General features: G+C 68.0%; 202 protein-coding genes, 1 tRNA gene, 1 rRNA gene and 1 other RNA gene (1 of these 205 running past the window's edge). 130 read left to right on the plus strand and 75 right to left on the minus strand.

Going from position 1 to position 226,793, the window contains the following annotated elements; genetic code table 11:
- Nucleotides 1–95, plus strand: a 5S ribosomal RNA gene (gene rrf / locus ACFOYW_RS07175); the annotation flags it as partial.
- A gap of 66 nt (nt 96–161) precedes the next feature.
- On the opposite strand, the gene ACFOYW_RS07180 is transcribed toward rrf, so the two are convergent.
- Nucleotides 162–1,103, minus strand: coding sequence for a sugar phosphate isomerase/epimerase family protein (locus ACFOYW_RS07180; RefSeq protein WP_390228148.1), 942 nt, complete (start codon nt 1,101–1,103; stop codon nt 162–164).
- A 256-nt stretch (nt 1,104–1,359) separates the two neighbouring features.
- On the opposite strand from ACFOYW_RS07180, the gene ACFOYW_RS07185 reads away from it, so the two are divergent.
- From ACFOYW_RS07185 to ACFOYW_RS07230, 10 genes are all read left to right on the plus strand, one after another.
- Entirely contained in the window at nt 1,360–2,709 is a 1,350-nt protein-coding gene (locus ACFOYW_RS07185) for an ABC transporter substrate-binding protein (protein WP_390228149.1), read from the plus strand.
- Nucleotides 2,706–3,665, plus strand: coding sequence for a carbohydrate ABC transporter permease (locus tag ACFOYW_RS07190; RefSeq protein ID WP_390228150.1), 960 nt, complete (start codon nt 2,706–2,708; stop codon nt 3,663–3,665). Before ACFOYW_RS07185 ends, ACFOYW_RS07190 begins: the two co-directional genes overlap by 4 nt.
- Complete coding sequence (locus tag ACFOYW_RS07195; protein ID WP_390228151.1) at nt 3,662–4,552, plus strand: carbohydrate ABC transporter permease; 891 nt, start codon at nt 3,662–3,664, stop codon at nt 4,550–4,552. Before ACFOYW_RS07190 ends, ACFOYW_RS07195 begins: the two co-directional genes overlap by 4 nt.
- Nucleotides 4,553–4,599: 47 nt before the next feature.
- Nucleotides 4,600–5,256 (plus strand): TetR/AcrR family transcriptional regulator, encoded by a 657-nt coding sequence (locus ACFOYW_RS07200; RefSeq protein WP_390228153.1) that lies wholly within the window; start codon nt 4,600–4,602, stop codon nt 5,254–5,256.
- 14 nt (nt 5,257–5,270) lie between these two features.
- Entirely contained in the window at nt 5,271–5,972 is a 702-nt protein-coding gene (locus ACFOYW_RS07205; RefSeq protein WP_390228154.1) for a TetR/AcrR family transcriptional regulator, read from the plus strand.
- 96 nt (nt 5,973–6,068) lie between these two features.
- Nucleotides 6,069–7,793, plus strand: coding sequence for a GMC oxidoreductase (locus tag ACFOYW_RS07210; protein WP_390228155.1), 1,725 nt, complete (start codon nt 6,069–6,071; stop codon nt 7,791–7,793).
- Nucleotides 7,694–8,635: a sugar phosphate isomerase/epimerase family protein gene (locus ACFOYW_RS07215; protein WP_390228156.1), complete on the plus strand. Its 942-nt coding sequence runs from the start codon at nt 7,694–7,696 to the stop codon at nt 8,633–8,635. Before ACFOYW_RS07210 ends, ACFOYW_RS07215 begins: the two co-directional genes overlap by 100 nt.
- On the plus strand, nt 8,625–9,875 hold the full coding sequence (locus tag ACFOYW_RS07220; RefSeq protein ID WP_390228158.1) for an MFS transporter: 1,251 nt from the start codon (nt 8,625–8,627) through the stop codon (nt 9,873–9,875). Before ACFOYW_RS07215 ends, ACFOYW_RS07220 begins: the two co-directional genes overlap by 11 nt.
- Before the next feature lie 51 nt (nt 9,876–9,926).
- Complete coding sequence (locus ACFOYW_RS07225) at nt 9,927–10,997, plus strand: lactonase family protein (protein ID WP_390228159.1); 1,071 nt, start codon at nt 9,927–9,929, stop codon at nt 10,995–10,997.
- Nucleotides 10,998–11,002: 5 nt separating this feature from the next.
- Nucleotides 11,003–12,481 (plus strand): FGGY-family carbohydrate kinase, encoded by a 1,479-nt coding sequence (locus ACFOYW_RS07230; RefSeq protein ID WP_390228160.1) that lies wholly within the window; start codon nt 11,003–11,005, stop codon nt 12,479–12,481.
- Here ACFOYW_RS07230 and ACFOYW_RS07235 read toward each other — a convergent pair.
- Genes ACFOYW_RS07235 through ACFOYW_RS07245 form a run of 3 tightly spaced genes read right to left on the minus strand, consistent with a single transcriptional unit; the run spans nt 12,444 to nt 15,325 of the window.
- Entirely contained in the window at nt 12,444–13,088 is a 645-nt protein-coding gene (locus tag ACFOYW_RS07235; protein WP_390228161.1) for a YqaJ viral recombinase family protein, read from the minus strand. The genes ACFOYW_RS07230 and ACFOYW_RS07235 overlap by 38 nt on opposite strands.
- A gap of 7 nt (nt 13,089–13,095) precedes the next feature.
- Nucleotides 13,096–14,136, minus strand: coding sequence for a Gfo/Idh/MocA family protein (locus ACFOYW_RS07240; RefSeq protein ID WP_390228162.1), 1,041 nt, complete (start codon nt 14,134–14,136; stop codon nt 13,096–13,098).
- 31 nt (nt 14,137–14,167) lie between these two features.
- On the minus strand, nt 14,168–15,325 hold the full coding sequence (locus ACFOYW_RS07245; RefSeq protein ID WP_390228163.1) for an ROK family transcriptional regulator: 1,158 nt from the start codon (nt 15,323–15,325) through the stop codon (nt 14,168–14,170).
- A gap of 84 nt (nt 15,326–15,409) precedes the next feature.
- Here ACFOYW_RS07245 and ACFOYW_RS07250 point away from each other — a divergent pair, with 84 nt between their 5' ends.
- Genes ACFOYW_RS07250 through ACFOYW_RS07265 form a run of 4 tightly spaced genes read left to right on the plus strand, consistent with a single transcriptional unit; the run spans nt 15,410 to nt 19,415 of the window.
- Nucleotides 15,410–16,150: a sugar phosphate isomerase/epimerase family protein gene (locus ACFOYW_RS07250; RefSeq protein WP_390228164.1), complete on the plus strand. Its 741-nt coding sequence runs from the start codon at nt 15,410–15,412 to the stop codon at nt 16,148–16,150.
- Complete coding sequence (locus tag ACFOYW_RS07255) at nt 16,147–17,310, plus strand: Gfo/Idh/MocA family protein (RefSeq protein ID WP_390228166.1); 1,164 nt, start codon at nt 16,147–16,149, stop codon at nt 17,308–17,310. Before ACFOYW_RS07250 ends, ACFOYW_RS07255 begins: the two co-directional genes overlap by 4 nt.
- Nucleotides 17,310–18,437, plus strand: a complete 1,128-nt coding sequence (locus ACFOYW_RS07260) for a Gfo/Idh/MocA family protein (protein ID WP_390228167.1) — start codon at nt 17,310–17,312, stop codon at nt 18,435–18,437. The genes ACFOYW_RS07255 and ACFOYW_RS07260 overlap by 1 nt, the downstream gene beginning before the upstream one ends.
- Nucleotides 18,438–19,415 carry a TolB family protein gene (locus ACFOYW_RS07265; protein WP_390228168.1) on the plus strand — a complete coding sequence of 326 codons (978 nt, stop codon included), beginning with the start codon at nt 18,438–18,440 and terminating at the stop codon, nt 19,413–19,415.
- A 76-nt stretch (nt 19,416–19,491) separates the two neighbouring features.
- Here the strand turns inward: ACFOYW_RS07265 and ACFOYW_RS07270 are convergent, their stop codons facing one another.
- The 3 genes from ACFOYW_RS07270 to ACFOYW_RS07280 are packed head-to-tail and all read right to left on the minus strand — an operon-like array spanning nt 19,492 to nt 23,467.
- On the minus strand, nt 19,492–19,914 hold the full coding sequence (locus ACFOYW_RS07270) for a GlcG/HbpS family heme-binding protein (RefSeq protein WP_390228170.1): 423 nt from the start codon (nt 19,912–19,914) through the stop codon (nt 19,492–19,494).
- Nucleotides 19,911–22,091, minus strand: coding sequence for a malate synthase G (locus ACFOYW_RS07275; RefSeq protein ID WP_390228172.1), 2,181 nt, complete (start codon nt 22,089–22,091; stop codon nt 19,911–19,913). Before ACFOYW_RS07275 ends, ACFOYW_RS07270 begins: the two co-directional genes overlap by 4 nt.
- Nucleotides 22,088–23,467 carry an FAD-binding oxidoreductase gene (locus ACFOYW_RS07280; RefSeq protein WP_390228173.1) on the minus strand — a complete coding sequence of 460 codons (1,380 nt, stop codon included), beginning with the start codon at nt 23,465–23,467 and terminating at the stop codon, nt 22,088–22,090. Before ACFOYW_RS07280 ends, ACFOYW_RS07275 begins: the two co-directional genes overlap by 4 nt.
- A 138-nt stretch (nt 23,468–23,605) precedes the next feature.
- Here ACFOYW_RS07280 and ACFOYW_RS07285 point away from each other — a divergent pair, with 138 nt between their 5' ends.
- Both ACFOYW_RS07285 and ACFOYW_RS07290 read left to right on the plus strand, forming a co-directional pair.
- Nucleotides 23,606–24,364 carry an IclR family transcriptional regulator gene (locus tag ACFOYW_RS07285; protein ID WP_390228174.1) on the plus strand — a complete coding sequence of 253 codons (759 nt, stop codon included), beginning with the start codon at nt 23,606–23,608 and terminating at the stop codon, nt 24,362–24,364.
- A 148-nt stretch (nt 24,365–24,512) separates the two neighbouring features.
- The gene (locus ACFOYW_RS07290; protein WP_390228175.1) at nt 24,513–25,427 is read left to right on the plus strand and encodes an SMP-30/gluconolactonase/LRE family protein; all 915 of its coding nucleotides are present in this window, start codon (nt 24,513–24,515) and stop codon (nt 25,425–25,427) included.
- A 14-nt stretch (nt 25,428–25,441) separates the two neighbouring features.
- Here the strand turns inward: ACFOYW_RS07290 and ACFOYW_RS07295 are convergent, their stop codons facing one another.
- The 3 genes from ACFOYW_RS07295 to ACFOYW_RS07305 form a co-directional block, all read right to left on the minus strand.
- Nucleotides 25,442–26,320: an HpcH/HpaI aldolase/citrate lyase family protein gene (locus tag ACFOYW_RS07295; protein WP_390229570.1), complete on the minus strand. Its 879-nt coding sequence runs from the start codon at nt 26,318–26,320 to the stop codon at nt 25,442–25,444.
- 37 nt (nt 26,321–26,357) lie between these two features.
- Entirely contained in the window at nt 26,358–27,296 is a 939-nt protein-coding gene (locus tag ACFOYW_RS07300) for an amidohydrolase family protein (protein WP_390228176.1), read from the minus strand.
- A gap of 86 nt (nt 27,297–27,382) precedes the next feature.
- The gene (locus ACFOYW_RS07305; protein ID WP_390228177.1) at nt 27,383–28,174 is read right to left on the minus strand and encodes an IclR family transcriptional regulator; all 792 of its coding nucleotides are present in this window, start codon (nt 28,172–28,174) and stop codon (nt 27,383–27,385) included.
- A 58-nt stretch (nt 28,175–28,232) separates the two neighbouring features.
- On the opposite strand from ACFOYW_RS07305, the gene ACFOYW_RS07310 reads away from it, so the two are divergent.
- The 5 genes from ACFOYW_RS07310 to ACFOYW_RS07330 are packed head-to-tail and all read left to right on the plus strand — an operon-like array spanning nt 28,233 to nt 34,205.
- On the plus strand, nt 28,233–29,282 hold the full coding sequence (locus ACFOYW_RS07310; RefSeq protein ID WP_390228178.1) for an Ldh family oxidoreductase: 1,050 nt from the start codon (nt 28,233–28,235) through the stop codon (nt 29,280–29,282).
- 46 nt (nt 29,283–29,328) lie between these two features.
- Nucleotides 29,329–30,609 carry an iron-containing alcohol dehydrogenase gene (locus ACFOYW_RS07315; protein WP_390228179.1) on the plus strand — a complete coding sequence of 427 codons (1,281 nt, stop codon included), beginning with the start codon at nt 29,329–29,331 and terminating at the stop codon, nt 30,607–30,609.
- A 3-nt stretch (nt 30,610–30,612) separates the two neighbouring features.
- On the plus strand, nt 30,613–32,088 hold the full coding sequence (locus ACFOYW_RS07320; RefSeq protein ID WP_390228180.1) for an NAD-dependent succinate-semialdehyde dehydrogenase: 1,476 nt from the start codon (nt 30,613–30,615) through the stop codon (nt 32,086–32,088).
- Nucleotides 32,089–32,125: 37 nt separating this feature from the next.
- Nucleotides 32,126–32,995: an aldo/keto reductase gene (locus tag ACFOYW_RS07325; protein WP_390228181.1), complete on the plus strand. Its 870-nt coding sequence runs from the start codon at nt 32,126–32,128 to the stop codon at nt 32,993–32,995.
- Nucleotides 32,970–34,205: an enolase C-terminal domain-like protein gene (locus tag ACFOYW_RS07330; protein ID WP_390228183.1), complete on the plus strand. Its 1,236-nt coding sequence runs from the start codon at nt 32,970–32,972 to the stop codon at nt 34,203–34,205. Before ACFOYW_RS07325 ends, ACFOYW_RS07330 begins: the two co-directional genes overlap by 26 nt.
- A gap of 93 nt (nt 34,206–34,298) precedes the next feature.
- Here ACFOYW_RS07330 and ACFOYW_RS07335 read toward each other — a convergent pair whose 3' ends face one another.
- The 4 genes from ACFOYW_RS07335 to ACFOYW_RS07350 all read right to left on the minus strand — a co-directional run bounded on the left by ACFOYW_RS07335 (nt 34,299) and on the right by ACFOYW_RS07350 (nt 38,607).
- On the minus strand, nt 34,299–35,204 hold the full coding sequence (locus ACFOYW_RS07335) for a carbohydrate ABC transporter permease (RefSeq protein ID WP_390228184.1): 906 nt from the start codon (nt 35,202–35,204) through the stop codon (nt 34,299–34,301).
- Entirely contained in the window at nt 35,201–36,127 is a 927-nt protein-coding gene (locus tag ACFOYW_RS07340; RefSeq protein ID WP_390228185.1) for a carbohydrate ABC transporter permease, read from the minus strand. The genes ACFOYW_RS07335 and ACFOYW_RS07340 overlap by 4 nt, the downstream gene beginning before the upstream one ends.
- Before the next feature lie 2 nt (nt 36,128–36,129).
- Complete coding sequence (locus tag ACFOYW_RS07345) at nt 36,130–37,434, minus strand: ABC transporter substrate-binding protein (protein ID WP_390228187.1); 1,305 nt, start codon at nt 37,432–37,434, stop codon at nt 36,130–36,132.
- A 165-nt stretch (nt 37,435–37,599) separates the two neighbouring features.
- Nucleotides 37,600–38,607 carry an MBL fold metallo-hydrolase gene (locus tag ACFOYW_RS07350; protein WP_390228188.1) on the minus strand — a complete coding sequence of 336 codons (1,008 nt, stop codon included), beginning with the start codon at nt 38,605–38,607 and terminating at the stop codon, nt 37,600–37,602.
- 121 nt (nt 38,608–38,728) lie between these two features.
- On the opposite strand from ACFOYW_RS07350, the gene ACFOYW_RS07355 reads away from it, so the two are divergent.
- The 11 genes from ACFOYW_RS07355 to ACFOYW_RS07405 all read left to right on the plus strand — a co-directional run bounded on the left by ACFOYW_RS07355 (nt 38,729) and on the right by ACFOYW_RS07405 (nt 50,039).
- A complete protein-coding gene (locus tag ACFOYW_RS07355; protein WP_390228189.1) occupies nt 38,729–39,688 on the plus strand; it encodes an L-lactate dehydrogenase in 960 nt (319 codons plus the stop codon).
- Between the two features lie 71 nt (nt 39,689–39,759).
- Nucleotides 39,760–40,509, plus strand: a complete 750-nt coding sequence (locus ACFOYW_RS07360) for a response regulator transcription factor (protein WP_390228190.1) — start codon at nt 39,760–39,762, stop codon at nt 40,507–40,509.
- Nucleotides 40,506–42,083 carry a sensor histidine kinase gene (locus tag ACFOYW_RS07365; RefSeq protein WP_390228191.1) on the plus strand — a complete coding sequence of 526 codons (1,578 nt, stop codon included), beginning with the start codon at nt 40,506–40,508 and terminating at the stop codon, nt 42,081–42,083. Before ACFOYW_RS07360 ends, ACFOYW_RS07365 begins: the two co-directional genes overlap by 4 nt.
- 37 nt (nt 42,084–42,120) lie before the next feature.
- Nucleotides 42,121–42,978: an NAD-dependent epimerase/dehydratase family protein gene (locus ACFOYW_RS07370; RefSeq protein ID WP_390228193.1), complete on the plus strand. Its 858-nt coding sequence runs from the start codon at nt 42,121–42,123 to the stop codon at nt 42,976–42,978.
- 229 nt (nt 42,979–43,207) lie between these two features.
- A complete protein-coding gene (rplJ, locus tag ACFOYW_RS07375; protein ID WP_390228194.1) occupies nt 43,208–43,723 on the plus strand; it encodes a 50S ribosomal protein L10 in 516 nt (171 codons plus the stop codon).
- 117 nt (nt 43,724–43,840) lie between these two features.
- Nucleotides 43,841–44,233: a 50S ribosomal protein L7/L12 gene (gene rplL, locus ACFOYW_RS07380; protein WP_390228195.1), complete on the plus strand. Its 393-nt coding sequence runs from the start codon at nt 43,841–43,843 to the stop codon at nt 44,231–44,233.
- Nucleotides 44,234–44,374: 141 nt separating this feature from the next.
- The gene (locus ACFOYW_RS07385; protein WP_390228196.1) at nt 44,375–44,836 is read left to right on the plus strand and encodes a MarR family winged helix-turn-helix transcriptional regulator; all 462 of its coding nucleotides are present in this window, start codon (nt 44,375–44,377) and stop codon (nt 44,834–44,836) included.
- Complete coding sequence (locus tag ACFOYW_RS07390) at nt 44,836–46,086, plus strand: MFS transporter (protein ID WP_390228198.1); 1,251 nt, start codon at nt 44,836–44,838, stop codon at nt 46,084–46,086. Before ACFOYW_RS07385 ends, ACFOYW_RS07390 begins: the two co-directional genes overlap by 1 nt.
- A gap of 135 nt (nt 46,087–46,221) precedes the next feature.
- Entirely contained in the window at nt 46,222–48,117 is a 1,896-nt protein-coding gene (locus tag ACFOYW_RS07395) for an ABC transporter ATP-binding protein (RefSeq protein ID WP_390229573.1), read from the plus strand.
- Between the two features lie 103 nt (nt 48,118–48,220).
- Nucleotides 48,221–48,667 (plus strand): MarR family winged helix-turn-helix transcriptional regulator, encoded by a 447-nt coding sequence (locus ACFOYW_RS07400; RefSeq protein ID WP_390228199.1) that lies wholly within the window; start codon nt 48,221–48,223, stop codon nt 48,665–48,667.
- 106 nt (nt 48,668–48,773) lie between these two features.
- Complete coding sequence (locus tag ACFOYW_RS07405; protein WP_390228200.1) at nt 48,774–50,039, plus strand: Nramp family divalent metal transporter; 1,266 nt, start codon at nt 48,774–48,776, stop codon at nt 50,037–50,039.
- Here ACFOYW_RS07405 and ACFOYW_RS07410 read toward each other — a convergent pair.
- Nucleotides 50,036–50,653 carry a metal-dependent transcriptional regulator gene (locus ACFOYW_RS07410; protein ID WP_390228202.1) on the minus strand — a complete coding sequence of 206 codons (618 nt, stop codon included), beginning with the start codon at nt 50,651–50,653 and terminating at the stop codon, nt 50,036–50,038. The two genes, ACFOYW_RS07405 and ACFOYW_RS07410, sit on opposite strands and share 4 nt — an antisense overlap.
- Nucleotides 50,654–50,755: 102 nt before the next feature.
- On the opposite strand from ACFOYW_RS07410, the gene ACFOYW_RS07415 reads away from it, so the two are divergent.
- Both ACFOYW_RS07415 and ACFOYW_RS07420 read left to right on the plus strand, forming a co-directional pair.
- On the plus strand, nt 50,756–52,120 hold the full coding sequence (locus ACFOYW_RS07415) for a cystathionine beta-synthase (RefSeq protein ID WP_390228204.1): 1,365 nt from the start codon (nt 50,756–50,758) through the stop codon (nt 52,118–52,120).
- 23 nt (nt 52,121–52,143) lie between these two features.
- Complete coding sequence (locus ACFOYW_RS07420) at nt 52,144–53,304, plus strand: cystathionine gamma-synthase (RefSeq protein WP_390228206.1); 1,161 nt, start codon at nt 52,144–52,146, stop codon at nt 53,302–53,304.
- Between the two features lie 79 nt (nt 53,305–53,383).
- Here the strand turns inward: ACFOYW_RS07420 and ACFOYW_RS07425 are convergent, their stop codons facing one another.
- Nucleotides 53,384–54,031, minus strand: coding sequence for a response regulator transcription factor (locus tag ACFOYW_RS07425; RefSeq protein WP_390228207.1), 648 nt, complete (start codon nt 54,029–54,031; stop codon nt 53,384–53,386).
- Nucleotides 54,022–55,308, minus strand: coding sequence for a sensor histidine kinase (locus tag ACFOYW_RS07430; RefSeq protein WP_390228208.1), 1,287 nt, complete (start codon nt 55,306–55,308; stop codon nt 54,022–54,024). Before ACFOYW_RS07430 ends, ACFOYW_RS07425 begins: the two co-directional genes overlap by 10 nt.
- Nucleotides 55,309–55,450: 142 nt before the next feature.
- On the opposite strand from ACFOYW_RS07430, the gene ACFOYW_RS07435 reads away from it, so the two are divergent.
- Complete coding sequence (locus ACFOYW_RS07435; RefSeq protein ID WP_390228209.1) at nt 55,451–55,960, plus strand: hypothetical protein; 510 nt, start codon at nt 55,451–55,453, stop codon at nt 55,958–55,960.
- Between the two features lie 9 nt (nt 55,961–55,969).
- Here ACFOYW_RS07435 and ACFOYW_RS07440 read toward each other — a convergent pair whose 3' ends face one another.
- Nucleotides 55,970–56,719: an SDR family NAD(P)-dependent oxidoreductase gene (locus ACFOYW_RS07440; protein ID WP_390228211.1), complete on the minus strand. Its 750-nt coding sequence runs from the start codon at nt 56,717–56,719 to the stop codon at nt 55,970–55,972.
- Between the two features lie 111 nt (nt 56,720–56,830).
- Between ACFOYW_RS07440 and ACFOYW_RS07445 the strand changes: the two genes are divergently transcribed.
- The 4 genes from ACFOYW_RS07445 to ACFOYW_RS07460 all read left to right on the plus strand — a co-directional run bounded on the left by ACFOYW_RS07445 (nt 56,831) and on the right by ACFOYW_RS07460 (nt 60,698).
- Entirely contained in the window at nt 56,831–57,412 is a 582-nt protein-coding gene (locus ACFOYW_RS07445; RefSeq protein ID WP_390228212.1) for a TetR/AcrR family transcriptional regulator, read from the plus strand.
- 219 nt (nt 57,413–57,631) lie between these two features.
- Nucleotides 57,632–58,636: a cytochrome c oxidase assembly protein gene (locus tag ACFOYW_RS07450; RefSeq protein WP_390228213.1), complete on the plus strand. Its 1,005-nt coding sequence runs from the start codon at nt 57,632–57,634 to the stop codon at nt 58,634–58,636.
- A complete protein-coding gene (locus tag ACFOYW_RS07455) occupies nt 58,633–59,481 on the plus strand; it encodes a cytochrome c biogenesis CcdA family protein (protein WP_390228214.1) in 849 nt (282 codons plus the stop codon). Before ACFOYW_RS07450 ends, ACFOYW_RS07455 begins: the two co-directional genes overlap by 4 nt.
- Nucleotides 59,478–60,698, plus strand: coding sequence for a redoxin domain-containing protein (locus tag ACFOYW_RS07460; RefSeq protein WP_390228215.1), 1,221 nt, complete (start codon nt 59,478–59,480; stop codon nt 60,696–60,698). The genes ACFOYW_RS07455 and ACFOYW_RS07460 overlap by 4 nt, the downstream gene beginning before the upstream one ends.
- 47 nt (nt 60,699–60,745) lie before the next feature.
- On the opposite strand, the gene ACFOYW_RS07465 is transcribed toward ACFOYW_RS07460, so the two are convergent.
- Nucleotides 60,746–61,495 carry an SDR family NAD(P)-dependent oxidoreductase gene (locus tag ACFOYW_RS07465; protein WP_390228217.1) on the minus strand — a complete coding sequence of 250 codons (750 nt, stop codon included), beginning with the start codon at nt 61,493–61,495 and terminating at the stop codon, nt 60,746–60,748.
- A gap of 107 nt (nt 61,496–61,602) precedes the next feature.
- On the opposite strand from ACFOYW_RS07465, the gene ACFOYW_RS07470 reads away from it, so the two are divergent.
- Nucleotides 61,603–62,208 carry a TetR/AcrR family transcriptional regulator gene (locus tag ACFOYW_RS07470; RefSeq protein ID WP_390228218.1) on the plus strand — a complete coding sequence of 202 codons (606 nt, stop codon included), beginning with the start codon at nt 61,603–61,605 and terminating at the stop codon, nt 62,206–62,208.
- A gap of 10 nt (nt 62,209–62,218) precedes the next feature.
- Here ACFOYW_RS07470 and ACFOYW_RS07475 read toward each other — a convergent pair whose 3' ends face one another.
- Nucleotides 62,219–64,453: a transglycosylase domain-containing protein gene (locus ACFOYW_RS07475; protein WP_390228219.1), complete on the minus strand. Its 2,235-nt coding sequence runs from the start codon at nt 64,451–64,453 to the stop codon at nt 62,219–62,221.
- A 54-nt stretch (nt 64,454–64,507) separates the two neighbouring features.
- Nucleotides 64,508–64,705, minus strand: a complete 198-nt coding sequence (locus ACFOYW_RS07480; RefSeq protein ID WP_390228220.1) for a hypothetical protein — start codon at nt 64,703–64,705, stop codon at nt 64,508–64,510.
- A 55-nt stretch (nt 64,706–64,760) separates the two neighbouring features.
- On the opposite strand from ACFOYW_RS07480, the gene ACFOYW_RS07485 reads away from it, so the two are divergent.
- The 8 genes from ACFOYW_RS07485 to ACFOYW_RS07520 all read left to right on the plus strand — a co-directional run bounded on the left by ACFOYW_RS07485 (nt 64,761) and on the right by ACFOYW_RS07520 (nt 73,776).
- The gene (locus ACFOYW_RS07485; RefSeq protein ID WP_390228221.1) at nt 64,761–65,684 is read left to right on the plus strand and encodes a LysR family transcriptional regulator; all 924 of its coding nucleotides are present in this window, start codon (nt 64,761–64,763) and stop codon (nt 65,682–65,684) included.
- Nucleotides 65,685–65,901: 217 nt separating this feature from the next.
- Nucleotides 65,902–67,026 (plus strand): phosphate ABC transporter substrate-binding protein PstS, encoded by a 1,125-nt coding sequence (locus ACFOYW_RS07490; protein ID WP_390228222.1) that lies wholly within the window; start codon nt 65,902–65,904, stop codon nt 67,024–67,026.
- Nucleotides 67,027–67,354: 328 nt separating this feature from the next.
- A complete protein-coding gene (locus tag ACFOYW_RS07495) occupies nt 67,355–68,092 on the plus strand; it encodes a dienelactone hydrolase family protein (protein ID WP_390228223.1) in 738 nt (245 codons plus the stop codon).
- A 94-nt stretch (nt 68,093–68,186) separates the two neighbouring features.
- Nucleotides 68,187–68,699: a mycothiol transferase gene (locus ACFOYW_RS07500; protein ID WP_390228225.1), complete on the plus strand. Its 513-nt coding sequence runs from the start codon at nt 68,187–68,189 to the stop codon at nt 68,697–68,699.
- 185 nt (nt 68,700–68,884) lie between these two features.
- The gene (gene phnD, locus ACFOYW_RS07505; protein ID WP_390228226.1) at nt 68,885–69,889 is read left to right on the plus strand and encodes a phosphate/phosphite/phosphonate ABC transporter substrate-binding protein; all 1,005 of its coding nucleotides are present in this window, start codon (nt 68,885–68,887) and stop codon (nt 69,887–69,889) included.
- A 51-nt stretch (nt 69,890–69,940) separates the two neighbouring features.
- Nucleotides 69,941–70,807, plus strand: coding sequence for a phosphonate ABC transporter ATP-binding protein (gene phnC / locus ACFOYW_RS07510; RefSeq protein ID WP_390228227.1), 867 nt, complete (start codon nt 69,941–69,943; stop codon nt 70,805–70,807).
- Complete coding sequence (locus tag ACFOYW_RS07515) at nt 70,804–72,606, plus strand: PhnE/PtxC family ABC transporter permease (RefSeq protein WP_390228229.1); 1,803 nt, start codon at nt 70,804–70,806, stop codon at nt 72,604–72,606. The genes phnC and ACFOYW_RS07515 overlap by 4 nt, the downstream gene beginning before the upstream one ends.
- 48 nt (nt 72,607–72,654) lie before the next feature.
- On the plus strand, nt 72,655–73,776 hold the full coding sequence (locus ACFOYW_RS07520) for a glycerate kinase (protein WP_390228230.1): 1,122 nt from the start codon (nt 72,655–72,657) through the stop codon (nt 73,774–73,776).
- 111 nt (nt 73,777–73,887) lie between these two features.
- Here ACFOYW_RS07520 and xylB read toward each other — a convergent pair whose 3' ends face one another.
- The 4 genes from xylB to ACFOYW_RS07540 form a co-directional block, all read right to left on the minus strand.
- Nucleotides 73,888–75,300, minus strand: a complete 1,413-nt coding sequence (gene xylB, locus ACFOYW_RS07525; protein ID WP_390228231.1) for a xylulokinase — start codon at nt 75,298–75,300, stop codon at nt 73,888–73,890.
- Between the two features lie 87 nt (nt 75,301–75,387).
- The gene (gene xylA / locus ACFOYW_RS07530) at nt 75,388–76,581 is read right to left on the minus strand and encodes a xylose isomerase (RefSeq protein ID WP_390228232.1); all 1,194 of its coding nucleotides are present in this window, start codon (nt 76,579–76,581) and stop codon (nt 75,388–75,390) included.
- On the minus strand, nt 76,578–77,846 hold the full coding sequence (locus ACFOYW_RS07535) for an endo-1,4-beta-xylanase (protein ID WP_390228233.1): 1,269 nt from the start codon (nt 77,844–77,846) through the stop codon (nt 76,578–76,580). The genes xylA and ACFOYW_RS07535 overlap by 4 nt, the downstream gene beginning before the upstream one ends.
- Nucleotides 77,843–78,835 carry a LacI family DNA-binding transcriptional regulator gene (locus ACFOYW_RS07540; protein ID WP_390228234.1) on the minus strand — a complete coding sequence of 331 codons (993 nt, stop codon included), beginning with the start codon at nt 78,833–78,835 and terminating at the stop codon, nt 77,843–77,845. The genes ACFOYW_RS07535 and ACFOYW_RS07540 overlap by 4 nt, the downstream gene beginning before the upstream one ends.
- Nucleotides 78,836–79,068: 233 nt before the next feature.
- Here ACFOYW_RS07540 and ACFOYW_RS07545 point away from each other — a divergent pair, with 233 nt between their 5' ends.
- The 14 genes from ACFOYW_RS07545 (at nt 79,069) to ACFOYW_RS07610 (ending at nt 96,799) form a co-directional block, all read left to right on the plus strand.
- The gene (locus tag ACFOYW_RS07545) at nt 79,069–80,382 is read left to right on the plus strand and encodes an ABC transporter substrate-binding protein (RefSeq protein WP_390229576.1); all 1,314 of its coding nucleotides are present in this window, start codon (nt 79,069–79,071) and stop codon (nt 80,380–80,382) included.
- An 11-nt stretch (nt 80,383–80,393) separates the two neighbouring features.
- On the plus strand, nt 80,394–81,416 hold the full coding sequence (locus tag ACFOYW_RS07550; protein WP_390228235.1) for a carbohydrate ABC transporter permease: 1,023 nt from the start codon (nt 80,394–80,396) through the stop codon (nt 81,414–81,416).
- On the plus strand, nt 81,416–82,309 hold the full coding sequence (locus ACFOYW_RS07555) for a carbohydrate ABC transporter permease (RefSeq protein WP_390228236.1): 894 nt from the start codon (nt 81,416–81,418) through the stop codon (nt 82,307–82,309). Before ACFOYW_RS07550 ends, ACFOYW_RS07555 begins: the two co-directional genes overlap by 1 nt.
- A 3-nt stretch (nt 82,310–82,312) precedes the next feature.
- Nucleotides 82,313–84,766, plus strand: a complete 2,454-nt coding sequence (locus ACFOYW_RS07560) for a beta-xylosidase/alpha-l-arabinosidase (RefSeq protein WP_390228237.1) — start codon at nt 82,313–82,315, stop codon at nt 84,764–84,766.
- A 424-nt stretch (nt 84,767–85,190) separates the two neighbouring features.
- The gene (locus ACFOYW_RS07565) at nt 85,191–86,525 is read left to right on the plus strand and encodes an ABC transporter substrate-binding protein (RefSeq protein WP_390228238.1); all 1,335 of its coding nucleotides are present in this window, start codon (nt 85,191–85,193) and stop codon (nt 86,523–86,525) included.
- A gap of 89 nt (nt 86,526–86,614) precedes the next feature.
- Nucleotides 86,615–87,577, plus strand: coding sequence for a carbohydrate ABC transporter permease (locus tag ACFOYW_RS07570; RefSeq protein WP_390228239.1), 963 nt, complete (start codon nt 86,615–86,617; stop codon nt 87,575–87,577).
- Nucleotides 87,574–88,476 carry a carbohydrate ABC transporter permease gene (locus tag ACFOYW_RS07575; protein WP_390228240.1) on the plus strand — a complete coding sequence of 301 codons (903 nt, stop codon included), beginning with the start codon at nt 87,574–87,576 and terminating at the stop codon, nt 88,474–88,476. The genes ACFOYW_RS07570 and ACFOYW_RS07575 overlap by 4 nt, the downstream gene beginning before the upstream one ends.
- 4 nt (nt 88,477–88,480) lie before the next feature.
- On the plus strand, nt 88,481–90,550 hold the full coding sequence (locus ACFOYW_RS07580; protein ID WP_390228241.1) for a GMC family oxidoreductase N-terminal domain-containing protein: 2,070 nt from the start codon (nt 88,481–88,483) through the stop codon (nt 90,548–90,550).
- Nucleotides 90,547–91,548, plus strand: a complete 1,002-nt coding sequence (locus ACFOYW_RS07585; protein ID WP_390228242.1) for a LacI family DNA-binding transcriptional regulator — start codon at nt 90,547–90,549, stop codon at nt 91,546–91,548. The genes ACFOYW_RS07580 and ACFOYW_RS07585 overlap by 4 nt, the downstream gene beginning before the upstream one ends.
- A 97-nt stretch (nt 91,549–91,645) precedes the next feature.
- The gene (locus tag ACFOYW_RS07590) at nt 91,646–92,809 is read left to right on the plus strand and encodes a Gfo/Idh/MocA family protein (RefSeq protein ID WP_390229578.1); all 1,164 of its coding nucleotides are present in this window, start codon (nt 91,646–91,648) and stop codon (nt 92,807–92,809) included.
- 24 nt (nt 92,810–92,833) lie between these two features.
- Nucleotides 92,834–93,835, plus strand: a complete 1,002-nt coding sequence (locus ACFOYW_RS07595; protein WP_390228243.1) for a sugar phosphate isomerase/epimerase family protein — start codon at nt 92,834–92,836, stop codon at nt 93,833–93,835.
- A gap of 89 nt (nt 93,836–93,924) precedes the next feature.
- Entirely contained in the window at nt 93,925–94,653 is a 729-nt protein-coding gene (locus ACFOYW_RS07600) for a ThuA domain-containing protein (RefSeq protein ID WP_390228245.1), read from the plus strand.
- Complete coding sequence (locus ACFOYW_RS07605) at nt 94,650–95,777, plus strand: Gfo/Idh/MocA family protein (protein ID WP_390228246.1); 1,128 nt, start codon at nt 94,650–94,652, stop codon at nt 95,775–95,777. The genes ACFOYW_RS07600 and ACFOYW_RS07605 overlap by 4 nt, the downstream gene beginning before the upstream one ends.
- Nucleotides 95,778–95,779: 2 nt before the next feature.
- Entirely contained in the window at nt 95,780–96,799 is a 1,020-nt protein-coding gene (locus tag ACFOYW_RS07610) for a LacI family DNA-binding transcriptional regulator (RefSeq protein WP_390228247.1), read from the plus strand.
- A 93-nt stretch (nt 96,800–96,892) separates the two neighbouring features.
- Here the strand turns inward: ACFOYW_RS07610 and ACFOYW_RS07615 are convergent, their stop codons facing one another.
- From ACFOYW_RS07615 to ACFOYW_RS07625, 3 genes are all read right to left on the minus strand, one after another.
- Nucleotides 96,893–97,903 (minus strand): hypothetical protein, encoded by a 1,011-nt coding sequence (locus ACFOYW_RS07615; protein WP_390228248.1) that lies wholly within the window; start codon nt 97,901–97,903, stop codon nt 96,893–96,895.
- 196 nt (nt 97,904–98,099) lie between these two features.
- Entirely contained in the window at nt 98,100–99,056 is a 957-nt protein-coding gene (locus tag ACFOYW_RS07620; protein ID WP_390228250.1) for an aldo/keto reductase, read from the minus strand.
- Entirely contained in the window at nt 99,053–100,132 is a 1,080-nt protein-coding gene (locus ACFOYW_RS07625; protein WP_390228251.1) for an NAD-dependent epimerase/dehydratase family protein, read from the minus strand. The genes ACFOYW_RS07620 and ACFOYW_RS07625 overlap by 4 nt, the downstream gene beginning before the upstream one ends.
- 184 nt (nt 100,133–100,316) lie before the next feature.
- Here ACFOYW_RS07625 and ACFOYW_RS07630 point away from each other — a divergent pair, with 184 nt between their 5' ends.
- Nucleotides 100,317–101,681, plus strand: coding sequence for a glycoside hydrolase family 5 protein (locus ACFOYW_RS07630; protein ID WP_390228252.1), 1,365 nt, complete (start codon nt 100,317–100,319; stop codon nt 101,679–101,681).
- A gap of 38 nt (nt 101,682–101,719) precedes the next feature.
- The gene (locus ACFOYW_RS07635; protein WP_390228253.1) at nt 101,720–102,604 is read left to right on the plus strand and encodes an NAD-dependent epimerase/dehydratase family protein; all 885 of its coding nucleotides are present in this window, start codon (nt 101,720–101,722) and stop codon (nt 102,602–102,604) included.
- A 64-nt stretch (nt 102,605–102,668) separates the two neighbouring features.
- On the opposite strand, the gene ACFOYW_RS07640 is transcribed toward ACFOYW_RS07635, so the two are convergent.
- From ACFOYW_RS07640 to ACFOYW_RS07655, 4 genes are read right to left on the minus strand one after another with little or no spacing between them, the layout of a single operon-like run.
- Complete coding sequence (locus ACFOYW_RS07640) at nt 102,669–103,019, minus strand: tautomerase family protein (protein WP_390228254.1); 351 nt, start codon at nt 103,017–103,019, stop codon at nt 102,669–102,671.
- Nucleotides 103,020–103,070: 51 nt separating this feature from the next.
- Nucleotides 103,071–103,859 (minus strand): carbohydrate ABC transporter permease, encoded by a 789-nt coding sequence (locus tag ACFOYW_RS07645; RefSeq protein WP_390228255.1) that lies wholly within the window; start codon nt 103,857–103,859, stop codon nt 103,071–103,073.
- A gap of 3 nt (nt 103,860–103,862) precedes the next feature.
- Nucleotides 103,863–104,798, minus strand: coding sequence for a carbohydrate ABC transporter permease (locus ACFOYW_RS07650; RefSeq protein ID WP_390228256.1), 936 nt, complete (start codon nt 104,796–104,798; stop codon nt 103,863–103,865).
- 8 nt (nt 104,799–104,806) lie between these two features.
- Nucleotides 104,807–106,129 (minus strand): ABC transporter substrate-binding protein, encoded by a 1,323-nt coding sequence (locus tag ACFOYW_RS07655; protein WP_390229581.1) that lies wholly within the window; start codon nt 106,127–106,129, stop codon nt 104,807–104,809.
- Between the two features lie 494 nt (nt 106,130–106,623).
- Here ACFOYW_RS07655 and ACFOYW_RS07660 point away from each other — a divergent pair, with 494 nt between their 5' ends.
- Nucleotides 106,624–107,664 (plus strand): LacI family DNA-binding transcriptional regulator, encoded by a 1,041-nt coding sequence (locus tag ACFOYW_RS07660; RefSeq protein WP_390228257.1) that lies wholly within the window; start codon nt 106,624–106,626, stop codon nt 107,662–107,664.
- A gap of 120 nt (nt 107,665–107,784) precedes the next feature.
- A complete protein-coding gene (locus tag ACFOYW_RS07665) occupies nt 107,785–108,129 on the plus strand; it encodes a tautomerase family protein (protein ID WP_390228259.1) in 345 nt (114 codons plus the stop codon).
- Here ACFOYW_RS07665 and ACFOYW_RS07670 read toward each other — a convergent pair.
- Nucleotides 108,123–108,773, minus strand: coding sequence for a ThuA domain-containing protein (locus ACFOYW_RS07670; protein ID WP_390228260.1), 651 nt, complete (start codon nt 108,771–108,773; stop codon nt 108,123–108,125). The two genes, ACFOYW_RS07665 and ACFOYW_RS07670, sit on opposite strands and share 7 nt — an antisense overlap.
- A gap of 251 nt (nt 108,774–109,024) precedes the next feature.
- Here ACFOYW_RS07670 and ACFOYW_RS07675 point away from each other — a divergent pair, with 251 nt between their 5' ends.
- From ACFOYW_RS07675 to ACFOYW_RS07685, 3 genes are read left to right on the plus strand one after another with little or no spacing between them, the layout of a single operon-like run.
- The gene (locus tag ACFOYW_RS07675) at nt 109,025–109,447 is read left to right on the plus strand and encodes a tautomerase family protein (protein ID WP_390228261.1); all 423 of its coding nucleotides are present in this window, start codon (nt 109,025–109,027) and stop codon (nt 109,445–109,447) included.
- Nucleotides 109,448–109,470: 23 nt separating this feature from the next.
- Entirely contained in the window at nt 109,471–110,238 is a 768-nt protein-coding gene (locus ACFOYW_RS07680) for an SDR family NAD(P)-dependent oxidoreductase (protein ID WP_390228262.1), read from the plus strand.
- 23 nt (nt 110,239–110,261) lie between these two features.
- Complete coding sequence (locus ACFOYW_RS07685) at nt 110,262–111,098, plus strand: SMP-30/gluconolactonase/LRE family protein (protein ID WP_390229584.1); 837 nt, start codon at nt 110,262–110,264, stop codon at nt 111,096–111,098.
- A 107-nt stretch (nt 111,099–111,205) separates the two neighbouring features.
- Here ACFOYW_RS07685 and ACFOYW_RS07690 read toward each other — a convergent pair whose 3' ends face one another.
- The 5 genes from ACFOYW_RS07690 to ACFOYW_RS07710 all read right to left on the minus strand — a co-directional run bounded on the left by ACFOYW_RS07690 (nt 111,206) and on the right by ACFOYW_RS07710 (nt 117,466).
- A complete protein-coding gene (locus ACFOYW_RS07690) occupies nt 111,206–112,975 on the minus strand; it encodes an IlvD/Edd family dehydratase (protein ID WP_390228263.1) in 1,770 nt (589 codons plus the stop codon).
- Complete coding sequence (locus ACFOYW_RS07695; RefSeq protein WP_390228264.1) at nt 112,972–114,084, minus strand: zinc-binding dehydrogenase; 1,113 nt, start codon at nt 114,082–114,084, stop codon at nt 112,972–112,974. The genes ACFOYW_RS07690 and ACFOYW_RS07695 overlap by 4 nt, the downstream gene beginning before the upstream one ends.
- A gap of 122 nt (nt 114,085–114,206) precedes the next feature.
- Entirely contained in the window at nt 114,207–115,127 is a 921-nt protein-coding gene (locus ACFOYW_RS07700; protein ID WP_390228265.1) for a carbohydrate ABC transporter permease, read from the minus strand.
- 1 nt (nt 115,128) lies between these two features.
- Nucleotides 115,129–116,094, minus strand: a complete 966-nt coding sequence (locus tag ACFOYW_RS07705; protein ID WP_390228266.1) for a carbohydrate ABC transporter permease — start codon at nt 116,092–116,094, stop codon at nt 115,129–115,131.
- Nucleotides 116,095–116,125: 31 nt separating this feature from the next.
- Entirely contained in the window at nt 116,126–117,466 is a 1,341-nt protein-coding gene (locus tag ACFOYW_RS07710) for an extracellular solute-binding protein (protein ID WP_390228267.1), read from the minus strand.
- A gap of 188 nt (nt 117,467–117,654) precedes the next feature.
- Between ACFOYW_RS07710 and ACFOYW_RS07715 the strand changes: the two genes are divergently transcribed.
- Nucleotides 117,655–118,671: a LacI family DNA-binding transcriptional regulator gene (locus ACFOYW_RS07715; protein ID WP_390228268.1), complete on the plus strand. Its 1,017-nt coding sequence runs from the start codon at nt 117,655–117,657 to the stop codon at nt 118,669–118,671.
- 163 nt (nt 118,672–118,834) lie between these two features.
- The gene (gene arfA / locus ACFOYW_RS07720; RefSeq protein ID WP_390228269.1) at nt 118,835–120,373 is read left to right on the plus strand and encodes an arabinosylfuranosidase ArfA; all 1,539 of its coding nucleotides are present in this window, start codon (nt 118,835–118,837) and stop codon (nt 120,371–120,373) included.
- A gap of 86 nt (nt 120,374–120,459) precedes the next feature.
- Here the strand turns inward: arfA and ACFOYW_RS07725 are convergent, their stop codons facing one another.
- From ACFOYW_RS07725 to ACFOYW_RS07740, 4 genes are read right to left on the minus strand one after another with little or no spacing between them, the layout of a single operon-like run.
- Nucleotides 120,460–121,440, minus strand: coding sequence for a 3-hydroxyacyl-CoA dehydrogenase family protein (locus tag ACFOYW_RS07725; RefSeq protein ID WP_390228270.1), 981 nt, complete (start codon nt 121,438–121,440; stop codon nt 120,460–120,462).
- Nucleotides 121,430–122,416 (minus strand): sugar phosphate isomerase/epimerase family protein, encoded by a 987-nt coding sequence (locus ACFOYW_RS07730; protein ID WP_390228271.1) that lies wholly within the window; start codon nt 122,414–122,416, stop codon nt 121,430–121,432. Before ACFOYW_RS07730 ends, ACFOYW_RS07725 begins: the two co-directional genes overlap by 11 nt.
- A gap of 21 nt (nt 122,417–122,437) precedes the next feature.
- Nucleotides 122,438–123,286 (minus strand): aldo/keto reductase, encoded by an 849-nt coding sequence (locus tag ACFOYW_RS07735; protein ID WP_390228272.1) that lies wholly within the window; start codon nt 123,284–123,286, stop codon nt 122,438–122,440.
- Nucleotides 123,283–124,629 (minus strand): MFS transporter, encoded by a 1,347-nt coding sequence (locus ACFOYW_RS07740; RefSeq protein WP_390228273.1) that lies wholly within the window; start codon nt 124,627–124,629, stop codon nt 123,283–123,285. The genes ACFOYW_RS07735 and ACFOYW_RS07740 overlap by 4 nt, the downstream gene beginning before the upstream one ends.
- Nucleotides 124,630–124,797: 168 nt before the next feature.
- On the opposite strand from ACFOYW_RS07740, the gene ACFOYW_RS07745 reads away from it, so the two are divergent.
- Entirely contained in the window at nt 124,798–125,796 is a 999-nt protein-coding gene (locus ACFOYW_RS07745) for an amidohydrolase family protein (protein WP_390228274.1), read from the plus strand.
- Here the strand turns inward: ACFOYW_RS07745 and ACFOYW_RS07750 are convergent.
- Together ACFOYW_RS07750 and ACFOYW_RS07755 are read right to left on the minus strand one after the other, a co-directional pair.
- Nucleotides 125,757–126,593, minus strand: coding sequence for an IclR family transcriptional regulator (locus ACFOYW_RS07750; protein WP_390228275.1), 837 nt, complete (start codon nt 126,591–126,593; stop codon nt 125,757–125,759). The two genes, ACFOYW_RS07745 and ACFOYW_RS07750, sit on opposite strands and share 40 nt — an antisense overlap.
- 2 nt (nt 126,594–126,595) lie before the next feature.
- Nucleotides 126,596–127,363 (minus strand): SDR family oxidoreductase, encoded by a 768-nt coding sequence (locus tag ACFOYW_RS07755; protein WP_390228276.1) that lies wholly within the window; start codon nt 127,361–127,363, stop codon nt 126,596–126,598.
- Nucleotides 127,364–127,532: 169 nt separating this feature from the next.
- Here ACFOYW_RS07755 and ACFOYW_RS07760 point away from each other — a divergent pair, with 169 nt between their 5' ends.
- The 4 genes from ACFOYW_RS07760 (at nt 127,533) to araA (ending at nt 132,535) form a co-directional block, all read left to right on the plus strand.
- Complete coding sequence (locus tag ACFOYW_RS07760) at nt 127,533–128,501, plus strand: LacI family DNA-binding transcriptional regulator (protein WP_390228277.1); 969 nt, start codon at nt 127,533–127,535, stop codon at nt 128,499–128,501.
- Between the two features lie 145 nt (nt 128,502–128,646).
- Nucleotides 128,647–130,323 (plus strand): xylulokinase, encoded by a 1,677-nt coding sequence (locus ACFOYW_RS07765; RefSeq protein WP_390229586.1) that lies wholly within the window; start codon nt 128,647–128,649, stop codon nt 130,321–130,323.
- Complete coding sequence (locus ACFOYW_RS07770) at nt 130,320–131,015, plus strand: L-ribulose-5-phosphate 4-epimerase (protein WP_390228278.1); 696 nt, start codon at nt 130,320–130,322, stop codon at nt 131,013–131,015. Before ACFOYW_RS07765 ends, ACFOYW_RS07770 begins: the two co-directional genes overlap by 4 nt.
- Before the next feature lie 2 nt (nt 131,016–131,017).
- Nucleotides 131,018–132,535 (plus strand): L-arabinose isomerase, encoded by a 1,518-nt coding sequence (araA, locus tag ACFOYW_RS07775; protein ID WP_390228279.1) that lies wholly within the window; start codon nt 131,018–131,020, stop codon nt 132,533–132,535.
- Between the two features lie 12 nt (nt 132,536–132,547).
- Here araA and ACFOYW_RS07780 read toward each other — a convergent pair whose 3' ends face one another.
- The gene (locus ACFOYW_RS07780; RefSeq protein WP_390228280.1) at nt 132,548–133,513 is read right to left on the minus strand and encodes an NAD-dependent epimerase/dehydratase family protein; all 966 of its coding nucleotides are present in this window, start codon (nt 133,511–133,513) and stop codon (nt 132,548–132,550) included.
- Between the two features lie 103 nt (nt 133,514–133,616).
- Between ACFOYW_RS07780 and ACFOYW_RS07785 the strand changes: the two genes are divergently transcribed.
- From ACFOYW_RS07785 to ACFOYW_RS07795, 3 genes are all read left to right on the plus strand, one after another.
- Complete coding sequence (locus ACFOYW_RS07785; RefSeq protein WP_390228282.1) at nt 133,617–135,038, plus strand: GH1 family beta-glucosidase; 1,422 nt, start codon at nt 133,617–133,619, stop codon at nt 135,036–135,038.
- Nucleotides 135,039–135,061: 23 nt separating this feature from the next.
- Nucleotides 135,062–136,243: an ROK family transcriptional regulator gene (locus tag ACFOYW_RS07790; protein WP_390228283.1), complete on the plus strand. Its 1,182-nt coding sequence runs from the start codon at nt 135,062–135,064 to the stop codon at nt 136,241–136,243.
- A 136-nt stretch (nt 136,244–136,379) separates the two neighbouring features.
- Nucleotides 136,380–137,651: a multidrug effflux MFS transporter gene (locus tag ACFOYW_RS07795; RefSeq protein ID WP_390228284.1), complete on the plus strand. Its 1,272-nt coding sequence runs from the start codon at nt 136,380–136,382 to the stop codon at nt 137,649–137,651.
- A 72-nt stretch (nt 137,652–137,723) separates the two neighbouring features.
- Here ACFOYW_RS07795 and ACFOYW_RS07800 read toward each other — a convergent pair whose 3' ends face one another.
- Nucleotides 137,724–138,476 (minus strand): aminoglycoside phosphotransferase family protein, encoded by a 753-nt coding sequence (locus ACFOYW_RS07800; RefSeq protein ID WP_390228285.1) that lies wholly within the window; start codon nt 138,474–138,476, stop codon nt 137,724–137,726.
- A 47-nt stretch (nt 138,477–138,523) separates the two neighbouring features.
- On the opposite strand from ACFOYW_RS07800, the gene ACFOYW_RS07805 reads away from it, so the two are divergent.
- Nucleotides 138,524–138,694 (plus strand): hypothetical protein, encoded by a 171-nt coding sequence (locus tag ACFOYW_RS07805; RefSeq protein WP_390228286.1) that lies wholly within the window; start codon nt 138,524–138,526, stop codon nt 138,692–138,694.
- Nucleotides 138,695–138,708: 14 nt separating this feature from the next.
- Here ACFOYW_RS07805 and ACFOYW_RS07810 read toward each other — a convergent pair whose 3' ends face one another.
- Together ACFOYW_RS07810 and ACFOYW_RS07815 are read right to left on the minus strand one after the other, a co-directional pair.
- Nucleotides 138,709–138,909, minus strand: a complete 201-nt coding sequence (locus tag ACFOYW_RS07810; protein WP_390228288.1) for a hypothetical protein — start codon at nt 138,907–138,909, stop codon at nt 138,709–138,711.
- Between the two features lie 58 nt (nt 138,910–138,967).
- On the minus strand, nt 138,968–139,330 hold the full coding sequence (locus tag ACFOYW_RS07815; protein WP_390228289.1) for a hypothetical protein: 363 nt from the start codon (nt 139,328–139,330) through the stop codon (nt 138,968–138,970).
- 295 nt (nt 139,331–139,625) lie between these two features.
- On the opposite strand from ACFOYW_RS07815, the gene ctaD reads away from it, so the two are divergent.
- Both ctaD and ACFOYW_RS07825 read left to right on the plus strand, forming a co-directional pair.
- Entirely contained in the window at nt 139,626–141,353 is a 1,728-nt protein-coding gene (ctaD, locus tag ACFOYW_RS07820) for an aa3-type cytochrome oxidase subunit I (RefSeq protein WP_390228290.1), read from the plus strand.
- 194 nt (nt 141,354–141,547) lie between these two features.
- Nucleotides 141,548–144,142 carry a helix-turn-helix transcriptional regulator gene (locus ACFOYW_RS07825; protein ID WP_390228291.1) on the plus strand — a complete coding sequence of 865 codons (2,595 nt, stop codon included), beginning with the start codon at nt 141,548–141,550 and terminating at the stop codon, nt 144,140–144,142.
- Between the two features lie 13 nt (nt 144,143–144,155).
- Here ACFOYW_RS07825 and ACFOYW_RS07830 read toward each other — a convergent pair whose 3' ends face one another.
- Nucleotides 144,156–144,743 carry a TetR/AcrR family transcriptional regulator gene (locus ACFOYW_RS07830; RefSeq protein ID WP_390228293.1) on the minus strand — a complete coding sequence of 196 codons (588 nt, stop codon included), beginning with the start codon at nt 144,741–144,743 and terminating at the stop codon, nt 144,156–144,158.
- A 184-nt stretch (nt 144,744–144,927) separates the two neighbouring features.
- On the opposite strand from ACFOYW_RS07830, the gene ACFOYW_RS07835 reads away from it, so the two are divergent.
- The 7 genes from ACFOYW_RS07835 to ACFOYW_RS07865 all read left to right on the plus strand — a co-directional run bounded on the left by ACFOYW_RS07835 (nt 144,928) and on the right by ACFOYW_RS07865 (nt 154,029).
- Entirely contained in the window at nt 144,928–147,372 is a 2,445-nt protein-coding gene (locus tag ACFOYW_RS07835) for an MMPL family transporter (RefSeq protein WP_390228294.1), read from the plus strand.
- Nucleotides 147,373–147,591: 219 nt separating this feature from the next.
- Nucleotides 147,592–148,161 (plus strand): PadR family transcriptional regulator, encoded by a 570-nt coding sequence (locus tag ACFOYW_RS07840; protein WP_390228295.1) that lies wholly within the window; start codon nt 147,592–147,594, stop codon nt 148,159–148,161.
- A gap of 37 nt (nt 148,162–148,198) precedes the next feature.
- Nucleotides 148,199–149,938 carry an ABC1 kinase family protein gene (locus ACFOYW_RS07845; protein ID WP_390228296.1) on the plus strand — a complete coding sequence of 580 codons (1,740 nt, stop codon included), beginning with the start codon at nt 148,199–148,201 and terminating at the stop codon, nt 149,936–149,938.
- Nucleotides 149,935–150,660 carry an NUDIX hydrolase gene (locus ACFOYW_RS07850; RefSeq protein ID WP_390228297.1) on the plus strand — a complete coding sequence of 242 codons (726 nt, stop codon included), beginning with the start codon at nt 149,935–149,937 and terminating at the stop codon, nt 150,658–150,660. Before ACFOYW_RS07845 ends, ACFOYW_RS07850 begins: the two co-directional genes overlap by 4 nt.
- A 182-nt stretch (nt 150,661–150,842) precedes the next feature.
- Nucleotides 150,843–153,089, plus strand: a complete 2,247-nt coding sequence (locus tag ACFOYW_RS07855; RefSeq protein WP_390228298.1) for a phosphocholine-specific phospholipase C — start codon at nt 150,843–150,845, stop codon at nt 153,087–153,089.
- Nucleotides 153,090–153,209: 120 nt separating this feature from the next.
- The gene (locus ACFOYW_RS07860) at nt 153,210–153,611 is read left to right on the plus strand and encodes a nitroreductase family deazaflavin-dependent oxidoreductase (RefSeq protein WP_390228299.1); all 402 of its coding nucleotides are present in this window, start codon (nt 153,210–153,212) and stop codon (nt 153,609–153,611) included.
- Between the two features lie 40 nt (nt 153,612–153,651).
- A complete protein-coding gene (locus ACFOYW_RS07865; protein ID WP_390228300.1) occupies nt 153,652–154,029 on the plus strand; it encodes a RidA family protein in 378 nt (125 codons plus the stop codon).
- Nucleotides 154,030–154,117: 88 nt separating this feature from the next.
- Here ACFOYW_RS07865 and ACFOYW_RS07870 read toward each other — a convergent pair whose 3' ends face one another.
- Nucleotides 154,118–154,840 (minus strand): DUF2306 domain-containing protein, encoded by a 723-nt coding sequence (locus ACFOYW_RS07870; protein ID WP_390228301.1) that lies wholly within the window; start codon nt 154,838–154,840, stop codon nt 154,118–154,120.
- 41 nt (nt 154,841–154,881) lie between these two features.
- On the minus strand, nt 154,882–155,730 hold the full coding sequence (locus ACFOYW_RS07875) for a helix-turn-helix transcriptional regulator (RefSeq protein ID WP_390228302.1): 849 nt from the start codon (nt 155,728–155,730) through the stop codon (nt 154,882–154,884).
- A gap of 101 nt (nt 155,731–155,831) precedes the next feature.
- Between ACFOYW_RS07875 and ACFOYW_RS07880 the strand changes: the two genes are divergently transcribed.
- On the plus strand, nt 155,832–156,551 hold the full coding sequence (locus ACFOYW_RS07880; RefSeq protein WP_390228303.1) for an SDR family NAD(P)-dependent oxidoreductase: 720 nt from the start codon (nt 155,832–155,834) through the stop codon (nt 156,549–156,551).
- 90 nt (nt 156,552–156,641) lie between these two features.
- Here ACFOYW_RS07880 and ACFOYW_RS07885 read toward each other — a convergent pair whose 3' ends face one another.
- Both ACFOYW_RS07885 and ACFOYW_RS07890 read right to left on the minus strand, forming a co-directional pair.
- Nucleotides 156,642–157,091: a hypothetical protein gene (locus ACFOYW_RS07885; protein ID WP_390228304.1), complete on the minus strand. Its 450-nt coding sequence runs from the start codon at nt 157,089–157,091 to the stop codon at nt 156,642–156,644.
- Nucleotides 157,092–157,186: 95 nt separating this feature from the next.
- Nucleotides 157,187–158,200: an aldo/keto reductase gene (locus ACFOYW_RS07890; protein WP_390228305.1), complete on the minus strand. Its 1,014-nt coding sequence runs from the start codon at nt 158,198–158,200 to the stop codon at nt 157,187–157,189.
- A gap of 102 nt (nt 158,201–158,302) precedes the next feature.
- On the opposite strand from ACFOYW_RS07890, the gene ACFOYW_RS07895 reads away from it, so the two are divergent.
- The 3 genes from ACFOYW_RS07895 to ACFOYW_RS07905 all read left to right on the plus strand — a co-directional run bounded on the left by ACFOYW_RS07895 (nt 158,303) and on the right by ACFOYW_RS07905 (nt 160,277).
- Nucleotides 158,303–158,863, plus strand: a complete 561-nt coding sequence (locus ACFOYW_RS07895; RefSeq protein ID WP_390228307.1) for a TetR/AcrR family transcriptional regulator — start codon at nt 158,303–158,305, stop codon at nt 158,861–158,863.
- Between the two features lie 136 nt (nt 158,864–158,999).
- On the plus strand, nt 159,000–159,446 hold the full coding sequence (locus ACFOYW_RS07900; RefSeq protein ID WP_390228308.1) for an SRPBCC family protein: 447 nt from the start codon (nt 159,000–159,002) through the stop codon (nt 159,444–159,446).
- Between the two features lie 231 nt (nt 159,447–159,677).
- A complete protein-coding gene (locus ACFOYW_RS07905) occupies nt 159,678–160,277 on the plus strand; it encodes a hypothetical protein (protein WP_390228310.1) in 600 nt (199 codons plus the stop codon).
- On the opposite strand, the gene ACFOYW_RS07910 is transcribed toward ACFOYW_RS07905, so the two are convergent.
- Nucleotides 160,274–160,981, minus strand: coding sequence for a FadR/GntR family transcriptional regulator (locus ACFOYW_RS07910; RefSeq protein WP_390228311.1), 708 nt, complete (start codon nt 160,979–160,981; stop codon nt 160,274–160,276). The two genes, ACFOYW_RS07905 and ACFOYW_RS07910, sit on opposite strands and share 4 nt — an antisense overlap.
- An 84-nt stretch (nt 160,982–161,065) precedes the next feature.
- On the opposite strand from ACFOYW_RS07910, the gene ACFOYW_RS07915 reads away from it, so the two are divergent.
- The 5 genes from ACFOYW_RS07915 to ACFOYW_RS07935 all read left to right on the plus strand — a co-directional run bounded on the left by ACFOYW_RS07915 (nt 161,066) and on the right by ACFOYW_RS07935 (nt 167,379).
- On the plus strand, nt 161,066–162,610 hold the full coding sequence (locus ACFOYW_RS07915; protein ID WP_390228313.1) for a GntP family permease: 1,545 nt from the start codon (nt 161,066–161,068) through the stop codon (nt 162,608–162,610).
- Nucleotides 162,611–162,702: 92 nt separating this feature from the next.
- On the plus strand, nt 162,703–163,125 hold the full coding sequence (locus tag ACFOYW_RS07920) for a hypothetical protein (RefSeq protein WP_390228314.1): 423 nt from the start codon (nt 162,703–162,705) through the stop codon (nt 163,123–163,125).
- A gap of 86 nt (nt 163,126–163,211) precedes the next feature.
- Nucleotides 163,212–163,841 carry a DUF305 domain-containing protein gene (locus tag ACFOYW_RS07925; RefSeq protein WP_390228315.1) on the plus strand — a complete coding sequence of 210 codons (630 nt, stop codon included), beginning with the start codon at nt 163,212–163,214 and terminating at the stop codon, nt 163,839–163,841.
- Nucleotides 163,838–165,892: a copper-translocating P-type ATPase gene (locus ACFOYW_RS07930; protein ID WP_390229589.1), complete on the plus strand. Its 2,055-nt coding sequence runs from the start codon at nt 163,838–163,840 to the stop codon at nt 165,890–165,892. The genes ACFOYW_RS07925 and ACFOYW_RS07930 overlap by 4 nt, the downstream gene beginning before the upstream one ends.
- Before the next feature lie 11 nt (nt 165,893–165,903).
- Entirely contained in the window at nt 165,904–167,379 is a 1,476-nt protein-coding gene (locus ACFOYW_RS07935) for a DUF2130 domain-containing protein (protein WP_390228317.1), read from the plus strand.
- A 1,398-nt stretch (nt 167,380–168,777) separates the two neighbouring features.
- Here ACFOYW_RS07935 and ACFOYW_RS07940 read toward each other — a convergent pair.
- Nucleotides 168,778–168,865 (minus strand) — tRNA-Ser (locus tag ACFOYW_RS07940).
- 131 nt (nt 168,866–168,996) lie between these two features.
- Between ACFOYW_RS07940 and ffs the strand changes: the two genes are divergently transcribed.
- From ffs to recR, 6 genes are all read left to right on the plus strand, one after another.
- An RNA gene (ffs, locus tag ACFOYW_RS07945) (signal recognition particle sRNA small type) lies at nt 168,997–169,093 on the plus strand.
- Nucleotides 169,094–169,258: 165 nt separating this feature from the next.
- Entirely contained in the window at nt 169,259–171,730 is a 2,472-nt protein-coding gene (locus ACFOYW_RS07950) for a phosphoketolase family protein (RefSeq protein ID WP_390228318.1), read from the plus strand.
- Between the two features lie 40 nt (nt 171,731–171,770).
- Nucleotides 171,771–173,936 carry a phosphate acetyltransferase gene (gene pta / locus ACFOYW_RS07955; RefSeq protein WP_390228319.1) on the plus strand — a complete coding sequence of 722 codons (2,166 nt, stop codon included), beginning with the start codon at nt 171,771–171,773 and terminating at the stop codon, nt 173,934–173,936.
- Nucleotides 173,936–175,132: an acetate kinase gene (locus tag ACFOYW_RS07960; RefSeq protein WP_390228320.1), complete on the plus strand. Its 1,197-nt coding sequence runs from the start codon at nt 173,936–173,938 to the stop codon at nt 175,130–175,132. Before pta ends, ACFOYW_RS07960 begins: the two co-directional genes overlap by 1 nt.
- Before the next feature lie 109 nt (nt 175,133–175,241).
- Nucleotides 175,242–178,430: a DNA polymerase III subunit gamma and tau gene (locus ACFOYW_RS07965; RefSeq protein ID WP_390228321.1), complete on the plus strand. Its 3,189-nt coding sequence runs from the start codon at nt 175,242–175,244 to the stop codon at nt 178,428–178,430.
- A complete protein-coding gene (gene recR / locus ACFOYW_RS07970; protein ID WP_390228322.1) occupies nt 178,430–179,029 on the plus strand; it encodes a recombination mediator RecR in 600 nt (199 codons plus the stop codon). The genes ACFOYW_RS07965 and recR overlap by 1 nt, the downstream gene beginning before the upstream one ends.
- 208 nt (nt 179,030–179,237) lie before the next feature.
- Here recR and ACFOYW_RS07975 read toward each other — a convergent pair whose 3' ends face one another.
- The 6 genes from ACFOYW_RS07975 to ACFOYW_RS08000 all read right to left on the minus strand — a co-directional run bounded on the left by ACFOYW_RS07975 (nt 179,238) and on the right by ACFOYW_RS08000 (nt 185,978).
- Nucleotides 179,238–180,092 (minus strand): endonuclease domain-containing protein, encoded by an 855-nt coding sequence (locus ACFOYW_RS07975; RefSeq protein WP_390228323.1) that lies wholly within the window; start codon nt 180,090–180,092, stop codon nt 179,238–179,240.
- 299 nt (nt 180,093–180,391) lie between these two features.
- A complete protein-coding gene (locus ACFOYW_RS07980; RefSeq protein ID WP_390228325.1) occupies nt 180,392–182,236 on the minus strand; it encodes a choice-of-anchor G family protein in 1,845 nt (614 codons plus the stop codon).
- Nucleotides 182,233–183,006, minus strand: a complete 774-nt coding sequence (locus ACFOYW_RS07985; protein ID WP_390228326.1) for a hypothetical protein — start codon at nt 183,004–183,006, stop codon at nt 182,233–182,235. Before ACFOYW_RS07985 ends, ACFOYW_RS07980 begins: the two co-directional genes overlap by 4 nt.
- 5 nt (nt 183,007–183,011) lie before the next feature.
- Nucleotides 183,012–183,716 (minus strand): signal peptidase I, encoded by a 705-nt coding sequence (locus ACFOYW_RS07990; RefSeq protein WP_390228327.1) that lies wholly within the window; start codon nt 183,714–183,716, stop codon nt 183,012–183,014.
- A 23-nt stretch (nt 183,717–183,739) separates the two neighbouring features.
- On the minus strand, nt 183,740–184,510 hold the full coding sequence (locus tag ACFOYW_RS07995; protein ID WP_390228328.1) for a hypothetical protein: 771 nt from the start codon (nt 184,508–184,510) through the stop codon (nt 183,740–183,742).
- A 385-nt stretch (nt 184,511–184,895) separates the two neighbouring features.
- Complete coding sequence (locus ACFOYW_RS08000) at nt 184,896–185,978, minus strand: NAD(P)/FAD-dependent oxidoreductase (protein WP_390228329.1); 1,083 nt, start codon at nt 185,976–185,978, stop codon at nt 184,896–184,898.
- Between the two features lie 192 nt (nt 185,979–186,170).
- On the opposite strand from ACFOYW_RS08000, the gene ACFOYW_RS08005 reads away from it, so the two are divergent.
- The 4 genes from ACFOYW_RS08005 to ACFOYW_RS08020 all read left to right on the plus strand — a co-directional run bounded on the left by ACFOYW_RS08005 (nt 186,171) and on the right by ACFOYW_RS08020 (nt 192,557).
- On the plus strand, nt 186,171–187,475 hold the full coding sequence (locus ACFOYW_RS08005) for an aspartate kinase (RefSeq protein ID WP_390228330.1): 1,305 nt from the start codon (nt 186,171–186,173) through the stop codon (nt 187,473–187,475).
- 108 nt (nt 187,476–187,583) lie between these two features.
- Nucleotides 187,584–188,657: an aspartate-semialdehyde dehydrogenase gene (locus tag ACFOYW_RS08010; protein ID WP_390228331.1), complete on the plus strand. Its 1,074-nt coding sequence runs from the start codon at nt 187,584–187,586 to the stop codon at nt 188,655–188,657.
- A 103-nt stretch (nt 188,658–188,760) separates the two neighbouring features.
- Nucleotides 188,761–190,230 (plus strand): malate dehydrogenase (quinone), encoded by a 1,470-nt coding sequence (gene mqo, locus ACFOYW_RS08015; RefSeq protein ID WP_390228333.1) that lies wholly within the window; start codon nt 188,761–188,763, stop codon nt 190,228–190,230.
- Between the two features lie 92 nt (nt 190,231–190,322).
- The gene (locus tag ACFOYW_RS08020) at nt 190,323–192,557 is read left to right on the plus strand and encodes an intein-containing Rv2578c family radical SAM protein (RefSeq protein WP_390228334.1); all 2,235 of its coding nucleotides are present in this window, start codon (nt 190,323–190,325) and stop codon (nt 192,555–192,557) included.
- A gap of 26 nt (nt 192,558–192,583) precedes the next feature.
- On the opposite strand, the gene ACFOYW_RS08025 is transcribed toward ACFOYW_RS08020, so the two are convergent.
- A complete protein-coding gene (locus ACFOYW_RS08025) occupies nt 192,584–193,345 on the minus strand; it encodes a hypothetical protein (protein ID WP_390228335.1) in 762 nt (253 codons plus the stop codon).
- A gap of 275 nt (nt 193,346–193,620) precedes the next feature.
- Between ACFOYW_RS08025 and ACFOYW_RS08030 the strand changes: the two genes are divergently transcribed.
- A complete protein-coding gene (locus ACFOYW_RS08030; protein WP_390228336.1) occupies nt 193,621–194,307 on the plus strand; it encodes a thymidine kinase in 687 nt (228 codons plus the stop codon).
- A gap of 341 nt (nt 194,308–194,648) precedes the next feature.
- Nucleotides 194,649–196,265, plus strand: coding sequence for a helix-turn-helix transcriptional regulator (locus tag ACFOYW_RS08035; RefSeq protein ID WP_390228337.1), 1,617 nt, complete (start codon nt 194,649–194,651; stop codon nt 196,263–196,265).
- Here ACFOYW_RS08035 and ACFOYW_RS08040 read toward each other — a convergent pair.
- From ACFOYW_RS08040 to ACFOYW_RS08055, 4 genes are all read right to left on the minus strand, one after another.
- On the minus strand, nt 196,262–196,906 hold the full coding sequence (locus ACFOYW_RS08040; protein ID WP_390228338.1) for a signal peptidase I: 645 nt from the start codon (nt 196,904–196,906) through the stop codon (nt 196,262–196,264). The genes ACFOYW_RS08035 and ACFOYW_RS08040 overlap by 4 nt on opposite strands.
- 88 nt (nt 196,907–196,994) lie before the next feature.
- Nucleotides 196,995–198,536: a hypothetical protein gene (locus tag ACFOYW_RS08045; protein ID WP_390228339.1), complete on the minus strand. Its 1,542-nt coding sequence runs from the start codon at nt 198,534–198,536 to the stop codon at nt 196,995–196,997.
- Nucleotides 198,533–199,102 carry a hypothetical protein gene (locus ACFOYW_RS08050; RefSeq protein WP_390228340.1) on the minus strand — a complete coding sequence of 190 codons (570 nt, stop codon included), beginning with the start codon at nt 199,100–199,102 and terminating at the stop codon, nt 198,533–198,535. Before ACFOYW_RS08050 ends, ACFOYW_RS08045 begins: the two co-directional genes overlap by 4 nt.
- Before the next feature lie 124 nt (nt 199,103–199,226).
- Nucleotides 199,227–199,847: an alternate-type signal peptide domain-containing protein gene (locus tag ACFOYW_RS08055; protein WP_390228341.1), complete on the minus strand. Its 621-nt coding sequence runs from the start codon at nt 199,845–199,847 to the stop codon at nt 199,227–199,229.
- A 311-nt stretch (nt 199,848–200,158) separates the two neighbouring features.
- Between ACFOYW_RS08055 and fgd the strand changes: the two genes are divergently transcribed.
- From fgd to ACFOYW_RS08095, 8 genes are all read left to right on the plus strand, one after another.
- Nucleotides 200,159–201,175, plus strand: coding sequence for a glucose-6-phosphate dehydrogenase (coenzyme-F420) (fgd, locus tag ACFOYW_RS08060; RefSeq protein ID WP_390228342.1), 1,017 nt, complete (start codon nt 200,159–200,161; stop codon nt 201,173–201,175).
- Between the two features lie 103 nt (nt 201,176–201,278).
- On the plus strand, nt 201,279–201,548 hold the full coding sequence (locus tag ACFOYW_RS08065) for a hypothetical protein (protein WP_390228344.1): 270 nt from the start codon (nt 201,279–201,281) through the stop codon (nt 201,546–201,548).
- A gap of 154 nt (nt 201,549–201,702) precedes the next feature.
- The gene (locus ACFOYW_RS08070) at nt 201,703–202,185 is read left to right on the plus strand and encodes a YdcF family protein (protein WP_390228345.1); all 483 of its coding nucleotides are present in this window, start codon (nt 201,703–201,705) and stop codon (nt 202,183–202,185) included.
- 264 nt (nt 202,186–202,449) lie between these two features.
- Nucleotides 202,450–203,109 carry a hypothetical protein gene (locus ACFOYW_RS08075; RefSeq protein WP_390228346.1) on the plus strand — a complete coding sequence of 220 codons (660 nt, stop codon included), beginning with the start codon at nt 202,450–202,452 and terminating at the stop codon, nt 203,107–203,109.
- A 6-nt stretch (nt 203,110–203,115) separates the two neighbouring features.
- Nucleotides 203,116–203,712 (plus strand): signal peptidase I, encoded by a 597-nt coding sequence (locus ACFOYW_RS08080; RefSeq protein WP_390228347.1) that lies wholly within the window; start codon nt 203,116–203,118, stop codon nt 203,710–203,712.
- Between the two features lie 14 nt (nt 203,713–203,726).
- Nucleotides 203,727–204,371, plus strand: coding sequence for a hypothetical protein (locus ACFOYW_RS08085; RefSeq protein WP_390228349.1), 645 nt, complete (start codon nt 203,727–203,729; stop codon nt 204,369–204,371).
- A gap of 83 nt (nt 204,372–204,454) precedes the next feature.
- Nucleotides 204,455–207,070, plus strand: coding sequence for a helix-turn-helix transcriptional regulator (locus ACFOYW_RS08090; protein WP_390228350.1), 2,616 nt, complete (start codon nt 204,455–204,457; stop codon nt 207,068–207,070).
- Between the two features lie 360 nt (nt 207,071–207,430).
- A complete protein-coding gene (locus tag ACFOYW_RS08095) occupies nt 207,431–207,673 on the plus strand; it encodes a hypothetical protein (protein WP_390228351.1) in 243 nt (80 codons plus the stop codon).
- 16 nt (nt 207,674–207,689) lie between these two features.
- Here the strand turns inward: ACFOYW_RS08095 and ACFOYW_RS08100 are convergent, their stop codons facing one another.
- Nucleotides 207,690–208,424 carry an SGNH/GDSL hydrolase family protein gene (locus ACFOYW_RS08100; RefSeq protein ID WP_390228352.1) on the minus strand — a complete coding sequence of 245 codons (735 nt, stop codon included), beginning with the start codon at nt 208,422–208,424 and terminating at the stop codon, nt 207,690–207,692.
- Between the two features lie 181 nt (nt 208,425–208,605).
- Between ACFOYW_RS08100 and ACFOYW_RS08105 the strand changes: the two genes are divergently transcribed.
- A complete protein-coding gene (locus ACFOYW_RS08105) occupies nt 208,606–208,890 on the plus strand; it encodes a hypothetical protein (RefSeq protein ID WP_390228353.1) in 285 nt (94 codons plus the stop codon).
- Nucleotides 208,891–208,940: 50 nt separating this feature from the next.
- On the opposite strand, the gene ACFOYW_RS08110 is transcribed toward ACFOYW_RS08105, so the two are convergent.
- Both ACFOYW_RS08110 and ACFOYW_RS08115 read right to left on the minus strand, forming a co-directional pair.
- Complete coding sequence (locus ACFOYW_RS08110; protein WP_390228354.1) at nt 208,941–209,735, minus strand: SGNH/GDSL hydrolase family protein; 795 nt, start codon at nt 209,733–209,735, stop codon at nt 208,941–208,943.
- A 79-nt stretch (nt 209,736–209,814) separates the two neighbouring features.
- Nucleotides 209,815–210,507 carry a CPBP family intramembrane glutamic endopeptidase gene (locus ACFOYW_RS08115; RefSeq protein ID WP_390228355.1) on the minus strand — a complete coding sequence of 231 codons (693 nt, stop codon included), beginning with the start codon at nt 210,505–210,507 and terminating at the stop codon, nt 209,815–209,817.
- A 140-nt stretch (nt 210,508–210,647) separates the two neighbouring features.
- Here ACFOYW_RS08115 and ACFOYW_RS08120 point away from each other — a divergent pair, with 140 nt between their 5' ends.
- From ACFOYW_RS08120 to ACFOYW_RS08145, 6 genes are all read left to right on the plus strand, one after another.
- Nucleotides 210,648–212,132: a polysaccharide biosynthesis tyrosine autokinase gene (locus ACFOYW_RS08120; protein WP_390228356.1), complete on the plus strand. Its 1,485-nt coding sequence runs from the start codon at nt 210,648–210,650 to the stop codon at nt 212,130–212,132.
- Nucleotides 212,129–212,770 (plus strand): arsenate reductase/protein-tyrosine-phosphatase family protein, encoded by a 642-nt coding sequence (locus tag ACFOYW_RS08125; protein WP_390228357.1) that lies wholly within the window; start codon nt 212,129–212,131, stop codon nt 212,768–212,770. Before ACFOYW_RS08120 ends, ACFOYW_RS08125 begins: the two co-directional genes overlap by 4 nt.
- 165 nt (nt 212,771–212,935) lie before the next feature.
- Nucleotides 212,936–214,435 (plus strand): sugar transferase, encoded by a 1,500-nt coding sequence (locus ACFOYW_RS08130; RefSeq protein WP_390228358.1) that lies wholly within the window; start codon nt 212,936–212,938, stop codon nt 214,433–214,435.
- Nucleotides 214,435–215,565, plus strand: coding sequence for a glycosyltransferase (locus ACFOYW_RS08135; RefSeq protein ID WP_390228359.1), 1,131 nt, complete (start codon nt 214,435–214,437; stop codon nt 215,563–215,565). The genes ACFOYW_RS08130 and ACFOYW_RS08135 overlap by 1 nt, the downstream gene beginning before the upstream one ends.
- A 1-nt stretch (nt 215,566) precedes the next feature.
- Complete coding sequence (locus ACFOYW_RS08140) at nt 215,567–216,538, plus strand: glycosyltransferase family 4 protein (RefSeq protein WP_390228360.1); 972 nt, start codon at nt 215,567–215,569, stop codon at nt 216,536–216,538.
- Nucleotides 216,531–217,469, plus strand: a complete 939-nt coding sequence (locus tag ACFOYW_RS08145) for a glycosyltransferase family 2 protein (protein WP_390228361.1) — start codon at nt 216,531–216,533, stop codon at nt 217,467–217,469. The genes ACFOYW_RS08140 and ACFOYW_RS08145 overlap by 8 nt, the downstream gene beginning before the upstream one ends.
- Nucleotides 217,470–217,566: 97 nt before the next feature.
- On the opposite strand, the gene ACFOYW_RS08150 is transcribed toward ACFOYW_RS08145, so the two are convergent.
- On the minus strand, nt 217,567–217,926 hold the full coding sequence (locus tag ACFOYW_RS08150) for a hypothetical protein (protein WP_390229675.1): 360 nt from the start codon (nt 217,924–217,926) through the stop codon (nt 217,567–217,569).
- On the opposite strand from ACFOYW_RS08150, the gene ACFOYW_RS08155 reads away from it, so the two are divergent.
- On the plus strand, nt 217,825–218,067 hold the full coding sequence (locus ACFOYW_RS08155) for a hypothetical protein (RefSeq protein ID WP_390229592.1): 243 nt from the start codon (nt 217,825–217,827) through the stop codon (nt 218,065–218,067). The genes ACFOYW_RS08150 and ACFOYW_RS08155 overlap by 102 nt on opposite strands.
- A 24-nt stretch (nt 218,068–218,091) precedes the next feature.
- Here the strand turns inward: ACFOYW_RS08155 and ACFOYW_RS08160 are convergent, their stop codons facing one another.
- On the minus strand, nt 218,092–219,240 hold the full coding sequence (locus ACFOYW_RS08160; protein ID WP_390228362.1) for a hypothetical protein: 1,149 nt from the start codon (nt 219,238–219,240) through the stop codon (nt 218,092–218,094).
- A 145-nt stretch (nt 219,241–219,385) separates the two neighbouring features.
- Nucleotides 219,386–220,189 (minus strand): glycosyltransferase domain-containing protein, encoded by an 804-nt coding sequence (locus tag ACFOYW_RS08165; RefSeq protein ID WP_390228363.1) that lies wholly within the window; start codon nt 220,187–220,189, stop codon nt 219,386–219,388.
- A 467-nt stretch (nt 220,190–220,656) separates the two neighbouring features.
- Here ACFOYW_RS08165 and ACFOYW_RS08170 point away from each other — a divergent pair, with 467 nt between their 5' ends.
- Complete coding sequence (locus tag ACFOYW_RS08170; RefSeq protein ID WP_390228365.1) at nt 220,657–221,613, plus strand: NAD-dependent epimerase/dehydratase family protein; 957 nt, start codon at nt 220,657–220,659, stop codon at nt 221,611–221,613.
- A gap of 256 nt (nt 221,614–221,869) precedes the next feature.
- Here ACFOYW_RS08170 and ACFOYW_RS08175 read toward each other — a convergent pair whose 3' ends face one another.
- The 3 genes from ACFOYW_RS08175 to ACFOYW_RS08185 form a co-directional block, all read right to left on the minus strand.
- Entirely contained in the window at nt 221,870–222,682 is an 813-nt protein-coding gene (locus ACFOYW_RS08175; protein WP_390228366.1) for a glycosyltransferase family 32 protein, read from the minus strand.
- Between the two features lie 408 nt (nt 222,683–223,090).
- Nucleotides 223,091–223,498, minus strand: a complete 408-nt coding sequence (locus tag ACFOYW_RS08180; protein WP_390228367.1) for an acyltransferase — start codon at nt 223,496–223,498, stop codon at nt 223,091–223,093.
- A gap of 113 nt (nt 223,499–223,611) precedes the next feature.
- Entirely contained in the window at nt 223,612–224,994 is a 1,383-nt protein-coding gene (locus ACFOYW_RS08185) for a hypothetical protein (protein WP_390228368.1), read from the minus strand.
- A gap of 247 nt (nt 224,995–225,241) precedes the next feature.
- On the opposite strand from ACFOYW_RS08185, the gene ACFOYW_RS08190 reads away from it, so the two are divergent.
- Together ACFOYW_RS08190 and ACFOYW_RS08195 are read left to right on the plus strand one after the other, a co-directional pair.
- Nucleotides 225,242–226,225, plus strand: coding sequence for a GDP-mannose 4,6-dehydratase (locus ACFOYW_RS08190; protein ID WP_390228370.1), 984 nt, complete (start codon nt 225,242–225,244; stop codon nt 226,223–226,225).
- Nucleotides 226,226–226,233: 8 nt separating this feature from the next.
- Nucleotides 226,234–226,793, plus strand: the 5' portion of a protein-coding gene (locus ACFOYW_RS08195) for a GDP-mannose 4,6-dehydratase (protein WP_390228372.1). It continues 427 nt past the right edge of the window; the window shows 560 of its 987 coding nt (coding positions 1–560); its start codon is at nt 226,234–226,236; its stop codon lies beyond the right edge, outside the window.

The raw sequence follows: 226,793 nt of genomic DNA on the forward strand, positions 1-226,793 counted from the left end.
AAACGCCCGGACACATTCCGAACCCGGAAGCTAAGACTCCCAGCGCCGATGGTACTGCAGGGGCGACCCTGTGGGAGAGTAGGACACCGCCGAACACCCCTTAGAAAGACCCCGTCGTACGCGACGGGGTCTTTCGTATTTAACGAGCTACTCCGAGAGGGCTACTCGACGTTGAGCCCGACCTCGTGAGCGATCGCGGTGAGGTACTCGAGGGCGGTCTTGTACTCCGCTTCGAAACCCTCGGTGGCGATGTCGTTGCCCTTGTAGATGCCGGGAACGTTCGCTTGCCCGCGGGAGACGCCGGGTACGTCCTCGAACTCGAGCGAGACCACGCCGTCGAAGCCGACGTCCTTGAGCGCCTGCAGAGTGTCCGTCCAGTCGATCTTGCCCATTCCCGGGCGCCAGTGCACGTTGGTTGCGCCGTCGTTGTCCGAGAAGTGGCAGTGGACGACGCGGGACCCCAGCCGGTAGATCACCATGTTGGGGAAGTCACCGATCGGGAACAGGTGGCTGGGATCGACGTTGACCCCGAGGGCCGGCGAGTCGACGGCCTCGAGCAGGCGGAGGAGCCCCTCCGTATTGCCGCCGTACCGGAACGGATGGGGCTCCAGGCTGTAGACCAGTCCGGCCTGCTCGGCGTAGTCGGCGCACTCCTTGAGGACCGCGACGTAGTCGTGCCAGTTCTGATCCCAGTCGAGGTCTTTGCTGAGCGGGAGGTTGAACGTCTGCGCCAGTGGGCGGTCGGTGATTCGCGGGTACGGCAGGTCGAACGGCATGTGAGTGACGGTGTTGACGATCGTGGCACCGAGCTCCCGACCCGTGTCGACGCCTTTCTTGAACATGTCGATCGCGGCCTGCCGTGCGCGTGGGTCCGGACTCGCCGCGGGCCCGTTGTTGACGACGAACTGCGAAATCTTCATCCCCTCGTCGTCGAGGGTCTGCTTCAGCAGTGCCACCGTGTCCGGTGTGTAGTACTCGTCGAAAGTCTCAGGACGCCAGGCGATGAGCTCCGTGGCACGGAAGCCGGCCTGGCCGATCCTTCGCACCGCCTTGTCGTACGGTGTGTCCCATTTCCACGGCCAAACTGATGCGCCAAACCTCATTGTCGTGCTCTCCTGACGTGCTTGTGAAACGGCTCATCTGCGAACCGTGACCGAATGCTAACAATTCAAATCGGGCTTGTAAACGTGATGAATTCGGGGCCGAAGACCGTGTTGCGCCGTTCATGACATTCACCTACCATGAGCGGAACGTGAATGAGTGACAACATTTCGCGAGGCCCAAACCTGAGGTGACGAAGCCGGGCCGGCGACGAGATGACTCACGAATCGTCCTCAATGATGAGACCAAGGAAGTGGCATGAACTCGCTCGAATCGTTCAAGCGCCGACCGATCGCACGTCGCGAATTTCTCGCTCTCGGCGGCGCCGCAGCACTACTCCCGCTTCTCGCCGCGTGTACTGGCGGCGGAAGCAACGCATCGACATCCACCGGCGGCGGCGACGGCTCGAAGGGGCCGATCACCTTCTGGGACGGGGTCGGGCCCGGCCAATTCAACGCCGAATCGAAAACCGTGACGGAGGCATACGCGCCGAAGAAGGGGTTGCCGAAGGCGAGCTACCAGGTGATCACCACCCCGAACACCTATGAGGGCCTGCAAGCGGCGATCGCCGCCGGCAACGGTCCGGCTGTCAGCGGCGGGTATGCATTCCAGGCCTTCCAGTTCGCCAACGAGGGCGCCATCGCATACGCCGACACGCTCGTCGCCAACCTCAAGAAGGCGGGCATCTACGACGACTACCCCGCAAGCGCATGGGCCCCCTTCAAGACGAGCAAGGGTTACGTGGCCGCGCCGTGGGGCTTCGACATCCGAGTGCCGTGGGTCAACCAGGCGCTCCTCAACAAGGCGGGTGTCGACGCGCTGCCGACCGACTGGGACTCCTGGCTGGCGGCCGCGAAGTCGCTGGCGAAGATCGGCGTGTACGGCTTCGGGACCGCGGCCAGTGCGTCGTCCGCCTACGGCGGCCACGCCATGGTGTCGCTCATGATCAACAACGGTGGGGGTCTCTACGACGAAAACGGCAAGCCGGACGCGACCTATTCGCGCAATGTCGAGGCCATGGACTTCGTCCGCGAACTGCACGCCGCGGGCGCCATCGACCCGGGGTCGGTCAGCTACACGGATCAGAACCTCTATGACAGCTTCAAGAACCGGAAGACCGCGATCGGATTCACGAACGCCACGCTGCCGGCGCTGACGTCGCTGCCGAAGGGCGAGCTCGTCATGCCCGACCCGATCAAGGGCCCGCATGGCGATGTCGGGACCCTGCAGTACCTGAAGAACTACATGATGTACACGCACACAACCAGCCAGGCCGGGTCTGAGGCGTTCATGCAGTACTGGCTGCAGGCGTTCATCGGCGCCAACGGGCTCTTCGCCAAGGGTGACACCGGCGCGCTGCCGATCCGCAAGTCGGTCATTGCACTGCCGCAGTACCAGTCCGACCCCAACACCAAGAAGGTCCTCGAGCAGTGGGAGCCGATCGCGAAGGGGTATTCGGCTCGCGGTACGACGCTGTTCGCCTCACTCGCGGCCGCAGACAACGGCACGGCAGTTCAGCAGTTCGCGCAGACGATGCTCGAGGGCAAGACCGACTCCAAGACCGCTCTCGCGACGTTGCAGAAGGGGCTGCTGGCGGTCTCGTCATGACGTCACAACAACTCACCTCGTTGGCACGTGCGTCGAAGGGGGTGGGGCTCGGCGGTCACCAGGGTGACGCCCCGCCCCGCCCCCGTCGGCGTCGCCGCCGTGGCCTCGTCACCCTCCTCGTGATGGTGCTGCCCTCGGTGGTTCTGCTGGTCGTGATCAACGGGTATCCGTTGGTGTTCGCGGCGATCCAGGCGCTCACTAACGGCAACCTCGTTCAAGTGGGCAAGTTCATCGGCCTGCAGAACTTCGTGGCGGCGGTCACTCTGCCAGGCTTCTGGCCCGCCGTGCGTTTCACGATCATCTTCACCATTGTCGGCGTCTTCGGCAGCTGGATCATCGGTTTGGGCTTAGCGCTGCTGACGAAGACGCGGGTGCACGCCCGCGGGGTCATCAGGACCCTGCTGCTGCTGCCGTGGATCGTTCCGATCGTCGTCTCCTCGACCTCGTGGAACTGGCTGGTCGCGACGTCGACGAGTCCGATCCCGTTGCTGCTCAAGAGCCTCGGCTTCGGGAACGTGCTGTTCCTCGCAGACCCGACTCTCGCGCAGATCACGGTTCTCGCGTTCAAGGTGTGGGTGAGTTTTCCGTTCATGCTGCTGATGATGGGCTCGGCGCTCGCCGGTGTCGACGAGAACGTGTACGAAGCCGCTCGCGTCGACGGAGCGAGCCGCAGCCAGACGTTCTTCCGCATCACGTTGCCGCTGATCGCCAGGCCGACCTATATCAGCTGGATCCTCATGGTGATCTTCTGTATCAACGACTTCCCCATCGTGTACCTGCTCACCGGTGGTGGCCCGATCGGGTCAACCAACACGCTGGTGGTCCTCGCCTATCAGGAGGTCTTCTCCAACTTCCAGACCGGCCCGGGCGTCGCGATCGCGTTCATCATGACCATCGTCGCGGTGATCGTGTCGCTGGTGCTCTTCCGGCAGATCAGAAAGGCGGACATCGAGTGACCGCAAGCAACGCCGCACTGGTGCGCGGGCGCACCGACGCGACCCCGAACGCCCGTCGCTCGCATCGAGTGGCGCGCGACGCGGGCGGCCCGACGTGGTATCACACGCTCATCGCGGCCGTGATCGCGCTGATCGTGATGGTGCCGATCCTCGCCACCGTGTACCTCTCCCTCACACCCCAGAGCCAGAGCGCCACGAAGTCCAAATTCACGGTCGAGAACTTCACCCATGTCTTCACGCAGACGCAGGTGGTCCTGTGGCTCACCAACAGCCTCATCGTCGTTCTCGCCACTGTCGTCGTCGCCGTGGCGGTGGCGGCGCCGGCGGGCTACGTGCTCTCGCGAGGGCGCAGCAGGGCGGTCTCGTCCTATTCGCTGATCCTGTTCGTCGCCCAGTCGCTGCCGATCATCGTGTCGGTCGTGCCGCTGTTCGTGCTGTTCGCGCGACTGCACCTCACCGACAGTCTGGCCGGCGTGACGATCGTCTATATCGCGGGGTCGATGGCTGTCGCCACCTGGATGATGGCCGCATACTTCGACTCGATACCGGTCGCGTTGGAAGAGGCGGCGTGGATGGACGGCGCGTCGATGTTCGGCGGGTTCCTCAGAATCGTCTTGCGCAACTCGCTGCCGGGAGTGCTGTCGACGGCGATCTTCGCCTTCCTCGTGGCATGGAACGACTATCTGGTCGCATCAGTGTTCCTGCACAACTACGCCAACTACACGCTGCCGGTCGGCCTGGAGACGTTTTTCGCTGCCAACAACACGTCGTGGGGTTACGTTATGGCGGTATCGGTTGTGATGATGCTGCCGCCGATCATCATCTTCGCCGTGCTGAACAGGTATTTCTCGGTCGGGGGGATCGGGGGCTCGCTCGCGGGCCGGTAATCGCCCATCGGCTCACGACCGGCCGGACGGCGAAGAGAGGGGCTGCGATGGCAGATGCGCAGGCAGGACGTGTCCGGGGACCGTACCGGAACGGAATCAAGCGTCGGCAGGACATCATCGCGTCGGCCGCGAAGGTGTTCGGCGAATACGGGTATGCCGGCGGGTCGTTGCGGCAGGTGGCCAAGCGCGTGGGCGTCACACCCGCGGCGCTGACGCGCCACTTCCCTGACAAGGAGAGCCTGCTCGTCGCAGTGCTGCAGTATTGGGATTCCGAGAACGACCGGCTGATGCCGCGCGACTTGCACGGAATCGCGAGAGTCAAGCAGATGCCCGAGAGCGCGCGCCACCACACCCACGACCGCGGTCTGGTCGAGATGTTCCTGACGATCTCGGCCGAGGCGTCGAATCCTGTTCACCCGCTGCACGACTTCGTACAGCGGCGATACGACCGCGTGCTCAGCGCGATGATCGTCGAGCTCACTTGGGCGCGCGACGCCGGCGAGGTCTTGCCGACGCTCACCGACGAGCACATCGTGCGCGACGTGAAGGCGGCATACGCGCTGATGGACGGCATTCAGCTGCAGTGGCTGCTCAACCCTGACTGGGACCTCGTCTCGGCCTTTCGCGCAGCGCTCGGCCATTTCATCGAGGTGTGGACCGGCGCACCGGTCACGTGGGACGACGCTAAGGTGGTGGAGTTTTAGCGGAAAGGTCGAGCATGTCCGAGGGTTCTGCAGCGGGGGTCGCAGATATCGCGGCCCATAAGACGCGCGGCCCGTACCGCAACGGCATCAAGCGGCGGCGCGAGATCATCCTCGCGGCATCGAAGGTGTTCGGTCAGTACGGCTACGCCGGGGGGTCTCTGCGGCAGATCGCACTCGACGTCGGAGTGACGCCGGCTGCGCTCACGCGCCACTTCGAGAACAAGGAGGGGCTGCTCATCGCGGTGCTCGAGCACTGGGACGTTGAGAACGACCGAGTGATGCCCGCCGACGTGCGCGGGCTCACGCGGTTCATGCTGCTGCCGTACAACGCATACCAGCACACGCTCGACCGCGGTCTGATCGAGATGTTCCTCACCATCGCCGCTGAGTCCTCGAACCCGAACCACCCACTGCATCAGTTCGTGAAGCGGCGCTATGACCGCCTCATGGTGCGCGCGCTCGGCGAACTGCACTACGCGCAGGAGCACGGCGAGATCCTGCCGATGGACGACGAGCAGATGATGCGCGAGGTCCGCGCCGTCTACGCCTTGATGGACGGTCTGCAGCTGCAGTGGCTCCTCAACCCCGACATCGATCTGCTCCGGATCCTGCAGGACGCGCTCGGTCACTTCATCCAGCGGTGGACGGGGAAGCCTGTCGTCTGGGCCGATCCGAGGATCATCGCGAAGTCCGTGGAGGCGGAGCGGGCCGACTGATTCTGCGTCTTCGGACGCTTCTCGGATGCCTCGCGAAATGTTATTGCGCGTGGACTTTTACGCTCCTATAGTCGCAGGTGACGAAGGAGTTGCCACATGCCGAGCGAGCCGCAGACCGCTGACCACGCCGTACCGGAAGCGTTCGACAGCAGCGCAGACGTCATCGTCATCGGTGCGGGCCCGACCGGATGCACCTACGCTCGCACGATCATCGACGAGGCCCCCGATGCGCGCGTTCTGCTCGTCGAGGCAGGCCCGGCGGCCACAGTGCCCCCCGGTCTTCACGTCGCGAACATCGAGAGCAGCTCGCACCGGACGGCAGTGCAGATCGCCTTCCAGGGTCCGTTCCCGCACGCGTATCCGAAGCTTTCGCACGATGAGGTGGCCCGCGCTGATCACGAGACGCTGAACGCGACGCTCACCAAGCGGCCCGGTCTGTGGAGCCTGGCGGAACCGTCGGGGCCGAGCGACTTCCCGGCCGCGCAGGCGTCGTCCGGCGTCGGCGGGATGGGCTCCCACTGGTTCGGCGCCTGCCCACGGCCGGCCGGCAGTGAACGCATCGACCTGATTGCGCGCGAGGTGCTCGATGACGCCTATGACGAGGCCGAACGGATGCTGCGGGTGGGCAATGACCGCTTCACCGATCGGCGGATGGCCGAACGCATCCGTTCGCGTATCTCTCGTGTCGTGGACGACGGCCGCGAGCCGTCCCGTCGCGTCCAGCAGATGCCGATGGCGCTCGTGGCGACGCCGACCGGGGTGCACCGCTCCGGGCCCGATGTCATCCTGGGCGACGCCGTCGATCGGGGCCTCGAGGTGCGGGCTGACACGCTCGCGCGGCGCATATTGATGGAGGGCGGCCGCGCCGTCGGCGTGGTCCTCGAAGACCGGCTCACCGGCCGCATGACGAGCGTCTCCGCGCGACACGTCGTCGTCGCAGCCAACAGCGTGCACACGCCCCAGTTGCTGTTTGCATCCGGAATCCGACCGGCGGCGCTCGGCCGGCACCTCAACGAGCATCCGCAGGTCTCGCTGATGGCGGTTCTTGAGGATGGTGACGCCCTCGGCGACGTGAGCGACGCCGCCGGCACAGCGGATGGCGAAAGCGGCACCACGGGAGTGATGTCCGACCCGTCGGCCATGGCGATCGCATCGAGCGGCGTCACGTGGATTCCGTTCGACGGTGACCGCTTTCCCTTCCACTCGCAGGTCAGCCATGTGGACCCGACGACGCTCGGCTTGAGCGACGCCGAGGTCGCCACACTCGGACCGGTGATCTCGCTGGCCTTCTTCCTGCCGCAGGAGCTCGACCCCGAGAACCGGGTCTGGTTCAGCGAGACGGAGACGGACTGGCGGGGGATGCCTGCGCCGCGGTTCCGTTATCGCCTCTCCGTGGGCGACCGGCGGGTCATCGCGCGCGCGAAGGAGACCCTCAAGGACATCGCCAACTCGCTGGGGCGCCCACTCAAGGCGGAGGAACCGCGCGAGCTCCCCGCCGGGTCATCGCTGCACTACCAGGGCACCGTGCGCATGGGGGCGACCGACGACGGCGCATCGGTGTGTGATCCGGGCAGCAGGGTGTGGGGCACAGAGAACGTGCGTGTGGCCGGAAACGGGGTGATCCCCACCTCGACGGCGTGCAACCCGACGCTCACGAGCGTGGCGCTCGCCATCATCGGCGCGCGAGCGATTGCAGACGAGCTCAGACATAAGGAGAAGACATGCGTTTCGGAGCATCCGTTTGGCCGTGGAAATGGGATGGCCCCTACGACGGAGCGATCGCGCGCATCGGCGACGCGGGCTTCCGTGCAACCGAGCTGATCGCGTGGGACGACGACTCGCTCGTCAACTACTACACGCCGCAGACCGTCAAGGAACTGCGCGGCATCCTCGATGACAAGGGCATGACGCTCTCGCAGTTCGTGGTGAAGACGCCGCGTCTCGCGAGCCCAGACCCGGCGGAGCGCGCTGCGTCGGTCGACATGTTCAAGCAGGGCGTGGACAAGGGGATAGAACTCGGCGCGAGCATCATCAACACGGTGGTGCACTTCCCGTTCGCCCTGGAAATGCCGCGCATCACCGACCGTCCGCATGTGCAGCTGTTCACCGTCGATGTGCCGTCGGGCCTCGATTGGGATCAGAACTGGCTCGACTACATCGACGGGCTGCGGAAGTGCGCCGCCTACGCAGAGTCGGCAGGCGTCAGGTACAGCCTCGAGCCGCATCCGTTCCGGTACGGCTCGACCGCCGAGGGGCTGCTGCGGATCCTCGACGCGGTCGACTCGCCGGTGCTCGGGATCAATCTGGACCCCAGCCACATGTTCCCGTCGGGCGACATCCCCCACGTCGCGGTGCAACGACTCGGCAAGCGGATCATCCACTGCCACTTCTCGGACAATGACGGCGAGACCAACGTGCACTGGCGTCCCGGCAAGGGGAAAATCGACTGGGAGAAGGTGCTGCAGGGCCTCAAGGACGCGGACTTCACGGGCGTCGTGTCGCTCGAGTTCGAGGACATCCCCGGCGTCTCACGCGGTGTGCGCGACGTTCCCGGCGTGTACAAGGGCAATGCGGTCGCCACCGAGGAGTTCGTCGAGGAGTACCGGGAGGCGCTTGGCTACCTCACGGGACTGGCCGAGAAAGTCGGCCTCGTTGTCGAGTGACGCCCCTGCGCGCCCGCGGCGCGCATCGTCGCTCCCTATCATCTGGAACTCGCGCCTCTACCGCTCGTCCGTCATCTCCCTGTTCATCTCGGGGATCGCCGTGTCGTCGGCGCAACCGCAGCTCGCGCTGTTCTTCGTCAACGACCTCAAAGCACCGCTGTCAGTCGCAGGGTTGTATTACCTGACGAACATCGCGTCGCCGATCATCGGATTCCTGATCGGCCGGTACTCCGACCGCATCTCCGATCGCTTGAGGCTGTTCCGCATCGGGGCGTGCGTCGGGGCGGTCGGCTGGGTGTTGATGGCCGCGTCGACTCAGATCTGGATGCCGTTCGTCATCAGCGTCGCCGCGCTCGGTGTCGCGAGCGCGGCAGGAGCGCAGGTCTACGCCGCGGCCAGGGATGAGTTGACGCGCAACCCGACGTCGTCGGCGACGTTCGTGATCTCGACGATCCGGATGTCGTTCACCGCGGGCTGGATCGTCGGGCCGGTCGTCGGCAGCTGGCTCGGCGGCGTGATCGGACTGCGCGGGCTGTTGCTGGTGGTCGCTGGGCTCACCCTCGGACAGATCGTGCCGTTGATCGGGGTGCGCTCGCAGCGTCTCACCGAGGATGACGAGCTTGAGCAGCCCACGCGGCACATCCGCCGCGAGCTGCGCGAGATGGCGCCGCTCTTCACGTTCTCCGTGCTGTGCATGCTCGCGCTGAGCGGCGATACCCTCAAGTTCGCGTTCCTTCCCCTCTATATGCAGAACGAACTGCATACGGCGCCGGCACTTCGCGGTGCGGTCATCGCCACGCAGCCCGTGTTCGAGCTGCTGCTCATCCCCGTCGCGAGCCTGTTCGCGAGGCGGTTCAACGCGATGCCGGTGATGGCCGTCGGCGCCGCCTTCGGCGCGATCGCGCATCTCTGCTATGCGCTGAGCACGAACGTGGCGCAGTTGTTCCTCGGTCAGTTCCTGATGTCGCTGTTGTGGGCGTGCATCGCCGGCCTCGGCGTCAACGTCGCCCAGGAGCTGTACCCGAAGGGCGCCGGCGTCGCGACGTCGACGTTCCTCAGCACAACCGTGTTCTCGTCCACGCTCGGTGGGCTCATCGGTTCGATCGGCGTCGTGCCGCTCGGGCTTCCGCACGTGTTCTTCGTGCCTGCGATCATCTCGGCGGCCGCGTTCTGCGGCCTCGTCGGCCTGAGCGTCGTCATGCGACGTGCGCAGCTGCTCCGTCAGATGAATTCAGTTTGAGACTTTTCGCCTCTCCTCATCTCGTACCACCACTGAAAGGAACAAACGGCAATGGCATCCTCCTCACTCCTCATCGGGACCTATACCGACAAGCTGGCCCATGTGGACGGCAAGGCAGACGGCATACTGCGGGCTTCATATAGCGAGGGCGGGGTCGGTGATGCGGTCGTCGCTGCAAAGATCACGAATCCGTCGTGGCTGTGCGTGACCGCCGACGGTACGAACGTCTACGCCGTCATCGAGACGGTGGAATTCGACGGGGCTCCCGGTGGGGGCGCCGCGGCCTATGCCCGCGACCCGCGTACCGGAGAGCTGACGGTCTTGAACGAGGTGCCGTCCGACGGGGTCGAGCCCGCGCACATCGCCCTCGATCCGAGCGAGAAGTTCGTGCTCGTCGGCAACTACCGGACCGGGTCGGTCTCGGTGTTCGCTCGCGAGGCGGACGGCAGCCTCGGCGCGCGCGTCGACCACGTGCAGCACGAGGGCTCGAGCGTTCACGAGGTCCGCCAGACCGGGCCGCACGCGCATCAGATCCTGTTCGACCCGAAGACCGGCCTCGCGCTCGTACCCGACCTCGGTCTCGACGCGGTGCTGTTCTACGAGTTCAGCGCGGACGGCAAGCTCAGCGAGCTCAGCGAGCTGCGCTTCTCGACGGCCCCGGGTGCCGGCCCGCGCCACCTCGCGTTCCACCCGAACGGCGAGTACCTCTTCCTCATCACCGAGCTCGACAACACCATGATCGTGCTGAAGCGCGACGGTGACGGATTCGTGCAGAATCAGATCGTGTCGACCTTGCCCGCCGACTTCACCGGCCACAACCAGACCTCGGAGGTGCGTGTGTCGCATTCGGGCCGGTTCGTGTTCGGTTCCAATCGCGGTCACGACAGCATCGCGATGTTCCGCTTCGACGAGGCGGCGGGCACGATTGAGCTCGTCCACGTCGAGCCGAGCCTGGGGGAGGAGCCGCGCGACTTCATCCAGTCCCCCGACGGCGCGTACCTGCTGGTCGCGAACCAGAACAGCGACAACATCGTGACGTTCGCGATTGACGAGGATGCGGCGAATCTGACCCACGTCGGGACATCGGATGCTGCGACGCCGGTGTGCGTCGTCTTCGTGTGAGCACCGTGTCGACCGACGCCGTGCTCTCGCTCGACATCTCGTCGAGCGGGGTGCGGGCGCGGCTCCATGACCGCGACATGGTGACGCTCGCCGAGCGGGCCGTCGACCTTGCAACCTTCGCCGACGCGACCGGCAGGTCGGCACACCGCTTCGCCGAGATTCAGGAGGCGGTGCGCGCGGTCGTGCGAGGCGTGTCGGGTACCGGAGCGACGATACGTGCTGTCGCCGCGTCGGGGACGGCGAGCAGCTTCGCTTGGGCGCGGCGAGCGGGCAGCGAGATATCGGATGTCTCGGACGTGCTGCTGTGGTCGGACTCACGCGCGCTCGTCGCCTGGCCACACGTCGCGGAGGCGGCCCGCGTGGCGTTCGAGCGCACGCTGTGCCCGCCGGATGCGAGTTACTGGCCGGCGAAGCTGCTGTGGGCTCGCGGGGAGTTCGGGCTCGGCGCCGACGCGGTGTTCGCCGGCGGCAAGGACTTCGTCTTCGAATGGCTGACCGGCCGGTTCTGGACCGACCCGATGTCGGGCGCCTCCACCGGCGTGTTCGACAGTGCGCGCTGGGAGTGGGATGCTCCGCTGCTCGGAGCCGCCGGGGCCAGGCCGGAGCAGCTGCCCGAGGTGCACGACTCGTACGCCACGGCGCCGCTGCGCACCGAGGTCGCCGAGACCCTCGGTCTGCCGGCCGGCATCCCCGTCGCCACCGGAGGCATGGACGGCCCGCTCACCCAGATCGGCGCCTGCGGGTTCGACGCGGGCATCGCGTCGTGCACGATCGGGACGAGCATCGCGTACCGGGCGAACTCAGCGCAGCGTGCCGTCGATCCTGACGCCCGGGTCTGGTGCTATCCGATCGATCGGTCCCACTGGGTCGTCGGCGGCGCGGGCAATAACGGTGGGAACGTGCTCACGTGGATTCGCGATCGCCTCGGCGGCGAGGCATCCGTCGGCGAGCTCGTCGCTGCGGCCTTCGACGTTGCGCCCGACGACGGGCTTTTCTTCGTGCCCTACCTGAGCGGCGAACGGGCACCGTTGTGGCGCCCGGAGTTGCGCGGCGGATTCATCGGGCTCGCGTCTCATCACGGCCTGCCGGACCTTACGCGTGCGGCGGTCGAAGGTATCGCGGCCGCGCTGATCGAACTGGCCGGCACCGTTCGGTCCGCGGCCGGCGAGCAGACCGCCGTGCGATTCACCGGCGGGTTCATTCAGCAGCCGCGGTGGGTGCAGATCATGACCGACGCGCTGGCAGCGGACACGGGAGTCCCCGTACCGGACTCGGCGACCTCGACCGGTGCCGCGATCATCGCGTGGGCGGCCGCCGACGGGCGTCCGGTCGACAGCGTGTTCACTCCGAATGTCGCGGAGACGTGGCGCCCGGATTCTGCGTCCGCGGTGCGACTGGCAGCCCGTGCATCACGGCTACGGCAGCTTCGCGACCTTCTCTGGCCGGTCAGCGCGGGCGAGACGCGAGGGTCTGAATCGCAGTGACGAGCTGCCCGGCGAGCCCGATGAGCACCTCGATCGCGTCATCGTCGCGGTCGACCCAGCGGCATTCGGGCTCGCCGACGGGCACGAACTCCTCGTGTTGTTCCCAGACAAACAGGGTGCGTTCTGCGCCGAGCACGTACTGCTGCCACCAGATCTGGCGCAGGTAGTGGCGCGGGATCGAGCGCCACGGCTTGTTCGTCGTCTTGATCTCGGCGAGCACCAGTGCGCCGGCGTCCGTCACGGTCAGCCCGTCCGGCGTCGCGAGGTGGCGCGGGTCGCGCTCGGCGCGGAACAGCAGCGATGACGGCGCGATGCCGTGCTGCTGCTCGACCCAGGTGGCGATCTCGGGCTCGCGCTGCTTTCCGTGATCGGTGTACGCGTTCCCGCTGAAGCGGCTGCCGAACCACTTCTCTCGCGCGGCCGCGTCGATCGAACGCGGCGTGGACAGCTTGGCGACATCGGTGGCGGTGATGCCCCGGCTGCGCGCGCGAAGCCACGCCACCCGGTCGCTGGAGTCGGCGACCACCCTCTCGAGATGGCTTGGCCGCTCGGGGTGACCGGGGAGTGACGGCTGCTCGTCGAAGAGCGGGAGCAGCGTGTCGGTCATAGCGGGGCTATTCTTCCAGCCCGTACGTGTAGCCGAGGCGCCGACGCGCCTCATCGATGATGCGCAGCGCCGCGATTGCGTCCGAGAAGGGGTGCAGCGGTGCGTCGGTCAGCCCGTCGCGCACGTACCGCGCGACGGCCGCCGCTTCGAATGCCATGCCGTCGCGGCCCTCGATGCCCGGAATGCCCGGGTACGTCTCGGGCTCGCCGCCCTCCGGGGTGAATGTCAGGCCGGATGGCGCCCAGAACGGCGTCGCGATCTCGATCCGACCCTTGGTGCCCGAGATCGACGCCGTCCATGGGGTGCGCGCCTCGACGCCGACGTGCAGGAGAGCGTGCGCGCCGGCATCCGCTTCGAGAATCAGTGAGACCTGGGCATCGGAACCCGTCGGGGAGAGCGACCCCGCGACATGGAACCGCGGGTCATTGTTGAGAGCCGGCAGTGCGAACTGCGCGAACGAGATCGGGTACACCCCGAGGTCGAGCAGAGACCCGCCGGCTTTCGCGGGGTCGTACATCCGGCTCTCGGGGTCGAAGGCCGCGTGCACACCGAAGTCGGCGGTGACGAGCTTGACGTCGCCCAGCGCGCCGGACTCGAGCAGTTGACGTGCCACGTCCATGTGGGGCAGGAAGCGGGTCCACATCGCCTCCATCGCGAAGACGCCGGCCTCGTGCGCGGCATCGGCGATGCGCTGAGCGGAGGCCGCGGTCGTGCCGGCCGGCTTCTCAACCAGCACGTGCTTGCCCGCCTTGATGGCGCGGACGGCGATCTCCTCATGGGCGTTGTGAGTCGAGGCGATGTACACGATCTCGACATCAGGGCTGTCGAGCAGCTGGCCGTAGTCGTCGTGGACGTCGCGGACGTGGAACTCGCGGGCAAAGGTGTCCGCTCGCTCGCGCGAACGGGACGCGACACCCACGATCTGCTGCGTCGAGTGGTCGCGCAGCGCTTGCGCGAAACTGTGCGCGATGCCGCCCGGGGCGACGACGCCCCAGCGCAGCACGGGCGCATCGCGCGGGTCAGGGAAGCGGGGAGTAGGAAGGGACATCAGCGGCCTCTCAGTCATCTCGTCATCACCATCATCGCTGCTCCGGCTCGTCCAGCACACGCTGGATCACCATGATCGCGGCGCCGAGCACTCCGCCCGTGCTGCCGGCCGCTGCGTGCACGATGCTCAAGTGCTGCGTGGCGAGGGGTGCCGACTGGCCGTAGACCACCTCGCGGACCCCAGCGAGAAGGTGCTCGCCGGCTCGGGCCACGCTGCCCCCGATGATGACGACAGAAGGATTCAGCAGATTGACGACGGTCGCAAGGACCTCGCCGAGGTCACGGCCGGCCTGACGGATGCCCTGCACGGCGACCGGATCGCCGCGCAACCCCGCGGCGAGGACATCGCGGCTCGTCACAGCCGGGGTGCCGTGCTCGGTCATCCACCGTGCGATCGCGGGGCCGCTCGCGAGCGCCTCGAGGTCGGCGTCGACGTCGCCGTGCTGAGGGGTCTGGCGCGTGAACGGCACGCGCACGTGGCCGAGATCGCCGGCCGACCCCTGCGCGCCGCGCTGCAGGCGGCCGCCCGCGATGATGCCGGCGCCGATGCCCGTCGACACTTTCACGAAGACGACGTCCGTTTCCGTGCCCCAGCTGACCGCGTGCTCGCCGAGGGCGAGGATGTTCACGTCGTTGTCGACGAGGACGGGCACGTCGAAGTGGCGACGGATGTAGGCGGGCACGTCGAAGCGGTTCCACCCGGGCATGATCGGCGGATTCGTGGGCAGCCCGCTCGAATGCTCGACCGGGCCCGGCAACCCGACACCGACGCCGACGAGTTCATCGCGCACGCGCCCGCTGGCCTTGAGCACGCGCTTCGCCGCGGCGATGGCCCAGTCGAGGACCGGTTGGGGTCCTTCCGCGATCGCGAGCTCGCGGGATTCGGTGTGGAGGATGCTGCCGGCGAGGTCGGTGATCGCGACCACGCCATGGGTCGCGCCCAGGTCGATCGCGAGTACCACGCGCGCCGCCGGGTTGAAGGCGAGCAATGCGGGCGGTCGGCCGCCGGTCGAGAACTCGTCGCCGGCCGGCGCCACGAGGCCGGCGGCGATGAGCCCGTCGAGGCGCGCCGACACCGTCGACCGTGCGAGACCGGTGAGCTCGGCGAGCTGGGCACGCGTGCGGGCGGGGCCGGTGCGAAGCATCCGTAACAATCCGCGCTCGTCGGGCGGCACGAGCGGATCTGACACTCCGCAATTGAATCACACGCGAAAGTTGGCGACTATTAGTCGACTTTTGCTTGATCGGCGACGGAAGTCTGTTTGAATGGCGGCATGACCGAGTCACTCCTCTCTGTGCAGCTGTACACCGTGCGCGAGGCGCTCCAGGAAGACCTTCCTGGTACGCTCGCCCGTCTGGCCGAACTGGGGCTCACCCAGGTCGAGGCGTTCAACATCGTCGGCCTCGAAGGGCTCGGCGACGCACTGACCGCCGCGGGTCTCACGAGCCCGACAGCGCACCAGCGCTTCGTGGCGGAGGAGCAGGAGCCGATCTTCGAGAAGGCCCAGGCCCTCGGCGTCCGTACCCTCATCGACCCGCACATCGACGACTCGCGCTGGCAGACCGCCGACGGCGTCAAGCGGATCGCCGATGATCTCGCTGCCGCCGCCGACCGCGCGAAGGCGTTCGGCCTCGCGATCGGCTACCACAACCACGCGTTCGAGTTCGAGACCAAGATCGAGGGACGCCCCGCCTACGACTTGTTCGCCGAGATCGTGCCCGCGTCGGTGTTCCTCGAGCTCGACACCTACTGGGCTGCCGTCGGCGGCAGCGACCCGGTCGAGCTGTTGGGCAGGCTCGGCGACAAGGTGGTCGCGCTGCACGTCAAGGACGGCCCCGGAACCCACGAGAACAAGGACCAGGTCGCGGTCGGCTCCGGCTCGCTGCCGATCCGCGCGATCATCGAAGCCGCGCCCGAGGCGCTGCGCGTCATCGAGCTCGACGATTCGCGCGACGACCGGTTCCAGGCCGTCGCCGACAGCGTCGCCTTCCTCACGAAGGAGGGGCTCGCGTGACCGACGCCGCGACCGATGCCGTGACGAGCACGGGCCCCGTCGGTGTCGGCGTGATCGGCGCGGGCAACATCAGCACGCAGTACCTGACGAACCTCACCTCGTTCCCCGACGTCGACGTGCGGTTCATCGCCGACATCGATCTCGACCGCGCCGAGTTCCAGGCTCAGGCGTTCGGCGTGCCGGGCTTCGGCACGGTCGAGCAACTGCTCGCCGACCCGAAGATCGAGATCGTCGTGAACCTGACGATCCCGAAGGCGCACGCCGAGGTGGCGCACCAGGTGATCGCTGCCGGCAAGCACGTGTGGACCGAGAAGCCCATCGCGCTCGACCGCGAGAGCGGGCGCGCTCTGCTCGCGGCGGCGCAGGCCGCGGGGCTGCGCGTCGCGACCGCTCCCGACACCTTCCTCGGCGCGGGCATCCAGACCGCCCGTCGGCTCATCGAATCCGGCGCCATCGGCCGGGCTCAGAGCGCGCTCACGCTCATGCAGCAGCCCGGCCCTGAGTCGTGGCACCCGAACCCCGACTTCCTGTTCCAGGAGGGCGCCGGCCCGCTGTTCGACGTCGGCCCGTACTACGTGACCACCCTGATCCAGCTGTTCGGCCCGGTGAAGCGCGTCACCGCGGTGGCGTCGAAGTCGAAGCCGGTGCGCACGATCGGGTCCGGCCCGCGAGCGGGCGAGACGTTCGAGGTGACGGTTCCGACGCACGTCAGCGCCGTGTTCGAGTTCGAGGGCGGCCAGACGTCGCAGAGCATCTTCAGCTTCGACTCGCAGATCCGCCGCACCCTGTTCGAGGTCACCGGCGTCGACGGCGCACTCGAGATGGTCGATCCGAACATGTTCGTCGGCGACCTCGTGCTGCACACGCCGAACGGCACCCGCGAGGGCGCGAGCGAGACGATCACGACGAGCGGCGAGAAGGCCGCGCGCGGCACCGGTGTCGTCGAGCTGGCGCGCGCGATCCGCGCCGGCGTGCCCGAGCGTGCCTCGGGCGAGCAGGCGTTCCATGCCCTCGACGTGATGGTCTCGACGATCGAAGCCGCCGAGCGCGGGGGATGGGTGGAGGTCGAGAGCACCTTCGTGCCGACGCCTGCGCTTCCCGAGGACTGGTCGCCCGCCGAGGCGACTCTCGGGAAGAGCCCGGCAGAGAAGACGGCCTAATGGGCCGCGGCCGCTCGCGCGCCGTGAACACGGAAGCGGCCGACTCGCCCGCGCGGCCGAAGCGGCTCGGCGTCGGCATCGTCGGCGGCGGATTCATGGCGACCGTGCACTCCCGCGCGGCGAGAGCCGCGCGTGCCCGGCTGGTCGGCGTCGCCGGGTCGTCGCCCGAGCGCAGCGTGGCAGCCGCGGTCGAGCTCGGCACCGATCGCGCGTACGACTCCATCGACGAGCTCATCGCCGACCCGGCCGTCGATGTCGTGCACGTCACGACTCCGAACGCGTTGCACGCATCGCAGGCGCTCGCTGCGCTCGCCGCGGGGAAGCACGTGGTGTGCGAGAAGCCGTTGGCGACGACCGTCGAGGATGCGGAGCGACTGGTCGACGCATCCGTCGGCCGTGTCGCGACCGTCCCGTTCGTGTACCGCTTCCACCCGCTCGTGCGCGACGCACGCGCGCGGGTGGCGGGCGGCGAGACGGGCCGGGTTCTGACGGTGCAGGGCTCCTACCTGCAGGACTGGCTGCTGTCGGCCGACGACGACAACTGGCGCGTCGATCCGGCCGCCGGCGGCCGCTCCCGCGCGTTCGCCGACATCGGCTCCCATCTCGTCGACCTGGTCGAGTTCGTGACGGGCGACCGTGTCGCGCGAGTGGCCGCGTCGAAGCGGACATTCCTCGCCGCGCGTGCGCAGCACGACCGGATCGAGACGGAGGACGCGGTGTCGGTCGCCCTCGAGACGGAAGGCGGTGCGATCGGGACCGTGCTCGTCTCGCAGCTCGCGCCGGGCCGGAAGAACCGGCTGCACGTCGAGATCGCGGGGGCACAGGAATCCCTCGCGTTCGATCAGGAACAGCCCGAGACGCTGTGGGTCGGCCGCCGCTCGGGCTCACTGCTCGTGCCGCGCGACGCCGACCAGCTCGCGCCCGATGCGGCGCGACTCGTGATGACGCCCGCCGGTCATCCGCAGGGCTATCAGGACGCGTTCAACGCGTTCGTCGCGGACACCTACGCCGCGATCGCTGGCGGCTCGCCCGATGGGCTGCCACGCTTCGAGGACGGGCTGCGCGCGGTGCGCGTGACAGAGGCCGTGATCGCCGCGGCCGAGAGCGGAAGTTGGAAGGACATTTAGATGGCACGCGATTTTCTGCCGGGCCAATCGGCGACGCTGTGGGTTCATGACCTCGACACGGATGCCTCGCACCCGGTGCTCACTTCGGCCGAGCTGCTCTTCGAGGCGCCGAACTGGACGCCCGACGGCGCACTGCTCGTGATCAACGGGGGCGGGCGGCTCTTCACCTTTCCGGCCGACGCCACGCCGGAGACGGCGGTGCTCAGCGAAGTCGACCTCGGCGGCATTCCCGAGATCAACAACGACCACGTCGTCGCGCCGGACGGCGCGAGCGTCTACGTGTCGGCGGCAGACGGCCACCTCTACCAGGTGCCGCTGCGGGGCGGCGAAGTCCGACGGGTCTCGCACGACCGCGGCAACTTCCATCACTACCTGCACGGCATCTCAGCCGACGGGCGCGTGCTGTCGTACATCGGACTCTCGTGGGAGGGCCAGCAGCGCTTCACGAACGTGTACCTGCTGCCGCTCGGCGGCGGCGGCGGTGGTGACAGTGACGGTGCTGCTGACGGCGATGGCGATGGCGTTGGCACTAGTGATGGCGCTAGTGGTGGCGCTGCCGATGACGTGCAGCTCACCGACGACGCGTTCCAGGACGACGGAGCAGAGTTCGGGCTCGGGCCGGACGGCGGCGAGTGGGTGTACTTCAACTCGGAGCGCGCAGGCGGTGCGCCGGGTCATACGCAGCTGTTCCGGATGCGCCCGGACGGAGCATCCGTCACCCAGCTGACCGACGACGAGCGGGTCAACTGGTTCCCGCACCCCTCACCGGATGGGCAGCAGCTCGTGTATGTGAGTTACCCCACCGGCATCGAGGGGCACCCCGAGAACATCTCTGATGTGCGCATTCGGTTGACGACGCCCGAGGGCGGCACGGGTCGCGAGATCGCGACCGTGTTCGGCGGCCAGGGAGCGATGAACGTGGCAAGCTGGGCTCCGGATTCGCGCCGCTTCGCCTACGTCTCGTACTCGGAGGTCTGAGCCGAACGGCACACTTCGTGACGAAGGGCACACCGTTCTCAGGAAACGGTGTGCCCTTCGGCGTTGGTGCTGCCGCTCAGTCGACCGGGTCCGCGCCCACCACGGCCAGCACTGCGCGCGCGACCTCCGCGTCCTGGTCGGGTGCGCCGCCCGCAATGCCGAGGCCGCCGAGCAGCTTCCCGTCGAACCGCAGCGGAACGCCGCCCTTGATGTTGGTGAGCAGGCCGCCGGTGCCGCTGGGCAGTGCGCTCGCCAGCTCGCCCTGCATCCAGCCGGTCGGGCGGCGGGTCGACGCGGCGGTCTGCGCCTTGCGGCGGCTGGTCTCGACGCTGTGCGGGGTGATGCCGTCGGCGCGGACGTACGCGACGAGCGCGAGCGCGGGATCGACGATCGTCACCGCGACGGGAAGTCCCGCCTTGGCGCCCTCGTCGATCGCCACCGTGGCGATGTGCAGCGCCAGCTCGTGGCTGATCGAGACCGTGTCGATGGACTGCTTCATGACTGGATTCCGTTCTGTGCGGCCTTCGCCTCGCGGCGACGGCGGTGCAGGATGAACTCGGTGTAGCCGTTCGGCTGCGCCGTGCCGTCGAACACGAGATCGCAGGCGGCCTGGAAGGCGATGCTCGCGTCGGGGTCGGTCGCCATCGGGCGGTAGAGCGGGTCGCCCGCGTTCTGTTCGTCGACGACCGCGGCCATACGGGCGAGGGATGCCCGCAGCTCGGCCTCGGTGACGACGCCGTGCCGCAGCCAGTTGGCGAGCAGCTGGCTCGAGATGCGCAGCGTGGCGCGGTCCTCCATCAGCGCGACGTCGTGGATGTCCGGAACCTTCGAGCATCCGATGCCCTGGTCGATCCAGCGCACGACGTAGCCGAGCAGGGACTGCACGTTGTTGTCGACCTCTTCGCGTCGTGCGGCGTCGTCCCACTGGGCCGGGTCGCCGAGCGGCACGGTGAGCAGCTCGTCGAGGGTGCCGCGGCGAGTTCCCGCGAGCTCCTGCTGACGAGCGCGCACGTCGACCTCGAGATAGTGCAGCGAGTGCAGGGTCGCCGCGGTCGGCGACGGCACCCAGGCCGTCGTCGCGCCCGCACGCGGGTGCCCGATCTTCTGCGTCAGCATGTCGGCCATCAGGTCGGGCGCGGCCCACATGCCCTTGCCGATCTGGGCGTGCCCGGGCAGGCCGACCTCGAGGCCGATGTCGACGTTCTGGTCCTCGTAGGCGAGCATCCACGGCTGGGCGCGCAGTTCGGCCTTGCGGACGATGGGGCCGGCTTCCATCGACGTGTGGATCTCGTCGCCGGAGCGGTCGAGGAAGCCCGTGTTGATGAACACCAGCCGGTCTGGGCTCTGCGCGATCGCCGCCTTGAGGTTCACCGAGGTGCGGCGCTCCTCGTCCATGAGGCCGAGCTTGAGCGTCTTTGCGGGCAGCCCGAGCAGCTGCTCGACCCGCTCGAAGATGCTCACGGTGAAGGCGACCTCCGCCGGCCCGTGCTGCTTGGGCTTCACGATGTAGATCGAGCCGAAGCGCCCGTTGCGCAGCGGGTTCTGCGGGTCGCGGCCGGGGAGCGCGCACAGTGCGGTCACGATCGCGTCGAGGATGCCTTCGCCGATCTCGTTGCCGTCGGCGTCGAGCACGGCGTCGGTCATCATGTGGTGACCGACGTTGCGGACGAACAGCAGGGAACGGCCCGGCAGCGTCAGGGCCGTGCCGTCGGGGGCGGTGAAGTCGCGGTCCTCGGCCAGGCGGCGCGTGACGGTGCGGCCGCCCTTCTGGAAGCTCTCGACGAGGTCGCCGCGGTTGAGGCCGAGCCAGTTGCGGTAGGCCGCGACCTTGTCGGCCGCATCGACCACGGCCACCGAGTCCTCGAAGTCGATGATGGTGGTGAGCGCCGCCTCGGCCTGCACGTCGCTCATGCCGGCGCGATCGTCGGCGGCGACCGGAGAGCCCGCGTCGAAGCGCAGCTCCCAGTGGATGCCGTTGCGGCGCAGCAGGACCGACTCGGGGTGGGTCGTCTCGCCGCGGAATCCGACGAAGGCGCCGGGGTCGCGCAGCTGCGTCGGGCCGCCGGCCGTCGCGACGACGAGGGTGCCCTCGTGCACCGCGTACCCCGTCGCCGCGGCGTGGCTGCCGGATTCGAGCGGGAAGAACTGGTCGAGCAGGGTGCGCACGTGCGCGATCACCTGGTTGCCGCGGTCGCGGTCGTAACCGCCGCCGCGCGCCGCTCCGGGCAGGGCATCCGTACCGTAGAAGGCGTCGTACAGCGAACCCCAGCGCGCGTTCGCCGCGTTCAGCGAGTAGCGCGCGTTCGTGATCGGCACCACTAGCTGCGGGCCGGCGAGCTCGGCGATCTCCGGGTCGACGTCGGTCGTCGTGACCGTGACGTTCTCGGGCTCGGGAACCACGTATCCGAGCTCATCGAGGTGCGCGCGGTACGCCGCAGCGTCCCAGGTCTCGCCCTGATGCGCGCGATTCCAGTCATCGAGCTCGGACTGCAGCCGGTCGCGTTCGGCGAGCAGCTCGCGACCCCGGGGCATGAGGTCGGTGAGGATGCTCTCCGCTCCGGCCCAGAAGGTCGCGGCGTCGATGCCTGTCGCCGCAAGCGCCTCATCGGTGACGAAGTCGTAGAGCTCGCGGTCGACCTGCAGGCCGCCGGTTCGCACGCGCTCGTGTTCGGTCATTCGTGGACCTCCTTGAAGATCGTTCCGGGGTTGAAGATGTTGTCGGGATCGAACGCCGACTTGATGCGCTGGCCGAGCTCGAGGGCGTCCGCGCCGATCTGGCGCTCGAGCCACGGCCGCTTGAGCCTTCCGACGCCGTGTTCGCCCGTGATGGTGCCGCCGAGCTCGATGGCGAGGGTCATGACCTCGCCGTACGCCCTGATGGCGCGGGCCTCCTCCGCCGCATCGGCGGGGTCGAAGACGATGAGCGGATGCGTGTTGCCGTCGCCCGCGTGCGCGAGGAGCGGGATCGCCACCTGGTTGCGCGCGGCGATGTCTTCGATGCCGTGCACGAGCTGCGCGAATTTCGGGATCTCGACGCCGACGTCCTCGAGGAGGATCCGGCCGTTCACCTCGACCGCCGGAATCGCCGAGCGGCGTGCGTTCTCGAGCTCTGCGCCGCGCTCGGCCGCGGTCTCGTCGGCCGAGATCGGGTGGTGCCTGCGCAAGGCCTCCAGCATGAACGCGATCTCGCGTCCCTCGGGGTCCTGTTCGTCGCTCGCGGCGAGCACGAACGCGGCGGCCTCGCGATTGAGCCCCAGCCCGAGCATGTCCTCGACGGCATTCGTCGCCGCCCGGTCCATGTACTCGAGCATGCTCGGGCGGATCGTGCAGGCGATCTCGGCGATCGCCTCGGCCGCGTCCTCCGTCGAGCGGAACCACGCGATGATCGTGCGGTGCGGCGGCGGTGCGGGCAGCAGGCGCAGGGTGATCTCGGTGACGATGCCGAGGGTGCCCTCGCTGCCGACGAAGAGCTTGACGAGATCGAGGCCTGCGACGTCTTTGATGAGCGGGCCGCCGAGCCGCACGACGCGACCGTCGGCCAAGACGACCTCAAGGCCGAGCACATAGTCGACGGTGACGCCGTACTTCACGCAGCACAGGCCGCCGGCGTTGGTCGCGATGTTGCCGCCGATCGAGCAGATCGCGAACGAGGCCGGGTCGGGCGGGTACCAGAGGCCGTGTTCGGCGACGATCGCCTTCAACTCGGCGTTGAGCAGGCCGGGCTGGACGACCACGGTGCGGGTGCGCTCGTCGACCGCGACGTCGCGCATGAGCTCGGTCGAGATCACCAGTGCGTCGCTGCGGCCGCTGGCGCCGCCGGAAAGGCCGGTGCCGGCGCCGCGGGGAATCACGGGGACGTGGTGCTTCGCTGCCCACCGGACGGCAGTCTGGACCTCGGCCGTCGAGCGTGCCCGAACCACCGCGCGCGGCGCCTGCGCGCTGGGGTCATGTGCGCGGTCCGTGCGATAAGCCGCGAGGCTGGTTGGATCGGTCACCACCGCCCCGGGCGGCAGCACGTCTTCGAGTTCGCGGATCAGCGCGCCTGCTGTCACTGCTCCTCCTCGAGCCCTAGCAATTTCCGCATGATGGAACTACATTTCCGAATACAAAGAGACTACGTGGCCCGTGGCGCGCGGTCAATGGAGCGGCGCGTCCCGCCAAGAGCGGCGTCGATGGAACGATGGGGTCCTATGGAAGAGCAGTCAGGCGTTCAGTCCGTCGTACGGGCGTTCCGGCTGCTCGAGATGTTGGCGGAATCCCAGGCCGGGCTGTCGCTCAACGAGCTGAGCGCGGGCGTCGGGCTGCCCGTCGCGACGAGCCACCGCCTGCTCAAGACGATGGCCACGCTCGGCTATGTGCGGCATCTGCCGTCGCGACGCTACGGGCTCGGCCTGCGAATGATGCGGCTCGGGCAGGACGCAGACCTGCAACTCGGCCCGATCGCGCGACCGCACCTGCAGAAGATCGTTGAGGCCGTTGGCGAGACCGCGAACCTTGCGATGCTCGACGGCGATCGCATCGTCTATGTCGCACAGGTGCCCTCCCCGCACGCGATGCGGATGTTCACCGAGGTCGGCCACCGCACGTATACGCACTCGACGGGGGTCGGGAAGGCGATCCTGTCGACGCTCGACGAGGCATCCGTACGCCGCATCGTCGTGCGCGCCGGCATGCCGCGCGACACGGCGACCACGATCGGCGACCTCGACGAGCTCGAGCACGACCTTGAGGTGACCCGGGACCGTGGCTACGCGCTCGACGACGGGGAGCACGAGCTGGGCGTGCGGTGCTACGCGGTACCGCTGCGCGGGCTTCCCGTCCCGACCGCGGTCTCGGTCTCCGGCCCGAGCGTACGACTCACCGAGGCGCTCGGCGAGGCTGCCGTGCCGCTGCTGCAGCGCACGGCTGCCGCGCTCGCCGCGGATCTGACGGGCGAAGGCGCCGCGTGACCCGCGATGCATAGCGCGAGGTGCGTCGGCGTCGGCGTCGGCGTCGGCGTGAGCATCAGCATCAGCATCAGCATCAGCGTTGGCGTCGGCATCGGCCCGGCGCGAGTAGCATCCTGCATGCTGCGGATCTCGACGAGGAGGCACCAGGGTGACGGATGAGGCGACGCACGGGCTTGAAGCTCTCGTGCCGGAGGGCGCTCGCGCGGAGCGCGTTGCGACCGGGGCGAGCTGGTCGGAGGGGCCGCTGTGGCTCCCGGCTCGGGGGGTGCTGATCTGGAGCGACATTCACGGCAACCGGATCATGCAGTACTCGCCGAGCACTGGCGAGACGGGCATCTACCGCTCCGAGGTCGAGTTCACCAACGGCAGGACTCTCGACCTCGACGGCTCGATCGTGCAGTGCAGCCACGGGCGGCGCCGCGTCGAACGCGATGTGGACGGCGAGATCAGCCTGATCGTCGACCACTTCACGGATGAGTCGGGCACGTACCGCTTCAACTCGCCGAACGACGTCGTCGTGGCATCCGATGGCAGCATCTGGTTCACCGACCCGCCGTACGGGATCACGTTTCCGGAAGAGGGCCATCCGGGCGAGCGGGAGTACGGCGGCTGCTGGGTGTTCCGTCACGACCCGGCCACGGGTGAGACGATCCCGGTCGTGACCGACATGGAGGAGCCGAACGGCCTTGCCTTCTCGCCGGACGAGGGCGTGCTGTACATCGCGGACACCTCGGCGGCGTCGGTCGGCTTCGAGAGCGGAAACCACCACATCCGCGCCTACGACATCGTCGACGGGAAGGCCGTCAACGGACGGCTGTTCGCCGACATCGCGCGTGGCATCGCCGACGGCTTCCGCGTCGACGAGCACGGCAACATCTGGACGTCGAGCCTCGACGCCATCATCGTCTACGCGCCAGACGGCAGCGAGCTCGGGTCAATCCCCGTGCCCGAGAAGAGCGCGAACGTGTGCTTCGGGGGCACCGACGGCACCGAGCTCTTCATCGCCGCGTCGACGAGCATCTACTGGCTGCCGACGCTCACGCGCGACGCCGCCCGGCACTGAGGCCGGGGTTCAGGTCAGCCCGCCGCCTGAATGTGGAACAGCGCTGCGCGGCGCTGGATGGTCTCGGCACGCGCGAGGCGCGGCTTGTCGCTGCCGTCGCGGATGACGCGCCCGTTGGCCTCGAACTCGGCGAGGAAGTCCAGCGCCCAGGCGACGTCGGCCGGCGACGGGCTCATCGACTCGTTGATGACGGCGGGCTGCTCGCTGTCGAGGCAGAGCTTGCCGGTCATGCCGAGGGCGACGCCGTCGGCGGCCTGCTCACGGAGCACGGGGTGCGTGCTCGCGACGGTGGGGCCGTCGATGGGGCCGGGCAGCGCGCCGATGCGGCTCGCGAGCACGAGGCGGGTGCGGGGGTAGGCCATCGCGAGGGGCGTGTTGGATGCGCCCGTGTCGCGGCGGTAGTCGCCCGAACCGAAGGCGATGCGGAACGCGCCGCGCGCGCGGGCGATCTCGATGGCGCTCTCGATGCCGAGCGCCGACTCGATGAGCGTCACGACGGGCGTCGAGCCGCCGAGCCGCTGGAACGTGTCGGTGACCTGCTCGGCCGCTTCGGTCTTCGCGAGCATGACGCCCTTGAGGCCGGGCACGCCGGCGAGAGCGGCGAGGTCGTCGCTCCAGTCGACGGTCGTCCAGTCGTTGATGCGGACCCAGGCGCTGCCGCCGCCGGTGAGCCAGTCGACGACCTTGTCGCGAGCGGATGCTTTGAAGCTCGTGTCGATCGCGTCCTCGAGGTCGAGCACGATCTGGTCGGCTCGCCCGAGCATCGCGGCATCGAAGGTGTCGTCGCGCAAAGCGGAAACGAGCTGCCAGGAGCGCGCGTTCTCGCCGTCGACGCGCGACGCCTCGCGCGCCGCACGCCGCTGTTCCAGCGCCGAGCTGGTGCTCTGTTCGATCGAGGTCACTTCTCTCCTTGCGGTTGTTCGCGTGCGGCTACGAGGGGAGCGCCCCGTCCAGCACCTGCGCGATGAACTCGTTAAGCGTGCTCCCGCCGCCCTGACTTTGCAGCCAGTGGTGAACGATACGCCCCGCAATGGGGTCAGGAACACTCAGACCGTGCGGCCACATGGCCGCGGGCTTCACGTCGACGAGCGACATGGGGTCGGATTCCAGTTCGAGCGGCGCCGGCGCCGGCCGCTCCCGCGCGAACAGCAGGCGCTCCGCGTTTCCTCCGCGGATCGCTGCGAGCTGCGCCGGGTCGGCGATGCGCGACTCGAGCCAGTCGGCCGAGCCGCGCAGGGTCTCGTCGCGCCAGTACAGCACCGGCGCCTCCGACCCCCAGAGCAGTCGCTCGGTGCCGACGCGCGCGAGCAGCTCGTCGAACCACGGGTCGAGCACCCGCGGCTCGAAAAGCCCCTGTCGTGAGGCGATCACCGCGAAGCGCTCGTGGGCGAAGAGTGCCGCCACGTCTGCCGAGTCGAAGACGGCGGGGTCGGTGGGGCCGGCGAAATGGCCGCCGAGCACGAGCGAGCGCGGGTGGTCGCGCAGCATGCGGCCCAGAGCGGATGCCTCGCGCCGCAGCCCGTCCGAGCTGCACACGAGGGCGATCGCGCCGGCGTCGCCGATGAGGTCCAGAAGCCACGGCATCCGCTCGATGTCGCCGCCGCTCAGTCTCAGCCCCGAGAAGCCCGCTTCGAACTGCGCCCGCACGCGTGCCTCGACCGTCGCTCGGTCGCCGCTCTGCGCGAGACCGCAGGCGACGATGCGGTCGGGGGCGCGCAGCAGAGTGCGGTGCACCTCGACGAGGTCGGGGCAGGTGTCGAACGCGCAGACGAGCGCCCGGTCGATTCCCGCGGTGTCCAGCGCTGTAAGCGCGTCGTCGCCGGACTGGAAGCGGGGCAGGCCGACGTGCTGGTACGCGTCGATCAGCACGACGGCGCCCGTCGAGCGGGCATGCGGGTGTCTGGCATCCGTCGACGATGTGCCCAGCCGGCCGCGCTGCCCAACCCGGTGTCCCGCTATGCGGAGCGCGCCACGGAGTCGGCGCGCAGCGTCGAGTGCGACTGCAGCACGCGGGAGAGAGCCATCGCGGTGGTGCGCACCACCGGCGCGAAGCGCTGTGCCTGCGTGAGCGACGTCGCACCGGTCACGGAGATCGCGCCGACGACCTCGTCGAACGGACCGAACACGGGCGCGGCGACGCAGAACAGGCCCGGCTGGGACTCCTCGACGTCGTAGGCCACCTTCGTCTCGCGGATCTTCGCGAGCTCGGCCCTGATCACCTGCGGCGAGGTGATGGTGCGCGACGACAACGCCCTGAGCTCGCCGCCGAGCAGCCGGTCGACGAACTCGGGCTCGCTGTACGCGAGCATCGCCTTGCCGAGCGCCGTGCAGTGCATCGGCAGGCGCCCCCCGACGCGCGAATGCGGCACGTTCAGCGAGCGGCTCGTGATCTTCTCGACGTACATGATGTCGCTCCCGTCGCGGACCGCGATGTTCGATGTCAGCTGCGTGACCTCGTTGAGGTTGTGCGCGTACGGGATCGCGATCTCGCGCAGGCGGCGGTGGGCTGGGACGAGCGACCCGAGCTCGAAGAGGTGCACCCCGAGGCGCACTCCGCGCGGCGTGCGCTCGAGCGCACCCCAGGCGAGCAGATCGCCGACCAGACGGTGCGCGGTCGACTTGGGCAGACCCGACCGGCGGGCCAGTTCACGAATGCTGAGCTCGGGCTCGCGGACCGTGAAGAGGTCGAGGAGACTGAGCCCACGGGTCAACGACGAGGCCGTGTCCTGACTGTCGGGACGGACCATAGCTTGCTCCTTTGCAGCTTGCGAGGATCGGCACACACCTGATCGGGAGGAGACGTCAATGGCCCGTGCCAACAACGTCAGCGTAAGCGAAGTCGTGATCGACGCGGCGCAGCTTCGCACGATCGTTGTCGAGACGCTGGTCGGAAACGGCGCGACGCCCGCCGATGCGGAGAAGCAGGCGCGCATCCTGATCGAGGGCGATCTGCGCGACCAGCACTCGCACGGGGTGCGCCGCCTTCCCGTGCTCGTCGAGCGGCTGCGCCGCGGTCTGATCGTCTCCGCAGAAGAACCGACGGCCGAGTGGCGCTCGGACGCCGTCGCCGTGATCGACGGCCACCGCGGCTTCGGCCCGGTGGCAGCCGGCGTCGCGATCTCGAGCATCACCGAGAAGGCCGAGACCACCGGCATCGCACTCGCCGCCGTGCACAACTCCAATCACGTCGGCATGCTCGCGCCGTATGTCGAGGACATCGCCGCGACCGGCCAGATCGGCATCGCGTTCACGACCAGCGAGGCGCTCGTGCACCCGTGGGGCGGCACGAGGGCGATGGTCGGCACGAACCCGATCGGCATCGCCGTTCCCACCGACGACGAGCCTCTCGTCGTCGACCTGTCGACGGCGGCCGTCTCGATGGGCAAGGTGCTCGACTTCGCCGCGGCGGGGCGCGAGCTGCCGCTCGGCTGGGCGGTCGACGCGTCCGGCGATGCGACGACGGATGCCTCAGCCGCCGCGGCCGGCGCGATCTCGCCGTTCGGCGGCCCGAAGGGCTACGCGCTCGGGATCGCCCTCGAGGTGCTCGTGGCGACGCTGACCGGAACGGCGCTCGGAACCGACGTGCGCGGCACGCTCGACACCGAAGAGGTCGCCACAAAGGGCGACGTGTTCCTCGCGATCTCGCCGCGAGCGATCGGCGGCGCGGCGGTGCTTCCCGGGCTGGCGGCCTATCTGGCGTCGGTGCGGGACAGCGGGCGGATGCCGGGCGACGTGTCGATCCCCGGCGACCGCGCCCGAGCCACACGGCGTGCCCGCCTCGAGGGCGGGATTCCCCTGTTCCCCGGACTGTGGGATCGGGTCCGAGAACTACATCGAGAGGTCCGTGTTGACTGAGGACACTGCGTTCAGTGACGACACTGCGTTGGGCGAGGGCACTGCTGTGAGCGAGAGCACCACTGCGCCGGCTGAGGCCGCCGCGCCGGCACCCGGCGCCTTCGGGCTGCTGCGGCTGCCCGAGAGCGTCCTCCTCGGCGCGGGCACGTTGCGGGCACTGCCGACCGCGGTCTCCGAACTCGGCACCAACGCATTCGTGGTCGCCGACCCGTTCGTCGCGACGACGCCGTGGTTCGCCGAGGCGCTCGCCGCGCTCGAGGCGGCAGGCGTCAGGGCGACGGTGTCGACGGATGTCGTGCCCGAGCTGCCGGTCGACTCGATCGAGCGGGTCGCCGAGACCGCTCGCGGCGCATCGCCCGAGGTGGTCGTCGGTATCGGCGGCGGCAGCGCGCTCGACCTCGCGAAGCTGGTCGCCCTGCTGCTCGCGCACCCGGGCCCACTGTCGCGGTACTACGGCGAGAACGCCGTGCCGGGTGCAGTGCTGCCGATCGTCGCCGTGCCCACGACGGCAGGCACCGGCTCGGAGGTCACCCCGGTCGCGGTCGTCTCGGACCCCGAGCGCGAGCTGAAGGTCGGGGTCTCGAGCCCGCGGCTGATCCCACGGCGCGCGATCGTGGATCCCGTCCTCGCGGTCGGCGCGCCGGCACCCGTCACCGCGTTCGCCGGCATCGACGCCTTCGTCCACGCCGTCGAATCCTTCACCGCGCGCCGCGCGGCACCCGACTGGTCGACGACGCAGCCCGTGTTCGTCGGCCGCAACCTGCTCAGCTCGCTCGTCGGGCTCGAGGCGGTGCGCGTCATCGGCGCCAACCTGCGCGACGCGGTGCGCAACCCCGGCGAACTCGCCCCGCGCGAGGCGATGGCCTACGGCAGCCTGCTCGCCGGCATGGCGTTCGCGACCGGCGGCACCCACCTCTCTCACGCCGTGCAGTACCCCGTCGGCGCCGCGACCAAGACGCCGCACGGCCTCGGCACGGGGCTCCTGCTGCCGTACGTGCTCGAGGCGCTGCGCCCCGAGACGGTGCCCGAGCTGAACATGATCGGCGATGCGCTCGACGTCCCGCCCGGTCCGGCTGAGGAACGTGCGATCGCCGTCGTCGCTGCCGTGCGCGACCTCGTGCACGACATCGGCGTGCCCGCGTCGCTCGCCGAACTCGGGGTCACCCGTGAGCAGCTGCCCCGCTTCGCGGAACTCTCCCTCGGTGTCACGCGCCTCGTACAGAACGCCGCCGTGCCCGCCACCCCCGAGCTGCTCGACGCCGTACTCGAGGCCGCCTGGTCCGGCCGTGTGACGAGCGACGCAGCCACGACCCCAGTGAGGAACTGAACCATGACCACCGAAGCCCCTGTCATCGACCGCCAGAACGCCTCGCAGAACCCGCCGCTGCGCACCGAGCTGTACATCGCCGGCGAGTGGCGGGCGGGTTCGGCCGGCCGCAGCTTCGCGGTCGTCGACCCCGCCGAGAACGCCGAGATCGCGCAGTTCGCGATCGCTGAGGAATCCGACTGCCTCGCCGCGGTCGACGCGGCCGAAGCCGCGCTTCCCGCCTGGTCGGCCACGCCGCCGCGGGTGCGCTCCGAGATCCTGCGCCGCGCGTACGACATTCTCACCGCCGAGCGCGAGCTGTTCGCCGAGATCATCGTGCGCGAGAACGGCAAGGCGTTCGCCGACGCGCTGGGCGAGGCCGACTACGCGAAGGACTTCTTCCGCTGGTTCGCGGAAGAGGCCGTCCGCGTCGGGGGCGACTTCCGCCTCTCGCCCTCGGGCGACAAGACGATCATCGTCACGCACGAGCCGATCGGCGTCTCACTGCTCGTCACGCCGTGGAACTTCCCGGCCGCGATGGCGACCCGCAAGCTCGCGCCCGCGCTCGCCGCGGGCTGCACGACGGTCCTCAAGCCGGCGCGCGAGACCCCGCTGACCGCCGCGTACGTCGTCGACGCGCTCATGCGCGCCGGCGTGCCGAGCGGAGTCGTCAACCTCGTCACGCCCGCGCCGACCGGCCCCGCTGTGGCCGCGATGCTCAAGCATCCCGCGGTCCGCAAGCTGTCGTTCACCGGCTCGACCGAGGTCGGCCGAGTGCTGCTCGCCGAGGCCGCCGAGAACGTCGTCAGCTCGTCGATGGAGCTCGGCGGCAACGCGCCGTTCGTCGTGCTGCCCGGCGCCGATGTCGACAAGGCGGTGGCGGGTGCGATGATCGCCAAGATGCGCAACGGCGGCTCGGCATGCACGGCCGCCAACCGCTTCTACGTGCACCGCTCGGTGCACGACCAGTTCGTGACGCGGATGTCTGACGCGATGTCGCAGCTGCGCATGGGTCCCGGCATCGACCGCAGCAACGAGCTCGGCGCGCTCGTGTCGACGGGGGAGCGCGACAAGGTCGCCGAGCTCGTCGAGACGGCGCTCGCCGAGGGCGCACGACTCGAGGTCGGCGGCGGCGCGAGCGATGCCGGCGCGTTCTACGACGCGACCGTGCTGACCGGCGTGGAGCACGGCTCGACGATCAACCAGACCGAGATCTTCGGGCCGGTCTCGGCGATCGTCGTCTATGACGACGTCGACGAGGCCGTCCGCATGGCCAACGACACGATCTACGGCCTCATCGCCTACGTGTACGGCCAGACGGGCGAGGCGCTCGCCGTCGCGAAGCGCATCGACGCCGGCATGGTCGCCGTGAACCGCGCCGTGCTCAGCGACCCCGCTGCGCCGTTCGGCGGCATGAAGCAGAGCGGGCTCGGCCGTGAGGGCAGCTCGGAGGGAATCCTCGAATTCCTCGAGGAGAAGTACATCGGCGTCGAGCTGTAAGAGCATCTCCGCGCTAAGAGAAGAGAAAAGGACTCAGTTGGAGTATTCGACCCTCGGGCGCACCGGCGCACGCGTGAGCCACCTCGGCTTCGGCGGCGCCGTGCTCGGACTCAAGAACTATCTGAACGCTTTCGACCCGGCCGACGCCGACGACCGGCGCGGCCTCTTCGAAGCGGTCGAGGTGGCGCTCGAATCCGGCATCAACCTGTTCGACACCGCCGCAGGCTATGGCAACGGCGAGAGCGAGCGGGTGCTCGGCGAAGCGCTCGCGGGGGTGAGGGAGGCCGCGGGCGAACCGCTGTTCCTCTCGACCAAGCTCTCGCACGACGGCGCCCTCAGCCCGCGCCAGTCGCTCGAGCGCAGCCTCGGCCACCTCGGCCGCGACCACGTCGACCTCGTGCAGATCCACGGCAACTCGTACACCCCCGACGACGTGGAGCGCATCCTCGCGCCGGGCGGCATCGCCGAGCAGATGCAGCAGCTCAAGGCCGAGGGCCTCACCCGGTTCATCGGCTTCACCTCGGAGGACGACAACGGGGGCGTCGACGCGCTGGTCCACAGCGGCGTCTTCGACACGATGCAGATCTGCTACAACTTCATCTTCCAGCACCCGTACGAGCCGTCGCGGCCATTCGGTGCGCTGTTCGAGGCCGAGAAGCAGGGAATGGGCATTCTCACGATGCGCGCCCCGACCTCCGGCACGTTCCAACGCTGGATCCAGATGGTCAACCCCGAGAACACCTTCGACTACACCCCCGCGCTCATCCAGTTCGTGCTGTCGAACCCGCTCGTCGACGTCGCCCTCGCCGGCATGCGCGACGCTGAGATCGTGCGCAAGAACGTCGCCATCGTCGCTGATACCGCAGGAAGGATCGACATCAATGCCGTCCACACCCGTTACGTCTGAGCCGCTCACCGAGACCGGCGCGCGCACCATCCGGATCACCGCCATCGAGATCGTGGTGGTGCGCGGTGCCGCGCCCGAGCCGCCGCCCGGCCCCAAGCAGCGGCAGGTGCGTGCCGAGTCGTTCCACGAGCGCAGGAAGGCGCCGTACTCGCAGCCCGCCGCGCCCTGGACGGGCGGCGTGATGACCTCGCGCTACCTGCGGATCGGGACGGATGCCGGTGCGGAGGGCCTCTACGGCCCCATCGACCCCGAGACCACGTGGCCGATCGTCAACCAGCTGGCGCCGCTGCTCATCGGCGAGGACGCGCTCGCTGTCACGACGCACTGGGATCTGCTCGAGCGCTTCGACCGCCACGGCCGCCACGGGCACTACAAGATGGCGCTCAGCGCGATCGACAACGCCCTGTGGGATCTGCGCGGCAAGGTCTTCGACGCGCCCGTCTGGCAGCTGCTCGGCGGCTCGGCGCGTGACCGGATCCCCGTCTACCTCAGCACGCTCGGCACCTCGCTCGACCTCGACAATGTGCGCGAGGTCGCCGCGAAGGCGAAGGCCGACGGCTTCTGGGGCCAGAAGTGGTTTCTCGGCGACGGCCCGACCGACGGCGCAGAGGGCCTCGCCCGCAACGTCGCGATCGCCGAGGCCGTGCGTGAGACCATCGGCCCCGACGAGCGGATGATGTTCGACGTCTTCAACGGCTGGGACCTGGGCTATGCGCGCTCGTGGGTGCAGCGCGTCGAGCACCTCAAGCCCACGTGGCTCGAGGAGCCGTTCGGCCAGAATCACTTCCCGGCGTACGAAGCACTGCAGCGCAGCACGAGCGTGCCGATCAGCACCGGTGAGCACATCTACGACCGCCAGGAGCTGCTGCAGTACCTGCAGGCCGGCGTCCTCGCCGTCGCCCAGTGCGACCCCGAGTGGTGCGGCGGCGTGACCGAGCTCGTGCGCATGTGCGCCATCGCCGACGTCTTCAGCGTGCCCGTCATCCCCCACGGTCACGGCATGCACGCGGCGATCCACGTGATCGCCAGCCAGTCGCCGGCCGTGTGCCCCACCGCCGAGTACCTGGGTCGCACCATGCCGAACCGTCACCACTTCGAGATCGACCCGCCGGCCCCCGTCGGCGGCTCGTTCGCGCTGCCGACGCGCCCCGGCTTCGGCATCCGTCTCGACGACAGCAAGATCGACGAGCGCTCCACGCTGCAGTTCTGAGCTGGTTGCTCGGGGATAAAACGCACGATCGGGGAGACGGATTGCACCGTTTCTCTCCCCGATCGTGCGTTTTATCCCCTTCCGGGCACGGCGTCAGCCCTTGACGGCCCCCGACGACATGCCGTTCATGAGCAGGTTCTTCGTGAACAGGTAGAACACGAACACGGGGACGATCGCGAGGATCGCCGCCGCAGACAGCAGCCCGTAGTTGACCGTGTACTCGCCCTTGGCGTTCGCGAGGGCCACGGTCAAGGTCTGCCGCCCCGGCTCCGGCAGGAACACGAGTGCGTAGATGTAGTCGTTCCAGATCGAGACGAACGACAGGATCATGATCGTCACGATGCCGTTGCGGCTCATCGGCAGGATGATCTGCAGGAAGATCCGCCACCCGCTCGCGCCGTCGACGAGCGCGGCCTCCTCGATCGTCGAGTCGATCTCGCGCATGTACGCGACCATGAGGAACAGGCAGAACGGGATCTGCCCGGCCGTGTAGGCGAGCACGATCGTGTACGGGATGTCGAGCAGGCCGGTCTGCGCGAAGATCGAGTACGTCGCCTGCAGCAGCACGATTCCGGGCACGAAGATCGCGATCAGGAAGAAGCCGTAGATCACCTTCGAGAACGCGAATCGGATGCGCGAGAGCACGAATGCCGCGGGAAGGACGCACACGAACAGGAGGGCGAGGCTCAGCCCCGTGATGATCACGGAGTTGAGGAATCCGCTCAGGATGTTCGTGTGCGTGATCATCGAGACGTACGCGCCGAAGTCGAACTGCTCGGGCACGAGCGAGAACCGGCCGAAGATCTGGGTGTTGGAGCGGAACGAGTTGCTCAACGTCCACAGGATCGGAATCAGGCAGCTCACGGTGTTGAGCGCGAGCACGAGGTACGCGATGAGGATCATCGGGTTGTGCAGCACGCGGCTGAACGCCCGCGCCGAACCCGATCGGTTCGCCTGCGTGCGCGGCCGCGTCGCCTGAAGCACGCTGTTGGTGGTCATGCCATCACTCCCTCGAAGTCTCGTAGCTCGCGCGCCGCTTCGCGGCGCGCTCGGCGAGCGCTGAACGTGTTCGATCCCATGACGAGGCCGGAGACGACCATGCTCATGACGAAGATGAGCATCGCGATCGCGGCGCCGTAGCCGTACTTGAACGACTGGAACGTCTGCAGGTACATCCACGTCGCCGGCACCTGCGTCGAGTTGCCCGGGCCGCCCGCGGTGAGCAGGAAGATGTAGTCGAACGTCTTGAACGCCGAGGTGACCGCGAGCACGATGCACACCCGCAGGCTTCCGAGCGACAACGGCAGCGTCACGAGGAAGAAGGACTTGATCGGCCCCGCCCCATCGATGCGCGCGGACTCGTAATACTCGTTCGGAATGTCCTGGAGCGCCGCGAGGAAGATCACCAGGAAGAATCCGATGTCCTGATAGATCGGTACCGCGATCGCCGCGAAGAACGCCGTGTGCGGGTCGGACAGCCAGGCGTGCTCGAGGAAGCCGAGGCCCACCGCGTGCAGCGTCTGGTTGATCAGGCCGATGTCCTTGTCGTACATCAGCGAGAAGATCAGCGACATCGCCGACGACGAGATGACGACCGGGAAGAAGAACACGCTCGTGAAGAACGAGTAGCCCTTCAGCCGGTCACGCAGCATGGCCGCGAACACGAGGCCGAGCCCCACCTTGAACACGACCGCGAGCGCGGCCCAGATCAAGATGCGGAGGATGCCCGACATGAGCACCTGATCCTGGAAGAGCTGCACGTAGTTCGCGACGCCGACGAACACCGGCTTCGTGATGCCGTCCCAGCTGGTGAAGCTGCTGATCGCCGTCTGGATGAACGGGTAGATGAACAGCACCACGTAGAGGACGACCGCGGGCAGCAGGTACAGCAGGTACCACGGCCGGAACTTCAAAGTTCCCACGATCAGCCCTTGACGAACATCGAGTCGAGCTGCTTGGCGAAGCTGCTTGCGGTGAGCGAACCCGACCAGGCCTGAGCCATCAGCGGGTAGAAGGTCTGCTCCTGCTCCGGCGTGCGACCGTTGCCGAGCCACTTGTCACCGGGCTCGTTCGCGGTCGTGGTCTGCACGTCGGCGAAGAACTGGCCCGCCTTCGCCGGGTCGACCTTGACGTTGGTCGCGGCGGCGAGCACGCCGTTGTTCGCGATCTGCGTCTGGCTGGCCGGGCTCGTGAGCGCCTTCAGCAGCTTCTGCACGATCGGGCCCTTGGTCGGGTCCTTGAGCGATGCGGAGCTCGCGTACATCAGGGTGGTGAGGTCCTTCTCCATGTGCGGAGACGTTTCGGCGCCGCCCGGGATCGTCGGGAACGGCAGCACGACCATGTTCTTCGCGGTCGTCGCGTCGATCGACGGCAGGTACCCGCTGTTGTCGACCAGCATCGCGGCCTTGCCCGTGTTGATGTACTTCGCGATCACGCCGTTGTCGTCGAGCGCGGCGGCGTCGGACGGGCCGTTGCCGGCAGAGAGCTCGAGGTAGTCGGACAGCGCCTTCTTGACGTCGGGCGCCGTGAACGAGCCGCCCTTGCCCTCGAAGAGCTGCAGCGCCTTGGCGTTGCCCAGTTCGCGGTCGAGCACATAGTCGAAGAGACGGTCATCGCTCTGCGGCGACGGCTGCGTCGTCACCGCGAAGGGGATGATGCCCTTCGCCTTGAGCGCCTTGACGTCGCTCATCAGCAGATTCCAGGTCGTCGGCAGCGGAACGCCCGCCTTGGTGAAGACCGCCTTGTCGGCCACGAGCGGCACGGCGAAGTCGGTGAGCGGCAGGCCCCACGTCTTCCCGTTCACGGTCGCGGTCTGCCATGCGTCGGACGGGAACTCGCTCTTCACCTGCTTCGACAGCGAGGTGAGGTCGCCGAGCTCGCCGCTCGCGATGTATTTGTCCATGTTGAACGCGGGCTGCGGGCGCCAGAAGTTGAACACGTCCGGGACCTTGCGGTTCGCGAAAGCAAGCTGGACGACCTGCTGCAGCGCCGTCGCCTGGGACTCCTCGAGCTGGATGGTGACGTTGGGGTTGTCCTTCTCGAACTGCTTGATCACGCTCTGGAACACCGGGGACGTGCCGGTGTTCTCGGCCGTGATCTGGTTGGTGGCCAGCGTGATGGTCACCTTCTTGCCGGCGGACGTACTGCCGGATCCGCCGGTGCATCCGGCGGCGAATAGAGCTATGGCTGCTGCGGTGCAGGTCAGCAGCATGAGCCTGGTCTTACGCATGAGTTCCTCCTTGAACCATCAGTGCGCAGCAACGACCAGGAACGACTTCCTCAGTGCTGAAAACGCCTTCGGAGGGACCGCCCGGGTGCTGTTGCCGGGAACTATTGCACCGGCCTCACGAGGGCTTCCACGCGTCGTCCCAGCATTCGGGACGAGTCAGAGCCGCTACGCCGCGCGCTCGGTTTCCGCGATGCGGCCGAGCCGTGCGATGTGCATCTCGACTTGCGCGAGAGCGGAATCGAGCAGGTAGTGCGAGAGGTTCTCCCAGCCGAGGCTCCAGTACAGCTCGGACGCGACCTGCCACACCGAGGGCCGGTCGAGTCGGTCGAGCACCTCGGCGACCTCGGCGGTGCGGCGCGCGTGGTGCGCCGAGAGCGCGTCGCAGCGAGCGCGCAGGCCGTAGAAGCGGTAGCCGTGGCCGGGGCAGACCTGGTGGTCGTCGAACCGGGCGACGCGATCGAGCGCGTCGAGGTAGTCGCTGATCGGGTTGCTCGGGGTGGGGCCACCGAGGCCGAGACCGGGATTGAGCAGCGGCAGCACGTGGTCGCCGGTGAAGACCAGCTTGCCCTCTTCGTGGCGCAGGCAGATGCTGCCGTAGGTGTGGCCGGGCGTCCAGATCACATGCAGACGGATGCCGGGGAACTCGAGCACGTCGCCGTCTTCGACCAGCCGGTCGGCGGTGATCTGTGCCTTCGAGAACCGCTCCTGGGTGACACGGTCGAGCTCGCCTCGTCGCGCCGCCGGCACACCCCACCGCTCGAAGCGCTCGCGGTCCGCGCCGCCGAACTCTCCGTCGATCGCGGCCTGCTCGAGGCGGTGCAGCACGACCTGCGCGCCGGTCGCCGCGCGCACGCGCGCACCGATCCCGAGGTGGTCGAAGTGCAGGTGGGTGACGACGACGGTACGGATGTCGGCGAGCTCGCGCCCGAGCGACGCGAGCAGTGTCTCGAGGCGCTTCCAGTTGGCGCTGGTGTCGACCCCGGGGTCGATCAGGTGCACTCCGCCCGCGGTGTCGAGCAGTACGTAGCTGAGCGTGTAGCGCAGCGGCTGGCCCTTGCTCGGGAACTCGGTCGGCAGAGTCCACACGCCCGGCATGACCTCGCGAGGTTCGGGCACGCTGCCCGTCGTCGCCGCGTGCTCCTCGGTCGTGTCGACCACATGCTGCGTCGTCATGCTCCGCCCTTCCGGTCGTCCCTGACCGATTGCGTCAGCCTAACCCGCGACTTTTTGACTCGCCCGGGTCTGTGTAGCTTTCGTCATGGACGACGGGACTCCTGGGCGCGAGGATTGCCATATGGTCAACGTGCGCACGACCAAGCTCGGAATCATCGGAGCGGGTGCGGTCGGCACTTCGCTCGCCTACGCGGCGCTCATCCGCGGCGCGGCCGACCAGATCGGCATCTATGACCTGAACCCGGCGCGTGCGGAAGCGCAGGTGCTGGATCTCGCGCACGGCACCCCCTTCGCGCATCGCACGCGGGTGGCCGGCGGGGGAGACCTCGATGTGATCGCAGCATCCGATGTGGTCGTCATCACGGCGGGCGCGAGCCAGCAGCCTGGGCAGACGCGGCTCGACCTCGTGACGACGAACGCGGAGATCATCCGCGCTCTTATGCCGCAGCTGATCAAGCGCGCGCCGGAGGCGGTGTACATCATCGTGACGAATCCCGTCGACGTGCTGACGGAGGTCGCGGCGGATGTCGCGGGCCTGCGTCGCGGGCAGGTGATCGGCTCGGGCACCACACTCGACTCGTCGCGTCTGCGCTGGCTCGTCGCGGAGCGCGCGGGCGTTGCACCGCGCGACGTGCACGCGCTGATCCTCGGCGAGCACGGCGACAGTGCGTTCCCGCTGTGGTCGAACGCGACGATCGGGGGCTCCCCGATCCAGGACTGGGTCGACGAGACCGGGGCCAAGATCTTCGACGACGATGCACTCGCCGACCTCGCGAATCAGGCGGTTCTGTCGGCCTATTCGATCATCGCGGGCAAGGGCGCCACGAACTACGCCGTCGGTCTCGCCTGCGTGCGGCTGGTCGAGGCGATCCTGCGCGACGAGCACATGGTGACGCCGGTGAGCACGGTGCTGCGCGACTACGAGGGCGTCGACGGGATCGCGCTCTCCGTTCCGTGCGTGCTCGGCGCCGGCGGGGTGCAGCGCGTGCTCAGGGTGGCGATGGATCCGGGCGAGCATGACGCGTTCCAGCGCAGCGGCGAGGCGATGCGTGCCGTGCTCGAAGAGATCGGCCAGCTGTAGGCGCGCGATTTCACAGTGAGGCCATAACTTTGACATAGCACGCTCGGAACGATGCGCGCATAATCATCAGAATGAGCATCGACCTCTCCGAATCGCGTGGCGCCCAGGCACATCTTCATCACGCGGACGGCTCGCCGATCCGCGTCCTGGTCGTCGACGATGAGAGCACGCTCACCGACCTCCTGCAGATGGCCCTGCGCTACGAGGGCTGGGACGTGAAGAGCGCGTCGACGGGTCACCAGGCGGTCACGGTGGCGCGCGACTTCAAGCCCGATGCGGTCGTGCTCGACATCATGCTTCCCGACTTCGACGGCCTGCAGGTCATGCGCCGCATTCGCGAGGCCGGCAACGAGACGCCGGTGCTGTTCCTCACGGCGAAGGACTCGCTCGACGACCGCATCGCGGGTCTCACCGCCGGTGGCGACGACTACGTCACGAAGCCGTTCAGCCTGGAAGAGCTCGTGGCGCGTCTGCGCAGCCTGCTGCGTCGTTCGCGCGCGCTCATCGCCGACACGAGCGACCCGCGCATCGTCGTCGGCGACCTCGTTCTCGACGAGGACAGCTACGAGGTCACCCGCAGCGGCGAGCAGATCAGCCTGACCGCGACCGAGTTCGAGCTGCTGCGCTATCTGATGCGCAACCCGCGCCGTGTGCTGTCGAAGGCTCAGATCCTGGACCGCGTGTGGTCGTACGACTTCGGCGGGACCTCGAGCGTCGTCGAGCTCTACATCTCGTACCTGCGCAAGAAGATCGACGCGGGGCGCAAGCCGATGATCCACACGGTGCGCGGCGCCGGTTACATGGTGAAGGCCGCGGAATGACCCAGTCGGCATCGGGGCCGGCCGCCCCGATGCCGATGAGCGTCGAGGCGGGCGAGAGAAGCCGGCCGCGCGTCGGCCTCTCTCCGCGACGCCTCCTGCAGCGTGTGCGCGGCTGGTACCGCTCGTGGACCCTGCGCCGCAAGCTCGTGGCCGCCGTGGTCACGCTCGTCGCGATCCTCGGCGTGGCGATCGGGTCGGTCAGTGTCGTGCTGCTGCACACCTACCTGATCGACCGCGTCAATGTTCAGCTGAGCTACGCGAGCGAACGCGGCGTCGCGGTGGCGCAGACGTACTACCAGCGCGGCGCAGTGCCCAACACGGCGCAGATCGTCTCGGCCACCGGGCAGCCGGGCGGCACCTTCGCGGCGCTGATGAACTCCGACGGCACGCTCAACAGCGGCTCGTACCTGCCGACGGGGAGCGCGGGCAGCCCGCGTAACCCGGTCGTCGACGACACCTTCCAGTCGACGCTCGCCGCGTTGACGCCGGGGGTCAAGACATCCGTCGACCTGCGCGGCACGCTCGGTGAGTACCGGGTCGAGTCCCAGCCGCTGCCCGATGGGCTCGCGCTCGTCATCGGGCTTCCGGTCGCCGAGGCGCAGGGCACGACGGTGCACCTCGCGATCGTCATGCTGATCGCGACGGGTGCGGCGGCCTTCTTCGCCGCGGGCATCGGCCTGCTGATCGTGCGCCTGTCGCTCAGGCCGCTCGATCGCGTCGCCGATGCGGCCGAGACCGTCTCCACCCTTCCGCTCGACCGGGGCGAGGTGGCGTTGCGGGTGCGCGTCGCCGACGAGGACACCGATCCGGGCACCGAGGTGGGGCGCGTCGGCAGTGCCTTCAACGCGATGCTCGGGCACGTGGCATCCGCTCTCTCGGCGCGCGAAGCGAGCGAGCGCAAGGTGCGGCAGTTCGTATCGGATGCCTCGCACGAGCTGCGCACGCCGCTCGCCTCCATCCGCGGCTACTCGGAGCTCACCCGCCGTTCCGGCGAGGTGATCCCGCCCGACGTCCAGCACTCGATCATCCGCATCGAATCCGAGGCCAAGCGCATGACGGGCATCGTCGAGGACCTGCTGCTGCTCGCCCGGCTCGACGAGGGTCGCGAGCTCGACCGCGAGCCGGTCGACCTCTCCATGCTGCTCATCAACCTCCTGTCCGACGCGCACGCCGCAGGCCCTGATCACCAGTGGCGCCTCGACCTGCCGCCCGAGCCGGTCGAGGTGACCGGCGACCAGGCCCGTCTGCACCAGGTGTTCGCGAACCTGCTCACGAACGCGCGAGTGCACACGCCGGCTGGCACGATCGTCGAGCTCGGCATGCGGGCGAGCGGGGGATGGGTTCTCGTCACGGTGTCGGACGACGGCCCCGGCGTTCCCGCCGAGCTGCAGCCGGTGCTGTTCGAGCGCTTCGCCCGCGGTGACAGCTCCCGTTCGCGGAACACGGGATCGACCGGGCTCGGCCTCGCGATCGTGAAGGCGGTCGTCGACGCGCACCATGGCGGGATCTCGGTGGAGAGCGTTCCGGGCCGCACTGTCTTCTCTGTCCGGCTGCCCCTCGCCTCGCTAGGCTAAGACGAGTCGTATCGATTCGAGAGGGCAGGAGCTCGCAATGAAGATCGCGCTCACCGGTGGGTCCGGCAAGCTGGGGACCGTTGTTCTGGCGTACCTGCGCGAGGCGGGTCACGAGGTCACGAACCTCGACCGCGCGGGCGAGCGGGGGCCCGGCTTCCTGCGGGTCGATCTCACCGACTACGGCGCTGTCGTGTCGGCCCTGTCGGGCGTTCGCGACGGTTCGTACCCCGCTGCTCCCACGCCGTACGACGCGGTCGTGCACCTCGCCGCGATTCCGGCGCCCGGCGTCGTGAGCGACGCCGAGACCTTCCACAACAATGTGCTCGTCAGCTACAACGTGCTGCACGGAGCGACCCGCCTCGGCATCCGCAACATCGTCTTCGCGTCGAGCGAGACGCTGCTCGGTCTGCCGTTCCCCGGTGGCCCCGCATACATCCCCCTCGACGAAGGGGTCGAGCTGCCGGAATCCGTCTACTCGCTGAACAAGCTGCTCGACGAGAAGCAGGCCGAACAGCTCGCGCGCTGGTACCCCGACCTCAAGATCGCCGGCCTGCGCTTCTCGAACGTCATGCGCGTCGAGGACTACGGCCAGTTCCCGTCGTTCCATGCGGACGCGTCGCTGCGGAAGTGGAACCTCTGGGGGTACATCGATGCGCGCGACGGCGGTCAGGCCGTGCTCAAGGCGCTCGAGTACTCGACGCCCGGCTTCGAGACCTTCGTCATCGCCTCGCCCGACACCGTGATGACGCGGCCCAACGCTGAGCTCGTCGCCGAGGTGTTCCCCGACGCCGAGGTGCGCGGTGAGCTCGGCGTCAACGAGACGCTGCTCTCGATCGAGAAGGCGCGCCGGCTGCTCGGGTACGACCCGAAGCACACCTGGCGCGACCACGTCTAGCCATCTGCTAGACTTGGGCGAAAGCCAAAGACCGCAGGTTTTCGGCGTGCCCTGATCGGCACCCGAACCAAGGTTCTCGAAAGAGGCGACCCGCGCAGGTTTCGTTGTTTCTGATCTTTGCATCATGAGCTCCGAGCGCCTGCGCCCGGGGCTTTTTTCGTGCCCTTGTCCTGTGTGCTGCGGCGGCTCGAGGCATCCGTCTCGGGTGAATCGTTCATAAGGAGTGGCCATGGCGAACAAGGAAGCCACGGTTGCCGAGCTCACGGAGCATTTCCAGAGCTCGACCGCCGTTCTGCTGACCGAGTACCGCGGTCTGTCTGTTGCGAAGCTGCGCGAACTGCGTCGCTCCATCAGCACTGACGCGTCGTACGCCGTGGTGAAGAACACGCTGTCCAAGATCGCGGCGAACAACGCCGGTATCACGGCGTTCGACGACGAACTCGTCGGCCCGTCTGCGATCGCGTTCGTGCACGGTGACCCGGTCGCCGTTGCGAAGGGTCTGCGCGACTTTGCCAAGGCAAACCCTCTCCTCGTGGTCAAGGGTGGCTATTTCGATGGCAACCCGCTGTCCGCGGAAGAGGTTGGCAAGCTCGCCGACCTCGAGAGCCGTGAGGTGCTGCTCGGCAAGCTTGCCGGCGCCTTCAAGGCCTCGCTGTTCGGAGCCGCCTATCTGTTCAACGCGCCGCTGTCGAAGGCTGTTCGCACCGTCGACGCGCTGCGTGAGAAGCAGGAGTCCGCTGCGTAAGCATCCGTTCTCGGATGCCCGTTGCGGTGAGTACACATTCAACGCACCCGCCCGAAAGCATCCGAGCATCGGATGCCTGCCAAGCGGTGAGTAGTCAGTCAACAAGGAGAAGAAACAATGGCAAAGCTTTCCACCGAGGAACTGCTTGACGCGTTCAAGGAGCTCACGCTCATCGAGCTGAGCGAGTTCGTCAAGGCGTTCGAGGAGACCTTCGAGGTCACCGCTGCGGCTCCGGTCGCGGTCGCCGCTGCTGCGGGTGCCGCTGGCGGCGCCGGCGCTGCTGAGGAGCCCGAGGAGAAGGACTCGTTCGACGTCATCCTCGAGACCGTCGGCGACAAGAAGATCCAGGTCATCAAGGTCGTCCGCGAGCTCACCTCGCTCGGCCTCGGCGAGGCGAAGGCCGTCGTCGATGGTGCTCCGAAGGCTGTCCTTGAGGGCGCCAACAAGGAGACCGCTGACAAGGCGAAGGCTGCCCTCGAAGAGGTCGGCGCGTCGGTCACCCTTAAGTAGTCTCAGCTGCTTCCCACGGGGCGTCGCACTTCAGTGCGGCGCCCCGTGCCGTTAATGCACGGTGTATGGGTGGGGGTGTGCGGGTGTGGCGTCGTTGCGGCACCTCTTGAATTAGATAGTTAGGCTATCTATACTGCTGGCATGCCCCATCACGACGAGTTGCAGCAGCTGCTGGGCGAGCTGGTGCAAGCCAACTCCCGCCTGGTGCGCATCGCCGCGCACGATGCCGGAAGCGCAGAATCCCCCGCGACCTGGCGCACGCTCCGCGTGCTGCAGCAGAGCGGCCCGATGCGCATCGGCGAGCTGGCGACCCTCAGCCGTGTCGCGCAGCCGACCATGACGAAGATCGTGGCGGGCCTCGCCGAGCGCGGCTGGGTCGCGCGCCTCGCCGACGAGAGCGACGCGCGGGCGTGGCTCGTCGACGTCACGGATACGGGGGTCACGGCCGTCGACGAATGGCTCGATCAGGTGGCCTCGGCCCTCTACCCGTACTTCGCCGAGCTGTCGGACGGCGACGTCGATGCGCTGCGCCGCACCGTGCAGCTGCTTCAGGAGCGGGTCGAGCTGAACGACCCCATTCGCACGAAAGAGAGTACGCACTAGTGGCCCACGAACCAGCATCAGGGTCCATCCTCAAGCAGCCGATCGCCGTGTGGGCGATCGCTTTCGCCTGCGTGGTGTCCTTCATGGGCATCGGGCTCGTCGACCCGATCCTGCCCGCGATCGCCGAGTCGCTCAAGGCGACCCCGACCGAGACCGAGATGCTCTTCACGACGTACCTGCTGATCACGGGCGTCATGATGTTCTTCACGAGCTGGCTCTCGAGCCGCATCGGCGCGAAGACCACTCTCCTCGTCGGCCTCGCCCTCATCGTGGTGTTCGCCGGGCTCGCCGGGTCGAGCCACACGGTTGGCGAGGTCATCGGCCTGCGCGCGGGCTGGGGCCTCGGCAACGCGCTCTTCATCTCCACCGCGCTCGCCTCGATCGTCGGGGCTGCTTCCGGCGGCGCGGCGAACGCCATCATCCTCTACGAGGCGGCGCTCGGCCTCGGGCTCGCGGTCGGCCCGCTCGTCGGCGGTCTGCTCGGTGACATCTCCTGGCGAGGCCCGTTCTTCGGCACATCGGCGCTGATGGCGATCGGGTTCGTCGCGATCGTGACGATGCTGCGGGCGCCCAAGGCCCAGGCCAAGCCTGTGCGGACCCCGTTGTCCGCGCCGTTCCGCGGCCTGGCGCGCCCTGGGCTCGCGATCATGGCCGCGACCGCACTGTTCTACAACATGGGCTTCTTCGTGCTGCTCGCCTGGACGCCGTTCGCACTGCAGGCGGTCGGCGTGTCCGACGCCCTGCAGCTCGGCTACATCTTCTTCGGCTGGGGCCTCGCCGTCGCGATCACCTCGGTGTTCGTCGCGCCGATGCTGACAGCGCGGATGCGTCGCACCACCGTGCTGATCGTCGTGATTCCCCTACTTGCCATCGTCGAGCTGCTCGCCGCGCTCTTCCACTCGAGCCTCGTGGGGCTCATCGTGCTGGTCGTCATCGGCGGCCTGTTCCTCGGCATCCTCAACACGGTGCTCACCGAGTGCTCGATGGAGGCCACCGATCTGCCGCGGGCCGTCGCCTCGAGCGCGTACTCGGGCGTGCGCTTCGTCGGCGGCGCGATCGCCCCGCCGCTCGCGTCGTTCCTCGCGAGCCGCTTCGGCACCTCGGCGGCCCCGTTCTGGTACGGCGTCATCGTGCTCGTGATCGCGACCCTCATCGTCGTACTGGGCCGGTCGAAGCTGGGTCGGGCCGATGGCCGCGAAGAGCATCGCGTCGAGGTCGGAGAGGCGATCGCCGTAGGCGACGCGGACTAAGCCCCGCCCCCGCCCCTGCTCCTATCCCAGGCCCGCCCCTCGGCGCGCGCTACAGGTTCGGGCTCGCGCCACACCCCCGGGTGGCGCGCCGACCCGTACCTGTAGCGCACCGCGTACGCTCGTGGAGTGAGCGGCATGGGCGGCGGCGGCCGGGTTCGCGGTGGCCGCATCAGCGGGGGCGACTTCGCGCGGCAGCGTGAGCTGAACGCGCAGGCGCCGAAGATCGACCGTCTGCTCGCCCGCATCGGGGGGCTGTTCCGCCCCTATCGGGGCAAGCTCGTCGTCACCGCGATGCTCGTTCTGGTCTCGGCGGCGCTCAGCGTGATCCCGCCGCTGCTCACCCAGCGCGTATTCGACGACGGCCTGTTCCCGCGCTCGGGCGGCATCCGGATGCCGGTGCTCATCACCCTTGTCGCCGTGATGGTGGTGTTGTACATCGCCTCGGGGCTCATGGGTGTCTGGCAGACCTGGCTCACGGCGACGGTGGGCAACCGGGTGATGGGGGCCCTCAGAGTCCGGCTGTTCAGCCACCTGCAGTCGATGGAGCTCAGCTTCTTCACCCGCACCAAGACCGGTGTCATCCAGTCCCGTCTGCAGAACGACGTCGGCGGGGTGGCCAGCGTGCTGACCAACACCGTCTCGAGCGTGCTCGGCAATACGGTGCAGGTCATCGCGGCGTTCGTCGCGATGCTGCTGCTCAACTGGCAGCTCACGATCGTCGCGGTCGTGCTCATGCCCGTGCTCGTGATCGCACAGCGGCGCGTCGGTCAGGTGCGGGCGCGGATCGCCGGGGCCACGCAGGAGAGTCTGTCGGACCTCACCGCGATCACGCAGGAGACGCTGTCGGTCTCAGGCATCCTGCTCGCGAAGTCGTTCAACCGGCAGAAGAGCGAGACCGCGCGCTACGCCGACGAGAACGAGAACCAGATCGGCCTGCAGGTGCGGCAGGCGATGAGCGGGCAGTGGTTCTTCGCGATGGTGCAGGTGTTCCTGTCGTCGATCCCCGCGGTCGTCTATCTGATCGCCGGCTGGCTCATCACCGGCGGCACGCACGGAATCACCGCGGGAACGATCGTGGCGTTCACGACGGTGCAGGCGCGGCTGCTGTTCCCGTTGCTCGGGCTGATGCGGGTCGCCCTCGACCTGCAGACGTCGGGCGCGCTGTTCGCCCGCATCTTCGAGTACCTCGATCTCGTGCCGGCTATCGCCGATCGAGCGGATGCTGTGAGCGTGAGCGCTGCTGACGATGCGTGCGCGCCCGATCCCGCGGCGCAGGCGATCGGCATCGAGTTCGATCATGTGGTGTTCCGCTACCCGGACTCGAAGCCGGGGGAGCGCCCCACGCTCGACGACGTGTCGTTCCGCATCGAGCCGGGCCAGTTCGCCGCGTTCGTGGGTCCGTCGGGTGCGGGCAAGACGACTGTGTCGTACCTCGTGCCGCGTTTCTACGAGGCGAGCTCCGGCGCGGTGAGGTTCGCGGGGCGCGACGTGCGCGAGCTCAAGGCCGACTCCCTCGTCTCGCACATCGGCGTCGTGAGCCAGGAGACGTATCTGTTCCACGCGTCGATCGCCGCCAATCTGCGGTACGCCAAGCCCGGCGCGACGGACGCCGAGCTCGAGGCGGCCTGCCGTGCCGCAAACATCCACGAGACCATCGTGTCCTTCCCGGAGGGCTACGAGACCCTGGTCGGTGAGCGCGGGTACCGGCTCTCGGGCGGCGAGAAGCAGCGCATCGCCATCGCCCGGGTGCTGCTCAAGGACCCGGAGGTGCTCGTGCTCGACGAGGCGACGAGTGCGCTCGACAGCGTCTCGGAGCGCATCGTGCAGCAGGCGCTCGATTCGGCCGCCACAGGGCGCACGACCATCGCCATCGCGCACCGGCTGTCGACGATCGTCGGTGCCGACGTCATCTTCGTGATCGATGGAGGGCGCGTCGTCGAGCGCGGGACGCACGCGGAGCTGCTCGCGCATGACGGCGTCTACGCGCGCCTGTACACGCAGCAGTCCGAGCTGACGCTGCCTGCGTCCTGATTGCTTAGACGATCAAGTTATTCGGCCACCGATTAGGACGAACTCGCGAAGAATCCGTTAGCTAAGCTAAACGAAAATCAAGCGATCGAGCGGGGCGGATTGAATGGCTGAGAGAGACGAGGCGATCGCGCGGCTGAACCAAGCGCTGTTCGGCATCGTGCGGCAGTACGACCGCTTCCGCGCCGCCTTCGCGCGACGAGAGGGCGTGAGCGTGACCGAGCTGCGGGCGATGTCCCGCATCGTCGATGAGCGCACCATCACCCCGAAGCAGCTCGCGGCCTCGCTGGATCTGACGACGGGCGCCGTCACCTCGCTCGTAGATCGCCTGGTCGAGGGCGGTCGGGTGGTGCGCGTCCCGCACCCGACCGACCGCCGCAGCCTGCAGCTGACTCCGACCGAGGCGGGTGAGGCGCTCATGCAGCGCGTGGTCGATGACTTCGAAGGGGTGCTGCGTCGGGGCACCGTGCAGATCGACGACGAGGGCGTCAATCTCTTCGGCGAGCTTCTCGAGGGACTCGTCACGCGTGCCCGCGCCATGCCGGTGGAATGATCGCCGATTGATCGGCCGATGATCGCCCAATGACTGCGGAGTAACCGCAGGATGCTCGGGTCCTCCGAGGTGTTAGCCTGAGCTAACTTTTTTGAGGAGGGCGCGCATGGCGGTCGAGACGGATGCCGTGGGCCAGGCATCCGTGCCCCCAGACCGTCGACCGCCCGCGCGCGGCGGCCGCTTTCGGCGCCTCGCCCTGTTCGGCCCGGCTTTCGTCGCCGCGGTGGCGTACGTCGACCCCGGCAATGTCGCTGCCAATGTCACCGCAGGGGCGCAGTACGGATTCCTGCTGCTCTGGGTGCTCGTGCTCGCCAACCTGATGGCGATGCTCGTGCAGTACCTCTCGGCGAAGCTCGGCATCGTCACGGGCAAGAGCCTTCCCGAGCTGCTCGGCGAGCGCCTCAGCCGCCCCGCACGTCTCGCGTTCTGGGCGCAGGCCGAGATCGTCGCCGCGGCGACCGATCTTGCCGAGGTGATCGGCGGCGCGATCGCCCTGCAGCTGCTCTTCGGCGTGCCCCTCGTCATCGGCGGACTGATCATCGGCGCAGCGTCGATCGCTCTGCTCGGCATGCAGCGCCGCGGGCAGCGCCGCTTCGAGTTCGCCGTGATGGCGCTGCTCGCGGTCATCGCGGTCGGCTTCGTCGCCGGTGCCTGCGCATCGCACACCCACTGGGGCGCCTTCGCCGATGGACTCGTGCCCCGCTTCCGCGGCGGTGACACCGTGCTGCTCGGCGCGTCGATGATCGGCGCGACGGTGATGCCGCACGCCGTCTACCTGCACTCGGCCCTGGCACGCGACCGGCACCGCGACGACAAGTCGGCCCCTCATCGCCGGGCGTTGCTCGCCGCGAACCGCGTCGATGTCGTGTCGGCGTTGACCATCGCGGGCGTCGTCAACGTCGCGATGCTGGTGCTCGCAGCGGATGCCTTGAGCGGGGTGCGCGGCGCGGACACGATCCCCGGCGCCCACAGTGCGATCGTGCAGACGCTCGGGCCGGTGATCGGCGCGGCCTTCGCGATCGGGCTGCTCGCCTCGGGCCTCGCGTCGACCTCCGTCGGCTCCTACGCCGGCGCGGTCGTCATGGGCGGCCTGCTCAAGGTCCGTGTGCCGTTGCTCGTGCGGCGTCTCGTCACATTGATTCCTGCGATCGTGCTGCTCGCGCTCGGCGTCGACCCGACGTGGGCGCTCGTGATCAGCCAGGTGGTGCTCTCGCTCGGAATCCCGTTCGCGATCGTGCCGCTGCTCCGGCTCACCGGATCGCGCGAGGTGATGGGCGCCGACGTCGACAGCCGCCGCACGCGGATCGTCGGCTGGGTGGTCGCCGCCGCGATCATCGTGCTCAACGTGGTTCTCGTCGTCCTCGCGTTCTAGGCGAGCGACACCCAGATCGCCGCGGCCTCGGCGGGCTCCAGCGTGACGGGTGCGGTGATCGTCGCGCCGGGACGGATGCTGTGCGCCGCCAGTTCGCGCAGCACGGCGGAGTCGGCGTCGGAGATCCGCTCGACGCGCAGCGGCACCCCGGTCGGGGCATCCGCCAGCAGCATCGCCGGGGGAAGATGCGGCGACCCGTCCCTGCTCGGAATCGGATCGCCGTGCGGGTCGCGGGACGGGTGATCGAGCAGTGCGTCGATGCGGTCGATCAGCGTGTCGGAGACGGCGTGCTCGAGCCGCTCGGCCTCGTCGTGCACCTCGTCCCACGCGTAGCCGAGGGATTCGACGAGGAAGGTCTCGAGAATCCGGTGGCGGCGCACCATCGCGACCGCGTGCTCGCGCCCGAGGTCGCTCAACTCGACGGCGCCGTACGGCTCGTGGGTCAGCAGCCCCGAGTCGACGAGACGCCGGACCGCGTCGCTCACCGTCGCCTTGCGCACGCCCATGCGCGTCGCGAGCTGGGTCACGGTGACGGGCGCAGGCGCCCATTCCGTAGCCGACCAGATGACCTTGAGGTAGTCCTGCGCAGTGCTCGACAGCTCGGACAGAGGCATGCCGCCAGTCTACGAACGGCGCCGTCTGCGGTGGGCGGCGGGGAGCCGATCGGCCGGAGCCGGTACGTAACACGGTGGGGGCGACCACCTAGGCTGGCTATCGTGCGCGTCGCGAACACCGTCACCGATCTCATCGGAAACACACCGCTCGTCCGGCTGAACCGCGTGACCGAAGGCATCGCCGCCACGGTGCTCGCGAAGGTCGAGTACTTCAACCCGGGGGGGTCGGCCAAAGACCGCATCGCCGAGCGCATCATCGATGCCGCCGAGCGCGACGGCCTCCTCGGCCCCGGCGGCACCATCGTCGAGCCGACGAGCGGCAACACAGGCGTCGGCCTCGCGCTCGTCGCGCAGCAGCGCGGCTACCGCTGCGTCTTCGTGCTGCCCGACAAAGTCGGTGAGGACAAGAGGTCGGTGCTCACCGCGTACGGCGCGGAGATCATCGTCACGCCGACCTCGGTCGCGCCGGAAGACCCCGACTCGTACTACTCGGTGAGCGATCGGCTCGCAGCCGAGATCCCCGGTGCGTTCAAGCCGAACCAGTACGCGAACCCGAACGGCCCGCGCAGCCACTACGAGACCACGGGCCCCGAGATCTGGCGCGACACCGACGGAACGGTGACCCACTTCGTCGCGGGAGTCGGCACCGGCGGCACCATCACCGGCACCGGCCGCTACCTCAAGGAAGTGTCGAACGGCGGCGTCACCGTGATCGGCGCCGACCCCGTCGGCTCCGTGTACTCGGGCGGCAGCGGGCGCCCCTACCTCGTCGAGGGCGTCGGCGAGGACATGTGGCCGCCGGCGTACGACCCCTCGATCCCGGACCAGATCATCGCGGTCAGCGACCGCGAGTCGTTCGAGATGACCCGGCGCCTCGCCCGCGAGGAAGGGCTGCTCGTCGGCGGATCGAGCGGCATGGCGGTCGTTGCGGCGCTGAAGGCCGCAGCGTCGCTCAGCGCCGACGACACGGTCGTCGTGCTGCTGCCCGACGGCGGTCGCGGCTACCTGGGCAAGATCTTCAACGACGCGTGGCTGCGCTCCTACGGGTTCAGCGAGCCGCCCACCGAGCAGACCGTGCGCGACCTCATCGCCAGCAAGTCGGGGGAGCTGCCCGCGCTCGTGCACGTGCACCCGAAGGACACGGTGCACGACGCGATCAGCATCATGAACGAGTACGGCGTCTCGCAGCTGCCGGTGCTGTCGGCCGAGCCGCCGGTCGTGATCGGCGAGGTCGTCGGGTCACTCGACGAGCGCACGCTGCTCGACCAGGTCTTCACGGGCCGGGCGGCGCTCGGAGACGAGGTGCGATCGGCCGTGTCCGACCCGCTGCCGCTGATCGGCATCAACGAGACGGTTGCGGTGGCGCGTGAGCGGCTCGGCGAAGCGCCCGCGCTGCTGATCACGGATGCCGGCGCGCCGGTGACCGTGCTGACCCGCGCCGATCTGCTGACCTACCTCAGCAAGTAGTAGCGACTTTTTGGAGAGAGCAGATGAGTGACGGATTCGCCACCCGGGCGATTCACGCGGGCCAGGAGTTCGACCCCACCACCGGCGCGGTCGTCCCGCCCGTGTACCTGACGTCGACGTTCGTGCAAGACGGCGTCGGCGGGCTGCGGGGCGGCTACGAGTACGGCCGCAGCGGCAACCCGACGCGCAACGTGCTGCAGGACCAGCTCGCGGCGCTGGAGGGAGGCATCCGTGCCCTCTCGTTCGCCTCGGGGCTCGCCGCGGAAGACGCCGTTCTGCGCGCCGCGCTGCGCCCCGGCGACCACGTCGTGCTCGGCAACGACGCATACGGCGGCACGCATCGCCTGATCAGCCGTATTTTCGGTGCGTGGGGAGTCGAGCTCACGACGGTCGACTTCACCGACGCGGATGCCGTGCGTGCCGCGCTTTCGCACGCGAACACCCGACTCGTCTGGGTCGAAACGCCGAGCAACCCGCTGATGAAGATCAGCGATATCGCCGCGCTCGCCGAGCTCGCTCACGAGGCGGGTGCGATCGCCGTGGTCGACAACACCTTCGCGAGCCCTGCGCTTCAGCGGCCGATCTCGCTCGGTGCCGATCTCGTCGTTCACTCGACGACGAAGTACCTCGGCGGGCACTCCGATGTGATCGGCGGTGCCGTCGTGATCGCGCCGGGTCAGGAGGAACTGGGCGAGAAGATCGCGTTCCAGCAGTTCGCGGTCGGGGCCGTCTCCGGGCCCCTCGACGCGTTCCTCACGACGCGCGGCATCAAGACGCTCGAGCTGCGGATGCGGCAGCATTCCGCCAACGCGCAGGCGGTCGCCGAGGCGCTCGTCGGCAACCCCGCGATCGAGCGCGTCTACTACCCGGGTCTGCCGACCCACCCGGGCCACGAACTCGCCACGCGGCAGATGTCCGGCTTCGGCGGCATGCTGTCGGTCGCCGTAGCCGGCGGCGCGGCATCCGCTCGCGTCTTCGCCGAGTCGACCCGAATCTTCCAGCTCGCCGAGTCGCTCGGCGGCGTCGAGTCGCTGATCGGCTACCCGAGCGAGATGACCCACGCCTCGGTGAAGGGCACGCCGCTCGCGGTCCCTGAGAACATCGTGCGCCTCTCGGTCGGTGTCGAGAGCGTCGACGACCTCGTCGCCGACGTGCTGCAGGCCCTGGCTCGAGCATCCGCCTGACGCCCGCGCGGTCCGCTGAGCGTGCTTGGGCACCCTGGCCGCGCAGTGAGACCTGGCGCATCCGCAGGGCCTCGGCCGCTCACTGCACGGCGTCGAGGAACGTGAGGACGGCGAGTACGCGGCGATTGTTGTTGTCGTCGGTCGCGATCCCGAGTTTGGCGAAGATCGAGGTCGTGTGCTTGCTCACGGCCCCTTCGCTGAGGTAGAGCCGCCGCGCGATGGCTTGGTTCGAGAGGCCTTCGGCCATGAGCGAGATGATCTCCCGTTCGCGGTCGGTCAGCGTCGTCAGCGGCGAGGCGGTGGGCGCGGCCATGAGCCTGGCGACGACGGCGGGGTCGAGGGATGTCCCGCCGCCGGCGACACGTTCGACGGCGTCGATGAACTGATCCGCGTCGAACACGCGGTCCTTGAGGAGATAGCCGATGCCGCCGCGTCCGTCGGCGAGCAGTTCGCGGGCGTAGAGCTGCTCGACGTGCTGCGACAGCACGAGCACGGGCAGGCCGGGTTGGGCGCGCCGCGCTTCGAGCGCCGCCTGCAGGCCTTCATCACTGAAGGTGGGCGGCATCCTCACGTCGATCACGGCGACGTCCGGGCGCAGCTCGGCCAGGGCCCGTCGGGTTGCGGGGCCGTCCCCGACGGCGGCGACGACCTCGTGCCCGTAGGCCTCGAGAAGCCGGACCAAGCCGTCCCGCAGGAGGTACAGGTCTTCTGCGACGACTACGCGCATGGCACGTCCACTGCAATGAGGGTCGGGCCGCCGGTCGGGCTGTCGACGCGGACGGTTCCGTCGAACGCACGAACGCGCGCGATGACGCCGTCGAGCCCGCCCAGCGGTGTGACTCGTGCGCCCCCGCGCCCGTCGTCTCTGACATCGACGTAGAGGTTGGCGCCTCGGCGGCCGACCGTGATCTCGATGCTGGTCGCCCGCGCGTGCTTGACGGCGTTGGTGACGAGTTCCGCCGTCGTGAAGTATAGGGCCGACTCGATCGGCGTCTCCGCGCGTCCCTCGAAAGTCGAGGTGACGGTGGTGCGGATCGGCGCGTCCAGGGCGAGCTGCCGGAGAGCGTCGACAAGCCCGCGCTCCAGCAGCACGGGCGGGACGATGCCGTGCACCAGCTCGCGAAGCTCGCGGACAGCGACGAGCGAGCTCTCGCGGGCCTGCTTCAGAACCTGCTTGGCCGCCTCCGGGTCGGTGTCTACGAGGCGCTCGGCGGCGCCGAGGGAGAGCCCGATCGCGACGAGGCGCGCTTGGGCGCCGTCGTGCAGGTTGCGCTCGATGCGACGCAGCTCGGCGTCCTGTGCCTGGGTCAGATCCGCGCGGCCCTGCACCAGGGCGGCGACCCGTGCGGTCAGCCGGCTGGACGGGGAGGGGCCGAGAAGGCGGCGCGCGAGCGGCGCGGTCGGGCGCCAGCACAGGGGCAGCAGGAGCGCTCCGAGCACGATCGCGGCCGCGGCGAGGCCGCGCGCCGGCGCCGCGCTGCGGAGCGGTGTCGCGCCAGGCGTTGCGAGCGTGATGATCGCCGCCCCGATGCAGGCGAGCGGAATCGCTGCCAGGGCGCCGACTGTGAGGGGCGAGACGACCAACCAGCTCGCCTCCCGCCAGAACGCGGGCTCTCGCAGGCGCGTCTGCAGCCACCGCTGAATCACGGACACCGATCGCAGCCGCTGGTAGTCGTAGCCGTTCCACCAGTACCCCGTCGCCATGCGCGTCACGGCCACGGAATCGGGAAGGCCGCCGGGGACCTCGACCCCGGTCCAGCGCGTGACGAGCGTCCGCATCGCCCGGCAGATCGGACGGGTCGCTACGGCGAGGCTCACCACCACGACGCCGAAGACACACCAGGCGGCGCCGACCGCGTCGTCGATCACGGTGAAGAAGAAGATCCCGGCGGCCACCCAGAGGGCCGGCACTGCCCCCGCCAGCACAACGACGAGCACCGAGCGCATGAGCCCCTGGCCGAGCAGTCGCGCCACCGCGACGCACTGCCCGAGGAACCCAGCCATGTCCCTATTGTTCCGGCCGCTCACCGGTGATGCGGTCGCGGTGCGGAAACTGTGGGTCCAGGCCCACCCCTGGCCGGGGTCCAGCCGGATTCTCGCGACGCCGCGCCGTTCCTAGCGTCGTTGGTAAGCGAAAGGACTTCACATGCGATTCAACATTCTCGACCTGTTCAACCCCCTCAGCATCTTCAAACTGTTCCGCCGCGGCACCGGCGGAACCGTGCCCGAACAGCGGATGCAGGCGCCCGAGGTGCGCCGCGCATTCCGCACTCTGAGGGGCTGGGCGCTGACCTACCTGATCACCGCGGCGCTCGCACTGGTCGCCTCGTTCGTCATTCCCCACGCGAGCACCGGCGGCACCATTGGGGTTTGGATCCGCTGTGGCGTCGTCGTCCTGATCTCCGCGATCATCTACGCGCTGTCCCTTCGCGCCCAGCGCGGCCACCGGAGCTCATACCGGACTCTGCGGGTGTTCGCGTGGCTCGAGTCGATCGGGTGCATTCTCGTCGCCCTCATCGTCCCCGGTTACCCGATCTGGCTGCGCGCTGCGACGATCGTGATCGGCGTGTTCGCGGTCGGAACGGCAGTGACGGCGGGGAGCCGCAGAATCCGCCGGGCGTTCGAACTGAGCCCGGCCATCACAGAGGGGCGCTGAGCGGCGCGGTTACGCGCCGACCACCGCGACGCCGATCCGGCCGCCGTCGACGTCGATGACCGTCCCATGAACGAAGCTGCTCTCGTCGCTCGCGAGGTAGACGGCGGCGGCCGCGACGGCATCGGGTCGCCCGCTGGCGCCGGCCGGTGTTCCGCGCATGAGGCGCTCGCCCCGTTCCTCGGCGTCCGGCGCGGTCTCGCGGATGACACCGGGGGCGATCGCGTTGACGTTCAGGCCGGCGGGGCCGAACTCGGCGGCCCACGCGCGGGTCATCGTCTCGACCGCACCCTTGGAGGCGGCGTACATCGCGGTGCCGGGGATCCCGAGGCGAGCGCCCCAGGAGCCCATGTTGATGATCGCGCCCCCGCCGCTCGCGATCATCTTCGGCGCGAGCGCGGCGACCAGGAAGAAGGGCGCCTTGACATTGACCGCGAACACGCGGTCGAAGACATCCGGCTCGATGTCGACCGTGCGGCCCCCGGGGAAGATCCCGGCGTTGTTCACCAGGACATCGAGGTGCCCGTCCAGCAGGCCGAGCGCCGCGGCGGCGAGTTCATCGGATCGTTCTCTCGAGCCGTCGAGATCGACCGGGACGAAGTCGGCCTGGCCCCCTGCATCACGGATCCGCCGCACGACCTGCCCGCCGCGCTCCGCTGATCGGCCGGAGACGATGACGTGCGCGCCCTCGGCGGCGAACCTCTCCGCGATCGCGGCGCCGATGTTGCTCGTCGACCCGGTGACGAGCGCCGTCTTGCCCATGAGCCGATCCATTTCCCCAGTACCCGTGCCCTTCGCTAAGCTGAAACGGACGGTGCGTCCGCCCGTTTGACGATACGGACGCTACGTCCGCTTGTCAACGGAAGGACGACGATGACCGCCGAGCCAGGCATCCGTGCCGATGTGCGACGAAACCGCGCGGCTCTTCTCGAGGCCGGCCGCGCGCTGTTCGAGCGTGACGGCGCCGACATGGTCTTCGAGGACGTCGCGCGCTCTGCCGGCGTCGGCAAGGGGACCCTCTACCGCCACTTCCCGACCCGCGACCACCTCGTCGCAGCCCTGCTCGTCGCGACCTTCGAGCACCTCGCCGAGGCTGCCGACGAGCTGCGCGAGCAGCGCGAACCGTGGGAGGCGTACGCGAGCTGGCTCGCGCTGTTCGATCGGATGCCTGCGCCCTACCGCGGCCTGCAGGCGCGACTCGTGGCGGCTCTCCAGGACGATGCATCCGTCATCGCGGTCGCGTGCCAGCCGATGAAGGACGCCTTCGGGCGACTGTTCGCGCGAGTACAGGAAGCCGGCCTTGTGCGTGCCGACCTCCGCGCGGCCGATCTGCTGTCCGTCGTGTCCGGGCTGCCCCAGGGGTTGCGAACGCCGGACGCGCCCCACCCTTACCTGCCGGTGATCCTCGACGGCACTCGGGCGCGGAGTTCCCCGGGCTCGCTCTCACGCGGCTGACGGCCACGGGTGTTTCATACCGTTGACAGAGCGAACGTTGCACGGGCGCAACTATCGTCCGAATACATCCCGCAGTGCCCTGAGCTCTCCATTCGAAGGGACCATCCATGACCATGCCGTCATCGGCCCCGTCTGAGGAGCTGCTGACGGCGTCGCGTTCTCCTCTCGCGATCATCGCGCGTTCCGGCGTCGGCGACCTCCTTCCTCTTGGGCTCTGACATGCGCATGCCCGCCGGCCCCCGCATGGGCGGCCTGATGTGGATGCCGACGCAGGCGCCGACCTTTCCCCGCGTCATCGCGTGGCACCCGCAGCCGATCCCGATCTTCCCTTTATTCGGCCTCGCGCTCCTCGTCGCGTACCTCGTGGGGGTCATCGTGCTGCGCCGTCGCGGCGACCGCTGGCCCATCGGCCGCATCCTGTGGTGGGTCGCCGGCGTGTTCACGATCGAGGCGATGACTGTGACCGCCGTCGACGGCTACGGCATGGAGCTGTTCAGCATCCACATGATCCAGCACATGGTGATCGGCATGCTGACGCCGATCCTGCTGACTCTCGGAGCCCCGATGACCCTGCTGCTGCGCGCCCTTCCGGCGAAGCACGGCTCGCGGCGCAGCGCTCGCGGTGTGGTGCTCGCGATCATCCATTCGCGCGTCGTGCAGGTCATCGCGAACCCCGTCGTCACGGTGATGCTCTTCCTGCTGAGCCTCTACGGCCTGTACTTCACGCCGGCGTTCGACTGGTTGATGAGCACCATGTGGGGCCACAACCTGATGCTGTTCCACTTCCTCGCGATCGGCATGCTCTATTTCTGGGGCGTCATGGGCGTCGACCCGAGCCCCCGGCGCGGCGGCGGCTTCATGGGCACCTTCGCGAAGCCCGTGATCCGTGTCTCCGAGCTCGCGGCGACGGTGCCGTTCCACGCTTTCTTCGGCATCGTCATCATGATGGCGAGCTCGCTGATCGTGAACTTCTACGCGCATCCGTACGCGTCCTGGCACGTCTCGCCGCTCAGTGACCAGCAGACCGCGGGCGGCATCGCCTGGGGGTTCACCGAGCTGCCGACGCTGCTCGTGCTCGGCGTGCTGTTCTTCCAGTGGCAGCGATCGGACGCCCGGCACGCGCGCTCCGCAGACCGCAAGGTCGCACGCTTCGGTGACGTCGAGCTCGAGCAGTACAACGCCCAGCTCGCCGCCCTCGCAGCGCGCGATGAGGACCGAGCGTGAACAGCGCCGTCACCTATGCGTTCACGCTCGGCCTGGTCGGGCTGCTGAACCCGTGCGGTTTTCCTCTGCTGCCCGCGTATCTCGCGTTCTTCGTCGGCGACGAGCGGCGGGCATGGGCGCCGCGCCTCGGGCGCGGGTTGACGGCGGGCGGATGCCTGACGCTCGGCTTCCTGATCGTCTTCGGTGCGCTCGGCCTCGCCGCGACCGCGGCCCTCTCCGTCGTCGCGGCGGTGGTGCCCTGGGTGATGGTCGCGGCCGGTCTCGCGATGGTCGTCTTCGGGGTGCTTGCGGCTGCCGGGCGCACCCCGCGCCTGCGAGTTCCCGCTCTGCGCTTCGCGAGCGGCGCAGGAGCGCCCGCGATGATCGGTTTCGGCGCGGCGTATGCGCTCGGATCCCTCAGCTGCTCGCTGCCGCTCTTCGTCGCCGGCGTTTCCGGCGCGCTCGCGGGCGGCTCGGCCGCCGCTGGTTTCGGCGCGTTCCTCGCGTACGCCGTCGGCATGGGGCTGTTCGCGACCGGTGCGTCGGTCGTCGCGGCCCTCGTGGGCGCGGGCGCGGTGCGTGCCCTGCGGGGAGCCGCTCGCGTGCTGCCCCGCGCGGCCGGCGCGCTCTGCGCGATCGTCGGCGTGTACCTCACGCTCTATTGGGTGCGCGAGCTCGCAGCGCCCGGCGTCCGACTGCCCGTGATCGCCGGGGCGCAGGCGGCGCAGGCATCCGTCGCCTCCTGGCTCAGCCAGGCCGCGCTGCCCGTTGCCGCCGCGCTCGGTGCGATCGTCGTCGCCGGCTTCGTCGCTCTCGCGCTGGTCGCCCAGAAATCGCAGCACGCTCACAGGGAGGCATCTCGATGACTGATCACCCGCAGCGACCGCCGCGCCGCAACGCCTGGATGCTCTGGACAGGCGCGGGCGTCGTGCTCGCCCTGGTCGCCGTCCTGATCATCGTCGCCATGACCGGCGCCGGCTCGGCGGGTGCCGCGTCGTCCGGCGGCGATGACTATCTGCGCGCGGGCCTCAACAAGCCCACCGCCGACCTCCTGGCTCTCGACCCGATGACCGACGAGGGCACGGTGAAGGCGCCGACGGTCGACCTCACCGACGAGAACGGCGCACCGCTCACGCTCGCGCAGTTCCGCGGCAAGGTCGCGATCGTGACCGTCAACGACGACAGATGCACCGATGAGTGCGCCCTGTTCGCGCAGGACATCCAAGCGGCGGACAAGGACCTCACGGCTGCGGAGCGCGCCGACATCGCCTTCGTCTCGATCAACGCGAACCCGTACTACCCGACGCCCGCCGATGAGCTGGCGTGGAGCACCCAGCACGGCCTGTCATCGCTGAGCAACTGGCATTACGGCACCGGCACGCCGGCCCAGCTGTCGAAGACCTGGAACGCGTGGGGCGAGCCCGTCGAGCTCGACGCGAAGACGCGCACCGTGCAGCACGGAACCGACATCTTCGTCGTCGGACCGAACGGCGACGAAGTCGACCTCGCGCAGTTCGGCGACGGGTCCGCAGACACCGCGCCGTTCGGGCACGGTCTCGCCCAGCTCGCCGTCGACGCGCTGCCCTCTTCGGAGCGTGGCCACGTCGCCGGCAGCGACCTGCCCGCGCCGCTCCCCGGGGGCACTGGCGTCGGCGACACGCCGCCAGCGGTGACGCTCCCGAAGTTGACCGGCGCCGGCACGGTCTCGACGTCATCCGATCGCGGCAAATACACGGTCCTCAACTTCTGGGCCAGCAGCTGCTCGGCGTGCACCACCGAGATGCCGGACTTCGAGCGCGAATACAGCGAGCTGGGCGGGAAGGTGGCGTTCCTCGGCGTCGACGTGAGCGACGCGACGGATGCTGCGCGCACCTTCGCCGCAAAATACGGCGTCAGCTACCCGCTTGTCAGCGACACCAAGGGTGCGACCGCCGGCCGCTTCCGAGTGACCGGGCTGCCGTACACGGTGATCCTGTCGCCGACCGGAAAGGTGCTCATCAGGCACCCCGGCGCCTTCACTCACGACGAGCTCGACTTCGTCCTGGACGACCTCGACACGTCGCTGCCGCCGACCACGAGCTGACGCGGGGCCCTGCTCGCGTCATACGCGGCCGAACGGTCGCTCGCGTCTCAGACCTGGGCGACGCCGCCGTCGACGAAGAGTTCGATGCCGTTGACGAAGCTGGACTGATCGGATGCCAGGAACAGGGCCGCGTTGGCGATCTCCTCGGGCTTCCCGACACGGCCGAGGGGGATCTCGGCGGCGAAGTTGTCGAGCAGAGCCTGCCGGTGCTCGGGCGCCGCCAGGCCGACGAGTCCAGGGGTCTCGGTCGGTCCGGGGGCCAGGACGTTGACGCGGATGTTGCGGCCCTTCAGGTCGATGATCCAGCCGCGGGCGAGGCTGCGGATCGCCGCCTTGCTGGCGGCGTACACGCTGAACGCGGGGGAGCCGGTGATCGAGGTGGTCGAGCCGGTCAGGACGACAGCGGCGCCGTCCACGAGCAGCGGCAGTGCCTTCTGCACGGTGAACAGGGTGCCTTTGACGTTGACGTCGAAGGTGTTGTCGTACTGCTCCTCGGTGATCGCCCCGAGTGGCGCGGTCGAGCCCGAGCCGGCGTTCGCGACGAGAACGTCGAGCCTGCCCGACTGGCGGGCGATCGTGTCGAAGAGTCCGTCGAGGGAGCCGAGATCTGAGGCATCCGTTCGCACCGCCGTCGCATTCGAGCCGAGCTGCGCCGCTGCGGCTTCCAGCTCGGGAAGCCTGCGCCCGGTGATGTAGACGTGCGCCCCTTCGTCGACGAACTTCTGCGCGATAGCCAGACCGATGCCGCTGTTGGCGCCGGTGACGAGCGCCACCTTCCCCTCGAGTACGTGTGCCATCTCGATAATCCTCACTGTCTGCGGTGAAGCCCGGCCGTTATGGACTGGACATTCCATAACGCTAGACCATTATGGATCGATCGGTCAAAAACTGCTATTCTGGGAGCATGCCGCGACCGAGGAGCTTCGACGAGACCGAGACGCTGCGCGCGGTGCGCGACCGGTTCTGGTCGACCGGTTACGCCGGCACGAGCGTCGACGACATCAGCACGGCGACGGGGCTCGGCAAGGGCAGCCTGTACGGCGCGTTCGGCGACAAGCACCAGCTGTTCGTGCGCGTGTTCGGCGACTACTGCACCGAGACGATCGACGGCGTCCGCGCCGCTCTCGACGGCCCCGAAGAGACCGCGTTCGACCGGTTGCGGGCACACGTGCGTGACATCGCAGCGGGCACCGCCGCCGATGTCGACCGACGCGGATGCCTGCTCGCCAAAGGCACGGCGGAGCTCGCCGAGACGGACGCGACCATCGCTGCGCGCGCGGCCGAGGCATTCGACGACTACGAGGCGCTGGTCCTGCGCTGCATCGAACAGGCCCAGGCACACGGGGACATCGACCCCGCCGCTGACGCCGACCAGCTCGCATTGCTTCTGCTCGCGGTGCTCAGGGGCATCGAAGCCCTGGGCAAGGCGGGGCGGTCACCGCAGGCGCTGGATCAGATCGCCGAGGGCGCTCTGGCCGTGCTGCCCAGGGGCGCCAGGAGCATCGCGTAACGCTGGGCGATCAGTGCGTCGCTGTCGACGTGGGGGTCGACGTGGGGGTCGGCGCAGGCGTCGTTGAGCTTTTCGGCGCGGGGGAGGACGGCGAGGCCGTCGTCGGGTTCGACGCATGGGCCGGCGAAGGCGCGGTTCCGACCAACGCCGGCTCCGGGTCGGGAAGGGCGCTGCCGCCGAGCTTCGCGTCGAGGGCCGGAAGGAGTGCCTTGCCGATCGCGAATTTAGCGTCGTACCCGGTGGTGCCGCCGAGCATCGGCCAATTGGTCAGGTCGACCTGTCCCTTGACATTGCCGACCCAGGTGGCGTTCGTGTAGTTCGTCGTCGAGGCGATGAGCCAGTTCTGTTCGTCGTAGTCGGTGGTGCCGGTCTTCGCGAAGTGCGGAATGCCGTCGTACGGGTTCGCGGTGGCGCCGGTGCCGCCAGGTTCGAGCACGCCTCTCAGCGCGTACTGCACCCCGGCGGCGATGTTCGCCGGGATCGCCTGGGTGCACTTCGACGGGGTGAAGGAGACGGACTTGCCTTTGGCGTTGACGATCTTGCTGACCGCCACCGGCGTGCAAACGGTGCCGTTGTCGGCGAATCCGGCGTAGGCCCCGGCCATGGTCAGCGGGGAGATCGCGTTCACGCCGAGGATCATCGACGGGAACTCCTGGAACGTGCCCGACGGGTCGGCGAGGTGGACGCCCATGGCCTTGGCCGCGTCGTAGATGCTGCACAGGTCGAGCTGGGTGCCCATCTGCGCGAAGGCGGTGTTGACGGACTGCGCGGTGGCTTGCAGCACGGTGAGCTCCGGAGCGGCCGGATCGGCGTTGCTGATCTGCCATTCCCCGCCGCCGATGTCCTCGCAACTGTTCGTGAAGTCCGAGAACGGGAACTGGTGCTGCGCGGTCGAAACGGCCTGTTCGAGAGTGTGGCCCGCCTCCAACCATGCGGCGAGGGTGAAGGCCTTGAAGGTGGATCCGGTCTGGAATCCGGTGGAGCCGCCGAACTGTTTGTCGGTGTTGTAGTTGACGGAGGTCTGTCCTGCGCTCCCGCTGTTGCTGTAGCCGGTGTTCTGCACCATCGTGATGATGCGACCGGTGCCGGGTTGCACGGTGATGTTGGTGCCGCCCAGGTCCACGCCGGGTTCGGTGGCCGGTACGTAGCCGCTCAGCGCCGCTTGTGCGCTCGACTGCAGTCCGAGGCGCAGTGGCGTGTAGATCTTCAGGCCCTCTGTGTCGAGTGCCGTGATCCGGTCCGCGCTGGTCTTGCCGAAGGCGGGGTCGTTCTCGAGTTCGTCTCGCACGTACGAGCAGTAGTACGCGGCGTCATACGTCGCGGCGGCTGCGCACCCCGAGGTCAGTGGCGTGACTCTTGGCGAAATCGGCGCCTTCTCGGCGCCGTTGCGCTCGGCAAGGGTGATCGAGTGATGCAGATACATTCGCTGCAGGACGTAGTTCCGGCGACGCAGGGTCAGTTGATAGCCGTTGGCCGCCCCATTGGCGGAATTCTTCGGTTCGTCGATGCGCAGGTTCGACGGGTTGTTCAAGATCGCCACCAGGGTCGCAGCCTCCGGCAGCGTCAGGTGTGCGGCGTCAGTATCGAAGTAGTACTCGGCACCGGCCTGCACGCCATACGTGGTGCCGCCGAGGCCGACGATGTTGAGGTACCCGGTGAGGATCTGCGACTTGGTGTAGGTCTTGCTGAGCGCTGAGGCGTATCGGATCTCCTGCAGCTTGCGTGCGGGCGTCACACCGGCGGCCTTCTGGTAGCAGGCCCTGAGCTGACTCGTGCTGGAGGGGCTCTCGCACTGCTGTACGAGGACGTTCTTCACGTACTGCTGCGTGATGGAGGACCCGCCCTGGACGTCGTCGCCGTGCCCGAGCGCGGTGGCCAGCGCGCCGCGGAGCGTGCCGATGACGTCGACCCCGCCTTCGGAGTAGAACCGAGGGTCTTCCGTGTCGACGGCGGCGGCCTTCACCCACGACGACATCTGGCCGGCGGTCACGTCCACGCGGTCCTCGGCATAGAACGACGCGATCGGGACCGCCCGGCCTGCTTTCGTCGCGTACAGCGTGCTCACCTGTTGCGGCGTGTCGATCTGGAGATAGTTCGGCAACGCGAAATACGTCTTCATCGCCCCGTCTGATCCCTCCGCGGCGATCGCGGCGAACGGCGCCACCAGCGCCGCGACCAGGACCCCTGCGACGGCACTCGTCGCCACGAAGACCACGAGCACCGTCATCCGCCTCAGCACGCGCATGTTCCCCTCCATCCGCCCATGCGCCCGGGCGAAAGTCGCCGCAGGCGTCGTTGCTCAGCCGTCGAGCCCCCGAGTGAGCAGCCGGACTCCCACTCGCGTGAGGATGACGGCCGCAATGACCAGCGCCGGAACGACCAGGAACAGCCACCCCCATGCCGTCTGCGCCACGATCACCACGAGGCTGATCCCGCCGCCGAAGACGACGGCCAGGAGCACGAGCCCCGCCAGAGCGAAGGCGACACGCTTGATCATCGACACGGTTCCTCTCGCGGGCCCCATGTGACTCCGCTGGGATTAGGCTACAGGGATGCAGACCCAAGCTGACCTTGTGGCACGAAGCGCAGATCTGGTCACCCTTCAGCTGCTGACGGCGATCGCCCGCACCGGCTCGATCACCGCGGCCGGGGCGCAGCTCGGCATGACGCAGCAGGGCGCATCGGCGCGCGTGCGGATGCTCGAGGAAGCGCTTGAGCTGCCGCTGCTCGCGCGCGGGCGCCGCGGGTCCTCTTTGACGACCGAGGGGTCGACGGTCGCCATGTGGGCCGCGCAGGTGACGGAGGCCGCCGACCGGTTCGTCGTAGCGGCCGAGGCAATTCGCGGCGGGGCCGAACCGTTCACGATCGCCTCGAGCATGACGATCTCTGAGTTCTTCCTGCCGCGATGGCTGCTCTCTCTGCGGGAACGGGCGGACATCATCGGCCAGCTGAGCGTCACGTCCGTCAACAGCGACCGGGTGGTTGAGCTCGTGCGCGCCGGTGAGGCGCGAATCGGCTTCATCGAATCCCCGGCACCGCCGTCCGGGCTGACGGCGCTCACCGTCGCCCGGGACGAGCTGGTGGTCGTCGTCGCGCCGCGGCATCGGTGGGCGCGGTTGCGGGAGATCGGGCCGACCGAATTCGCCCGCACCCCGTCGCTCGTGCGCGAGCGCGGCTCGGGGGCGCGTCTTGCCGTGGAAGAGGTCCTCTCCCGAGCCGGTCTCACGGCGGCGGAGCCGCTGGTAGAGCTTCCGACGAACTCCGCGGTGCGCAGCGCAGTGGCAGACGGCGTCGGCGCGGCCGTGCTCAGCGTGATCAACGTGCGCGATGACGTGGCTGCAGGGCGTCTCGTGCGCGTGCGCGTGCGCGGGCTGCGGTTCCCGCGCGAGCTGCGAGCCGTCTACCGCCCTGGCGCCGAGCGTGACGGCGTGGTCTCGGCGATTCTCAGCGCCGCGGCACGGCATCCGGAGGTGTGACGACTGTTCGCGCGCCGGCCGCGGCGCGTTCATCCGCGTGACCATGCCGGGCGGATTCACCTGCTGTTTACCTTCTTAATCACCCCCGGTCAAAGCGTCCACTTACTTTCGGGCGTGGGCCTGCACCGGCCCGCCGCGTCACCGAGTCGTCCTCAGTGCCCGATTTCCTCGGGCTCGATCACCCCGATGACGTGTGTCCGTACCCGAAAGGATCACAGTGAAGCTCAAATCCACCATCGCTGTCGGAGCCGTCGCGCTCGCAGCCGTCGCCGCCCTGGCCGGCTGCTCGAGCAACTCGAGCAGCGGCGGGTCGACGAGTTCCTCTTCTCCCTCGGCGAGCGCTGTCGACCTCAGCTCGCTGTCCGGCACGATCACGGCCGGCGGGTCGTCCGCTCAGGCCAACGTGCAGCAGGCCTGGACTGCGGCGTTCACCGCGCAGGCGACCGGAGTGAAGGTCAACTACGACAAGTCGCAGGGCTCGGGCGGCGGTGTCACCAACTGGCTCTCCGGCAGCTACGACTTCGCGGGCACCGACGCTGCGATGAACGCCCAGCAGTATTCGGCGGCCAATGGTTGCGCCGCCGGGTCGAAGGGCCTGGACATCCCCGTCTACCTGTCCGGCGTCGACATCATCTACAAGCTCCAGGGCGTCTCCTCGCTGAAGCTCGACGCGAACACGATCGCCGGGATCTTCTCCGGCAAGATCACGAAGTGGAATGACCCCGCGATCGCCAAGCTGAACTCGGGAACCACGCTGCCGGCGACGGCGATCTCAGTCGTGCACAGGTCTGACGCCTCGGGAACGACGAACAACTTCACCACCTATCTGCACCAGATGGCTCCGTCGGTGTGGACCTCTGCGGCGAACACGGCGTGGCCGAACAGCGTTGGTTCAGGCCAGCAGGGCGGGTCGGGTGTCGTGAACACGGTCGAGGCGGGTAGCGGCACCATCGGCTACGCCGACCAGAGCTCTATCGGCAAGGCCGCCGCGGCCCAGGTTGAGATCGGCGCCACCGGGCAGTTCGTGTCCTACTCGGCCGCTCGTGCGACTGAGTCGTTCGCTGAGTCGGGCGTGCTGTCGCCGCAGGGTACCAACGACCTGACCTTCGACATCGACACGACGAAGATCACAAACGCGTCGGCCTACCCGATTCCGCTGTTGTCCTACGACGTGCTGTGCCAGAACTTCAAGGACTCGACGCAGGCCAAGCTCACCGAGGCCTACGTCGGCTTCATCGGCAGCAAGACGGGTCAGCAGGTCGGCGCACAGAATGCGGGCGCCGCGCCACTTCCCACGACTGTCCAGACCAAGATCGCGGCATCGCTCGCGACCGTGAAGTAACCAGTACCAGACGCTCGCCCTCGTAGTCGCGGAGGCGAGACGAGTGATGCGGGCCGGTGCTGGCCCCGCCACCCGTGAGAGGGCCGACCGTGTTTCGGACCGCGATCGGCCACCAGGGTCCGAGTCGAGCTATCGAGAGCAGCGACGCTCGGGCCCTGGACCTCGGCGCTTCGCGCGTCCGGCGGCCCAGGTGACCTGCATGGCGGGTTATGCGCTCGCCCTGAAAGCGGGCGCACGAAGAATTTCGGCGAGTTCTCGACGAGTATCGTGGCGTAGTGGGCGTCCGGCGGCGTGGCTCGATGCCTTTCAACGAGGGGAAAGCAGGCGCATGCTCAAGGGCAACACGATCGAGTTCGACGGCTTCACCGGCTACGTGACGCGCCCTCAGGGCGAGGTCAAGGGCGGCCTCATCGTGATCCACGAGATCTGGGGACTCGTCGACCACATCAAAGACATCGCCGACCGCTTCGCCGCGCAGGGCTACATCGTCGTGGCCCCCGACATCCTGAGCCACGGCGGCGTCACCCCCGAGGTCGGCGAGGAACTGCAGCGCCTGCGGGAGAGCGCCGACGAAGAGGAGCGCACCCGCCTCCAGCCGCTCATGCGCGAGAGGATGGCGCCCGTCCAGCAGCCGGAGTACGCGTCGTGGGCGATCAGCGCTCTCAAGCAGGTGGTCGACTGGCTGGCCGTGCAGCCCGGCGTGAGCGGCCACCTCGCCGTCACCGGCTTCTGCTTCGGCGGAACCTACTCGTTCGCGCTCGCCGCCGCCGACGACCGCATCCAGGCCGCGGCCCCGTTCTATGGCGCGCCCCCGCAGGGCACCGACTTCCAGGGCTTCGACTGCCCGGTGCGCGCGTTCTACGGCGAGACCGACGCCCGCTTGATCGACGGACTGCCCGAGGTCGAGCAGCGGATGTCTGAGGCGAACGTCGACTTCGAGGCCACTGTCTACCCGGGGGCCGGGCACGCGTTCTTCAACGACACGAACACGCACGCCTACGTCGAGGCGGCGGCGACGGATGCCTGGCAGAAGGTGAACGACTTCTTCGAGAAGACGCTCGCCTGAGGCATCCGCTCAGCGATACTGCGCTGCACGGCATCGCGCTGCACGGCGCTGCACGCCGCGCGTGAAGTTCACCCCCTGGGGGTACGGTCAAGGCATGGAGCAACGTGAGCTTCTCATCGACGCCTTCGGCCGCATCAACGGCATCGTTCACCGGGTTGTAGAAGGAGCGAGCAGCGAACTGCTCAGCTACCGCGTCGACCCGGACGCCAACACCATCGCATGGCTCGTCTGGCACCTGACCCGCGGGGAGGACTCGCAGGTGACGGACGTCGCGGGTACGCAGCAGCTCTGGCTCACCGAGTGGGCCGACCGCTTCGCGTTGCCGCTGCCGCGCAGTTCGACCGGCTACGGCCACAGCTCGAGCGACGTCGCGTCGGTCACCGCCTCGCCCGAGGATCTGCTCGGCTATCACGATGCCGTGCATGGCGCGACGGTCGCGTATCTCGAGACGCTGTCGGGTGAGGACCTCGATCGGGTCGTCGACACGTCGTGGGACCCGCCCGTCACCCTCGGCGCTCGCCTCGTGTCGGTCGTGGGCGACGACTGGCAGCACGCCGGTCAGGCATCGTTCGTCAAGGGAATCGCGGGGCGCGCCGGGGTGAAGTGAGCGGAAGATAATTCCAGATCGGAAGACTATTCCGGTCGAACACTCCAATCTTTATGGACAGGTGCCGACAATGGCACCCACGGTTCCGCCCCAGTTCACCTTCGGTGCGAAGGGTGGTCTGCGTCCGATGAGCCCGGCATTCCCCAGCCGGGACGACGCAATCACCCACCGAAAGGCGCGTACCGATGCATTTCCGCATCCGCACGAAGACCCTGGCTGTGGCAGCCGCGAGCGTTGCGCTCGTGGCGGTCCTGGCCGGCTGCTCCACCACGTCCGACAGCGCTACCTCAGCCTCGAGCGCCAAGGGCACGTTCGCTCAGGATTCCAACACCCTCGTCTTCAGCTCGCTGCCGTCCGAGGACGGCTCTGACCCGAACGGCGCGATGGAGCAGTACATCGCGAAGGAGACGGGCCTCAAGACCAAGTACCTCCCGACCACCTCGTACACGTCGCTGATCGCCGCAGTCCTCGCGGGCAAGGTCGACATCGCCGCCGGTTGGGGCGCTGCGAGCTACACGACGGCCGTCGCCAAGGGCGCCAAGATCGACATGATCGCCGCCCAGTACAGCGAGCCGGGCCAGACCACGCCGGGCTACTACTCGGGCGCGATCGTCGCGACGAAGAATGCGTCGAAGTACCAGACGGTCTCGCAGTTCAAGGGCAAGAAGATCTGCTTCGTCGACCCGACGTCGACCTCGGGCTTCTTCTTCCCGCTGCTGGCGCTCAAGGCGGCCGGCATCGACGTCACTCCGACGGGTACGGATGCTTCGGGCAACCCGACCTTCAAGGACTTCACCGCGTACTTCGCCGGCAGCCACCCGAAGTCGGTGCAGTCCGTCGCGAACGGTCAGTGCGATGTCGGCTTCGCCGACGACGAGGCCTACGGCGTCAAGAACTCGGGCGTCGTGACCGTCAAGGACGCCAAGACCACCGGCGACGGCCTCGGCGTGCAGCTCGTCCCGGGCGCGCCGGTGACCATCTCGAGCACGCTGCCCGCGGCGCTCAAGACCAAGCTCACGAAGCTCCTCGCCAATCTCACCCCTGACCAGGTGAAGGCGGCCGGCATCGCCGTCCCGGCGTCTGAGGACTTCCTCGGCCAGAAGGCGGAGAACTCGTCGTTCTACAAGCAGATCGCCGACGGGTGCAAGGACCCGAGCATCTCGAAGGCGGCGTCGGCCGTCTGCGGCTGACGTTCCCCATCCCCGATCTGGAATCCCCTCTAGAAGTCAGGTAGCTGTCCTATGAGCACCACAACGACCTCCCCGGCCATCCGGGTGTCCGGTGTCACGAAACACTTCGGTTCGACTGTCGCTCTGCGTGACGTCGATCTGACGGTGAGCCGGGGGGAGGTCGTTGTGCTGCTCGGGCTGTCGGGGTCGGGGAAGTCGACGTTGCTGCGGCACATCGACGGTCTGGAGCGGCCGACGGAGGGGACCGTGGAGGTGCTGGAGGTACAGGTTCCGAAGCTCAAGGCCACGGAGCTTCGCCGACTGCGGGGACGGGTGGCGATGATCTTCCAGCAGTTCGAGCTGGTGCCGTCACTGACGGTGCTCGAGAACGTGCTGACCGGGGCCCTGGCACAATTGCGGGGGCCGCGGCTCGGGTTGTGGGCCTATCCGCGATCGTTCCGGCAGCAGGCGCTGGTGCACCTGGATCGCGTCGGGCTGCTCGAGAAGGCGTATCAGCGCGCCGATCAGCTGTCGGGCGGTCAGCAGCAGCGTGTGGCGATCGCCCGGGCGTTGATGCAGGCGCCGGAGATCCTGCTGGCCGATGAGCCGGTGGCGTCCTTGGACCCGGAGTCGAGCGATCAGGTCATGCGGCTGATCCGCGAGATCGCAGCGGATGACGGGTTGACGGTGGTCTGTTCGCTGCACCAGGTCGACCTGGCTCTGGGCTGGGGCGACCGGATCGTGGGGTTGCGTCACGGCGAGGTGGTGCTGAACACGCCGGCGTTGGGCCTCTCGAAGGAGCAGGTCATGGAGATCTATGGGCGCGTGGCGACGACGACCACGGAGCTCACGGCCATCGAAGCCGAACTCGGCATCGCCGAGTTGACGGGCGCGCGGCGCGACGGCGCGTCCGCCGGAGCCGACGGCGGCCAGCGATGACGGCGACTGTCACCCCGGCGAAGGCGGGAAAGCCAGGGAAGGCGGCGAAGGCCGCGAAGCAGTCGCCGCGCGGCTCCGCTCCGGAGGGCCCCGCTCGCGGCGACCTCGAGATCCCCAGCCGCCCTGTTCCGGTGCAGAAGATCGCCGGCGGCGTCGTGCTGCTCGCGATGCTCGTGTTCGGCGCCTACTCGCTCAGCCGGATGGGGTTCGACTTCGGCTACCTGACGTCGGCCGCGAAGAGCGTGCGGGCGTTCTTCGGCACGACCAACAACACGCTCAGCTTCCCGTCGGTTCCGAATCTGATCTACCTGGCCGGTCTGACCATCGGCGTCGTCGTGCTCGGCACGATCATCGCCGCCCTCATCTCGATTCCCGTGGCGTACATCGCGGCGGCGAACACCACTCCGTCGCCGTGGCTGCACTGGCTCGGCCGGGCGATCGGCGTTCTGACGCGGGCTGTGCCGGATGTCGTGATCGCGTTCTCGGTCTCGCTCATGTTCGCGCTCGGTTCCACGTTGCCGGGGGTCATCGCCATCGGCATCCACTCGATCGGCATGATCTCGAAACTGTTCGCCGACGCGATCGAGCAGATCGACGAGGGCCCGCGGCTCGCGATCCGCGCGGCGGGCGGGTCTAAGGCTCAGGAGTTCTGGGCCGGCGTCTTCCCCCAGGTCGTTCCGTCGTGGGTCGCGACGACCCTGCACCGCTTCGACATCAACATTCGCGGGTCCGCGATCCTCGGCTACGCCGGCGTTGGCGGCCTCGGCTACGCCATGTCGCTCGCGTTCAACCAGTTCAACTACGGGCGCGGTCTCGGCATCGCGCTGGTCATCTTCGTGATGTGCATCGTGCTCGAGATCATCTCCTCGACGGTGCGTCGCAACCTCCTCGGCATTCAGCCCACCGGCAAGGGCATCGGCGAGCGGATCGTGCGCGCCGCCACGCGGAACCGGCCCGTGCCCCAGGCATCCCCGAGTCGCCCGACCGGGGCGCAGAGCTCAGCGGCGTCCATCGAGGCCGCCATGCGGCGACCGTGGACGCGCGAACGGGTCCGCGACACCGCCTGGGTCGTCGCCGCGCTCGTGTTCGTCGGCCTGTCGTACTGGTGGTCACAGGTCAACCCCGGCCAGATCATGTGGAAGTACGTTCTGCCCGGCATCACGAGCTTCTGGCCGCCGTCGTTCGGTCAGGCCGGCGCCACGGCGTACCTCAACAGCGTGGTGGTGACGCTTGAGCTCGCCTTCGCCGCGGCACTCGTCGCGATCGTGTTCTCCCTCGTGATCGGGTCGTTCGCCGCCCGCAACGTCGCACCGAACGGGGTCGTGCGCAACATCTTCCGCGTGATCCTGACGCTGCTGCGCGGCATCCCCGAGCTCATCGTGGCGCTGTTCCTGATCGTCATCGTGGGGCTCGGGCCGGTGCCCGGTTTCATCGCGCTCACGATCGGCGGTGTCGGTCTGCTCGGCAAGCTGATCGCCGACTCGTTCGAAGAGGTGCCGAACGGGCCGGAGACCGCCCTGAGCGCCGCGGGCGCCACGCGCAGTCAGAGGTACGTCTCGGCGACGCTGCCACAGGGCCTGCCGTCGCTGATCGGCAACTCGCTCTACCTCGTGGACACGAACATCCGCTCAGCGGTTCTGCTCGGCGTCGTCGGCGCGGGCGGCATCGGCTACTACCTCACGATCGCGTCGCCACAGCTCAACCAGCATGGCGAGGTGACCGTGCTCGTGGCGTTCCTGATCGTGGTGGTGCTCGTCATCGAGGGCATCGCGGCGTGGCTGCGCAGCGTGTTCAAGTAGACCCGCCGGTGATGTCGTGCCGCCCGGGTCGGGTGGCAGGATGCAAGCATGCGTGTCGTCGTCGCTCCTGATTCCTTCAAAGGCACCTTGAGCGCTCGCGAGGTGGCTGAGGCGATCCGCGACGGATGGCTCGCCGAACGGCCCGGCGACGAGTTCGTGCTGGCTCCGATGGCCGACGGCGGCGAGGGCACGCTCGACGCGTTCGAGGCGGCCGTGCCCACGGCGCGCCGCGAACCCGTGATGGTGGTCGGCCCCGACGACCAGCCCGTGCTCACCCACTGGCTGCGGCTGCCGCCGACGCCCGGGCTGCCCGGCGGCACCGGCGTCGTCGAGCTCGCGGCGACGAGCGGCATCACGCTCATGCGGTCGGGCCTGCGGCCGTTCGATGCGCACACCTTCGGACTCGGCCAGGCGATCTCGGCAGCCGTGACACTCGGGGTCTCGCGCCTGCTGGTCGCGGTCGGTGGCAGTGCGTCGACCGACGGGGGCGTCGGCGCGCTGACGGCGATGGGGGCACGGTTGACGGATGCGTCGGGCACGCCCGTCGCGTACGGCAACCTCGGGGCGGCCCGGGTCGCGAGGGTCTCATTCGACGGTGCGGTCCCGCTGCCGCCGGCCGGCGCGATCGTGCTCACTGATGTGAACAATCCACTGCTGGGCGAGCGCGGCGCGGCGGCGGTGTTCGGGCCGCAGAAGGGCGCGGCATCCGATGCGGCCGTGCGTGCGCTCGACGCGAACCTCGCGCAGCTCGCGGGCGTCATGCCCGACGGAGCCCGACTCGCCGCCACACCGGGCGTGGGCGCGGCCGGCGGCACCGCGTTCGGCCTGCTCGCGTGGGGCGCAACGCTGTCGCCCGGTGCCCCCGCGGTCGCAGAAGCGCTGGGCCTCGCGGGCGCGATCGCCCGTGCCGACCTCGTGATCACGGGGGAGGGGCGCTTCGACGGCCAGTCCGAGGCGGGCAAGGCGCCGAGCCACGTCGCCGCGCTCGCCCGTGCGGCCGGAGTGCCGGTCGCTCTCGTGGCCGGCGCGATCCAGGCATCCGTCGCGGCCTTCTCTGCGTCAGCCTCGCTCACTGAGCTCGCGGGCTCCACGACCGCGGCGCTGGCCGAGCCGGCCCGCTGGGCGCGCGCGGCGGGCGCCGCCCTGGCCCGTGCCGCCACGCTGGCCTGAGCCGAGGTGCGCCGTACGGTCTCAGCTGCGCCCCACGGACGGCCGCACGGCGCAACTGAGGCCGTACGACGCACTTGAGTCGAGACTCAGGCCGGCCCGAGGCCGCCCGCGCTACGGGAGCAGCGTGTCCGCGTAGCGGTGGTACTGCTGCGCGATCTCGGGCCGGAAATCGCGCGCCGGAGCCGCCGACATCGACACCGCCCACGAGGGCCGCGAGCCGGACAGCGCCCACGCGGCCTGCACCGCGCCCCCGTCGGCGACGTACTCGCCGGGCTCGGGCACGACGACCGGCGCGTCGAACACCTGCGCGGCGACCGCCTGGACGGCCGGGTTCTGCGCCGCGCCGCCGATCAGCAGCACGCGGCCGACCTCGACGCCGACGCCGCGCACCGCGTCGAGTCCGGCGCCGAGCCCCGACAGCATGCCCTCGATCGATGCCCGCGCGATGTTCTCGCGGGTCGTCGACGCGATCGACAGTCCGTGCAGACTCGCCTTCGCCTCGGGCAGGTTCGGGGTGCGCTCGCCCTCGAAGTACGGCACGAGCACGACGCCGGCGCTGCCCGGCTCGGCCTCGAGCGCGAGCCGCGCCAGCTCGTCGAAGTCGACGCCGAGCAGTTTCGACGTCGAGACGAGCACGCGCGCGGCGTTCAGAGTCACGACGATCGGCAGGAAGTTCCCGGAAGCGTCAGCAAAGCCCGCGACGGTTCCACTGGCGTCGGCACTCGGCTTCTCTGCGACGGCGAAGACCGTGCCGCTCGTGCCGAGCGAGACGACGACGTCGCCGGCGGCTGCGCCGAGGCCGAGGGCCGCGCCCGCGTTGTCGCCGGCGCCGGGGCCGACGAGCACGCCGGCGGGCGTCTTCCCGGCAGGCTCGCCGGGACCGAGCACGCGCGGCAGCACGACGTCACGGCGGCCGAGCGCCCGCTCGAGCAGGTCGAGGTCGTAGTCGCCGGTGAAGGGGGACCAGTAGGCGGTGCCCGAGGCATCCGATCGATCCGTCACGAGCGCGTCGAGAACCGGGCCGAGCGGCGACTCGCCCTCGGGTCCGTACCCGAGCAGGCGCCACGTCAGCCAGTCGTGCGGCAGCGCGACGGCGGCGACCTTCGCGGCGTTCTCGGGCTCGTTGTCGGCGAGCCAACGCAGCTTCGTCGCGGTGAACGACGCGACGGGCACGAGTCCCGCGCGCTCGGCATACGCGTCGGCGCCGACCTCGGCAGTGAGGGCGGCGGCCGCGGCGGCGGAGCGGGTGTCGTTCCAGAGCAGGGCGGGGCGGATGACTCGGCCCTCGGCGTCGAGCACGACCATGCCGTGCTGCTGCCCCGCGATCGACACGGCGGCGACGTCGTCGAGACCGCCGGCGGCCTCGATGGCCTCGGTGAGGGCGCTCCACCAGGCGGCGGGGTCGACCTCGGTCCCGTCGGGGTGGGCGGCGCGGCCGCTGCGCACCAGCGCACCGGTCTCGAGGTCGCGGACGACGACCTTGCAGGATTGCGTCGACGAGTCGACGCCGGCGACCAGAGTCATGTGGCTCCTAGCTCAGTGGTTCGTGATGGGGATACGCGAACGAGGGGGCGGGGCCGGTAGCCCCGCCCCCTCGAGCGATGTTGCGAATCAGCCGCGGGCGCCGAGCAGGTGCTCGGTGGCCAGCTGCTGCAGGCGGACGAAGCCGAAGCCCTTGCCGTTGAGGTAGGCGTCGGTGTCGAAGTCCTCGAACGCGCTGCGGTCGGCCTTGAGCGCCTCGATGGTCTCGCCGTCGTTCAGCGTGTTCTGCTCGAGCTCGAAGACCTTGGCGGCCTCGAGCGCGGCCTGGACCTCGGGGTCGGCGCGGAACGCGTCGGCACGCTCCTTGAGGAGCAGGTAGGTCTCCATGTTGGCCTTGGCCGAGTCCCACACGCCGGTCTCGTCCTCGGTGCGGCTCGGCTTGTAGTCGAAGTGACGCGGGCCGGTGTACGCGGGGCCCCCGTTGGCGCCGCCGTGCTCGAGCAGGTCGACGAGCGCGAAGGCGTTGTGCAGGTCGCCGTGGCCGAAGGCGAGGTCCTGGTCGTACTTGATCGAGCGCTGCCCGTTCAGGTCGATGTGGAAGAGCTTGCCGTGGTACAGGGCCTGGGCGACGCCCGAGGTGAAGTTGAGGCCCGCCATGGTCTCGTGGCCGACCTCGGGGTTGAGGCCGACGAGCTCGGGGTGCTCGAGCGAGTCGATGAACGCGATCGCGTGGCCGAGCGTCGGCAGCAGGATGTCGCCGCGGGGCTCGTTCGGCTTCGGCTCGATCGCGAACCTGATGTCCCAGCCCTGCGAGAGGACGTAGTCGCCGAGGAAGTCGACGGCCTCCTTGTAGCGGGCGAGCGCGGCCTGGATGTTCTTGGCCGAGTCGTACTCGGCGCCCTCGCGGCCGCCCCACATGACGAAGGTCTTCGCACCGAGCTCGACACCGAGCTCGAGCTGACGCAGGATCTTGCGGATCGTGAAACGGCGCACCTGGCGGTCGTTCGACGTGACGCCGCCGTCCTTGAAGACGGGAGCCGAGAAGGTGTTGGTGGTGACCATCGGCACGATCAGGCCGGTGTCGGCGAGCACCTTCTTGAGGCGCTCGATGTACGAGTCGCGCTCGGCGTCGCTCGAGCCGAACGGGAACAGGTCGTCGTCGTGGAACGTGAGGCCGTAGGCGCCGAGCTCGGAGAGCTTCTCGACGACGTGCTCGATCTCGATGTGGTTGCGCGTGGGGCCGCCGAACGGGTCAGTGCCGTTGTAGTTGACGGTCCACAGGCCGAAGGAGAACTTGTCCTCGCGGGTAGGGGTCAGAGTCATTGGGATTGCCCTTCAACTTCCATGGTGAGGTGGACAGTTTGATTTTGTTGTTGCGATAAACATATCGCGGATTCCGGCGAACTTCCACCGACGGTGACGCTGTAGTCGCCCGCGAAGCCGCGTACCCCGAAGCGGCCGTCGGCATCCGTTCTGACGGTGGTGGGCGGCAGCCACCACTCGCCCTTGATGAGGTCGTGCAGCGCGTGCCACGAGGGCTTGCGCGAGCCGTCGGCACGCACCAATCCGATCGGTGCCCCGAGCCATGCGCCGGCATCCGTGATCCCCCAGTACGTGATCGCCTCGACGCTCGGGTGCCCGACCAGTGAGCGATAGTGACGCGCGATCTCGTCGGCCTGGCGCGCCTCGCCCTCCTCGGTCGACGGCCACGACGGGATCCGGTAGTCGTTCAGATCCTCGATCTCGGGCGGCATGAGGTGCCCCGAGACGAGCGAGGACTCGGTGAGGTGCAGCGGCAGGCCGTAGCGCGCGAAGCGCTCGACCATCGCGAGCATCGCCTCCTCGCCCCAATAGCCCTGGTGCATGTGCGTCTGCAGGCCGATCGCGTCGAGACGGATGCCTGCCTCCAGCACCCCTTCGATCAGGCACTCGTACGCGCTCGACAGATCGAAGTCGTTGAGGAGCAGTGTCACGCTCGGGTTGGCGGCACGAGCCTCTTCGAACGCCAAGCGGATCATCGCGATGCGGCCCTTCGCGCGGGCCAGCGGTGTGATCGCGTTGTCGCCGTTGTCGAAGTTCGGCATGATCACGACCTCGTTGATCGCGTCCCACGTGTCGATGAGGTCGGCGAAGCCGGCGACGTCGCGACGGATGCGCTCGCGCTGCAGCCGCTCGACCTCGGCGAGCGGCAGGCCGAGCAGCCACGCGGGCTGACTGGTGTGCCAGACGAGCGGATGCCCCTTCAGGGCGACCCCTCGGTCGCGGAGCCACTCGGCGGTGCGCCGCAGCCGCGCCGTGTCGGGCTTTCCGCGCTCCGGCTCGAAGCGGCCCCAGTAGAACGGCAGCGTCGCCGTGTTGAAGAGCTCGACGTACGACTCGGCGAGTGCCTCGTCACCGTCGCGCGGCTCGCCGTTCGCCGCCTCGATGAAGTCGAAGCCGATGTTCCCGAAGGTGAAGGCGTGCCGGGTCTGCCGCACGCTCACCTCGGTGTCGGCGAGGGGCGCGCCCGAGGCATCCGTCACCGTGACGACGGCCTCGCCGATGCGGTGGGTCGGCTGGTCGGCGCGGGGGCTTGCGAACTGCATCATCGAGCCGGGGGAGCCGTGGTCTCGCGCACCACCAGAGTGGAACGCAGGTGGTGGTGGAGGCGCCCGCTGTCGTCGCCGTTGAGCTGCCCGACCAGCATCTGGAGTGCCTGCGCGCCCATCTCGTGCAGCGGCTGCGCGACGGTGGTGAGCCGCGGAGAGACGCTGCTGGCATCGGGAATGTCGTCGAAGCCGACCACGGAGAGCTGCCCGGGCACGTCGACGCCCAGCTCGTGGGCTGCGTCGAGCGCGCCGAGCGCCGAGAGGTCGTTGGCGGCGAAGATGGCCGTCGGCGGCTCGGGTCCGGTCAGCAGCACGAGCGTGCTGTCGTGGCCGGTCGACCTGCGGTAGTCGCCCTCGCGCACGAGGCCGGGATCGAAGCCGATGCCGGCGGCCTCGAGCGAGGCTCGATAGCCCGCCTCGCGCAGGTGCGAGGATTCGAGGTCGACGCGGCCGAGCAGGTGCGCGATGCGGCGGTGCCCGATGGAGACCAGGTAGTCGGTGGCGGCTCGCGCGCCGCCGATGTTGTCGGCGTCGATGGTGGACGGCCCGCCTCGGCCGGTGTGCGGATCGATCGCGACGACCGGCACCGAGGTGTCGGGCATGAGCACCGTCGGCGTGACGAGAATGGCGCCGTCGATGAGCGTGCCGGCGAGGCGCGACAGCGAGCGCTTCTCCCACCCGACGGCGGGGCCCTCGGTCGTCCAGCCGGCGTAGGCCAGCAGCTCGTAGCCGGTGCCGTGCGCCGCTGCGCCGACGCCCTTGAGCAGTTCGGCCGAGTAGGGCTCGAAGTCGGTGACGAGCACGCCGATGACGTTGGTGCGCCGCCTGCGCAGGCTGCTGGCGACCAGCGATGTCTCGTAGCCGAGCTCGGTGACGACGCTCATGACCCGCTCGTAGGTGGCCGGCGCGACCCCGTAGCGCCCGTTCACGACCTTCGAGACCGTGGCGACCGAGACCCCGGCGGCTTTCGCGACGTCAGTGATCGTCACCCGCCCCAATAACGGGGCAACCCCAGCATCCGCGCTCACAGACAGCAACAGTAGCCCAGGCTCCGAGGGCTGCACCGTGCCCGGGGCACTCCCAGCAAACAAGGTATATAAAACGTTATCGACAACGTTTGACATCGGGCCTCTCGATGCCGGATGCTTTTAGCCGCGGTCGCAACATATCCGCGTACTGACACACAGCGTCAACGAAGACAAATCAAGGAGTTTCCACGATGATGAGGAAAGCACGCACCGCGGCGATCGCCGCGGTCGGCCTGGGCATCGCCCTGGTCGCCACGGGCTGCGCCGGCGGAAGCGGCGGTAGCAACAGTGGTTCGTCCTCCAACGGCAAGGTCACCCTGACCGTTTGGGAGAACTCGACGACGGGTCCCGGTCAGCAGTTCTTCGAGAACGCCGCCGCGGCCTACCACAAGGCGAACCCGAACGTCACGGTCAAGATCCAGGCGATCCAGAACGAGGACCTCGACGGCAAGCTGCAGACCGCGCTGAACTCGAACTCCGCGCCCGACATCTTCCTGCAGCGCGGCGGCGGCAAGATGCAGGCCATGGTCGACGCCGGCCAGATCCAGGCGCTCAACCTCTCGTCGACCGCCACGGCCAACGCCGGCGCTGCGGCGCTTGCAGGCGAGTCGATCGACGGCAAGGTCTACGCCGTTCCCGTCGACTTCCAGCCCGAGGGCATCTACTACAGCAAGGACCTGTTCAAGCAGGCCGGCATCACCACGACGCCGACGACCATCGCCGAGCTCGAGGCCGACGTCGCCAAGCTCAAGGCCATCAACGTCGCCCCGATCGCGGTCGGCGCGAAGGACGCATGGCCTGCCGCGCACTGGTACTACAACTTCGCGCTTCGCGAGTGCAGCCAGGACACGATGAACGCGACTGCGAAGTCGGTCACCAAGGGCTCCGACAAGGCGTTCAACGACCCCTGCTGGACCAAGGCGGGCAACGACCTGTCGTCGTTCCTCAAGAGCACGCCGTTCCAGTCGGGCTTCCTCACCACCGCCTCGCAGCAGGGCGCCGGCTCGTCCGCGGGCCTGCTCGCCAACCACAAGGCGGCCATGGAGCTGCAGGGTGCCTGGGACCCGGGTGTGATCGCTTCGCTCACCCCTGACCAGAAGCCGCTGCCCGACCTCGGCTGGTTCCCGTTCCCGTCGGTCAACGGCGGCAAGGGCGACCCCACCGCGATGATGGGTGGCATCGACGGCTACTCGGTCTCGAAGAACGCGCCGAAGCAGGCGACCGACTTCGTCGAGTTCCTCCTCACCGCGCCCCAGCAGGAGGCGTACGCCACCGCGTTCGACTCGATCCCCGTGAACAAGGACGCGCAGTCCGTCGTCACCGCGTCCTACAACGTGTCGGCGCTGCAGGCCTTCAACAAGGCCGCCTACACGATCCAGTTCCTCGACACCGAGTACGGCCAGAACGCGGGTAACGCGCTCAACACCGCCGTCGTCAACATGCTGGCCGGCAAGGGCGACGCGAAGGCCATCGTCCAGGCTGCCAACAGCGCATCTGCGAAGGGCTGAGTCAGCCAACAATGAGTGACACCCTGGGCACTGAAACGGCCATCGGCCGTCGGCCGCAGGGCACCTCAGGGGTCGGGGGCGCGGCGAAGACCGCGTCCCCGGCCTCGCCGCGGGCGACCAAGCGCCGCCGCGGCAGGGGGCGCATGCGACTCGAGATCGCGGTCCTTTCCGGGCCGGCGATCATCGTCTTCCTCGGCTTTGTGATCTTCCCGGTCGTTCTCGCGGCCTACTACGGCTTCTACAAGTGGCAGGGCTACGGGGCTCCGACCGACTGGGTCGGCCTGAACAACTACAAGCTGATCCTCACGGACCCGGCCTTCCAGGCCGTGCTCTGGCACAACCTTCTGATCGTCGTGCTCTCCCTGGTGATCCAGGGTCCGGTCGCCATCATCCTGGCTCTGCTGCTCAATCAGAAGATCAAGGGCCGCGGCATCATCCGCGTGCTGATCTTCGTGCCCTACGTCATCTCCGAGGTGATCGTCGGCACCGGCTGGAGCCTGATGCTCGAGAGCAACGGCGCCGTCAACGACCTGCTTCAGCACGTCGGGCTCGGCTTCCTGCAGGCCAACTGGCTCTCCGACCCGAAGCTCGCGATCTGGACCCTGATGGGCATCATCTCGTGGAAGTACATCGGCTTCGCGGTGATCCTGATGCTCGCCGGTCTGCAGTCGATCCCCGAGGAGCTGTTCGAGGCCGCACAGATCGACGGCGCGAGCTACTGGCAGATCCAGCGCCGCATCACGCTGCCGCTGCTCGGCCCGACCATCCGCATCTGGGCGTTCCTGTCGATCATCGGCTCGCTCCAGCTGTTCGACCTCGTCTACATCATCTGGGGCCAGTACATCTCCGGCACGGCGGGCACCTCGACGATGGCGATCTACATGGTCGCCCAGGGTCGTGACGCCGGCAACTACGGCTACGGCAGTGCCGTCGCCGTCGTCATGTTCTTGATCTCGCTGATCGTCGCGCTGATCTACCAGCGCTTCGTTCTGCGCCGTGACCTTCAGGGGTCTGTCACCGATGGGGGACGGTAATGGCCATCACGACATCCGCTGCGCCGGTGAAGCCGGCCAGGCCGGCCCGCCGGCGTTCCTCCAACGCGGAGGCGCCGCAGAAGTGGGGCAACCCCGGCACGTACTTCATCGCGCTGCTGTTCATCGCGGTGTGCCTCGCGCCCGTCGTGTACATCGTGCTCGGCGGCTTCCGCACCAACTCGCAGATCACCACGAGCCCGGCCGCGCTGCCGCACCCGTGGGTCGTGAGCAACTACATCCAGGTCCTGACCTCGACCACCTTCTGGGGCGAGTTCGCGAACTCCGTGATCGTCGCCATCGTGACGACCGTCGGCACTGTGGTGCTGGGCGTGATGGTGAGCTTCGTGCTCGCGCGCTACAACTTCAAGTTCAAGGGCGCGATGTACTCGCTGTTCGCCGCGGGCCTCATGTTCCCGCTGGTGATCGCGATCACGCCCCTGTACATCGTCATCAAGGACCTCGGCCTCGTCGACAACCTCATGGGCGTCGCGATCCCGCAGATCGCGTTCTCCCTGCCGACGACCGTCATCATCCTCGTGCCGTTCCTGCGGGCGATCCCGATGGAGATCGAAGAGGCGGCGTCGATCGACGGCGCGAGCCGACTCGGGTTCTTCTTCCGCATGGTGATCCCGCTGTCACTGCCCGGCGTCGTGACGGTCGCGATCCTCGCATTCATCGGTGCGTGGAACAACTACGTCCTGCCGCTGTACATCCTCAACTCGCAGGCGAACTTCACCCTGCCGCTCGGCGTTCAGGCGTTCTCGTCGCAGTACTCTTCTGATACCGCGAAGGTCCTCGCCTTCACGTCGCTGTCGATGCTTCCGGCACTGATCTTCTTCTCGATCTTCCAGAAACGGATCGTCGGCGGTCTCACCGGCGCAGTGAAGGGCTGAGCGATGGCAACCGAGAACGGCGGCACGCCCGCCGCGATGCCGCACGTCTCCGAACGGGTCGCCGCGCTGCACGCGCAGATGACCCTGGAAGAGAAGCTCGCCCAGCTGGTCGGCTACTGGCTCGATCAGAACGGCGTCGTGGCGCCCATGCAGTCCGAGATGTCCGCGGGGCAGAAGGGCGGCGAAGAGCTCTCCGACATCACGAAGAACGGCCTGGGGCAGTACACCCGTGTGTACGGCACCCGTCCGGTCGAGCCCGCCGAGCGAGCCGCGTGGCTGTGGAACGAGCAGCGTCGCCTCAAGCGCGAGACGCGCCTCGGCATCCCCGCGCTCGTGCACGAGGAGTGCCTGACGGGTCTTGCCGCGTGGAAGGCCGCGAGCTTCCCGACGCCTCTCGCGTGGGGCGCGTCCTTCGACCCTGAGCTCGTCGAGAGCGTCGGACGCGTCATCGGTGAGTCGATGAGGCAGCTCGGTGTGCACCAGGGCCTCGCCCCCGTGCTCGACGTGATCCACGACCCGCGCTGGGGTCGCGTCGACGAGTGCATCGGCGAGGACCCGTATCTCGTCGGCACCGTGGGCTCGGCGTACGTGCGCGGGCTGCAGTCGGCAGGCATCCACGCCACGCTCAAGCACTTCGTCGGCTACTCGCGCTCGCGTGCCGGCCGCAACCACGCGCCGGCCTACGCCGGTCCGCGTGAGATCGCGGACACGTACCTGCCGCCGTTCGAGATGGCGATCGCCGATGGCGGCGCCAAGTCGGTGATGAACGCATACGTCGACGTCGACGGCATTCCGATGGCGGCGCACACCCAGTACCTGACGGATGTCTTGCGCGACCGTCTCGGTTTCGACGGCGTCGTGGTGGCCGACTACTTCGCGATCGCGTTCCTCGAGGTCATGCACGCGGTCGCGGCCGATCGCGGCGAGGCGGCGGCGCTCGCCCTCGAGGCGGGCATCGACGTCGAGCTGCCGACCGGCGATGCGTACCTCGAGCCGTTGGCCGCACGCATCCGCGCCGGCGAGTTCGACGAGTCGTACGTCGACCGCTCCGTGCTGCGCGTGCTGCGACAGAAGGAACAGCTCGGGCTGCTCGACCCCGACGTCTATGAGGACGAGCCGCCGACCGACATCGATCTCGACTCACCCGAGCATCAGCGTCTTGCGCGCAAGCTCGCGGCCGAGTCGATCGTGCTGCTCCGCAACGACGGCGTGCTGCCCCTGAACAGCGGACTCTCTTCGAACGGCAGCCAGCCGGTCGACGCGAACACGGCGCCCGCGAAGGTCGCTGTGATCGGGCCGAACGCGCATCGCGCAGAGGCGCTGCAGGGCTGCTACTCGTTCGCGAACCACGTGCTCGCGCATCATCCGGGCTACGCCATCGGGTTCGAGATCCCGACGGTGCTCGAGGGGCTGCCGCAGGCGTTCGAGGGTGCCGGTCTGCCGGTTCCCGAGCTCGTCTTCGCGCCGGGTGCGAGTGTCGAGGGCGATGACACGAGCGGCTTCGCCGAGGCGACGGATACCGCGGCCGCCGCCGACCTGGCGATCGTGGTCGTCGGCGACCAGGCGGGCCTCTTCGGCCGCGGCACGGTCGGTGAGGGCAACGACGCAGAGTCCCTCGAGCTGCCGGGTGTGCAGCGTGAGCTCGTCGAGGCTGTGGTCCGGACCGGAACGCCGACCGTGCTGGTGCTCCTGACCGGTCGGCCGTATGCGGTGGGCTGGGCGCTCGACGGCGGCCCTGCGGCTGTTCTGCAGGCGTTCTTCCCCGGCGAGGGCGGCGGTCTGGCGATCGCCGACGTGATCACCGGCGCGACCAATCCTTCAGGCCGGCTGCCCGTGTCGATGCCCCGCTCGACGGGTGCGCAGCCCTACACGTATCTGCACCCGATCCTCGGGGGGTCCTCCGACGTCACGTCGACCGATGCGACGCCGCTCCGGCCGTTCGGGTTCGGGCTCGGCTACACCTCGTTCGCCTACGACGGTTTCGAGCTCGATGAGTCCGTCGCGGCGGGCGGGAGCTTCACGGCATCCGTCACGGTCACGAACACGGGCGAGCGCGCCGGCGCCGACGTCGTGCAGCTCTACGGCCGTGACGTGCACGGCTCGATCGTGCGGCCGGTCGAGGTGCTCGTCGGCTACGCGCGTGTCGAGCTCGAGCCGGGGGAGTCGCGACGGGTGACCTTCACGGTTCCCACGACGCGCTTCGCGTTCAGCGACCGCTCGCTGACCAGGATCGTCGAGCCGGGCGAGCTCGAGCTCTGGGTGGCCGCCCACGCCGGGATCGCGCCTGTGCGCGACGATGTGAAGGACTCGACGGGCGGCGCCATCACGAACGACAAGAAGGCCGCGAGGCGCGATCTGGGCGGCGCGTCGACGCCACGTCTGGCGGCGACCATCACGGGCGACGTGCACTGCGTCACCCGGTCCGACGCCCGCATGGTGACGGTGGAGATCGCCTAGCACCACGCTCAGTTCGCTCAAGACGTGCCCGGAGGGGGCTTCCACACCTGGAGGCCCCCCTCCGGGCACGTCTCGTTGCCCGACCGGCGGAAAGATTTACATCCTCGACGGCAGCTTTCTCCCGGGTATCGCGAAGCTGGACGATTGATAACGATTCTGAAGCGGTTCAGTACTGAATCGGTTCAGTAGCCGGCGCTGGAAACCAGCTCTGATCAGCTATAAACAATTCCCCCTACCCCCAAAGGTGGGGGGTGTGTTTTGATTACGGCGGGCACGGACTCGCCCGCCGCAAGGATTGACTTCGCGTCTTCGCGCCAGTAGACATACCTCGTCACTCGTGACACCCGAGACTTGCTCGGAAATGTTTTGTTCAACGGAGAGCAAAAGTCCCGCGCCGATCCCAGGCCGGGCGGAAGGACCGCTGATGGCACAGCAGTCGGGCGCCGCATTCACGCGTCGCACGTTTATCGGAATCGCGGGTGGGGTTGCAGCGAGCACCCTTCTCGCAGCATGTACCCGTACGGGTGGCGGCAGTGGAGGCGGCAGCGGTAGCGGCAAGTCCTCCAGTGGCGTGATCAAGTTCTGGAACATGCCGTGGGGTGGAACCACCTTCAACCCGCTCGACAAGAAGATCACGTCGGGCTTCAAGAAGGACGGCTTCACCGCCAGCTACCAGGAGGTGCAGTGGGCGAACTTCACCACGGTGTTCTCTTCGGCGGTGGCGTCGAACACGGGCCCCGCGGTCAGCTCGGGTGGTGGCACGCAGGCGTTCCTCTACGCGAATGAGGGCAAGATCGCCTATGCCGACAACCTGCTGAAGACGTGGGCGAGCAACGGCATCAAGGACGACTTCCTGCCGGGTCTGCTCGACACCATGAAGACCGACAAGGGTTACGCGGCGGTGCCGTACAACCTCGACGTTCGCGTCTCGTGGTACAGCAAGTCGCTCATGCAGAAGGCCGGCGCCGAGCCGCCCACCTCGTGGGACGAGTACAAGGCCGTGTGCGCCAAGCTCAAGTCGATCGGCGTCTACGGATTCGGCATCGGCTCCGGTGCGGGCAACTTCACCGGCAGCCACATCCTCACGGCGTTCATGATCAACAACGGTGGTGGCCTGTTCAACGCGAGCAAGGAGCCGGACTGCGTCACCGACCCGAACGTCGAGGCGATGGACTACGTCCTCGAGCTCGTGAAGAGCGGCTACTCCGACCCGGCGGCGGCCACCTACACGAGCGCGAACGTGCAGTCGCAGTGGAAGGCGAAGAAGTTCGGCTTCGGCTGGGACACCGCCGGCCTCTCGTCCAACGTCGGCGGCGCGGCCGTCACCGACCTCGTCGTCGGCGACCCGCTCACGAGCCCGAGCGGCAAGAAGGGCGGGATCTACTTCCCGAACAACATCATGATGTACACGAACACCCCGAGCCAGTCGGCGTCGGAGAACTTCACCACGTACTACTACCAGAACATGAAGCAGCTGTGGACCCAGAACACGGGTATCGGCCTGCCGCCGCTTCAGTCGATCGCGGCGACGAGCCAGTTCAAGTCCGACGCGAACAACGTGAAGATCCTCAACGAGTGGAACCCGATCTTCAAGACGTGGGCCGCCCCGGGCGGCACGGGCCTGTTCTACAACATCGCGAACACCGTTGACGGCACGCAGCCGATGAACACCTTCGCTCAGTCGATCCTCGGCGGCAAGACCGACGCCAAGACGGCACTGCAGACGCTGCAGAACTCGATCGAAGGCCTCATGAAGTAAACGAAGAAACGGTGGGCCCGCGCCACGCGTCGGGCCCACCGTCGCTTCGTTTTCGCCATCGGACGCTCACAAAGGAGTAGCTGAAGAATATGTCGACCGAGTCCGTAGCCCGGGGCCTGAGAAGGGCGCGCGGCGGCGTCGGAGTTGGCGGTCCAGGCCGCCCGCCCGGCACCCGCAAGCGAGGCAAGGCGATCTCGCATACCGGGACCTTCCTGCTGTTCGCACTGCCGTCGGTGCTGTTGCTGATCCTGCTGAATGCCTACCCCGTCATCTACGCCGGCTGGCAGTCCCTGCGCAATGGCGACCTGATCAACGCGGGCGAGTTCATCGCCTTCAAGAACTACGTCGCCGTCGTGCAGGAGCCCGCCTTCTGGCACGCGGCGATCTTCACCGTCGCGTTCACGATCGTGGGCGTGTTCGGCAGCTGGGCGATCGGCCTCGGCCTCGCCCTCCTGCTGCGCACCCGCATTCCGGCGAACGGGGTGTTCAAGGTCCTGCTGCTTCTGCCCTGGGTCGTCCCGACGGTCGTCTCGGCCACGTCGTGGAACTGGCTCGTGGCCACCCCCCAGTCGCCGCTGCCCCAGCTGGCTCACTTCCTCGGCTTCGGCGACGTGCTGTTCCTCGCGAACCCCACGCTGGCGCAGATCACGGTCTGCGTGTTCAAGGTGTGGATCAGCTTCCCGTTCATGATGATGATGATGAGCTCGGCGCTCGCGTCGGTCGACACCAACGTCTATGAGGCCTCGAAGGTCGACGGCGCCGGCACCTGGCAGACGTTCACGAACATCACGCTGCCGATGATCTCGCGCACGACCTACGTGAGCTGGATCCTCATGACGATCTTCTGCGTGAACGACTTCCCGACGATCTGGCTGCTGACCCAGGGCGGTCCGGTCAACTCGACCCAATCCCTCGTCGTGATGGCGTACCAGACGGTGTTCCAGAACAACCAGGTCGGTCCTGGTGTCGCGATCGCCTTCATCATGACCGTCGTCCTCGTGATCGTCTCGGTGCTGCTGTACCGCCAGATCCGAAAGGTGAACATCGAATGACCACCGAAACGAACGACCTCTCCTCGCCTGCCGTCCTCGGCAGCAAGCTGCAGGTCGGCGTCAACACCCGGCGGCGCCATTCGCTGGGCGAGCAGGGCGAGCGCGGCAAGTGGTGGCGCTTCCTTGCGATCCTTGTCATCACGGCTGTCGTGATCGTCCCGATCGTCGCCGTTTTCATCCTGTCGCTGACGCCGTCCCTCGGGTCCAAGGCCACCGGCCTGACCTTTGAGAACTACGGCAACGTCTTCAGCCAGACCTCGGTCGGGTACTGGCTCGAGAACAGCCTCGGGGTCGCGGTCACGACGGTCGTCATCGCCGTGATCGTCGCGGCACCGGCCGGCTACGTGCTCTCCCGCGGCCGCAGCAGGTGGATCTCGAGCTACGCGTTGATCCTGTTCGTCGTGCAGTCGCTGCCGGTCGTGACGGCGGTCATCCCGCTGTTCTTCCTGTTCGCGAAGCTCAACCTCGTCGACAACCTGGCCGGCGTCACGATCATCTACATCGGCTCGACCATGTCGGTGGCGATTTGGATGATGGCCGCGTACTTCGACTCGATCCCGATCACCCTCGAAGAGGCGGCCTGGATCGACGGGGCGAGCGTGTTCGGCAGCTTCACCCGCGTGGTGCTGCGCAACTCGCTCCCCGGCGTGCTGTCGACGGCGATCTTCTCGTTCCTGCTCGCCTGGAACGACTACCTCGTGGCCGTGGTCTTCCTGCGCAGCGACGTGAACTACACGCTGCCGGTCGGCCTCAACACCTTCTTCCAGCAGAATGCGACGGACTGGGGCGATGTCATGTCCGTGGCCGTCGTCATGATGCTGCCGCCAGTGATCATCTTCGCGGTCCTCAACCGGTACTTCAGCGTCGGCGGCATCGGCGGATCGCTCGCAGGGCGTTGACGCCGTGACGGGGGACGAGGACGCGGATGTCTTCGCGACCCACGCCGCGCTGCGCGCCGCCGTGGATCGCATCATTCCGGCGGATGCCTGGCCGGCGGGCTGGGCCGGAGGAGTCGCAGAATATCTGAAGGTCGCGGGCCGGGAGCCGCTCAGGAACGCTCCCGGCCTCGCGGCCCTGGCCGCCCGGCTCGACGAGCTCGGTGGTGAGACCCGGGCCGGCGCCTCGTTCGCCGAGCTCGACGGCGCCGAGCAGGACGCGATCCTCGCCGGCGTCGAGGCCGGCCCGGGAACCGAGGAGTTCACCGACCTGCGGCGCATCGCGTACGAGGGCTATTACGCCGCAGACGCGCGCAGGCCCGACCCGGTCGGACTCGGCATGATCGGCTTCCGGCACGTGCCGGAGGGCACCGAGATCGTCGAGCCCCAGTTGCCCGACGGCCTGCCGTCGACTGCCGTCGCAGACCACTACGACGCGGTCGTGATCGGGAGCGGCCCTGGTGGCGGCGTGGCCGCCCAGGTGCTCGCGCAGGCGGGCCATTCGGTTCTGCTCGTCGAGCGCATGCCCGCGGTGCCGAACTCGCGGCTGCGCAATGACCACCTGCACGACAAGCGCAACGCGGTCTACGGCGTGCGCGTCGGGCCGGGGATCGGGCATCCGCGCGTGCACGCCTCCGACGCCGGTGACGAGGTCATCGACGGCACCGGGGACGCGAATCGCTACGGCCTCAATGCCGACGCGTTCGGCGGCGGCTCGCGCATCTGGCAGGGCATGGCCTGGCGCTTCATGCCTGAGGACTTCCACATGCGCGAGCTCTACGGCAACCCGGAAGGCGCGAGCCTCGTCGACTGGCCGATCAGCTACGACGAGCTGGAGCCGTTCTACACCCGGGCCGAGTGGGAGCTCGGGGTCGCCGGGGAAGAGGGCGCGCTCACGCGTCGGATGCCCCGCACCAAGGGCTACCCGATGCCGGCGTTCGGCACCGAGCCCGCCCGAGAGCTGCTCGCCTCCGCCGCCGATCGGCTGGGCTGGGGCTGGGGTCCGATCCCGCTCGCGCTCAACAGCGTGCCGCACGAGGGCCGTCCCGCGTGCGTGCGCTGTGCGCAGTGCGTGGGCCACGCCTGTCCGGTGAACGCCAAGAACGGGTCGTTCAACACCTTCATCCCGCGCGCCATTGCGACCGGGAACTGCCGGGTGCTCTACGACGCGGAGGCGATCGAGATCGAGGATGCTCCGGGCGGAGCGTCCGTCGTGATCATGGCCGACGCGACCACCGCGGAGCCGCGCCGCATCACCGTGCGCGCCGACATCGTCGTGGTGTCCGCGGGCGCCGTCGAGACGCCGCGCCTGCTGCTCGCGAGCGGTCTCGGCAACGACGAGGTCGGCCGGCACATTCACGACCACCGCACCGCCACGGTGCTCGGGGCGGTCGACGAGAAGGTCAAGAACTTCGTCGGCCCGGGCCACTCGATCGCGACTCTCGACCACGTGCACGCGGCGACCGTGCCGTGGGGCGGCGGCGTGCTCGTCGATCTGATGAGCCTCTTGCCTCTGACGAGTGCGTTGCAGCCCGCACCCGGCGTTCCGGCGTGGGGCGAGAAGCACAAGGAGTGGATGCGCGAGGGCCGCGCCTACTCGTTCGGCGTGTTCGCGATGGGGCAGGAGATCCCGCTGCCCACTTCGCGTGTCACGCTCGCGACGGGTGTGCTCGACCGCTGGGGCAAGCCCGGCGCGCGGCTGCGCAAGGACGTGCACCGTGCTTCGCAGGAGGTCGAGGCCGGGATGGCCCGCGAGGGCGCGGCATGGCTCGAGGCGGCTGGAGCGCGCGAGGTCCGGCGGCTGCTCAACACGACGACCGCTTCGGCGGCCGGTGAGCACAGCTGCGGCACCGCGCGCATGAGCGACGACCCGGCGACGGGTGCGACCGACCGCTTCGGGCGGCTCTGGGGTGCGCATCGCGTCGTGGTCTGCGACTCCTCACTGCACCCGACGAACGGCAGCGTGAACCCCACCCTCACGAACGTCGCGAACGCGTTCCGCGTTGCGACGCGCCTCGTCGAGGACTGGCCCCGATGACCAAGTCGGCCTCGACGCTCAACCACATCGCCGCCGACGCCGACGTTTCGCCATCGACCGTATCGAAGGTACTGAACGGGCGCTCGGGCGTTGCGCCGGAGACGCGCGAGCGGGTCGAGCGGGCGCTGCGCAGCCACGGCTACAGCCCGCCGGGCGAGCGGCGCCTGCAGCCCTTCGTCGAGCTCGTGTTCGAGCGGGTCGAGTCGGCGTTCGCGACGGAGATCATCCGTGGAGTGCAGCGCGCGGCCGCCTCCCGCGGCATGAGCGTGGTGCTCACCGAATCCGGCGACCGGCACACGCCGGGGCCGGAGTGGCTCGACGGCGTCGTGCAGCGGAGGCCGTCGGGCGTGGTGCTCGTCTTCAGCAATCTGCCCGCCGATTCGAAGAAAGGGCTGGCGCTGCGCGGCATCCCGTTCGTCGTGCTGGACCCGGCCGGCGACCCGGCGCCCGACGTGCCGAGCGTCGGCAGCGCCAACTGGTCCGGCGGTGTGCTCGCCGCGCGGCACCTGCTCGAGCTCGGCCACCGCGACATCGCCGTGATCGGCGGCCGGCACGACATGATGTGCTCCCGTGCACGGGTGGCCGGGTTCCGCAGCGAGCTCGAGGGCGCGGCCGTCCCCCTCGACGGGGCGCTCGTGTGGGGCGACTTCCACCGCGAGGACGGAGTCCGGCTGGGCCTCGAACTGCTGCGGCGCGAGGGGCGCCCGACGGCGATCTTCGCCGGCAACGACCTGATGGCGCTCGGCGTGCTCGAGGCCGCGCGCATGCTCGGGCTTTCGGTGCCGCACGACGTCTCTGTCGTGGGGTACGACGACCTCGAGGTCGCGCGCTGGTCGGGACCGCCTCTCACCACGGTGCGGCAGCCGCTCGCCGAGATGGGGGAGCAGGCCGCGTTGCTCGCGCTCGACGCGCGCGCCGATCGGCCGCTGCGGGCTGCGCGAGTGGACCTCGCGACGAGCCTGGTCGTGCGCGAGAGCACGGCGCCCCCTCGGCGCTGAGTTATCCTGGCGTTCACGAAACTATCGCGCCGAAGTGCGGTAGTTTTGTCACGAGACAAAGGAGTCAGCAGTGTCACCAGCCCCCCTGCGCGCCGCGATGATCGGCACCGGCTTCATGGGCGCAGCCCATAGCCAGGCCTTCCGCGTCGCCCCGCACTTCTTCGACCTGCCACTGCATCCCGAGATGACCGTGATCGTCGGGCGCGACGCGGCGAAGACCCAGGCGGCCGCCGAGAAGCTCGGCTGGGCCGAGGCGTCGACCGACTGGCGCGAGGTGATCGCGCGCGACGACATCGACCTCGTCGACATCTGCTCGCCCGGCGACAGCCACGCCGAGATCGCGATCGCTGCGCTCGCGGCGGGCAAGCATGTGCTCTGCGAGAAGCCGCTGGCCAACACGGTGCCGGAGGCGAGGCAGATGGCGGAAGCCGCACGCGCGGCCGCTGCGCGAGGCATCCGTTCGATGGTGGGGTTCTCCTACCGCCGCGTTCCCGCGCTCAGCTTCGCGCGCGAGCTCGTGCAGGCCGGCCGCATCGGCGAGGTGCGTCAGGCGCGTGCCGCGTACCTCCAGGACTGGCTCGTGGACGAGAACGGGCCGATGACCTGGCGGCTCGACAAGAAGCTCGCGGGCTCGGGCTCGCTCGGCGACATCGGCGCGCACGCAGTCGACGCCGTGCAGTTCATCACGGGGCAGTCGGTCGATCTGGTGTCGGGGTACCTGCGCACCTTCGTGACCGAGCGCCCGCTGCTGGCCGCACCCGTTGAAGGGCAGAGCACGGTGGGGCTGTCGGGCGCCGCCTCGGACGAGCGGGGCGAGGTCACGGTCGACGACGCCGCCTGGTTCACCGGGCAGCTCTCCGGCGGCGCGGTCGCCTCGTTCGAGGCGACGCGTTACGCGACCGGGCGCAAGAACGGCCTCAATATCGAGATCTTCGGCTCGCGCGGCGCCATCGTCTTCGACCTCGAGAAGATGAACGAGCTCGAGTTCTACGACGGCACGGACGCGGCCGGTGAGCAGGGCTTCCGCCGCATCTTCGTGACCGAGCCCGAGCACCCGTACGCCGCGGCGTGGTGGCCGACCGGGCACGGGCTGGGCTACGAGCATCCGTTCTCGCATCAGCTTCGCGACCTGGTCTTCGACATCGCGGAAGGCCGCGACCCGTCGCCGTCGTTCGACGACGGTCTGCAGGTGCAGGAGGTGCTCGACGCCGTCGAGCGATCCGCAGCCGACCGCGGCATCTGGACGACCGTCTCTGAGTAAGTCTCTGAGTAAGAGGAGCACATCATGGCACGACCCGTCACCCTGTTCACCGGCCAGTGGGCCGACCTGCCCTTCGAGGAGGTGGCTCGACTCGCCGGCGAGTGGGGCTACGACGGCCTCGAGATCGCCTCGTGGGGCGACCACCTCGACCCGAACCGCGCCGCGACCGACGACGACTACGTCGCGGACCGGCTCGCGATCCTCGAGAAGAACGGGCTCAAGGTGTACGCGATCTCGAACCACCTGAAGGGCCAGGCGGTCTGCGACGACCCGATCGACCAGCGGCACCGCGACATCCTGCCCGACTCGATCTGGGGCGACGGCGACCCTGAGGGCATCCGGCAGCGCGCCGCCGAAGAGGTCAAGAACACCGCTCGCGCCGCGGCGCGACTCGGCGCGAAGGTCGTCACCGGGTTCACCGGGTCGTCGATCTGGAAGTACGTCGCCATGTTTCCGCCGGCCTCCCAGGAGCTGGTCGACGCCGGCTACCAGGACTTCGCCGACCGCTGGAACCCGATCATCGACGTGTTCGACGAGGTCGGCGTGAAGTTCGCGCTCGAGCCCCACCCGAGCGAGATCGCCTACGACTACTGGACGACCAAGGCCACCCTCGAGGCGATCGGGCACCGCGAGTCGTTCGGCCTCAACTGGGACCCGTCGCACATGGTCTGGCAGGACCTCGACGCCGTCGGCTTCCTCTGGGACTTCCAGGACCGCATCTACCACGTGCACTGCAAGGACACGAAGAAGCGCCTGAACGGCCGCAACGGCCGGCTGTCCTCGCACCTCGCGTGGGCGGACCCGCGCCGCGGCTGGGACTTCATCAACACCGGTCACGGCGACGTCCCGTGGGAGGACGCGTTCCGCATGCTCAACGCCATCGGCTACGAAGGCCCGCTCTCGGTCGAGTGGGAGGACGCCGGCTTCGACCGCCTGAAGGGTGCGCCCGAGGCGCTCCAGTTCGTCCGGGAACATGCGATCGAAGCATCCGCCACCGCATTCGACGCCGCGTTCAGCACGAAATAGGCGCGGCGCACCAACTACACAGCGCACTGACTACACAGCGCACCAACTACACGGCGCACTGACTAAAGAAGAGAAGAGAGAACCAAGATATGGCGCAGCGCAACGCGCTCATCGTCCGCGGCGGCTGGGACGGGCATGAGCCCGTCGAGACCACCGACTCATTCATCCCCTTCCTCGAGGAGCACGGCTTCCGGGTCCGCGTGTCGGACTCGACCGCCATCTATGCGGACCTCGACTACCTCGACACCGTCGACCTGATCGTGCAGGTCAACACGATGACCACGATCGAGAAGGGCGAGTTCGCGGGCCTGCGTCGCGCGGTTCTGAACGGCACGGGTCTTGCGGGCTGGCACGGCGGGATCGCGGACTCGTACCGCAACAACGCCGACTACCTGCACATGATCGGCGGCCAGTTCGCGCACCACGCTGCGGCTCAGCCTCCCGCCGAGCGCCAGGGCGAACAGGCCGACAACTACCAGCCGTACACCGTGCACATCACCGAGCTCGGAAAGACCCACCCGATCACGCAGGGCATCGAGGACTTCGACCTCGTGACCGAGCAGTACTGGGTGCTCTCCGACGAGTACAACGACGTGCTGGCGACGACGACCCAGGCCGTGCGCTCGTGGGACGCGTGGAACCGCCCGGTCACCGCGCCCGCCATCTGGACCCGCCAGTGGGGCAAGGGCCGGATCTTCGTGTCGGCGCCGGGGCACAAGCTCGACGTCGTCGAGGAGCCGCACGTGCGCACCATCATCGAGCGCGGCCTGCTCTGGGCGGCGCGCGGCGCTGAGGTCGCGCAGGGGGTGACCGCGTGAGCGGTGAGGGCACGGATGCTTCGCCGCTGCGCGTCGGCGTCATCGGCGTCGGCGTCATCTCCAAGCAGTACTTCGCAAGCCTGCCGAAGCTCGCGAACCTGAAGCTCGTCGCGGTGGCGGACATCAACGAGGCGAGGGCCGCCGAGGTCGCCGCCGAGCAGGGCGTCGTCTCACGCACGGTCGACGAGCTCCTCGCATCCGATGACATCGACGCGATCATCAACCTGACGATCCCCGCCGCACACGTCGAGGTCGGCCTGCGCGCGCTCGCCGCGGGCAAGCACGTGTTCGCCGAGAAGCCGCTCGGGCTGTCGACCGCTGAGGCGCGGGCCCTCATCGACGCCCAGAGCGGCGTCGACGCGAACGGCAGGGGCCTGCGCGTTGGCAGCGCTCCGGACACGGTGCTCGGCACCGGCATCCAGACCGCCCGCCGCGTCGTCGACGACGGCACGATCGGCGAGGTGCTCGGCGCAGCGGTGCACTGGTCGGCGCCGGGGCACGAGCGCTGGCATCCGGCCCCCGCGTTCTACTACCAGCCGGGCGGCGGCCCCCTCTACGACATGGGGCCGTACTACCTGACGAGCCTCGTGCACCTGCTCGGTCCGGTGAAGCGGGTCTCGGGCGTCGCACGGCGCTCGGCCCGCGAGCGCGTCATCGGCTCGGGCCCGAACCAGGGCGAGGCCATTCCGGTCAACGTCGACACGCACATCACCGCACTGCTCCAGCACGAGTCGGGCGTCGCATCGACCGTCACCGTGAGCTTCGAGGTCTGGGCGACGCGCTCGCCCAAGTTCGAGGTCTACGGCTCGCTCGGCACGGTCGCCGTGCCCGACCCGAACCGCTTCTCGGACCCGGTCGAGGTCTTCACCGCCGGCGCCGAGGACTGGGTCGAGGTTCCGGCATCGGCCGGCTACCGCGACGCCGGCCGTGGCTACGGGCTCTCGGACCTGGCTGCGGCGCTCGCCAGCGGTACGCCGCACCGCGCCTCGGGCGAGATCGCGTTCCACGTGCTCGACATCATGGAGTCGATCATGACGGCCGCCGCCTCGCACGAGATCGTGGAGCTGACGAGCACGGCCGAGCGTCCCGACATCGTCCCCCTGTCGGACACGCCAGCCGGGTAATCATGCCCGCGCAGGAAGGTGACCGCGCGACGCTCGCACGCGTCGCGGCGGAAGCCGAGGTGTCGCTGTCGACCGTGTCGAAGGTGCTGAACGGCCGCGGGGGCGTCGGCGACGACACCCGCGCCCGCGTCGAGACGCTGCTGCACGACCACGGGTACAACCGGCGCGGCTCGGCGCACGTCAGCACGCTGATCGAGCTCGTGTTCGGCGAGCTCGGCACTGAGTGGACCCTCGAGGTGCTGCGCGGCGTCGAGCGCGTCGCGAAGGAAAGCGGCCTGTCGGTCGTCGTCACTCAGAGCGGCGACCGGCGGGGGCCTGCGCCCGACTGGGTCGAGAGCGCACTCGAGCGGAGCCCTGTCGGGGTCGTGCTCGTGCTCTCCGGGCTGCCCGACGAATCCGTTCGCCAGCTGCGCGTGCGCAACATCCCGTTCGTGATCATCGATCCGGCCGGCGATCCGCCGCCCGGTGTTCCGTCGGTGGGCGCCGCGAACTGGTCCGGCGGCATGGCGGCGGCGCGGTATCTGATCGAGCTCGGGCATCGCCGCATCGCGGTCGTGTCCGGCCCCGACGACATGCTGATGGCCCGCGCGCGCCTCTCCGGCTTCCGCTCGGCGCTGGACGCCGCGAGCATCGCGCTGCCGTCCGAGTACGTGCGCAGCGGCGAGTTCCACCGCGAAAGCGGGCTCGAGGCGGGTCGCGAGCTGCTCGCACTGCCTGAGCCGCCGACGGCCATCTTCGCGTCGAGCGATCTGCAGGCGCTCGGCATCTACGAGGCGGCGCGGGAGCGCGGCGTGATCATTCCCGACCAGCTGTCGGTGATCGGATTCGACGACCTCCCGGTTGCGGCGTGGGTGGGGCCGCCCCTGACCACGGTGCGGCAGCCCACTGCCGAGATGGCCGAGCAGGCGACGCGGCTCGTGCTGGGCTCGCGCGACGCATCCGCCGGTACTCAGCAGCTGCGTCTCGACCTCGCGACGGAGCTCATTCCGCGCGACAGCACGGCGCCGCCGCCGCCGCTTTAGCGGCCCGCACGCCGTCAGGTGCGCCGGGCGGACTCAGGTGCGCCCGGCGGCGGTCCGCCCCGCGCACCTGAGTCCGTCCAGCGCACCCATCCCTCACCAGGGGCGCCCGAAATAGCGCGAGGCGCGTGTTGCGGGGAGGCCCCGAGCGATCAGCAGACCCCGCAGCGAGACCGGGCGCACGAGGTACGACCACGTCCAGCGGGCGACGTCGCGCCCGCGGCCGCGCAGATAGTCCTCGCGGAGTTTCTCGTCGATGACGGCCTCCCTCGCGTCCCGCCCCGCCAGGAACTCACTCTTGCGGAACTTCGCCAGCCCGTCGAACTCGCCGATCAGCCCGAACTCCGGCCACTCGAAATCCGTGTAGAACCACCGCCCCCGGCCCCTCGGCGCGGCATGCCGAACCTGAAGCAGAGGCGCGGGGAATCCGAAGTCATCGAAGAGCACGCGACTGACGGACTCGCCGGGGGAGCCGGACGCCGCGTCGGCGAAATCGATGACCGCATGTGCGCGCGCTTGGTTCCGAACGGCGACGGATGCCTCGAGCGCGTCGCGCACCCACTCTTTGACCACGCGCTGATCGGGGTGCGCCCGTTCGGCGTTGAGGGCGAAGTCCAACGCGGTGACCGCCTTGCTGCGAGGCAGCCACTTCGCGGCGTCGGCCAGGGTGCGCGCGGGGGAGGTGACGAAGAACTCACCCCAGGGCTCGACGTCCTCGTCGCGGAACGCGTCGCGGTGGACGAGCGTGTCAGCGCCCGGCCGCCGCGTCGACGACCGCGGCTCGAGCAGTTCGATGCGTCGGGGTTCGTCGCCGAGCCGGGGGAGGCCATGGATAGCCAACGCCGTTTCGCCCGCGAACACGACCGGGCCGCGGTGCGTGAGCCCGACCGCCGCGGCCTCCTCGAGAAAGCGTCGACGCGACTCTGCGGGGCGCTGCTCCGAGGCGAGCTCGCCCAGTTCCGGCAGTCGCTCGCGATAGATCGCGCGGCGCAGCCGCTGCAGCTCGCCACGGGCGGCGGCCCTGCGCGCCGCGGGGTGATCGGGAGCGCGGGGATCCGTTCGGCGGACGTCGATGAGCCGACTCAGGTCGGGAGCTGATGGAGTCATGCGACAGGGATACTCGGCCCAGTCCCGCTGCGGGCCCCTCCCCTCGTGAATGGTGAAGAGAACGGACGCCTCGCCGCCTGTGCTGGGGAAGAAGGCTTCGCCTCGGGTGCGCCGGGCAGACTCGTGTGCGTCGCACGGCCCGCCGTTCAGCCCATCTGGGTCTGGCCGGCGCACTCGGCGCACCTGGCGCGGTCGGCTAGTTGAGCCAGAGGGATGCGTCGGGCACGAGCTCCTCGAGCTCGGGCCAGAGCTCCTCCGGGATCTCCACGGTCGCGTACTCGACGGTCTGCGCCACGCGCTCCGGCGAAGACACTCCGACGACCGTCGTGTCGACGAACGGCGCCCGCAGCGAGAACTGCAGGGCGGCGGCCGCGAGGGTCACCCCGTGGCGCTCGCACGCGTCCCGCATGGCACGCGCGGCGGCGGCCACCCGGTCGTCGCGCTCGCCGTAGCCGTACTTCGTCTGCGTCTCTGGGCCCTTGGCGAGCATGCCGCCGCCATAGGGCGCGGCGTTCGCGACGCCGATGCCGCGGGCGTGCGCACCCTCGAACAGCACCTGCGCCGAGCGGTCGAGCAGGGTGTACCTGTTGTGGCTCAGGACGACGGAGAAGGCATCCGTATCGAGATACTGCTGCAGCAGCCCGACCGGGCCGCCCGCGACGCCGAGGTGATCGACGAGGCCGGCCGCGCGCAGCTCGAGCATCGCCTCGACGGGGCCGCCCGGCGCGATGCCGTCCTCGAACGGAATGCGCTCGGGGTCGTGCAGGTAGAGCAACGGCACGCGCTCGACCCCGAGCCGCTCGAGGCTCTCGGCGTACGACGCGCGCACCCTGTCGCCGTCGAAGGCTCCCGTCTCGGGGTCGGGGTCGACCTTGGTCGCCAGCACGACGTCGGCGGGCAAGCCGCCGCGGGCCCGGATCGCGGCCCCGATGCGGCGCTCGGCAGAGCCGTCGTCGCCGTAGCCGTTCGAGGTGTCGATGAACCGGATCGGGCTGTCGAAGACCGCCTCGACCGTCGCGATCGCGCGCTCGTCGGACACGTCATAGCCGTACAGCCGCTTCATGCTCGCGAGCGGGCTGGTGCCGACGCAGAGCGTCGTGACGTCGAGCCCGGTCGACCCGAGCGGATGCGTGGGCAGCACGGCGGCGCTCATTCCGCGGCACCCGCGCCCGCAGTGACAGGGGCCGGCGCGCGATCTGCGAAGGCCTGCCGTGCGGCGTGGTAGCCGTCGACGATGCGGTCGAAGAGCGACTCGGTGTCGGTGTCGCCGCGCGCGAGCTCCGGGTGCGCCGCGCGCCACTCGAGCATGCGGCGAACCGAGCGTTCGAACGTGAGCTTCGGAGCGAACCCCGGCACGAAGCGCCGGATCTTGGTGTTGTCGAAGAGCGCGGAATGCCCGAGGTCGCTGACGAACTCGCCCGACCAGTACCACTCGGGTGCGACCACGGGGAAGAGCTCGCTCGCGATGTGCACGAGCTTCGGCTCGACACCGAGCCCCTCGGCGAACAGCGTGTACACCTGGTCCCAGGTCAGCACGTCGTCGCCCGTGATGTGGAAGGTCTCGCCGATGGCGCGCTCGCTGCCGAGCAGGCCGACCAGGCCCTGAGCGAAGTCCTCTGCGTGGGTGAGGGTCCACAGCGAGGTTCCGTCGCCGTGCACAGGGATCTCGGCACCGCGGGCGATCCGATCGATGACCGTCCAATCACCCGGAAGCGGCGGGTGCGCGTCGTCGTACGTGTGGGACGGCCGGATGACGGTGACCGGGAATCCGCTCTCCTGATACGCGCGTGCGAGCGCCTGCTCGGCTCGCCACTTCGCCACCGCATACGGCAACGGCGCGTTCGGGCCGGTCGGAGTGGATTCGGTGATCGGCACGACGCGCACCGGCTTCGCGTAGATCGACGCGGAGCTCACGTGAACGTACTGGCGCGTGCGCCCGGCGAACAGAGCGACCATGCGCGCCACGTCGTCTTCGTCGTACGACAGGAAGTTGACGACGGAGTCGAAGCCGCGGCCGTCGATGGCGGCGAGAACGGATGCGTCGTCGTGGATGTCGCCGGTCAGCCACTCGACGCCGTCCGGAAGCTCGCGCGCGCTGCGGTTGATGGCGCGGTTCAGCACCGAGACGGCGAACCCGTGCGCCGTGGCCAGACGCACGCACGACGCACTGATCGTGCCTGTTCCGCCGATGAAAAGGACCCGTAATGGGGCGCCGTCATAGTCGTGCATCTGTGGTTCTCGCTTTCTCGTCGTCGAGCGCATTCGCCTTCTGAAACTATTTCGCATCGGGCGGCCACTTGTCCATCTGCATCGTCGCTGAGCGATGGAGGCTCCACATCTGACCCGAGCCTAAACTTTTATGTGAAGTTGCGGTAGGGTTTGCGAAAAGGTTTCCAGACAAAGGAGTCTCACGGTGAACCAGGTCCCGCCTCGACCCCTCGCCACGCGCGGGGCGGCATTCATCGACGGATTCGGGGTAGAGCGGCGGTTGCGCGGCGTGTGCGTCGGCGGCTGGCTCAACATGGAGAATTTCGTGACGGGCTACGCCGCCAATGAATCGCTGATGCGCGCCGAGCTGCGCCGAGTGCTCGGAACGGAACGCTACGAGCGATTCTTCGATCGGCTGCTCGAAGCGTTCTACGGCGAGAAGGATGCCGAGTTCCTCGAGGCGAACGGCTTCGATCTGGTGCGCATTCCGGTCAACTACCACCACCTCGAGCACGACGACAAGCCGTTCGAGATCATCGAGGAGGGGTTCCGCCACCTCGACCGCGCGATCGAAGTGGGCGGCCGGCACGGGATCTACTCGATCATCGATCTTCACGCGCTGCCCGGCTCGCAGAATCAGCACTGGCACTCCGACAACGCGACGCACCTCGCCGCCTTCTGGGACCAGCGGTCCTTCCAGGAGCGGGCGATCAACATCTGGCGTGCGATCGCGACCAGATACAAGGGGAACCCGTGGGTCGCGGGGTACAACCTGATGAACGAGCCGGCGGATGCGACGGGAAAGAAGGTCGGCCCCGTCTACCGCGAGATGTTCGACGCGGTGCGAGCGATCGACCCCGACCACATCGTGTTTCTCGACGGCAACACCTACTCGACCGACTTCAGCATGTTCGACGACGAGCCCTGGCCCAACACGGTGTACTCGCTGCACGATTACGTCGAGGCGAGCCTCGGCCGTGGCGGCCCGTACCCGGGGAAGGGGAAGGCGCTCGAGAAGTTCCTCACGCGATCCGAGTACGCCCGGCGCAGCGGCACCCCGATCCTCGTCGGCGAGTTCGCCCCTATTTATGTCAACGACGAGGCGGTCGACGTGACGCGGCGGCAGATCCTCGACGATCAGCTCGAGATCTACCGCGACCATGGCGCCAGCTGGACGTCGTGGATGTACAAGGACCTCGGGCGTCAGGGCCTCGTCAATGTGACCGCGGACTCACCGTACCGGCAGCGAGTGGGCGCCTTCGTCGCCAAGAAGGAACGGCTCGGCATCGATCAGTGGGGCAGCGACGGCTGGGGGCTGCGCGAGATCACCGAACCGGTGCAAGAACTCGTCCGAACCGAGGCGCCGCACTTCGACCCGTACCCGTGGGGTCGGTTCGACTGGGTGCGGACCCTTCTGCTCAACATCACCCTCGCGCAGCCACTGGCCGTGGAATACGCGGAGTTGTTCCGCGGACTCTCCGACGCCGAGCTGGATGCGCTTGCCGACTCGTTCGCCTTCGAGAACTGCGAAGTGCGGGAGTCCCTCCGCGCGCAGCTCGCCGCAGGCTGATCCGGCGGCGAGGAGCGGAGGCGGTCGTGAGAGTCTTCGTGACGGGAGGCACGGGCTTCGTGGGTTCTCACGTCGTTCCCCGGCTTCTCGCGGACGGCCATGACGTGACCGTGCTGGCGCGAAGCGCACGCCGTGCCGCCATCTACGAGGACGTTCCTCGCGTGTCGATCGTGCGCGGAAGCCTCGAGGACGATGAGGTCGTGTCGAATGCGCTCGCGGGCCACGACGCGCTGGTCCACATCGCGCTCGGGCGCGGCGCGACCCCGGTCGAGCGCGTGCTGGCCGACACCGTGCCGTCGGTACGTCTCTTCGAGGCGGCGGCGCAGCGCGGGGTCTCGCATCTCGTTCACACATCGACCGTGGGCGTGTACGAGCATCGGCCGGGTCGGTACGGCGACGCGGACCCCACGCGGCCGACCCACAGCTACGGCGCCACGAAGGCGGCGGTCGAGAACTATGCGTTCGCGATCGCCGACGAGTACGGCGTGCGCGCGAACATCATCCGGCCCGGGTACACCTTCGGCGCTCCCGAGCTCGCCGGCGCGCCGATCCAGAGCATGCCCGAGCTGCCCGAGATCGCACGGCAGGCCGCCGGCGGGGACACGATCACCGTCACACGGAATGCCGGCCTGCAGTTCATCGCGGCCGCCGACCTTGCCGCCGTCTACTCGGCGGTCCTTGCGTCGGAGAGCCTGAATCGACGCACGTTCACAGCCCTGAGCCCGCGCTTCATCACCTGGGCCACGATCGCCGGCTGGGCGCAGGTGGAGACCGGGTCGGCCAGCCGGGTCGTCATCGCCGACGAGGGCGTGGAACTCGCCGCACTCACCTTTGATGTGAGCGCGATCGAACGCGAGTTCGGCCTTTCGTTCGAAGCCGAACCGGCTCTGCGGGCACACCTTCGCTACCTCGCGAACCTCTGAACTTCAGGCGTCTGACTCTCGCGGTCAGTGGCCTGCCGCCCGAGCCTGGCGGCAGGCCCACGTCCTACAGGCGTCCCGCGTACCAGTCCTCGTAGCCGTTCTCGAGGATCACGATCCGCAGGTCCTCCGGCTGCACACCCAGGTCGTGGACGCGCCGCTCGATCGCCGAGTACAGCCCGCGCTTCGTCGCCATGGGGTACCGGTGGACCATCGTGATGCGAATGACCATCGGATGCCCGCCGCTCGCGCCGCCCAGCCGGACCTCGCCCGGCGCATGCGGCCGGTGGACCTGGAACAGATCGTCGGCGGGGATGTCGAGTGCCTCGATCTGCGCGTCGTGGATCGACTGGGACAGCTTCTCGCGAAGGTCACCGTAGGCGTCCTCGTCAAGGTCGATCTGGATGAACGGCATCATGCTCCTCTGTATGTCGGTTGGGGTGTCGCGTGCGTTGGGGGGAGGGGCCGCTCACTTGATCGCGCCCGCGGAGAGGCCGCGTTCGAAGAGCCGCTGCAGCGCGACGTAGGCGACGACCTCCGGAATCGCAGTGAGCACCGCCGAGGCGAGGACCTTCGTCTGGTCGTCGCTGAACTGGCTGATGAAGAACTGCGGGATCTGGGTGATCGTCTGGTGCAGCGGGTCTGCGAGGAACACGAGCGGCAGCAGGTAGTCGTTCCACGCGTTGATGAGGGTGAAGATCATGACCGCCGCCGCGATGGGGCGGGTCAGCGGAATGACCAGATACAGGAATCCGCGCATCGATCCCGCGCCGTCCACGCGCGCCGCCTCGAACAGCTCGTTGGGGATGCCGTTGATGAAGTTCCGGCTGAGCAGCACCGCGAACGGGATCTGCAGCGCCGCGAGCGGCAGGATCACGGCCCAGTAGGTGTTGTAGAAGCCGACTGCGGTGGACATGACGAACAGCGGCGTGATGAGGACGACCTCGGGCAGCGTCAGGCAGGCGAGAAGCATCCAGAAGTAGACCTCTCGGCCCCGCAGGTGCAGCTTGGAGAATCCATATGCTGCGAGCATCGTCAGAACGTAGACGATGAGGATCGTCGAGCCCGCGATGATGGCGCTGTTCAGGAAGAAGCGATAGAAGCCGGGCACTCGCGTGACCGCGAGGTAGTTGCCCCACCCCTTGCCGGCGAACGAGCCCTGCACCATCGCGACCAGCGGGAACAGGAACGGCAGGATCATCAGCGTGAGCACGATCTGAAGGACGACCTTGCCCCACTTCGTGCGAATCTCGAACATGGTTCAGCCCCGCACCCTTCTCGTCCCGCGTTCTCTGCCCTGAGCCTGCAGGGTGATGGCCATGCCGAGCGCGAGCAGCAGCAGCACGATGGATGCCGCCGAACCGTAGCCGACCTGGGCGAGCGGGATGCTCACTCGGTAGATGAAGGTGCCGAGGAACTCCGTCGCGAAGTTCGGGCCGGCGAGGGTCACGAGGTACGGCACGTCAAAGGTCTTGAGCGCCCCGATCGCGCTGAGGGTCGCAAGCGCCACCGTCGTGCCACGCACCATCGGCCAGATGATGTTGGTCAGCGTGCGGAAGTTGCCGGCGCCGTCCAGTCGGGCCGCCTCGAGAATCTCGGGATCGATCTGACTCATCGCGGCGAAGTACAACACGAAGGTCACGCCCGTCTGGCCCCAGATCTGAATCACGATGATGGCGCCCAGCGCGGTCGACGACTGGGCGAGCCAGGGCTGCGCCAGCGCGCCGAGTCCGACGTGCTGAAGGACCCAGTTGAACTCGCCGTCCGCAGCGAACAGCTGCCGGAATACGGGTGCCATGATCGCCGGCGCGATGACGACAGGGACGAAGATGACGATGCGGTACAGCACGCCGAGCTTCGGCCCCGAGTGCAGCAGCGCCGCGAACACGATCCCGAGGAACGTCTGGACGACGAAGGTGATCACGAAGAACACCACCGTGTGCTCCAACGCTCCCCAGAAGATCGGGTCCGTGAACAGCTGCGTGAAGTTGGCGAACCCGACCCGCTGGGGATCGGGTGCCGATCCGTTCCAGTCGAGCGTCGAAATGTACCCGGTGTACCCGATGCAGAAGTACATCAGCCCCGCCGAGACGATGAGGGCCGGGAGCACCCACGGCAGCCCAGTCGGCAGGAGGCCGCGTCGGCGTCGTCGGTCGGTGGTCCGTGTCGCGCGGACGGCGACTGCTGCGTCAGCCATTGTCAGTATCAGTCTCCGCTGGTGGCCGTGCGCTGCAGCGTCGCAGCGGCTTGCTGAGGTGATGCCTTGCCCTGGGCGACCGACGTCGCCGCGACACCGATGGCCTGTGCGAGCTGCGAGGAGACCGAGGACAGCCGCGGCTCGGTGACGGTCGTCGTCGTCTTGATCAGCTGCTCGAGGTTCGGCTGCTGGTCGGTCTTCGACACCAGCTGCAGGCTGGTCCAGTCGGGCTGCACTCCGTTGAGCGCCGGGATGTCGTTCAGCACGTTGGCGACGACCTGCTGGCCCGCCTTCGACGTGGTGAGCCACGTCACGAAGGTCTCCGCGGCCGCCTGGTTCTTCGACTTCGCGTTGACCGACAGGCCGTAGTCGGAGTCGCCGTACATCGACGGCGTGTTTCCGTTGCCCGCGACGTCAGGGAAGGGGATGGCGATCATGTCGAACGGCTTGGCGTTGGCGACACCGGCCGCCGAGACCGCGGCCGTGGCACCCGCGGTGGTTCCGTACTGCATGTACCAGGTGCCCATCATGACCATCGCGTACTTCCCCGAGAGGAAGGCGTTGTTGGCGTCGGGGTACTGCTGGAGGCCGAGGGCGCCCTTGTTCATGATGCCGTCGGAGAACATCTCATGCCAGATCGTCAGCGCCTGCACGATCGTGGGGTTGTTCCACTTCATCTTCCCCTCAGACGCCGCCGTCCAGACGCCCGGCTTGACGCTGTCCGCGATCGACTGGAGGGTGTCCTGGTCGAACGCGACCTGGCCCGCGCCCTGCACGAAGCATCCCTGGTTGTGCGATGCGAGGGTGCTGCAGACGCTGGCCCACTGGGCGAGCGTCGTCGGCGCCTTCAGTCCGTACTTGTTGAAGATCGCCTGGTTGATCCAGAGGTTGCCGGCGAACGTCGACCCGATGGAGAGGCCCGCAAGCTTGCCCTTCACGGTCAGGCTGTTGATTCCGATGGGGGCGACCTTGGACTTCCAATCGCTGCCGAGCGCCTTCTTGACGGAGGAGCTGAGGTCGACCGCGTTCTGGTAGTACTCGCTCACCGACCCGATACCGCCGCCGGGGGCCACGTCGAAGACGTCGGGACCGACGCTCGACGCGATGGCGGGACGCAGGCCGGCGTCGTAGCCGGAGATCTGCAGTTGCTTGAACGTGACGTGGATGTTGGGGTAGGCCTGGTTGAACGCCTTGATGTACTGCGTTGCCGAGGTGGGGTCGGGGCTCCAGCCCCACCACGTGAGGTTTCCCTTCGTGGCGGAACCGCTGGCCGTCGTCGAATTGGCCGATCCGGTGCACCCGGCGATGCCGAGAGCCGCGACGGCGGCCATTGCCACGGCTGCGAGAGTACGAACGCGCAGCTTGTGCGCGTGGGACCTGAGTGACATGAGCTCTCCAAATGGGCATGTGATCGCCGGCGTCTCGTGATGCCGGCCACAGAGCGACGATTCGCGCCATTGCGACGTGTGCCGCCGACTCGGTGAGCAATGAATGGTGGGTGCGACCGCGATGTGTCTGCCCGATGGGAGCCGATGACGCGGACGCGCTTCGTGGGGTGGGGCTCTCTCCTTTGTGAGGCAACGCTGCCTTGGAGGCGACCCGTCCGATGAGGGGCTGATCGCTCTGGCGTTCAAGGTAAGCCTCGGTAAGATCCGTGTCAATGTTTCGTTATTGCTTTGACACTGTTTCAAAGACCGTGACGGGCATCGGCGCCGCAATCGGCCCGCAATCAGCCCGCTACAGGGACTTTTCGTGCCCGCGTCGATGCGGAAACAGTTTCACGCGGTGATAATTCAGTGCCGGGATCGCGAATAAACTGCCCGTCATGAACCCTCAGACTGGCCCTGGCCGAAGCACGAGGACGACGCTTGCCGTGATCGCGAGCGACGCGGACGTCTCGATGGCGACCGTCTCGAAGGTCCTCAACGGGCGTCCGGGCGTGGCGCACGAGACTCGCGATCGTGTGCAGAGCCTGCTCCTCGCCCACGGTTACCTGAAGCCGGGTAGCGAACGAACCGTCGCCCCGTTGATCGAGATCGTCTTCAACGAACTCGAAGACGGGTGGTCGCTCGAGCTGCTCCGCGGCTCGGAAGAGGTGGTCCGCGAGAACGGCATGAGCCTCGTGGTCACCAAGAGCGGCGACCGTCACACGCCGGCTGCGGACTGGATCGACGGCGTCGTGAAGCGGCGCCCCTTCGGCGTCATCCTGGTGCTCTCGGACGTGGCGGATGAGCAGAAGCGCCGGCTGCGGCGCCGGAACATCCCGTTCGTGCTGGTCGACCCGTCCGGCGAGCCGGCGGCCGATGTGCCGTCGATCGGCTCGGCGAACTGGTCGGGCGGCGTGCTCGCGACGAATCACCTCATCTCGCTCGGCCATCGGGACATCGGCGTGATCGCCGGACCGCAGGACGTCACGAATGCGCGCGCCCGCCTTTCGGGCTTTCGCGCGGCGATGGCGGATGCCGGAATCCCGGTGCGTGAGGAACTGATCGTGCCCGGCAACTACCACATCGACAGCGGACTCGAGGGCGGCCTCCAGCTGCTCTCGAACCCGAGGCCGCCGACGGCGATCTTCGCGACCAACGATCTCCAGGCGCTCGGCGTCTACGAGGCGGCGCGGTCCAAGGGCATCGTCGTGCCGGACGACCTGTCGGTGGTCGGCTACGACGACGTGCATTTCTCCGCGTGGGCCGGTCCGCCGCTCACGACCATTCACAACCCACTGGCCGAGATGGCAGCGGAGGCGGCGCGCCTCCTCATCCGCTTCCGCAACGAAAATCAGCTGGACAGCATCCGGCGTGATCTTGCCACCTCGCTGGTTCTGCGCAAGAGCACGGCCGGCGTTCGTGAACGCGCGGAACGATAGAAACAGTTTCGTGAATGCTGCGACATATTGTCCGCGGTTTTTCCGGGCGCTAACGTGTACGCGCGAGCACGCCTCGCAGTTGTGAAACCGAACGACGATGGTGTCGCTAAGGAGCCGAACATGCCACTGGTCGCAATCGACCTGCCCCGCACGATGTACGACGCGAACGCCGATGCCGTCAGCGCGGGCCTGACGCAGGCGCTCGCAGATGCGTTGGGCGAGCCCGCGGAGGAGACCATCCAGATCTTCACCCCGTACGACGACACGAATCCCCCCACGCGATTCGCCGGTGGCGCGGGAGGCGATGTCATCGTCGGCATCACGCTCGCGCGCCGGTACTCGTACGACGACAAGCAGGAGCTGTACAAGCAGGTCCTGGTCCAGCTGGGCCGCGTCGGGCTCGACCCGTCGAGCGTCCACATCCCGCTGACCGAGAACAACGATTACGACTGGTCAGCTCACTGAAGCGGCTGCTTCGTCGCCCAGCGCGCGCCGCGGGTGATGATCGCGCGGTGAGCGGCTGAGTCGAACGACCGTGCGTCGTGGCCCAGCGTGTCCACGACGATCCGCGCATCCCCGAACTCGCGCGCCCACACCAGCGGGTGGACCACCCCGTCCAGTTCGTGCGCCGCGAACGGCGAGACGTCGTCGGCGACGCGCAGCCGGCTGTAGCGTTCGTCGACGAGCTCGAAGTCCTGGAGCCCGGCCGCGATGGAGTGGCGTTCGGGGAAGGCGATGATGTGGGACTGCCCGACCGGCGGATGTCCCGAGCCCTCGACCCACGCCATGCCCGTGACCTGCTCCCACTCGGGAATGCGCGCGAGACCCGACGCGCCGACGTGGAGAGCGATCACGCCGCCGCCGCGGTTCAGGAAGGCGAGTATGCCGGCGCGCGCCGCCTCGCGCTTGTCGGAATCCGGACCGGAAGCGGCGTTCGACACGATCAGGTCAACGCCGGCGAGCTCGGCGGCCGCCTCTTCCACGTCTTCGCGCACGCTCACGTCGAAGCCCTCGGCCCGGAGGATCTCGGCCACCCGCTCCGACGTCTCGGCGAACGGATGCCACGGGTCGGAATAGTCGCCGCCGCCTGAAAGTATGACCGCCTGCATGATCGTCGTCCTCCTCGTCGACATCACGCGCTCGCGTGCGCGCTGACACCAGGTTGGAGCGTGACAGCGCGAAAGTCCATCACGTGCAATGACTTAACTTTTCAGCGGGTTTCGTCGGCTGCGGGGCCGATATCCCTCCGCAGCGCCCGCACCCTTGACCGTGCGCAGGCAGCGAACTTAAGCTGTCGCCCATCGGAGGCGCAGAAACTTCGTCGCCGCCCGAGGAAACTTTTGACAAGGGAGTCAGTACAGTGCCGTACATCCAGATCGAGCTAGATGAAGAGCTCTACGAAGCCAAGGGCGACGAGATCAGCGCGGCGATCCACGCCGCACAGTGGGAGCAGCCCGAGCTCGGAATTCCGCAGAGCGACCTGTTCCAGATCTTTCGTCCCCGGAAGGCCGGCGAGATCGTCTTCGACCCGAGCTACAACAGCGTCGACCGGCGCGCCCTGATCGTGCTGCAGGTGCTGCTCGTCTACCGCCACCCGCTGTCGCAGAAGCGAGCGCTCTACGAGCAGATCGTCGCCAAGCTGGGGGCGCTCGGCATCCGATCGGAGGACATCCTGATCTCGCTCGTCGAGAACGGCTTCGAGGACTGGAAGCTCGGCGACGCCACCGAGGCGGCCAAGGCGGCACTCGCTGCCGAGCGCGAAGCCGAGGTCGTTCGCGACTGATCGCCAGCTCGGAAGCCGGCACGATGACTGATTTCGCCCGTTACCCCTCACTCGTCGGCCGCACCGCGTTCGTCAGCGGCGGGGCGACCGGGCTCGGGGCCGAGTTCGTCACGCAGCTCGCGGCGCAGGGGGCACGCGTGGCGTTCGTCGATGTCGACACGGATGCCGGAAGCGCGCTCGCCGCGAGCATCGTCGAGCGTGGTGATCCTGCGCCGCTCTTCCTGCCGGTCGACGTGACCGACGTCGGCGCGTTGCAGAGGGCGATCGTCGAGGCATCCGATCGGCTCGGTCCGATCACGGTCCTCGTCAACAACGCCGCGAACGACACCCGCCGGCCGGTCGACGAGATCGACGTGGCGGGATGGGACGCCGGCATCGCGGTGAACGTGCGTCACCAGTTCTTCGCCGCGCAGGCCGTGCGCGAGCAGATGAAGGGCGCGGGCGGCGGCTCGATCATCAACCTCGGCTCGATCAGTGCGCACATCGACTTGGTCGAGCTGCCGGTGTACATCACGGCGAAGGCCGGCATCGAAGGGCTCACGCGCACCCTGGCGCGCGAATTCGGCCCTGACGGCATTCGCGTGAACTGCGTCATTCCCGGGTGGGTCATGACCCCGCGCCAGCTCGAGAACTGGGTCGGCGACCCCGAACGGGCGAAGATTCTCGCCGCGCAGAGTGTGCCGGAGCTGCTGTACCCCGCCGATGTCGCGAGGATGGTGCTGTGGCTCGCCGCCGACGACTCGCGGCTCTGCACAGGTCAGAAGTGGGTCGTGGACGGGGGTTGGATGTGAAAGCGGAACAGCTGGGCGCACCGGTGACGTGGCATGGCGAGGGCCCGTGCTGGGACCCTGTCGGTGAACGCATGTTGGTGGTCGACCTCAGCGCGGGCGCCGTCGTCGATGTGACCGCCCCGAGCGATCCCGTGCGCCATCAGCTGCGCTCGGGCGTCGCGGCGGTCGTGCGGCCGCGCCGTGGCGGCGGATTCCTCGTCGCCGGCAAGCACGGCTTCGACCTCTTCGATGCCGACTTCCAGTTCGAGCGCGAGCTCGCGCACGTGTTGGACGACCCCGCGGTGCGGCTCAACGAGGGCGGCTGCGACGCGGCGGGGCGGTTCTTCTGCGGCGGGATGGCGTATGCGGGAACGCCGGCCGCGGCATCCGTCTATCGTCTCGAACCCGACGGTGCGACCTCCGTTGCGTTCGACGGCGTCACCATCTCGAACGGCCTGCAGTGGAGCCTCGACGGAACCCGCGCGTTCTATATCGACACGCCGACGCACCGCGTCGACGTCTTCGACTACGACGTCGCAGACGGCACGTTCCACGACCGGCGCACCTTCGCCGAGCTGAGCGGCGTCAGCGGCTCGCCCGACGGCATGACGATCGACGCCGAGGGCGGGTTGTGGGTCGCGTTCTGGGGCGGGGGAGTGGTGCGGCGGCTCGACCCCGAGTCGGGCGCCGTGACCGAGGAGGTCGAGGTGTCCGGCGCGGCCCAGACGAGCGCGTGCGCCTTCGGCGGGGAATCCCTCGACACGCTCTACATCACCACCTCGCGGCAGGACCTTCCCGACGATGTCGACCCCGCTGCGGGCGCGGTCTTCGCAGTGCGTCCCGGCACCCGCGGCACCCCGTTGCCTCAGTTCGCCGGCTGACCGCCCGACGCCCAAATGCGTCCGGCGGACCCGGGTGCGCCCTACGGCCGCCCGTAGAACGCACCTGAGTCCGTTCGGCACACCTGGGGCGGCGCGGCGCGGCGCGCCTAGTGCGACTCGCGCGTGACCTCCGACCCGCTCGAGCCGACCAGGAAGTCGAGGTCGGCGCCGGTGTCGGCGCCTTGCACATGCTCGATGTAGAGCTGCTGCCAGCCGCGGTCGGCCTTCGCGAACTCCGAGACCAGCCGGTACGCGGGCTTGCGCGCCTCGAGCTCCTCAGCCGAGACGAGCAGCTCGAGCTTCCGGTTCGGCACGTCGAGCGAGATGAGGTCGCCGTCCTGCACCAGTCCGAGGACGCTGCCGGGCGACGCGGCCTCGGGCGCGACGTGCAGCACCACCGTGCCGTACGCGGTTCCAGACATGCGGCCGTCTGAGATGCGCACCATGTCGCGCACGCCCTCGCGCAGCAGCTTCGGCGGCAGGGGAGTGTTCGCGACCTCGGGCATGCCCGGGTAGCCCTTCGGGCCGCAGCCGCGCAGCACGAGCACGGACGACGCGTCGACATCGAGGTCGGGGTCGTCGATGCGTGCGTGGAAGTCCTCGATCGAGTCGAACACGATGGCGCGGCCCGTGTGCGTGAGCAGTTCGGGCGAAGCGGCGGATGGCTTGATCACGGCACCGCGGGGCGCGAGGTTTCCGCGCAGCACGGCGATGCCGGCCTCGTCCTGCAGGGGGTTCTCGCGCAAGGAGATCACGTCGCGGTCCCACACGGTGTGGCCGCCGAGGAACGAGGTGAGGGGCTGGCCGAGCACGGTGTTCGCGTCCGGGTCGAGCAGGTCGGTCACCTGGTCGAGCACCGCGAGGAAGCCGCCCGCACGGAAGAGGTCCTCCATGAGGTAGCTGCCCGACGGCTGCAGGTTGACGAGCAGCGGCACGGCGCCGCCGATGCGGTCGAAGTCCTCGAGCGTCAGGTCGATGCCGAGGCGTCCTGCGATCGCGAGCAGGTGCACGACGGCGTTCGTCGACCCGCCGATCGCGGCGAGCGCGATGATCGCGTTGTGGAACGACTCCTTGGTGATGACCTGCGAGATCGTGCGCTGCTCCCGCGCGAGCTCGACGGCGAGCCGCCCAGAGGCGTGCGCGGCTTCGAGCAGCCGGCTGTCGGGGGCCGGAGTGCCGGCGACCCCGGGGATCGTCATTCCGAGCGCCTCGGCCATCAGCCCCATCGTCGAGGCGGTGCCCATGGTGTTGCAGTGCCCCTTCGAGCGGACCATCTGCTTGTCGAACCGCTCGAACTCCTCCGCGGGCAGGGTGCCGGCGCGCACCTCTTCCGACAGCTGCCAGACGCCGGTGCCGCAGCCCGAGCGCTCGCCGCGGAAGTAGCCGTTGAGCATCGGGCCGCCCGGCACGACGACGGCGGGCAGGTCGACGGATGCCGCACCCATGAGCAGCGCGGGAATGGTCTTGTCGCAGCCGCCGAGCAGGACGGCCGCGTCGATCGGATTCGCGCGCAGCATCTCTTCGATCGACATCGCCGCCATGTTGCGCCACAGCATCGCGGTCGGCTTCACGAGCGTCTCGCCGAGCGACACGACGGGAAGGTTCACGGGTACTCCGCCCGCCTCCCACACGCCCTGCTTGACGTACTCGGCAACCTCGTTCAGGTGCATGTTGCAGGGGGTGAGGTCGCTGGCGGTGTTCGCAATGGCGATCTGGGGCCGGCCGTCGAACGCGTGGTCGGGAACTCCGCGCCGCATCCACGCCCGGTGGATGAACGGGTCGCGCCCCTCGCCGCCGTACCAGCCCTGACTACGCATCGTCGCGTCCTCCTTGTTGTCGTGTGCTTTCATCTTCGCCCTCGGCACGCTGCTCGTCACGGCACGAGGATGCCGCGACCGACCGCGCCGGCGACGAGGTGCTCATAGGCGGCCGCGACCTCGGCGAGAGGCATCCGCTCGCCGAGCAGCTTGTCGACCGGCAGCTTGCCCGCGAGATACAGGGCGAACAGCCGCGGCAGCTCGATGAGGGGGTTGCTGGAACCGTAGAGCGAACCGATGACGCGCTTCTGCCGCTGCACGAGCTGGTTGAGCGGCACGGGGAACTCGGTGTCGGCCGCGCCGAGTCCGACGGCGACGAGCGTGCCGCCGGGTGCCGTGCAGTCGAGCGCCTGTCGCAGGGTGGCCGGCCGGCCGATCGCCTCGATCGCCCACGGCACGCCGCGGCCGGCGGTGAGGCGCAGCACTTCGGCCACGACATCCGTCTCGCGTGCGTCGATCACGTGGGTGGCGCCGAGCTCGCGGGCCAGGTCGAGTTTGCGCTGGTCGACGTCGACGACGATCAGCGGATGCGCGCCAGACAGCGCCGCGCCCATCACGCTCGACAGGCCGACCCCGCCCGCTCCGATGATGAGCAGCGGCTGGCCCTGCGCCTTGCCGACCACGTTGAAGACCGCGCCGACGCCGGTGATCACGGCGCAGGCCGACACGGCGGCGACTTCGGGTGGCACGCCGTCCGGTACGACGACGGCCGCGTTCTCGTTCACGACGACCTGTTCGGCGAAGCACGAGACGCCCATCAGGTGGTGCAGCTCGCCGCCGCCCGGCAGGCTGAGGCGGCTCGTGCCGTCGGGGAGCCCGCCCGTCGCCGCCTGCACCGCGCCGCGCTCGCACAGCACCGGATTGCCGCTGATGCACGCATCGCAGACGCCGCAGCGCGGCCGCCACAGCAGCGCGACCCGGTCGCCGATGGCGATGCGACCGGATGCGCCGGGGCCGAGCTCCTCGACGATGCCCGCCCCCTCGTGGCCGAGCACGAGCGGCAGGGGCGCCCTCAGGTCGCCCGTCATGTAGTGGTAGTCGCTGTGGCAGACGCCCGCGGCTTCGATGCGCACCCGAATCTCGCCGGCCCGTGGCGCGGCGAGCTCGACCTCTTCGATGACGGGCGGCGTGCCAGGGGAGCGCAGGACGGCGGCGCGCACCGTGGTCACTCCTGTACCGTACGGACGATGTGCGGCGGTTGCGGGGTGGGCATGCCTGTTGACCTCACTGTCACTCTCAGCCCACGAAAAGTTTCGTACCCTCGGCGGTATTTTTCGCGAGTGAAATCAGGCTACCCCTTGAGACCGCTGCCCGTCACGCCCTCCACGATCTGCCGCTGGAAGATCAGGTACAGGATGATCAGCGGCAGCGCCGCGAGGATCGCCCCGGCCTGAATGTCTGCGTAGCGCTGCCCGAAGCTGCCCTGCACGGTCGCGAGCCCGACCGGAATCGTCATCAGGTTCGGGTTCGACAGCACGAACAGCGGCAGCAGCAGGTTGTTCCACACCCCGACGAAGGTGAGGATCGTGACCGCCGCGATCACCGGCCGCGACAGCGGCAGCACGACCGACCAGTACACCCGCCAGCGGCTGGCGCCGTCGATGCGTGCGGCCTCCTCGAGCTCGTAGGGGATGCCGTCGAAGAACTGCTTGAAGATGAAGACCGCGATCACGGCGGGAACCTGCGGGAAGATCACCGACCAGTAGGTGTTGAGCAGCGACATCGCGTTGAGCAGCTGGAAGATCGGCACGATGAGCACCTGGGTCGGGATCATGATGCCGAGGATCACGAGCAGATAGGTGAGGTTGCGCCCGGGGAACCGGAGCCTCGAGAGCGCGAACGCCGCCATCGAGGCGAAGAACACGGTGAGGAACGCGGTGATCACCGACGTGACGCCGCTCGCGATGTACCAGTTCCAGATGTCGCCGGCTTGGAAGAACGACGCGTAGGAGTGGAGTGTCGGGTTCCAGTCCTTGAGGATCGCCGAGGCGCCGAGCGCCGCGGTGCCGTTGTCGGTGAGCGAGGTCTTGAGTGCGAACAGGCTCGGAATGAGCCAGATGATCGCGAAGACCACGAGCACGATCGTCGACACGATGCGGAAGGTCCTGCCACTGGTCGCGGTCCCTGCGCGGACGGTGGCGGGTGCCGCCGCCGAGATGTAACGGGTGTTGCTGCGTCGCGCGGCGGGGGCCGCGCTCGTCTGCGTGGTCATCTCAAGCCTCCCTACGTGCGGCGGAACGGTCGAGCAGCTGCCGGATGACGGCGACAGCCACGATGACGATGAAGAGCAGGACCGAGGCGGCGGATGCTGCGCCGACGCGGTTGTCGGTGAACGCGGTGTTGGTGATGAGCCCGAGGGCCACCTGCGTCGAGATACCGGGGCCGCCGCTCGTCATCAGGTACACCTGGTCGAAGATCTTGAGGCTCGCGATGATCTGCAGCAGGATCACGAGCGTCGTCGTGCGGCTGAGCAACGGCAGCGTGATGTAGCGGATCTGCGCCCAGTTGGATGCGCCGTCGACGGCCGCGGCCTCGTACAGCTCGCGCGGGATGTCCTGCAGTCCCGCAAGGTAGAGGACGAAGTTGAAGCCGAGGGTCCACCACACGGTCGCGATCGCGATGCCGATCATCGCGGTGTTCGGGCCGGCGAGCACACCGTTGCCGGGGGTCATGCCGAAGCCGCGCTCCACGAGCGCCCAGAGGCCCGTCGCCGGCGTGAAGACGAACACCCAGATCAGCGAGATCGTCGCGCTGGGCAGGATGTACGGCATGAAGAACGCGAGCCGGTAGAACCACTGCCCATGCCGCACGCGGTTCGTCAGTACGGCGAACACGAACGCGAAGATCACGAGCGGCGGCGTCGTGTAGATCGTGAACTGCAGCGTGTGCCACAGCGCGCTCCAGAAGTCGGGACGCGTCAGCATTTCGGCGTAGTTCGCGAAGCCGGCGAACGAGCCGAGGTCCGTGTGCACCATCGACGTGTTGAAGAAGCTCGCGATGATCATGTAGACGGTCGGGCCGATGAGGAACGCCAGGTAGAAGATGCCGAAGGGGGCGAGGAACAGCCAGGCTCGGCTGGTGTCCCCGCGCCGCAGTGGCGAGCGCGAGAGAGGCACGGCCGCCTTCCGCTCGGCGCGGGGCCGGGCGAGAGCTGCAGCGGGTGCTTGGGCGGTGGTCACGTCGTTGTACCTCCGGTTCGAAAGGGAAGGCTCAGAGCGGGCTGGGGGTGTTGAGGTACACCCCGAGCTGGCTGGTGATGGACTGGCGCGCCTGCGCCGGGGTGTGGACGAGCTGCTGCACGAGGCCGAGCTCGGCGCCGACGATGCCCTCGAAGGTCGACCCCGAGCCGCCGTACCAGGCCGGGTCGTCATAGACGGCGTACTGCGCGGCCGAGGCGTAGTGCGCCTGCGGCGTGAGCTTGTGGTAGGCGGCGCTGGTGGCGATCGGCTGGTATGCGGGAACGTGACCGCCCTGCGCCCAGGTCATGCTCTGCTCGAGCATCGACTTGATGAATGTCATGACCTGCTGGCGCTGCTCGGGCGTGCGGTCCTTCTTCGGCAGCACGAAGGTGTGCGAGTCGGCCTGCGCCGCTCGCTTGTCGTACAGCATCGGGATCGGCGCCATGTCGAAGTGCGCTCCCTTCACGAGCTGCCCGGTGGTGAGCTCCCACTCGCCCTCGAAGTAGAAGCCGGTCTTGCCGGTGAAGACGTAGGACTCGGCCGTGGCGTAGTCGAGTCCGCTGTTGACCCAGCCCTTCTTGACCCAGCTCTGCAGACGGGACGTGACGTCGTCGAAGACGTCCCAGTTGACGGTGAGCTTCGCGCCGTTGTCGGAGATGAACGGCGTCGCGTCGTTGTGCTGGTTGTAGAACGTCGTGAAGACGCGCCAGGGGGTGGCCGTCTCGCCGGCGACGTTCGCGATGGTGAGCGCGGGGCCTTTCGTCACGTTGTGGATCGCTGCCAGTGCCGCCTCGAACTTGTCCATGCCGTCGAGGGACACGATGAGGCCGTCACTGCCGAGCAGGCCGGCCTTCTTCAGCACGTCGAGGTTGTAGAACATCACGACGGGGTGGGTGTCGAGCGGGATCGCGATGGTCTGCCCGTCGGTCTGCTGCGCCTTCCACGGCGTCTGATTGAAATCGGATGCCTGCAGCCCGACCAACGCGAGATCCTGGTCCGTGATCGGGTCGAGGATGCCGCCGTCCCACAGCGGCTTGGCGCGGGTGAGGTGGGAGATCGCGACGTCGGGCGGCTTGTGCCCCACGGTGGCGAGGGTCAGCTTCGAGTAGTACGGGTTGCCCCAGGCGAACGTCGTCGACTGCAGCGAGGATGCGCCGCCGTGACCCTTCTGATAGCCGGCCTCCATCGTCTGCATGCGACTGCCGTCGCCGCCGCCGAACAGGTTCCAGTAAACGAGCGTTTTGGGGTTCAGCTGTGCGCCCACCAGGCCGGCCGAGACCGAGCTGGCGCAGCCGGCGAGTGCGGGAAGGGCCAGCCCCGCCAGGCCTGCGGCGAGAAAACCGCGCCTGCTGAGTCCGGTTCCATGCGCCATCGATGACCTCCTCGTCATGCTCAGGCGCCTCGTTGCGCCGAGCTTTGATGCGTCTGTGGCTGTGGTCGCGTCTCTCGACTCGACCCATTGCGAGAGCATTACATCGTTGGAATCGCGATGCAAGCCCCTTCGTGTTCCGTCCCGTGCTCGGGGTCTGCGACGGGGTCTGGCGATATGCTCAGGCCACAATGCGCGCAACGGTCCGCGACGTGGCGAACCTCGCCGGGGTTTCTCCGAAAACCGTCTCGAACGTGATCAACGGCGTCGTACCGGTGCGCCCGGAAACCCGCGCGCGGGTCGAGGCGGCTCTCGCCGAACTCGACTACGTGCCGAACATGTCTGCACGCGGCCTTCGGAACGGACGCTCGGGGAACATCGCCCTCGCCCTGCCTGACCTCAGCACGGCCTACTCGGCCGAGCTGGCCCGCTGGTTCGTCGAGCTCGCGCACGAGCGCGGCTGGGCGATTCAGCTCGAGCAGACCGGAAGCGACCCCCACCGCGAGGTCGAGCTCGTCTCCCGCGCCCGCACGCACCTCATCGACGGCCTCGTGCTCAACCCGACGCAGCTGGCGATGAGCGTCGTCCAGGCCGCGAGCGAGCTGCCGCCCACGGTCGTGATCGGCGAGGTCGCCCCGCCGCACGGCATCGACCAGGTGCACGTCGACAGCGTCGCCGCCGCTCGCGACATGACGGCGCATCTCCTCGCGACGGGTCATCGCCGGATCGCGGTCGTCGGCGGGTCCGACGCGCGATTCCGCGCGGCCACGAGTGTCCTGCGCGAGCAGGGCTACCGAGCCGCGCTCGACGCAGCGGGCGTTCCCGTCGATCCGTCGCTCAACGTCGCTCCGCATGAGTGGTCGGCGGCGGCGGCAGCGGAGGCGTTCGGCGCGTTCCTCGACCGCATCGACGACCTGCCGGACGCCGTCTTCTGCTTCACCGACTCGATGGCGATCGGTGTGCTGCACGAGCTCGCCTGCCGAGGCATCCGTGCGCCCGCTCAGATCTCGGTCGTCGGCTTCGACGGAATCGCGGAGTCGGCGTACGCGCAGCCGGCGCTCACGACGGTCGCGTTCTCGAAGCGCGCGATCGCGGATGCCGCTCTCACGGCGCTCGAGCGGCGCATCGCCGATCCGTACGCGCCGAGCTCGGACATCGTGATCCCCTACGAGCTCGTGCACCGAGACTCCGTCGCCCCCCGCCGGTGACGGGGCCCCGCATGGCGCCGGCCGCGCTACAGCTGCCGGCCGGCGCGCCACCCGTCGCAGCAGCGCCGTCCCGCAACTGCAGCGCAGCCGGCGGATCGCCCCGGTTGCGCCCGCGTTACAACGATGTAAAGATCACTTCGTCACCCGTCGCAAAGGAGCAGTCATGACCAATGCCCGCCTCACCGTCGATCGCGACTTCGTCGTCGGACCGGTGCCGCGCCGCCTCTTCGGCTCGTTCGTCGAGCACATGGGCCGGTGCGTCTACACGGGGATCTATGAGCCCGGGCATCCGACCGCCGACGAGCACGGCTACCGCGGCGACGTTCTCGCGCTGACTCGCGAAATGGGCGTGTCGATCGTGCGCTACCCGGGCGGCAACTTCGTCTCGGGGTACCACTGGGAAGACGGGATCGGCCCGGTCGACGAGCGCCCTCGCCGCATCGACGGCGCGTGGCACACGATCGAGACCAACGCGTTCGGCCTGCACGAGTTCGCCGGCTGGGCGAAGGAGGCCGGCGTCGAGGTCATGGAGGCGATCAACCTCGGCACCCGCGGCCTCGAGGAGGCCCGCGCGCTCGTCGAGTACGCGAACCACCCCGGCGGCACCGCCTGGTCCGACCTGCGCATCAAGAACGGTGCGAAGGATCCCTTCGGCATCAAGGTCTGGAACCTCGGCAACGAACTCGACGGTCCCTGGCAGATCGGCCACAAGACCGCGGACGAGTACGGTCGCCTCGCGAACGAGACGGCCAAAGCGATGAAGCTCGTTGACCCGTCGATCGAGCTGGTCGCGGTCGGGTCGTCTGGCCGGAAGATGCCGACCTTCGGCGAGTGGGAGCACACCGTGCTCTCGCACGCCTACGACGAGGTCGACTACATCTCGCTGCACGCCTACTACCAGGAGCACGACGGCGACGCGCTGTCGTTCCTCGCGTGCGCGAACGACATGGACTCGTTCATCGAGTCGGTCATCGCGACGGCCGACGCGGTCAAGGCGAAACGGCACTCGAACAAGTCGATCCAGCTCTCGTTCGACGAATGGAACGTCTGGTACCAGCAGCGCGGCGACGCGGGCGACCAGCTGCACGTGCTCGAGAAGCAGCAGTGGCGAGAGCATCCGCGCCTTATCGAGGACGAGTACAACGTGACGGATGCTGTCGTCGTCGGCACCCTCCTGAACTCGCTCCTGCGTCACGGCGATCGCGTCACGATCGCGAACCAAGCGCAGCTCGTGAACGTCATCGCCCCGATCCGCAGCGAAGAGGGCGGCCCGGCCTGGCGCCAGACGATCTTCTGGCCTTTCGCTCGCATGGCAGAGCTCGCGAGCGGCAACATCCTCCGGGTGGCCTCGAGCGGCGACCGCTTCGAGACGGCGCAGTACGGTGACGCGGCCGTGGTCGATGCATCCGTCACCTACGACGCCGAACGCGGGCGGGTCGCCGTCTTCCTCGCCAACCGCGGCCTCGACGAGGACGCAGATCTGACGGTCGCGCTGCGCGGCTTCACCGCCTCGGAGGTCACGCGCGCCGAGGTGCTCGCGATCCCCGACGGCGGCGACCGCTTCACCGCGAACACCGAGGACCGGCAAGACGCCGTCGGCCTCGTGAAGCTCGAGCACGCCGCGATCGCGGACGGCGAGCTGCGTGCGACCCTTCCCCCGCTGTCGTGGGCCGTGATCGAGATCGCCGTCGCGGTAGCGTGAGAGAACTGAGCGCTGTGGCGAGCGCCGTCGTAGCTGGAAGAGCCCTTCGGGCCGGGTGATTCCGGAACCGCGCCCCCCGCGGTCGCTTACTCGTACTCGACCGGCGCTGGCCCTGTTTCTGCGAGGAAGGCGCTCATGCGCGCGTACGCCTTGTTCCGGTATGCGACGAGCTCGGGCACTCGATCGGCCGGGACAGGCAGGAAGCCGCCGCCGGACTTGGTGCCGAGTTTGCCCTGCGCGACCATGGCGGCAAGTAGGGGCGGCGTCGCGAACCGCTCGGGGTATTCGCTCTGCAACGACCTGTAGCAGAAGTCGTATACATCAAGACCAGCCATGTCTGCGATCGCGAACGGGCCGAAGAACGGCAGCCGGAAGCCGAGGGTGGTGCGCACGACGGTGTCGATGTCCTCGACGCTGGCGACGCCTTCCTCGACGAGGCGAATCGCCTCGCTGAACAGCGCGTATTGCAGCCGGTTGAGCACGAACCCGGTGGAGTCCTTGACGCGCGCCGTCTCCTTGCCCGTCGCGCGCACGATCTGCTCGGCGCGATCGATGATCTCGGGGGCGGTGCCCTCGTGGGGGATGATCTCGACGCCCGGGATGAACGGGGCGGGATTGCTGAAGTGCGCGCCGATGAAGCGTTCCGGGTCCGACACCGCCTCAGCGAGCTTGGCGATCGAGATCGTCGAGGTGTTGCTGGCGATCACCGCGTCGCGTGGCGCCGCGGCACTGATCCGCCGCAGCGTTTCGTGCTTGATGTCGATGCGCTCCGGCACCGCCTCGACGATGTAGTCGGCTGAGGCGACGGCTTCCTCGATGGTCTCCGCTGCACTCAGGCGTTCCGCGATGAGCTCGGCAGCGCCCGCGGGGAAAAGTCCGTCGGATTCGAATGACTTCGCCTCGGCGACGAGGCGCGCGCGGTTGGCGGCCGCGACCTCCGCGCTCACGTCGGCAAGGGCGACAGTCGCCCCGGACAGCGCGAGCATCTGAGCGATGCCCCCGCCCATGTACCCGCTGCCTACCACTCCGACGCGGATTCCGGCGTTTGACTTATTCTCAGGACTCATTCTCATGCACTCTCAGGTTCGTCAGATCGTTGGCGTTCTGCGCCACGCGGCTGCGCGACGCTTCGTACCCGTCGGCCGCGGGCAGGATCCGGCGCAGGTAGTCACGGTTGGTCGCGCTCACGCTGAGGCCGTCGCCGCCGTAGTGTTCGGTGCAGAACATGCCCTGGAAGCCGGCCGAGATCGCCTCTTTCACCGCGGCGCGATAGTTGATGATGCCGAGCTCGAGCGGCGCCGGCAGCGCCACGTAGCTTCCCTGCGCAGGGTCCTCGTCGCGGAAGTAGTTCTTGACGTGCCAGTAGTTCGTGTAGGGGAGGACCATGTGGAGCAGTTCGCGCCAGTCCTCGATCGGGCGGTGCAGGCGCACGAGGTTGCCGACGTCGGGGTTGAGACCGACAGCCTGTAGTCCAATGTCCTCGACGAGCCGCACGGACGATGCGCCGGTGCCGAGGTAGGTGTCTTCGTACATCTCGAGCGTCATGACGATCCCGAGCTGCGCCGCGTGCTGCCCCAGCTCGCGCAACCGTGTCACCGCCAGGTTCCATGTCTCCCGATCGCCCACCGGGTCCTTATGCCCCTCGACGGTCCAGAACCACAGCTGTTGCTGCTGCTCCGCGGTGAGTGCCTGGTGCAGGCCGAACGAGACAACCTCGACACCGAGTTCCGCCGCCGCCTCGAGCGTGCGGTGACTGTACGCGAGGTTGTCCTCGCCGTTCTTCGCGTCGATCACACTTCGGCGGATCGCCGAGATGGCCGGCGCCCTGAGCCCGGCCTCGGTGTATGCCGCGCGGAGGTCGGCGAGCCGTGCATCGTCGAGGTCTCCGGGGCGCACCCAGCTGTCGGTCAGATCAACGGCATCGAAACCGGCATCCGCAACCTCGTGGAAAACGCTGAGCCATTGCTCAGGCGAGTCGTTTTGCGCCACCGGGAACGGTAGCAACGCGGCGAGGATGGGCCAGTTGTCACGCGTGAATGGCATCGAATACCTCTTTCGGGCGGATCAGGCTGCAGGGGGAAGAACGAACACGTTCGGGTTGGGGCCGGTTCGGAGATCGCGGTCAAGCGAACCGATCGCCTCAAGCTCGGAGGCCGTCAGGTCGAAGTCGAAGACGTCGAGGTTCTCGCGAACCCGCGACGGCGTGACCGACTTCGGGATGACGACTGTACCCCTCTGGAGGTGCCAGCGGATCACCACCTGTGCCGGCGACTTCCCGTGCTCGGCGGCGATTGCGGTGAGCACGGTCTCGCTGAGGAGGTCCCCACCCTTCGCCAGGGGGCTCCACGCCTCCGTCGCGATGTGGTGCTCGGCGTCGTAGTCGCGCACGGCCTGCTGGGTCAGGTAGGGGTGCAGCTCCACCTGGTTGATCGCGGGGACGACGCCGGTCTCGGTGATAAGTCGCTCGAGGTGCGCTGGCTCGAAGTTCGAGACGCCGATGGAGGTGACGAGTCCCTGCTCGCGCAGTCCGATGAGCGTCTGCCAGGTCTCGACGTACAGGTCCCGCGACGGAACGGGCCAGTGGATGAGGAAGAGGTCCAGCCGGTCGAGTCCGAGTAGATCGAGGCTGTGCTCGAAGGAGGCGCGGGTCAGTTCGGCGCCCTGCTGGTCGTTCCACACCTTGGAGGTCACGAACATGTCGTCGCGAGGCAGTCCGCTGGCCGCGAGTCCGCGACCCACGCCGCGCTCGTTCTGGTAAAAGGCCGCGGTGTCGATGCTGCGGTATCCGCTCTCCAGCGCGAGTTCGACGGCCGCCTGAGTTTCATCATCGGGCACCTTGAATACGCCGAAGCCCAGCTGGGGGATCGAGTTCCCGTCGTTCAAGGGGAGTCGGGGGATCGGGGGCAAGGTCATACGTGTGCGGCTTTCTGTTCGAAGGTGACGTTCTCGATCAGTGGCTTGCGCCGGGTGGCGAAGATCACGCACACGAGCGTCACGGCGCATCCGAAGAAGATGTATGCCGCGATCAGCGCGAAGGAGTGCGTGTTGACGGCGAGCAGGCTGGTGAGGATGAGCGGCGCGAAGCCACCGCCCAGCAGGCCGCCGAATTGGTATCCGAGTGCGGTCGCGCTGTATCGGATGTTGGCGGGGAAGAGTTCAACCGAGAATGCGGCGAGCGTGGCGTACATCAGGGGGTGGATGAAGCCGGTGCAGAACACGACCGCGATGAACCAGACGGCGGAGCTTCCACCGCTGACCGCGAGGAAGAAGGGGATGACGACGATCGCCGTGGCGATCGTTCCGACCAGGTAGGTGCGGCGCCGGCCCCACTTGTCCGAAAGCGCGCCCGCGAAGGGCATCGTCACGAGCTCGACGGCGGAGGCGATCGCGACGGTGTTCAGTACGAAGCCTTGGGAAAGGTGCACGACGGTGGTGCCGTAGGTGATGCCGAAGGTCGTGAGGAAGTAAGAGAAGATGAACGGCGCGAAGCAGGCGCCGACAGCGAAGACGATCGACATCGGGAAGTGGCGCAGGGCGACCGCCGTCGGAACCTTGACGATGCTGTTGGACTGCGTGACGGCCTCGAAATGCGGGGTCTCGTTGAGACGCAGCCGGACGAAGAGTCCGACGCCGACGAGCACGATGCTGAGTAGGAACGGAATACGCCAGCCCCAGCTGAGGAACTCGGCATGGGGCAGTGCGACCACAAGCGAGAAGATCAGCGTCGAGAACAGGTTTCCGAAGGGCACGCCCATCTGCGGGAACGAGCCGTAGAGTCCGCGACGGTGTGCCGGCGCATTTTCGATGGCCACCAGGGCGGCACCGCTCCATTCGCCGCCGACGGCGAGGCCCTGGATGACGCGCAGGACGACCAGCAGCACGGGAGCCCAGATACCGATCGTCTTGTAGCTCGGCAGCAGGCCGACGCAGAAGGTCGACAGTCCCATGATGAGCATGCTGATGATGAGCATCTGCTTGCGGCCGACGCGGTCGCCGAAGTGACCGAAGATGATGCCGCCGAGCGGGCGGGTCACGAAGCCCGCGGCGAAGACGCCGAAGGACGCGAGGATGCCGGCGAGAGGGTTGATCTCAGGGAAGAAGAGCTTGTTGAAGACGAGCGCCCCGGCGGTGCCGTAGAGGTAGAAGTCGTACCACTCGATGGACGTGCCGATGCCGCTGACGACGCCGGCGCGGGCGGCTCTGCCGATCGACTGGGAGCGGGACACCGTGGCGGTGGGCGCTGGTGAATGAGCCATTGACGTTTTCCTCCTTGAAAGCGCGGACCAAAGCCGGGCGACGCCTGGCTATCGGGAGGCGTCTTGACTGCATCATGGCATGGATTCTCATATAGTGGCAAAATCACACTGCAACGCCCCGCCGAGTTGTGCCTCGGCGACTCGGCGGCAACGCACCTCAGGAGACAGATGAGCAGTCCAGCACCCGCTTTCCCCGACGCCAGGACCCGCAAGCGGGCAGTAGTGGACGGGCACCATCACTTATGGGCCGCGAGCGGGGCTCCGACGGGCCATGAGGGAACCGCATACGGGGTGGCGGAGCTCCTCGGTGACAGCGGCGAGCGGCCGCTGATCGAGAGCGTCTTCGTTGAGTGCGGGGCGATGTACCGAGCCGAGCGCGGGCCGCTGCGCCAGGTGGGGGAGACCGAGTATGCCGCGTCGGAAGGTGCCGGGCGCGGGCTGTGCGGCGCCATCGTGGCATCCGCAGACCTCAGCGACGTGGCGCAACTGCCGGCGTTGCTCGATGCGCATGCGCTGGCGGCGCGCAGGCGACTGCGCGGCATCAGACACACGGGCGCGTGGGATGCCAGTCCCGAGATCCCGAACGGCCGAGTCAGCCCGCCGGAGGGCCTGTACCGGACCCCCGAGTTCGCCCGGGGGGTAGCGGAACTTGCAGCCCGAGGGCTCTCTTTCGAGGCGTGGAGCTATCAGGCGCAGCTCGGCGACATCGCCGTACTAACGGATCGCGTGCCGGATGCCCTTATCGTCGTGGACCATTGCGGTGGCCCGCTCGGCGCCGGGCCATACTCCCGTCACGAGGAGGCATTCCAGCAGTGGCGTGCGGGAATCGACGACCTCGCGCGCCGGCCGAACGTACACATGAAGCTCGGCGGACTCGGCATGCGCGTAGGCCCGCTAGCGGGGCGCGCCCGCTTCGACGACCCCGCCGAGCTTGCCGAGGCGATCCGCCCATACATCGTCACCGCGCTGGAGGCTTTCGGAGCCGACCGAGCGATGTTCGAGAGCAACTTCCCCATGGACCGCGGTGCCTACGCCTACGAGACGATCTGGGACGCCTTCGAGGTCATCGCCCAAGAGGCCACGGCCGCGGAGCAGGATCTTCTCTTCGGCGACACCGCGACGAGGGTCTATCGCCTGGGGATCGATGCCGAACTGGACGAGCGGTAAAGGAAGCTGCGCGAGCGCAACAGGACGGAGAGCTGCCGGGTGGCCTCATCCAGGGCCGGCAGGAGGCGCTCGAGATCGGTGACCGGCCCGCGCGCCTGCGGGGTCACGATCGAGACCGCCGCGATCGCGATGTCCTGGTCGCTCAGCACCGGCATCGCGATCGAGCGGACACCAGACTCGTGCTCCTCGTCCGCCACGCCCCAGCCCTGTTCGCGGACGCGTTCGATCTCTGCGCGGAAGGCTCGCCGGTCCGTGATTGCGTTCGGCCCGACCTTGTACAGCGGAAGTCGCTTGAGCAGCCGCTCGCGCTCCCCCGGTTCGCTGAAGGCGATGAGCACCTTTCCCAGCGCGGTGCAGTGCAGCGGCGCGTGGAGGCCAGGGTGACCGAGGAACTGAAAGGTGCGGCCGCCGCGCACCGACTGAATCTGCATCTCCCGGTCGCCGTCGAGCACAGAGAGCAGCACGGCGTCGCCGGTGACGAGCGACAGTCGCTCCAGGACCGGCGTCGTGATCTCGTGGAAGTCCATCTGCGACGCGGCCTGCTCGCTCAGGATGAAGAGCGTCGGCCCAAGGGAGTACCGCTTGGTCTGCTCGTCGTAGCGCACGAACCCCTCGAGTACGAGACTGCGCAGCAGGCGATACGTGGTGCTCGTCGGATACTTCGAGGTGCGCGCGAGCTCAGACAGCGTCGCGCCGGGCATCCGCTGGCCGACGAGCGTCAATAGACCCAGCGCCTTCGCCACCATGTCGCGCGGCTTGCGCTCTTCGCTCTGCCCCTGCTCCGCGTCATCCGCCACGCCTAGACCACCGCCGTCATGCCGCCATCGACGTAAATCGTCTGCCCGTTGACGAAGTTAGACGCGTCGGAGCTGAGGAAACGGAGGGCGCCGACGAGCTCGTCGACGGATCCCCAGCGGCCGGCCGGCGTGCGCTGTCGCACCCAGGCGTCGAATTGTGCGTCAGCGGCGAGGCTCTCGGTGAGGTCCGTGATGAAGTACCCGGGCGCGATCGCGTTCACCTGGATCCCGTGAGGCGCGAGATCCGCGCACAGCCCCTTCGTCAGCATGACGACCCCGCCCTTGCTCGCAGCGTAGGGAGTGATCCCCGGCCTGCCGAGCAGGCTCTGCACCGAGCCGATGTTCACGATCTTTCCCTGGCCCCGCTGCACCATGCCGCGTGCTACCGCCTGGGCGACGAGGAAGGCGCCGGTCAGGTTCGTGGCGATCACCTCGTCCCACCACTCGACGGGAAAATCCGCCAGCGCGGAGCGGCGCTGGATTCCCGCGTTGTTGACGAGGACATCGATGGCGCCGAGCTCGGCCTCGATCCTGGCGACTCCCGCCGCGACCGCATCGGCGTCGGCGACGTCGAACGACGCCCCCGTAGTTGGAATCCCGGACCGGTCGTGCAGTTCGCTCGCGACCGCACTCGCCTGCGCGGCGTTACGGCCGTGGATCACGACGCCGCAGCCAGCGGCGGCGAGCCCCTCGGCCAGCGCGCGGCCGATGCCACGGGTCGACCCCGTGACGAGCGCGGTGCGCCCATGCAGCTCAAAGAGATCCGTCACCGTGTCCTCTTCCCATCATGCAAATACTGATCCCATGTTATGGAAAGTAATGAATGCGCCTCACGCCCCCCGCCCCGGCACCGCGACGGGTGACGCGCGAGAGCAGGGCGCGGCATCGCCGATTCCGTTAGCGTGAGGTCCCATGTCCGAGCCGTCTCGTGCCCCAAGCATGGCTGACGTAGCCGAGGTGGCGAACGTCTCGTCGCAGACGGTCTGGCGGGTCATCAATGGCTCTGGCGCGGTCAGTCAGGTGACGCGTGATCGCGTGCTGGCTGCGATAGAGGTGACGGGCTACCGTCTCAATCTCGCCGCGCGGCGGCTCTCAACGCGGAAGAGCTCCGCGATCGGGATACTCGCGGCATCAACCGCCGATTACGGGCCGACACGAAGCCTGTTCGCCGTGGAGCAGGCCGTACGCGAGGCGGGATATTTCCCGCTGGTCACCAGTGCGCAACCGGGCCGAGTGCGCGAGAGCCTTGACTTTCTGCTTAGCCAGGCGATCGAGGCGCTTGCGGTCATCGCGCCGTACCGCCGTACGTTGCAGGAGGTGGCTGCCGTGGGAGCGACGATCCCGATCACTGTGCTGCAGGCCGGAATCGGCGGCAACGTATCCTCTGTCGCCGTCGATCAGCGCGCTGGCACCCGTCTCGCCGTGGAGCACCTGGTCGAGCTGGGACATAGGAGAATCCAGCATCTCGCCGGTCCTCCTGATTTCATTGACTCGGGATTGCGGCACGCGGCCTTCGCCACTGAGATCGATCGAGCGGGCTTGGTGCTCGGTGGCGAGATCCACGGTGATTGGAGCGCGGATTCGGGCCACGCGGCGGCCGGAGCCGTTGATCGGGGGACAACCGCGGTGTTCTGTGGGAACGATCAAATGGCGATCGGTCTCATTCACGGCTTTGCCGATCGCGGGCTGCGGGTCCCCGATGACATCAGTGTCCTAGGTTTCGACGATATCCCGGAGGCCCGGCACTCGCTCCCTCCGCTGACGACCGTGAATCAAGACTTCGCTGCCGTCGGGCGGCGCGCCGCTCACGCTCTCATCGAGAGCCTCGCCCTGGGGCAGCAACCCGGAACCATCGCGGTCCCACCACGGCTCATTGTGCGGGCGTCGACGGCTGAGCCGGGGCGCTGAGCGAGGCGCGAGAGGTCGGCTGATCCATTAATGTCGAACGTTCGACAGTCGGCGTCTCTCGGCGCTAGCATCGGGTGACGCCGATCCGCATTGCAAGGAGGCCTGCGTGTCCGACTCTGGCAGCGGAGAGAACTCTGGGCAAGGCATGCGCGGGTGCGCGACTGCGGCGCAGGCGATCTCCGGCGGGCGCGCGAGCCTCGGGGTCGAGTTCGGGTCGACGCGCGTCAAGGCGTGCCTGATCGGGCCGGGTTTCGAGGTTCTTGCGACGGGCGCTCACGAGTGGCAGAACGAGCTGGTCGACGGCCGGTGGAGCTACCCGCTCGATGCCGTCTGGAGCGGGCTGCAGGCGGCGTATTCCGAGCTCGCCGACGAGGCGCAGCAGCGTCACGGCGTGCGCCCGGCGACGCTTTCCGGCATCGGCATCTCGGCGATGATGCACGGTTATCTCGCGTTCGATGGCGACGGCGAGCTGCTCGTGCCGTTCCGTACCTGGCGGAACACGTCGACGGGGCCGGCGGCGGCCGAGCTGAGCGACGCGTTCGGCTTCAACATTCCGCTTCGCTGGTCGATCGCGCACCTCTACCAGGCGGTTCTCGACGGCGAGAGCCACGTCGGGCAGCTGGCGTCGCTCACGACTCTCGCCGGTTTCGTGCACCGCAAGCTGACGGGGCGATCGGTGCTCGGCGTCGGCGATGCGTCGGGCATGTTCCCGATCGATCCCGAGACGGGCGACTATGACGAGCGGATGCTCGCCGCGGCCGACGAGCTGATCGGGCGACGGATGCCGGGCGCCAGCGTGCGGGGGCTGTTGCCCGAGGTGCTTTCCGCAGGCGCCGATGCCGGGCGCCTCACGGACGAGGGCGCGAAGCTGCTGGACCTGAGCGGCACTCTCGAGCCGGGCATCCGTTTCGCGCCGCCGGAGGGCGACGCGGGGACCGGCATGGTGGCGACGAATTCGGTCGCCCGCCGCACGGGAAACGTCAGTGTCGGAACGAGCGTGTTCGCGATGGTCGTGCTGGAGCGGGCGCTCAGCGCGGTTCATGAAGAGATCGACGTCGTGGCGACACCCGACGGGCTGCCCGTTGCGATGGTGCACTGCAACAACGGGGCGAGTGAGCTCGGGGCGTGGGCGAGCGTGTTCCGCGAGTTCGCGGTGGCGCTGAGCGGTGGCCACGACGTGCCGCCCGACCACGTCTTCTCGACGCTCATCACCGCGGCGCTCGACGGCGCGGCCGACGGTGGCGGTCTGCTCAGCTACAACTTCCTGTCCGGTGAGCCGGTCGCGGGCGTCGACAGCGGCCGCCCGCTCGTGGTGCGCACCTCGAACAGCCGTCTCACGCTCGCAAACTTCATGCGCACTCAGCTCTACGGCGTGTTCGCGACGCTGAGCCTCGGCATGCGCGTACTCGAATCCGAGCATGTCGCGGTCGATCAGATGTTCGCGCACGGTGGCCTGTTCCGCACCCCGGTCGTCGCGCAGCGCTTGCTGGCCACGGCGCTCGGCGCGCCGGTGGCCGTCGGCGACACCGCCGCCGAAGGCGGTGCGTGGGGCGCCGCCGTGCTGGCCGCATACCTCGAGCACGCCTCGGATCAGAGCCTCGCCGCCTACCTCGCCGAGCGCGTCTTCGCGTCCGCCGAGCTGACGGTCGAGCAGCCGGACGATACCGACGCGGCGGGCTTCGCCGCCTATCTCGAGCGGTTCCGGGCGGGCCTCGCGATCGAACACGTCGCCGCCGACGCCCTGAGCAATGGCGACGGCGGCGCCGACTCCGAGGATGTGACCACGCCCACGCCCACGACCACGACAGTGAGGACAGCATGACGACGGCCGACGAGACGATCCAGGCGATCCGCGAGCAGGTCGCGGCGCTGCACGCGGAGCTCGTGCGCTACGGGCTCGTGGTGTGGACGGGCGGGAACATCTCCGGCCGCGTACCCGGCGAAGACCTCTTCGTTATCAAGCCGAGCGGGGTCGTCTACGACGAGTTGTCGCCCGACAACATGATCCTGTGCGACCTCGACGGCAACGTCGTCCCCGGTTCGACGGGCAGTGAGCATTCGCCGTCGAGCGACACCGCCGCGCACGCATACGTTTACCGGAATATGCCCGAGATCGGTGGGGTCGTACACACGCACTCCGACTATGCCGCGGCCTGGGCCGCGCGCGGCGAGGCGATCCCGTGCGTGCTCACCGCCATGGCCGACGAGTTCGGCGGCCCGATCCCGGTCGGTCCGTTCGCGATCATCGGCGACGACTCGATCGGTCGCGGCATCGTCGAGACGCTCACGGGGCATCGGTCGCGTGCCGTGCTGATGCAGAACCACGGCGCGTTCACGATCGGCAAAGACGCGAATGACGCCGTGAAGGCCGCGGTCATGACCGAGGACGTCGCCCGCACGGTGCACTTCGCGCGGCAGCTGGGCGAGCCGATCCCGATCCCGCAGGACAAGATCGACGCGCTCTTCGACCGCTACCAGAACGTGTATGGACAGAAGCCGCAAGGAGCCCTCTGAGCATGAGCATTCCATTTTCGACATATGACGGATTCGAGGTCTGGTTCCTCACCGGAAGTCAGCACCTCTACGGCGAAGAGACGCTGCGGCAGGTGGCCGAGCAGTCGCAGGGGCTCGCACGGACGCTTGCCGAGGCATCCGCCGTGCCCGTCAAGATCGTGTGGAAGCCCGTGCTCACCGGTGCCGACGAGATCCGCCGCGCGATGCTCGACGCGAACTCCGACGAGCGCGTGATCGGCGTCATCGCGTGGATGCACACGTTCAGCCCCGCCAAGATGTGGATCACCGGCCTCCAGCTGCTCGCGAAGCCGCTGCTGCACCTGCACACCCAGGCGAACGTCGAGCTGCCGTACGGCGAGATCGACTTCGACTTCATGAACCTGAACCAGGCGGCGCACGGTGACCGCGAGTTCGGCTACGCGCTGACCCGCCTCGGCATCCGTCGCAAGTCGGTTGTGGGCCATGTGAGCAACCCGCGGGTGCAGACTCGTGTCGGCACCTGGATGCGCGCCGCCGCCGGCCGCCACGCCCTCGCGACGCTCAAGGTCGCGCGCTTCGGCGACAACATGCGCCAGGTCGCGGTCACCGAGGGCGACAAGACCGAGGCGCAGGCGAAGCTCGGCGTCGAGGTCAACACCTGGGGCGTGAACGAGCTCGTCGAGCGGGTTGACGCGGCGACGGATGCCCAGATCACCGCGCTGATCGACGAGTACCTCGACCGCTATGACGTCACCCCGGCGCTGCGCCCCGGCGGCGACCGGCATCAGTCGCTTCGCGACGGCGCCGCGATCGAGGTCGGCCTGCGGTCGTTCCTCGAGGAAGGCGGCTTCGGCGCCTTCACGGACACGTTCGAAGACCTGGGCGGCCTGAAGCAGTTGCCGGGCCTCGCCGTGCAGCGCCTCATGGCCGACGGCTACGGCTTCGGCGCGGAGGGCGACTGGAAGACCGCCGTGCTCGTGCGCGCCGCCGCCGCGATGGGCGCGGGCCTGCCGGGCGGCGCGAGCCTGATGGAGGACTACACCTACGACCTCGTCGACGGCGCTGAGACGATCCTCGGCGCGCACATGCTCGAGGTCTCCCCGTCACTCACCGCCGCGACGCCGTCGCTCGAGATCCACCCACTTGGCATCGGCGGCAAGGACGACCCGGTGCGCCTCGTCTTCACCGCCGACCCCGGGCCGGCGGTCGTGGTCGCGCTCGCCGATCTGCGCGACCGGTTCCGCCTCACCGCGAACGTGGTCGACGTGGTCGAGCCTCGCGCCCCGCTGCCGCATCTGCCCGTGGGCCGCGCCGTGTGGCGGCCGCGCCCCGACTTCGAGACCTCGGCGACCGCGTGGCTCACCGCCGGCGCCGCGCACCACACCGTGATGTCGACCGCCGTCGGCCTCGAGGCGTTCGAGGACCTCGCGCGCATGCTCGGCATCGAACTCTTCACTATTGACGAGAACACTCGCGGCCGTGATGTCGAGAACGAGATCCGCTGGAATCAGGCCTACTGGCGCCTCGCGCAGGGCATTTAGACGCGAACTCGCCTACTGGGGAACGCGCCCGTCGGCGATGAGCCAGTCGAGGGCCTCGTGCGTGGCCTCGAGCGAGGTGTAGCGCGGGGCGTATCCGAGGTCGGCGCGCGCCCGGTCGATCGATACCGCGTGGCTGCGCGAGATGTGCGCCTCGGTCGTCGCGGCGAACTCCGGCGTCGTCGATGCCACGAACTCGTTCCACGGCGCGAACTCGAGCTGGGCGGCCTGGCCGAACCAGGCCGCCGCCGCCTCCGCGAAGCCGCGCAGGGTCACCGCCCGCGCCGAGGTCACGTGATAGCTGCGTCCCGCGAGCAGCGGCCGCTCGACACCGCGCGCCACGGCGAGCTCAAAGGCCTGAGCGACGTCATCGGCGTGCACATGGTGCAGCACCCCGAGGCCGAACCCGGGAAGCACGAGCGGTTCGCCCGTCGCGAGCTTGTGCCACACCGCGGGGTCGAGGTTGCCGGCCGGGTTGATGATCGGCCAGCCGGGACCGCTGATGTGGCCGGGTCGCAGGCTGAGCGACGGCAGGCCACCCGGTGAGTCGGATTCCTGGGCGAGGAGTCGCTCGATCGCGAGCTTCCCGATGCCGTAGTCACCCCACGGCGCGAGATCCTCGTCCTCTTGGACGGGGAGCGCGGTGAGCGCACCGTGCACCCAGATCGTGCTGCACATCACGAGCAGTCGCGCTGTGCCCCGGATCGCGTCGACCAGCTGGGCGGCGGATTCCGGAGTGAAGCAGACCATGTCGACGACGACGTCGGGGGACAGAGCCGCGACGCGCTCGCCGAAGGTGCCGGCTGCGTCTTCGGCCTCGCGATCGACGGTCACGACCGACACGCGTTCCCACGCCGGATCGTCGCGGTAGTGCGGCCTGCCGCCGCGTGACAGTGCGACGACCTCATGTCCGGCAGCGACGAGGCGGGGCACCAGGTATCCGCCGACGTGGCCGGTGGCACCGATGACGACAACACGCATGCCCCGACCGTACCCGTGCCGCGGCCGCCTGACACCGATAGGGTGACACTAACCGGTTCAGCGGTCGAGGCCGCCGGTCATCAATGGAGAGGACCCCGACGCTATGAGCGACACCGACCAGTCCGACGATTTCCGGGGCGCCGGTCTGAGGTTCCCGACGGGCTTCGTCTTCGGCTCGGCGACGGCGTCGTACCAGATCGAGGGGGCGGTGGCCGAAGACGGCCGGAAGCCCAGCATCTGGGACACGTTCAGCCACACGCCGGGCAAGATCGCGAACGGCGACACGGGCGACATCGCCGTCGACTTCTATCACCGGGTCGACGAGGACCTCGATCTGATCAAGAGTCTCGGCGTGAGCGCGTACCGCTTGTCGATCGCATGGCCGCGCATCATCCCCGAGGGCACGGGTGCGGTGAACGAAGCGGGGCTCGCTTTCTACGAACGGGTCATCGACGGACTGATCGATCGCGGCATCGACCCCGTCGTCACCCTCTACCACTGGGATCTGCCGCAGCCGCTTCAGGACCGCGGGGGCTGGACGAACCGCGAGACAAGCTACGCCTTCGCTGAGTACGCACGCGTCGTGGGCCGCCGTCTCGGCGACCGGGTCTCGGTCTGGACGACGCTCAACGAGCCGTGGTGCGCGGCCTACCTCGGCTACGCGGGCGGCGAGCACGCGCCGGGCCACCGGAACGAGCTCGAGGCGCTGCAGGCGGTGCACCACCTGAACCTCGCGCACGGGCTGGCGCTCATCGAGCTGCGCAAGGTCGTCACGCACCCCGGTGCACGGTTCTCGGTGACCAACAATCTGGCATCCGTCTATGCGGCCGATCCCGGCAACGCCGATGACGTCGACGCCAAGCGCCAGATCGAGGCGCTGCGCAACCGCGCCTTCACCGAGCCGCAGCTGCGCGGCCGCTACCCCGAGGACCTGCTCGAGGACACCAAGCACATCACCGACTGGTCCTTCATCCGCGACGGCGATCTCGAACTGATCCACCAGCCGATCGACATCGTCGGCATCAACTACTACAACACCGACACCGTCCGCCGCGGCGCCGAGCATTCGACCGAGGGCACCCCGTTCCCCGGGGCGACGCGCGTCGAGTGGGCCGAGCAGCCGGGGCCCATCACGGCGATGGGCTGGAACATCGCGCCGAAGGGCCTGTACGACCTGCTCGTCGCGACGCACGAGCAGTACCCCGAATACGAGATCGTGATCACCGAGAACGGTGCGGCATACGACGATCAGATCATCGAGACGGATGCCGGAAAAGGCGTGCGCGATCCCGAACGCATCGACTACCTGCGTCGGCACCTGACCGCTGCGCACCGTGCGATCGAGGCCGGCGTCCCGCTCACGGGGTATTTCGTGTGGTCGCTGATGGACAACTTCGAGTGGGCGTTCGGCTACAGCAAGCGCTTCGGCGTCGTCTACGTCGACTACGAGACGCAGGAGCGCACCCCGAAGGACAGCGCGCACTGGTATGCCAAACTCGCAGCTACGGGTGTTCTGCCCGAGTAGCAGTTCTCTAGCGAGAGGCGCGAGTGGCGAAGCCGGCGGGCCGGGGCAACAACCTCGACAGTGTGCGCAGGCACAACCTGTCCACCGTGCTCACGATCACGCACCACGCCGGTCCGGTCTCGCGCTCTGATGTCACCCGAGAGACCGGCCTGAACCGCTCGACCGTCGGTGCGCTCGTCGCCGAGCTGGCGGCCCTCGGTCTCGTCACCGAGTCCGGACCGAACGAGAACCTGCGCGTCGGGCGCCCGAGCCCCGTCATGTCCCCGAACCCCCGCGTTGCGGCGCTCGCCGTCAATCCCGAGATCGACGCCGTGACGGTGGGGCTCGTCGGACTCGACGGGCGCGTGCAGCAGCACCGGCGCGTCACGGTCGAGCACACGCCGACCCCGACCGAGGCGGTGGCGTGCGCGGCCACCGCGATCGAGGGCCTGATGGAGACGGCATCCGTCGACCGCATCGTGGGCATCGGCGTCGCGATGCCCGGCCTGGTGCGCGCCGACGACGGACTCGTGCGCCGTGCTCCGCACCTCGGCTGGGTCGACGTCGACTTCGCCGGCATGCTCGCCGACGCGACCGGTCGCCCCGTCGCCGCCGCCAACGACGCTCAGCTCGGCGCGTACGCCGAGCACCTGTTCGGCGCGGGCATCGGCGTCGCCGAGCTGATCTACGTCAACGGCGGCTCGTCGGGCATCGGCGGCGGTGTGATCTCGGGGGGCGCCGCATTCACGGGGTCCGCCGGCCATGCCGGTGAGCTCGGGCACGTGCGTGTCGGCGCGAGTGGCTCCGTCGACTCGGGCGGTATCGCGGGCACCCTCGAGGCCGAGGTCAGCCGCGCACGGCTGCTCGCCCTGCTCGGCCTCGACAGCGTCGACGCCGACGGTCTGCGTCGTGCGATTCTCGAATCCCACGATCCGGCGCTCACAGCCGAGGTGCGCCGTCAGCTCGGACTGCTCGGAGGCGCGCTCGCCACCGCGCTTACGCTCTTCAACCCGAGGCTCGTCGTCCTGGGCGGGTTCCTCGCCACTCTCTATGAGGCCGACGGCATCACCCTCGATCGCGCCGTGGCCCGCGCGACCCTGCCGGAGACCCTCGAGGGCGTGCAGATCACGCGCACGCGCCTCGGCAGCGACATCCTTCTCGTCGGCGCCGCCGAGCTCGCATTCGAGCCGCTGCTGGCCGACCCGGCGGCCTTCGGCACCGCGTAGATCGGCGCTCCTCGGCTATACCTTCGGGGACCGCCGAGGCCCTAGCATTGAGCTACGCCGTCGAATCGATTCGAAGCAGAACGTGCAGAGGCGCACCGCACCCCTTCTCGCACACTCGTTCGCACAGGACCCGTCGTTGACCACCGCACCACTGAACCTCGCTCTTCCCATCGATGATCCGGCCGTCCACCGGCACCCGGGTGACCGCCTCTCGGGCCGCCAGCGGCTGTCGTATGTGCTCATCCTGGGCGCGCTCACCGCACTCGGCCCGTTCACGATGGACACCTATCTGCCGTCGCTGCCGACCCTGCAGTCCGACTTCCACACGACGACCTCCCTGGTTCAGCTGACCCTGACCGCGACGACGGTCGGCTTCGGCGTCGGCCAGCTCATCGTCGGCCCGTGGAGCGACCGCGTCGGCCGTCGGCTCCCTCTCGTGCTGGCGACCGCCCTGCACATCGCGGCCTGCCTCGGCGCGGCCCTCGCGCCCAACATCGAGGTGCTGAGCATCTTCCGCTTCCTGCAGGGCTTCGGGGCGGCTGCGGGCGGCGTCGTCGCGCAGGCGATGGTGCGCGACCTGTTCGGCGGCCGGCCGATGGTGCGGATGCTGTCCAACCTCGCTCTCGTCAACGGCCTGGCCCCGGTGATCGCACCGGTCGCCGGCTCGCAGCTTCTGCTGATCATGCCCTGGCGCGGCATCTTCTGGGTCCTCGCGGTATACGGCGCGCTCGTCATCGGCTGCGTGCTCATCTGGGTGGTGGAGACGCGCCCGAAGTCGGCCCGCCACACCTCCGTCCACACGACGACGCGCGCCCGGTACAAGGCGGTGCTCAGCGATCGCGTGTACGTCGGCATCGTCATCGTCGGCGCGATGAACTTCGCCGGCCTGTTCGCCTACCTGTCCGCGAGCACCTTCCTGTTCCAGGACCACTACCACTTCAGCGCTCAGCAGTACGGCCTGCTGTTCGCGATCAACTCGGTCGGCATCATCATCGGCGTGCAGACAGCCGGGCGCATCACGCACCGTGTCGCCCCGCAGTGGGTGCTCGCCTTCTCGACCGCGCTCATGCTCGTCGCGGCCGTCGTCATCGCGATCGACAGTGCGGCGGGGCTCGGCAAGTGGGGCGTGATGATCCCGCTGTGGTTCTTCATCTGCGCCTGCGGCTTCGGATTCCCCACCGTCGGCGTCCTGACCATGAACTCGCACCCGCACGAGGCCGGGACCGCGGCTTCGTTGCTCGGCGCGTTCCAGTTCGTCCTCGCGGGTCTCGTCGCGCCGGTCGTCGGGCTGTTCGGCGAGACGAGCGGCCTGCCGATGGCCGGGGTCATGATCGTGACGTCAGTGTGCTCGGTCGCGGCACTGTGGTTCGTCGTGCGGCCCAAGACCGTGCCCGACATCGGGCACTAGCCAGGGTTCCGGCGCCGCGCGAGCGCAGCTCGCGCGGGGGCGGCGCGCGTGACATGCCACTGGCATGTCACTTCATGCAGCGCCGCCCCAGATCTCGCTCAGCGCGTGCCACACGGTGTGCCAGTCGCGCAGGCGCTCGGTCGTGTACCCCGTGACGGATGCCACGACGCCGATCCTTCGCTCGAGCCGCTCGTGCTCATGGTTCGCCTCGAACGTCTCGTACGGGTTGCACAGCAGGTTCGCGTAATCGAAGCCGCTCTCGCCGACGAGCGCCTTGGGGTCGATCGCCTTCCAGACCGGCGCCCCGGCGGCGCCGAAGTCGAGCACGTTCTCGTGGTGCACGTCGCCGTGCAGCACGACCTCGTCGACGGGGTCGTCGAGCAGGCGCAGCGCGATGGCGCGGGCGTCGGCGTAGCGCTGATCGGATGCCTCGAGCAGGTCCGCGAACCACTTCCGCAGCGGAACGAGCTGTACCGTGCGGTCGGGCGCGACATGCAGGTGACGTGCGGTCTCGGCGAGCACGCGCGTCGCAGCGTCGTCGTCGTCGCGGGCGATCGCGAGCAGCGAGCCGGGCCCGCATGCCCTCTCCAGCAGCACCGCCGGCCCCAGCTGCGCGAGGCTGTGCGCAGACGCCGTGCTGTCCCACCAGTCCATCAGCGCGTTGCCGCGCTGCTCCTCGGGCACCAACGCGATCTTGAGCACCGCGGCCCGGCCGTCGTCGGTGCGCACGAACGTCACCTCGCCGGTCCGGGTGCTGACGGTCTGCGCCTCGGGCGTCAGCCGCCATGCCTCGAGGTAGGCGGCAGTCGGGTCGCTGTCGTTCATCACGTCAAGTCTGCGGGAGCCGGTAGGCTTTGGAGCAGGAGGACTTCATGACCGTCATCAAGCTCGTCATCGCCGGTATTTTCTTCATCGGCGGCTTCGTGCTCTTCGCCGTCGCTCCCGAGCTCCCGAGCTGGCAGGCACCGGTCTTCTTCGCGGGCATCGTGTGCATCGCGCTCTCCTTCGGCCTGCCGATGACCACCGCGACCGCCCGGCGTTGACCGGGCGCTGCTGATCACAGCATGACGGCCGTGGCCTCTTCGAGGTTCGCGGCGTAGCGGGCCTGCCACTTGTCATCGGCGTAGAGCTCGACCCATTCCGGGTAGGTGTGGTCGCGTCGCAGCTCGCAATAGCACGCGACGTAGATCGGCAGACCGGAGCGCTCGGAGACATACGTCTCGCGGTGAAAGTTCAGCGGGTTGTCGAAGGCATCCATTCGATGTTCCTCATTTCGTGGTGTGGCGGGGAGATGTGCTGCCGCGATCGGGGCGCACCTACTTGAGGCGGTCGATCAGCGTCATGCGCGGCAGTACGGTGTCGTGCTTGCGCTCGGTGCCGAAAACGTACATGCCGCGGGACAGGAACGCGGAGAGCACGCGGGCACGCACGCGCAGCAGCTGGTCGCGCCGGCTCGAGCCGTCGGCGTCGGTGGGGATGCCGACGATGACGAGTTCGACCCGCGACTGACCGCGGTATCGCCAGCGCCGTAGCGTGGCGACGACGCCGGGCAACTCGAAGAGCGTGTGGTGGCCGAGGGGGACGACACCGTCGAGCGCATCGCGCTCGGCATCGGCGCCTGCGTCGTCGGCGCGCTGCTCCGTGGGTGAGATGTCAGGGGCTGCAATTGGTGGGGTCATCGCTCCAGCTGACAGCCATGCGCGAGTCATTTCGGTGGTTCGGGCCCAACTAGGGGGGTGTTCGGGCCACAGTCAGGGGATTTTTCGTGCCTCGGTGGGTAACGAGGCGCCCTGGCGTGAGGGAACCAGGGGAACTCTCGTGCGACGACGGGATCTTGCACAAGCGATCATGCATTTCTCCCCAAGATCGGCCGCAGGGGTACTCATTCGTGGCCGGAATGGGCCCCTTCGGCCGTAGCAGGCCCAAACGTGGTCTTGAACACGTGCCGTGCGAAGACCCATCGAATCTCCTCCGATGGCTCTGCTCGGCCGACGAGGAGGGACTGCTGTGACGGCTTCCGCCGTGCCACCATCGAGCACCCGGGTGCGCCCGCTGCACAAGGGCAACGTCGTCGTCGACTGGCTCACGACGACCGACCACAAGAAGATCGGCTATCTGTACCTGATCGCGTCGATGATGTTCTTCATGGTCGGCGGCGTCATGGCGCTCGTGATCAGGGCCCAGCTCGCCGCTCCCGGTCACCAGATCATCACGCCGGTCGCCTACAACCAGCTCTTCACGATGCACGGCTCGATCATGCTGCTGCTCTTCGCGATGCCCTTCTTCACCGGCGTCGCCAACGTGATGATCCCGGTGCAGATCGGCGCGCCCGACGTCGCGTTCCCGAGACTCAACATGCTGGCCTTCTGGCTCACGATGTTCGGCGGCCTCATCGTGGCGCTCGGCCTGCTCATGCCGCAAGGCCCCGCGGACTTCGGCTGGTTCGCCTACCAGCCCCTTGCGGCCAAGACGTTCGCGCCATCGCTCGGTGACAGCCTCTGGTTCGTCGGCGTCTTCGTGATGGGGTTCGGAACGATCTTGTCGGCCGTCAACTTCATCACGACGATCATCTGCCTGCGCGCGCCCGGCATGACGATGTTCCGCCTCTCGGTCTTCACGTGGAACACGCTCGTGACCTCGATCCTCGTGCTGCTCGCCTTCCCCGTGCTGGCCGCCGCCGTGTCGGGCGTCATCATGGACCGCGAGTGGGGCGCCCATCTCTATGACGCGCCCAACGGCGGTGCGCTGATGTGGCAGCACCTGTTCTGGTTCTGGGGCCACCCGGAGGTGTACATCATCGCGCTGCCGTTCTTCGGCATGGTCTCGGAGATCGTCCCGGTCTTCTCCCGTAAGCCGATCTTCGGCTACAAGACGCTCGTCTATGCCACGATCTCGATCGCCGCGCTCTCCGTGAGCGTCTGGGCGCACCACATGTACGTCACGGGTGGTGTACTGCTGCCCTTCTTCTCGGTCATGACGATGATGATCGCCGTGCCGACGGGCGTGAAGATCTTCAACTGGGTCGGAACGATGTGGCGCGGCTCGATCACGTTCGAGTCGCCGATGCTGTTCGCGGTCGGATTCCTCGTCGTCTTCACCTTCGGCGGCCTCACCGGCGTCATCCTCGCCTCACCGCCGCTCGACTTCCACGTGTCCGACAGCTACTTCGTGGTGGCGCACTTCCACTATGTGCTCATCGGTGCCGTCGTGTTCGGGGGATTCGCCGCTCTGTATTACTGGTGGCCGAAGTGGACGGGGAAGATGCTCAACGAGAAGCTCGCCGTCTGGCACTTCTGGCTGCTGTTCCTCGGGTTCAACGCCACGTTCCTCATCCAGCATTGGCTGGGGGTCATCGGCATGCCGCGGCGCTATTTCAGCTACTCGGCCTCCGACGGCTTCACGTGGATGAACGAACTGTCGACGATCGGCGCGATTGTCCAGGGCATCTCGATGATCCCGTTCCTGCTCAATGTGTTCATCACGTGGCGCAACGGGGCGCGGGTCACCGCGAACGACCCGTGGGGCTTCGGTCGCTCGCTCGAGTGGGCCACGGGCACTCCGCTGCCAAGGCACAACTTCGTGGCGATCCCGCGCATCCGCTCGGAATCGCCCGCGTTCGACCTCAATCATCCCGAGGCCGCCGCCGTGCCTGCGCTGCCCACGCCGCGCCGCGCGGCGGTGGCGTCGGAGGCAGGCGTGTGACCGCGCGGGAGCGGGAGGACCGCATGCGGGAGGGGCCACGCATCCGTCGCATGCGCGCGCAGCTGACGACGGTCCTCGTCTGCGTCGGGGGCATGGCGCTGGCCTACCTCCTCGCCGTCATCGCCAGGGCACCACAATGAAGTCATCGTGTGTCGTCGCCATGGAAGACATCAAGTGCCGGAAGGAGGGCGGTGTTGACCGACGAAGAGAGCCCGTTTCATGAACTGGTCGCGGCGGTCGTCGCCGCGGTGGGCGACGGCATGAATGTGCTCGTGACGGGCCCTCCCGGTGCGGGCCAGGTCACTCTCGCAGGGGCTGTCGCGAACGAGCTGAGCTTCGATCGGCGCATGGTGCGCATCGTCGGCATGCAGTCCTTGCAGGGGCGTTCCTTCGCGGCCCTGTCGGTGCTGAAGCCCGCCCGCGGTTCCGATGCGGCGGCGGAGTACCGGGGAAGGCCGCCGCGTCGGGTGCGTTACACCGAGCTGCTGGTCGACGCGACCGGCGCGACCGGGGTGCTGTTCGTCGAGCGGCCGGAGCTGCTCGACTCCGACAGCGCCGGAGTGGTGGCCATCGCCGCCCGCCACTCAGGAGTGCCGGTGGTCGCGATCAGCGGCCACGAGTCGCCCTACGGGGCATCGGCCGCGTTCCTGAACGACATCCCGCCCGCCCTCAGACTGTCCGTTCCTGCGCTCAGCCTTGCGCAGATCCACGCGCTTACACAGTCGATGCTCGGTGCGCCCGTCGAAGCCGAGACCGTCGCGCGGATCGCGGCGCAGTCGGCCGGCCTCTACGACATGGTGGTCGGCATCACGACGGTCGGCATGCGCACGGGTGCGCTCGCGCTGATCGACGGCCGCTGGCAGGCGGTTCGCGAGCTGGTGACCGGCGACCTGGCGGGCTGGGTCGAGCAGCTGGGCACGGGAATCCGCGAGCGCCAGCGAGACGTCCTGCGCCGCATGGCCGCTGCCATCGCACTGGGGCAGCACTACTCGGTGGTCGCCCGCGAGCGCGCCGATGTCGGTCGCCTGATGGACGTGGGGCTCGTCAAGGAGCAGGGCGGTCGGCTGAGCGTCCACCCGCCGCTCATCGCCGACTACGTGCGATCTCAGCGTCAGGTCATGGAGCGCGCCGAGGTGCCGCTCGCCGCTGACTCCTCGTCCGACGCGCACCCGGCGCTGGTGCGAACGATGGGGCGGCGCGACTCCGGGTCCGACGCGGCGCTGAGCCACGACATCCGTCGGCACGGGCTTGCCGCGGCGCAGGCATCGCGAGCCGCGTGGCTCGCCGAGCCCACCGCGGCCAGGGCGCTCCCTCTGCTCGAGGCGCTGCAGAGCACGGGCGCGGAGCCCGACGTCATCAGAGCGGTGGTGGAAGACACGGCCTACGTCCCCGAGGAGAACTACTACGTACTGATGCGCATCTGGTGGGCGACCTATCTCGGCGTCACCATCGGTGCGCTCGACGAGGGCGTCGCCAGCCTTCAGCGCATCGAGGACGATGCGCCAGAGTGGGGGCCCCTGCTTGCGACGGCGCGAGCGCACCTTCAGGTCGCCACGGGCATCGACGCGAGGCCCATCGCCGGCGAGCTCGGCGTCGGTGAGTCCGGCGTCGGTGAGTCCAGCGACTCGTCGCACGAGGACCTTGGCCTCGACCGTGTGGTGCTGCTGGACCGCCTCCTGATCGGCGGTCGATCCCGATCGGCGCTCGAGCTCTCCGCGTCACCTTCCGACATGAGCCACCCGATGTTCGCGAACGCGCTCACCGTCGCATCGCACACGGCGCTCATCTTCGAGGGCCGCGTTGCCGAGGCGATCGATGCGGCCCGTAGCGCGATGATCGCCGCCGAGGAAGCGTTCGACCTGGGCGCGATCTACGCGCACGCCTACGTCAAGATGCTCGGGTTGTTCGTGGCAGGGCGCCTCGACGACGCACACCGGGTGCTCAACCGCGTGCTCACTCTCGGCACGGCGCGGCCGCTGTACGTGTCCTATCAGGTCGGCATCCTCGACCTCGGTGTCGTCATCGAGACGCTGCGCGGCGAGTCGGCCCGCGCGATGGTGCTGGCCGAGACGGTGGTCGGCATCACGGGCGTCCGGCCGCTGCGGGGCGGCCTGCCCGGCACGAGCGGATTCTCGGCTCAGCGAGTCCTCGTGCCTGATGACCTGGCGTCTCGGCTCTGGTCGAGCGCCGCCTACGGCGCCGAGACCGGTCAGCTCGTCACCGCGGTGTTCGCCGGCGTCGCGTCGCTGTTCACCGAATTCGATCGTGAGAAGGCCGATGCGGTGCAGCACTGGGCCGCGTCTGCTGACAGCCCGCTGCTGCATCTGCTCGGAAGGTTCGGCGTGCTGCTCGACCGTTCGGCGCCCGACGCGCTCATCGAGCTCGCCGACGATTTCCTCGACATCGGGGGCGGCCTGTACTTCGCTCGTGCGCGACTCGAGGCCGCACGCGCCTACTACGAGCGCGGCGACCGGGCGCGCGGGTTCGAAGTGGCGAGCGACACCTGGCAGGAGACCGAGTTCATGGGCCCCGACCGCGCCGGCCTGTTCAGTGAGCTGTGCGCCGAGATCGCGCTGACCGATCGCGAGTCGGAGGTCGCGCAGGCGGGTGCCCACATCGCATCGACCCGTGACGTCGCCGTGCTGTTGCACCTCAGTCAGCGCACGGTCGAGAACTACGCCTATTCCGCGTACCGCAAGTCCGGTGCGACGAGCCGCGAGGATGTCGCGCAGGCGTGCGAGCAGTGGCTGCGCGCGCCGGAGGCACACCTCCTCGGCCCCTTGCTCTGACCGGGCAACCGGGTCACGGTCGCGAATCGGCCCTGGTCGATGAGTCGAGGAGCGCGCCGACGAGCTGACGCGCCTCGCCCTCCACGTAGGGGTTCCGCCCGAGCGCCCGCATCATGATGATGCCGACGATCAGCTGGTCGATCTGGTCGGGGGAGAGGGGCGAGGCGAGCTCGCCCGCATCCGTCGCCTGCCGCACTCGCTCGGCGATCGTCGGGCCGCCCAAGCCGAGCCGCTGCGAGATGCGCAGGCCGATCTCGGGGCTGTCGACGCTCGCGGCTATCAGGGAGCTGAGCAGTGCCGAGTGGTTTCGCGAGGCGAGGAACCTCAGCACGTGCTCGAGCCACGCGGCGATATCGGCGACCGGGTCGCCCGTGTCGGGAATCGTGAAATCCTCGCCGAGCAGGCGCCCCTCGACCAGCGCTTCGGCAATGATCGCGCTCTTCGAGGGGTACCAGCGGTAGATCGTCTGCTTGCCGACGCCGGCTGCCGCCGCGATGCCCTCGATCGTCACGGCGTCGTACCCGACACGGTCGACGAGTGACGCGACCGATGCCAGGATCGCCGCGCGCGCGGCCTCACTGCGTGCTGCACCTCGGGGCATTGCTGAAGATCTCCCTACAACGAGACGTTCCGTCTTGGAAATGAGAGTAACCCGACCTACGGTACATAGCGTCTCGTTGAAAAGATATGCCGAGTCGATGGCGATGAGGTGCAGTCGTCGTCGCGTCGTGCCGATCCGCGCTGCCCTCATGCCCGTCGCGGCACTCGAATGAAGGGTAAGAGCGTTGGCAGGCCTGCTGTACCGTCTCGGTCGTTTCTCCGCGCGCCGCGCGTGGCTCGTCATCTGTGCCTGGGCTGTGGTGCTCGGTCTCGCGGTCGTCGCGTTCTCGTTCGGCAGTGGTCACCTGTCCGACGCGATCTCGATCCCGAACACCCCGACCACGCAGGTCCAGCACCGGCTCGAGAAGGTCCTCGGGAAGGGGGCTTCGGGCAGCAACGCATCCGGCACGATCGTCGTTCAGCGCACGAGCGACGGCGCCCTGACCGCCGGCCAGCAGACGCAGCTCGCCGACCTCGCCACCGCGGTCGGCAAGGTCTCCGGCGTGAAGTCGGTGACGAACCCGTTCACCGCTCTCGACGAGGTCACGACTCAGCAGCAGAAGATCACGGCGGGGCAGGCTCAGCTCGCGCAGGCGAAGCAGCAGCTCACGGCCGGGCAGAACCAGCTGAACGCCGCGATCGCGCAGGCGAAGGCCGCCGGCGCCTACGACGCGGCCCAGGCGCAGTTCGCGGCCCAGCAGGCCAAGATCACCGCGAGCCAGAAACAGCTCACCGCGCAGTCCGCGCAGCTCACCCAGGGTCAGCAGCTGCTCACGATGTCGAAGGGCGCCCTGCAGGTCTCGTCCGACGGGCGCACCGCCATCGTGACGGTCAACGTCGACGCGCCCCAGCAGCAGATCCCGGCGAGCGTGGCGCAGAACATCCGCACCGCCGCGAGCAAGGCCGCACCGACCGGCACGACCGTCGACTTCTCGCAGGAACTCGCCACCCAGGCGATGGGCGGCTCGACCGAGGCCATCGGAATCGTGATCGCCGCCGTCGTGCTCGCGATCATGCTCGGCACACTCATCGCCGCCGGTCTGCCGCTCCTCAACGCGATCGTCGGCGTCGGCATCAGCTATCTCATCGTCATGTCGTTCTCGAAGCTGATCGACATGAACAGCACCACGCCGATCCTCGCCCTGATGCTGGGCCTTGCCGTCGGCATCGACTACACGCTGTTCATCCTGAACCGGCACCGCGAGCAACTGCGGCGCGGCATGGACGTGCACGAGTCCATCGGCCTCGCCAACGGCACGTCGGGCTCGGCCGTGCTCTTCGCCGGCATCACGGTGATCGTGGCGCTGGTCGCGCTCAACGTCACCGGCATCTCCTTCCTCGGTCTGATGGGCGGGGCGGCTGCGCTCGCCGTGGCGATCGCCGTGCTCGTCGCGATCACGCTGACGCCCGCGATCCTGGGGCTCTCGGGACTGCGCGTGCTCCCGAAGCGGGTGCGGCGCCGGATCGGCACCGAAGACGTGAAGCCCGCGAAGCCGCTGAAGCCCATGTCGACCCCGCGCGCGTGGATCACCGCCGTGGCATCCGTCGTCGTGCTCGGCGCGATCGCGCTGCCCGCGACTCAGATGCGCCTCGGCCTGCCCGACGGCGGCTCGCAGCCGCAGAACTCGACGCAGTACCGCGCGTATGAGAAGGTCACGAAGGCCTTCGGTGCCGGCTTCAACGCGCCGCTGATCGTCGTCGCCGACGTGCCGTCGGGGCTCTCGAGCAGCGAGATGACGACCCGCGAGCTGCAGATCGGCCAGCACCTCGAGGCGACGAAGGACGTTGCGGCCGTCGTGCCGGTCACCGCGTCGACCGAACACTCGGTCGTCGTGTTCCAGCTGATCCCGAAGGGCGGCCAGAACGACGTCTCGACCGAGACTCTCGTGCAGCACCTGCGCTCGACCGGCGCGAGCGGCGTGCGCGGCGACTTCCAGGTCGCGGGCGCCACGAGTGGCAACATCGACATCACCGATTACCTGGCCCGCGCCCTGCCGCCGTATCTCGCGGTCGTGATCGGCCTCTCGATCCTCATCATGATCGGCGTGTTCCGCTCACTGCTCGTGCCGCTGCTCGCGACCGGCGGCTTCGTGCTCTCGCTCTTCGCCGCGCTCGGCGGCGTGACCGCGATCTTCCAGTTCGGCTGGCTCGGCTTCCTGTTCGGCGTCCACGACCCGGGGCCCGTGCTGAGCTTCCTGCCGACCCTCGTCGTCGGAATCCTCTTCGGCCTCGCGATGGACTACATGCTGTTCATCGGCACGGGCATCCGTGAGGCGTACGTGCACGGCGCGGCGCCGCGGGTGGCGGTCGTCTCGGGTCTGCGTGCGGGGCGCGCAGTCGTGACCGCGGCGGCGCTCATCATGACCGCGGTGTTCAGCGGGTTCATCTTCGCGAACAACTCGATCATCTCGGCGCTCGGCTTCGGGCTGGCGTTCGGTGTGCTCGCCGATGCGTTCGTCGTGCGGATGCTGTTGATCCCGGCCCTGCTGCACATCTTCGGCCGCGCCGCCTGGTGGCTTCCGAAGTGGCTCGACCGCATCGTGCTCGACGTCGACGTGGAGGGCGCGAAGCTCGAGCGCAGCCACCCGCTGCCCGGTCGCGCCGCAGAAGACGAGCCCGTACTCGTCTAGCGCCCTCGCCTCTGGCGTGCCCCGCCCCCGCCCCGCCCTCGCGGTCGCGCGTTGCGCTGCCCAGATCCGCCGTGCGCGCCTCGCGAACGCGCAGCGCACTGCGGATCTGGGCAGCGCCCGCGAATGCGCGCCCGCACTACAGACAACGGGAGCGTAACGATATATCGTGATATGTCGTCGAGGCTCCGTCGGAGTCCGGGTAGACCATAAGGAGTCGTCATGAGCGGTTCGAACACATCCGGGGCCTTCGGAGCCCGCGGTTTCGGCGGCGGGTTCCCCGCCGCTGGTCAGCCTCTTGCAGATGCCATCGACCAGCTGCGCTCGATGTTCGAGCAGCGCGGCGGCCAGAGAATGGGCCGCGGTGACGTGCGCGCCGCCGTGCTCGCCCTGCTCGCCGAGAAGCCGATGCACGGCTACCAGATCATCGCCGAGATCGAGCAGCGCAGCGGGGGCTCGTGGAAGCCGAGCGCGGGTTCGGTGTACCCGACCCTCCAGCTGCTCGCAGATGAGGGGCTCATCACCTCGGTCGTGTCTGACGGGCGGAAGACGTACTCGCTGACCGACGCTGGAACGGCAGAGGCGGATGCTTCGGCGGGTCGTGGCGCGCCGTGGGAGTCCACCGGTCGCGGCACGCCGTTCGGCGCGGGCACGCTGCCCAAGTCGGGCATCGATCTCGCGCAGGCGGCCGCGCAGGTGCGCCGCACCGGAACCCCGGAGCAGGTGGCACAGGCGGTGGCTGTTCTCGACGAGGCCCGTCGCAAGCTGTACTCGATCCTCGCTCAGGACTGAACGGGTGGCCCAAGCGGGCGACCCGCACGCGGGCGCGATGCCCGATGCGCCAGAGACCCGAGCCCGCTATCGACGCATTCTGCGTTTCGCGTTGCGCTATCTCGTGCAGGCGTGGTGGTACGAGCTCGTGCTGCCGCGCATCGGGTTCGAGCGGCTGAGCGACCGCGGGCGCACCGCGCGCATGACGCGCCTCGCGCAGCAGTTCCACGCGCTCGCGCTTCAGCTCGGCGGCCTCATGATCAAGGTCGGGCAGTTCCTCTCGTCGCGCCTCGACGTGCTGCCCCCCGAGATCACCCGTGAGCTCGCCGGGCTGCAGGACGAGGTGCCGCCTGCGCCGTTCGCGTCGATCAGGCGCCTCGCCGAGGACGATCTCGGTGTTCCGCTCGATCAGGCGTACACGGCATTCGACGAGGCGCCGGTGGCGGCGGCATCCCTCGGCCAGGCGCATCGCGCGCGCCTCGGTGCCATCGATGCCGCGGACACCGGGCTCGACGCCGTGATCGTCAAGGTGCAGCGGCCGGGCATCCGCTCGATCGTCGATGTCGACCTCGCGGCGCTCACGCGCGTCGCGGGCTGGCTCAGCCACCTGCGCATCGTCGCCGACCACGTCGACCCGATCGCTCTCGTCAAGGAGTTCGCGGTGACGAGCCTCGAGGAGATCGACTATCTGCACGAGGCGCGCGGCGCCGAGCGCTTCGGCGAGCTGTTCGCCGACGACCCGCGCGTCGACGTGCCCGCGGTCGTGTGGGAGCGGTCGAGCCGCCGTGTGCTCACGCTCGCCGACGTGACCGCGATCAAGATCAACGACGTCGAGGGCCTGCGCGCGGCGGGCATCGACCCGTCGGAGGTCGCGGCGGTCTTCGCCGAGGTGATGTTCGAGCAGCTCTTCGGCCACGGCTACTTCCACGCCGACCCGCACCCGGGCAACATCTTCGTGACGCCCGTCGCGGGGACCGGCGCGGGAACAGCGGCGGCGGGGTCGTCGCGGCCCTCATGGCGGCTGACCTTCATCGACTTCGGCATGATGGGCGAGGTCACCGACGAGCTGCGCAGCGGCCTGCGCAGGCTGCTCGTGGCGGTCGCGGCGCGAGACGGCCGGCGTCTGGTCGAGGGCATTCAAGATGTCGGCATTCTGCTGCCGACCGCCGACACCTCCGAGCTCGAGCGGGCGATGACCCTGCTCTTCGACCGCTTCGGGGGCATGGGGTTCGCACAGTTGCGCCGCGTCGACCAGCGTGAGTTCCGCGACTTCGGGAACGAGTTCGGCCGAGTCGTGCGTTCACTGCCGTTCCAGCTGCCCGAGAACTTCCTGCTCGTCATCCGTGCGATGTCGCTGACGTCGGGCGTGTGCAGCGCGCTCGACCCGGAATTCAACATCTGGGACGCGATCGAGCCGTACGCGACGCGCCTGCTGCGCGCCGAGTCCGGCAACGTGGTGCAGGAGATCGCGAAGGGGGCGACCGCGTACGCCGGCATGTTCCTGCGGCTGCCGCAGCGCATCGACGCGCTCATCTCGAGCGTCAACGACGGCACGGTGACGGTCTCGACGCCGGCGCTCGACCGTCGCCTGAACCGCATCGAGCGGCTCATCCGCCGTGCGGTCGGGGCGCTCGTGTTCGCGGGGTTCCTCGTCGGCGGCATTTTGCTGTTGCCGCTGAACCTGCCGCTCGGGGTGGTGCTGATGTGCGTGTCCGCGGTGCCGCTCCTCTACGTCGTCTTCGGCGGGAGCGGGAGCGGGAGCGGCAGAGGTGGCAGCGCGGCCCGAGGGCGGCGATGACGGACGCGCGGGCCCAGCTCGTGCAGCTCGCCCGCGCCGCCGGCGGCGAAGGCGGCGGAGTGTTCGCCCGTCTGCGGCCGGAGCTGACCGGAACAGGGCGGCCTGCGGCTGTCCTGATCCTGTTCGGCGTGCTCGACGCCCTGCCGAGCGACCGTCCGGCGCGCGCTGCAGCGGTCTCGCGCGACCTCGATGTGCTCCTCGTTGAACGGGCGTCGACGCTACGGTCGCACGCCGGCCAGATCGCGTTCCCGGGCGGTCGCCTCGATGTGGAGGACGACGGTCCGATCGCGGCGGCGTTGCGCGAGGCGCGCGAAGAGACCGGGCTCGATCCGGCCGGCGTCGAGGTGCTCGGCGAGCTGGGCGTCGTGCCGCTCGAGCGCTCGCAGCACCTTGTGACGCCGGTGCTCGGGTGGTGGCGGAGGCCGTCACCCGTCGACGTGGTCGACGAGGCCGAGTCCGCGTCGGTGTTCCGCGTACCGGTCGCGGAGCTGGTGGATGCGGCGAACCGCGGCTCCACAGTCATCCGCCGCGCCGACCAGGAATGGCGGGGTCCCGCATTCATCGCGCGGTCCGGCGGCCGCGAGCACCTCGTCTGGGGCTTCACCGCGATGCTGCTCGACGCGCTGTTCGACGAGCTCGGGTGGGCTGAACCGTGGGACGCGAGCCGCGAGTTCCCGCTCGTCGGCATCCCCGCACCGCGCGGCGACGCTAACGAGGATTAGGGCCTGTTGACAGGGGATGCATAAGCCCACGTGTCCCTCGAATGTGGGGCGACAGCAATTCGGCATCCGTTCAGCTTCCGGCCGTGCACCGTACGACTCCTGTAACCGCCTGAGCTAGAGCCTGACGCTCGGCGCTGTTCGCGCCACCCCCCACGTCCCCATTCAGGGAGGAATGCAGGATCATGCCTCAGCGCGAAGTATCCCGTCGCGGTTTCATCGGAGCCGCTGCCGCCGGCGCGGCCGCCGCAGCCGCAGCCGCTGCTGCTGCCGCCCCCGCTCAGGCCGCCACCCCCAGTGCGGAGCCGAAGAAGCACTCCGGCGGCCCCTACGGCGACCTGCGCGACATCAAGCACGTCGTCGTCGTCATGCAGGAGAACCGCAGCTTCGACCACTACTTCGGGTCGCTCAAGGGCGTGCGCGGATTCGGTGACCGCTCGACCATCAAGCTCCCCGGTGGCACCTCGGTCTGGCAGCAGCCGGAGGAGCCCATCGTCGGCGCCCCGACCCAGTACCCGTGGCCGCTCGCCGGCACCAAGGACTACAACGGCGCCACCCCGCCGTCGGCTGAGCTCGGCGCGGCGAATTACGGCGGCACCGATCACAGCTGGCAGTCGCAGCACGGCGCCTGGTACGGCGGCGTGATGAACGGCTGGTACTTCGCCAAGGGCGGCCCCACCACCCTCGGCTACCTCACCCGCACCGAGCTGCCGTTCCACTACGCGCTCGCCGACGCCTACACCGTCGGTGACGCCTACCACTGCTCGGTGCTCTCGGCGACCGGCCCGAACCGCACCTACCTGTGGAGCGGCTCGATCAACGCGGGCAAGGAAGCGCCCAGCTACGACCCGAGCATCTACAACGCTGACCTCGGCCAGCTGCCCGGCAGCCCGTACGTCGCCTACGAGGGCGGCGACGAGCTGAGCGACTTCCTCACCTGGGAGTCGTACTGCGAGACCCTGCAGAAGGCGGGCGTCAGCTGGACGAACTACCACTGCGCCGACGACTACGGCGACGGTGGCGCCCGCTACTTCGCCACGTTCGCGAAGCTCGACCCGACCCAGACCGACCCGAAGACCGGCAAGCCCGGCGTTCCGGACCCGTCGAACCCGCTGTACGTCCACGGTGTGGAGAACGTCCCGACCGACACCGGTGTCGAGACCGCCAACGCCGCCGACATCAACGCGAAGATCAAGGCCGACGTCGTCGCGGGCAAGCTGCCCGAGGTCTCCTGGGTGATCAACAACCAGTTCTTCTCCGAGCACCCGGTCACCGCCCCGAGCAACGGCGCGAACTTCCTGCTCGGTCTGCTCGACGCGCTCGCCGCTGACCCCGAGGTGCTCAACTCGACCCTCGTGATCATCAACTACGACGAGAACGACGGCCAGTTCGACCACGTGCCGCCGGCCGTCCCCGCGCCGGGCGAGAAGGACGAGTTCGTCGCCGGCTCGCTTGCCGAGTACGGCGTGGTGAACCCGGTGCCGGTCGGTCTCGGCTTCCGCGTGCCGCTGCTGCTGGTCTCGCCGTGGACGCGCGGCGGCTGGGTCACCTCTGAGGTGTCGGACCACACCTCGGTCATCCAGTTCCTCGAGAAGTGGACCGAGGCCAACGGCAAGCACGCCGTGAGCCCCAACATCAGCGCGTGGCGCCGCCGCGTATCCGGCGACCTGACCAACGCGCTCGACTTCTCGAACCCGGTCTACGGTCTGCCGGAGCTGCCGAAGCCGGGCCCGCTCGTCGCCGAGACGCAGTACAACCCGCTGCCCGACAACAACGCGATGCCCACGCAGGAGGCCGGCCAGAAGCGGGCCCGCCCGCTGCCGTACCAGCCGAACGCCAACGTGACCGGCGTGAGCGCCGGCGGCACCGCCCTCGAGCTGGCGTTCAGCAACAGCGCGCCGTTCGCGGCGAAGTCGGCGCACTTCTCGGTGTACAACAACCTCGCGGGCGTGCCGGCTCTCGCCGTGTACCCGGCCGGCTTCCCCGGCCAGTACACGGTCGACCCGTCGACGCGCACCACTCACACCGTCACCGGCTCCGCACCGGTCGTGGGAACGGCGTACGACGTCACGGTCGTGGGCCCGAACCGCTTCCTGCGCGAGTTCGTCGGCGACACCGCGACGGCCGGCCGCGAGGTCGAGGTCACCACCACCTACTGGGACGGAACCTTCGACGCGCACCCGCGCCTGCTGCTCACCTTCGCGAACAGCGGCGACGAGACGGTCACGTTCACGGTGCGTCACAACGCCTACACGAAGTCGGCGCCGGAGACCTTCAAGATCGGCCGCCGCGGCCGCCACACCCAGAACTTCGACGTCGTGTCGACGGCGAGCGGCTGGTACGACGTGACGGTGACCGTGAGCACGGACCACGCGTGGTCGCGCCGTTTCGTCGGTCACGTCGAGACGGGCCAGGCGAGCATCACGGGCTGATCGGATGCCTGACCGCAACGGCCCCGGCGCTGCGCGCCGGGGCCGTTGCGCACCCCGCTCGGAATTCTCGCGGGTACGCCGCGCGTTGTCTGATTCAACAGACGACGAAGGGCGGTCTGCGTGGACGACGCAGTTCAGAAAGCACTCGATCTCACCCCGGCGGCAGACGCCGCCGAGCGGACGATCGACATCACCACCATCGGGGCGAAGAGCGGCGAGCCGCGGCGCATCGAGATCTGGTTCCACAAGGTCGACGGGCACTGGTTCATCACGGGCAGCCCGGGGCGCGCGCGGTCCTGGTACGCGAACCTCGTCGCGAACCCCCACTTCAGCTTCCACCTGAAGCACGGCGTCGAGGCCGACCTGCCGGCGAAGGCACGCCCGGTCACCGATGCCGACGAGCGTCGCAGCGTGTTCACCGGCATGATCGCGGCGCTGCCGTCGTCCGGGAACGGCGAGTGGCCGCCGCTCGAGGCGTGGCTCGAGAAGAGCCCGCTGGTCGAGGTCGAGTTCGCCGCCTGACCATCTGGACAGCGACCGCGCCGCGGAGCACGATGTGGCCATGCGTGAGGTCATCAGCACATCGGACGCTCCCGGTTCGGCGCTGTTCAGCCAAGCCGTCAAAGCAGGCGGCTTCGTCTTCGTCTCGGGGCTCGTCGGCGTCGACGCCGCGACGGGCACGCTCGCCGGGCCGTCCATCCAGGAGCAGACGCGGCAGGCACTCGCGAACTGCGAGACCGTGCTCGCCGCGGCGGGTGGCACGCTCGACGACGTGGTCGAGGTCGGCGTGCTGCTCGTCGACCCCGACGACTTCCCCGGCATGAACGAGGAATACGCACGCTGGTTCCCGGAGACCCCGCCCGCGCGCTACGCGGCGAAGCTCGGAGCGGTGCTGCCCGGCGTGCTCGTCTCGATCCGCATGACGGCGTTCATCGGCTAGCGAGCCGATCCCCGCCTGCCCCGTCGCCCCGGCCGCTTCGCGCGCCGAATACGGAGTAGATGCTGCGCCGAGCCCCGCACGCGCGCATCTACTCCGTTTTCGACGCGCGACGAAGCCGCCCCGTCGCGTGGAGCCGACGCGCGATCACCGCGCCCACGATGAGGTTCGGCACCCAGCCGACCCAGCCGAGCGTCGGGTAGAGCAGGTCGAACGCGCCCGTTCCCGCGACGAGCAGCGCACCGACCCAGACCCGCAGGACCGCCGCGGCGAAGGTCAATGAGAAGTTGACGGTCATCCAGAAACGATGCGCCGGCATCGAGCGGCGCACCGCCATGGCGTGCACGGCGAGCACGAGCGTGCCGATCCAGCAGGCGGCGAGGGTCAGGAATCCGCTGGTCACGACGGCGCGGCCGCCCGGCAGAGTGCCCGCGTATGCATGGAACGCGACCACGATGCCGAACGCGGCCGAGATCGCGACGGAACCCGCGTAGGTCCAGCCGATCGCACGATGGTGGCGCAGGCGGCGATCGGATGCCGCGGTGACGACGTTGATCGCCCCGGTCACGATCGCGATGCTGCCGAAGAAGATGTGGAGGGACAGGGCGACGGATTCCTCGGAGAACGTCGTCGACTGCTGCGCGAAGTAGTACTGCGCGACGACCGGGAACAGCGGGATCACGATCAGATGGATCGACCCGAAGACGACCGCGACGAGGATGCTCGGCGCGATGATCAGCCAGGTGGGCGCCGAGCCCGCATGACGGATGCGCGCGCGCGGTGTCGCGCCTGCTCCCGCCGCCGTCCGGCTCATGCGGTGAGGTTAACTCGGCGACGCCCGCGCCGAAACCGGTCTCAGCCGACGAGCGCCTGGGTTCCGAGCACCGTCGCGAGCGCGAGGCGCTCGGCGTCGTCGGTTCCGGGCTCGGCCGTGTAGACCATGATGCGCAGCTCGTCGCCCACGACGACGAGGGTGTCGCAGTCGACTCCGATCGCGCCGATCGTGGGGTGGTCGATGATCTTGTGCCGCGAGCGCTCGGTCGGCGGGGGAGTCGTCGCCGTCTCCCAGAGCTCGACGAATCGCGGGCTTGCCGCTCGCAGCTCCAAGATCAGCTTCCGGAGCCGAGTGTCGTCGGGGAACCGTGCTGCGGTCATCCGCAGGTCGGCGACCAGGCCGGCCACCTGTTCCTCGTGCTCCTCCGCCGTCTGTCGTGCGCGATGCTCGCCGAGCTCGAACAGGTTGCGCCAGACGGCGTTGCGCGCGTTGCCGGTGAGGGCGGAGGTCGCGCCCATGAGAGCGTCGTACGGCCCGTTCGCGGCGATCAGGTTCCACGCGGCGTCGTAGATGACGACCGGCGTGCCGGCAAGGCGGTCGAGCAGGCGCTGGACGCTCGCGGTGACGCGGGTGGGAATGACGCCGGGGCCGGGCACCGCCAGCCCAGCGAGCCGGAACAGGTGGTCGCGTTCGGCGTCGGCGAGGCGCAGGGCGCGGGCGAGCGCCTCGACCACCTGCTCGGACGGCGAGGTCGCGCGGCCCTGCTCGAGCCGGGTCAGATAGTCGACGGAGATGCCGGCGAGACCCGCGAGCTCCTCGCGGCGCAGGCCGGCGGCACGACGTCGGCCGCCCACCGGCAACCCCACGGCGTCGGGAGCGACGCGGTCGCGCCAGCGCCTCACCGTCGCGCCGAAGTCCCAGGTCTCCACGATGCAAGTCTGCGCGTGCGGTGCGCCGTTGTCGTGGCACTGCCATTCCTACGAAAGCGGGACGACTGCCTAGACGGATGCTTTGCGCGCACTCTCGAGACATGACAACGACATTGATCACCGGGGCCAACAAGGGCCTCGGCAAAGAAACCGCCCGCGTGCTCGTCGAAGCCGGCCACACCGTCTACGTCGGCTCGCGCGACGAGGCCCGCGGCCGCGCCGCCGCCGACGAATTGGGCGCGCGCTTCGTGCAGCTGGACGTGACCGATGACGCGTCCGTCGCCGCCGCGATCGCCCGGATCGAGGCCGACGGCGACGGGCTCGACGTTCTCGTCAACAACGCCGGAATCGCGTCGTACGAATTCCGCGACGGGCAGGTCGGCGAGAAGCACGACGGGCCGAGCGTGCTCAGCGTGTTCGACACGAATGTCGTCGGCATCGTCCGCGTCACGCAGGCGGCTCTGCCGCTGCTGCGCCGCTCGGCCAACCCGGTCGTCGTGAACGTGTCGAGCGCGCTCGGCTCGTTCTGGGCGGTGCACGAGGATTCGCGGCCCGCGTCGCACTTCCCGACCATCGTCTACGGGCCGAGCAAGGCGGCGGTCTCGATGCTCACCGTGCAGTACGCGAAGCTCGTGCCCGAGGTGAAGTTCAACGCGGTCGAGCCTGGCATCACCGCGACGGAGCTCGGCGGCGGCGACCCGGGCGCGCACCCGGGGCGCCCGGCGTCGGAGAGCGCGCAGATCGTTGCGAAATGGGCGCTGATCGGCGCCGACGGTCCGACCGGCACCTTCCAGGAGGACGCCGGCGAACTGGGCTGGTGACGCGTTCGCGCCCGGCGTTCCTCTCGGAGCGCCGGGCGTGGGCAGTTGTGCGGCCAATGCAGCCTGAGCGCGTCCTGCGCCCGGAACGAACTACGAGCGCCGGCCCACGATCAGGCCGATGATGAAGCCCGCGAGAGCCGCGACCGCCGCGACCGCGCCGACCGATCCGAACGGGCGATCACGCACCATACCGGCGGCCGCGCCCGTGACCTGGCCTGCGGAATCCGTGGCCTGGCCGACCGTACGCGACACGGTCTGCTGCGCCGAGTCGACAGCGGCGTGCGTGGCCCGGCTCGCCGAGCCGACCGCGCGGGCAGCCGAGGCGGATGCGTCGCCGACGGCGCCGCTCACTGCGTCGGCCGCCTTGTCAGCGGCCGCATGCGTCGCCTGGGTGGCGGAGTCCACCGCATCCGACGCCGAATCGGATGCCTCGTTCACGGCGCTCGCCGCGGCACCGGTGGCCTTGTCCACGGTGTCGTGCGCGCTGTCGCCTGCAGCGTTCACTCCGTCCTGCAGGGAGTCGTCATTCGCTTGAGCCATTGCGATCAGTCCTCACTGTTGGTCGTGCGTGATGGGTTCAACCATCCACGTTCGCCCTATCTGTACCCGCCGTCGAGGCCCTTGACCCACGCGGGTCAGCGGACTACGCGCCGCCGGCGCAGCTCAGCCCGCTCGATCGCGGGCGGCAGGTACGCCTGGGCGAGCCGCCCGGCCTCGGTGCCCGGCGGCACGATGTCGTCGATGCGGTCGAGCACGTCGTCGCTGAGCATGGTGTCGAGGCCGGCGAGAAGATCGTCGAGCTGCTCCATGGTCCGCACGCCGATCAGCGCGCTGGTGACGGCGGGGTGCGTGATCGCGAAGGCCATCGCGAGATGCGGCATCGAGAGGCCGGCGTCGTCAGCGAGGGTGACGAGTTGCTCGACGGCGTCGAGGCGCCGTTCGTCGGTGAACACATCGGCGAAGAATCGCGCTCGGGTGGCGTCGGTGGCTTGCCCGCGGCGTACGCGGCCGGTGAGCATGCCCTGCCCGAGCGGGCCCCAGACGAGCACGCCCATGCCGTACCGCTCGGCGACGGGCAGCACCTCACGCTCGATCTCGCGGTTCAGGATCGAGTACGGCGGCTGCTCGGTGCGCGGCCGCGCGAGTCCGCGCCGCTCGGCGATCCAGTGCGCTTCGACGAGGCTCGACGCGGGCATGTTCGACGTGCCGAAGGCGCGGATCTTCCCCGCGCGCACCAGATCGGTCATGGCGGAGAGCGTCTCCTCCGGGTCCGTCCCGGGGTCCGGACGATGCAGCTGATAGAGGTCGATGTAGTCGGTCTGCAGGCGCCGCAGTGAGTTCTCGACGGCGGTCACGATCCAGCGGCGCGAGGCGCCCTGGCGGTTCGGATCGGTGCCGATCGGGCGCCCGACCTTGGTCGCGAGCACCACGTCGTCGCGGCGCCCGAGGAGCGCGCGGCCCACGACCTCCTCCGAGTCGCCGTAGGCGTCGGCGGTGTCGACGAGGTTGATGCCCGCGTCGAGCGCCGCGTGGATGATGCGGATCGAGTCGGCGGGGTCGGCGTTTCCGGCCTGCGTCGAGAACGGAATCGTGCCGAGCGCATAGGGGCTGACACGGATGCCGGTGCGGCCGAGTGGGCGGTATTCCACGGGTTCTCCTGACGGACGGGTGCCTTCCGGTTAGGCTGAGGGAATCGGAATGGCTTTCCGTTAAGTATGCGGAATGAGTTTCCGGTTAGCAAGGAGGACTTCGTGGTGACCCAGACGGCGCGACCGAAGCGTGCGGACGCGACACGCAACGTCGACGCGCTCGTCGAGGCGGCGAAGTCGGTCTTCGCGGCTCGCGGGGTCGATGCGCCCGCGAAAGAGATCACGGATGCCGCGGGCGTCGGCGTCGGCACGCTCTACCGCCACTTCCCCCGTCGCTCCGACCTCATCATCGCGGTGCTTCAGCGCGAGCTCGACGAGTGCGTCGCAGCCGCCGAGGCGCTCGGGGGCGCCCCCGACGCCTGGGGCGCCGTCGATGCGTGGATCGCCCGCTTCACCGGCCTCGTCGCGACGAAATCCGGTCTCGCCCAGGCACTGCACTCGGGCGACGCCGCGTACGCGGGGCTGCCGCAGCGCCTCATGGATCAGCTGACCCCCGCGTTCGCGCCGCTGCTCGCCCGCGCGGCCGCCGAGAGCGGCACGGATTCCGGCCTGACGGCCCGCGAGGTGCTGAGCGCCGTCGCTCTGCTCTGCCACCCGGTCGCCGGCGGTGCCCCCGACGTCAACGAGCGCATGGTGCGCACGCTCCTGGGCGGCCTGCGCTGAGGCGCAGGGAGACAACGCGGAGGCAATCGTGGCAGTCTTCCGCGTGGCACCGACGAAGGTGCTCGCCTTCGCGAAGGGCACGTTCGCGCAGACGCGGCACCGCTTCACCGCTGCCGCAACCGGCTGAGGAGCAGCAATGACAGGGATCACCGCCGACGGCATCGAGATCGATCGGGAATTCGAGGCATCCGCCGATGCCGTGTTCGCCGCCTGGACGACACCGCAGCACTTCGCAAGATGGTTCGGCGGCGAGGGGGTCGACGTGCCGCTGAACACCCTCGACTTCGCGGCTGAGCCGGGTCGGCCATGGGCCGCGCAGATGCGCCTGCCGGACGGCGCGACGATCGACTGGGCCGGCGACGTCGTCGAGGTGGCGCCACCGCAGCGCTTCGTCTTCACCATCACCGATCGCCCCGACGAGCCGGCCCGCGGCACCATCGTCGTCGAGCTGACGCCGGCGGGGACCGGAACTCGCATGCGCTTCACCCAGGAGACGCCCGGCTTCTCGTCCGAGCAGCAGGAGGCGGTCCTGGCCGGCTGGCAGTCGTTCATCGACGTTCTCGAGCAGATCGCGACGGCTTAGCCGGCGTAATCGCCCGCGCACGAAGCAGCGCGCAGTGCTTCCGGGCGAAGGCGCGGAGGCGTCGCTCACCACCCTCTCAGCGAGCCTCCGCATTCCGTTCAGCCGTCACCGATAGTTTCGGCGCGACCGGCTGCCCAGTCGCCGCCGGTCGCCGACCGGCTCGCGGCCCTCGAAGGCGCGGCCGGTGGCGAAGCGAGACCCACGGCGACCCGACGTCAGGCAGGAGAGCGAATGCGCAGGCTCATCACCGTGCTCGTCGTCGCCTGCGCAGTGCTAATCGCGGCGGCTGTGGGGATCCCCGCGATCGTGACCCTGAGCGCGCAGGCGAAGGCGGCGCTGAACCCGTGCCCGAAGGTGCAGCCGGTGGCCGTGGGCGACATGACGGTCCCGCGCGGACCGATCGCGGGCTTCTGCCAGGCGCAGCTCGTCAACGCTGCCGAGATCATGCGGGCGGCGCAGGCGCGCGGCATCGGCACGCACACGCAGGCGGTCGGCGTGATGACGGCGATCGGCGAGTCGAAGCTGCGCAACCTGTCGTACGGTGACACGGCGGGGCCTGACAGCCGCGGCATCTTCCAGCAGCGCGACAACGGCGCGTGGGGCACTCTCGCGGACCGCATGGACCCGTACACGGCGAGCGTGAACTTCTACGCGAAGCTGACGTCCATCCCGGGCTGGCGCACGATGCAGCCGAGCGAGCTTGCGCACGAGGTGCAGGCGAATGCGGACGCGGGCTACTACTCGAAGTACTGGTCACGAGCGCAGCAGGTGGTGGCGGCGCTCACCCCGACCTCGTCGGCCACGCCGGCTGCGCCCTCGACGACGCCCTAGTCGTCGAGCGTCTGCACCGCGTCGTCGGCCTCCTTGACGATCTGATTCGCGGCGACGGACGCACCGTCGGCGTCGCGCGTGGCCACCGCGAACGCGAGCTCGCGATGCAGCCGCAGTGCCGCGGGGTTGGCTTCGTCGGGCATCAGAGCGTGTTCGGTGCGCCCGATGAGCACCGACTCGATCGCGCCGGCGAGGCCGGCGAGCATCGGGTTGCCGGATGCCTCGAGCAAGGCGCGATGAAAGCGGATGTCTGCATCGAGGTAGTCGCGCTCGTTCGCGCGATGCGAGTGCAGTGCCATGTCGTGCGCTGCCTGCGCCAGGGCTTGGCGCTCGGCATCCGTCGCCGCGACGGCCGCGAGCCGCGCCGCGAGCGGCTCGGCCGCCGAGCGCAGCTGACTCAGCTCGTGCAGCTGCTGCAGCCGGGCAGGGCCGGCGAGGCGCCAGCGGATCACGTCGGGGGAGTAGTGGCTCCATTCGCTGCTCGGCTGCACCTCGATTCCGGCCTTGCGGCGCACGCGCACGAGCCCGAGCGTCTCGAGCACGCGGACGACCTCACGCACGGCCGAGCGGGAGACGTGCTGCTCGTCGGCGATGTCACCGCTGTACAGCCGGGCGCCGGGCGGGTACCGGCCCTGCACGATCGCGGCGCCGAGCTGTTCGGAGAGGCCGTCGTGGACGGCCTCCCAGCGCGCGGCATCCGTCATGCCTGAATTATTGCAAAGAATCACGTAATATGGCGGAGTTATTCCGTCGAATCGAGGCACAACCTCGCCAGACCAAGGACGCTCATGGCACTGTCTTCTCTTCCCGCGCTCGCCGCCGCCGCGTCGGCTGCTTCGACAGCACCGGCCCACAGCGACGGCCGCCTGATCTTCTCGGCCCTGCTCGGCATGGCCGTGATCATCGTGCTCATCACCTGGGTGAAGCTGCATCCGTTCATCGCGCTGCTCGCCGGTTCGCTCGTCGCGGGCGTCACGGCCGGGCTCGCGCCGACGGACGCCGTGACGAGCTTCTCGAACGGATTCGGTTCGACGAGCGCTTCGGTCGGCACGCTGATCGCGCTCGGCGCGATGTTCGGCAAGCTGCTCGCGGATTCGGGCGGCGCCGACCGCATCGTCGACACACTCGTGAGCCGCGCCTCGGTGCAGGCCCTGCCGTGGATCATGGGCCTCGTCGGCGCCATCATCGGTCTGCCGATGTTCTTCGAGGTCGGACTCGTGCTGCTCGTCCCCGTGATCATGCTGGTCGCGCGCCGCTCGGGCCTGCCGCTCATGCGTGTCGCGGTTCCGGCCGTGGCGGGTCTGTCAGCGATGCACGGATTCGTGCCGCCGCACCCCGGCCCGCTCGCCGCGATCTCGGTCGTGCACGCCAACCTCGGCGTCACCCTCGGCCTCGGCGTCATCGTGGCGCTCATCGGCGTGATCATCTCGGGGCCCGTGTTCTCGCGGTTCGTCGCGCGGTGGGTTCCGGCCGAGATTCCGGCGCTGTTCGAGACCGGCGGGGCCGGCTCAGCGGCAGGCGCGGGTGGCGGCACTGTCGCGTCCGCTGACCAGGCGGGGCGCGGTGCCGTGAACACCCCTCGCACCGCAGCGCTCAACGTCGCCGCACACGGCGACGAGCTCCTCCAGGCCGACCGCGCGGCGCACCCCGCGGCGGTGAAGCGCCCCGGCTTCTGGCCGACGCTCTGCACGATCCTGCTGCCCGCGGCGCTGATGCTGCTGGCCGCGATCCCCGACATCATCGACCCGAACGACAAGGCCGCGTGGAAGACGGTCGTCGATTTCGTGGGCACGCCGCTCATCGCGCTCGGCATCGCGGTGCTGGTCGCCATGGTCGTGCTCGGCCGCGGCGCGGGCTTCAGCCTGAAGCGCACGTCGAACGTGGTCGCCGGCTCGCTTCAGCCGATCGCGGGCATCTTCCTGATCGTCGGTGCCGGCGGAGGCTTCAAGCAGGTCCTCGTCGACACGAAGATCAGCGCCGTCATCTCGAACTGGGCCGCGCACAGCGGCTTCAGCGTGCTGCTGCTCGCGTGGCTCGTCGCGGTCTTCATCCGCGTCGCGACCGGCTCGGCGACGGTGGCGACGATCACGACGGCCGGCATCCTCGAACCGGTGACGCATCACCTGAGCACCCCCGGCGTCTCGCTCCTCGTGCTCGCGATCGGCGCGGGTTCGCTGTTCTTCTCGCACGTCAACGACGCGGGCTTCTGGCTCTTCAAGGAGTACTTCGGCCTCTCGATCGGCCAGACGATCAAGTCGTGGTCGCTGCTCGAAACGCTGCTGTCGGTCGTCGGCATCCTCGTGGTGCTGGCGATGAGCCTGGTGATCCATTGACCGAGGTCTGACCGAACTCGCTGGTGACGTCGCGGGCGGCCGGCTGCGTGACCCCTGGGAGGGCCGGGACCGCCGAACGTTACCCTGAGTTCGTGCATGCCTCCAGCTCTCACGCGGCCGCGGTTGTGCGCCGTGTCCTGCTGGCGGTTCTCGCGCTCGGCGTGCTGTTCGGTCTTGCGGGCATGCATGAGGTGATCAGCGGTCCGAACGCTGCGCAGTCCGCGGTGGTCGCGCACCTGGAACACGCCGTGCGCCATGCGGTGGCCGACGGCCCGGGGGCGACGGCGCACGCCGCCGCGGCGGTCCTCGCTGCGCCGGTGTGTGACATGTCCCATGCGATCGACCTGTGCTGCATGGCGCTGGTCGTGGTGTTGGCGCTGGTGGTCCTCGCCGCTCCCGGGGTTCTCGGCACCTTGACGTCGCTGCGACCGCGAGCGCAGCTCGCGTCGGCCGAATCCGCGCGGCCGATTCGCGGTATCAAACGCAGCCTCACGCTCGGGGTGCTCCGGATCTGATCAGGGCCTAGGGGGAGTCTGCCCATTTCGCGGGCGGGTCCTCCGACGTTTCCCTTCCCCATCAGATCTGTACTTGGAGTACCCCCGTGAACCTGAAGACCCGCGTTGCGGTCGCCTCGGCGACCGCCGTGACCCTCGCCGGCATCCTTGTCGGCTGCTCGTCGAGCACCACGTCCTCGCATTCCGACATGTCGGGAAGGCCTGGCATGTCGGGAAGGCCTGGCATGTCGGCCACCCCTGGCACCGACGTCTCCCCGTCGTCGACCGCGTCCATTTCCGCGACGCACAACGCGCAAGATGTGGCCTTCGCGCAGCAGATGATCGCCCATCATGCGGGGGCGATCCAGATGGCGCAGCTGGCCGCGCAGGACGCGACGACGCCGGAGGTGACGCAGCTGGCAGACGAGATCCGGCGGGCGCAGTCTCCGGAGATCGACGAGATGACCGCGTGGCTGAGCGCCTGGGGCGAGCCGGTGACCGCCGCAGGCTCGGATGCTGATCCGATGTCGTCCCACTCATCGATGGGTGGCATGCACACGAATGACTCGACGTTCCTGACGCAGATGATCGAGCACCACGAGGGCGCGACACAGATGGCGCAGGCCGAGATCGCGCAGGGCCGGAACCCGCAGGCGCTGCGCCTGGCACGCAGCATCGTCAGTTCTCAGACCAAGGAGATCGAGACGATGCGCTCCCTGCTCCGGAGCATGGACTGAGCTCGCGGCTCTGCGGCGCTGAGAGAAAGACGACGATGAGCGGCACGCACACGCACGATCACGATCACGATCACAGCAGTCATCACGCCGGCCATGCCGGCCACGGCGACCACGCGGCTCAGTTCCGCGACCGATTCTGGTGGAGCCTGGTCCTTGCGATCCCCGTGGTCGTCTTCAGCCAGATGTTCGGGCACATCCTGGGTTACCAGCTCTCCTTCGCAGGGGCCGAGTGGATCTCTCCCGCGCTCGGCACGGTGATCTTCAGCTACGGCGGCTACCCCTTCCTGACGGGTGCCGTCGCCGAGCTGCGCACCCGGCAGCCCGGCATGATGACGCTGATCGCGATGGCGATCTCGGTCGCGTTCGTCGCCTCCTGGGCGACCGTGGTCGACGCGTCGCTCGAGCTGGACTTCTGGTGGGAGCTCGCGCTGCTGATCGTGATCATGCTGCTCGGGCACTGGGTCGAGATGTGCGCCCTCGGCGCCGCCTCCGGCGCACTCGACGCGCTGGCCGCTCTATTGCCGGACACGGCCGAGCTGGTCAGGGGCGACGAGATCGTCGAAATCCCGCTGAGCCATCTGGCCGAGGGGGACATCGTCCTCGTCCGCTCCGGTGGCCGCGTTCCCGCCGACGGCAAGGTGACCGAGGGGCTCGCGCAGGTCGACGAGTCGATGATCAGCGGCGAGTCCCGTACCGTCAGCCGCGGCCCGGGCGCTCAGGTGGTCGCCGGCACCGTGGCGACCGACACGGCGATCCGGGTGGTGGTCACGGCCGTCGGCGAGAGGACCGCGCTGGCCGGCATCCGTCGTCTGGTCGACGAAGCTCAGCGGTCGTCTTCGCGGGCGCAGGCGCTGGCTGATCGGGCGGCTGCGCTGCTGTTCTACTTCGCGGCCGGCGCGGGCGTCGTCACCTTTGTGGTGTGGATGCTTCTCGGCGACCCGACCGACGCCATCGCCCGCACGGTCACGGTGCTGGTCATCGCCTGCCCGCATGCGCTCGGCCTGGCGATCCCGCTGGTGATCGCGATCTCCACCGAGCGCGCCGCGAGAGCGGGCGTGCTGGTGAAGGACCGGCTCGCCCTCGAACGGATGCGCACGATCGACGTCGTCCTCTTCGACAAGACGGGCACCCTCACCCGCGGGGAGCCCGCCGTCTCGCGCACCATGACCGACTGGATCGACCCGGTCGCTGCGCTGCAGCTGGCGGCTGCCGTCGAGGTCGCGTCGGAGCATCCGCTCGCCCGCGCGATCGTTCGCGCCGCCGACGAGCACGGCACAACCGACCGCCCGACGGCGACAGACTTCCGGTCGCGTACCGCGCGCGGGGTGGAGGCGACGGTCGACGGGGCCCTCGTTCAGGTCGGTGGCCCCCGGCTCCTGAGCGAGGTCGCCGCGCACGTGCCGGATGCCATCGCTGCACCCGCGGCCGAGAAATCCGCCGACGGAGCCACGGTGCTGTACCTGCTGCGCGACGGCGAGCCGCTGGCGGCGTTCGCCCTCGACGACGCCATTCGCCCGGAGTCGGCTGCCGCGATCGCGGCCCTGCATGACCGCGGTGTGCGGGTCGCGATGATCACCGGCGATGCGGCGGACGTCGCGAACTCGGTCGGCCGGCAACTCGGCGTCGACGAGGTATTCGCCGAGGTGCTGCCCGCCGACAAGGACAGCAAGGTGACCGAGCTGCAGCACCGTGGCCTGAGAGTCGCGATGGTCGGCGATGGTGTCAACGACGCGCCGGCGCTCGCCCGCGCGGACGTCGGCGTCGCCATCGGCGCCGGAACGGATGTCGCGATCGAATCCGCCGGCGTCGTACTGGCATCCAGCGATCCGCGCGCCGTCGTGTCCGCCATCGCGCTGTCCGTCGCCAGCTATCGCAAGATGATCCAGAACCTCGCGTGGGCGACCGGCTACAACGTCCTGGGGGTGCCGCTGGCCGCCGGCGTGCTCGCTCCGCTGGGGTTCGTGCTCTCGCCCGCGGTCGGCGCGATCCTCATGTCCCTGTCGACGATCGTGGTCGCCCTCAACGCCCAGCTGCTGCGTCGCCTCGTGTAAGGCTGGTGCGCGTGCACGAGATCATCTGCCCGCAGTGCGGAAAAGCCTTCACGATCGACGAGGCCGGCTATGCCGACATCGTGAAGCAGGTGCGTGACGGCGAGTTCGCGCAAGAGCTCCATGAGCGACTTGAACTCGCCGACCTGGACAAGCTGAAGGCGATCGAGCTGGCCGAGTCGCGCGCGGCGGGGGAGCTGAGCAAAGCCGCAGCCGTGAAGGACGCCGAGATCCAGCAGCTGAAGGCGCAGCTCGAGCAGGGGGCGGTCGCGCAGAGGCTCGCCGTGGCGGAGGCGCTGAGCGCGGTGGAGAAGGAGCGCGACTCGCTCGTGCACGAGCTCGGCCAGGCGAAGAGCGAAGCGCAGCGCGCGCTGGAGATGGCCGAGGCCAAGCGGGTGAACGAGCTCGAGCGGGCCGCTGCAGCGAAGGAAGCCGAGGTCCAACGGCTCACCGCACAGCTGAGCGCGAGCGAAGTCGCCCAGAAGCTCGCCGTCACCGAGGCCGTCGCCAAGGTCGAGAACGAGCGAAACGACCTCAAGAGCAGCCTCGAACGCGCCGAACTCGAGAAGCAGCTCGCCGAGCGCTCGCTCAATGAGAAGCATCAGATCGAGCTCAAGGCCAGAGACGAACTGGTCGCCTATTACAAGGACCTCAAGGCGCGCCTGTCGACTAAGATGGTCGGCGAGACGCTCGAGCAGCACTGCGAGGTCGAGTTCAACCGCATCCGTGCCACCGCTTTCCCGCTGGCCTACTTCGAGAAGGACAACGACGCGCGCAGCGGCAGCAAGGGCGACTACATCTTCAGAGATACGGATGCCTCGGGCACCGAGATCGTGTCGATCATGTTCGAGATGAAGAACGAGTCCGACGAGACGGCGACGAAGCACCGGAACGAGGACTTCCTCCGTGAGCTCGACAAGGACCGCAACGAGAAGGGCTGCGAGTATGCGGTGCTCGTGTCCCTCCTCGAGCCCGACAGCGAGCTCTACAACACCGGCATCGTCGACGTCTCGCACCGCTATCCGAAGACGTACGTCGTGCGCCCGCAGTTCTTCATCCCGATCATCACGCTGCTGCGCAATGCAGCATTGAACTCGCTCAAGTACAAGACCGAGCTCGCTCAGATCCGCGCGCAGAACGTCGACATCACGTCCTTCGAGCAGCAGCTCGACGACTTCAAGAACTCGTTCGGCCGCAACTGGCGGCTCGCCTCCGACGGGTTCGCGGAGGCCATCAAGCGCATCGACGAGGCGATCAAGGATCTCGAGAAGACGAAAGAGGCGCTGCACAAGTCGGCCAACAACCTTCGTCTCGCGAACGACAAAGCGGAGGACCTGACCATCAAGCGCCTCACCCGCCAGAACCCGACGATGCAGGCGAAGTTCGCGGAGCTCGGCAGGCCGGCTCCGGCTGCTGATGCGGGTTCTGACGCGGGTCCTTCAACGGAAACCCCGCCGCCTGCCAGTACAGGTTCGCGATTTCAGGCTTGATGATCTGGCTGTGCGCGCCGGCGAAGAACGCGGTGAGCCGCCAGCCCTTGCCCTCGGCTTTCGTAGGCGGCACGACCACCTTGCTTCCGTCGACGTTGTAGACGGCGTCGCGCCGCAGCATGAAGTCCTGCCACACCAGTTGATTCGGGTCGAGCTCGGCCACCTCGTCCTTCTCGACCGGCGCTGAGGCGACCAGCTCGCGCTCGTGCACCAGCGGCCCGTTCACGCCGTGGAACCCGAGCGCGCCATACGGGTACATGCCGTAGCCGCTCCACACCGGCTCGCGGACCTTGCTGAACGGCCAGAAGAGCGATCGCGTCGACTCGGCGAACGGGTAGGCGAAGTGCAGCGCGCGGTCCGAGTCGGAGCGCGATCCGACGACGATGTTGTCGACGTGGGTGATCGCCGTCCGCACGACCTCGGTGAAGCGCGAGACCTCTTTCGGCTTGCCGTTGCGATCGGTGCGGATCGGCCGCGCGAACGACCACGTCGACATGGCGCTCTCGATCAGGAAGACCGAGTCGACGCGCACGTCGGGGTCGGCGGCGGCGGCCGACACGACGATCGCGCCGAAACTGTGCCCCATGAGGTGCACCTTGACCGACGGATGCTCTCGACTTAGCTTCCGCAGCACCGGTCCGAGCCCCTTCTGCCCGACCGCGAACGCCCGTCCCTTCATGCGGTAGAACGACAGCACGGGAAGGGTCTTCTCGACCCACTGCATCCGGTAGTGCACCATCTGGTCGTACAGCCTCCCCCACTGGTCCTTCGGGTCGCTCGGCCAGTGCACGCACACAACAAGTGGGTTGTAGCCGGGGCGGATCTCTTCCACGCGGTGCGCGTTGCGCTGCGCGACGACCAGGTCGACCCACTGGCCGTAGGACTTGATCGCCGCGGCGCTCGACGTGAGCCACCCGTGGCTGACGATGAACACGTCGGTGTACGGATGCTCGGCGCTCGCGCTCTCCAGCATCCGAAACATGTCCGCGCTCGTGTTGAACCCGTTGTGGTCGCCGGGGTCGAACTCCGTGCCGTCGGATTCGTAGGTGAGGAAGAACGGCTGCGGCTTGGCAAGGCCGTCGCGCGGCTCGGTGGTGACAGTGATCTGAGACATGGCGCCTCCTTCGGCGGTGAAGGGCAGCCAGGGGAGTGGGCGTGCTCCACGCACCCGGAAAACTAGAGCCTTGCTCATCTCGCGTCAATACCCGCTACAAAGGGCCGCCGGCGCGCCGCGTGCCGAGGGGCACACAATGCGCCGAGGGGCGCACGAATCGCGCGATTTCGTGTGCCCTCCGACGATTCGTGTGCCCCGGGCGAAACGGATGCCGCTCGCGCCCGCCCACGAGACCCAGGCGCGACGCCCCCGACGCGATCAATGCCACTGCACAACGCGGCAAATGGCGGAGAATGGGGGATTCGAACCCCCGAGGGCTTTCACCCAACACGCTTTCCAAGCGTGCGCCATAGGCCACTAGGCGAATTCTCCAGGTGTCACGACGAGCGCAACCCGGAAAGTCTAGCGGATGCTCGCTGAGCGAGTCGTCGGCTCCGAGAGGGCCCGATCGGCAGGGCGCGTGAGCGCAAGCATCCGCTCAGAAAACGTCCCATACAATGGAACCCGGCTCCTCGCGTGGCGCCATCCAGGCCAACTCCCCCAGGGCGGAAACGCAGCAAGGGTAACCAGGCTCTGGCGGGTGCGCGAGGGGTCTTTTTCTTTGCCTCAGGCGGCGCCGGAAGCCGCCTGAGGCGGCTCGCAATCGTAGGCCATGGAAGTCCCGACAACGCCGTCAAAACCACTAGCGCGCGGTTACGCGCGATCCATAGGCTGATCGCTGGAAGCCGCCGGAGCGGCGGCTCCTCCAAAGGGAGGAATTCTTCGATGTCGACTGACGTAGCAGCGCCCGAAACACCCGCCCAATCAGTCTGGAAGCACCGCGGCGACGCCCCGGTCTCCGACGAGACGATCCGCCTGATCGACACGTATTGGCGTGCCGCCAACTACCTGAGCGTCGGTCAGATCTACCTGCTCGACAATCCACTGCTGCGCACGCCGCTGACGGTCGACGACATCAAGCCGCGTCTGCTCGGTCACTGGGGCACGACGCCCGGCCTGAACTTCCTCTACGCGCACATGAATCGCGCGATCCAGGAGCGCGACCTCAACACGATCTACATCATCGGTCCCGGCCACGGCGGCCCCGGCCTCGTCGCCAGCGCGTTCCTCGACGGCACGTACTCCGAGGTCTACTCCGACATCGATGAGAACGAAGACGGCATCCGTCGCCTCTTCAAGCAGTTCTCGTTCCCGGGCGGAATCCCGAGCCACGTGGCGCCCGAGACCCCGGGCAGCATCCACGAGGGCGGTGAGCTCGGCTACGCGCTGAGCCACGCCTACGGCGCAGCGTTCGACAACCCCGACCTGCTCGTCATGGCGGTCGTCGGCGATGGCGAGGCCGAGACGGGCCCGCTCGCCACGAGCTGGCACTCGAACAAGTGGCTCGACCCGGTTCAAGACGGCGTCGTGCTGCCGATCCTGCACCTCAACGGCTACAAGATCGCGAACCCGACGGTGCTCGACCGCATCCCGCAGGACGAGCTGCTCGCGCTGTTCCGCGGTTACGGCTACCACCCGTACCTGGTCGAGGGCGGCTTCGACGGCGAGGACCACGCGGTCGTGCACCGTCGGTACGCCGCGGTGCTCGACAACGTTCTCAACGAGATCGCCGAGATCAAGGCATCCGCTGCCGCCGGCACGCTCGAGGGTCGTGCGGTCTGGCCGATGATCATCCTGCGCACCCCCAAGGGGTGGACGTGCCCGCCGATCATCGACGGCCAGCAGGTCGAGAACACGTGGCGTGCGCACCAGGTGCCGCTCGCCAACGCGCGCGACACGGAAGCGCACACGAAGCTCCTCGAGAGCTGGCTCAAGTCGTACAAGCCGGAAGAGCTGTTCGACGAAGACGGCAAGCCCGTGGCGGATGCTGTGGCCATCGCGCCGAGCGGCGACCGGCGCATGAGCGCCAACCCCATCGCCAACGGCGGTCTCGTCAGGCACGCGCTGCGCTTGCGCGACTGGCGCGACTTCGGCGTCGACGTGCCGTCACCGGGTGCGACGAGCAACGAGGCGACCCGTGTGCTCGGCGAGTGGCTCGCCACCGTCATCGCGGACAACCCGACGAACTTCCGCATCTTCGGGCCCGACGAGACGGCGTCGAACCGCCTCGCGCCGCCGGTCTACGAGACGACCGACAAGCAGTTCGCCGGCGAGATCCGCCCGATCGACGAGCATATCGCCCGCGTCGGCCGCGTCATGGAGGTGCTGTCCGAGCATCAGTGCGAGGGCTGGCTCGAGGGCTACCTGCTCACCGGGCGGCACGGCCTCTTCACGAGCTACGAGGCGTTCATCCACATCGTCGACTCGATGTTCAACCAGCACGCCAAGTGGCTCAAGGTGACGCGCGAGATCCCGTGGCGTCGCCCGATCTCGAGCCTCAACTACCTGCTGTCGAGCCACGTCTGGCGCCAGGACCACAACGGCTTCTCGCACCAGGACCCTGGCTTCATCGACCACGTCGTCAACAAGTCGGCCGATGTCGTTCGCGTCTACCTGCCCTTCGACGCGAACACACTGCTGTCGACCTACGACCACTGCCTGCGCTCGGTGAACTACGTGAACGTCGTGGTGGCGGGCAAGCAGCCGCAGCCGAACCTGCTGAATGTCGACCAGGCCGTCGCGCACATGACGCGCGGCCTCGGCATCTTCGAGTGGGCCGGGCGTGAGGTCCCGGGCGAGTCGCCCGACGTCGTCCTGGCGGCGGCCGGCGACATCCCGACGCTCGAGGTGCTCGCGGCGAGCGAGATCCTGCAGAAGAACATTCCCGACCTCAAGATCCGCGTGGTGAACGTCGTCGACCTGATGAAGCTGCAGGACGAGAGCGAGCACCCGCACGGCCTCTCCGACCGCGACTACGACGCGATCTTCACCCGCGACAAGCCGGTCATCTTCGCGTACCACGGCTACCCCTGGCTGATCCACCGCCTCACCTACCGTCGTACCGGCCACTCCCAGCTGCACGTGCGCGGCTACAAGGAAGAGGGCACGACGACCACGCCGTTCGACATGGTCATGCGCAACGACCTCGACCGCTACCACCTGGTCATCGATGTGCTCGACCGCGTGCCGGGCCTCGGCGAGCGGTACGCCACCCTGCGCCAGGACATGACCGACGCGCGCCTCAACGCGCGCCTCTTCGCCTACTCGAAGGGCGAGGACATCCCCGAGGTCGCGAACTGGTCGTGGCACGGCAGCCAGTCGATCGGCACGGGCGACACCGGCGGCGACAACGAGTGAGCCGCGCGATGCCTGAACGGCGCCTGAGCCGCCCGCGCCCGTGAAGCAGGTCTATGTCACCTCTGCAGAGGGCAACACCGGCAAGTCCACCGTCGCGCTCGGGGTCATCCGCACCCTGACGCGTCAGGTGGAGCGCGTCGGCGTGTTCCGCCCGATCGCCCGCACGACGGCCGAGCGCGACTATGTGCTCGACTGGCTGCTCGAGGACCAGACGGCCGACCTCACCTACGACGAGGCGATCGGCGTCTCGTACGAGGCGGTGCACACCGATCCCGAGGCGGCGCTCGGCCGCATCATCGAGCGCTACAAGCGCATCGAGGGCCGGTGCGACGCCGTCGTGATCGTCGGCAGCGACTATACGGATGTCGGCGCGCCGACAGAGCTCGCCTACAACGCGCGCATCGCCGCCAATCTCGGCGCCCCGGTCCTCCTCGTCGTCGGTGGCCGTGCGGGCGGCCGCGCCGGCGAGGGCGACCGTCTCGATCAGCTGGGCACTTCGGTGGCGCGCGAGCCGGCGCAGATCCGTCAGCTGGTCGACGTGGCGTTCGGCGAGCTCCGGCAGGAGCACGCGTCGCTGCTCGGCGTCGTGGTGAACCGGGCGGACCCCGAGCAGCTTCAGCTCGTGGCGCGGCAGGTCGAGGCATCCGTCACCGCATCGACCGCCGACGCCATCACGGGCGCGACCGAACGGCCGGTGTGGGTGCTGCCCGAAGATCCGCTGCTCGTCGCTCCGACCGTCAAGTCGGTGCTCGCGGCGGTCGACGGCGAACTCGTCTCTGGCGACCGCGGGCTGCTCGAGCGCGAGGTGCTCGGCGTCGTCGTCGCCGGCATGTCGATGGAGAACGTGCTCACCCGCCTCATCGAGGGTGCGGTGGTCGTCGTTCCCGGCGACCGCACCGAGACGCTGCTCGCGGTGCTCGCCGCGTACCAGGCCGGCACCTTCCCATCGGTGTCGGCGATCGTGCTGAACGGCGGCTTCGCGCTGTCCGACCCGATCAGGCGCCTGATCGTCGGCATGGACCCCGCGCTGCCCATCATCTCGACCGTGTACGGCACCTTCGAGACCACGGTGCGCATCAACGGAGCCCACACACGCATGGGAGCCGAGTCGCCGCGAAAGACCGAGCGGGCGATCGGCCTGTTCGACCGGAGCATCAACCACATCGCGTTGCTCGACGCGCTGGAGGTCGAGGCATCCGCCGTCGTCACGCCGTTGATGTTCGAATATCGGCTGCTCGAGCGCGCGCGCTCGCAGCGGAAGCACATCGTGCTTCCCGAGGGCGATGACGATCGGATTCTGCACGCCGCGGCCATCGCTCTCGAGCGCGACATCGCGCGCATCACCCTGCTCGGCGACGAGCAGACGGTTCGTGCGCGGGCGACGAGTCTGGGGCTCGACCTTTCCGCCGCGGCGATCGTCAGCCCGACGAATCCGACTCTGAGGCAGCGGTTCGGCGAGGAGTATGCGGCGCTGCGCGCTGACAAAGGCATGTCGCTCGAGCGCGCGCTCGACACGGTGACGGATGTCTCGTACTTCGGCACCCTGATGGTGCACCTCGGCATCGCCGACGGCATGGTCTCGGGGGCCGCGCACACGACGGCGCACACCATCCGGCCGGCATTCGAGATCATCAAGACCCGGCCGGGTGTCGGGGTCGTGTCGTCGGTGTTCCTCATGGCGCTGTCCGATCGGGTGCTGGTCTACGGCGACTGTGCGGTGATTCCTGAGCCGACGGCGACGCAGCTCGCCGACATCGCGATCTCATCGGCCGCGACGGCAGAGCAGTTCGGCATCGCGCCGCGCGTGGCGATGCTGTCGTACTCGACGGGGTCGTCCGGGTCCGGGGCGGAGGTCGAGAAAGTTCGTGAAGCGACCGAGTTCGTGCGCTCGCGTGCACCCGAGCTGCTCGTCGAGGGGCCGCTGCAGTACGACGCGGCCGCCGATGCCGTCGTCGCTGCGGCGAAGATGCCCGGCTCGCCGGTCGCGGGGCGCGCGACGGTGTTCATATTCCCGGATCTGAATACAGGCAACAACACGTACAAGGCGGTGCAGCGCTCGTCGGGCGCGATCGCGATCGGACCCGTGCTGCAGGGCTTGCGGAAGCCGGTGAACGACCTGTCACGCGGGGCGCTCGTCGACGACATCGTGAACACGATCGCGATCACGGCCATTCAGGCGCAGTCGATCGCCGAGTCGGGGGAGTAATGCCCAGCATTCTCGTGGTGAACAGCGGTTCGTCATCGCTCAAGTACCAGCTGATCGACATGTCGTCGGAGCAGACGCTGGCGAGCGGGCTCATCGAGCGGATCGGCGAGTCCGATGGGCGCGCGGCTCATCGCGCCGGCGATTCGAAGTCGCAGCGCGACGTGGTGGTTCCCGATCATGCCGCCGCGTGCAAGATCATGCGCGAGGCGTTCGACTCGTACGGGCCATCGTTGGAGGACCACGACCACGACCTCGTCGCGATCGGGCATCGGGTCGTGCACGGCGGTGCCCGCTTCTTCGAGCCGACGCTCATCGACCATCTGGTGAAGATCAACATCGAGGACCTGTCCGACCTGGCGCCGCTGCACAACCCCGGGGCGGTGCAGGGCATCTCGGCCACAGAGAAGGCGTTCCCGGGTCTGCCGATGGTCGCCGTGTTCGACACCGCGTTCCACCAGACCATGCCCGCCGAGGCATACACCTACGCCATCGACTACGACCTCGCGCAGAAGTACAGGGTGCGCAAGTACGGGTTCCACGGCACCTCGCACCGCTTCGTCTCACGAGCCGCGGCCGAGTTCCTCGGGCGCCCCGTCGAAGAGCTCAAACAGATCGTTCTGCACCTCGGCAACGGCGCAAGCGTCTGCGCCATCGACGGCGGCAAGTCGGTCGACACGAGCATGGGGCTCACCCCGCTCCCCGGACTCGTGATGGGCACACGGTCGGGCGACATCGACGCATCCGTGCTGTTCCACCTCGCGCGAAAGGCGGGCATGTCGATCGACGACCTCGACGAGCTGCTCAACACGCGCAGCGGCCTGCTGGGGTTGTCGGGGGTCGGCGACTCGCGCGATGTGCAAGAGCGCGCCGAAGCCGGTGACGAGCGAGCGATCCTGACGGCGGCGGTGTTCAGCCGGCGCGTGAAGTTCTACATCGGGGCGTACCAGGCGCTGCTCGGGGGTGCTGACGTCATCTCGTTCACCGCGGGGATCGGCGAGCACAGCGTGCCGGTGCGCGCCGCAGTGCTGGACGGGCTGGAGCGGCTCGGCATCGAATTCGATGCCGAGCGCAACGCGGCCGGAGGCTCGGGCATCCGTGTCATCTCGACCGACGCGTCGCCCGTCACGGTGCTGGTCGTGCCGACCAACGAAGAGCTCGAGATCGCCCGTCAGACCCTCGGGGTCATCTCCGGTTAGCGCGCCGTCGCGACGCTCTCGGCGGGGCGTTCGACGACGCGCGTGAGCGACTTCTCCACACCCCTGCGCCGCCCGGGCCGATGTCGTACCCCGCCGTTAGCATTGGGGGGTGGTCACCGCCCTCTATCGCCGCTATCGGCCTGAGAACTTCGCCGAGATGATCGGTCAGGCTCAGGTGACCGAGCCGCTGATGACGGCGCTGCGCACGAACCGGGTGAATCACGCATACCTGTTCTCCGGCCCGCGCGGCTGTGGCAAGACGACGAGTGCACGCATTCTGGCGCGCTGCCTGAACTGCGCGCAGGGCCCGACCGACACGCCGTGCGGCACGTGCCCGAGCTGCGTCGAGCTCGGCCGGGGCGGCCAGGGCTCGCTCGACGTCGTCGAGATCGACGCGGCGAGCCACAACGGTGTCGACGATGCGCGCGACATCCGCGAGCGCGCCGTGTTCGCGCCGGCGCGCGACCGCTACAAGATCTTCATCCTCGACGAGGCCCACATGGTGACCTCGGCGGGCTTCAACGCGCTGCTCAAGATCGTCGAAGAGCCGCCCGAGCACGTGAAGTTCATCTTCGCGACGACCGAGCCCGAGAAGGTCATCGGCACGATCCGGTCGCGCACCCACCACTATCCGTTCCGCCTCGTTCCCCCCGCGATGATGCTCGACTACGTTCAGAAGCTCACCGAGGAAGAGGGCATGCAGGTCGCGCCCGGTGTGCTCCCGCTCGTGGTGCGTGCGGGCGGCGGCTCGCCGCGCGACACCCTGTCGCTGCTCGACCAGCTGATCGCCGGGTCCGAGGGCGACGAGATCGGCTACGAGCGCGCGGTCGCACTGCTCGGTTACACACACTCCGCACTTCTCGACGAGGTGGTCGAGGCCCTCGCTGCGCGCGACGCATCGACGGCGTTCTCTTCCGTCGACAGGGTCATTCAGACCGGTCAAGACCCGCGCCGGTTCGTGGAAGACCTGCTCGAGCGACTCCGTGACCTCATCATCATCGCGGCGGCCGGCCCCGACCGCGCGGCCGCGGTGCTGCGCGGCACCCCCGCCGACGAGCTCGAGCGCATGGGCGCCGAGGCCCGCACCTTCGGCGGCGCTGAGTTGTCGCGTATCGCCGACATCGTCAACGCCGCCCTGACCGAGATGTCGGGCGCCACGTCGCCGCGCCTGCACCTCGAGCTGATGATCGCGCGCGCGCTGGTGCCCTCCGCCGATGAGGCCGCTTCGCTGGCGCGTGTCGAGCGCCTCGAGCGCCGAGTCGGTGTGACGGATGCTTCGCCGAGGCCTGCTGCGCCTGCTGCGCCCCCCGTGCCTGTGGTCTCCGCTGTGACCGTGGCCTCCGCTGCGCCCGTGGCCATGGCCGCCGACGACCGCACCGCGGCCGCTGCTCCGCAGCCCGACCGTCGTGAGCCCCCGCGTGCCGAGCCGGGTCGTGCCGACTCGCCGGCTGCCGAGCCGGGTCGCGCCGATTCGCCGGCTGCCGAGCCGGCCGCGCCCGCGCGGCCCGTGCCGGCTGCTGCCTCGGCCCCGCAGCCGCCGGCCGCTGCCGGTGCCGCCGCGGGGAACGTGTCGCCCCGGGCGACGGCTACACCCCCGACGGCTGTGCCGGGCGGGTGGGCCACGCCGGGGGTGACGGGCTGGGAAGACGCGCCCGCCGCCGCGCCGACGACGAGTGCACCCACCACCCCGCAGCAGGGGGCGCCGAACAGTCAGGGGGCTCCCGAGAACCAACGGGGGAGCGGCGCCGCTGTCAGGCAGACCCCCGCGGGGCCGAACGCCGCGGGGTCGAACGCTGTGGGCCCGAACGCCGCGGAACCGAACGCCGCGGGGCCGAACGCCGCGCAGGCGCCCTCCTCGCAGTCCACGTCTTCTTCGCAGGCAGCATCTTCTTCGCAAACCGCGTCGCCGGCGCAGCCCGCGCCGAAGCCGGAGCCGATCGGGCCCATGACGCTGCAACAGGTGAAAGACGCATGGCCGCAGATCCTCGAGACCGTGAAGGCCGCGAAGATGACGGCGTGGATCGTGGCGTTCACGGCCACGGTGCGCAAGTTCGACAACGACGTGCTGACGCTCACGTTCCAGAGCGAGAACGACGTGGCGAGCTTCCGCCCTCAGCCCGGCGTCACGCAGAACGTGAGCGACGTGCTGCGCGAAGCGATCCAGAAGGTGCTCGGCGTGCGCGTCAAGTTCGTCGCGAAGACGGCGTCCGATTTCGCGCAGAGCCTCAAGTCCGAAGGCTTCGGCGTGACTCCGCCGGCGACGGCGCCGATGGTGCCGATCGGCGCCTCCGCTGCACCGGCACCGAGTTCCGAGGGCAGCCGCCCCGCGCCAGCTGACGGCCGCCCCGCGACAGCTGATGCCCGCCCCGCGACCGCCGATGCTCAGCCCGCGACAGAGAGCGGCACAATTCCGCCCAGCTCGGGTGCGGCCAGCGTGCCGACCCGTCCGGCGCCACGACTTTCTGCCGTGCCGCAGCCGAAGAACGATGCGCCCGTGACCGGCTGGGCCACAGTGGCGATCCCCGGCGGGGGTGCTGCGTCATCCGCCACCGCACCCCAGCGCGCCGAGGCGCCCGACGAGGCGCCGCGCCCTGCGCTGCAGGCCGTACCTCCGCTGCCGAAAGAGACGCCGGCAGCGTCGGCGACCTCCGTTGCGGCTCAGGGTTCCCCCGCTGCGGCTCCGGAGTCGCCCGCTGCGGCTCCGGCCGGGGCATCCGTTGACGACGAAGGCTGGTCGACGACCGCGCCGACCGACAGCGAGGGTTGGTCGACGGTCGTGCCGACCGATAGTGAAGGCTGGGCGATCGCGGCCCCCTCAGACGACGACGCACCGCCATTCGAGGAAGACCCCGACGCGGGGCCGCGGGCCGGCACGTCGCACCAAGCCCCGCAGCACCCAGCCCCCGCCGCAGGCACGGCAGCGGCGGGCACGCTATCGGCGGGCGTTCCGGCTGCAGGCATGTCGATTACGGGAGCGCCGGGAGCGCCGGCCACCGGTACGGGCACGGGCACTCGTACTGACACGGGCGCTGGCACGGGCACTGGCGCTGGCACTGGCACTGGCACTGGCACGGAGACTGGCACGGGCGCCGGCACTGGTGCTGCCGGTGTCGAGCAGGCGCCGGCATCTGCCGCGCCGGCCGCTGGGTCGGCGCGCAAGGGGCCGCGCTTCTCTGACTCCGGCCCCCGTTTCTCTGACTCCGGGCCGCAGCGCTACGGTGAGGCGGTCGTGCGCGAAATCCTGAATGCGCGCTTCATCGAAGAGCAGCAGCTCGACGACGGCAATGGGGGTCGCTGATGTACGAGGGAATCATCCAGGACCTGATCGATGAGCTCGGGCGACTGCCCGGCATCGGGCCCAAATCCGCGCAGCGCATCGCGTTCCACATTCTCCAGACCGAGTCGTTCGACGTGACGAAGCTCGCCGAGACGCTTCTCGTTGTGCGCGACAAGGTGCGGTTCTGCGAGCAGTGCGGGAACGTCTCCGAACAGGAACTCTGCTCGATCTGCCGCGACCCGCGCCGCAACGCGTCACTGATCTGTGTCGTCGAAGAGGCGAAAGACGTCGTGGCGATCGAGCGCACCCGCGAATTCCGCGGTCTCTACCACGTGCTCGGCGGCGCGATCAGCCCGATCGACGGCGTCGGACCCGATGATCTGCGCATCCGTCAGCTCATGCAACGCCTCGCCGACGGCACCGTCGACGAGGTCATCATCGCGACCGACCCGAACCTCGAGGGCGAAGCAACCGCGACCTACCTGAGCCGGCTGCTCAAGACGCTCGAGATCCGCGTGAGCCGCCTTGCATCGGGCCTTCCGGTCGGCGGCGACCTCGAGTACGCCGACGAAGTCACCCTGGGCCGCGCCTTCGAGGGCCGCCGGGTCGTCGTCGGCTGACCGCCCCGCCCCGCTCCCACACCAGTCGCCCCGGCGCCAGTCGCACCCCGCCGCCAGTCTCTCCTCGCCGCCGGGGGCGCCTCGTTGCGGGGAGAGAATGCACGCTCGGGGAGAGAAATCCCCTCACGCTGTCTCCCCGATCGTGAATTCTCTCCCCGAACGTCACGCCGCCTGCTCACGTCGCCCGCGCCCGCCCGCGCCGTCACCCCTAGCGGCGTCGCAGCTGCGCACCGCCGGCAATGCAGGACAGGATCTGCGCAAGCGTCTCGTCCCACGCGTAGACGACCTCGGCGTAGCCGTACCTCAGCACCGTGTACCCCATGAGCCTGAGGCGCCGGTCCTGCCAGCGGTCCCGGGCGAGTTGAGCCGGGTCCTCGAGGTGCTGCTTCCCGTCGAGCTGAATCACCAGCCGGTCACCGATGAGCAGATCAACGGGGTGGCCGTCGATGACGACTTGCTCCCGGCATCCGACGCCCGCCCATTTCAAGCGGACGCGCGTCAGGGTCTCAAGACCTGAGTCGGCGCGGCCGGTCACCAACGCGGCGGCGTCGGCGAATCGCCCGCGATGAGCGGATGCCAGAACCTGCAGTTCCTCGAGCGTGGTCAGGCCGAGCCGCACGGCGGAGTCGAAACTCGCCGCCGCCGCATCGAGCGGCTGGCAGCGTGCAATGTGCGCCAGGGCGTTCCGTCCGGACTCGACCACGGGCCGGTGCCCGTCGGGTTCGATCGGTTCGGGGGTCCAGTGCACGACCGCCCTGGGCTCGGCGGCGTCGGTCCGAAAGTGGCCGTTCCGCCCGCGCGGCACGACGTGGAACGCCGTGTCGTCGAGCACCCAGATGCCCATGGAGTGCGCCGCAGTGACGCACGCGACGCGGCCCCCCATCATGGCGGCCCGCGAGGGTTCCGCGGGCACGGGCGGCCGGGCCAGGATGTTTCGTGTCAGCGCCACGAGGGCGCCTCGGGCGATGAGGCCGCGCACGGCGTGGGCGCTGACGCCGTAGCGCCGGAGTTCGGCCCTGGTGACGAAGCCGTTGTTGCGGGCGAGCAGCGTGGCGAGGTGCATCCCGAGAGTGTGCTCGACCTTCGTCGAGCGCCGCGGGCGCTCGTCGCTGTTCTGGGGAGTGCGGGCGCTGATCCGGCCTGTGCAGGGGAAGTGGTGTCACGCGAGCGGCGCCGGACCCGCGGGCGGGTGCCGGGCCCCGCCCCCGCTCGGGGATAAAACGCACGATCGGGGAGAGAAATCCCCCTGATTGATCTCCCCGATCGTGCATCATCTCCCCGGCGCAGTGCCGCCGCCCGCGCCGGCGCCGCCGCCCAAGCCACCACCGCCCCCCAAGCCAGCACGGGCACCTGCCGCCGACGTCAGCCGCCAGAAGGAAGAGTCACGGGCCCCGCCGACGCCGTCGCCAGCGACAGCGCCGACACCGCGCCCCCGTCGAGCACGCTCACCCGCAACGCCGTCTCGAGGTACTGAGCCGTGGAGTCGGCCGTCGCACGGGTGTATGCCGAGGCAGAGGCGAGCTCGCCGCAGCTCGGGTCCCACGCCGGCACCGCCTCACCGGTCGTGGAGGGGCATGGCTGGTCCGGCTCGACATTCACCATGAGCGACAGCACACCTGGCAACGCGCCCAACGCGCTGCCGGCGCCGCTGATCACCGGCCCGGTGATACCCGACAGGGTCGAACCCAATGCGGTGATCGGCGCGATCAACCCGGTCTTGAGCGCAGACTGGACGGCCGCTGTTGCATTGGTCAACGTCCCGAGGAGTCCAGACAGCAACGAGTTGATATTGATGCCGAGCAGGCTGAGCACCGTGCCCAGCAGGGTGCTGGTGCCCTCGCTCGTCGACGTCGACAGGGGCGTCGCACCGGACAGGATGCCTCCGAGCGTCGTGCCCGCCGGAGCGCTCAAACCGACATTCGCGACGTTGATCCCGCCGTAGAGCCCACCGAGCACATTGACCGCGATGCCGATGCCTCCGGTCACTGGCGCAGAGTCGATCGCGTTCAGCAGCGTCGACGTGATGTTCGTCGTCCAGCCGTTGAGCAGTGTCGTGATGCGAGCGACGAGCGAGCTGACAACGGCGGCATTGAGATCCAGCTCGGTGTTCGGGGCGAGATCGTTGAGACCGTCCGCGCCTCCAAGCAGGGGGGTGAGATCGACGTAGACGTCGCCGGTCGACACATTGATCGTGACGACACCGTCGGTCAACGGGGCGGTGAGCAGCGTCCCAAGCGCAGTCTGCAGGTTCGGCAGGGTGATCGTCAGCGAGTTGGTGGCGCTCGCGTCGAGAACCGCGTTGAGGCCGAGAGCGCCCAGCTCTCCGGTGACAAGCCCGAGCACCGAGTTGTCGAGGGTCCCGGTCAGCCCTTCGAGCGAGTTCACGGTGCTGCTGACCGTGCCGAGCGTGTCGCCGACCTGCGTGGCGACGGTGCCGAGCGAGGGCGCACTGAGGTCCAGCCCGAGGCCGGACACCTGATAGGCGCGCTGCGCCGGCGACGGGGCGGTGCCCCACAGCGCGGATTCGAGCGCCGCGCATCCGTTGATCTGCGACGAGGCGCTGACAGCGCCGATCTCGGCCTTCACGTCGGCGACGGCGCTCGTGACCGCTGACCCGAGAATGCCGGAGAGGTCGAGCGTTGCGACGGTCGGCATCGACGGGCCGCTGGCGCCGCTCGTGTCCTGCGTGTCGACGCCGCCCTGGCTGGTGACCAGCCCGGCGGCACCGGCCGCGGTGCCAGTGCCGGAGGTCTGGGCCCATTGGCCGAGGGCACCGAGGTCGCCGGCATCCGTCAGGCCGGCGCTGAGATTGCTGACGTTGAGGATGGGCAGCGCGCCACCGAGCGCCGACACGTTGAGAGGGGCCTCGTACGTCGGTGGCATCACGTCGAGTTCCGTCGAGCCGTTCGACCCGGCCGCCGGGGTCGGGGTGGCGGTGCCCGCGGCGTCCATACCCACCCGGATGCCCTGCACACCCGCGACGTTGTCGAGATCGGTCGTGAGAAGCGAACCCGAGAGGAACTGACCGGAGGCCGTCGACGCATAGCCCGTGTCGGTGACGCAGTTCGTCGAGCTCGTCGAGATCGCCGGACCGTACGCCCACTGGTTGCCGGTCCATGCGGCCTGAGACGGCGTCGCAATGAGTGGCGCCAGAACGGCGCCGCCGGCGACGACCGCGAGCGCGATGGCGAGTCGGCGCGATCTCATCGGGCGCGGCCCCGCTCGCGTCGGGCGGCGGCCCACAGGAATCCGCCGCCCAGCAGCAGCGTGAGCGCCGCGACGAACGCGACGAGTCGCGAGATCGTGGTTCCGGTGAGCGCGAGCAGGCCGCGCGGGCCGGCGGGCGACGCGGGTGATAGAGGCGAGAGGGGTGATACGGATGCCCCGACCGGGCCCCCGGGCGACGAGATCGGCAGTGGCGCCCCGTCCGTCGCCGTCGCCGTGAGGCCCACGCCGAACTCGCCGGTCAGGCCCATCAGCGTCGGGTCGGAATGACCCGCGGCCGTGTCGGTGATGCTGAGCGTCACGAGCAGGTACTCAGGGCGCCCCTCGCGCAGCGGCTCGAAGCGGAACGACGAGTCGACGACTCTGCCCGCCTGCGCCGGCGCCGTGGCGGCGACGGTCTGCGCACCGGGCGTGCAGACGGGTGCCCGCGCCGCCGTCCACGCGGCGGCGCACTGCTGGACCTGCATGGTGAGGCCGAGCGGATGCTCCGCCAACGGCCCTGACGTCACCGACTGAAGTGTGAGCGTCGCTTCCGGAAGGCCGTCGAGCGTCCCGGTGACCCGCCAGTAGGCGGGCTCGCCCGGGCTCACGGTGAAGTGCGGGTGCGGCGGGTCGGCCGTGACGACGAGCTGAGGTGAGGTTGCAGGGTGCGCCGGTGAGGCATCCGCTCGCTGGGTCGGCAGCGACGGCGACAGGCTCACGCACACCGCCAGCATCACCAGCCCCGCGATCGCGTCGCGTCGCCGCCGCACTCGCATCACGCTTGATGCTGCGCCGGTGACGTCACGCTGGTACCGCGGTCGGCCGATCGGCGCGCGCCCGAGCCGCGCCTGCGGGATCCGCCCGAGCCGCGGCCGCCCGAGGCCGGCCATAGCGCCCACGCGACGATCGCCGCGACGACGAGGCCGCTCACGATCGCGACGATCGGCCGCTGCAGCCACAGCAGTCCCCGACCGATGCCCGGAACCGACGCGATGCGCCGCGGCGTGTGGGGGCCGACGATGTAGGTCGCGGTGTCCTCGGCAGTGTTCGCGTCGCCCTTGAGTCGCAGGTCGCGTTCGTTCGCGTTCGGGCCCGCGCTCAGCTGCACGATGCGGTGGGTGACCGGTTTCCCGTCGAGTTCGCGCGGCACGGTGACCACGTCGCCGACCTTGAGCTGCGTCGCGGGCGTGCTGCGCGTGACCACGAGGGTGCCCGGGGGCATTCCGGGGCTCATCGAGCCCGTCGCCAGGACCGTCAGATGCAGCCCGAACACGGCGGCCGCGGCGAGCCACAGCACCGTCGCCGCGCCGATGATCGCGACCACGACGACGAGCACGTCGCGTACGAGGCCGAGCGGGCGCTCGTCGGCATCGCGGCGGCGCGTGTCGCGATGCGCGGTCGCCGCGTGCACTCCGATCGCCGAGGCGGCGGCTACCGGTGGCGCGGCGGCGGGCGGCTCGGCGACGGATGCGTCACGCATCACGTTCTCCATATGACTGCTCGCTAGTTGCTCGTGTATTCGAAGTTCCAGGCCGGTGCGACCGAGAGCCCCATCAGTGACGCGGGCGCGACCGACAGACCCTGAAGCGCGGTCTGGCTCGGAAGCCAAATGTCGAAGCAGTAGTACTCCTGCGACTGCGACCCGGATTGGAGCGTCTCAGCGGATGAGCCCGTCGGCAGGATCGTGTCTGTGCCTGCGGAGAGCAGCTCGTCGGGTTGCACGACGGTGATGCTCGAGGACGTGGTGGTGAACGCGGTCGCGTCGCACGTGAAAGTGGACGACGACGCGGCGATCCTCACGTGCAGGTTGTTCCAGAGCGCGTTCTCGTAGTCGGCGGCAGCGGCGCCGTTCGCGCCGACGGCCGCGTGGATCGTGGTGATCGTGCCGGCGACCGACCCGGATGTGGTCTCGAGCGCAACCGGCGCATACGTGTCGACGCCCGGAGTGAGGTTCAGCGCCGGTGTGCTGAACGAGAGCTGGCCCTTCGTCCCGTCGGCCGCGTTCGACGCGAGGCTGTCCCAGGTGCCTGCGGCCGTCTCATCGGGACCGATTCCGGTGTTCTGCTGCACATCGAACGTGGACGTGGTGATGGCAGAACCGCTGCCGTCGTTGCCCGTGCCGCCGTAGACCCACTGGTTCCCCGTCCACGCAGCCAGCGAGGCGGTGACGCCGATTCCGAGCACGGCCGCGGCGCCGACGATCGCGAAGATCTTGCGCTGACGACCGCTCAGACGCGCCTTTTTGGGCGCGCGAGGGCGCAGTTCTTCAGTCATGACTTTTCTCCCCAAGCGACGGCGGCGCGGCCCCCGAAGCCACATCTCTACGCTCGTCTAGATGAGGGTCGAATATCCCGAGATAGGTGTCAATGCGCCAGTGGCACATGTGCCCCGCATTGGGGAAAGGCCCTGTCTCTGAGTCAATATCAGCGTTGACGCACGAGGGTTGCCGTTGATCTGCTCCGCAGACTCGCCGCAGCAGACCCGACGCCGCGCCCGCGCCCGCGCTCGGGGATAAAACGCACGCTCGGGGAGAGAAATCCCCTCGCGCCGTCTCCCCGATCGTGCATCGTCTCCCCCCGGCGCAGCGCCGCCGCCCAAACCACCACGGGCACCTGCCGCGGCAGACCAGCAGACCGGCAGACCAGCAGACCCGCCGCCGCTACAGCGCGCCGACGATCTCCTCCGCAAGGCGATCGCCGACCACGGGCCCCATGGTGAGCCCGCCGGCGCCGAACCCGGCGTTGACCCAGAGGGGCACGGCATCCCCGGCATCCAGCCGCGTCACGGTCGGCAGCTGGTCGTGCTCGAGCGTGAGGGGCCGCAGCCCGACCCGCGTCTCGATGACCGCGGCGTTCGCGAGGCCAGGCGCGACGCTGAGCGCGTTCTGCAGTACCTCCTGCGTGCCGAAAGCTGTCACCCGCGTGTCGAAGCCGCTGCCGAATTCGCGGGTCGCGCCCGCGACGATGCGGCCGCCGTCGAACGCGAGCAGGTAGTGCGACGAGCTGACCCGGTGCACGACGGGCCAGCCCGAGGTGTCGGCCTCGACGTGCAGGTGCATGATCTGCCCCTTCTGCGCTTCGACCGGCACCGAGAATCCGAGCGGCGCGAGCACCGAGTTCGTCCAGGCGCCCGCGGCGACCACGATCGCGTCGGCCGCGAGCGGGGTGCCGTCGAGGAGCAGACGGATGCCTGAATCCGTCGCCTCGAGCCCGGCCCCGCCGGTGTGGACGACTCCGCCCAGCTTCTCGATGGCGGCAAGCAGGCCGGCGCGCAGGAGGCGTCCGTCGACGCGGCCGCCGCCTTCGATCCAGATGCCGTGGTTCGTGGGGTCGAGCAGCGGGAAGCGGGTGAGCGCCTCGCCTCGGCCGAGCCGCTGCACGGCTCCCATCTCGGGCGCGTCCGGTGCCCGCGACAGTAGGCGTGATTCCACTTCGTCGAGCGCGCCGGGGTCGGCCGAGACTACGAGCGAGCCGACGCGTCGGTAGCCGACGTCGGGTGCGCCGTGCTCGGCGAGCGCTGCGACGAACGACGGGTAGAACGCGGCGCCGGCGGAGTACAGCTCGTAGAACGCGCCATCGCGCGAGACGGTCCAGGGCTGAATGATGCCTGCGCCGGCATCCGTCGCCCTGCCCGTCAGCCCCGCGTCGACCAGCTCGACCGCGACGCCGCGTCGCGCCAACCCGAACGCAGTCGCCGCCCCGGCAACGCCCGCCCCGACAACGACAACCCGCGCAGCGCTCATGCCTCCCACGCTAGCCACGGCGCCCGGGTCGGGCTACCCGTGCGCCGCCCGCCGTGCGCGCCGCTCGGTGAAACACGCCTGAAACGCGCCGTAGAATATATGGAACCCCCGAAGCCCCGAGCCCGGCAGCCGGCAGGCACACCCCGCCCGCGAGCTCTGGGTCCAGCCCGCCATGAATCAACAGGAGTGCCCGTGGCGCTGATCGTCCAGAAGTACGGCGGCAGCTCCGTCGCGGACGCAGAGAGCATCAAGCGCGTTGCGAAGCGCATCGTCGAGACGCGCAAGGCCGGCAATGAGGTCGTCGTCGCGGTCAGCGCGATGGGCGACACGACCGATGAGCTGATCGATCTCGCGCACGAGGTGGCGCCGATCCCCGAGCCGCGCGAGCTCGACATTCTGATGACGAGCGGCGAGCGCATCTCGATGTCGCTGCTGGCGATGGCGATCGGCACGATGGGCTACGAGGCGCGCAGCTTCACGGGGCACCAGGCGGGCATGATCACGGATTCCCGATTCGGGGCCGCACGCATCATCGACGTGACTCCCGGCCGCATTCGCGAGGCGCTCGACGAGGGCGCCATCGCGATCGTCGCGGGCTTCCAGGGCTTCAACACCGAGACCGGCGACACGACGACCCTCGGCCGAGGCGGCAGCGACACGACGGCGGTGGCACTTGCGGCGGCGCTCGACGCATCCGTCTGCGAGATCTACACCGATGTCGACGGCATTTTCACCTCCGACCCGCGCGTGGTGCCGCTCGCGAAGAAGATCGAGACGATCTCGAGCGAAGAGATGCTCGAGCTGGCCGCGGGCGGCGCGAAGGTGCTGCACATCCGCGCGGTCGAGTACGCGCGCCGGCACGGGGTCGACCTGCACGTGCGTTCGTCGTTCAATAACACCACCGGCACACTCGTCGTGAACGAGACGTCGGAACAGACCACCGCGCGCATACGCCGCGAAATGCAGGAGAACGGAACAGTGGAAGAGCCCATCATCTCCGGTGTCGCCATCGATCTTTCCGAGGGGAAGATCACGGTCGTCGGCGTGCCCGACACGCTCGGCAAGGCGGCCGCGATCTTCGATGCTGTCGCGAAGCAGAGTGCGAACGTGGACATGATCGTGCAGAACGTCTCGGCCGCGGCGACGGGGCTCACCGACATCTCGTTCACGCTGCCGAAGGCCGACGGGCAGAAGGTGCTGCAGGCGCTCGCCGCTGAGCAGGGCGAGATCGGATTCCAGTCGCTGCAGTACGACGATCAGATCGGCAAGCTGGCGCTCGTCGGGGCCGGCATGCGCACGAACACGGGCGTCTCGGCGAAGCTGTTCCGCGCTCTTGCCGACGCGAACATCAACATCGGCATGATCTCGACGTCCGAGATCCGGATCTCGGTCGTCACGCGTGCCGACGTGCTGGCCGAGGCCGCGCGCATCGTGCATCACGCCTTCGGGCTCGACGCGGCGAGCGAGGCCGTCGTCTACGCCGGCACCGGGCGTTAGTGCCCGTTCGGCCGCAGAGTGTGCCCGTTCGGCGCAACTGTGGCCGCTACAGCAGGCGCAGATGCGCCATTCGGAAACAAATAGCTCCCCGCGCGGATTGAGAGCACCATGAGCACCATGAGCACCAACGGATTCCACGTCGCCGTCGTCGGCGCCACCGGCCAGGTCGGTGGTGTCATGCGCCGCCTGCTCGTCGAGCGGGACTTCCCGATTGCAAGCATCCGTTTCTTCGCGACCGCGCGCAGCGCCGGCTCGACGATCGAGTTCAAGGGCGAGCAGATCGTCGTCGAAGATGTCGAGACGGCCGACCCCACGGGCATCGAGATCGCGCTCTTCTCCGCGGGCGCGACGGGTTCGCGTGCGGCAGCGCCGCGTTTCGCCGCCGCCGGCGCGATCGTGATCGACAACTCGAGCGCGTGGCGCATGGACCCCGAGGTTCCGCTCGTGGTCAGCGAGGTCAACGCGTACGCGATCGACGAGGCCGCGAAGGGCATCATCGCGAATCCGAACTGCACGACGATGGCGATCATGCCGGTGCTGAAGGTGCTCGACCGCGAGGCCGGGCTGCGCCGGCTCATCGTCTCGACGTACCAGGCGGTGTCCGGCTCGGGTCTCAAGGGCGCCGAGGAACTCGCCGAGCAGGCGCGGGCGGCCGTCGCATCCGATCAGCTGCTCGACCTGGTGCACGACGGGGGAGCGGTCGCACTGCCCGAGCCGCAGGTCTACAAGCGGCCGATCGCATTCGACGTGATTCCGTTCGCCGGCAACCTCGTCGATGACGGGCTGGGCGAGACCGACGAAGAGAAGAAGCTGCGCAACGAGAGCCGGAAGATCCTCGAGCTGCCGGAACTGCTCGTGTCGGGCACGTGCGTGCGCGTGCCGGTGTTCACCGGTCACTCGCTGTCGGTGAATGCGGAATTCGAGCGGCCGCTGTCGCCCGAGCGCGCGACCGAATTGCTGGCGGATGCTTCGGGCGTCGCCCTCGCGGACATCCCCACGCCCCTGGCCGCCGCCGGTCAGGACCCGAGCTTCGTGGGCCGCATTCGTCGCGACGAGGGTGCGCCCGAGGGTCGCGGCATCGCGTTCTTCGTGTCGAATGACAACCTGCGGAAGGGTGCGGCGCTCAACGCGGTCCAGATCGCCGAGGTCATCGCCGCTCGCCGGAGCGTCGCCGTCGCGTAGCAACGTGACCGCCGCCGAGCGGCAGCGTGACCGCGCGACGCCCCCGAGGTTTTCCACAACCCGCCGCCTGAAAGTGTCTCGATTTCGAGACAGATAGGATGGCGTGGTGAGCGACACACCCCCCGTTGACGTGGTCTTGATTGGCGGTGGCGTCATGTCTGCCACCTTGGGAACGTTCCTGAAGAGGGTGCGTCCCGACTGGTCGATCGTGATTCTCGAGCGGCTTGGTGACATCGCGGAAGAGAGCTCGAACCCGTGGAACAACGCGGGCACGGGCCACAGTGCCCTGTGCGAGCTGAACTACATGCCGAACCCCGACGACCCGTCGAAGGCGCTGCAGATCAACGAGCAGTTCCAGCAGAGCCGTCAGTTCTGGTCGAAGCTCGTCGACGAGGGCGTGCTCGGCGAGGCATCGTCGTTCATCAATCCGGCGCCGCACATGACGTTCGTGCGCAAGCGCTCCGACATCGAGTACCTGCGCAAGCGCTACGAGACCCTGCGGCAGAACGTGCTCTTCGAGGAGATCGAGTACAGCGAAGAGCGTGCGGAGGTCTCCGACTGGGCGCCGCTGCTGATGCGCGGCCGCAACCCGAAAGAGAAGTTCGCGGCGACGCGCTCGGTCGCGGGCAGCGACGTCAACTTCGGCACCCTGACCCGCAAGCTGTTCGACAAACTCATCGCTGACGGCGCCGAGCTGTTCCTCAACTCCGAGGTCCGCTCGATGCGGAAGCGCGACGGCGTGTGGCAGATCAAGTACCGCCAGCTCGTCGAGCAGCGCAACAGCACCATCGACGCGCGCTTCGTGTTCGTCGGGGCGGGCGGCTGGGCGCTCAAGGTGCTGCAGGCCGCGGGCATCCCCGAGGCCAAGGGCTACGGCACCTTCCCGATCTCGGGCCAGTTCTACAAGACGAGCAACCCCGACGTCGTGGGCCGTCACGGCGTGAAGGTCTACTCCCAGGCCGAGGCCGGCGCCCCGCCCATGAGCGTGCCGCACCTCGACAAGCGCATCGTCGACGGCGAGGCGTCGCTGCTCTTCGGCCCGTACGCCGGTGCCGACCCGAAGTTCTTGAAGTACGGCAGTTTCCTCGACCTGCCCGCAGGCATCCGCGGTTCGAACATCTGGCCGTACCTCTCGGTTGCGAAAGACAACCTGGTGCTGCTGCGCTACCTGATCAGCCAGCTCATGCTGACCAAGTCGGGCAAGTTCGCCGAGCTGCAGAAGTTCATGCCGAACGCCGTCCCGAAGGACTGGGAGCTCATCACCGCCGGTCAGCGCGCCCAGGTCATCAAGAAAGATGCCAAGAAGGGCGGCGTGCTGCAGTTCGGCACCGAGGTCATCGCGCACAGCGACGGCACGATCGTCGGTCTGCTCGGCGCCTCGCCGGGCGCGTCGACCGCGGTGTCGATCATGCTCGACGTGCTCAAGACCTGCTTCCCCGACGAGTACGCGGGGCAGTGGCAGGCGAAGCTGAGGGAGCTGATCCCGACGCTCGGCCAGACGCTGAACGACGACCCCGAGCTGGCGCGCGCGACGATGTCCCGCACGGCGAAGACCCTGGGGCTGCTGCACTAGGTCAACAAGCGCGGCGAGCGCAGTGCGCAATCATTGCGACACGCGTTCGAATGTAGGTCGACTTAATCTCGAATCGGTGTTCTAATTGCCGAATGCGTTGGGAACGTCAAGAACTGGGCATCGAAACGGATGCCGCGCTGCCGGGCCTCGCCAAGCTGAACAACCTTGTTCGCACGGTCAAGACCCCCGAGTTCGACGGCATCGTCTTCCACGAGATCCTCGCGAAGTCGGCGCTGAACCAGGTGCCGGGCGCCTCGAAGGTCATGCCCTACGCGTGGACCATCAACCCCTACCGGGGCTGCAGTCACGCGTGCGCGTACTGCCTGGATCCCGAGACGTCGATCCTGATGGCCGACGGGCGCCAGCTGCCGCTGTGGATGGTCAAGGTCGGCGACGAGGTCATGGGCACCCGTAAGGAGGGCGCATATCGTCGCTACACGCCCTCGAAGGTCGTCGCCAAGTGGGACACACGGAAGCGCGCATACCGCATCACTCTCGCTGACGGCACGGCCATCGTGGCGAGCGGCGATCACCGCTTTCTCACGAATCGCGGCTGGAAGTACGTGACGGGTTCAATGTCGGGCACAGGCCGACGTCCTTACTTGACGCCGAACAACAAGCTCATGGGCCTCGGCGCCGGCGTGGCTGCAGCCGCACCCTTCATTGGTGGTGACGAGTATCGGCGTGGTTATCTCACGGGCATGGTCCGCGGGGACGGCATGATGCTCAGGCGCGCCTACTCGCGCGGCGCCGGCCGAGGGTCATTCGTAGCGAGTCGGTTTCGGCTGGCCCTCGCAGACCACGAAGCGCTCGACCGAAGTCGTTTCTATCTGACGACGGAAGGCATCGACACGGTGCGGCGCCGCTTCTCGGTCGCGACGGATCGGCGCCGCGAGATCAACGGAATCTTCACGTCCAGGGCAGAACACTACGACGCGATCAAGACTCTGATCGACTGGCCCGAGAGGCGGAGCGATCAGTGGCGCGCGGGGTTCCTGTACGGCATCTTTGATGCGGAGGGCAGTTGCTCCCGTGGCGTGCTGCGCGTCTCGAATGCGAACGAAGCAGTGCTTCAGATCACCGCCGATTGCATGCGTGAGCTCGGATTCGAGTGTGTCCGCGAGGGCGCGCAAGACAATGGTGTGGCGACGATCAGACTGCTCGGTGGTCTTCCCGCGCGTGATCGCTTCTTCCGCACCGTCGAACCGGCGATCACACGCAAGTTGGCGCTTGCCGGCCAGGCGGTCAAGTCGGGCGCAGATCTGCGAATCGTGTCCATCGAGGATCTTGGCGAGACCGTCGACATGATCGACATCACGACCGAGACGGGCGACTTCGTTGCCAATGGCGTTGTCAGCCACAATTGCTTTGCGCGGCCCACGCACAAGTACCTCGAGCTCAACGTGGGGCATGACTTCGACTCGCAGATCATCGTCAAGGTCAACGTCGCGGAGGTGCTGCGGCGCGAACTGGCGAAGCCCAAGTGGCAGGCCAACCGGCACCCGGTGGCGCTCGGCACCAACACCGACCCGTACCAGCGGGCTGAGGGCCGATACAAGCTCATGCCGGGCATCATCGGTGCCCTGGCCGATGCCCGCACTCCGTTCTCGATCCTCACGAAGGGCACGTTGCTGCGCCGTGACCTGCCGCTGTTGAAGGAGGCATCGACGAGAGTCCCTGTCGATGTGGCGATGTCGATCGCGATCTACGACGACGAGCTGCAGCAGTCGGTCGAGCCGGGCACGCCGCGCGCGAAAGAGCGCCTCGCCACGGTGACGGCCGTGCGCAACGCGGGCCTCGACTGCAGCGTGTTCATGATGCCGATCCTGCCGTACCTCACCGACACGACCGATCACCTCGACTATGCGCTGGGTCTCGTCAAAGAGTCGGGCGCGACCAGCGTGCTGTACACGGCGCTGCACTTGAAGCCGGGCGTCAAGCAGTGGTTCACCTTCTGGCTCGAGCGGGAGCACCCCGAGCTGATGGACAAGTACGCCAAGTTGTACGAGAACCGCAGCTACGCCCCGAAGGAGTACCGACGGTGGCTCGCTGCCCGCATCAAGCCGCTGATCGCAAAGCACGGGCTCGTCCGCGGCCGCGAGGACATCGTCACCGGCGGAATCGATTCGCAGGCGCTGGCCGCCGCGGCCGGCGGCTCGGTGAGCGGCGCAGGCGAGCCCGGCGACACGAGCGACGGCGCACCACTCCAGCCGCGGGGCAGGCAGTCGCGGGTCGACGCGAACGGCGAGCGACGCACGCCCCGCGTCGTGTTCGAATACGCCGAGACGGATGCCGCGAGCCTGAGCCCCGGGCCGACCCTGTTCTAGTCAGGCTCGGCCCGGGCGCAAGTGCCTCAGCCGGCGACCGGGTCGACGTATCCCGAGAGGTACTGCCGCATGCTGGGCTCGTACGTCGGCGCGCCGGCGGCCTGAATCGGGTAACTCGACATGCGCACGAGGTGCGGGCCGCCGTTTCCGTCGCCCCAGTCGCCGTTCACGATGGTGACGGTCGTCGGGGTGACGGCGACGACGATGCCGACGTGCGAGATGAGGTGGGAGTCGGCGAGCGTGCCCGAAGCGGATGCCTGCGCCACGCCCGCGGACATAGCGAACAGCGCCGCGTCGCCGACGCGGGGGCTCGCGGTGTGGAATGTGCCGTGGCGCACTCCGTAGTCGAGGAAGCTCCCGGCCCAGCCGTCGAGGCCCGCGGTGGAGACTCCGCCTGCAGCCCATGCCCAGCCGGAGAAGGCGGCGCACCAGGCATCCGGCAATGCGGTGCTGTCGTTGTAGTCGCCGCCGTTGACGGTGTTCGGCCCGGCGAGGCCGTGGCCAAGCTGTGCCCACGCGAGTGCGGCGATGGCGCGGCCGTCGAGGGCCGCCGTCCCGACCCCGGCGACGCCCGCCGCCCCGGCGCCCGCAACCCCTGGTGCTCCGGCAGCACCGCCGACGCCGCCGAGCACGCCGGGAAGATCCGGACCGTTGCCGCCACCGTGGCTCAGCACGACGGCCTGTGCGCCGAGCGGCCCCACGAAAATGGAGATGGCGACGCCGGCCGCCGCGGCTGCCGCCGCCAGGCGGCCGCCTCGTCGCCGACGGGGTGCCACATGCCTGCCCACGCCTCGGAATCTACGACGATTGCTCGGCTGCCACACCCCCTCTGCGGGGGCCTCTTAGCCAAGTAAATCGATATCGAGCGGTGACGCCCAGCGAAGCCTGATGCGGTCTTGAGGAGGAACTGCGGAGCATTATCGCGATCAGGAGGACCATTGTCTTAGGCGGGAAATCCCGCCACCCTCAACCCAAATCCCCCCTGCACGAAGGCCGCCTCTCACCCCGAATCTGAGGCGGCCTGCGTGAGTTAACGCCGCTCTGTGCGTTCTACGATTGGGGGATGGCCAAGCTTTACTTCCGCTACGGCGCGATGAACAGCGGCAAGAGCACGGCGCTGCTGCAGGCCGCGTTCAACTATGAGGAGCGGGGCCACAACGTCCTGATCGCGAAGCCGGCGCTCGACACGAAGGGCGATGACAGGGTCGTCAGCCGCCTCGGCCTCGCGCGCTCGGTCGATTTCACGGTCGACGAGAGCTCTGACGTGTACCTGCGCTTTCAGCAGCACCGCAATCAGGCGCTGACCCGCAACGGCCGCGACGTGAGCGCGTTGCTCATCGACGAGGCGCAGTTCTTCACCGAGGCCCAGGTCGACGATCTGTTGCGCATCGCACTGCTCGAGGACGTGCCGGTGCTGGCTTACGGCATCCGTACCGATTTTCAGACGATCGCGTTCCCCGGCAGCCGCCGCCTGCTCGAGATCGCGCACGCGATCGAGGAGCTCAAGACGATCTGCCGCTGCGGGCGCAAGGCGATCTTCAACGCGCGGGTGGTAGGCGGCGAGTTCGTGTTCGACGGCGCTCAGGTCGCGATCGATGAAGCCGACGACGCCGGCGCCGTGACCTACGAGTCGCTGTGCGGGCTCTGCTATCTGCAGGAATCGCATGGCACGCTCAACAACGGCCGCCGGCACTGGCCCGGCGGCACGGTGCCGGCCTACGCCGACGCGCCCGACGCGGACTTCACCTAGACGTTCGTCTGCATTCGCGGCGTAAAACCCCTGAAGAGGGCACAATTCCGATCTTGACCAGTTGTCACTTTTCGGATGGGATGAGTGGGCGGTAAACGCCGCACAAACACTCTCCCCGCCACGACGTAGGAGCATCATGCCCCCCAAGTCTCATGTCGAGGTGCATATCGGCGAAGACGGCCGACGCATCGAGATATCGTGCGACTGCCCGATCGGCCGCGAGCACGACTTCGCCCGCTGGAGCGAAGTTGTGAGAGGAACGCGAATCGGCGGCTTCGGTAGCGCGGCGAGCTGAACCGCGCGCACCATAGTGACGAGCCCGGCGAGAAGGGGGTGCGGCGGTGCCCGAGACCCGCGGTGAATCTGAGCGCGACTCGGAGCGCGACCTAGAGGTCGGTTCCGAGGTCGACCCCGAGCGGGTCGCGTCGCGCATCTACATCGCGTTGGCCGAGCAGCGCTACGGTGACGCGGCGGACCTGGCCGAGCAGATGTGGCCGGTCCTCGTCACGCACCAGCTGCCGGTGCTGCGCGCGGTGGCCGACCGCCTCACGCTCGCCGATCTGGCCGAGCGCCCGGGGTGGGACCACATTCGGCGCTACCTCAACTACGTCATGGTCGATCCGGCCCTGCGCCCGAGCGCGTTCGTCGAGCCGCCGAGCCCGCACCCCCCGACCGGCCTCGGCGATCGCGTGCTCAACATCACGATGCGCTCGATCGCGGCGCGCACGGCCGGCCGGCTCTCCGAGGCGGTGAATCTCGCCCGCGAGGCGGGTGTCGTACTGGAGAACGCGCGTGAGGCCGACCGCGCGGCCATTCAACATCGCCTGCCCGACGCGTACCTGCAGTGGGGTCTGTCGTTCGAGTTCGCCGCCCTGGAAGACGAGGCGTTCGGCATGCTTGCGCGGGCGTACGACGGCGGTGTCGCGTTCGGCAACACGCGCGTTGCGGCGGATGCCGCGGGCGAGCTCGCGTGGCTGAACGCGCTGGCCGGCCACGGCCCGAGCACTGATCAGTGGATCGAGCGTTCGCGGGCCCTCGCCGCGTCGAGCCGCTCGTCCAGCACGTGGAGGCGCAGCGATCTTCTCGCGGCGGCGATTCGTGTCGCCGACGGGCTGCGGCCGGCTGATGCGGTCGAACTCCTCGCCACGCGCTCACCCGACGGCATCGACGAGCACCGTCTCAGCGCCCTCAGCCAGCTGGCGATCTTCCGCTTCTCCGCCGGTCTGTCGAGCCCGACGCTCGTGCTGTCGGAACTGCGGCGCGCGGTGGCCTCTGATGGCCCGCTGCTCGCCGAGCATGGCGAGAACTCGATCGTGCTCACGTATGCCGAGGCGCTGGTGCAGATGTACACGGACCGGCCCGATCGGTCGATCGAGCTGCTCGACCGGCTCTCCGAGACGGGCGCCGCGATCTTCGCGCTGGGGCTGCGTGCCGCGGCACACCTCGCGATCGGAGCGCGCGCCGAGGCTGAGCGCGACGCCGAGACGGCAGTGATCCGCTACGGTCAGTGGCCGCGTCAGTCGATCCCGGCGTTGCTGGTGATGGCGGCCGTCGCTCTCGAGGCGGCCGACAATGAGCGCGCGACGCGCTACTTCACGGATGCCTGTGAGCTGGCCATCCGCAACAGCCTGGTCTCCTCGCTCGTCGTGATCCCGCACGCCGACTTCACGCGCCTGCTCGAGCTCGCCGGCGAGCGTGTCGCCGACCCGCGGCTCACCGAGCTGGCTCGGCGGCCGCTGGTGTTCGCGCCGCCGCGGCGGATGGCCGTGAACCTCTCGCCCCGCGAGCTCGAGGTGCTGCGCGAGCTCGCGAACGGCGGCACGATCGCAGATGCGGCGAAGCGACTGCACCTCTCGCTCAACACGATGAAGGTGCACAACCACTCGATCTACCGCAAGCTGGCCGTCGACAATCGCGATGACGCGGTCCGGCGCGCTATGGACCGCGGCATCATCTAGCCCGCGTGCTTGTGCGACTGCCGCGCGCGGCGGCGGTACTGGATCAGCGCGCCGATGAAGTTCCAGGCGGCATACCCGAACAGCGCAATGGCGGCCGCGGGAATGAACCAGACGTGGCCGACACCGGTCATCCAGGCGTTCACCCAGCCCATCAGCGGCACTGAGTACCAGAGCACGGCGACGATCTGCTTCGACTGTACGGGGGCGTCGGGGGCGGAGTTTGCGTCACCCTTGACGGTGAACACGCGCCCGCCGTTGCTCTCGCTCGTGATGGCGATGACGCGGTGCGAGATGACCGTTCGCGAGTTGTTCGCGTCCGGCTCGTAGGTGACGACGTCACCGACGCGGATCGAGCTGGCCGGCTCAGGCTTGACGATGAGCAGCGTGCCCGGCGGCAGGTGCGGCCGCATCGACCCGGTCATGACGGTGAGCGGGGTCGCGCCGCTGACCCGGGGGATCACGACGGTCGCGAGTGCGAGGCCGATGATGAGCAGCAGCAGGCCGGCGCTGATGCCCGTCCACACCGCAGCCCAGAGACCGCGAGGCTTCGCGGGTGCGGCCGTAGTGGCGGCCCCGCGCGCAGCTGCGGGCACGGCCTCGGCCGTGCTGGTGAGCGTGAGAGCGCTGGTGGTTGCGGTCATGATGCGGTTCCCGTGGTCTGTGCGGTGGTTCGTTGGGTTGGGCGGGTTGGTCTGGTCTGCCGGTCGACGCTCGGGCGACGGATACCTGTCACGCGGCCGGCACGGTGAAGGTGCCGAGCAGCACCACACTGATGCCGTTCGTGATCGCCTGCGGCGTCTTCTGGCCGGTCTGCGTCCAGGTGTAGATGCCGTTCGCGAGCGTGGGCGGGGTGGGGCTGTCCTGCGTGTTGTCCGAGCCGTAGAGGGCCCAGGTCGGCGTTTCGCTGAGCAGGGCGGCCTTCTGGCTGGAGCTGAGGCCGCTGGCGGCGACGAGCGAGTTCCAGTTGGCCGTGGCGGTGAAGCCGATGTAGAAGTGCGGGTAGTAGCCGTCGACCTTGATGTAGAGGCAGGCGGTGCCGCCCTTACTGCCGGGCAGCGCCGAGGCCGAGCCTGAGGAACTGCCGGCGACGGCGGGGTTGTTGCCGTTGCCGGGGCATCCGGCGAGCGTCGCCGGCTCGACCTTGTAGGTGTTCGCGGCCGCGGCCTCGACGGGTGCCGGCGCGTTCACGTTCAGGCAGAAGTGCACGAGCGCGGTCTGGCTCGAGGTGATCGGCGTGTTCCACACGTAGTTCGAGTAGCCGTCGGGGCCCGCCGAGCCGCCGTTGTAGATCTGGCCCCAGGTGTTCGCCTGGCCCTGGCGCAGGCCGCTGATCGTGTAGACCGTGCCGGTTCCCGTCGGGAACGTGCTGATCTGCGCGGTCTGGTAGCCGCTCGGGGCGAACATGGCGTTGGTGAGCGCCGTGCCGTTGAACGGCGGTGCGGAGGTGTCGAGCTGGAAGCTCCACGGCGCGGCCGAGGTCGACTGGCCGGTCACGCTGACGACCATGCAGAAGTAGTACTGACCGCTGATCTGGCCGCTCTGCGAGTTGATGTCGCTGTCGGGGTTCTTCGGCCAGTCGCCATCGCTCGACTGCACGGAGACGCCCGAGACGGACACCCCGCTCGTGCTCGTGATGCCGACCTGAGAACCGGTGACGGTCTGCGGGCTGGCAGCAGGTGTGGAGAAGGTGGATGACAGCGCCGGCGTGGCGCTCGACGTCCATCCGCCGTCGTTGCCGACCACGGTCACCTGCGGTGCGACGGTCTGGCCGGCGTCGTTGGTGAGCGCCGACGAGGTGATGGACGAGATCACGCAGTAGCCCTCGTACGAGGTGCCGCCGCCGGGAACCGAGGTGGCGGGTGCGGGCCAGGCGATGGTGCCCGTGGCCCAGCTGCCGGTCCACGGGGTCACGCCGGTAGGCACGGATGCCGGGCACGAGGTCGCATTGCGTCCCGCGTCCCAGATGCGCACGGTGATGTCGCTGGCGAGCGCCTGGCCGCTGGTGCCCGAGACGGTGCCCGTGAAACCGGTGACTGCAAGTGACCCTGTGTTGGTCAGTTTGACGAGCGCGGGCGTGGTGCTGGTCGTGGCGACCGTGAACTGCTGGCCGAGCTTGTCGAGCCCCGTGGCGGAGATGCTGACGTTGCCGCTGCTCACACTGCCGCTGACGGATGCATTGCCGGACCACACGGCCCAGGCGATCGAACCGCCGCCGAGCGCCACGACGACGGCGGCCGCGATGGCGACGATGATGCCGATGCGTCGTCTCATGAGCTGGCCTGCGTTCCGGTGACGGTCAGGGTGAAGGGTGCGGAGAGGCCCTGGGCGCTGCTCGGCGCGGTGGCCGGCAGCACGACGAGCAGGCAGAGGTTCTGGGTTGCGCCGCTCGCGACGTGCCCCAGGCTAGCCGCCGAGTACCCGGCCAGTGCGCCGGTCGCGCTCGACGAGAGGCTTGTGGTGCACGCGCCGGCGCTGCTCACGCTGACGACCGCGGCGTGCAGGGCGTTGGTGAGGGCCGTGGGCGTGCCGCTCGCAGCGAGGTTCGCGGCGAGTGTGACCGGAGTGGTTCCGGTGTTCGACACGACGAATGCCGACGCGACGACGTCACCGGGGCCCATGTTCGAGGTCAGGGCGCCGAGGGCGAGGGTGCTCGCCGGTGTGGTCTGCGCGGCGTTGCTCACGGCGATCGTGGTCGAGCCGGTCGAGATCGTGGTGCCGTTGACCTTGGCGCCCGAGTTCCACGCGGCGTAGCTGCCGCCGGTGCCCGCGAATCCGACGATCAAGCCGACGGCGACGACAGCGGCGACACCGAGCGCAGACAGCGCTCGGTAGCGCATGCTGCGAGGCTGCGACGTGAGGCGGTGGCGAGACATGGCGCTTTCCGGTTAGCGCGGGTAGTGATGAGCGGGGCGGATGCCGGTATGCCGGCGTCCGCCCCGCATCGGGGAGTCCTGGACGGACTTAGCTGGCCTTGGTGACCTGGGTCAGCGTGAGGGGGACGTCGGCCAGCGTGATCTTGTTGTTCTGGCCGTCGGTGCCCTGGTTGACCTGGCCGGTCGTCACGCCGGAGGTGCCGAAGGGGAAGGTCACGGAGACGACGACGGTCGCGGTGATGTCGGTGCTGGCGGTCGCGGTCGGCGTGATGGTGTAAACGCCGGCGGTGCTGCCGCTCGCGATGCCGGTGCCGGTGACGGACACGATGCTGGCTGATGCCTGCTCGCTGGTGCCGGTGGCGCTCGTCGCGAAGCTGACGGTCGGGCCGGTCGTTCCGCCGACGCCGAAGTTCGCCGCGAGGTTGGTGCCGCTCGCCTTGATCTTGACGGTGGCCTGGTAGTAGAGGGTGTCACCCGGCACGGCGAGGAAGCCGGCGGCCAGGGGAGTGGTGAGGGCCGAGTTGGTGTACCAGCCGTTGGTGCCGGTCGGCGCGGGGGCGCCGTCGAACTGGAGCGAGCCGGTGTTGATGGCGGTGGCGCTGGAACCGATCGAGGTCGAGTCGTTCCACGCGGCGAAGGTGCCGACGCCGCCGAGGAGCAGGGCGATGCCAGCGGCGCCGGTGACGGCGCCCTTGATGAGCTTGTTCATGGGTCGGGTATGCGCTTCCTGGGTCGCCCGGGCGCGCGCGTTTCGGGGCGCGCAGCAGCCAGCGGGTATGTGTCGGGGGGTCAAACAGAGGTGGTGCAACGGATTCGGGGTCCGGCTGTGCTTGCACCCGCGCCTTCGGGTGGCGCAGGTGCCTCAGCAACAACAAGTTCAGACTGCCAGGTGAACCGGATCAGTAAGTGTCTTGATCATCGAAATAACCCCAGGGTTAACCCCAACGAGGCGGAATTGCCCCCCTCTCGTGGGGTCCGAAACCTCCCGGAAACGCCCGGCGCGACTAAAGTCGAATCGATATGACTCTGAAGCTGGGTTACAAAGCATCCGCTGAACAGTTCGGTGCGCGTGAGCTCGTCGAGCTCACGGTCGCGGCCGAAGCACACGGCATGGAGAGCGCGTTCATCTCCGACCACTTCCAGCCGTGGCGGCACGAGGGCGGTCACGCCCCGTTCGCTCTCACCTGGCTCGCCGCTGCGGGCGAGCGCACCCACGACATCGTGCTCGGCACGAGCGTCATGACGCCGCACTACCGCTACAACCCGGCGGTCATCGCGCAGGCGTTCGGCTCGCTGGGCGTGCTCTACCCCGGGCGCATCGTGCTCGGCGTCGGCACCGGCGAGGCGCTCAACGAGGTCGCGACCGGCTGGCAGGGCGCAGGTCAGCAGGGCTGGCCCGACTTCAAAGAGCGCTTCGCGCGGCTGCGCGAGTCGGTGCGCCTGATCCGTGCGTTGTGGAAGGACGAGCGCGTCAACTTCGAGGGCGAGTACTACTCGACCCACGACGCATCGATCTACGACAAGCCCGAGACGCCGATCCCGGTCTACATCGCGGCCGGCGGCCCGACCGTTGCGAAGTACGCGGGTCGTGTGGGCGACGGGTTCATCTGCACCAGTGGCAAGGGCATGACCCTCTACACCGACGAGCTCGTGCCCGCGGTCATCGAGGGTGCGAGCGCAGCCGGCAAGCAGGCATCCGATATCGATCACATGATCGAGATCAAGCTCAGCTATGACCGCGATCCCGACCGCGCCCTCGAGAACACGCGCTTCTGGTCGCCGCTGTCGCTCAGTAAAGAGCAGAAGCACGACATCACCGACCCGCAGGAGATGGAGAAGGCGGCGGATGCCTTGCCCATCGAGCAGATCGCGAAGCGGTGGATCGTGGGCAGCGACCCCGAGGCGACCGTCGCGGAGATCAAGCAGTACGTCGACGCGGGCTTCAACCACCTCGTGTTCCACGCGCCGGGCGACGATCAGCGTCGCTTCCTGGCGCAGTTCGAGGAGGACTTGGCGCCGCTGCTTCGCGCGCTGTAATGAGTTCGCTGGCCGTTGACTGAGTCATCCGCATTCTTGGGGCGATCTGAGAAATGTGGAGGGCAAACTCGTTCCTGTAGGGGGTACCCCGAAAGGAGTACGAGTGGCAGAACGAGCGGCGGCTGCGAGATATGCGGCGCGACACTTCGGCAAGCCCGACGCAGCGCCCAAGGTCGTCGAGTACTACACGATGCACGGGTGGCAGCCCATCTGGGACAAGTCATTGCGCCTGAACCCCGAGACGTGTGCGCTCGTGCGGCAGCGCGGGGGAGTGATGCTGCGCGTGAAGCACCGCTTCCGCACGGTCGAGGTGATGATCGCCCGCTACCTCGGCGAAGACCAGCTCGCCGACTCGCCCCCGACGCCCGAGTAGCGCTTCCCGTGCGCTCGCAACTGTGCGCCGCTGCAGGTGGGGAGCAGCGGGCATGATCGCTGCGGCCCGGCGGGCGCGACCCAGCTCTCGCATTCGAAGGAACCGTGCGGCGCGTATCGGGCTGCGCGTAGTAGCAATCGTCGCGGGGGCGGTGGTGGCCATCGCGTTGGCGGGTATTCCGATCTACGTCGTCCCCCACACAGATAAGCCGGCCCGGGTCGATGCGATCGTCGTGATCGGGCCTCCGTACAGCGACCGCATCACCCTGGCGCAGCACCTCGTGAGTGAGGGGTACGCCGACCACATTTACCTCTCAGTCCCGACCCAGGAGCTCACCACCGACGTCTGCCGCACCGCCGGCATCACTTGTTTTCACGAATTGCCATTCACTACGCGGGGTGAGGCCCGCTTCACCCATAAGCAGGCGGCTGCGTTGAACTGGTCGAGCGTCATTGTGATCACCGGGCAGTACCACATATCCCGTGCGCGATACATCTTCGATAGATGCTCTGGTGTTCCGACGGTACGCATGATCGAGTCGTACGAGCCGCTCAGCCCGACTCAGTGGGTACACCAGTACATGTATCAGACCGCCGGATTCGCCAAGGCGTTGGCTGTCGGGTGTGCCGCCCCGTGAGGGGCGCGGTTCACGTCAGGTCCTCGATTCCGTCGGCGTACGACGCGGGCTGATTTCGGCGACAAGTACCCCGAACGGGGGTAGATCGCGGGCGGATGCGCGGAAGCCGGGCCCGTAAAAAGGCGTTCCCGAGGGTTACCAGCTGTGGGGGTCGCCCCCTCCGTCGGACGATTCCTAGCCTGATGGTGGCCAGCGCGGGCTGATCTGCGCATCTAACGGACGGAACTCCCCTTGACTCAGAACGATGCTGTGCGCGCTACGCGCATGAATAAGAAGAGCATTACGCTCACCATCGCGGCCGGTACCGCCGGCGTCGCACTGCTCGCCGGCGGAACCACATTCGCACTATGGCGGTCGAGCGCAGGGTTCGACGCGGGAACGGTCACGAATGCCGCGTTCGCCATCACCGTGCCCGACACCGACTACACGGCGAGCTGGGTCGGCACCGCCGGCACACCCAGCGCCGACTACACGAACCTCGTGCCCGGCGACACCGTCGAGAACACGGCCGAGGTGTCGGTGTCGTTGAGCGGCGACGCGACCGGCACGCTCGACCTCACCGGGATCGGCACGGGCTCCGACGTGGCCACCGATCTCGGCGACGCGGGCCTGAGCGGCACCGCTTACATCGTGCCCGCCGCTGACGCGAGCGGCTTCGACCCCAGCAGCGCGAGCGACGTGGCCAACTCCGTCGCGATCGTCGACCTCTTGACCGGTGACGTGCCCAGCACCCTGGTAGGAGGCGTGGCGTTGCCCGATGGAGTCACGTCGAGCTATGCGGTGACGGCGCAGAGCACCGGCACGTACGACGCGGTCATCGTGCTGAACAGCCCGAGCACCGCCACCGACGCGAGCACGGCGGGCAAGTCGGTCGACCTGTCGCAGCTCGGCTTCGAGCTCCAGCAGACTCCGTCGGGTTCTTAGGCCCCGATGCTTCTCCAGGCCAACACACGCGGGGCCCCGGCGCTTCAGCAGCAGAACCCCGAGCGCGCCGGGGTCCGGGTATGGCCCGCGATCTGCAACGGGCTGACCTGGGCCATCGTCATCTTCATCGCCGCGATCGCGTTCGCCGCGGTCGTGCTGCCCAGGCTCATCGGCGCCGTGCCGCTGGCAGTGCTCACCGGTTCGATGGAGCCGACCTTCAAGCCCGGCGATCTGGTGATCAGCAAGCAGGTCGACCCGCAGAATCTCGAGATCGGCGACATCGTCACGTTCCAACCGCACAGCGGCGACCCCGAGGTCATCACGCACAGGGTCGTCGGCATCGGCGTCACGAGCCACGGCAAGGTCGACAGGATCATCACGAAGGGCGACGCCAACAACGTCGCCGACGCACCGGAGGTACCTGGGCAGATCAAGGGCCGGATGGTCTACTCCTTGCCGTATCTGGGCTACGTCACCACGTGGGCGAACAGATTCCACACCGTGTGGCTGGTGCCCGCATTCGGCGGCGCCCTGATCGCCTACTGCGTCGTGACGCTCGCACGGGCCGGCGCTCGCTCACGTAAGCGGTATCGGGCGCCGTGACCGAGCGGCGGTCTGTGGCCGCCGCCGCGGCTCGGATCGCGGTCGGCGCCGCGATCGCGGCCGTGCTGACCGTGGCGCCGGCAGCGATGGCTCGGGCCGACCCTCAGCTCGAGATCTCGGTCGACGGCGGCCCATACTCATCGGCTCATGTCAACGTGCCGCTCTTCGGTCAGGTCGCCGTAGCGCCCGGCGATCACGACAGCAAACGCCTGATGGTCCGGAACGCAGGCAGTGCCACGGCGCTGCTGACGGCACGGGTCGCAGATCTGCGCACGAGCGGCGATGACGCGAGCAGCTTCTTCCGCGATTTCGAGATCAACGGCACGTCGGTGGCCGAACTGCGGGCGGAGCCGAACGAGGCTCTCACGCGCACCGAGCTCGCACCAGGCGCCTCCACGGCGGTAGCTGTGTCCTACCGATTTCCGGTCGCGGCCGACTCGGGCCACGCAGCTGCGGGCGCATTGCGACTGAGCTTCGATGTGCGCGTCGACCTCACCGAGATCGCCGGCACGAGCGCACCGCCTCGCCGTTCGCGGTGGGCTCGCCTGGGCGAGATCGGCGTCTGGGTTGCGGCGACAGCAGCTGTCCTCAGCTGTCTCGCCGCCGTGCAACTTGTGAGAGCGCGTCTCGGCCGTGCCCGGCGCAAGGCGAGACAATAGGTGGTTTGTGCCGTAAGAGGCCGATCACTGATGGTGGTGGCGACATGAGTGGTAGGCGGGTCAGCCGCCCTGATGCCCCCCGCGTGACGCCGACCCGTGGCGGTCTGAGGTGGCGGGACCGGTCTCGACGCCTCTTCCTGGTCGAACAGCCGGTGGTGCCGCGGTTCTTCATCAGGAACGCGCCGCTCGAGAGCAAACTCGACGCGCTGATCGCGGAGCGCCCCGTTGTGTGGGTGTGCGCGCCTCTACGAACGGGCAAGCGAGCGGCTGTCTCCGCGTGGCTCGACCGACTGCCGAGGCCGCTACACCAGGTGTACTGGCTTCGGATCAACAGTGATCTTCCGCGAGGAACGCCCCTGGCCCCGGCCGTCCAGGAGTTCGTGCGGCTGCTCGACCTTGGTCAGTCGCGCACGATCGTGGTGCTCGAGCTGGGAGCGTATGCCGTCAGCCTTGCGCAGCTCGCGGCTCTCGACGAGGTAGCCATTCGGGTGCCTCAGCTGCGACTCGTCGTTCTGACAGATGGGCGACCTCACGGGCCCGCGTTCAGTCCGCGCCGGCCGGACATTCATGCAGCCGACCTGCGCCTGGGCGAATCCGCCGTCCGCAGCGCGTTCGAGGCGCACGACCGCGGCGACGTGCTCGACGAACTGTTTCGGCTCGATGAAAAGGCGGCCGAGCATGGTCCGTTGCTGGGCGCCTATTTCGAGGCGACCGTCGAGCGCCAGACGGCACGTCCCGAAACCGCACTGCAGCAGGCGTTGGCCGAGCATCTACTGACGATCGCGCACCGCACGATGCCCGACTCGGGTCCGCGACTGATGGCGCTGCTGGCCATCGCGCCGATCGTGCCTGAAGCGGTCGCGCGCAAGGTGGTCGACGACCCCCGCGAGTACGACCAGCTCGAGGTACTCGGGCAGCGCGACCTCCTGAAGATAAGACAGACCGCAGGCGGCGTGAGCATCTCCGCCGCAGCTGGGCTGCGGCCGGCCTTGCGGCGGCTGACCCGCGGGGCGTACGCGAAGAACGCCGCCGCGGTGCACACGTGGGCTGCCGACGCATTCGCGGCGCAGAACAAGTTCCCCGAGGCGATCAGCCAGTTGATGCAGGGTGGCCAGCACGACGCGGCGGTGCGTACGTTCGTCGAGCGGTGGGACTACTCAGTGCAGCACGAGGGCGGCTTGCGCACCCGCATGCTCGCGATGGCGTTGCCTGCTGAGGAGGTGTTCGCGAGTGTCGAGGCCGTCGCGGCGGTGTGGATCGTGGATGTCATCTCGCCCGGCGTCGTTCCCCACGCGCGGCACCAGACGAGACTGCTCGGCGTTGACGAGTGGGCGATTGCAGCATTGTCGCCGCGCGGCCGGCTCATGGTGCGTACAGCGCGTGCATTGATCATGCTGCGCTTCGGCCGGCTCGATGATGCGGGGTCGGAAATTGCGCGTGCGACCGCAGATGCGGATGCGGTGGCCGAGATCGCGGGCGGCCGGTCGCAAGGCCTGCTCACCGCGTTCCGCATAGCGAGCGCGCGCGTCGCTCTGTGGCGGGGAGACCTCGCTTCGGCGTCGGTGCAGTTCGCGGAAATGAGCGAAGAGCTTGCGGCGACGAGTCCGGCCAGCGTGTTCGCGTTTCTCGCGTTGCAGGGTCAGATGCTCGCACTCACGTTGTGCGGCGAATTCGACGTGGCCGAGCGGATGCTTCCGCGCGCCGAGGACCTTTGCTTCGCATTGCACCTCGAAGACAGCCGGCTCGGCGCCGAGATGCTGTACTCCACGGTCTGGCTGCGCGACAACGAGTCGGCGGAGGTGGGGCTGCGCGAGGTCCGCGAAGTGATCCAGCAGAGCAGGGGCACTGAGGAGATCTGGGGGCAGCTGCTCGGCTACATCGACGTGCTTCTGCTCATGCGCAAGGGGGACTGGGCGCGCTCCGCCCAGGCGCTGCGCTCGCTGCTGCGCACGCTGCCCTCGACCCGTCAAGAGTTGCCGCTGCTCGATTCGCAGCTGCGACTCTTCGCCGGCCTCATGTCGGTGGCGCAGGGGGCACCCGACGAGGCGCTGGCGCTGGTCGCCGGGGAACGGGACGGCATCGCGCATATGCCGTGCTTCTCGACGCTGCGTGCCGGCGCGCTGTTGGCAAAGGGCATGGCTCAGGAAGCGCTCGAGGCCACCGAGGGGTGCGTGGGCGCCCATGAGCACGCGGCGCCCTACGCCGTCTACACCCACGCCGTTCGCGCAGTGGCGTTCGCCGCCCTCGGGCTGGACGAGACGGCCGAGCAAACTTATCTGGGCGCCCTCCGGCTGATCGTCGTGCGAGGCATCCGTGCCGATTTTCGTCCCATGGTGAGTCCGCTCCTGCGCGAACTTCATCGCCGCAGCGAGCAGCGCGACCCGGTTCTCGTCGCGCATGCGCGAAGGCTGATGGTGCCGATCGACGACGCCGGCCCAGACGCAGATACCGCTTCGGGAGACGCTGCCAACGCGCCGACCGGTGCCGCTGCTCACCGCTTCTCAGACCTCACCACCCCAGAATGGGAGACGCTGCGGTTGATGGCGGAAGGGAATACCATCAGGGATATCGCTGAGCTTCTGCAGCTCAGCCCGAACACCATCAAGTCGCGTGCGCGAAGCGTGTATCGGAAGCTTGGGGCGAGTTCCCGCGACGAGGCCGTCGCGGCGGCTATCCGCACCGGAGTGATCCGCCTCTGAGACGGTTGTGCAACCGCTGGGTCATTGACGGGAAATACCCCCCTCTCGGGGGTCGAGTAAGGGGTGGCGCGCGCTCGGCTTGGCCCGCATAACGCGCGGAATGCGGGTTACCTGCTGTGGGGCCTATGGGCCCCATGTGCCAATTCGTAGCCTGGGTAAGGATCGTGCCGCTGCGCACGCGCGTGACTATTCGGGAAAGCGCGCGTGGGCACCGCCTCATGTGGCGCTATTCGGGGGTTGAGAAGGTGGGGAGTCGTGCTGGTATGCAGCGGCTCCCCACTGAGCCGCTGGGGGCGAGGCGCAGCGTGGGCTGCGCGTCGGGACATCGGCCGGGGCGTTCGGGTTGAGGGAACAATGGTGATGAACAACGCGCGCGGCCAGTCGTCGCTCGGTCTCGTCAAGGCAGTGCACTGCGAGTTCTATGTCGGTAGCCGTTCGGGCGGCAGCATCGGCGTCATCTGCGACTGCGAGCTGGGAACCGACCACACCTATGCAGAGTGGGTCGCACGGCTGGGCGAGGGCAAGTACAACGGGTCAGGTGATCCGGCCGACATCCACGCCGTGCGTGCCGCGCGCGATGCGGAGCAGGGCGTCGTCTGCTAGGAGCGCGCCCAGCTCGTCACGGTGTGACTCGCGGGCTGCGCAGGGCAGCAGAGAGTGATTTCGCGTACACCTGGTGGCCGGCTTCGTTCGGGTGCAAGTGGTCTCCGGCCAAGTCGGCGGGTGCCAGCCAGCTGAGTGCGCTGACGTAACCGACGTCCTCCGCCTTGGCGACGGAGGCCAACGTTGCGTCCACGCGGCGCATGTCCGCGGCGGGTCGGCGCGGTGTGATCGCGGGGCCGAGCAACACGATCCGCGTGGTGGGCGCCTCGCGCTTGACCGTTGCGACGAGCGAGGCGGCGGCCGACCGCAACCGGGCATCGGAGTACGTGTAGTCATTCGTGCCGCCCTCGATCACGAGGATGCGCGGTACCGGCGAGAGTGCTTGCGCGAGCTGCCGCGAGAACGGATGCCCGCCGCACGCACTCGGGTTCACGTAGCCGCTTCCAGGCCAGCCGACGACGTTCGCTCGCATGCCCAGCGCACGGGCGGTGAGCACCGCATAGTCGTCGCTGAGCTCGGGCAGCTGCGTGCCGGCGGTATAGGAGTCGCCGAGAACGGCGAGCACGGGCGCACTCCCGGTCATCAGCGGTCTGTCGAGCGAGGCCCACTTCGCGACCTGCGCATGAATGACCTCGCACGACGCAACGCGCGCTCGCGCGGCTTGTGCTTGCTCGTGGTGGCGATACCCGAAGATCCCACCAGCGACGACGATGGCGGCAGCAAGCGCGGCCGCCACAGCGATTTGAGACACACGGCGCATCCGGCCAAGGTATGACAAACAGCTGAAGCTGACGTATTTTAAATGAGGAATGCCCGACTATTCCTCTCCACCTTCCACCCTGCGACGGCGCATTCCCCGATTCCCCGGCGCCCCTGGCTCCTGGGGGTTACGCGGGACGCTCCGAGGCACGCTCAAACCGAAAGGAAGACGAGTGGCGGAAAACGAGGCTGCAGCCCGATACGCAGCACGACACTTTGGCAACCCTGACGCAACCCCCAGGGTCACGGAGTACTACACCGCGAAAGGCTGGCTGCCCATCTGGGACAAGTCACTGCGCCTGACGCCCGAGACCTGCTATCAGGTCCGCGAGCGCGGGGGAGTGATGGTGCGCGTGCGGCACCGCTTCAAGACGGTCCAGGTGACCCTTATGCGCTACCTGGGCGAAGACCGGCCGCCGGTCGCAGCGGCCCGCACCCTCACGCCCCGACACTCATAGTTGCTTCAACGATGCGTGGGCGGCTTGCGTCGCCCTCGCCCAGCCCACCGCTACTGCTTCGGCAGCGCCGCTTCAATCGCCAAGGCGATCGCGGCATAACCCGCGTCGTTCGGCACGACCCCGCTCGAGATGTACTCGGGGTGCCCACGCAGCGGCTCACCGATATCGAGGTAGGTTGCCCCGTTGCCGGCGGCCGCGGCCTTTACCGAGCTCTGCACAACTCCGAGCGGCAGCGGCCCCTGCGTCGAGTCCCACACGGGCGAGACAGCGTAGATCGTGGCGGCCGGCAGCGCTGAGGACAGCTGCGAGTAGAACGAGTTCGCAGCCGACGCCGTGCTCTGCGACTGCGGGGTGTCGTTCCGGCCGCCGGTGACCACAACAATTGACGGCTTCTCGGCGACGATCTTCGGAATCAGCCCGGCGTAGTTCGTGCCGCAGTCGCCGCTGACGATGTAGCCGGCGTTCGTGCAGGCGATGACGTCGACCTTCCACCCCTCGGCCTTGCCGACGAGCGCTGGGAACCCCTTCTCTGGGCTGCTCGCGTCGAGCGACTCGGCGTAGCCGTCACCGACGAAGGCGACGGTGGGCCGCGTCGTCGGGGTGGCAGCCGTGCTCGGCGCGGGCGAGCCAGCGGGTACAGATGCCTGAGCCGAGGGCGCTGACGAAGCTGCCCCGCCGGGCAGCGACGGCGGCGTGTACGTCGCGGCGACGGCAGCAAGGTCAGAGGCGCTGTGGTGCGTGAGCGCGTAGCCGGCGAGACCGATCGCGGCGGCGGCCAAGACGCCTACGCCGACGTATTTCAGGGTGCCGTTAGCCGAAAAGCGATGGCGATCGTTTCCGGGCATATAACCGACTCTATGAGGCGCTCAGGAGCGCGGGGAATGATTTACGACCCTAATTCTGGGGTAGACGAAGGTTTAGGCGCTACCACGGCCAGTTAATCAGGGTGGCAAGACCGTTAAACGCGGCGTGGCCGATGATTGCGGACGCGATGCGCTTCGTCTGCTGTACGACGTATCCGGCGAGCAGGGCGTAGACGAGCATCTCGACGACGAGAGTCCACGACCAGCCATCGGCGATCGTGTGCACGAGGGTGAAGATCACCGACGTGATGATGAGCGACGTCCAGGGCGTCAGGAAACGGCCGAGGGATCCCTGCAGCAGGCCGCGAAAGAACGGTTCCTCGATGAGCGGTGCCAGGATCACCGGGGCGATGACCGCAGTGAAGACGTAGACACCGGTAATGCCGCCGATGAAGATGCCGCTGCTCGGAAGACTGCCGGTGACAAAGAACTGCACGATGATGCCCACTGCGCGTGCGACGACACCGACCATGAGGCCGAGGTAGATGTCGACAGGGCGGAACCCGAGGTATTGCCGCCAGAAGAGTGCGGTCGCGATGAGCGCGATGATGAGGGGGAGCCAAGTGAGGCCGTAGGAGGCGGCGAGCTCGACGCCGAACGGAACACTCCGCTCCCAGGCCGGGAAGGTGAGGGCTAGCACGACCGCGACCACGAGTGCGGCGATCGCCCATATAAGAGGAACGGTCGGGCGAGCGGAAGCGTTCGAGTCGGTCGGGGCTGCGCTGTGAGCAGCGGACCGAGGGGCCTGCGTCATGGGGTACACGCTAGAGGTAGGCACCATAATCCGGCCAGCGCCACACGCCCTGGGGTCGTGAAGGTGGAAGCCCGGTCGTCTAGTTATGGCATCATTGCGCCCAAGACACGTGCGGGGCGTGCGCAATCAAAGGCAGGTCTGTGGAACTCAGCGATTACATCCGAGTGCTGCGCAAGGGTTGGCTGTTCATCCTTGTGTTCGTCGTCGTCGGGGTGGGCATCGCGGCAGCGTATTCGCTGGCGAAGGCGCCGACTTACACGGCAAGTGCGCAAGTGTTCGTAAGTACTGAGACAAGCGACAACGCCAACGATCTAGCCCAAGGCCAGAACTACACGCAGGACCGCATCACGTCCTACGTGGGGCTCGTCACCACGCCGTCCGTTCTCCAGCCGGTCATTGTCGGCCTGCATCTGGACCTGACTCCCATCGAGCTGGCGAAGCAAGTGAGCGCGGCAGCGCCGCTCAACACGACTCTTCTTGAGATCACCGCTAAGTCAAGCGACGCAAAACAATCGGCCGACATAGCGAACGCGACCGCGGAGAGCTTGACGACGGTCGTACAAACACTTGAGACTACGGACGCCGACAACAATGTCTCGCCGGTAAAGCTCACCCGCGTGCAGGATGCGGTCGTTCCGCTTTCCCCCAGTAGCCCAAACGTACCCCTCAACATTGTGCTGGGGCTTCTCGTCGGCCTCGCATTGGGCATCGCAGTCGCTGTACTGCGGCAGACTCTTGACACGCGAATCCTGACCGAGCACGACGTCGAGGCCATTACGAGTGCGCCAATCGTCGGTGGGATCACGTTCGACCCCAAGTCGGCATCGCGCCCGTTGATCGTTGCTGATGACCCATTCTCAAACCGGGCCGAAGCGTTTCGCACGCTGCGAACTAATCTTCAATTCCTCAACGTCGGCGACGATGCCGATCTCGTTTCGCGCGGCGAGGATGACGAAGATGGAACTTCTTTGCGCGGTCGCAGCTTCGTGATGACAAGTTCTCTCGCTCAAGAGGGTAAGAGCACGACGACTGCCAACCTCGGGCTAGCTCTCGCCAGCACGTCGAGCAATATCCTCGTCGTCGAGGCGGATCTCCGACGACCGAAGCTCGCCGCATACCTGGGCCTGGAAGGAGCTGCTGGCCTCACGGACGTCCTCGTTGGTCGCGTGGAGTTGTCTGACGTAGTCCAACGGTGGGGTACGACGAACCTCTATGTGCTGCCGGCCGGCCGGGTTCCCCCGAACCCGAGTGAATTGCTCGGCAGCAAGCGCATGGCAAAGCTCATCGAGATGCTTGAAGGCCAATTCGATTACGTCCTTTACGATGCCCCTCCGTTGCTTCCCGTGACGGACGCGGCCGTGCTCAGTAAGGTTACAGACGGTTCGCTCCTCGTAGTTGCCGCCGGCAGAACGCATAAGAACCAGGTCAAGGCCGCGGTCGCCCTGATCGAGCAGGTTGGCAGCAGAGTTGGCGGTGTCATTATGACGATGCTTCCAACCAAGGGACCCGATGCATACGCATACGGGCGATACGGCTATGGCTACTACGGCGGGGAGCAAGCCGATCAACGGGGCAAGAACAAGAAGAGGCTGCGCGCGCGCGGCGCGCGCGGCGCGAACGCATGAATACCTCCACTCCGTTTCGTGTGCTTGCGGTGTGTTCCGGGAACGTGTGCCGTTCCCCGCTAGCGGAGTTGCTTCTGCGGAACGGACTCAGCGCGCGCGCTGATCTGGTAGTTGTCAGCGCCGGAACGATTGCCCGCCCGGGGCAACGGATGGCCGCCGAGATGATTAGCGCGGGTGTGCCGTTCGGCCTAGATCCCGATGCTGCCGTCCACCATCGTGCGGCGCGGCTTTCGGAGCAGAGCGTTGCAAAGGCCGACCTTATCCTCGGACTAACCCGCGAGCACAGGGCCGCGGCTGTGGGCATTCGGCCCGGTGCGGTCAGCCGAACTTTTACGCTCAATGAGTTCTCGCGTCTGGTAAGCGCGGCCGAGGCTCGAAGCGAGCTAACCCCTGCGGCACTTGTCGCAGGGGCTGCGTCCCGTCGTGGGCCGGGGGCACCGCGCGACCCCAGCTTGGACGACATTGACGATCCAATTGGCCTTCCCCGCGAGGAGTACGACCGTGTGAGCGCTGAGATAGCTCAAGCAGTGCAGGGCATCGTACACGCTCTGCTAGATACCAAGCCCTCGGCGGGTGCACAACCTCGGGCGCCTGGATCGCGAACGCCCGCGCTTTCGTTCTCGTTTCGGCCGTCCTGAGCGTTAGGTGAGTGAGGAACCAAGTGCTGTCGGACCGTCGCAGGGAGGCGGACTCTTCGGGATCTCGCCCGTGGCAAGTGATGGTGGGGTCACCTAAACTTTCGTCAAGAAAGCGGCTCGGACCGCCGTTCGAAACCACTTATGACGCGAAGCGGGACACAACGAATGGTTGATCAATCCGTCGACCGCACGCCCGCGGTGGCTGACGCGGGAGCAGTTGTGGACTGGCGCGGCGCCTACGCGCGACGCGTCGCGATAACGGATGCGCTAACGCTTGTCTGGGTGGTATTCGGCACCCAGCTTCTTTGGCTAGGCTCCGGACGAGTCGCCCCCTCTGGCAGCTGGGCCGTCGGACAGCTGACCGGTGGTGCCGTCAGCTACACACTCATATCGGCGGTCCTGACAGCTGCGTGGCTCACCGCGCTGTCGATATTCGGGACTCGGACGTACCGCGTCATTGGCGTTGAGGCGACTGAATACAAGCTCATTGTCAGCGCGAGCCTAAGGCTGTTCGGACTGGTCGCGATTGCCGCCTTTCTCTTGAAAGTCGATTTGGCACGCGGTTACATCCTGATCTCATTCCCCCTCGGCGTGCTTGTTCTGCTGGCGACAAGGTGGATGTGGCGGCAGTGGCTTGCGATCGAGCGCCGTGACGGCCGTTATTCGTCCCGCGTGGTCCTCGTCGGTGCCCTTGACTCCGTTACGCATATTGGTAATCAGCTAGCCAGACATCCCGCTGCTGGATACTTAGTTGTCGGCGCTATTGTCCCGGGGCGGGACGGCCCAGTGCGGCTTGACGACGGACGTGAGCTGCCGATCGTGGGTACGCTCGATACCGCAGTTGAGTCGTTGAACGGTTGCGGGGCGGATACGATTGTGCTTACCGGGTCGGATGAACTTTCGCCAGAACGGGTGCGTCGCATCAGTTGGGCATTAGAACCCGGGCGCAAGCACCTCGTGATGGCGCCTGGTCTTACGGATGTCGGCGGCCCCCGCATTCACACGAGGCCTGTTGCCGGGCTGCCGCTCATGCATGTCGAAACCCCGCGTTATGAGGGCCCAGAGCGCGTTACTAAGCGCGTCTTCGATATTGTTGGCTCTGGCCTATTGTTGCTTCTGCTGTCGCCGCTATTCGCGGTTGTGGCGGTCGCGGTCAAGACGACGAGTGCGGGACCTGTCTTTTATCGGCAAGAGCGGGTGGGACGGGACGGGCACGCAATACATATGCTCAAGTTTCGGTCGATGGTCACCGACGCTGATGCTCAGCTCGCGCGCCTGCTCGAGGCGCAGGGGAGCGCCGGGGTGCCGTTGTTCAAGGTTCGAAATGATCCGCGTATCACCCCGATCGGCCGGTTCATCCGAAAATACTCGGTCGACGAGCTCCCTCAATTGATCAACGTCCTTCGAGGTGAAATGAGCCTGGTCGGCCCTCGCCCACAGCGAGAACCGGAGGTTGCGCTTTACGACGAGGCTGCGTGGCGGCGCCTTAACGTGCTCCCGGGCATGACCGGTCTATGGCAAGTTAGCGGACGGTCCAACCTTTCGTGGGAGGAAGCGATCCGGCTCGACCTGTATTACGTAGAAAACTGGTCGCTAGTAGGGGACCTAGCAATCATGTGGCGCACAATTAGGGCGGTCGTGTCGCCGGGAAGCGATGCAATTTAGTGAGCGGCGTAATTGTCCATGAGTGGCTGGCGCCGCGGGGTGGCTCAGAAAATGTTGTGGAAGCCATGCTTGAGTGCTTCCCAGATGCGGATTTGTGGACACTCTGGAATGATGCGCCGACACGGTTTGCTCGGCCAAATCTTCACGAATCATGGCTCGCTCGTACGCCGCTTCGCCGAAGCAAGGCCGCTGCTCTCCCTTTTATGCCGGCAACTTGGGCACGCGCGCGATTCTCGGGCGCAGACTTCGCGCTCCTCAGCTCGCATGCATTCGCCCACCATGCGGACTGGCACAACCGGTCGAACGTTCCGCGCTTCGTATACGTCTACACCCCGGCCCGATATGTCTGGGTCCCGGAAATGGACAATCGCGGGCGAGGGCCGGCGGCTCGCGCGGCATCGGTTTTCCTTCGGGGGCTTGACAGGCGAGTCGCGAGTGCGCAGGACGCAAGTTTTGTCGCCATTAGTAACTTCGTCCGATCACGTATTCAGGACACGTGGGGCGTCGAAGCCAGCGTCATCTATCCGCCCGTTGACGTTTCGCGAATCCAAAAGGAGGAGGACTGGGCGCGGCACCTGAGCGACCACGAGCGTCACCTCTTGGACTCGTTGCCAGCCGTGTTCATTCTCGGCGCGTCACGATTCGTCGAATACAAACGGCTCGATCTCGTGGTGCGCGCCGGAGAAGCCGCCCAGATTCCGGTAGTTCTTGCCGGAGGCGGTCCCCAGAGGGCGGAACTCGAGGCCATCGCTGTCCGGTCCGCCGTTCACGTCACGTTTGTAGATGACCCTTCTGATGCGTTGCTCTATGCGCTCTATCAGAAGGCAAGTGTGTTTGGATTCTTTGCTGTTGAGGACTTCGGCATTATGCCGGTTGAGGCTATGGCAGTCGGTACACCAGTTGTCGCCCTAAATGTTGGTGGCGCAAAAGAGAGCGTTCTTTCCTCTGGGGGCGGTGCGGTTGTGGAGTCGACGTCACCGGGCGCGCTCCGCGAGGGCGTCGAACGTGCGCTGTCTATGGACATGTCAACTGCTCGAAGCCGTGTAGGTGAATTGTTTGGCAGCGAGCGTTTTGCGACCGAGCTCCGGACCTGGATTACGCCGCCCAAGTCCCCTAAGCGCGAGGCCTGAGATGCTAGTGGTCGACACGCGGTGGTCAGGACAGACCGGCATCGGCCGGTTCGCTTCCGAGGTTGTCGATCGGATCAACATCCCGTTCGCTCGAATGGAAGGAAGCCTGCCGCCGACGTCTCCGCTGGACGCGGTAAACCCTGCGCGATTGAAGCTCGGACGGAGGGACCTGGTTTACTCGCCAGGATACAACGCTGGCCTTTCTCGATCACGCCAACTGATCACGCTTCACGACTTGATTCACCTGCAAGTGCCGACCGGCGCTGGGCGCGCCAAGCGTGTCTATTACGAGCGCGTTGTTCGCCCTGCAATCCGACGTGCGGGGTCTGTACTGACAGTGTCGAAGACCTCGCGCGAGGCCATCATTGAATGGCTCGGGCGTGATGCATCAGGTATCGACGTCGTAGAGGTTGGCAATGGCTGCTCGCCGGCCTTCATACCTGAAGGCCCGCGTTCCTCGTTGGCAGAGGGGGCTCTCGTCTACGTAGGCAGTCTGATGCGACACAAGAACTTCGAAGTGGTCGCTCGGGCCCTCAGGCTACGACCCGAGTACAGGTTGGTGGCCGTCGTCCGCGACAGCGTCGGGCTGGTGCGATTAGTTGACGAATACGGGATCGCAGGACAGGTGGTTTCTGCGCCGGCGCAGAGTGATGCCGCCCTAGCGGCCCTCTACCGCGGAGCAAATGGGGTGCTCTTGCCCTCTGTTGTAGAGGGGTTCGGTCTTCCCGCACTCGAGGCTCTCAGCGTTGGTACCCCAGTCGCGTTTTATGGAGGCGCGCGGAGTGTCAGGGAGATCGTTGGGAGCAGTGGGGTCGCGGTCGACTCAGCGCATGATCCTGAGGCCTGGGCCGCCGCGATGGACGCACTGGTCGCACACGGCACTGTAGAGCCGGGGCGAGCATGGCGGGAAAGATACGACTGGCACCGTGTCGGGCGGAACGTCGCGGCTGCGATAGAGGTGGCAAATGGCTGAGGCCGTGTCTTCTGACGGAAAGCCCAACCTCGTTGGGGCGGTTCAAGACCACGTCACTGCTGTCGTTCTGAACTGGCGCGATGCCGGCTCTACCGTCGAGTGCGTAGCAAGTTTGCAGGCGGATCCGGATATCGCTTCGGTCATCGTGGTCGATAACGAGTTCGATGGCACGCTTAAGCAGGCACTTTGCGAGCGGTTCGCCGAGGAGATGCCCGACATCATAGAACTGCCGGAGAACCGTGGATTTGCGGCAGGAGTGAACGAAGGTATTCAGTCGGCCCTCGCTCGTGACGCCGACTATGTCCTGATCATCAATAATGATGCGCTATGGATGCCTGGAGCACTCGCGCCGATGCTCGAGCCGTTCGGGCTCGGAGCGAATGTGGGAGCAACTGCGCCGTTTATATATTCGCCGGACGGTGACCTGCTCTCGTCGGGAGGGCGCGTGAATTCACTCCTTATGTCAATAGATGATCGGGCCTACCCGAGAGACGCAGAATTTTTGACGTGGGCATGTGTGCTAGTTTCCGCGATCTGCATGCGCGATGTTGGGCCTCTCGACGAACGCTACTTCATGTATTGGGAAGACGTGGAATGGGGGCAACGGGTGCGGGCCCGCGGCTGGTCGTTGGCAGTTGTCCCAGAAGTGGGGGTTACGCACCGAATCTCATCATCGCACTCGGCCGCGGGCCTAAAGATCAGGGCATACTCGGCGGCTGGCTTAGCATTGTTCACTCGCGAAGGCTCCCGCTCGCGCCGGCTGGGCGGCCGCGTTCGGTTTTGGGCAAGGATCTTCGCACGGCTCGGCCGCGGTCAAGTCACGGCAGCATTCGCGATTCACAGAGGCTGGCGGTTCGGCCTTTCGGTTACCGGACCGGCGTATGAGTCGATCAGCACGGTCGTAGCCGCTTCACCAGCGCGCTCGCGATGACGCCAACGACGAGATTCCGAGGCGGCCAGGTGCGAACAGCACATACGCGCGTTCGCGTAGCCTTTGGACGTCTAGGTCCAACATTTCGTCAGAAAGGTCACGGCGCGGCGTGAATCTGCTTGAAGGCGTCCGAGTCGATCTGCATCTGGCAGATGAGCGTGACGGCCGGCCCAGGGGAAGGGTACGGAAACGACGTGTGGTCACTGCGGTTCTCCTCAGCCCGGGCATTCGTGCTGCGCTCCTGATGAGGATCGCCGCCAGAGGGGGTCTGCGAGGTCACCTCGCGCGCAATTTGCTCATCACCCTTCACGGATGCGATGTGGCTGCGGGGTGCGAGATCGCCGGGGCATTGTTTTTGCCACACCCGATCGGGGTAGTTCTGGGGTCCGGTGCACGCATCGGTGATCGTGTCTCGATCTACCAGGGAGTAACGGTTGGGGCAAATCGCAGGGGTCAATATCCGGTCATTGAGTTCGGTGTCACGCTCTACCCTGGTTCTTCGGTGACTGGGGGTGTCCGCGTGGGAGCTGGCGCACTCATTGGAGCGGGTGCTCGCATATACGATGATGTTCCGGCCGGAGCAACAATTCGTGGCTGACTGAACGATCGATAGTCGCCCCTCCTACTGTGGATCGGATTGCTTCATCGCGCCGAGCGTCGCAAGCGCGGGTGGCATAGCCAGACAACAGATAATCAGCTCGCTGACGGCGAGGCCACAGGCGACTCCTGGCGATCCCTCAATCTTCCCTAACACCACCATTAACGGAATGCCGATGACGGCCCCCACGAGGCCCGCAAGGAAGGTATAGCGCGCCCGGCCGCCGGGAATGAGAATATTGCGGCTGAGCGGGGTCGTGAGTGCCACGGCAAAGAACGCAACTCCATACCAGGACGTGGTAGAGAACGTCGGAGCCACATCCGCCCCAAACAGGATGTTGCCGACTAGGGGACCGAGGAATGCTAGCAGCGACCCCCCCACTACGCCCAGGGCCACATGAAGATATATCGCAATCGCGTGGCGCCGTATGCGACGCGGACCGTGAATCTCGAGGACCCAACTCTGTAGCGCGTTGCTCAGTGCAATGGTCGTGTAACTTCCTATTCGGTACAGTCGATCGGACGAGACTAACCCTCCGACTTTACCGGCCGCATCGACAAGAGTTGCCATAGGAATCGGCGAGGAAGAATATGTCGTTCCGACTAGGTTAGTCCCGGCGACGGCGGCCTGTCTTCGCACGTCTGACCAAATAGTCTTGGGCGGTACGAGGACACGATGCGCGTTCGGGGTGAGTCGATAGGCGAATATCACAGGCGCTGCGATGTTCGCGAAGATAAGTAGCGCTGGATACAGCCAAACTGCCCGCGTGAGCAGGATAGCTATCGCGGCGACCGCGACAGCGACTGCGTTTGGGATGTCGTCGAAGAGTACGAGCTGACCGGGGCGGCCAGCGCCTATCGAATACCATGCGGGCGACAAGCCGGCGGTTGCGGAGGCGATCGCCATGAGCGCTGAGATCGAACGCGCTTGGGGCGCCGCCAGCGTGACGGTAATGAGAACGGCAATCGGCGTGGCGATCAGAAAGAGTATTGCCCGCTGCTGAAGGCTCTCCACGTACAGTTGCGCCCTCTGGGCGTCGTTTGTCGTTGCGGCGAACCGGGATGGGCCAATCGTCCACCACCCCCACATCGAAATAATGGACGCCACGACTCCAACGGACTGGCCGAGTCCAACACCGGTCCATGTGGCCGCGCCACCGATGCGCGCTATCACGGGCAACAGGAGGAAAGGTGTCAGTAAGCCGATAAGTGGGAGCAGTGTAAAGCCCGCAATCCGACGCAATTGCTGCCTCACCGCTTGCCCAATCGTGCGCGGCGACTGAAGCGATGTGCCTCATACGCCCGGGTGCTGTCGTACGTCAACGTTTCACGCGGCGAGAGCGAACAACGCGGCGCACGCCCCGCGCGACACGGCTACTTGCGACGCGATCATAGACGTGCACAAGTATCGAGTACCGATAGCCGCTGCTGTAGACCATCTTTTTATCCTTCGGCAGCGTATCAACGCTAATCCAGGTGTGCCAACTTGACGAGTGATTATCTATCGCTATTCGATTTACATCGACTCGTGCCCGCCCGAGCGCGTACATAAGTGATAACTGATCGCGCCTCGAGTGCCGCAGCACCTGGTCCATCCAATAGCGCATGGCCTTGCGCACGGGCGCGGTCGGGCGGCGGACAATAATGGCGCCCCAAAGCGGGTGACTCGTCAATGTCTCGGGCGACCATTTGCTTAGGAAGTTCAGCTGCTCGCGCACACGGCCTGGGTCGTCAAGCGAGTCGGCTAAGACGGCCGAGAATTCGTCACGGACAGTCATGCGCCAGCTGTGCAGAGCCATTGCCATTTCGTGCTTGCCGAGCCACGTCTCAGCCATCAATTGCGGATCCGCCTGTAACTGGATCCGATTATCGATCCATATAGAGACGTCAAACTCGTCAAGGCTGGGATGGCCAACTATCTTAAGCTCTCGGACGCTGCGTGCTGCATCCCATGGAATCGACGGTTCTACCAGTACGACGTCCCAAGACTCGCTTTTGAGGGTCGGGTCGTCCGTGAAAAAGATGAACCGAACATCCGGGAAGTTCTTGGCGATTGGCTGCTCCGCGGGTTTTTCGTACCCACCGAACACGGCCGTGTAGACGACGACGCGCGAACCCCTCATTTTGTATCTCCGTCCGCACTCTGCGCGCGTTGGCGTCGGGCGGCGTCAGCCTGGAGCCGAACGCTGGAGCGGGGCAGAGTCACGTGCACCAAGATACTTGACGATCGTGCCCACATATTTCAAGCCGAAGGCTCGGATCATTTCTTGCGGTGAAAGCGTCAATCCTCGGCTGCGCTGCTGAGCCGAAGCATCAGTGGAGGGCGCCTTCACTGGGCGGAAGACGTGCCTTCACGACTAGAGCGGCGTCACCTGGCGCACGACGAAGTAATCGTCCCTCTTTTAACAAGCGCACGTGCAAGTGAACGCTGAGCCGCCAGTTCCGGCCAAGGGCCCCGGGACAGGCGCGGAACGCCCGGCATGAGCATGCTTCTTTAGCGCTCGAGATTGGAGATGCTCTAGCGTAGACCACAATGCGTCGCACGCATGGGCGCCCGCTCCAACTGTCATCCTCAAGCTGCAAGGATCGCATGAAGTATCTAGTCACCGGCGCGGCCGGATTCGTCGGTAGCAATCTCTGCACCAGGCTGCTTAGCGATGCCGCGAATACAGTGGTCGGTGTGGACGCGTTCCGCGACTACTACGACCCTGCGCTAAAGGAGCGCAACGTTCGTGGTCTGCTGGCTCAGCCGAACTTCTCCTTGGTGCGGGGTGACATCTGCTCGCTCAACTTGGACGAGCTGCTTCAAGGTGTCGATGTTGTGTTTCATGAAGCCGGGCAGCCCGGTGTGCGTAGTTCTTGGGGGAACTCATTTTCAACCTATACGCACGATAATATTGAAGCCACTCAGCTACTTCTAGAGGCGGTTACCAGGATGGACCGAGCACTCTCTCGGTTTGTTTACGCATCGTCGTCGTCTGTATACGGAGATGCCGAGCGCTACCCTACAGATGAGTCGGACCGCCCCGGTCCCAAGAGCCCTTATGGTGTAACCAAGTTGGCAGCGGAGCATTTGTGCAGTCTATATGCGCAGGCATACTCGGTCCCGGTCGTTTCCCTTCGCTATTTTACGGTGTACGGGCCCGGCCAACGTCCGGACATGGCGTTCACAAAGTTTCTCACTGCGGCTACCGAGGGGACTGAGATTCAGATATATGGCGACGGAAGTCAGGTTCGCGAGTTCACTTTCATTAGTGACATCGTCGAGGCGAATATTCGTTCGTCCTACATGGATGTGCCGGCCGGATGCGTAATCAATCTTTCCGGAGGCTCGGCGGTATCCGTGAAAGAGGTAATCGACGAGATCCGGAGCATGGTCGAGCGCGACCTCCGTGTGTCATTCGGCGCGCCCGTCGTCGGGGATGTTTATAGGACCGGTGGCTCAACTGAGCGAGCGCGCAAGTACCTCGAATGGGAGCCACAGGTCGACATTGCCAGTGGGCTGCGCCTCCAGTACGGGTGGGTTCGGGAGGCGCGCGGCATCTAGGCCGCAGAGATTACTCCTTGTTAACTGTGAGCGCGGATCGGCAGTTGCGTGCAGTGCGTCGTGGTCGAGCAGCAGGAACGGTGCCGCCCCCACCCGCTCCTGGACCTGCGCGATGCGCGTAGCTCGGGGCCAGCGTGGCATTGGTTGCACGGTGTGGTGGGTTCGTACGTTTTCCGAGCACTCAGAGGGGCCACGCACCCCGAGAGCGAGGTGCGGGTCGCATCGCTTAGCGAGGGAGTCGTCGGCGACTGGCCGGTTACCTCGTTTGCTCTAGAGGGACAGCACGTTTGAATCTCAGCTTATGACTGACGTAGGTGCGAAACATCGCCGCCTTCGGGATAGTCCGCAGATTTCCGACGCGCTCGCGGAGCGTGGCAGTAAGGATGCCGGGCCCAGACTCCGGGTGGGCCAGTGGCCCAATCTTACGACTGGGCGTGTCGTGCCAGGAATTTGCGACCAGGTGCTGGGCGTACGAGCGGCCAGTCTGACTGCTAAACCGCTCGAAATGCCAGCGATCGAAAATGGCAATGCCCCCCGGCAAACTCTGGTTGTGGTTCCCCAGGACAAAACTCGGGTAAGACTCTACAAGGTGTCGAGTAACTACGTCATTATTCGGATGATCGCCGAGTAGCAACGAATCATATCGAGCAAGTATGCTCGTTATGAGCTCGGAGTCCTTGGTTGACGCCATCACTGCCGTCCCAATGCTGTCGGAGTACATCATCCCCAAGAACGCGGAGTAGGACAACAAGGGATCGAAACTCTTGAAGACAACGACGTCGGTATCAAGGTAGATTCCGCCGTGCTTGGCGAGCACATCCAGGCGGCATAGGTCGCTCACGAACGCGTACCTCTTGAGTGCGTAAGCGCGTGCCGAGTACGGGTGCCTAGATACGTCCCAGTTTGACTCGTCCCAACGCTGGATGCGGTACTCGGGCAGAGCTTCGCGCCAACTGTCGAGGCATCTTTGCGCGAAGTCCGGCAACGGCCGTCCACCGAACCAACAGTAGTGAATGACACGCGGAATTCTGGTCGAAGAAGCCTGCGGTTGTGTTTCTGGTGCGATCACGATGGTTCGACTCTCGATATGAGGCGCGGGTAGGTGCTGTTGCGAGCGGCAAGGGCGCCGGATGTTTGGACGCAACGTTATCGACGCGTCTAATCGCGCGGAGCGGCGCCGTCACCAAGCTAACGGATTCCCGGTCGGCGGCGCGACCGCCCGCCGCCGACTCGTTCTTACTCGATCTCGCGGGGTGCGCCGGGGTGCGGCCTTTCGTTGTCGTCCCGCACTGATTTCGTGGACGGTCGAGGAGTGATGCGTTTCAATGCATACCAGGCGGAGCGCGACGGTTGCTGTCGGCGCGGACTCCGGAAGAGCTCGTCTATCTGCGCGCGCACTCGGTTGGGCCGCCAACGTCGGCATCCGCTGTTCCGCGGAGTATGAGGGACGGAGAGACGTCTCAGCCCGAGAACGGTTTCATCTGCGGTCGGCTACTGCGGTGTTCAGCTCGGCCTTGGCTAGCGCGCGAGCCTCATAGTCGGTGATGCGGCTCAAGACACGCGCCGGGACACCGCCGACGACGGCGCCGCTTGGTACGTCGCGAGTGACGACGGCTCCGGCCGCGACGATGGAGTCGTCGCCGATATGTACGTCCGGCAGAATGAGGGCGTTGAACCCGATAAAGACGTTGTTTCCCACGGAAATCGGCCCGTAAACGCCAATCCCTGGGTGAGATTTCCGGAGCACCCACGCCGCGCCATCGTGCGTGATGAATCGAACCCCGGCGGTCACGGTAACGCGGTTGCCGAGCGAGATTAGATGCGGCTCACTCCCGAACGTCAACGGATCAATATCCAGCAGCCGGCAGTCGTCACCCACTGCCACGCCAATGGTACGGGCAAACCGCACTGGGTCGTATGCAATTCGAACCCGGGCGCGAAACGGGCCGAGTACGCCGCGTGCAACGTCAGATAACGACCGCCCATCAGCCTTTCTGGTCACAATTGCCCCTCTTCTCGCGGCTGACTGGCCGATGGGACCAGCCCAATCAATATCCAAAATAGGAGATAGACAGCCTTGCCAAAAAATGCGGAATCCACGAGCGAGAGAAAAAGCGCTGCGACGACCAGAAAAATGAGAAGCCCGCACGCTAGCGCGCGCCCCTCAACATCACGTGATGCTGAGGTGCTGGACCGAAGGAGGAACGCGCCGAGGACGGCAAAGAGAAGGCCATAAGCGGCAAGCAGGACGACTCCTCCCTGCGCCATTAGTGACCAGAAGGCGCCGTCGGTAATCACTGCATTATCCGCGGCATATGCGGACGTCTGACTCTGCGTCGCCACCCCAAGCCCAATCCACGGGCTTCTGGAAAACGCCTCGAGACCGTATTGAACATTCAACGCATGCAAGGCGGTCGAGTTCTGCACGCCCACGTTACCGCCGCCGAACAGGCCACTGATGAGGAATGAATTCTGAAGGCTCGCGCTGATTGAGGAGTTAGCCAGAAGCGCAAGCGCTGCGGTCGAAACCAACACGGTGCCAAAAATGATCGCGGGCAGCACGGCAGAAACACCGCGACGCAACGCGTACACGCCAGCGGTCGCGGCTGCGACAATCACAGCGCCCACGATGCTCGCTCGCGAGAATGAGACGACAATTGCGGCGACGTAAAGGGCGCTGAGCCAGAATTTCGGCCAACTTGGCCGAAAGGCCAAAGCGGCAGCGCTAATGGCGAATGCCAGAAGCATTAGCACGCTGTATACGATGGTGTTGCCGACGAGGCCGTTCGCTCGAACGATGTTCGTACCGTAGTAGGTATATTCCCCGGAGTCAACGGGAGTTAGTAACCATGACGGCAAGTGGCTGCGCAACACAAACTGCAGAATTCCAAAGGCGGCGATCGCTGCCGTCGTCCATCGAACTACTCGCAATATGAACTGAGCGTTCCAGAAGTTCCTGACGATAAGGCAAACTGCGATGGCAACGAGGCCATAGCCAATCTGGGAGCGCCAACTAACTACCTTGTTTCCGAAGGATTCCGTACTCGCAAGAAACAACGCAGCAAAGGTTACTACGACCAATAATATTGCCTGCATCCAGCCATAGAGCCGAACCGATTCGCCGCGGTTGCGCGCCGCGGACAAGATGGCACCTATCAGGAGCAAGCCTGAGCCGCCGTCCGTGATGAAAGTTGCCGGATATGGCCCGTTTGGCCTAACCAGGTTGACGAACCCTGAGAAGACTAGGCAGAAGATGATAATCACGATCAGCGCAGCCGACGCCGAGAGCGTGCCTCTCGGGCGGACCGATGCTGCGGCGGCGTGATTGCTCGCGCGTAGGAGGCGCGCGGACGCGGCTGGTTGAGGTGAGCCTTGGAGCACCCGTTCATGTTAGGCGACCCGGGAGCCGCTGTCCGCTGATATGCGCCTGGTCCGGGCTCTCGTCAGGACCGCGGCGCAAGTGATAAGTGCCGAAGGTGGTCTTGGGCCCGTCGTCAATCCGCGGCACGCCACCAAAGCCGCCGGTCGGTAGACCATGAGCTCTAGCTCGTTGACGACGGGCGGCATCGGACCGGAATGTCAGTACAGTTCAATTGCTTATTGTGTGTCAGATCAAATCGGAGGGCATATGCCGCGCGCGCTGATTACCGGTGTCACTGGACAAGACGGCATGTATCTGAGCCGACTGCTGCTGTCGAAGGGCTACGAGGTCTTCGGCCTGGTTCGTGGACAGAACAATCCCAAGCTCGACGTCATTAGAGCCTGGGCGCCTGAGGTGAGGGTCGTTACTGGAGACCTGCTTGATCAATCGAGCCTCTTACGCGCCCTCGATGTGGCTCGGCCCGACGAGGTATACAACTTGGGCGCAATCTCATTCGTTGCCTATTCGTGGGACAACGCGCAGCTCACGAGTCAAGTGACGGGCCTTGGCGTCCTCAACATGTTGGAAGCGATCCGCCTTTACGCACACGACGATGCGTCCAAAGTACGGTTTTATCAGGCCTCGAGCTCGGAAATGTTTGGGCGCGTGCAAGAAGTCCCACAAAGGGAGACCACGCTTCTGTGGCCGCGCTCGCCCTACGGCGTCGCAAAGGTCTACGGCCACTACATGACAATCAACTACCGCGAGTCGTACGGCATGCACGCGTCGAGCGGGATCCTCTTTAATCACGAATCGCCCTTGCGCGGGCCGGAGTTCGTGACCCGCAAGATCAGCCGAGCTGTCGCGCGCATTTCGCTCGGGTTGCAAGACAGGGTTTCGCTTGGCAACCTCGATGCAAAGCGAGACTGGGGATTCGCAGGGGACTACGTCGACGCGATGTGGCGCATGTTGCAACAGGATGAAGCGAGCGACTATGTCGTCTCAACTGGTGAGACGCACCCGGTGCGTGAATACCTTGACATTGCGTTCAACCACGTCGGAATTTCTGATTGGGAGAAACACGTCCACCAAGACCCACAGTTCTTGCGGCCTGCTGAGGTCGACCTGCTGATCGGTGACTCGGCCAAGGCGCGGGAGCAGCTTGGGTGGACGCCTAGCGTCTCGTTCAAGCACCTCGTCGAGATGATGGTCGACGCGGATCTCGACCGCGAGAAGCCCAACGTGAAGTAGGTCCCGACATGTCTACCGCATTCGTTACTGGCGCCACCGGGCAGACCGGAAGCTATCTGGTGGAGAACTTGGTTCACCGCGGCTGGCAGGTGCACGCTCTTGCACGTGAAGGCGATAGGCCTGCGTCGCTGGTCGGTCTAGGCGTCGAGTTCCATACCGGCGACTTGATGGATTCTTCGCGAATCGGCCCGATTCTCACTGATGTGTCGCCGAGCGTAATCATCAACCTTGCGGCTCTGAGCTCAGTCGCTGCGAGTTGGCGAGAACCCATGCTCACGGCCGAAATCAATGGGCTTGCCGTAGCGGCACTACTTGACGGGGCATATCAGTTGCAGCAGCAAAGGGGGGAGCCAGTGTCGTTCGTTCAGGCCTCAAGCGCCGAGATCTTCGGGGACGCGCTGATGAACCCACAGAATGAGCTGACGCCAATTGCTCCGGTTAATCCGTACGGTGCGTCGAAAGCCTACGCGCACCTACTCGCCGGTGCGTACCGCAAGGCGGGCCTGTCGGCCTCGAGCGTGATCCTTTACAACCACGAGTCACCGAGACGGCCCGAGCAATTCGTGAC

The sequence above is a fragment of the Gryllotalpicola reticulitermitis genome (assembly GCF_042651345.1).
Taxonomy (GTDB): Bacteria; Actinomycetota; Actinomycetes; order Actinomycetales; family Microbacteriaceae; genus Gryllotalpicola; species Gryllotalpicola reticulitermitis.

What these genes read in the sequence shown, in the direction of transcription:
- ACFOYW_RS07410 (WP_390228202.1), bottom strand. Translation starts at nt 50,653, where the DNA reads ATGCCTCTGTCCGAGCTGTCGAGCACTGCGCAGGACTACCTCAAGGTC.
- ACFOYW_RS07650 (WP_390228256.1), bottom strand. Translation starts at nt 104,798, where the DNA reads ATGGCTGACGCAGCAGTCGCCGTCCGCGCGACACGGACCACCGACCGA.
- ACFOYW_RS07565 (WP_390228238.1), top strand. Translation starts at nt 85,191, where the DNA reads ATGGCACAGCAGTCGGGCGCCGCATTCACGCGTCGCACGTTTATCGGA.
- ACFOYW_RS07805 (WP_390228286.1), top strand. Translation starts at nt 138,524, where the DNA reads ATGACCGTCATCAAGCTCGTCATCGCCGGTATTTTCTTCATCGGCGGC.
- ACFOYW_RS07610 (WP_390228247.1), top strand. Translation starts at nt 95,780, where the DNA reads ATGCCCGCGCAGGAAGGTGACCGCGCGACGCTCGCACGCGTCGCGGCG.
- ACFOYW_RS07425 (WP_390228207.1), bottom strand. Translation starts at nt 54,031, where the DNA reads ATGCGCGTAGTCGTCGCAGAAGACCTGTACCTCCTGCGGGACGGCTTG.
- ACFOYW_RS07850 (WP_390228297.1), top strand. Translation starts at nt 149,935, where the DNA reads ATGACGGACGCGCGGGCCCAGCTCGTGCAGCTCGCCCGCGCCGCCGGC.
- ACFOYW_RS07855 (WP_390228298.1), top strand. Translation starts at nt 150,843, where the DNA reads ATGCCTCAGCGCGAAGTATCCCGTCGCGGTTTCATCGGAGCCGCTGCC.
- ACFOYW_RS08080 (WP_390228347.1), top strand. Translation starts at nt 203,116, where the DNA reads ATGCTTCTCCAGGCCAACACACGCGGGGCCCCGGCGCTTCAGCAGCAG.
- arfA (WP_390228269.1), top strand. Translation starts at nt 118,835, where the DNA reads ATGACCAATGCCCGCCTCACCGTCGATCGCGACTTCGTCGTCGGACCG.
- fgd (WP_390228342.1), top strand. Translation starts at nt 200,159, where the DNA reads ATGACTCTGAAGCTGGGTTACAAAGCATCCGCTGAACAGTTCGGTGCG.
- ACFOYW_RS07420 (WP_390228206.1), top strand. Translation starts at nt 52,144, where the DNA reads ATGAGTGACGGATTCGCCACCCGGGCGATTCACGCGGGCCAGGAGTTC.
- ACFOYW_RS07500 (WP_390228225.1), top strand. Translation starts at nt 68,187, where the DNA reads ATGGAGCAACGTGAGCTTCTCATCGACGCCTTCGGCCGCATCAACGGC.
- ACFOYW_RS08075 (WP_390228346.1), top strand. Translation starts at nt 202,450, where the DNA reads ATGAATAAGAAGAGCATTACGCTCACCATCGCGGCCGGTACCGCCGGC.
- ACFOYW_RS08010 (WP_390228331.1), top strand. Translation starts at nt 187,584, where the DNA reads ATGAGCACCATGAGCACCAACGGATTCCACGTCGCCGTCGTCGGCGCC.
- ACFOYW_RS07345 (WP_390228187.1), bottom strand. Translation starts at nt 37,434, where the DNA reads ATGCGTAAGACCAGGCTCATGCTGCTGACCTGCACCGCAGCAGCCATA.
- ACFOYW_RS07360 (WP_390228190.1), top strand. Translation starts at nt 39,760, where the DNA reads ATGAGCATCGACCTCTCCGAATCGCGTGGCGCCCAGGCACATCTTCAT.
- ACFOYW_RS07905 (WP_390228310.1), top strand. Translation starts at nt 159,678, where the DNA reads ATGCGCAGGCTCATCACCGTGCTCGTCGTCGCCTGCGCAGTGCTAATC.
- rplL (WP_390228195.1), top strand. Translation starts at nt 43,841, where the DNA reads ATGGCAAAGCTTTCCACCGAGGAACTGCTTGACGCGTTCAAGGAGCTC.
- ACFOYW_RS07485 (WP_390228221.1), top strand. Translation starts at nt 64,761, where the DNA reads ATGCAGACCCAAGCTGACCTTGTGGCACGAAGCGCAGATCTGGTCACC.
- ACFOYW_RS07435 (WP_390228209.1), top strand. Translation starts at nt 55,451, where the DNA reads ATGCGATTCAACATTCTCGACCTGTTCAACCCCCTCAGCATCTTCAAA.
- ACFOYW_RS07205 (WP_390228154.1), top strand. Translation starts at nt 5,271, where the DNA reads ATGTCCGAGGGTTCTGCAGCGGGGGTCGCAGATATCGCGGCCCATAAG.
- ACFOYW_RS07810 (WP_390228288.1), bottom strand. Translation starts at nt 138,909, where the DNA reads ATGGATGCCTTCGACAACCCGCTGAACTTTCACCGCGAGACGTATGTC.
- ACFOYW_RS07470 (WP_390228218.1), top strand. Translation starts at nt 61,603, where the DNA reads ATGCCGCGACCGAGGAGCTTCGACGAGACCGAGACGCTGCGCGCGGTG.
- ACFOYW_RS07620 (WP_390228250.1), bottom strand. Translation starts at nt 99,056, where the DNA reads ATGAGCGCCGCCGTGCTGCCCACGCATCCGCTCGGGTCGACCGGGCTC.
- ACFOYW_RS07305 (WP_390228177.1), bottom strand. Translation starts at nt 28,174, where the DNA reads ATGGTCCGTCCCGACAGTCAGGACACGGCCTCGTCGTTGACCCGTGGG.
- ACFOYW_RS07745 (WP_390228274.1), top strand. Translation starts at nt 124,798, where the DNA reads ATGAGCAGTCCAGCACCCGCTTTCCCCGACGCCAGGACCCGCAAGCGG.
- ACFOYW_RS07660 (WP_390228257.1), top strand. Translation starts at nt 106,624, where the DNA reads ATGAACCCTCAGACTGGCCCTGGCCGAAGCACGAGGACGACGCTTGCC.
- ACFOYW_RS08050 (WP_390228340.1), bottom strand. Translation starts at nt 199,102, where the DNA reads ATGCGCTACCGAGCGCTGTCTGCGCTCGGTGTCGCCGCTGTCGTCGCC.
- rplJ (WP_390228194.1), top strand. Translation starts at nt 43,208, where the DNA reads ATGGCGAACAAGGAAGCCACGGTTGCCGAGCTCACGGAGCATTTCCAG.
- phnC (WP_390228227.1), top strand. Translation starts at nt 69,941, where the DNA reads ATGAGCACCACAACGACCTCCCCGGCCATCCGGGTGTCCGGTGTCACG.
- ACFOYW_RS07480 (WP_390228220.1), bottom strand. Translation starts at nt 64,705, where the DNA reads ATGATCAAGCGTGTCGCCTTCGCTCTGGCGGGGCTCGTGCTCCTGGCC.
- ACFOYW_RS08040 (WP_390228338.1), bottom strand. Translation starts at nt 196,906, where the DNA reads ATGACCGCAACCACCAGCGCTCTCACGCTCACCAGCACGGCCGAGGCC.
- ACFOYW_RS07430 (WP_390228208.1), bottom strand. Translation starts at nt 55,308, where the DNA reads ATGGCTGGGTTCCTCGGGCAGTGCGTCGCGGTGGCGCGACTGCTCGGC.
- araA (WP_390228279.1), top strand. Translation starts at nt 131,018, where the DNA reads ATGAGCATTCCATTTTCGACATATGACGGATTCGAGGTCTGGTTCCTC.
- ACFOYW_RS07585 (WP_390228242.1), top strand. Translation starts at nt 90,547, where the DNA reads ATGACCAAGTCGGCCTCGACGCTCAACCACATCGCCGCCGACGCCGAC.
- ACFOYW_RS07770 (WP_390228278.1), top strand. Translation starts at nt 130,320, where the DNA reads ATGACGACGGCCGACGAGACGATCCAGGCGATCCGCGAGCAGGTCGCG.
- ACFOYW_RS07550 (WP_390228235.1), top strand. Translation starts at nt 80,394, where the DNA reads ATGAGTGACACCCTGGGCACTGAAACGGCCATCGGCCGTCGGCCGCAG.
- ACFOYW_RS07285 (WP_390228174.1), top strand. Translation starts at nt 23,606, where the DNA reads ATGGAAGAGCAGTCAGGCGTTCAGTCCGTCGTACGGGCGTTCCGGCTG.
- ACFOYW_RS07715 (WP_390228268.1), top strand. Translation starts at nt 117,655, where the DNA reads ATGCGCGCAACGGTCCGCGACGTGGCGAACCTCGCCGGGGTTTCTCCG.
- ACFOYW_RS08130 (WP_390228358.1), top strand. Translation starts at nt 212,936, where the DNA reads ATGGTTGATCAATCCGTCGACCGCACGCCCGCGGTGGCTGACGCGGGA.
- xylB (WP_390228231.1), bottom strand. Translation starts at nt 75,300, where the DNA reads ATGACTCTGGTCGCCGGCGTCGACTCGTCGACGCAATCCTGCAAGGTC.
- ACFOYW_RS07475 (WP_390228219.1), bottom strand. Translation starts at nt 64,453, where the DNA reads ATGCGCGTGCTGAGGCGGATGACGGTGCTCGTGGTCTTCGTGGCGACG.
- ACFOYW_RS07365 (WP_390228191.1), top strand. Translation starts at nt 40,506, where the DNA reads ATGACCCAGTCGGCATCGGGGCCGGCCGCCCCGATGCCGATGAGCGTC.
- ACFOYW_RS07445 (WP_390228212.1), top strand. Translation starts at nt 56,831, where the DNA reads ATGACCGCCGAGCCAGGCATCCGTGCCGATGTGCGACGAAACCGCGCG.
- ACFOYW_RS07555 (WP_390228236.1), top strand. Translation starts at nt 81,416, where the DNA reads ATGGCCATCACGACATCCGCTGCGCCGGTGAAGCCGGCCAGGCCGGCC.
- ACFOYW_RS07215 (WP_390228156.1), top strand. Translation starts at nt 7,694, where the DNA reads ATGCGTTTCGGAGCATCCGTTTGGCCGTGGAAATGGGATGGCCCCTAC.
- ACFOYW_RS07320 (WP_390228180.1), top strand. Translation starts at nt 30,613, where the DNA reads ATGACCACCGAAGCCCCTGTCATCGACCGCCAGAACGCCTCGCAGAAC.
- ACFOYW_RS07670 (WP_390228260.1), bottom strand. Translation starts at nt 108,773, where the DNA reads ATGCAGGCGGTCATACTTTCAGGCGGCGGCGACTATTCCGACCCGTGG.
- ACFOYW_RS07830 (WP_390228293.1), bottom strand. Translation starts at nt 144,743, where the DNA reads ATGCCCCGAGGTGCAGCACGCAGTGAGGCCGCGCGCGCGGCGATCCTG.
- ACFOYW_RS07640 (WP_390228254.1), bottom strand. Translation starts at nt 103,019, where the DNA reads ATGATGCCGTTCATCCAGATCGACCTTGACGAGGACGCCTACGGTGAC.
- ACFOYW_RS07405 (WP_390228200.1), top strand. Translation starts at nt 48,774, where the DNA reads ATGGCGGTCGAGACGGATGCCGTGGGCCAGGCATCCGTGCCCCCAGAC.
- ACFOYW_RS07975 (WP_390228323.1), bottom strand. Translation starts at nt 180,092, where the DNA reads ATGCACCTCGCCACGCTGCTCGCCCGCAACAACGGCTTCGTCACCAGG.
- ACFOYW_RS07780 (WP_390228280.1), bottom strand. Translation starts at nt 133,513, where the DNA reads ATGCGTGTTGTCGTCATCGGTGCCACCGGCCACGTCGGCGGATACCTG.
- ACFOYW_RS07495 (WP_390228223.1), top strand. Translation starts at nt 67,355, where the DNA reads ATGCTCAAGGGCAACACGATCGAGTTCGACGGCTTCACCGGCTACGTG.
- ACFOYW_RS07865 (WP_390228300.1), top strand. Translation starts at nt 153,652, where the DNA reads ATGCGTGAGGTCATCAGCACATCGGACGCTCCCGGTTCGGCGCTGTTC.
- ACFOYW_RS07735 (WP_390228272.1), bottom strand. Translation starts at nt 123,286, where the DNA reads ATGACCTTGCCCCCGATCCCCCGACTCCCCTTGAACGACGGGAACTCG.
- ACFOYW_RS07200 (WP_390228153.1), top strand. Translation starts at nt 4,600, where the DNA reads ATGGCAGATGCGCAGGCAGGACGTGTCCGGGGACCGTACCGGAACGGA.
- ACFOYW_RS07385 (WP_390228196.1), top strand. Translation starts at nt 44,375, where the DNA reads ATGCCCCATCACGACGAGTTGCAGCAGCTGCTGGGCGAGCTGGTGCAA.
- ACFOYW_RS07515 (WP_390228229.1), top strand. Translation starts at nt 70,804, where the DNA reads ATGACGGCGACTGTCACCCCGGCGAAGGCGGGAAAGCCAGGGAAGGCG.
- ACFOYW_RS08165 (WP_390228363.1), bottom strand. Translation starts at nt 220,189, where the DNA reads ATGAGGGGTTCGCGCGTCGTCGTCTACACGGCCGTGTTCGGTGGGTAC.
- ACFOYW_RS07910 (WP_390228311.1), bottom strand. Translation starts at nt 160,981, where the DNA reads ATGACGGATGCCGCGCGCTGGGAGGCCGTCCACGACGGCCTCTCCGAA.
- ACFOYW_RS07190 (WP_390228150.1), top strand. Translation starts at nt 2,706, where the DNA reads ATGACGTCACAACAACTCACCTCGTTGGCACGTGCGTCGAAGGGGGTG.
- ACFOYW_RS07185 (WP_390228149.1), top strand. Translation starts at nt 1,360, where the DNA reads ATGAACTCGCTCGAATCGTTCAAGCGCCGACCGATCGCACGTCGCGAA.
- ACFOYW_RS07800 (WP_390228285.1), bottom strand. Translation starts at nt 138,476, where the DNA reads ATGAACGACAGCGACCCGACTGCCGCCTACCTCGAGGCATGGCGGCTG.
- ACFOYW_RS07350 (WP_390228188.1), bottom strand. Translation starts at nt 38,607, where the DNA reads ATGACGACGCAGCATGTGGTCGACACGACCGAGGAGCACGCGGCGACG.
- ACFOYW_RS07370 (WP_390228193.1), top strand. Translation starts at nt 42,121, where the DNA reads ATGAAGATCGCGCTCACCGGTGGGTCCGGCAAGCTGGGGACCGTTGTT.
- ACFOYW_RS08145 (WP_390228361.1), top strand. Translation starts at nt 216,531, where the DNA reads ATGGCTGAGGCCGTGTCTTCTGACGGAAAGCCCAACCTCGTTGGGGCG.
- ACFOYW_RS07210 (WP_390228155.1), top strand. Translation starts at nt 6,069, where the DNA reads ATGCCGAGCGAGCCGCAGACCGCTGACCACGCCGTACCGGAAGCGTTC.
- ACFOYW_RS07645 (WP_390228255.1), bottom strand. Translation starts at nt 103,859, where the DNA reads ATGTTCGAGATTCGCACGAAGTGGGGCAAGGTCGTCCTTCAGATCGTG.
- ACFOYW_RS07950 (WP_390228318.1), top strand. Translation starts at nt 169,259, where the DNA reads ATGTCGACTGACGTAGCAGCGCCCGAAACACCCGCCCAATCAGTCTGG.
- ACFOYW_RS07335 (WP_390228184.1), bottom strand. Translation starts at nt 35,204, where the DNA reads ATGACCACCAACAGCGTGCTTCAGGCGACGCGGCCGCGCACGCAGGCG.
- ACFOYW_RS07275 (WP_390228172.1), bottom strand. Translation starts at nt 22,091, where the DNA reads ATGACCGAACACGAGCGCGTGCGAACCGGCGGCCTGCAGGTCGACCGC.
- ACFOYW_RS07570 (WP_390228239.1), top strand. Translation starts at nt 86,615, where the DNA reads ATGTCGACCGAGTCCGTAGCCCGGGGCCTGAGAAGGGCGCGCGGCGGC.
- ACFOYW_RS07870 (WP_390228301.1), bottom strand. Translation starts at nt 154,840, where the DNA reads ATGAGCCGGACGGCGGCGGGAGCAGGCGCGACACCGCGCGCGCGCATC.
- ACFOYW_RS08045 (WP_390228339.1), bottom strand. Translation starts at nt 198,536, where the DNA reads ATGAGACGACGCATCGGCATCATCGTCGCCATCGCGGCCGCCGTCGTC.
- recR (WP_390228322.1), top strand. Translation starts at nt 178,430, where the DNA reads ATGTACGAGGGAATCATCCAGGACCTGATCGATGAGCTCGGGCGACTG.
- ACFOYW_RS07310 (WP_390228178.1), top strand. Translation starts at nt 28,233, where the DNA reads ATGGCCCGTGCCAACAACGTCAGCGTAAGCGAAGTCGTGATCGACGCG.
- ACFOYW_RS07250 (WP_390228164.1), top strand. Translation starts at nt 15,410, where the DNA reads ATGACCGAGTCACTCCTCTCTGTGCAGCTGTACACCGTGCGCGAGGCG.
- ACFOYW_RS07960 (WP_390228320.1), top strand. Translation starts at nt 173,936, where the DNA reads ATGCCCAGCATTCTCGTGGTGAACAGCGGTTCGTCATCGCTCAAGTAC.
- ACFOYW_RS07240 (WP_390228162.1), bottom strand. Translation starts at nt 14,136, where the DNA reads ATGTCCCTTCCTACTCCCCGCTTCCCTGACCCGCGCGATGCGCCCGTG.
- ACFOYW_RS07840 (WP_390228295.1), top strand. Translation starts at nt 147,592, where the DNA reads ATGAGCGGTTCGAACACATCCGGGGCCTTCGGAGCCCGCGGTTTCGGC.
- ACFOYW_RS07700 (WP_390228265.1), bottom strand. Translation starts at nt 115,127, where the DNA reads ATGACCACGCAGACGAGCGCGGCCCCCGCCGCGCGACGCAGCAACACC.
- ACFOYW_RS07545 (WP_390229576.1), top strand. Translation starts at nt 79,069, where the DNA reads ATGAGGAAAGCACGCACCGCGGCGATCGCCGCGGTCGGCCTGGGCATC.
- ACFOYW_RS07590 (WP_390229578.1), top strand. Translation starts at nt 91,646, where the DNA reads ATGATCGGCACCGGCTTCATGGGCGCAGCCCATAGCCAGGCCTTCCGC.
- ACFOYW_RS07625 (WP_390228251.1), bottom strand. Translation starts at nt 100,132, where the DNA reads ATGCACGACTATGACGGCGCCCCATTACGGGTCCTTTTCATCGGCGGA.
- ACFOYW_RS07235 (WP_390228161.1), bottom strand. Translation starts at nt 13,088, where the DNA reads ATGACCGACACGCTGCTCCCGCTCTTCGACGAGCAGCCGTCACTCCCC.
- ACFOYW_RS07915 (WP_390228313.1), top strand. Translation starts at nt 161,066, where the DNA reads ATGGCACTGTCTTCTCTTCCCGCGCTCGCCGCCGCCGCGTCGGCTGCT.
- ACFOYW_RS07595 (WP_390228243.1), top strand. Translation starts at nt 92,834, where the DNA reads ATGGCACGACCCGTCACCCTGTTCACCGGCCAGTGGGCCGACCTGCCC.
- ACFOYW_RS07710 (WP_390228267.1), bottom strand. Translation starts at nt 117,466, where the DNA reads ATGGCGCATGGAACCGGACTCAGCAGGCGCGGTTTTCTCGCCGCAGGC.
- ACFOYW_RS07260 (WP_390228167.1), top strand. Translation starts at nt 17,310, where the DNA reads ATGGGCCGCGGCCGCTCGCGCGCCGTGAACACGGAAGCGGCCGACTCG.
- ACFOYW_RS07885 (WP_390228304.1), bottom strand. Translation starts at nt 157,091, where the DNA reads ATGGCTCAAGCGAATGACGACTCCCTGCAGGACGGAGTGAACGCTGCA.
- ACFOYW_RS07725 (WP_390228270.1), bottom strand. Translation starts at nt 121,440, where the DNA reads ATGAGTCCTGAGAATAAGTCAAACGCCGGAATCCGCGTCGGAGTGGTA.
- ACFOYW_RS07535 (WP_390228233.1), bottom strand. Translation starts at nt 77,846, where the DNA reads ATGATGCAGTTCGCAAGCCCCCGCGCCGACCAGCCGACCCACCGCATC.
- ACFOYW_RS08125 (WP_390228357.1), top strand. Translation starts at nt 212,129, where the DNA reads ATGAATACCTCCACTCCGTTTCGTGTGCTTGCGGTGTGTTCCGGGAAC.
- ACFOYW_RS08190 (WP_390228370.1), top strand. Translation starts at nt 225,242, where the DNA reads ATGCCGCGCGCGCTGATTACCGGTGTCACTGGACAAGACGGCATGTAT.
- ACFOYW_RS07765 (WP_390229586.1), top strand. Translation starts at nt 128,647, where the DNA reads ATGCGCGGGTGCGCGACTGCGGCGCAGGCGATCTCCGGCGGGCGCGCG.
- ACFOYW_RS08115 (WP_390228355.1), bottom strand. Translation starts at nt 210,507, where the DNA reads ATGACGCAGGCCCCTCGGTCCGCTGCTCACAGCGCAGCCCCGACCGAC.
- ACFOYW_RS07740 (WP_390228273.1), bottom strand. Translation starts at nt 124,629, where the DNA reads ATGGCTCATTCACCAGCGCCCACCGCCACGGTGTCCCGCTCCCAGTCG.
- ctaD (WP_390228290.1), top strand. Translation starts at nt 139,626, where the DNA reads ATGGCTCTGCTCGGCCGACGAGGAGGGACTGCTGTGACGGCTTCCGCC.
- ACFOYW_RS07655 (WP_390229581.1), bottom strand. Translation starts at nt 106,129, where the DNA reads ATGGCCGCCGTCGCGGCTCTCGGCATCGCCGGGTGCACCGGATCGGCC.
- ACFOYW_RS07990 (WP_390228327.1), bottom strand. Translation starts at nt 183,716, where the DNA reads ATGCGTGACGCATCCGTCGCCGAGCCGCCCGCCGCCGCGCCACCGGTA.
- ACFOYW_RS07395 (WP_390229573.1), top strand. Translation starts at nt 46,222, where the DNA reads ATGGGCGGCGGCGGCCGGGTTCGCGGTGGCCGCATCAGCGGGGGCGAC.
- ACFOYW_RS07665 (WP_390228259.1), top strand. Translation starts at nt 107,785, where the DNA reads ATGCCACTGGTCGCAATCGACCTGCCCCGCACGATGTACGACGCGAAC.
- ACFOYW_RS08000 (WP_390228329.1), bottom strand. Translation starts at nt 185,978, where the DNA reads ATGAGCGCTGCGCGGGTTGTCGTTGTCGGGGCGGGCGTTGCCGGGGCG.
- ACFOYW_RS08170 (WP_390228365.1), top strand. Translation starts at nt 220,657, where the DNA reads ATGAAGTATCTAGTCACCGGCGCGGCCGGATTCGTCGGTAGCAATCTC.
- ACFOYW_RS07980 (WP_390228325.1), bottom strand. Translation starts at nt 182,236, where the DNA reads ATGAGATCGCGCCGACTCGCCATCGCGCTCGCGGTCGTCGCCGGCGGC.
- xylA (WP_390228232.1), bottom strand. Translation starts at nt 76,581, where the DNA reads ATGACTCTGACCCCTACCCGCGAGGACAAGTTCTCCTTCGGCCTGTGG.
- ACFOYW_RS07730 (WP_390228271.1), bottom strand. Translation starts at nt 122,416, where the DNA reads ATGCCATTCACGCGTGACAACTGGCCCATCCTCGCCGCGTTGCTACCG.
- ACFOYW_RS07615 (WP_390228248.1), bottom strand. Translation starts at nt 97,903, where the DNA reads ATGACTCCATCAGCTCCCGACCTGAGTCGGCTCATCGACGTCCGCCGA.
- ACFOYW_RS07400 (WP_390228199.1), top strand. Translation starts at nt 48,221, where the DNA reads ATGGCTGAGAGAGACGAGGCGATCGCGCGGCTGAACCAAGCGCTGTTC.
- ACFOYW_RS07465 (WP_390228217.1), bottom strand. Translation starts at nt 61,495, where the DNA reads ATGGCACACGTACTCGAGGGGAAGGTGGCGCTCGTCACCGGCGCCAAC.
- ACFOYW_RS07265 (WP_390228168.1), top strand. Translation starts at nt 18,438, where the DNA reads ATGGCACGCGATTTTCTGCCGGGCCAATCGGCGACGCTGTGGGTTCAT.
- ACFOYW_RS08110 (WP_390228354.1), bottom strand. Translation starts at nt 209,735, where the DNA reads ATGCCCGGAAACGATCGCCATCGCTTTTCGGCTAACGGCACCCTGAAA.
- ACFOYW_RS07560 (WP_390228237.1), top strand. Translation starts at nt 82,313, where the DNA reads ATGGCAACCGAGAACGGCGGCACGCCCGCCGCGATGCCGCACGTCTCC.
- ACFOYW_RS08095 (WP_390228351.1), top strand. Translation starts at nt 207,431, where the DNA reads ATGAACAACGCGCGCGGCCAGTCGTCGCTCGGTCTCGTCAAGGCAGTG.
- ACFOYW_RS07575 (WP_390228240.1), top strand. Translation starts at nt 87,574, where the DNA reads ATGACCACCGAAACGAACGACCTCTCCTCGCCTGCCGTCCTCGGCAGC.
- ACFOYW_RS07785 (WP_390228282.1), top strand. Translation starts at nt 133,617, where the DNA reads ATGAGCGACACCGACCAGTCCGACGATTTCCGGGGCGCCGGTCTGAGG.
- ACFOYW_RS07900 (WP_390228308.1), top strand. Translation starts at nt 159,000, where the DNA reads ATGACAGGGATCACCGCCGACGGCATCGAGATCGATCGGGAATTCGAG.
- ACFOYW_RS07880 (WP_390228303.1), top strand. Translation starts at nt 155,832, where the DNA reads ATGACAACGACATTGATCACCGGGGCCAACAAGGGCCTCGGCAAAGAA.
- ACFOYW_RS07460 (WP_390228215.1), top strand. Translation starts at nt 59,478, where the DNA reads ATGACTGATCACCCGCAGCGACCGCCGCGCCGCAACGCCTGGATGCTC.
- ACFOYW_RS08020 (WP_390228334.1), top strand. Translation starts at nt 190,323, where the DNA reads ATGCGTTGGGAACGTCAAGAACTGGGCATCGAAACGGATGCCGCGCTG.
- ACFOYW_RS08140 (WP_390228360.1), top strand. Translation starts at nt 215,567, where the DNA reads ATGCTAGTGGTCGACACGCGGTGGTCAGGACAGACCGGCATCGGCCGG.
- ACFOYW_RS07440 (WP_390228211.1), bottom strand. Translation starts at nt 56,719, where the DNA reads ATGGGCAAGACGGCGCTCGTCACCGGGTCGACGAGCAACATCGGCGCC.
- ACFOYW_RS07845 (WP_390228296.1), top strand. Translation starts at nt 148,199, where the DNA reads ATGCCCGATGCGCCAGAGACCCGAGCCCGCTATCGACGCATTCTGCGT.
- ACFOYW_RS07225 (WP_390228159.1), top strand. Translation starts at nt 9,927, where the DNA reads ATGGCATCCTCCTCACTCCTCATCGGGACCTATACCGACAAGCTGGCC.
- ACFOYW_RS07815 (WP_390228289.1), bottom strand. Translation starts at nt 139,330, where the DNA reads ATGACCCCACCAATTGCAGCCCCTGACATCTCACCCACGGAGCAGCGC.
- ACFOYW_RS07680 (WP_390228262.1), top strand. Translation starts at nt 109,471, where the DNA reads ATGACTGATTTCGCCCGTTACCCCTCACTCGTCGGCCGCACCGCGTTC.
- ACFOYW_RS07355 (WP_390228189.1), top strand. Translation starts at nt 38,729, where the DNA reads ATGGTCAACGTGCGCACGACCAAGCTCGGAATCATCGGAGCGGGTGCG.
- ACFOYW_RS08030 (WP_390228336.1), top strand. Translation starts at nt 193,621, where the DNA reads ATGGCCAAGCTTTACTTCCGCTACGGCGCGATGAACAGCGGCAAGAGC.
- ACFOYW_RS07995 (WP_390228328.1), bottom strand. Translation starts at nt 184,510, where the DNA reads ATGACTGAAGAACTGCGCCCTCGCGCGCCCAAAAAGGCGCGTCTGAGC.
- ACFOYW_RS07180 (WP_390228148.1), bottom strand. Translation starts at nt 1,103, where the DNA reads ATGAGGTTTGGCGCATCAGTTTGGCCGTGGAAATGGGACACACCGTAC.
- ACFOYW_RS07760 (WP_390228277.1), top strand. Translation starts at nt 127,533, where the DNA reads ATGGCTGACGTAGCCGAGGTGGCGAACGTCTCGTCGCAGACGGTCTGG.
- ACFOYW_RS07270 (WP_390228170.1), bottom strand. Translation starts at nt 19,914, where the DNA reads ATGAAGCAGTCCATCGACACGGTCTCGATCAGCCACGAGCTGGCGCTG.
- phnD (WP_390228226.1), top strand. Translation starts at nt 68,885, where the DNA reads ATGCATTTCCGCATCCGCACGAAGACCCTGGCTGTGGCAGCCGCGAGC.
- ACFOYW_RS07520 (WP_390228230.1), top strand. Translation starts at nt 72,655, where the DNA reads ATGCGTGTCGTCGTCGCTCCTGATTCCTTCAAAGGCACCTTGAGCGCT.
- ACFOYW_RS08055 (WP_390228341.1), bottom strand. Translation starts at nt 199,847, where the DNA reads ATGAACAAGCTCATCAAGGGCGCCGTCACCGGCGCCGCTGGCATCGCC.
- ACFOYW_RS07450 (WP_390228213.1), top strand. Translation starts at nt 57,632, where the DNA reads ATGCGCATGCCCGCCGGCCCCCGCATGGGCGGCCTGATGTGGATGCCG.
- ACFOYW_RS07330 (WP_390228183.1), top strand. Translation starts at nt 32,970, where the DNA reads ATGCCGTCCACACCCGTTACGTCTGAGCCGCTCACCGAGACCGGCGCG.
- ACFOYW_RS07600 (WP_390228245.1), top strand. Translation starts at nt 93,925, where the DNA reads ATGGCGCAGCGCAACGCGCTCATCGTCCGCGGCGGCTGGGACGGGCAT.